Raw genomic sequence first — 228,524 nt, forward strand, 5'->3', positions numbered from 1 at the left:
TTCGGCATGCCACTCGCCCAATCCGCGCTCCAGTGGCTGGGCCGTGGCATTGAGTATGACCGTGGTGTGACCATGGATCTGACGACAGGCGCCCCGGATCATCGCGCAACGCACCGGGTTGCGCTTATGGGGCATGGACGACGACTCGCCCATGCCTTCCCCGGCGGGCTCGGCCACCTCGCCGAGTTCGGTCTGGGTCATCAGCGACACGTCCAGCGCCAGCTTCTCGGCGGCCCCGGCCGCGCCATCGAAGGCCGTCGACAGAGCATGGATCGGCTGACGGTCGGTATGCCATGGCAGCACCGGTGCCGAGAGGCCCAGACGCTCGGCGAGGCCGTCCATGACGGTGAGCCCCAGAGTCTCCCAGCCGGAATGCACCCCCACGGCCCCACCGAACTGTACGGGCAACCCCGGTTCGGCCAGGGTGGCGAGACGTCGGCGCGCCTGCTCCAGCCCCAACGCCCAATGGGCCACTTTGACGCCGAAAGTGATCGGCAACGCCTGCTGCATCAGGGTACGCCCGACCATGGGCGTCCGGGCATGGGCCTCCATCAATGGCAGCGCTGCCCGACGACAACGCGCCAGCAAGGCATCCAGACGTTCCAGGCGTGGCATCAGCAGGATCATCAACGCCGAATCGACCACATCCTGACTGGTGGCACCGAGGTGCCAGTACGGCTTGAGGTCATCGGGGAGCGCTGCTCGTCCGGCCTTGACGAAAGGAATGGCGGCGTTGCCACCGCTGGCCACACCCTCGGCTATTGCACTCGGGTCGAAATCGTGGCTCTCGAGGCAGGCCCGCATGCGGCGGCTGACATCGGCGGGAATGGCACCCTCGGCCTCCTGGGTCTCGGCCAGGGCCAGTTCGAAGGCCAGCATGGCCCGGACGAAGTCCTCGTCGCGGGAAGCGGCCAGACCGCTCTGGCTCATGAAGGGATGCTGAATCAAAGCGTCGGGCATGGCAGGCTCTCCACTGGCAGGAACCGCCGACTCTCGGGGCGGATCGGCTCATCACTTGACATAAGTCGCACAGGTGTTCGCAATTCGAACAATTATGCTAGATTGAGGGCGAGCGACCTAGCAAGCCGACATGAACCACCTGCGAAGACAGCCCCATGCAAGACGATACTCTGACACCCGACGATCGCGATTTCGTGACGGCACTGGCCAGCGGCCTGGAAGTCATCCAGGCCTTCGATGACGAAACCCCGCGCATGACATTGAGCGAGGTGGCCGCCAAGACGGACATGAACCGAGCCCGTGCTCGCCGTTTCCTGCTGACGCTGCATGCCCTGGGCTACGTTCGCAAGCAGCAACGTCACTTCGAGCTTGCTCCCAAGGCACTGCAACTCGGGTATGCCTTCCTGTCGGCCAACAACTACCGTTCGGTGATCCAGCAATACCTGGAGGACATCACCGATGAAATCGGCGAGTCTTCATCGATGGGCGTGCTGGACGGTGACAACGTGATCTATGTGGCCCGCTCTTCCGCCAAGCATCGCCTGATGGCCATCACGCTGTCGGTCGGAACGCGCCTGCCGGCGGCCTATACTTCGATGGGGCGTGTACTGCTGTCGCAGTTGCCGGATGACGAACTGGCCCGCTATCTCGAACAGGTGAAGCTCGAGCCGCATACCGAGCGTTCCATCACCGATACGGCCCAGTTGCGCAACTGCATCGAGCAGGTACGCCAACAGGGATACAGCATCGTCGACCAGGAACTGGACCCGGGACTACGCTCCCTGGCAGTACCGGCCTTCGATGCCAACGGCAAGCTGCTTGGTGCCATCAACATCAGCACCAATGCCGCGCGCATCGACTTCGACACCCTGACACGGTCATTCCTGCCGCTGCTGCGGGACAAGGTGCAACTGATCCAGGCCAATGTCAGCTGAGCGTCACGCGTGACCTGACAGGCCAGGCTCCAGACTCGCTGCTGCGGCTGTTCACCTGATCCACCACGCAACGGCAAGGAGGCCCGGTTGCTCGATATCCTCGCCATCACCACGCCCATTTTCCTGTTGATCGGCTTCGGTTACCTGACGGTAGCCGGCCGCATCATCTCGCGAGAACAGCTTCAGGGCGTCGGTATCTTCGTCATGTACTGCGCCCTGCCGGCCCTGATCATTCGGGCCTTGACGCAGAATGCCCTGGCCGAGGTCTTCAATCCTCATTATCTGCTGGCCTATGGCGTGGGCTCGCTGGCGGTCTTCGGCCTCGGGCTGGCCATCAGCCTGAAAGTCAGGCGCCACCCACTGGGGACCAGCGCCATACTGTCGCTCGGCATGTCGGCCTCCAACAGTGGCTTCATCGGCTACCCGGTGGCCTCCATGGTGCTCGGGCCACCCGCCGCCATCTTCCTGGCCCTGTGCATGGTGATCGAGAACCTGCTGATCATTCCGCTCGCGCTGATTCTGGCCGAGCTCGGCCACCAGACTGGCAACGACCTGCACAAGACACTGCGCCGAACCTTCCTCAACCTGACACGCAACCCGGTTCTCATCGGGCTACTGATCGGCGTCCTGCTGGCCTCGATCAACATTCCGCTGCCTCAGCCCTTCACCAAGGCCATCGACATGCTGGCCAGCGCTGCGGGCCCCGCAGCGCTGTTCGTGATCGGCGGCACGCTGCACGGTCTGCGCGTGAATGGCATGGCACAAGACCTGGGGCAGCTCGCCATCGGCAAGTTGGTACTGCACCCACTGGCGGTTTTCGGGATGTTCCTGCTACTGCCGGACCTCGACCCCACGCTGTTGACGGGCGCCCTGCTGTTCGCCAGCGCGCCGATGATCAGCGTCTACCCCCTGTTCGGCCAACGCTACGGGCTGGACGGCGTCACCACCGCTGCTCTGATGGTCTGCACCCTGAGCTACTTCGTGACCATCAGCCTGGTACTGTGGCTGATGCGGCATAGCGGCCTGTTCGCCCTGTCCTCCGGCTAGCTGGAAAGCATGATCCATGATGGTACATGAAGCTCCTAGCGTTCGCGGCCCAAGTAAAGGACCGGCTGTGGACATCCACCGGCAAGCTATCACCAGCAGAGCAAAAGACGCTATATCATGAGCCACAGGTTCAGTCTCAAGTTGAAGTGCCCCATCTATTGAGGGCACTTCAATGTACGGGGTTGAAAGCTTATATATCCTAGAGTTAGACGTAGAGATTGCGTGCCTGACTCAGGTTCTCCAGGGTCAGGGCGCAGGCGTCCGCGACTTCATTGCCCTTGGTCAGGAAGTGCTCGTGGTAGAACGCCGTGTGGGTGGTGTGCTCATGGAAGTGATGGGGCCAGCACTACCGAGAACTCGACTGCTTCATGGTCTTCCTCGATAAAGTTGCCAGAAGCAGGTCAATCGGCTTCGGCATCTCACCGAATTTGCTGTCCTCGGTTCGTCGTAGTACCGATGCCGGACGCTCGAGGGCTTGTGCACGCCTTCTCTTTCACTGAATGGAAGGGCGCCATCACCGCCGGTGGGGACTTTCACCCCGCCCTGAGAACAGTGGCCAATTGGCCGCGCCCTTTCATTTTTCCTGAGCGGCCAGGCGTGCTCAGTCCTCGGCGTCGTCGAGCATTTGCTCGGCCTCGTCGACGACGTTGTCGACGGTGAAGCCAAAGTGCTTGAACAGGTCGCCGGCCGGGGCGGATTCGCCGAAGGTGGTCATGCCGATGACCCGCCCCTCGAGGCCGACGTACTTGTACCAGAGATCCGGGTGGCCGGCCTCGATGACGAGGCGGTTGCCGACCTCGGCGGGCAATACCCGCTGGCGGTACTCGGCGTCCTGGGCGTCGAAGACGTCGGTGGCGGGCATGGAGACCACGCGCACCTGGCGGCCCTTCTCGCCGAGCGCCGCGGCGGCGTCCATGGCCAGGCCGACCTCGGAGCCGGTGGCGATCAGGATCAGCTCCGGCGTGCCGTCGCTGTCCTTGAGGATGTAGCCGCCGCGCTGGATGTCGGCGAGCTGTTGCTTGTCGCGGGCCTGATGCGGCAGGTTCTGACGCGACAGCACCAGGGCGGTGGGGCCGGACTGGCGCTTGAGGGCGGCGTTCCAGGCCGCGGCGGTCTCCACGGCATCGCAGGGGCGCCAGGTCGACATGTTGGGCGTGCTGCGCAGGGTGGTCAGCTGCTCCACCGGCTGGTGGGTGGGGCCGTCCTCGCCGAGGCCGATGGAGTCGTGGGTGAACACGTAGATACTGCGCACGCCCATCAGCGCGGCCATGCGCACGGCGTTGCGCATGTACTCCATGAAGATCAGGAAGGTCGCGGTGTAGGGCACGAAGCCGCCGTGCAGGGCGATGCCGTTGGCGATGGCGGCCATGCCGAACTCGCGCACGCCATAGTGCAGGTAGTTGCCGTCGGGCGCGCCCTCACGCGAGCCCTCGGGGCCGATCACCTTGGCACCGTTCCAGACCGTCAGGTTGGAGGGCGCCAGGTCGGCGCTGCCGCCGAGCAGCTCGGGCAGCTGCGGGCCGAGCTCGTTGAGGCAGGCCAGCGAGGCCTTGCGCGAGGCGGTGGTCTCGGCCTTGTCCTGGGCCTGTTCGATCAGCGCTTCGCTGGTCAACTCGGCGGGCAGCTCGCCCTTCTGGCGGCGCAGGAACTCGCGGGCCAACTCGGGATGGGCCTCGGCGTAGCGCTCGAACCGTGCCTGCCAGTCGGCCTGGCGGGTGCGGCCGGCCTCGCTGGCGTCCCAGCCCTGGTAGATGTCCTCCGGCACATGGAAGGGCGCATGCGGCCAGTCGAGCTGCTCGCGGGCGGCGGCGACCTCGTCCTCGCCCAGCGCCGCGCCGTGGCAGGACTCCTTGCCCTGCTTGTTGGGTGCGCCGAAGCCGATCACCGTCTTGCAGATGATCAGGCTGGGCTTGTCGCTGTGCTGGCGGGCCAGCTCGATGGCCGCCTTGACCTCGTCGGGCTGGTGGCCGTCGACATTGGGCACCACGTGCCAGCCGTAGGCCTCGAAGCGCTTGGCGGTGTCGTCGGTGAACCAGCCTTCGACCTCGCCGTCGATGGAGATGCCGTTGTCGTCGTAGAAGGCGATCAGCTTGCCGAGCTGCTGGGTGCCGGCCAGGGAGGCGACCTCATGGGAGATGCCTTCCATCAGGCAGCCGTCGCCGACGAAGCAGTAGGTGTGATGGTCGACGATGGTGTGGCCGGGGCGGTTGAACTGGGCGGCCAGGGTGCGCTCGGCGATGGCCATGCCGACGGCGTTGGCCAGGCCCTGGCCCAGCGGGCCGGTGGTGGTCTCGATACCCGGCGCATAGCCGTACTCGGGATGGCCGGCGGTCTTGGCGTGCAGCTGGCGGAAGTTCTGCAACTGCTCGAGGCCGAGCTCGTAGCCGGAGAGATGCAGCAGGGAATAGAGGAGCATGGAGCCGTGGCCGTTGGAGAGCACGAAGCGGTCACGGTCGGGCCAGTGGGGATCGGCGGGGTTGTGGACGAGGAAATCGTTCCACAGGACCTCGGCGATATCGGCCATGCCCATGGGGGCGCCGGGGTGACCGGAGTTGGCCTTCTGGACGGCATCCATGGAAAGGGCGCGAATGGCATTGGCCAGTTCGAAACGGGATGGCATGGGGACTCCTGGATCAGAGGCGGTCGGCGATGCGTTGCTCGAGGCGTGACTGGTCTTCGTCGAAACGACGAATGCCTTCGGCCAGCTTGTCGTTGGCCATGGCATCCTGATTGTGCTCCCAGCGGAAGCCGGACTCGCTGAGCGATGTCGGACGCGGACCGCCGTTACGTGTCATGAGCACCTTGGCTTTGACGGTTCCCGGTGTGGTGGCCAGCTCTTCGAGCAACGCCGGCGAGATGGTCAGCCGCGGGCAGCCAGCGAGTGCCAGGACCTGGTCGGCGGTGCGGAAACTGGCCCCCATGACCACGGTGTCATAGCCGCCCTGGCTGACGCGTTCGCAGACACCGCGCACGAACTGTACGCCGGGGTCGTTTTCGGGGGTGAAATCCCGGCCGCTTTCTTTCTTGTACCAGTCGGTGACCCGACCGACGAAGGGCGAGACCAGAAAGACGCCGGCATCGAAGCAGGCCTGGGCCTGGGCATCGCTGAACAGCAGCGTCAGGTTGCAGTTGATGCCTTCCTTCTCCAGTACCTCGGCGGCACGGATGCCCTCCCAGGTCGAGGCCAGCTTGATCAATACCCGGTCGCGACCGATGCCGCGCTGTGCGTAGAGCTCGATCAGCTCATGGGCCTTGCGGATGCTGGCCTGGGTATCGAAGGACAGTCGGGCGGCCACTTCGGTGGAGACGCGCCCGGGGACCACGCCGGCGATCTCGCTGCCCATGGCCACGGCCAGGTGATCGACGGCCCGGGCGGCGCGCTCCTGTTTGTCACCCTGGGCGGGGAGTGCGGCCAGTTCCCGTTCGATCAGCGGCTGATAGCCGGGCATGTCGAAGGCCTTGAGGATCAAGGACGGGTTGGTGGTGGCGTCCTGGGGCTGGTAGCGCCGTATGGCGTCCAGGTCGCCGGTGTCGGCGACCACCAAGGAGAGGGATTTCAAGGCATCAAGTTGGGAAGACATGATAGGCTCCTGACAATACAAGTTGTGACTTGGGGCGTGCTGCGCCCCAAGTGATAAGATTTCTGGCGGGATCAGTCAGTTGACAATTTTAGAACCGAATAAACTCTTAGAGCTCATACCGCAACTATCATCCAGGTAGTCACTGCAACCACAGATAAGATCGAACCTTGGAGCACCAATCCCAAAAAATCCTGACATTAATTGATGTATTACGTTGTGACCATGACGCGCTTCTGAAGACGCTGCTGCAATTGATCAATGACGACCGCAATGATAATGACTAGCCCCATGATGACCATCTGCCAGAAATCACTGACACCAGACATCACCATGCCGTCGTTGAGAATACTGATGACGCATGCACCAATGACCGAACCAATGACAGAACCACGCCCACCGGCCAGTGCGGTACCCCCCAGAACCACTGCCGCGATGGCACGCAGCTCGTAGGTATCGCCCGTCATCGGATGCCCCGTCTGCAGCTGAGAGGTGATGACAAGGCCAACGATAGCGGCACAAAACCCGGAAAAGACGTAGACCCACAGTTTTATCTTGCGAACTCTGAGACCAGAGAATATAGCGGCATTCTCATTACCACCTATCGCATAGACATAGCGGCCGAATGGTGTCTTGTAGCTAACAAACCAGGTAACCAGCGTCAGGATCAAAAGCAACCATACCGGGATACCGATACCAAGTAGACTGCCATTCCCTAAAAAGGAAAATCCCGTGTTACCCAGTTCTTCATGCCCTTGGAGCTGGGAAAAGGTACCTCCATCATTGAACAGCAGAGCCGCACCACGCACCACATACAGCATCCCTAGAGTTGCAATGAAGGGGGCCACATTGAGATAGGTAATGAGGGCGCCATTGATATAGCCGATAAAGGCACCGACAAGACACGTTAACAAGATGACCTCTGGTACGCTCAAAAACAGCGTGTAGTCCCCTAGTGGAATCCCATTCATCAGCAGGAAACCGGAGACCATCCCGCTGAACCCCACTGTTGAGCCGACTGAAAGATCGATACCTGCCGTCAGGATAACCAGCGTCATACCAATGGAAAGGATACCGATGACTGTAATATGCTGAGCCATGATCAGCATATTGTTCATGGTCAGAAAATTATCCACCGTTAATGAGAAATACAGCAATACTGCAAACAGTGCCACGAAAATCCTGAGCTTCAATATCTGAAGCAATACCCAGGATGCCTGGAAACTCTTACTATGATGCGAAAGGTCATGCGTAGACAAATCGGTAGCGGTTGTCATGATCGAGCTCCTTGCTGAGCAGCGGCTGTCTCTCGAGCAGCAGAAGGTGACGCCTTTTGAGTGATGATGTCACGATCCACCTGGTCGCGTGGTAGGTCGGCAGTAATCTGCCCCGACGCCATAACCAAGATGCGATCGGAGACCGCCAGAGCCTCATCCAGTTCTGAAGTGGTATAGATAATGGCAACGCCCTGATCGGCGATATTATTCATGGCACGGTAGATATCGGCCTTGGCCCCAACGTCCACCCCACGGGTAGGTTCATCGAATAATAGGACACGCGGTTCGGTAAGCAGCGCTTTCCCGATGATGACCTTTTGCATATTGCCACCGCTTAGCGTGGTAATGTAGTCAGTATCATTTGACACCTTGATGCCAAGTGTTGAGACCATGCTCTGACTCTGCTGCTTTTCCACTTTTCCACGAATCATGCGAAAGCCTAGAAAACGGGAACAGCAGCGTCCGATACTGGATAGTGTCATATTGTCACGAACCGACATGGGCTGAATCATCCCAGCCGTTTGTCGATCTTCTGGCACCAGTGCTATACCGGCCTTGATTCGGTTGGCCGGTTTAGCCTTGGCTAACGGTTTTCCATCGAACTCGATGTCGCCCAGCGCGCTCCGATGCAGGCCAAGCAGAACCTCCATCAGCTCAGTTCTACCAGAACCCATCAAGCCATAAATACCAATGATCTCTCCACGGCCAACACCAAAGTTGACCTTATCAAGAGCCAAGGTGCCATTGATCCGTTTCAGGCTCAGATCCTTGACCCTCAGTATTGGCTCTCCGATTTGCCGAGGACGGTAGTCGAAAATCTTGTGTTCGCCTCCCACCATCTGACGAACGATCCAAGAAATGTCAATATTTTCGACAAGATCGACACCGACAATACGACCGTTACGGAGTACCGTGATGTGGTCACCAATTCTCATAATCTCTTCCAAACGATGAGAGATGTAGATGACGGCAACCCCTTCCTGACGGAGCGATTCAATAATACCGAACAGGACCTCAACCTCTGTCAGGCTCAAGGCAGAAGTAGGCTCATCCATGATCAGGACATCAACATCACGGCTCAACATCCTGGCGATCTCGACAAGCTGTTGCTGGCCTACGTAAAGATCGCCGATACGTGTAGCAGGGTCGATGTCCAGGCCCACACGTTCGAGCAACTGCTTAGCCTTACGATATTGTGCACGGGTATCTATCGTACCGGCATGGCGTATCTCATTACCGATGAAAAGATTTTCGGCTATGCTCATATCGGGGAAGAGATTTAGCTCTTGAAAGATAATCCCTATACCGGATTTCTCTGCATCTCGCACACCATGGAAATAAACCGATTTTCCTTTGACGAGAATCTCACCTTCGGTTGGACGCTCGGCACCGGCTAGCAACTTCATGAGAGTTGATTTACCTGCACCGTTTTCTCCGATCAGAACATTTACGCTCCCGGGGTACACTTCATAGTCTACTGAGTCCAGAGCCACGGTCCCGGGATAACGTTTAGTAGCATTCTTTACTCGAACCAAAGGTTCTGATGTCGCCCCGATTTTTTGTTCAGCGGTTGATTTATGTTGGTCTTCCACTGTGTTCATGGCGCTGCCCCTCCCCGAGTCGGAGTGATATTGTTTCGCCTTCGTTGGCATATCACTCGCCATTGACGCGATTCAGTGCGACCGGGACGATTTGTACCGTATTACCCATACCATCCCAAGTTGAAAAGGCTCCGATAGCCTCTACTGTATCGCCACTATCAACATTGCCGAAGCTTTCGACGATTGAGATGACTTGGTCGTTAAGCTCATCACCAAAAGTTGCAAATTGATCTTGATTGGCAAAATCAGCATAACCAAGCTCTGGATACCCATCCCGAACAGAAGATCCAGGAATTACAGGGCCAATCAGCAAGGAAATGCTCTTATCCCCCACATTCCCCAAGTTGATTTTCCCAACACGTGAGGAGGTATCTACGGACGCCACGGCATCGGAGACATGAACCCAAAAGGTGCAGGGGAATGCTTGGCTTTGCTGAACGCCATATTGCTCACAAGCCGATTGAAACCCTTCTGAATCAATCGCTGACAACACAACATCCAGAGGAGCCGCTTTAGAAGCTGCCCATGGAATGATATTGTCTTGCATGACTTCTTCAGCATTGATCGAGATAGCGTCTCCGTCATCGAGAATGGATGCAAGCTCATCATTTGACACCAGCTTGAAACCACTAAGCGTCGAAAACATCACAATCGCCAATGCTATGAAAAGACATGCCCTCGGCAGATTTATTGACTTATTCATATGGCCATCCGGTCGTCACTAACTCTCTGAACTGGAGTGGTGGATCTCACCACTCCACATGCCAGTTACTGGCTTTGGTACTCAAAGTTCTGAACCAGTTCGGCATTGTCTTGAGTGACAAGGATGCCACGGAACAACTGACGCTCAGGCTTACCGGTGTCGCCGGTCTTGAGATACTGGTCGAGTTGCTTAACCCCCTCACGCGCCAACTCCTGAGCCTGAAGCATGGAAGTGGCATAGAGATCCCCGGCCATGATCGCGTCACGTTCATCGTTGCTGCCATCGATGCCGACAACGGTGATGTCAGAGTTGCCAGATGCTCTGATGGATGCAATCGCCCCCAGTGCTACCGGGCCATTCCCAGCAACGACACCATCGATGTCAGAATGCTCCTGGAGGATGGAGTCCATGGCCTGCTTGGCCTTAAGCAGTTCGCCACCTGCATCCTGACGAGCGACCATCTTCAGGTCGGGGTATTGATCCAGTACACGGTGGAAGGATTTAGAACGAGTGACGCAGTTATTATCGGCCAAATTACAGGTCAGCTCGACATAAGTGCCCTCTTCCCCAACCTGCTCAATAAATTTCTGTGCCACTTGAGAGGCTGCCTGAACGTTATTGTGCGACAGTTGTGAGATAGCGATGCCATTTTCAGGAATTTCCCTATTGATGAGCACTACTGGAACATCGCGCTCGGTAGCATAACGTACCGCTGCGACACTTGATGACGAGTCGGCATTATCCAGGATGATGCCGTCAACCCCTTGAGCAACGATTGAGCTGATCAGCTCACGCTGGCGATTGACATCCTCATTATGTGATAGCACACGGGTGGAGTACCCGAGCTCCTCGGCCTGCTCCTTGGCGGCATTAGCCTCCGCTGTGTAATACGGATTGTCCAGAGAGTTCACGAGAATGGCAATGTCGCCCTGATCAGACTCATTGTCTTCTTGAGCGATGGCCGACTGCATGCCCATGCTAAAGGCAGAAGTGGTAATGATTAACGAAAAAAGAACACGAGCGACGGACTTTGGCGATAAATCGATCATTGTTGTCACCTTTTCTCTAGTGCTGGCTGATACTTGCTTTTTGACTTTTTCTCGAAGCTTATCAATGGCTACATTTACCAAATGGTATAGCCGCCATCGACTACTAGGTCCGCACCATTGATCATGTCACTTCCATTCGTGGCAAGAAACAAGATGCTGGCTGCAATCTCGTCCGTATAAGCAAACCTCCCCGTTGGAATCATCGATTTCATGCGCTCACCTTTCTCGCCAGACCAGGCAGCAGCGCCCATAGGAGTCAGAACAACTGTTGGTGAAATACTGTTTACCGTAATGCCATGAGGCCCCCACTCTTTTGCCAAGCTCTTCGTCATGCCGATCAGTCCTGCTTTCGCTGAGGTATATGCGCAATGCTGATCGATGGCGACCGTCGCGGCTTGGGAGGCGATATTGATAATTTTACCGCCATGACCACTCTTCAGAAGATACCGGCCTACAGCTTTTGCGCACAGAAAGGGAGCGGTAAGGTTGACATCAATCTGGCGCTGCCATTCCGGCAGTGAGACCTCTTCGGCCGGATTTAGGGTGATGGTCCCGGCGGCATTGATTAAGATGTGGAGATCACCGAAGTGATCGATTACTTCTTCTACACAGCGCTCGACTTGGTCCTCTTGTGTAACATCGCAGGACCAGGCCCGAACGCGCTCCTCCGGAAAGTTGACCAATACTTCTTCTACCCGATCAGCCTCAAAGCCCGGATAGAAAATGGCGATGCTTGCCCCTTTATCGAGCATGGCTTCATTGGCCGCCGAGGCAATTCCTCCCAGACCACCAGTAACCAATATCACTTTACCGCTCAGCGAAAAATTAAAGTCAACACCATGCTTTAACGACATATCATATTCTGTAGCCATTTCGCGCCCCTTTATTTTTTATATAAATCTCAGCATTCCCTATCAATCAAGACATTATGAGTCCGCCATCGACATTGATCGCTTGGCCAGTTATATAACGAGCATCTTCTGAGGCCAGGAATACCGCCGTACCTGCAATCTCCTCTGGTGATGCCGCACGTTTCATGGGAATACTCTCAACCCATTCACGGATCAACTCACCAGGCTGGTAATCTCCCAGGAGTTCGCCCCAGACCTTGTCGTTGTAATCCCACATATCGGTTACTACGATTCCGGGGCAGATCGCATTAACGGTGATACCGGAAGTAGCAAACTCACGCGCGAGGCTTTGCGTGATACCTAACACTCCAAATTTGCTCGCGGCATAATGAGGTGTATAGACGAAACCTTGACGCGCCTGACCTGAAGCCATATTGATCAGCGCCCCTTTGCCGGCCTCGGCCATATATCGGAGGGCTGCTTTGCAGCACAGAAAGACGCCCTTGGTATTAACGTCCAGCACTTTATCCCAGTCGGATTCAGACAGCTCTTGCAGCCGTGAAATCGTAATGACACCCGCATTCTGGATGGAAACATCAATGTGCCCGAACTTTTTGTTGACATCGCCATAAAACTGATCGACCTGCTCACTCTTCGTAACATCGACTTCAGCCGCCATAATGGTGCCAGGCAAGCCTTCCTCTTTTATTCGATTCTCAAGATCACGAGCGACATCATGGATTTCCCGGCGATTAGATGCCATAGCAACGCTCGCTCCCTCATCGACGAAACGAGTTGCCATAGCAAGACCGATCCCTCTGTCAGCACCAGCTACAACTACCACCTGATTATCGAAATTTCTCATTTCATCTTCCTTACTTGAAATAGACTTAAAGTCTCATCGGCACTAACAGCCATTCCATAGGCTTTAACTTCGATTAACCTTCCGTATCTAACAGCGCTTCGGCAGTAAAGCTGTCAGTAATCAGCACTTGAATCCAGCCACCCAAGGCTGCTGCGCGGATAGACGGCACTTTCTGCTGGCCGCCAGCCAGGCCCACCACCCTGGGAATACTTTTCAAGCTATCTGGAGAGATCGCCACTACTCTGTCGTTGAGAGAGTGCGTAACCAAATCGCCGGTGTCATCAAAGAACCTCAAGCAGACATCACCCACAGCCCCCCAACTGGCCAGGTCGGAGAGCTCCTCCTTGGAGAAGGTATTTCCACTTCTGGCAAGAAACCTTGATGGCTCGAGCGTTCCAATACCAACTAATGCAATGCTGAGCTCATCAAACAGCGCCATGGTCTCGCGCACATAAGGCTCTTCACAGATCACCTTTCGCGCCTCGGGGCTGCTGGTGATACCTGCTACGTGCATAAAGCCCGGCCGAGCTCTCAATCGATTGGCCAACTGCAGCGTCAAGTTCTCGGCAAGATGCTCCGCACGATCGTGCGACATGCCTCCCATCAACTGAACAACACGTTCTGCTTTCAGCGACCCACTCTTGGGAAGGTGCTCGGAGAGCGCCACAAGGGCTGAGCTCCAGCTTGAAATCCCCACCCGATCGCTCTCGCGCAAGGTGGATTCCAGATATTGTGCCGCCGCCTCGCCAATGCTCGACAAGATGGCGTTCTCGCTGTTGTCAGGACAGGCAGCTACTACGACTTCGCTGAGCCCGTACTTGGCGCACAATTCCTCTTCAAGTAGGTGATAAGTACCTTCGGGCGGTTTGATACTAATGGCGACGATGCCTTCCTTCTGCGCCCGACGCAGCAAGCGTGATACGCCCGCCTGAGACAGGTTTAACCGTGAGGCAATATCAACCTGGCGCATCTGCTCCACCCAGTACAAGTGGGCCACCTTGGTCGCCAAACGCAGTTCGAATTCGGGCTTCATCGTCTTCTCCTACCTAGCCTTTCGATTGAGAGAGGGTGCGTTCCACAGACCTGATCCACGCCTGATGGCGAATATCTTGGTCCACACCGAGCCCTTCGAATGTATCAAAAGTCGACAACACCCCCTCCAGTGCCTCAAGCGTCGGCCAGACTCCAAGTTCAAGGCCTGCCAGCAATGCCGCCCCGACAGCTGAAAGTTCTGCTTGAGCAGCTCTCTGGACCATGATTCCCAAGGTGTCCGCCTGAAGTTGCATCAGCCATCCGTTGGCACTGGCCCCTCCATCAGCCTTGAGCGCCGTAAGTGGCGGCAGCCCATGACGCTGACCGGCAGATCGCATGACATCGACGACATCCTTGATCTGGAATACGATCGACTCGAAGGCCGCTCGTGCCACATCGGCAGGTTCGGTATTGAAGGTCAGCCCATCCAGAAGCCCAGTGATATCACCGACCCAGCGCGGCGCCCCTAACCCCACCATGGCCGGCACTAAGATCGCCTGACCTTCGCCGTCGGCCGACTCTGCGAGTTCGGCCAGGCGATCGACAGAGCCGCCGAGGCCCAGAAGCTTCGCGGTCCAAGGCAATATCGCCGCGCTCACCGTGATGTTGCCTTCAAGGGCATATACCCGCTGCTCCGGCGTTTCCCAAGCCACCGTCGTCGCCAGACCCTCGGCGCGTATCGGCTGGTCCTGGGTCGTGGTCATCACTGAGGATCCGGTTCCGTACGTCGCCTTGACGATACCGGGACGAAAACCACCCTGGGCGAATAACGCCGCGTGGGAATCACCGATCATGGACATGATCGGAATCCCGGCTTTGAGCGACCCGAACTCACGGGTCTTGCCAAACATATGACTCGAAGGACGAATCTCCGGCAGCATCTCGCTATCAATACCGAAGACATCGAGCAACTCTGGCGACCACTGGCCACTGGAGATATCACACAGCTGAGTCCGGGACGCGTTAGACGTATCCGTGAGGTGCACTTCCCCACCAGTGAGATTCCACAGCAGCCAGCTGTCGATATTGCCCAACCGGACGCGATGCCGGCTGACACTGTGGTCGAAGGAATCAAGTAACCAGCGAAACTTGGAGCCGGAAAATAGCGGGTCGATGGGCAGACCGGAGAGCTCATGGACCCTGGCATTGAGGCCGAGGCGCTTGAGCTCCTCGCAGAAGGGCTGACTACGTCGGCACTGCCAACTAACGCAGGGGGCGAGCGGTAAACCGCTTGCACTATCCCAGGCAATGGCAGATTCCCGCTGAGACGATATGCCTACAGCGGCAACTTCAATATCAGGGCTTACCGAGAGGCAGGCGTCGATGGCTTCCTTGACGGTCTGGACGATTCCTTCGCCTGACTGCTCGACCCACCCCGGCTGAGGATACTGGCAGGGAATCCCTACTTGCGCCTTGGCGATGATGTTCCCGCCGAAGTCCACTAGTACCGCCTTGGAGTTGGTCGTACCCTGGTCGATAGCGAGAATGGTCGACGTCGTCATGGCCCTCTCCTCACTTGAGCAGCGCTTTGGCCGAGTCAACGATGCCATTCACCGACATCCCGAAGTGATCAAGTAGCCATTCGGCCGATCCCGTCGGGGCAAACTCGGGGAACCCCAGCAGTTTCATCTTGCAGGGAGCCTTGCTGACCACGACCTCCGCGATGGCGCTGCCCATTCCACCACGCACGCTATGCTCTTCGATGGTCAGTACATGCCGGGTGTCGTTGGCGCACTGGACGATAGTCTCTTCATCCAGGGGAGAGATGCTCGGGAAGTTGACCACGCGAGCCTCAATTCCCTCACCGGCTAATCGCTCAGCCGCTTCCATGGCTCGGCAAACGGTCACACCGCAGCCAATCAAGGTAATGTCCTGGCCTTCGCGCAGGGTTTGGGCCTTACCGGGCTGGAATTCGTAATTCTCCGGCAACAATCTAGGCACGCCCATGCGACTCAGACGAACGAAGCTCGGACGATCGCTTTGGGCGACATAGCGAATCACGGCGGCCGTTTCCACGTCATCCACCGGGACAAAGATGTCGAGCCCTGCCAGCGGCCTGGTCCAGGCCAGGTCCTCGATAGAGTGGTGTGTTGGCCCCAGTTCGCCGTAGGCGACGCCACTACTGACGCCACAGAGTTTCACGTTGGCATTCGAGTACGCGATATCCGCCTTGATCTGCTCGAGCGCTCGGCCGGTCAGGAAACAAGAGGCGCCACACACGAAAGGCACCAGTCCTGCGTTAGCCAAGCCTGCACCAGCGCCGACCAAGGTCTGCTCGGCAATGCCGACATTGATCAGCCGCTCGGGCCACTTGTCGCGGAATCCTCCGAGCTTGCTTGATCCGATAGAGTCGTTACAGACGCTGACGATGCGATCATCTGCTTCCGCCAAGGCCTCCAGGGTCTTCGAGAAGGCATTGCGGCAATCATGCAGTTGGATGGTATCGGGATTCGACATGGTTATGCGCCTCGCTCCAGCTCGTTCAGGGCTTCTTCAACTTGCTCCGGGGACGGCACCTTGTGGTGCCATTCGACACGATCCTGAATGAAGGACACGCCCTTGCCCTTGAAAGTGTTAGCCACCAGACAGCGGGGTTTGTCGGCGACGCGAGGAGCCGTCAGCGCTTCGATCAACGCCGCGTAGTCGTGTCCGTCTACCTCCAGGGCATCCCACCCAAAAGCACTAAAACGTTCAGCCAGGGGTTCCAGCGACGTCACGTCATGAGTGCGATCCCCTTGCTGAAGCCGGTTGCGATCAATAATCAGGGTCAGGTTGTCCAGCTTTTTGTGAGCAGCGGTCATAGCTGCCTCCCAGTTGCTGCCTTCCTGAATCTCCCCATCACCAACGACGACGAAGACCTCCCAATCCTGCTTCTGAAGCTTGGCACCGATGGCAGCCCCCACCCCGACAGGCAACCCATGTCCCAGAGGGCCGGTGCTGGTTTCCACACCGGGCAGCTTCTCGTTACAAGGGTGGCCGTTGAGTCGTGACTGGGGCTGCACAAAGGTCGACAGCTCCTCCACCGGGAAGTAACCGGCGTGCGCCATGGTCGTATACAGCGCGACCGCACAATGCCCTTTGCTCATGATGAAACGATCACGCTCGGGGGCAGTCGGTTCATCCGGGTTAACTTTCAGCACGTTGAAGTACAGCGTCCCGAGAATATCGATTACGGATAAGTCACCACCGATATGCCCCATATTGGCATTGCCGATGGTTTTGATGATCGTCTTTCTCATCTCACGACATTGCTGCGCCAACTCATCGGGCCCCAATGGTCTGAGTGTCATATCCAATACCTCCAAATGAATAAATATTCACTTTATGAATATCAATTTATAGGAGAATATTTGTGCATTAACTTCTATCCGTCAAGGACAATTAAAAAGGAGCGACTTATCCATTAGCATAATTATCAAAGCAAGACAAAAATTGGACGAATTCAAAAATAATTTGAAATAAAAGATTAAAATCAATGACTTACACGGGCAATCTCTTGCGTCGGAAAGCGCCTTGCTATTTATTCATTAAAGAATAAATATTCAAAACAAATAATTGAATATATATTCGACAGAATATTCCCCAAAAAAAGATCAAAACATTAGAAACAAAGCAATCGCTATAAGGAAAGCATCGCCCCTTTCTGATTCCTCGTTTCCACGCTTTCTTCTTCTCAATACATGGGAAAAGGGGACTGCCCCTCAGGGGCACGTAGGTCTTCCCCCTCACCTGACCAGGCAAGTGGGGTTTGCAGGGAAGCGTGAGTGGCTTCCTGATCTGGAGTGGCAGTATGACTGCGCCAGTTTCCCATCTCTCGGGGCAGAGGGTTTCTATCCTGAGCGGGGCATCGCGTCTGACGGAGGAGATCGGCATCACTCGCGCGTGCTGCCAAAGGGCTTGCCTTATCTGTGCGTAGAGAACCAGGGACAGGCCAAGGAATGAGCCCGCGAGGAGGTAACCCCTAGACCTGACTTTCTCTACCCCCGGGAGCCCAGTGCAGCTCCGAGCTACGACACGGCTGAGGATCGTCTGATGTAGTGTTTCGAGACCAGACTGCAGGCGCCCTCGGAGTATGTTTGCAGCTCAGCCGTCCCGTGAGGACTATAAATCTGCGTAAGTCACCACTGAGGTGGTCCGGCGTGTCGCTCATCCGGCCGCGATCAATGCCTCCAGGGCGGCATGGTAGCCCTGACTGCCGAGACCGGCGATCACCCCGTCGGCACGCAACGAGACATAGGAGTGATGGCGGAAGGCTTCGCGCTTGTGGACGTTGGAAAGGTGTACTTCGATGACACGGCCATCAAAGGCGTTGAGGGCGTCGAGAATCGCCACCGAGGTATGGGTATAGGCCGCCGGATTGATGATGATCGCGCCGGTGCCATCGAGGCGGGCAGCGTGGATGGCATCGATCAGTTCGCCCTCGTGGTTGCTCTGCCGGCAGGCGATCTCCCAGCCGGCTTGGGCCGCCCGTTCGCGCAGGGCGTTGTCGATATCCGCCAGGGTCTCGTCGCCATAGATCTCCGGCTGACGCGTACCCAGCAGGTTGAGGTTGGGGCCATGCAGGACCAGGACCTTGTGCATCGTGATGGTTTCCTTATCGATGAGCCGGTTTCATGAGGCCGGCTCGAGCAGCCGTTCCCACACCGCGATGACGGCATCGCGGTGCACCTGGAAGTCCTCGACACTGCCACGGGCCGGGTCGCCCGTCAGGGCCGAGCGATGGGACGCCGTGCGGCAGGCCAGGTAGGCCTCGCGCAGTCGGCGACAGTCGTCGGCCGGCAGCCGATCGGTCTCTTCCAGGGTTTCGAGGATGCGCATGTTATCGCTGTAGGTGAGCAGTTCGGGCGTTTCGCGCCCCATGGCCAGCACCGCGTACTGGCACAGGAATTCAATATCGACCATGCCACCCGGATCATGCTTGAGATCGAAGCTGCCGGCTTCACTCTTGCCGGCAAGATGCTCGCGCATCCGGTTGCGCATGGCCACGACTTCGCTCCGCAGCTCGCCGAGGTCGCGTTCGCTGCCGAGGATATCGCAGCGAATCTCGGCGAAACGCTCGCTCAAGGTTTCGTGGCCCGCCACCACGCGCGCCCGGACCAGGGCCTGATGCTCCCAGGTCCAGGCTTCGCGGCGCTGGTAATCGGCGAAGGCATCGAGGCTCGAGACCAACAGCCCCGAGTTGCCCGAGGGGCGCAGGCGCATATCGACCTCGTAGAGGCTGCCCGCTGGCGTCATCGCCGTCAGCAAATGGATGATGCGCTGCCCGAGCCGGGTGAAGAACACGGCGTTGTCGATGGGCCTCGGGCCGTCGGTGCTGCCCTGCCCGGCACCATCGTGCAGGAACACCAGATCCAGATCCGAGCCATAACCAAGCTCGATGCCTCCGAGCTTGCCGTAGCCGACGATCAGAAACTCCGGCACCTGCTCGCAGCGACCGCCCTCTCGGCGCTCGGGAAAGCCGTGCTTGCGGGTCAGGTGCTTCCAGGCCATGGCCAGCACCGCCTCGAGCACCACTTCGGCGATATAGGTCAGGTAATCGCTGACCTTCATCAAGTGACGCGTCCCGGCGATGTCCGAGGCGGCGACGTGCAGCACTTGAGCATGCTTGAACACCCGCAGCGCCTCGAGCTGGCCTTCCTCGTCATCCTCGGGAATCCGCCCCAGGGTCTGGCGCAGCTCGTCGGCCAGGCGCTCCTTGTCCGCCGGGGTATAGAGGGTATCCGGGGTAAGCAGCTCGTCGAGCAGGATGGGATGACGCGCCAGCTGCTCGGCGATCCAGGGGCTGGCGCTGCACAAGCGCATGAGATGCTCCAGGGCCACCGGGTTCTCGCGCAGCAGCGCCAGATAGGCGGTGCGCCGCAGTACCGCCTCGATCAGCGGCAATACGCGCTCCAGGGCAGTATCGGGCGCGTCACTGTCCGCAGCGGCCTCCAGCAGCAACGGCATAAGGGCATCGAGACGCTCGAAGCCGATGCGCTGCATGCCCTGGACCTGACGGGAACGACGCAGTGCCATCAATCGACGATGGCTGGACGCCGCCGCGTCGTAGCCACCCGCCTCGAGCAGCGCCAGGGCTTCCTCCTCGCTTTCATGGCCACGCCACAGGGCCCGCCACTCCTCGAGATCGACGCCGCTGTTCGCCTCCGTGGCGCCATCATCCTGCTCCGCTTCCTCCTCGGGATCGGCGATCACCGCATCGAAATGCCGACGCACCCGGGCACGGACTTCGTCGAGACGCCCCATCACCGCCGGCCAGTCTTCCATTTCCAGCCCCAGAGCGACGCGCTCGCGTTCGATCTCGCCTTTGGGAAGAGTCTGGGTCTGGCGGTCCTCGAGCGCCTGCAGGACATGCTCCAGATCGCGCAGGTAGCGGTAATCCGGCTCGAGTTCGTCGACCACCTCCTGCGGCAGCAGCCCCAGTGCCGGCAGACGTTCGAGCGCGGCACGCAACGAGGTCACCTGCAGCTCGGTATCGCGTCCCCCGCGAATCAGCTGGAAGGCCTGAACCACGAATTCGACCTCGCGAATGCCGCCAGGGCCGAGCTTGATGTTGTCTTCCATGCCTCGGCGCTTGACCTCGCGATTGATCATCGACTTCAGTTCACGCAACGACTCGATGGCACCGAAGTCGAGATACTTGCGATAGACGAAGGGCCGCAGGCTCGCCAGCAGCTCGTCACCAGCATCGAGGTCGCCGGCCACCGGCCGCGCCTTGAGCATGGCGTAGCGCTCCCACTCCCGGCCTTGATCCTGATAGTAGCTGGCCAGGGAGGCAAAGCTGCCGACCAGGGGGCCGCCATCCCCCAGGGGGCGCAGCCGCATGTCGACCCGAAAGGCGAAGCCATCGGCGGTCATCGCGTCCAGCGCGGCGATCAGCTTCTGGCCGAGCTTGGTGAAATATTCCTGATGTTCCAGCGATTTGCGCCCGCCCTGGGTCTCGCCCTTCTCCGGAAAGGCGAAGATCAGGTCGATATCGGAGGAGAGATTGAGCTCGCCGGCGCCAAGTTTGCCCATGCCCAGCACCACCAGGCGCTGTTCGCTGCCATCGGCTCGCGCAGTGGGGCGCCCCCAGCGCGGCTCGACGTGCTTCTCGAGCCAGCTCAAGGCCGCCTCCAGGCAGACCTCGGCCAGGCGCGACACGGCGCCGCTGGTGCGCCACATGTCGATGCCCTCGGGGCGTGTCAGGTCGCGCCACACGATGCCCAGCATGCGGGCCTGCCGAAAGCGACGGATGGCAGCGTGCATGGCCGCCTCGTCCTCGGCATCTTCAAGACGTTCCTCGAGCGAATCACGCAGGGTCGCTTCGGAAGGCACTTCATCCAGCTCGCCCTCGGCATCCAGGTGAGCGAGCCAGTCGGGATGGCGCACCAGCGTCTCCACGGCGAAGCCCGAAACGGCCAGCACCCGGGCCAACTGTTCACGCCGCCCGGGAGACAGCGCCGTCCAGCACTCGCTGGGGGCTTCCTGGCCCTGCATCGAGGCCAGGTTGTCGGCCTGCTCGAGCGAAGCGGCAAGACGCTCCCAGGTATGCCGCAGCGCCGAGGTCAGCGGTTCGGGAATGGCATCCAAGGGCAGGAAATCAGCAGGCAGGGCCATGAGCGTCTCGTCGTCGGCTGGCGAATGCCCTCAGCATAACCAAGCCGGCGCCCCTGACACTAGGCACTGTCCGAAAAGTGTCCGGTCAGCCCAGGAACTTGTCCCACACCAGAAGTCCCCAGGTCAGGCCAGCGATGATCAATGCCAGCATCACCGCCGCCGAGCCGATGTCCTTGGCACGCCCGGAGAGCTTGTGACGCTCCGGTCCGATGCGATCCACCACGCTCTCGACAGCGGTGTTGAGCAGCTCGACGATCAACACCAGCAGGCAGCTACCGACCAGCAGGATCCACTCCACCGGCTCATCGCCGATCCACCAGGCCAGCGGTATCAATACCAGGCAGAGGCCAGTCTCCTGGCGAAAAGCCGACTCGTAGCGATAGGCCGCCCTGAGTCCCTTGAAGGAATAGCGGGTGGAATGCACCAGATGGCGAAAGCCGGTGTGTCCAGGTTTCATGGTCGGGGTTCCTAGTGTGACTCAATAAGTTGGGCCAAATCCTCGGAAAGACGTTCCAGCACCATCGTCCAGTTGAGATACGGCGTCGACTCGGTGCCGTTGACCAGCACGGTGAAGGCCCCCCAGCGATTCGAACGGGTGCGGAAGTAGCCGGTCATCGCGCGCACCCGCACCGGTTCGTTGAGGGTGCCGGTCTTGATCATCACGCGCTCCTGGAAGCTTGCCGGCCCCTTGCGGATGAAGCGCATCACGCCGTTGCTGGGTGACTGCAGAGCGGCCACGAAGCTGGGGAACAGCGACGGCTGGTCGAACATGTAGGCCAGCAGGCTGTTCACGCCGCTGGCGGTGGCGCGATTCTCCGGCGTCAGGCCGCTGCCGCTGCGCAGCGTCAGCGGGCCATGGTCGGGGATGCCGGCGGCGAAGGATTCGATGGCCGCGCCGCCCTGCTCCAGGGTCGGGCGCGGACCGTTCGCCATGTCCAGCGCCAGGACGTCGGCCATGAAATTGTTGGAGTAATTGAGGGTCCTCAGGAGGATTTCCTGGAGAGGCTTGCCATCCACCGCCGCCAACTGTGGCGCCGAGCCCGGCGGCTGCACGGTGCTGGTGGAATGCCCGCCACGGACCGGAATGCCGGCACGTTCGAGCATCGCCATCAGCAATTGCGCCGTCTGGTCGGCCGGATCGGCGCTGGCGCGATAGAGGTCACGAGGATGGGCGTTGGTGGAAATCTGGCCACTGAGACGCATCACGTCGCCACCGCCCTCGGTCAGTCGCAGTGCCGATAGCTGGGTGCCGCTGTCGGCGGCCTTGGTGTCGACCCGGTTGTCGATGCCCGGCAGCAGGACCTTGCTGTCGCAGCCGGTGACCTCTGCGGACGCGCCGGGTGCCGATCCCGGGGCGACATGCACGCACCAGTTGCCGAAGTTGACGCCCGCGGAGGAAAGCAAGGCACTGTAGGCGTTGTCCACCTGGCGACGCGCCTCGCAGCGATCGGTGGTGATGCACTCCACCGGGCCGAAGCGCCACTGGCTGATGACCAGTTGCCCCGTCACCTCGCGCACGCCGGCCTGATGCAGCCGCTGCACCAGCCGCCACAGGTCCTCGCTGGTCAACGCCGGATCGCCCCCGCCATCGAGAATCAGATCGCCGGCGAGCACGCCATCGGGGCCGGGCTCGGCAGTGCCGACCAGGCGCGTGGTGAAGCGGTGCTGGGGACCGAAGCGGTCGAGGGCCGCCGCGGCCGTGTATACCTTGGAGACCGAGGCCGGCGACAGGGAAAGCGTCGGCGACAGGCTCGCCAGGGTCTCGTCCGCACGATCCCCCGTGCCCAGCAAGCGTGCCTCGGCACTGATGCGGAAGCCATCGTCGGTCAGCGACGAGAGTCGTGGAAATCCCGAGGCCATGACGGACAACGGCAGCAATGACAAGACCAGCAGACAGCAGCTCAGCGTGCGATGAAACATGACGGCATCCATGCAGCGTGATTCGGGCAACGGCGCGACTCCGCAGTTTACCCGGGCATGGAGGGCGTTTCGACCGTATCTCGGCTCAGTGCGCCGTCGATGAGGAAAATACCTGGATAACCGCCACGCCACCGATGATCAGGGCCATCCCCAGCACCGCCGGCAGGTCAGGGCGCTCGCCGTAGACCACCATGCCGACCAGGGTCACCAGCACGATGCCCAGCCCGGCCCAGACGGCATAGGTGATGCCCACCGGCAGGGTGCGGAATACCAGCGTCAGCAGATAGAAGGCCGTGACATAGCCCACCACTACCAGCACGCTGGGCCAGAAGCGTGAGAATTCTTCCGATGCCTTCAGGGCCGAGGTCGCCACTACCTCGGCGATGATCGCCAGGGCGAGAAACACATAACTCATCCACACTCCCCCCGCGCCAGTCGCCGGCGCATGACGTGGTCGAACATCGTGTTGAATACCATGGCGTAGGCCAGGAAGAACAGCATGAAACCGAGATCCAGCCAGAAGGCCTCGATGAGCCCGATGCCGAGCCACCATGCCACCGCCGGCAGCGTCATGATCAAAAGTCCCAGCTCGAAGCCGAAGGCCTGAGCCATGCGCTGGACGAGAGAGCGACGGCGCGTCGGCACCCAGACATCGAAGAGCCGGTTCCAGATCAGGTTCCAGAGCATGGCGGCACTGGCCAGCCCCACCGCCAGCATGCCGATCTCGCCCAGGCCGTGCCCGGTCAGCCAGCTCGCCAACGGCGTCACCATGACCAGCCCTCCTGCCTCGAACAGCACAGTATGCGTGACCCTTTCCTTCCAGGAGCGCATCGTGACCTCCCTCAGCGCAAGTCGGTCGAGCCACCATGGCCTCGACGCGGCACCCTATTCTGCCCATCATGATGATGGGTTCCAGTTGGAATCCATCTCTTTTTCAGATAGGTCATGAGCATCATGCGCTGGAACCTCGACCAGTTGGAAATCCTCATCGCTTGCGCCGAGCGCGGCTCCTTCTCGGCAGCGGCCCGCCACCTGGGTCGTGCCCAGTCCGCGATCAGCACCGCCATCGCCCACCTGGAGACCGATCTCGATTGTCAGCTGTTCGACCGCACGGGACGCATGCCCCGTCTCACCGAGGCCGGCGAGGCGCTACTCCATGAGGCGCGGGCCGTGATTCGCCAGTGCCAGCGTCTCGAGTCCCGGGCCCGAGCCATCGGCCAGGGCGAAGAGGCCCGACTGGTGTTGGCCATCGACGAGGCGCTGGTGGAAATGCCGCCGGTGGACGAGACCCTGGAAGCGCTGGCCGGCCACTATCCGGCCCTGCAACTGACGCTGCTCTACGGCGCCCAGGGCGATATCGCCGGTTGGGTGGAGGACCGCACCGCCGACCTCGGCATCCTGCTGCGCCAGCAGGACCAGGGGCCACTGCTGGAAGGCATCCGCATCGCCCACCTCCAGCAGGCCCTGGTCGTGTCACGCCACCATCCGCTCGCCGAGCTGGTTGCCCCGTCGACGGGCGACCTGGCCGGGCACCGCCAGTTGCTGATCGCCTCACGCAGCGAGGGTGACGCCTGGCAACCGCTGAGCGCCCAGTTCTGGCGCCTCAACAGCTTCTACTCCATGGCCGAACTGGTGACCCGGGGGCTCGGCTGGGCCCTGGTGCCGCAGCACATCGCCCAGTACCCGCCCTTTCGCGCTGACCTCATCCATCTGGCCAGCGACGCCCTCGGCACCCCGCCGGTCATCGAGGTCGAGACGGTCTCCCGCCGCGACAGCGGGCGCGGCCCCATCGCCCAGTGGCTGCAACGCACCCTGGGCGAACGGTTTCGCGATCACCGACTCAGATAACGCTTAGGCGACAGGCAGCAGCTCGGGACGATGCGGCAACTCGGTCACCAGCCGCCAGAGTGACTGACCGCTGCGCCGGTACTTGTCCTCGAAGGGCGTCAGCGGCTCGCCTTCAGGCTCGAAGGCCTCGACCTGTGCCTCGACGCCGGTGGCCTGCTGCAGTGCCAGAGCGAACTCCTCGACGTAGAGCCGCCAGTTGGAGCGCAACTCGAGACGACCTCCCAGGGCCGGGATGGCCGGAAAGATCGGGTGGCCATGCCAGCGCATCTTGAGATGCACCGACTTGGGATAGGGATTGGGATACAGCAGATAATGCCGCGCCGGCTGCCAGCCCTCGGCCAGCGCCAGCCGCCAGAAATCGACCAGGTCGGCACGCACCAGCAGGGCGTTATCGGGCAGCGGGCCATGATCCCGCGACAGCCGCTCGGCACTGCGGTCGACGCCGATCACCGCACACTCGGGATGAGCGCTGGCCAGGCGTCGGGTCGACAGCCCCACCCCGCAGCCGGCATCGAGGATCAGCGGCATCCGCTCCCGGGCACCGCGCCAGTGCTCGGCCCGCTCGAAGGCCTCGCGGGTATGTTCGGCCACGGGCTTGCGCAGCGGATGTTGCAGCGCCCGCTCGACACGGCGTGTCAGATCCCGGTGGGGACCCGGCTGATTGGAGGTGATGGCGCGGGAATGTGCAGTCATGGAGGGAACCGATGGCGATAACGACGGTCGGGCATTCTAGCAGTCTCCATCGTCCCGGCGCAGCGGCCCGGCATGACGCCACGGCGGGCCGGGTGCTATGATCCATGGCCTATCGAGAGATGATTCTGCCCTGCTATTTCAATCCAACGAGGAACCCGGCTTGTCACACTTACCGGTGATCGTGGGCATGGGCGGCGTGAATCCCGCCGGCCGTACCTCGGGCCATCAGGCGTTTCGCCGCACCGTGCTCGACGCCCTGCCCGAAGACGAACAGGCCCAGACCCTGCTCGGCCTGGCGGCGATGATGCGCCTGGCCGACGCCCAGGCCGACGGAGCCTGGCACGACGCCGACGGACACCCCATCGACGCCGCCACTCTCGTCGAGCGCACCCGCCAGCGCGTTCTGGACCACACCCTGATCCGCCGCATCGAGGATCCCCGCTTCAACGCCGAGGGCCTGCCCGCCAATCGCCGGGCGACGCTCGCGCTGGACGCGCCCCTGACCTTTCGCGTGCGCCGTCGCCAGTTGCCCGACGACCTGCCGCCGACCTGGCAGGTCCGCGAGATCGACCGCCGGAACATGGAGGTCACGGTACCGGCCGGCGAAATGGACGTCATGCTGCCCGAGACCCGGCCCGCCCAGGTGCGCGCCGCCGGCCAGTTGCCCTCGGGCTTCGAGCCCAGCCGCTTCTACCGCAGCGTGCATCACCCGCGCGGGCTCTCCATGGCGATCTTCGCCGCCAGCGACTGCCTGGGCGACAGCGGCCTGACCTGGGATGAACTGCGCGATCGCCTGGATCCCGACCAAGTCGCGGTATACGCCGGTAACTCCATCGGCCAGCTCGACGACGAAGGCTGGGGCGGGCTGCTCAAGAGCTTCGTCTCCGGCAAGCGGGCCACCTCCAAGCAGATGCCGCTGGGCTACGGGCAGATGCCCGCCGACTTCCTCAATGCCTATGTACTGGGCAGCGTGGGCGGTACAGGCGCAGCACTCGGCGCCTGCGCCAGCTTTCTCTACAACCTGCGCCTCGGCGTGGACGACATCCGCGCCGGACGTCGCCGCGTGGTCATGGTCGGCACCTCCGATGCGCCGATCACCCCGGAAATCATCGAGGGCTTTCGCGCCATGGGCGCGCTTGCCGATGACGACAGCCTGCGCGCCCTGGATGCCCTGGAACTGCTGACCGACGCCGACTACCAGCGCGCCTGCCGCCCCTTCGCGCGCAACTGCGGCTTCACCATGGGCGAATCCAGCCAGTTCCTGATGCTGATGGACGACGCCCTGGCCCTGGAAGTCGGCGCCAACCTCCTCGGCAGCGTGCCCGATGTCTTCGTCAACGCCGACGGCTGGAAACGTTCGATCTCGGCACCGGGTATCGGCAATTACATCACGCTCGGCAAGGCAGCCTCGCTGGTGCGCGACATGCTCGGCGAGAACGCCCTGCGGCACCGCACCTTCCTGCATGCCCACGGCACCAGCACGCCCAAGAATCGCGTCACCGAATCCCACGTCTTCGACCTGGTGGCCCAGGCGCATGGCATCGAGGACTGGCCGGTGACGGCCATCAAGGCCTTCGTCGGCCATTCCCAGGGTGGCGCCGCCGGCGACCAGCTGGCCAGCGCCCTGGGCAGCTTCGCCCATGACCTGCTGCCGGGCATCCCGACCCTCGATGCCGTGGCCGACGACGTCCACACCGACCGATTGCGTTTCTTCCGCGATCCCCTGGCCTTCGAGGCGGATGCCGCCTTCATCAACGCCAAGGGCTTCGGCGGCAACAACGCCACCGGGGTGGTGCTCTCGCCCAGCGTCACCGAGCGCCTGCTCACCGCCCGCCACGGCGAGGCCGCCATGAACGACTGGCGGGCCCGTCGCGAGACCACGCGGGAGAACGCCGCCGCCTACTTCCGCGATGCCGATCGCGGTCATTTCGCACCGCGTTATCGATTCGGCGAAGGCGTGCTAGAAGGTCCCGAGCTCGATGTCAGCGATGATGCCATCCATATCCCGGGCTATGCCCGGCCGGTTTCACTGGCCGTGGACAACCCCTTCGGCCGGCTCGACGACGGGGAGGATTCATGAACACTGCCGTTTATCCCGGAACCTTCGACCCCATCACCAACGGCCACTACGACCTGATCGAGCGCGCGGCGCGCCTGTTCGATCACATTGTGGTGGCCATCGCCTCCAGTCCCGGCAAGGCGCCGACTCTGGATATCGACGCCCGAATCGCCCTGGCTCGCAAGGTGGTGGAACAGCACGACAACGTCGAAGTGGTCGGCTTCTCGGGCCTGCTCACCGAGTTCATGCGCCAACGCCAGGCCCGCATCCTGCTGCGCGGCCTGCGCGCGGTCTCCGACTTCGAGTACGAACTGCAGTTGGCCAACATGAACCGAGCCCAGATGCCGGAGCTTGAGACCGTCTTCCTGACGCCGGAAGTGGAAAACTCCTACATTTCCTCCACCCTGGTGCGCGAAATCGCGCGCCTCGGGGGAGATGTATCGCAGCATGTCCATCCCGAGGTCGCCGAAGCGCTCAAGAATCGCTACAATACCTGACCGTAACACTCGGGCTTATGTGCCCGACATCGATTTGCTCATATCCTGTTCAAAATCTAGCGAGCTGGAGCCAGACAAGGCGAAATCGAGTGCAGAGCGCCGTTCAGGCGTACTAAATGAGCACTTGAGAGAGATTTCAACGCCGCATGGCCGATGCGCAGCAGATTTTTACGAGGCGTTCCATGGCCCTGATGATCACCGACGAATGCATCAACTGCGACGTCTGCGAACCCGAATGCCCCAATGACGCCATCTCGCCGGGGGAAGAGATCTATATCATCGACCCCAACCGCTGCACCGAGTGCGTCGGCCACTACGACGAACCGCAGTGCCAGCAGGTCTGCCCGGTCGACTGCATTCCCCTCGACCCGGAGCGCCAGGAAAGCCGGGACGAGCTGATGGAGAAATACCGGCTCATCACCGCGGCCTGAGATCGGCGCGCGCCTGCCTCCCTTGAAAGACACGGCTCTCGTCGACCGCGAGGGCCGTTTTCTTGCTCAGACGAGCCGTCTCCCCCATCCTATCGGGCTCGCTGAACCTCAGGAGCCGTCGTGTCCTCTTCCGCTTCCGCCCAGCGGCGCGTCTGGTCGCTGGCCTGGCCGATCATTCTCTCCAACATCACCGTACCGCTGCTCGGTCTGGTCGACACCGCCGTGGTCGGCCACTTGCCGAATTCCCGCTATCTGGCCGCGGTCACGCTCGGCGCGACCCTGTTCGGCTTTCTCTACTGGGGCTTCGGTTTCTTGCGCATGGGCACTACCGGCCTGACCTCCCAGGCCGCGGGGCGCGGTGACGACGAGGGCGTACGCAACCTGCTGGGCCAGTCGATGCTGCTGGCACTGGGCATCGGGCTCGTGCTGATCCTGGCGGGCGGTCCGCTGGTCGAATTCGGCCTATGGCTGCTGGACGGCAGTGCCGAAGCCACGGCGCTGGCCAGCGAGTATGCGCGAATTCGCCTGTGGTCGGCGCCGGCGGTGCTGGCCAACTACGCCATTCTCGGCTGGTTCCTCGGTCAGCAGAATTCCCGGGTGACGCTGATCATCCTGGTGCTGACCAATGCCGTGAACATCCTGCTCGACCTGTTCTTCGTGGTCGGGCTCGGCATGACCAGCGACGGCGTGGCCTGGGCCACGGTCATCGCCGACTACAGTGCCCTGACGGTCGGGCTCTGGCTGGTCAGCCGTCAGCTTAGCCGTCTCGGCGGCCACTTCCGACGCGAACGCCTCCTGCGGCTCGACGCCTACGCCGAACTCTTTCAGGTCAACGCCAATCTCTTCGTGCGCACCCTGGGGCTGCTGTTCGCCATGGCCTTCTTCACCGCCCAGGGCGCGGCCCAGGGCGACACCATCCTGGCCGCCAACGCCGTCTTGTTGCAGTTCATCATGCTCACGTCCTATGGCCTGGACGGCTTCGCCCACGCCGCCGAGGCCTTGACCGGCCATGCCGTGGGTCGTGGCCGCTGGCGGGAATTCGCCCAGGCAGTGCGCGGCGCGGCCCGCTTCTCGCTGCTGACCGCCGGCGCCGCCGCCCTGGCCTTCGCGCTGGGTGGTCACTGGTTGATCGCGCTGCTCACCGGCCTGCCCGATGTCCGCGCCAACGCCGGCGAGTACCTGCCCTGGGTGGTGGCCATGCCGCTGATCGCGGTATGGAGTTACTTGCTGGACGGTGTGTTCATCGGCGCCACGGCGATCCGCGAGATGCGCAACAGCATCTTCATCGGCCTGGCGGTCTACCTGCCCGTCTGGTGGCTCACCCAACCACTCGGCAATCACGGCTTGTGGCTGGCCTTCACCGTCTTCACCACGACACGCTCGGCCGTGTTGATCGCCTATTATCGGCACTATCGTCGGTGGCACTGGCGCGACGCTTGAGCGCAAAACCCACAGCGCCGGGGACTTGTCGCTGAACAAGCCCTCTTCAGCCCTTGGACTTTGGTGGTTTTGACAGCCCTCGGCAAGTCGGGCAACTTGATGCTGCCCAACTAACTGATCTGACTATATTTCTCGGTACTTTCTTCCACGACAAGAATGCTGATGGAATAGCCGAGCGTAGTGAAGCGCAAGCCACACGGAGCGAAGAAAGCAAGAGATAACAAATAGTTAGGCGAGTCTTCCTGCGCCGTGCAACACGGCGATTTGCACGCGCAGGCATTCATGCCGTATTTCCCTGACCCGAGATGAGGCCCAGCACCATGCTCAAGTCACTGTCGCGCCCAGCCGTCAAACTGGTCGAGCGGTACCTCCCTGATCCTTACATTTTCGTGCTGCTGCTGACGGTGATCGCCGCCGCCGCGGCCATCGCCGTCGAACGTCAGACGCCCCTGGCCGTTCTGCGCTTCTGGGGCGATGGATTCTGGAATCTGCTGGCGTTCTCGATGCAGATGCTGCTGGTGCTGGTCACCGGCTTCATGCTGGCCAACTCGCCTCCGGTCAAGCGCCTGTTGCAGCGCCTGGCCGGCCTGGCCAACAACGCCGGCGCCGCCATCGTGCTGGTGACCCTGGTGTCGCTGGCCGCCAGCTGGATCAACTGGGGCTTCGGCCTGGTGGTCGGCGCGCTGTTCGCCAAGGAGCTGGCCCGGCAGATTCGCGTCGACTATCGACTGCTGGTCGCCAGCGCCTACTCGGGCTTCATCGTCTGGCATGGCGGGCTGGCCGGCTCGGTGCCCCTGACCATCGCCACCGAGGGTCATTTCGCCGCCGAACAGATCGGCATCATCGGCACCTCCGAGACCATCTTCTCGCTGTTCAATCTCGGCATCGTGGTGGTGCTGTTCATCGCCATGCCGCTGATCAATCGCATGATGCTGCCCGACGACAAGGACAGCGTGTACATCGACCCGAGCCTGCTGGAAGAGGACGAGACGCGACGCGTGCGCATCACCCGGCCGGCCGAGCGCCTCGAGAACAGCGTGACCCTGGCCTGGCTGGTGGGTATCCCGGGACTGCTGTTCCTGCTCGACCACTTCGTGCTGCGCGGCGGCGGCCTCAACCTCAATGTGGTCAACTTCCTCTTCCTGTTCCTGGCCATCGTCTTGCACCGCACGCCCCGCAGCCTGTTAGAAAGCCTGCACGAGGCGATCAAGGGCGGTGCCGGCATCGTCATCCAGTTTCCCTTCTACGCCGGGATCATGGCGATCATGGTGCAATCCGGCCTGGCCGGGACACTCTCCAGCGCGCTGATCTCGATGGCCTCGGAAGCCTCGCTGCCCTTCTGGACCTTCATCAGCGCCGGCATCGTCAACATCTTCGTGCCCTCCGGCGGCGGCCAGTGGGCCGTCCAGGCGCCGGTCATGCTGCCGGCCGCCGAAGCGCTGGGCGTGGACATTCCCCGCATCGCCATGGCCGTCGCCTGGGGTGATGCCTGGACCAACCTGCTGCAACCCTTCTGGGCCCTGCCGGTACTCGGCATCGCCGGCCTCAAGGCCAAGGACATCATGGGGTTCTGCCTGATCCAGTTGCTGCTGACGGGGGTCATCATCGCCGCCGGCCTGACCTGGCTCTAGGGTCTGCATGAAACTGTCCTGCGCGCGCCCGTTCCCCTTCAACGGGGGACGGGCGTTATGCTGTAGGGAATCACCACAAGAGACACCCGCAAATGACCGAACACGCGCTACCCGGTCAGCACGAACTCACCATGACCGTGCTGATGACTCCCGACATGGCCAACTTCAGCGGCAAGGTCCATGGCGGCGCCATTCTCAAGAAGCTCGATGAAGTCGCCTATGCCTGCGCCAGCCGGTATTCGGGCCATTACGTCGTGACACTGTCGGTGGACCAGGTGCGCTTCAAGCAGCCGATTCACGTCGGCGAGCTGGTCACCTTTCTGGCCAGCATCAACCATGTGGGACGCTCATCGATGGAAGTCGGCATCAAGGTGGTGGCCGAGGACATCCAGAACAAGCTGATTCGTCACACCAACAGCTGTTATCTGACCATGGTCGCGGTGGATGAGGCAGGCAAGCCGGCTCGCGTTCCACCCCTGGAACTGAAAACGCCGGTGCAACAGTTGCGGCATGAAAAGGCGGCATTGCGCAAGAAGCTGCGCAAGCAGGCCGAAGAAGAGGAAGAGCGGCAGACCCTGGCAGCGCACACTACCGGGGAATGAACCACGGCCCGGCAAGCCGGGCCGCGACGGAGGCGATACGTCAGGAAGACGACTGCTGGATAGCCTCGCCGCCCTGCTCGATGTCCTGACCGACGCCCCTCACGGTATTGCACCCCGCGAGCAGCGACAGAGTGAACAGGGTGACCATCATCAGAGAAAGGGTCCGTTTCATCGGGCTCTCCTTGTTACGTCTAGTGGGGAAACGACTGTCGAGGCACCCAGCCCCTCTGGCATGGCGGTGCCATGCCGCGCTTCACCGTGTTTGCGGGTCGGGATGCGACGTCTTTAATCTAGCAGGATCGGCCATCCGGCACAGCCCCTTTGAGCGATCCCCCGCCCTATCACCATCCCCCTCGCGAGGGGGCTATGGCATGCTGGGTACATACCGACGACGTCAAGGAGCCTTTCATGCCGGAATTCGAACCGGACGCCCGCCTGGTCGACGACACTTATCCCGTCACCGAACTCCCGCTCTGTCAGTTGCGACTGATGGACGATACCCGCTTCCCCTGGCTGGTACTGGTGCCACGCCGAGCCGGTATCAGCGAAGTCATCGAGCTCGACGAGGCCGACCAGCGCCAGTTCTGGCGCGAGGCGACCCTGGTGGGAAGCGCGCTGAAGGAGTGCCTGTCGGGCGACAAGCTCAACATCGCCACCCTGGGCAATGTGGTCGCTCAACTGCATCTGCATGTGATCCTGCGGCGCCATGACGACGCAGCCTGGCCGGCGCCGGTCTGGGGCCATGGCCAGGCCACGCCCTATGACCTGGACGAACTGGCCACCATGCGCGATCTCCTGCTTGCCGAGCTGGAAGCCATCGATTGGCAAGCCACGACCTAGAGCCCACTGCCCAGCCGCGAGCGCAGCGTCATCAACCAGGGTTCGAGCAGGTCCGACGGCAAGGGATAGCCGCCCCGCTGGGCGGTCATCTCGACCCGGCTGCCGCGTTCGGCGGATCGCACCTCGAGGCGAATCCGGTAACCGGGCCAACGCCCGAGCACGGCCTCGATGCGCCCCAGGTCGGCGTCGGCGTGGCGGATCACATAACCGCGCTCCATCAGCAGGGCCATGGACTCGTCCAGCACCTCGGTCACCGACCCCGGCACATTTCCCGTGGCGGGCTCGGCAGGCTCGGGGGGCGCCATGCTCGCGCAGCCACCCAGCAGCAGCATCAAGACGATACCCGACAGCCAGCGCCTCATGACGATGCCCCCTCGGCGGCGAGCGCATCGCGCAATTCATGGCAGAACGCCGCGTCACTGGCAGTACGCGATTGCCGCAACTGGCCGCGCCAGTCGTAGAGCTGCACGTCCCGCGCGACCCTCACCGACTCGTTACCGACCACCACCGAGACACGTTCGATTCGGGTCGCCTCCTCGGAGGACCACCCACCACCGAGGCCAATGCCCAGCCCCACACCGGATGACACCCGGCCTCCACTGCCTCCGAACAGAAAGCCGCCGAGGCGCGGGTCGGGGTCGACGGCATTGTGATAGATCGTACGTTCGGCCCGCTCGGCGCTGACCAGGCCCAGGGAAGTGTCGGTATCGCGTACCAGGAAGTCCCGGTTTTCCAGTACTTCGACCACCTGCGCCAGGGTCACGGGAGACGCTTCGTTCACCGGCCAGTTGCAGGCGGCAGCGGGCGCCGGCTCCGCTCGCGGCATGCTGGTCGGTGTCGCCTGGCAGCCGGCCAGGGCCATCATGGGGGCCATGACCAGGGCTACCCAGTATCCTCGTGCCATGCGCATTACTCCTTGGTGTCTCTGCAACAGTTTAGCAGCCACCCCACTTGAAGCTTCACGACGCCGCCCGCATGTCATCGAGTAGCACTATGGTGGCCATGCAGGAAATTCTTTTCACGACCGCCACCCTCAAGCCTATACTGGCCCAACACGAATCAAGGAGGCATTCGCATGAGCGACACCAACAGCATCGGCCTGCATTCCGGCAGCGCCAGCCAGCTTGCCGAACGACTCAATGCTCTGCTGGCCAACTACCAGATCTTCTACATGAACGTGCGCGGCTATCACTGGAACGTGAAGGGCGAGAACTTCTTCGAACTGCACACCAAGTTCGAGGAGTTCTACACCGACCTGCTGGCCAAGGTCGACGAAGTCGCCGAACGTATCCTGACCCTCGGCCATCAGCCGGTACACGCCTACAGCGACTACTTCCGCCTGGCCAGCATCGAGGAAGAAAAGAGCGTTCATGATGGCGAAGCCTGCGTGCGCGGCGTGGTCAAGGGTTACCAGACGCTGATCGAGCTGCAGCGCGAGATCCTGTCGCTGGCTTCCGACGCCGACGACGAGGGTACGTCCTCTCTGGTCAGCGATTATATTCGCGAGCAGGAGAAGACGATCTGGATGTTGAACGCCTATCTCGGCTAAGGAAGCACTGATTTATTGTTGCGCTCGATACCCTGACCGCCGGCGGTACTCATAATCCTCATTTACGATCAGTAAACTGCGGTTATTCCGTTCCGGCGGCGGCCAGCCTATCGTCGCTCACGACATAAATCAGCACTTCCTGTATTCAACAGGTTCGGGGAACACGGTTTCCCTGGATCCGGTCTCGACCATCACCGGTCTTGATCATCGTCGCCGCCTTTCGGGGCGGCGTCGTTGCGTTCGGGGGATGCTTCCGGCGCTTCGCCGTCGGCGGCACGCACCAGGTCGTCGGGCAGCGGTTTCTTCATGCGCACGCCCAGGCGTTCGAGTTCGCGGGCCTGGGCTACCAGGCTGCCCTGCCCCGTCGACAATCGCCGCATGGCGCGTCGATGGCTGTCGCCGGCACGTTCCAGGTGCCGTCCGACCTCGTCCAGGCTCTCGACAAAGCCGCTGAACTTGCTCAGCAGGCGTTCGGCACGCTCGCCGATCAAGCGGGCGTTTTCGTTCTGCCGTTCCAGGCTCCACAGGCCCGCCACGGTGCGCAAGCTGGCCAGCAGAGTGGTCGGCGAGACCATCACCACCTGGCGGTCGAAGGCATCCTGGAAGAGGGTCGGGTCGCGCTCGAAAGCCGCCGCAAAGGCCGGCTCCACCGGCACGAAGAGGAACACGAAGTCCGGGGAGCGCAGCGTCGACAGGCGCGGGTAGTCCTTGGCCGCCAGGCCCTGAACGTGCGAGCGCAGCGACTGCAGATGATCGCGCATCGCCGCTTCCCGCTCGGCCTCGTCCTCGGCATTGACCACCCGAGTCCAGGCGCTGAGCGATACCTTGGCATCGACGATCAGGTGGCGGTCTTCCGGCAGGTAGATGATCGCATCGGGCCGCCGCCGTCCTTGTTCATCGTGCAGCGTCACCTCACGCCGGTATTCGATGTCGCGGCGCAGGCCACTGCGTTCCAGTACCCGCTCGAGGATCAGTTCGCCCCAGTTGCCCTGAGCCTTCTGGTCGCCCTTGAGCGCCCGGGCCAGCCCGGCGGCCTCTTCGCCGAGCTGGGCATTGAGGCCGGCGAGCTGATCCAGTTGGGCCTTGAGCGAGCCGCGCTCGCGCTGCTCCTGGCCGTGCAGTTCCTCGACACGCCGACGGAAGTGGTCGACCTGCTCGCGGAACGGCTTGAGCAGCGCCTCGAGACTCTCGCGACTCTGGGCGCTGTAGGTGCGCTGCCGCTCGTCGAAGACCTGGCCGGCGAGCTGGTGGAACTCGTCCTTGAGGCGCTCGCGGGCCTCCTCCAGCAACGCCAGCTGTTCGCGGTGCCGCAACGCGGCCTGCTCGCGCTCCGTCTCCAGGCGTGCCGCCCGTTCGCGCTGCTCGGCCAGTTGCCCCTGGGCCTGCTCGAGCGCCGTCTCGACACTGGCCAGTCGCTCCCGACAGCCATCCAGTTGGGCGTCGCTCTGGGTCAGTTCCTGCTCGAGCCGCGCCACAGCGGCATCACGCTCGGCCAGGCGAGCGCTGACAGCCACATGACGGCGGCGTTGGCCGAGTCCCCAGGCCAGGCTCACCAGCGCCAGCACGCCCAGCCCGAGCGGCAGCGCCCAGGCAGACTCCGCGAGCCATGCCTCGTTCATGCCGCCTCCCTCAAGTCGCCGGGCTCGCCAGGTCCTCGACCAGGGCTCGCAGCATGTCCCAGAACTCTGCCACCGAGTCGATCTCCACGCGTTCATCCGGCGAGTGCGCGCCTCGGATCGACGGGCCGAAGGAGATCATCGACAGGGCCGGGTACTTGGCGCCGAGAATGCCGCACTCAAGGCCTGCGTGGATCACCTTGACGGCCGGATCCACGCCCAGCCGTTCACGGTGCAGGGAGCAGAAACGCGCCAGCAGCGGACTCTCGGGCGCCGGCGTCCAGCCGGGATAGGCATTCTCGACCCGGGTGCGCGCACCGATCAGCTCGAACAGTGCATGGAAGCGGTCGGCGATGTCGGCACGCGCGCTGTCACGCAGCGAGCGCACCAGGGCGCACAGGTGAAAACGCCCATCTTCCAGCCTCACTACACCGAGGTTGTTGGAGGTTTCCACCACGCCCGGCACGGCGGTGCTCATGCGCTCGACGCCACAGGGCGCTACGTGCAGGGCATTGACCAGCAGGCGGCTGGCATCGTGGGTCAAGGCTGTCGCATCCTCGGCATCGCTGGGGCCGAGTGTCAGTTGCAGGCCATCGTCGACTCCGGCCAGCTCGTCGCGCAGTTCCTGCTCCAGGGCCGCCAGGCGCGTTCGCGCGGCCTCCAGCTCCTCGGCGGGCAACGCCAGGGTGGCGAAGGCCTCGCGCGGCAGGGCATTGCGCAGGGTGCCGCCGTGGTAGTCGACCAGACGCGCATCGCAATCCTCGAGGCGACGCAACGCCCGCACCAGCAGGCGATTGGCGTTGCCGCGCCCCTTGTCGATGTCGAGACCGGAGTGCCCGCCGGTCAGGCCGGTCAAGGCGAGGCGCATCGACACTTCGCTCTCATCCAGCCCGGTGGTGGGCAACTGCGCGTCCACCAGGACATCGGCACCACCGGCGCAGCCGATGTAGACCTGGCCACGGTCCTCGGAATCGAGGTTGAGCAGGATCTCGCCCTCGAGCCAGTCTTCCGCCAGGTTCAGGGCACCGCCCATCGAGGACTCTTCCTCCAGGGTGAACAGCGCCTCGAGCGGACCGTGCACGAGGTCGTCGTCCTCCAGGATCGCCAGCGCCGCCGCCACGCCCATGCCGTTGTCGGCCCCCAGGGTGGTGTCCCGCGCATGCAGCCAGCCGTCCTCCACATAGGTCGCGATGGGATCGCGGGTGAAGTCGTGGGGGTGATCGGCGTTGGCCTGGGCGACCATGTCCAGGTGTCCCTGCAGGATCACGCCTGGCGCCTTCTCGTGGCCGGGACTGGCCGGCTTGCGGATTCGCAGGTTGCCGAAGGCGTCGCGATCGTGCGCCAGGCCGAGCCCATCGGCCCAGGCTTCGAGGTGCGCCACCAGGGCCGCTTCATGGCCGGAAGGACGCGGGGTGTCGCATAGGGTGCGGAAATGGCGCCACAGCGGGCGCGGCGCGAGTTGCTCGAGATGTGAGTTCATGGCGCTTCTGTATCGTGATTGACCCGGAGACTCTACCGACCGTCCTCATTCTTGGAAAGGTTAGCCGCTTCGAGCCACCTGGCGACACTACGCCGTCGCCAGGCATCGACCTGCCGGGCACCGCTGAGCGACAGCCGCCGGGCGAGCCAATCGTCGGCACGTCCCTGGAAGGCCCAGGCGGCCAGCATGGCCAGCTCGGCATCGCCCTGACCATGCGGGGCGACGGCAGCGATCAGCGCCTGCATGGCCGGCCTGGCCATGGCCGGATCGCGATGCCCATGGGCCACATCGTCGAGATCCCGGCGGTCCTCCGGCGACAGCGACTCGGCAGGGCGCTCGCCGAGCAGCACCAGCGCCACCAGCGGTTCGAGTTCGGACAGCTCGAAGGCCAGGAGGCTGGGCAGTTGCCGATGGAAGCGACGTATCAGACGGGCCACCAGGGCTTCGCCCGTGCCACTGAGCGGTCGCACCATCATCAGGGCGTGCTCGCCAGTGGAGGTCTCGCGGGTCAGGCCAAGACGCACCACCCGGAATCCCTGGGCCTGCCAGAAGGCCAGCAACCCCGGCTCGGCGCCGAAGCTCGCCCCGAGCAGATCGATGCCCTCCGCCTCGGCATCGGTCTGCTCGGCCGCCAGCAAGCGCGCTCCCAGGCCCTGACGACGACACTGCGGCACCACGGCGATGCGCAGGATGCGGCGAAGTCGGGCCGTCAGGGCCTCACGCTCGCCGGCATGGGCCGCCAGCGACTGGGCGAGCAGGTGACCGCGCGGACGCCGTTCGCCACGCGCCACGCGTTCGGCGAGCTCGGCGTCGAAGCCGCCCTCGTCGCTGGTGACCGCCACCGCCGCGACGCCGGCATCGCCCGACAGGCTGGCGATGCGGGTCGCCGGCGCATCCAGCAGCCGTCGCAGGTCCCCGGGCGTGGTGCGGTAATGGGCCTGCACCAGCAGCCCGAAGATGGCGCGCAGGCGCGGCTCGTCGACGGCCAGGGCACGACGATCCTCGCGCTGCCGGCTCACTGTCCCCGGCTGGCCGCTATCCGGCTCCGCATCGAGCATCAGCAGGCGCGAAGTCAACGCCTCAAGGGGGTCGCCCTCGGTCCAGCGCACCGGGGTGGCCAGATGAATCTCCCGCCAATCCGGCGCGAAGCGGGTCAACCGCTCCCGAAAACGCAGCGCGAAGCCACGCCCCGCGCCTTCGTAGCCGTGCACAGTGGTGGCGAAGGCGATGCGCGGGAAGGCCTCGAGCCAGCCGCCCAGCAGCCCGGCGGGAATCGCCGCGGCCTCGTCCACCAGCAGCCAGCGCCCCGCACCGCCGGCCTCGCCGCGCTCGATCCGCGACTGCAGTTCATCCGGCGCCAGGAAGCTCACGCATCCGCCTTCGACCTCGAAGCGATTGCCGCGGCGCACGCCCTCGGGACACAGCACCGCCAGTCGCTCGAAGAGCCCCGCCACCGCCGACGGGCGCGGCGCCGTGACCAGTATCTCGTCGATGCCTCGCGCCAGCAGACGGGCACAGGCAATCCCCAGGGCCGCCGTCTTGCCGCGCCCCCGGTCGGCAGTAATCACCAACGGACGACGGCGACGCAGGCGCACCAGCCGCGCCACGGCATCGGCCTGGTCCGGCGTGAGACATGCCGGGTCCGACGGCGCCGCCGCTTGCCGGGGAGCCGATGCCAGCACCGGTATCACCGGCGCAGCCCCAGCGGGCCAAGGCGCCACCTCCGGTGCATTCGACAGCAGGCTCGAAAGACGCGCCAGATAGCGAGACGACAAGTTCTCCGGCGACCAGGGATGCTCGGCCAGCCGAGCGTAGTCGGCGTCGGGCCGCGCGCCCCAGTCGGCCGGCGTCATCAGCACCATCAGCCCGCCGGCACGCAGGGTTCCGGACAGGGCGCCGAATGCCTCGGGGTCGAACCCGGCCTCCGGCGAGACCGCATCGAAGACGACCAGGTCCTGTTCCCCACCGAGCCGAGTCCGAGCCTTGTTCGCCGGCAGCCATGCCGTCGACTCGATGCCCTCCGGCGCTGCGGGGCCGACCCAGAGCGCTGCCCGCCAGGCTTCACTGGCCCACACTTCACGGGCTCGATCACGACAGCGCTCGGCATCGCCGCTCAGCCAGAGCAGTCCCCGCCAGCGCCGCGAGATGAGCTCCCGATGGAAAGTTTCCAGCTCGGGCGGCGCAGAGGCCGTGTTTACTGGCGGCATGTCGGCCTCCTGGATGAATCAACTTTGGTCTAATAAACCCGGCAATTAAACGCTCGATTGTAGTGCGGCAACGCAACATCAGTCATGCCATAAATAGCTCATTTCACTGATATAAAAGACTTTCTTTCGCTTTAATGACATGTGCGACCGCCACAAAACGGTGTTAAACACGACCATGGTGGACATCGAACATCACGGAAAAGCCATGCTAGCTTGATGACTGGCACCGTCCCGCTGCCTGCCGGCATGCGGGGTGGTCACGTTCTCTGTCCGCGTCTCTTCTCGACAACCACAACAAGTCCCAGAGGGAGTCCCTCATGACGACACGCTTCACTCTCACCGGCCTGGCCGCCGGCATCGCCCTGGCCACCCTGGCGACTTCCGCCCAGGCTCAGGAAAAGTGGACCATGACCACCACCTGGCCGGACAACCTGGACTTGATCCAGATCGATCGTCACTGGGCCGAGCTGGTCAACCAGTTGGCCGGCGACGAACTGCAGATCGACTTCCGCGCCGGCGGCACCCTGATGCCCGGCACCGAGGTCTTCGATGCCACCGAGACCGGCAGCATCGAGGCCGCCGGCGACTGGCCGGGCTACTGGGCGGGCCGCAGCCCGGCCTTCTCGCCGCTGGCCACTACCACCAGCCTGTTCAATGGCGTCGATTACCTGAACTGGATCCAGCAATGGGGCGGTTTCGAGCTCTATCAGGAAGTCTACGGCCAGTACAACATGGTCTATCTGCCCTACGGTATCACCAATAACGAATCCGGCTTCCGCGGCGGCACGCCCATCGAGAGCCTCGCCGACCTGGAAGGCAAGCGCCTGCGCCTGTCCGGCCGCGACCAGGGCCGAGTCCTGGAGGAACTGGGCGGCTCCCAGGTGACGCTGGCCGGCGGCGAGATCTATCAGGCCATCGAGCGCGGCGTGGTCGATGGTGCCGAGTTTTCCACTCCCGGCGTGGACTACAAGGCCGGCTTCAACGAGGTCGCCGACTACTGGCTGACGCCGGGGTGGCACCAGTCCGCCAGCGTGTTCGGCGTGATGATCAACCAGGATGCCTGGGATGCGCTGTCCGAGGAGACCCAGGAAAAGCTCAAGATCGCCGCCGACGCCACTATGGCCTGGTCGCTGGCCTGGTCCGAGAAGCAATCCACCGAAGGCACGGTGAAGTTCCTCGAGGACGGCACCACCATCAATCAGCTCTCCGAGGAAGACCTGGCCAAGATCCAGGACATCACCAACGAGGTGATCGTGCAGGGCGCCTGCGAGGATCCCATGCATGCCAAGATCTATCATTCGATGATCAGTTACCTCGAGAACTATGCCAACTGGCGTGATGTCTCGGCGCCTTTCAACATGAGCCGCGTCACCGACAACCTGCCGGCTCTGGAGGACATCGAAGCCTGCATGGAGCAGTAAAACCGGAACGGGAGGGCCCCGGGCCCTCCCCTTGCCACTGACCTGCCCTCGTCGACACCGACTTACGCCGGGATCCTCACCATGAATGCCATTGCCAGGGCCATCGATGCCCTCAACGAGGGGTTCGGGCGCCTGATCGCCCCGCTGCTCGCCGTGATCACCCTGATCGTGGTCTACGACATCGCCATGCGCTTCTTCATCGGCCGCCCCAGCGACTGGGCCTTCGATGTCACCAAGATGCTGTTCGGCGCCCACTTCATGCTGATGGCCGCCTACGGACTGCGTCATCACGCCCACGTGGAGGTCGACGTGCTCAAGCGTCTGCTGTCGCGGCGTAAGCAGGCAGCGCTCGAGATCCTCGGCTACCTGATCTTCTTCGTGCCCTTCATCTGGATGCTGCTCACCTACGGCTGGAGCTTCTTCGAGCGCTCCTTCAGTCGCAGCGAGACCACCTACGGCATCGTGGCCCTCCCCGTCTATCCGGTGAAGGCCGTGATCGTCGTCACGGCCGTATTGATCCTGCTCCAGGCCATCGCCATCGTGATCCGTGCCATACAGGAACTGCGCAAGGAGGAAGCCGCATGAGCGCCGAGATGCTCACCCTGTTCATGTTCGGCGGCCTGCTGGTCGGCCTGTTCATGGGCCATCCGCTGGCCTTCGTGCTGGGCGGCGTCGCCGTGCTGGGCGCTGTGCTGGGGCCCGGCGTCAAGGTGCTCGGTACCCTGATCAACAACATCTACGGCAACGCCATGGACAACTATGTCCTGGTGGCCATTCCCCTCTTCGTGCTGATGGCGCGCTTTCTCAACGACTCTGGCGTCACCGAGAAGATGTTCGAAAGCATGCGGCTGCTGCTGGCCCGCCTGCATGGCGGCCTGGCATTGACGGTGGTCATCGTCTCGGTGCTGCTGGCCGCCACCACCGGCATCGTCGGCGCCTCCATTGCCGTGATGGGCATGATCGCCCTGGTGCCGATGCTCAAGTATTCCTACAACAAGGAACTCAGCACCGGGGTGATCATGGCCAGCGGCTGTCTGGGCATCCTGATTCCCCCGAGCATCATGCTGATCCTGATGGCCAGCTACTCACCGGTCTCGGTGGGCGCCCTGTTCGCCGGTGCCCTGGTACCGGGCGTCATGTTGGGCGCCATGTACGCCCTCTATGTGCTGGTGATCTGCTACCTGAAACCCAGCTATGGCCCGCCAGTGCCCGCCGAGGAGCGCGCCGACACCAGCACCGGCGAACTGCTGGGCATGCTCGGCAAGTACGTGCTGCCGCCCATGGCGCTGATCCTCGGCGTGCTGGGCTCGCTGTTCACCGGCATCGCCACCGCCACCGAGGCCTCGGCCATCGGCGTGACCATCGCCTTCGTGCTATTCCTGATCTTCGGCGATCGCAAGGCCTCCACCTGCTATCGCACCCTGATCGAAGCCAGCAAGACCACCACCATGGTGATGCTGGTACTGGTAGGCGCCACCGCCTTCACCGGGGTGTTTTCGCGCGGCGGCGGCATGCAGGTGATCAATGACGTGGTCATGGCCATGCCCGGCGGTACCACCGGGGCGCTGATCCTGATGCTCTTCCTGGTCTTCATCCTCGGCATGTTCCTGGACTGGACCGGCATCGTGCTGCTCAGCTTCCCGATCATGCTGCCCATCGTCGATCAGATGGGCGTGGACATGCTGTGGTTCGTGGTGATGGTGGCCGTGGTGTTGCAGACATCCTTCCTCACCCCGCCCTTCGGCTATGCGCTCTTCTACCTCAAGGGCGTCGCTCCCAAGGGCGTCGAGATCGTCGATCTCTACCGGGCGGTGATCCCCTTCTGCGCACTGATCGTGCTGGCCTGCGTGCTGATGGCCATCTTCCCCTCCCTGGTGACCGGCCTGCCGGCATTGCTGCTCGGCCACTGACGAACTCGCCGCCCGCCATGCCGGCGGGCGGCGAGGGCTGCTATGCTAGCCTCTCCCGCTTCGCCACCTGGGAGACCGCCCGCCTTGTCCCGCACCCACCGCCTTTCACGCATTGCACGGGCCGCACGCCCCGGCCTGCGCTTCGATGCCTGGAACCTGCTGACCCTGGGTATCGCCGCCATCGTGGCGCTTCCGGTGCTGGTGGTGCTCGCGCATATCGTCATGCCCACCGACGGCATCTGGCACCACCTCGCCAGCACCGTGCTGGGACGCTATCTGGCCAACACTCTGTTCCTGGTGATCACGGTGGGCCTGGGCACCTTCATCATCGGTACCGGCACGGCCTGGCTGGTGGTGATGTGCCGCTTCCCCGGGCGTCGCCTGTTCGAGTGGGCCCTGTTGCTGCCGCTGGCGGTGCCGACCTATGTGATCGCCTACGCCTATACCGACTTCCTGCAATATGCCGGCCCGCTGCAGAGCTGGCTGAGAGCGGCCTTCGACTGGGGGCGGGACGACTACTTCTTCCCCAACATCCGCTCCCTGGGCGGGGCGGCGATCCTGATCACCCTGGTGCTCTACCCCTACGTCTACATGCTGACCCGGGCGGCCTTTCTCGAGCAGTCGGTATGCGTGCTGGATGTGGGGCGAACCCTGGGACGCGGCCCCTGGCGGCTGTTCAGCAGCATCGCGATCCCTCTGGCACGCCCGGCCATCGTCGGCGGCGTCTCGCTGGCGTTGATGGAGACCCTCAACGAATTCGGCGCGGTGCAATACTTCGGCGTCGACACCTTCACCACCGGTATCTATCGCACCTGGTTCGGCATGGGCGAACAGGTTGCCGCGGCCCAGTTGGCGGCCTGCCTGCTGGCCTTCGTGATACTCCTGGTGCTGCTGGAACGCGCCTCGCGTGGCAAGCGTCGCTATTTCCACACCACGGGCCGCTATCAGCGCCTGCCGGAGTTCCAGCTCACCGGCTGGCGGGCAACGGCGGCCTGCCTGGCCTGCCTGACGCCAGTGCTGGTGGGCTTTCTCATTCCCGGCGGCCTGCTGGGCTATCTGTCGATCAAGGGCGGGGATTCGCTGTTCGGTGCCCGGTTCCTCGAGTTCGCCGGCAACAGCCTGGTGCTGGCGGCATTGGCCGCGCTGGTCGCCGTGGCCTTGGCTTTGGTGTTGAGCTACGGCGCCCGGCTGCATCCGGGGCCGACGACGCGCACCGCCACCCGCATCGCCGCCCTGGGCTATGCCGTGCCCGGCTCGGTGGTGGCGGTGGGCATCCTGATTCCCTTCGCCTGGCTGGACGACCAGATCAATGGCTGGCTGCGCGCGCATTATGGCGTCATCGCCGGGCTGATCTTCAGCGGCTCGGCCTTCATCCTGATCTACGCCTATGTGGTGCGCTTCCTGGCGGTATCGTTCAATGCCCTGGAGGCCAGCCTCGGCAAGGTCACGCCCAACATGGACGCCGCAGCCCGCACCCTGGGCCAGACCGCCAGCGGCACCCTGCGCCGGGTCCACACACCGATCATGCGCAGCAGCCTGCTGGCCGCCGCCATCCTGGTCTTCGTCGATGTCATGAAGGAGCTGCCGGCCACCATCATCCTGCGCCCGTTCAATTTCGACACCCTGGCCGTGCGCGCCCACAACCTGGCCGCCGACGAGCGCCTCGCCGAAGCCTCCACCGCCTCGCTGGCCATCGTCGCGGTGGGCGTCATCCCCGTGGTGCTGCTAAGCCTCGCCATGCGCCGGGCTCGTCCCGGCGGCAAAGACGAACACCTGTGAAGGATCCAGGCGAATCGACACCGGCTGCCCCTCCTCGGGCAGGAACACGCCCGGCACCCGGGCATGCAGGTGGGCCTCGCGACCGCCGGCGCCATGGGCGCAGATGTGCAGCAGGCTGGTTCGCCCCAGCAGCTTGGCCATGACCACATGGCTGTGGGTCGGCGCCGGCGGTGTCGTCAGCGCCTCGACCCGCAATGCCTCGGGGCGGATCATCACCCGTGCCCACTCGCCTTCCGCCAGCTTCGGCGCTGCCACCTCGCCCACCGGCGTGGCCACGCGCCCGTCCCGCACCTCGCCGAACAGCTCGTTGACGGTGTCGAAGAAGGTCACCACGAAGGGGTCGGCCGGCTCGCAGTAGAGCTCCCGGGGCGTGCCCATCTGCACGATATGGCCGTCACGCATCAGGGCAATGCGGTCGGCCATGAACATCGCCTCCTCGGGGTCGTGGGTCACCAGCAGGGCGCCCGCTCCCAGCTTCTTGAGAACGTGCAGGGTATCGTCGCGAATGCGGTCGCGGAGCCGCGCATCGAGACTCGAGAAGGGCTCGTCGAGCAGCATCAGACCGGGCTCCGGCGCCAGGGCCCGGGCCAGGGCGACACGCTGCTGCTGCCCACCCGAAAGGGTATGCGGATAGCTGGCGGCATGGCGCTCCATGCCCAACAGGGCCAGCAGTTCCCTGGCACGCTCGCGGCGGCGCCGCGCGGGCAACGACTCCAGGCCGAAGGTGACGTTCTCGAGCACGCTGAGATGCGGGAACAGCGCCGACTCCTGGAAGGCCAGGCCGACATTGCGGTGCTCCGGCGGCACATGCGGCCTCCCCAGGGCTCGGCCATTGACCGCGACGTGCCCTCGCTGCAAGACCTCGAGCCCGGCGACGATGCGCAACAGCGTGGTCTTGCCACATCCCGAAGGGCCCAGCAGGCAGACCACCTCGCCCTGGTGCACCGTCAGGTCGATGCCCGCCACGGCCGTGTGACGGCCATAGGCATGGTGGATGTCCTGCATGCTCAGGACGACGGGCGCCTCCGTCTCGGGTGGCTCGGCGGCATTCTGGAGAGGAGCGTGGTGCATGGCGATCGTCGTCCGGGAAGTTCGAGATTCATGGTAACGCGAAAGCATCTTCGACACGTTGTGATTTTCAACGGCGCCGCCGGCAGCTTGCCTCAACGACCGTGCCGGCGTTTTTCATGTCCCGTAGTTGACGCCCATGCCGGCAGGCGCTTCAATGCCTGACAGGAAATGCAACGCATTAACATCCAAAAACCATTTCCAACACGCCTGAGAGGTCTTCCATGCCCCATTTCCAGCGACTCGTCATGCCACTTGCCGCCCTGCTGGGCGGTGCGGCCTTCGCCACAGGCGCTGCCGCCGATGAACTCAACATCTACTCGGCGCGGCACTACGACTCCGACCAGGCGCTCTACGACGCCTTCACCGCAGAAACCGGCATTGAGGTCAACGTTCTCGAGGGCGACTCCGACCAGCTCATCCAGCGCATCCAGCGCGAAGGCGCAGCCAGTCCCGCCGACGTGATGATGACCGTCGACGCAGGCCGCCTGTGGCGCGCTGAGCAGGAAGGCATTTTCGCCAGCGTCGAGTCCGCAACGCTGGCCGAGCGTCTGCCCGACGCCATGCGCCACCCTGAAGGCAAGTGGTTCGGCTTCAGCCAGCGCGTGCGCGCCATCTTCTACAATCCCGACAAGATCGATGCCGACGAGATCGCCACCTACGAAGACCTGGCCGATCCGCGTTTCAAAGGCGAAATCTGCATCCGTTCCTCCAACAACATCTACAACCAGTCCCTGCTGGCCTCGCTCATCGCCCACGACGGCGCGGAACAGGCCGAAGCCTGGGCCCAGGGTGTGGTCGACAACATGGCCCGCGACCCCGAAGGCGGTGACCGCGACCAGATTCGCGGCGTGGCCAGCGGCGAGTGCGACCTGGCCGTGGGCAACCACTACTACTACGTGCGCATGCTGAAATCCGACGACGACGCGCAGCGCGAGGCCGCCGAGAAGGTCGAGATCCTGTTCCCCAACCAGGACGGTCGCGGCGCTCACGTCAACGTCGGCGGCGCCGGCATGGTCGAGGGCGCGCCGCACCCGGAAAACGCCGTGCGCTTCCTGGAATTCCTCGCCTCCGACGAAGCCCAGGCACTGTTCGCCTCCGGCAACCATGAATTCCCCGTGGTCGACGGCGTGGAAATCGACGATGTCCTGGCCTCCTGGGGCGACTTCAAGAAGGACTCGCTCAACGTCAGCCAACTGGGCGAAAACAACCCCGAAGCGATCAAGATCTTCGACCGCGTCGGCTGGCGGTAAGAAAGGCTGACATCCTTCTTCATGCTCCACTGAACAGGCCCGTGGCGAAAGCCACGGGCCTTGTCGTTGCCAAGCGGCGCAAATGACTCAGTGCGCCTCGTCCCAGTTGGCACCGCTTTCCGCCTCGACGGTCAGTGCCACATCGAGTTCGGCGGCGTTCTCCATGCGGGTCTTGACCTGATCCATGAAAGCGTCGACCTCGCTTTCCGCGACTTCGAAGACCAGTTCGTCGTGGACCTGCATGACCATCATGGCGTCGATGTCGCCGTCGGCCAGCCAGCCGTCGACGTCGATCATGGCGCGTTTGATGATATCCGCCGCCGTGCCCTGCATCGGGGCGTTGATGGCGGTGCGCTCGGCGCCCTGGCGACGGTTGCGGTTCTGGGAGTGGATCTCCGGCAAATGCAGCCGTCGGCCGAAGACGGTCTCGACGTAGCCGTCCTCTGCCGCCTGGGCACGGATGCGCTCCATGTAGCGGGCCACGCCGGGATAGCGGTCGAAGTAACGGTCGATATAGATCTGGGCCTGGTTGCGCTCGATGTGGAGCTGACGCCCCAGCCCCCAGGCGCTCATGCCATAGATCAGCCCGAAGTTGATCGCCTTGGCGCTGCGCCGCTGTTCGCCGGAGACCTTGTCCAGCGCCACGCCGAAGACCTCGGCGGCAGTGGCGGCGTGGATGTCGCGGCCCTGGGCGAAGGCGTCGAGCAAGCCCTTGTCGCCCGACAGGTGCGCCATGATGCGCAGCTCGATCTGCGAATAGTCGGCGGCGACGAGCCGGTAGCCCGGCCGGGCCACGAAGGCCTGACGAATGCGCCGCCCCTGTTCGGTGCGGATGGGGATGTTCTGCAGGTTGGGATCGGATGACGACAGACGCCCGGTGGCGGTGACCGCCTGGTGATAGCTGGTATGCAGGCGCCCGGTCGTCGGGTCGACCAGCTTGGGCAGCTTGTCGGTGTAAGTGGAGCGCAGCTTGGAGAAACCGCGATGCTCCATGATCACCTTGGGCAGCGGATAATCCAGCGCCAGCTCCTCGAGCACGGCCTCGGCGGTCGAGGGCGCCCCCTTGGGTGTCTTCTTGATGACCGGAATCTTCTGCTCTTCGAACAGGATCTCGCCCAGCTGCTTGGGCGAGCCGAGGTTGAATTCGCGTCCGGCCAGCTCATGGGCGCGCTGCTCGAGTTCGCGGATGCGCTCGCCCAGTTCCCGGCTCTGCTCGTGGAGGCGTTCCGGATCCAGCGCCACGCCATTGCGCTCCATCCGCGACAGGACCCGCACCAGCGGGCGCTCGAGATTGTCGAGCACTTCGGCCAGCCGGCCCTGCCCCTCGACCCGCGGTCGCAGTTCGCGGTGCAGGCGCAGGGTGATGTCGACGTCCTCGCAGGCGTAGGGCGCGGCCTGCTCCAGAGCGATCTGGTTGAAGGTGAGCTGCTTGGCGCCCTTGCCGGCGATGTCCTCGAAGCTAACCGTCTTCTCGCCCAGGTACTTCAAGGCCAGGGAGTCCATGTCGTGGCGGGTGGCCGTGGAATCCAGCACATAGGATTCGAGCATGGTGTCGTGCAGCGGACCGGCCACCTCATGGCCATGACGCGCCAGCACCGAGATGTCGTATTTCAGGTTCTGGCCGATCTTGGCCTTGCCGGCATCGGCCCACAGCGGTGCCAGTGCTTCGAGCACGGCCTGGCGGTCGAGCTGTTCGGGGGCATCCAGGTAATCGTGGGCCAGCGGAATGTAGGCCGCTTCCCCCGGTTCCAGGGCGAGCCCCACGCCGACGATATCGGCCTCCATGTAGGAGAGGCTGGTGGTCTCCAGATCGAAGCAGAACGCCTCGCAGTCGGCGAGGCGCGCCAGCCACTCGTCCAGTACCGCCTGCTCGGTGATCACCACGTCGTGACGCGCCCCGCTGCCGTTACCGGCATCCGCCGTGTCGCTCGCTTCGGGCGTGGCGGTGCCGCCCGCCACGTCGTCGACACCCTCGTCTCCGCCTTCCAGCAGCTCCGACAGCCAGTTCTTGAACTCCAGGCGGCGGTAGAGGGCGAGCAACGCTTCGCGATCGGGCCGGGCGATATTCAGGTCGTCGAGCCCGACCGGCAGCTCGCAGTCGGTCTTGATGGTGGCGAGCTCATAGGAGAGAAAGGCCTGCTCGCGATTCTCCTCGAGCTTCTTCGGCAAGGTCTTGGCACCGCGGAAGCTCAGCGTCTTGACCTTCTCCAGATCGGCGTAGACGGTTTCCAGGCCGCCTTCCATGCCCTGCAGCAGCCCCAGGGCGGTCTTCTCGCCGACGCCGGGCACACCAGGAATGTTGTCGACCTTGTCGCCCATCAGGGCGAGAAAGTCGATGATCAGGCTGGGCGGCAGTCCGAATTTCGCCTCGACACCGGCCGTGTCGAGGGTTTCGTCCTTCATGGTGTTGACCAGGGTGATATGGCCGTTGACCAGCTGCGCCATGTCCTTGTCGCCGGTCGAGATCACGGCGTCGCGCCCGGCTTCAGCGGCCTGGCGGGCCAGGGTGCCGATGACGTCGTCGGCCTCCACACCCTCGACGCACAGCAACGGCAGGCCAAGGGCGCGCACGCAGTCGTGCAGCGGCTCGACCTGAACGCGCAGGTCGTCCGGCATCGGTGGCCGCTGCGCCTTGTATTCGGCGTAGAGGTCATCGCGGAAGGTCTTGCCGGGCGCATCGAAGACCACCGCCATGGGGCTGTCGGGGTAATCCTTGAGCAATCGCTTGAGCATGTTGAGCACGCCCTTGACCGCGCCGGTGGGCTGGCCCTCGGAGGTGGTCAGCGGCGGCAGGGCGTGGAAGGCTCGGTACAGATAGGAGGAACCGTCGACGAGTACGATGGGGGTGTCGGCCATGAATCGGCATCCATTGATGTCTGAGTAAAGTGATGTTCAGGGAGAAAGCGCAATTCTGATTCCCCATGATACGCATAGCCGCCGATGTTTGCCGTGAGCCAGGCGCTACCTGAAAAGTCGGCGAGCGAAGATTAGGGCTAGGCCCGTTCCCGACGGGCCATCGCATTTCCCACATCCATGTGGGTCACAAGGCGAAAGTTCACGACAAATCGCCAGGATTGGCGATTTGGGCAGCTCCGCTGCTCGAAGAGCGAGTGACAGGGATGTCACGAGTCACAACGCGGAGTTTACAGGGAGTAAATGAGCATTTTGAGTGGATTTTCAACGTCGTATAACCGAGCGCAGACACTTTTAGGGCAGTGCCTAGGCCTCGATCGGCGGAAGGCATACACTAGGGGAGATGACCCAGGCTCCCGGAGGTTGCCATGCTGTCCCTGTTTCGTCCGTTCGCCGTGCTGCTGCTCGGTGGCGGCCTGCTCCTTGCCGGGTCGCCGGCGCTGGCGCAATCCGGCGGATCGCCCGACCCCGAGATCACCACCCGCCAGGAAGAGAATCGCACCATTCGCGAGTATCGGCTCAACGGCCGGCTCTATGCCATCGAGATCCGCCCCGCCTCCGGCCCGGCCTACCATCTGGTCGACCAGGATGGCGACGGCAACTTCGAACGCCAGGCAGGCGACACTATTCGCGTTCCCGAGTGGGTGCGGGGGGATTCCTGACCGCCGGACGCCAACCGGCATTCGTGCATCGACGCGCCAAGCCGCTACAATAGGCGATTTGGCATAGCCCGCGCGAGACACACATGGCCGTATTCACACCGCTTACCGACGCTCAGGTGTCAACCTTCCTGAGCCGCTTCGATGCCGGCTCGCTGGTTGCCGTCAAGGGAGTGCCTGCCGGCACGGAGAACAGTACCTTCTTCGTCACCACCGACCGCCAGGAACTGGTGCTGACCCTGTTCGAGCAGGGCGAGCACGAAGAGCTGCCGTTCTTCGTCGAACTGCTGGACTATCTCGACGAACACCGCCTGCCGGTGCCCGGCCCTCTGCACGATCATGACGGCATCGCCCTGCACAGCCTGGCCGACAAGCCGGCCCTGTTGTTCCCGCGCCTGCCGGGAGAGCATCCGCATCATCCCAACCTGGCCCAGTGTCGCGCCCTGGGCGATGCCCTGGGCCATATGCACAAGGTCTCGCAGCACTTTCCCGGCCATCGCCCCAACCCGCGCGACCTCCATTGGCTGCTGCCCATGCACCATCAGGTCCTCGCCTACCTGTCGCCGGAGGACCAGGCGCTGATGATGGACGAGGTGGAAATCTATCAGGGCTTCTTCGACAAGGCCCCGGACTTGCCGCAGGGTGCACTGCACGGCGACCTTTTCCGCGACAACACCCTGTTCGACGGCGACCGCCTGGGTGGCATGATCGACTTCTACAACGGCTGCACGGGCGACCTGCTGTTCGACCTGGCCATCGTCATCAATGATTGGGCCACCGAGCCCGACGGTCGCCTCGACCCCGAACGCTACGCCACCATCCTCGCCGCCTATCAGGCCCAGCGTCCGCTGAACACCTCCGAGCGCGACGCCTGGCCGATGATGCTGCGCATGACGGCCCTGCGCTACTGGCTCTCGCGCCTGCTGGTGGTCTACGTGGATCCGCCGGCCCACGACCTGACGCCCCACGACCCCGATCAATTTCGCACCATTCTCAAGCGGCGTCTCGAGGACGGTGCCCTGCCACTGCCCGAGGTCGCATCGTGAAAGTCTCCATGGGCAGTGTCGCCAGTCCCGCGCATCGCGCCCGGCACACCTGGAACATCGACCAGTGGGGCAGCGGCTACTTCGATGTCGACGATGCCGGCCAGGCCCTGGTGCGCCCGCTCGGTGAAGAAGCCGAGGGACCGGCCCTGCCGTTGACGTCGCTGGCGTCCCAACTTCGCGAGGCGGGCCTGCGCCTGCCGGTGCTGGTGCGTTTCACCGACATCCTGCACGACCGCGTCGAGCAGCTATGCGCGGCCTTCGACGGCGCCATGGCCGAGGAAGACTTCGAGGGCGGCTACACGGCGGTCTATCCCATCAAGGTCAATCAGCAGCATCGGGTGGTCGAAGAAATCCTTGCCACCCAGGAACGCGGCCGAGGTCGCGTCGGCCTGGAAGCCGGCAGCAAGCCCGAGCTGCTGGCAGTCCTGGCGCTGTCCGGCGACGGCCCCTCGCTGATCGTCTGCAACGGCTACAAGGACCGCGAATACATCCGCCTGGCGCTGATGGGCGAACGCCTCGGCCACCGGGTCTACCTGGTGGTGGAAAAGCTCTCCGAACTGCCGCTGATCCTCGAGGAGGCCGAGCACCTCGGCGTCAGGCCGCGCATCGGCCTGCGCGCCCGTCTCGCCTCGGTGGGCAAGGGCAAATGGCAGAACACCGGTGGCGAGAAGTCCAAGTTCGGCCTCACCGCCAGCCAGATCCAGGCGATGATCGAGCGCCTGAGCGAAGCCGATGCCCTGGGCAGCCTGCAACTGGTGCATTTCCACCTGGGATCGCAGATCGCCAACATCCACGACATCCAGCGCGGCCTGCGCGAATGCGCACGTTTCTACCAGAACCTGCTGGCGATGGGCGCACCGGTGGATACCGTGGACGTCGGTGGCGGACTGGGCATCGACTACGAGGGCACCCGGTCGCGCAGCTTCTGCTCGATCAACTACTCGATGCGCGAATATGCGCGCAACGTCGTCACGGCCTTTTCCCAGGTCTGCGCCAGCGAGGGCCTGCCCCACCCTCATCTGCTCAGCGAATCCGGCCGCGCCCTGACCGCTCACCACGCGGTGCTGATCACCAATGTGATCGGCGAGGAACGCCCCGATACCCAGGCTCCCGAGAGGCGACACCACGCCGATCCCCAGGTGGCCGAGCTGTGGCGGGTCCACGATGAGCTGCATGCCCTGCATGATCCGCGCGGGCTGGTCGAGGCCTGGCATGACCTGACCCAGGCACTGAGCGACCTTCAGGACCGCTTCGTCATGGGGCTGGCCGACCTTGGCACCCGCGCCGAGGGGGAGAGCGTCCACTCCGCCGCCTGCGCCCGGCTGCGCGAGCGGCTGGACCCACGCAACCGGGCCCACCGCGAGATCCATGACGAGCTGGCCGAAAAGCTCGCCGACAAGCTGTTCGTCAACTTCTCGCTGTTCCAGTCGGTGCCCGATGTCTGGGGGATCGACCAGATATTCCCGGTGCTGCCACTTTCCGGGCTCGATCGCGAACCTTCGCGCCGCGCAGTGATCCAGGACATCACCTGCGACAGCGATGGCCGCATCGACGGCTACGTCGACGGCCAGGGCGTCGAATCCACGCTGCCGCTGCCGGAATGGCGCGAGGACGAGGAACGCTTGATGGGGTTCTTCCTGGTCGGCGCCTACCAGGAAATCCTCGGCGACCTGCACAACCTGTTCGGCGACACCGACTCGGTGGATGCCTCACTCGACGCCGATGGCGAATGGCGCCTCGACCACCTGCTGCACGGCGACCGGGTCGCCGACGTGCTCGGTTACGTCAACTTCGATGCCGACACCCTGCGCGCCCGGCTCGCCGAGCAGCTCGCCGCCAGCGACCTGAGCGACGAAGAGCAGCGCCAGTTCCGACATGACCTGTCGGCCGGCCTGGAAGGCTACACCTATCTTGAATGACCCCTACCTTGAATGCCCCCTATCTCGAGTGATCCCTATCTCTCGAATGAACGGTTTTCGACGCCTTCGATGCTGACATTCCCGGTTCATTAGACCATAGTGATGGTCATGGTCCGTCCAGACGGGCATGTCAAGGGCATCGGCCCGGACGGGCGCATTTAAATCACAGGCTAATTATTATAAAATGCAACCAATTAACCACATCTACAAGCACCGAATGAATCGCAGAACGGTATCCAACGCCGAATGCAGCGTCCGCCAGGGCCGCTGCATTCGGCGGCATGGCTAGTGCAACCGCCTAAACGGCCAAACCTGGCGTGTACCGGGATCGCGATCTTATTCAGGACTTCTTCCATGGCAAGGAGCTCGGTTCATGATCATTCTTTCGCTCATCTTCTGGCTGGTGGGGCTGGCGCTGTTGGGGGGTGGCATCTGGCTCATCACCCTCGACGGTAGCTGGTACTACGCACTGGCCGGCATCGTCCTGATCGTCGTCGGGGCCCTGACGCGATCGCGCCGCCCCGCCGCCCAGACCCTGTATGCGCTTTTCCTGATCGCGACCGCCGCCTGGTCGCTGTGGGAATCCGGCTACGACTGGTGGCCCCTGGCCACGCGACTGGGCATCTTCCTGATCCTCGCTATCCCGCTGCTGATCACACCCAAGAGTGGTAGCCGTGCCGGCCTGGCCCTGCTGCTGCCGGTCTGGGCGATCATTGGCGTGGGCACCCTGGCCAGCCTGACCGTCGATGCCCATCGTGTCGAAGGCGAACTGAGCCGCGATGTGGTCTCGGAAGACGCGAACATCGGTGACACGCCTCAGGAAAGCTGGCACGCCTATGGGCGTAATAACCTGGGGCAGCGTTATTCGCCACTGGAGCAGATCACACCGGAGAACGTCACTGATCTGGAACTGGCCTGGCAATACCAGACCGGCGACGTCAAGCGCCCGGAGGACGTCACCGAGACCACCTACGAGGCGACGCCGCTGAAGATCGACAACTCGCTGTTCCTGTGCACTCCGCACAACTGGCTGATCGCCTTGGATGCCGATACCGGCGAGGAGCAGTGGGTCTACGACGCCAAGGTGCCGGACGAGAGCTCGCGCCAGCACCAGACCTGCCGCGGCGTCTCCTACCTGCCGCCGAGCTCCGGCGAGCCGGATGACATCGACGTGCAACTCGCCAGCGGCCCGGCCGAAGACCTGGACGCCATGCAATGCGACGCCCAGCTGTTCATGCCGACCTCTGACGCCCGCCTGATCGCGGTCGACCCGGCAACCGGCGCGCGCTGCAGCAACTTCGCCGACAACGGCGAGCTCGACCTGCTGCACAACATGCCGTTCAAGCAGGCCGGCTTCTACTATTCCACTTCGCCCCCCGTCGTGGCCGATGGCAAGGTCATCGTCGCCGGCTCGGTCAACGACAACTATGCCGTCGACTCACCGTCCGGCGTGATCCGCGCCTATGACGCCAAGACCGGCGAGCTGGTGTGGAACTGGGATTCCGGCAACCCGGAAGAGACCGCCCCGATCGCCGAAGGCGAGACCTATACCACCAGTTCGCCGAACAGCTGGTCGATCGCCAGCGCCGACGAAGAACTGGGCATGGTCTACTTCCCGATGGGCAACCGCACCCCGGACCAGCTCGGCATGTACCGCAGCGAGGCCGAAGAGAAGTACTCGAGCTCAGTGGTGGCACTGAACCTGGAGACCGGCCAGGTGGAGTGGGTCCAGCAGTTCGTGCACCACGATCTGTGGGACATGGACACCCCCGCCCAGCCCAGCCTGCTGGATCTCGACACCGAGCAGGGCACCCAGCCGGCCCTGGTGATCCCGACCAAGCAGGGCGACGTCTATGTGCTGAACCGCGAGACCGGCGAGCCGATCCTGCCGGTCTCCGAACAGCCGGCGCCCCAGGGTACCATCGAGGGTGACCATGCCGCCGAGACCCAGCCGATCTCGAGCCTGAGCTTCCGGCCGCCGACCCTGCGCGAGGCGGACATGTGGGGCGCGACTCCATTCGACCAGCTGATGTGCCGCATCCAGTTCAAGTCGCTGCGCTACGAGGGTCAGTACACGCCACCCTCCGAGCAGGGCACCATCGTCTTCCCGGGCAACTTCGGGGTCTTCAACTGGGGCAGCATCGCGGTGGATCCCAAGCGCCAGGTGATGTTCGGCATGCCGCTGTACCTGGCCTTCACCTCCACCCTGGTACCCAAGGAGGGCGCCGACCTGGGCGAGACCAACCAGGGTGAGCACGGCCTCAACGAGAACGCCGGTGGCCCCTATGCGGTCGAGATGAAGCCCTTCCTGTCGCCGTTCGGCGTGCCCTGCCAGCAGCCGCCCTGGGGCTATGTCGCCGGCACCGATCTGCGTACCGGCGAGATCGCCTGGAAGCACAAGAACGGCACCATCGAGGACATGACGGCGCTGCCGCTGCCGATCAAGATGGGTGTGCCGGGCATCGGCGGGCCGATCATCACCGAAAGCGGCGTGGTCTTCCTGGCCGCCAGCGTGGACGACTACCTGCGCGGCTACGACCTCAGCACCGGCGAGCAGCTATGGCAAACCCGCTTGCCGGCCGGTGGTCAGGCAACGCCGATGACCTACCTCAACAGCCAGGGCGAGCAGATGGTCGTCCAGGTGGCCGGCGGGCATGGCTCGATCGGCACCACCATCGGCGACTACGTGGTGGCCTACAAGCTGAAGCAGCAATAGGCCCACACCGGGGCGGCCTTCGGGCTGCCCCACAGCCAACACGACAAGGCCCCGCCGGGTTATCTCGGCGGGGCCTTGTCGTTGGCTATGTCACTGATAACTTTCAGCTCGACCGGGCGCTCACTCCGTCACTCGAGTCTCCACGCTCAGGCCACCGGTCAGTTGCAGGCGCAGATCCGCGCCACGCGGCAGCTCTCCCACCCCGGCAGGCGTGCCGGTGAGCACGACATCACCGGGCAACAGCGTGAAGTGGCGGCTCATTTCCGCCAATAGCATCGGCACCGCAAACAGCATGTCGGCGCCCAGGCCGTGCTGTCGACGCTCGCCATTCACTTCCAGGCTAAACTCCAGTGCATTCCAGTTCGGTGTCTCGGCGAGCGGCAGGAAGGCCGACATCGGACAGGCACCATCGAAGGCCTTGGCCACTTCCCAGGGCTGCCCATTGTCTTTCAGGCGCGCCTGGACATCGCGCAGCGTCAGGTCCAGCGCCAGACCGATCCCCACGATGGCACGTTCGGCCTGATCGGGCGCGGCTTCGCTCAGCGGCTCACCGATCAGCAGTGCCAGTTCCGTCTCGAAATGGACCTCGCCGCGCGCGAACGGGGCCTCGATGGGCGCGGTCAGGTCCGCGGCACTGGTGGCCGGCTTGATGAACAGCAACGGCTCGCTGGGGACCGGGTTGTTCAACTCCCGGGCATGGTCGGCATAGTTGCGTCCGACGCAGACAATCTTGCCCAGCGGCTCCGGAAACTGCCGGCCATCGGTGAAACGGGGAACGAAACGCATGTCCGACTCGACTCCTTGTTAGAGGGAGGCCCGAAAAGGGCCGTACTTGTTAGTCTACCCCCGAGTCAGCCATCCGGCGACCACGCCTCATCCGGCTCGTGGGCCAGGAAGCGCGGGCGGCGCTTGGAGGCCGCATAAGGTTCGACGCAGCGGTTGTCACGACGGTTGTAGACGAAAAAGGCGTTGCTGCGCGGATCCGGCGACATGTTGGCGTTGGAGCCGTGCAGGGTATTGCAGTCGAACAGCAGCAGGCCACCCGCCGCGCCGGTGGGCGCTTCGATACCATGTCGGTCGATCAACTCGCGCAGCGCCTGGCGGCTCGGCACGCCGAATTCCTGGGTCTTGAGCGACTGCCGGTGATGATCCTCCGGCGTTTCACCCAGGCACGGCACGAATACCCGGTGTGAGCCGGGCACCAGCATCAGCGGCCCGTTGAAGGTGTGGTTGTCGGTCAGCACGATGGACGCACTCACCGCATGCATGGCGGGCATGCCATCCTCGGCGTGCCAGGTTTCAAAATCGGAATGCCAATTGAAGCCCTTGCCCTCGAAGCCGGGCTTGTAGTTGATGCGCGACTGATGGACATAGGGCTCGCCGCCGAGAATCTGCCGGGCGCGACCCATCAGGCGTTCGTCGTTGGCCAGGCGGCTGAAGACTCGCGACAGGTAGTGCACCGCGAACAGCGAGCGGATCTCGTTGCCCTGCGGCTCGGTGATGGCGAAGTCTCGTCCGCGGAAGTCATCCCGGGCCAGCAGGGCGTTGAGTTCGTGGCGCAACGCCTCGAGTTCCTCGCCTTTCAGGAAGTCCGGCTCGAAGATGAAGCCCTGGCGCTCGAAGGTATCGAGCTGCGCGGCCGAGAGCGGCCCATCGGCCTCCTCTCCCTTGACCACCGGCTCGCGGCGATTGAGCCAGGGAAGATCCAGCGGCTCGCTCAGTCGGGTCGGATAGGGATCCTGCCCCGGACGCGGCGCGCTACGGATCCGGCTGTCGGCCTCGGGTGTCTCCGTGGCGATATGCAGGTTCGCTTGTGGCAGCGGTCGGTTGGACGATGTCTGCACTGACATCCAATACCTCCTTTCAAAGTCGGAATGGGTTCAGATTCGAGCTCGTTACCGACGGCGGTCAGCCGCGGGCGGTCCATTCTGGACCCGCGTGGAGAGGGTGGTGACATTAGGGGCGGTTTTCAAGGGGCAGGCATTTCCATGCCCGACGCATCGGGCATGGATGACCCACCGGCGAACCGGTGGGTCGGGCATGAAAAGGCCTAGTGGGCCTTCATTTCACGGACGATCTCATCACCGCTCAGGCTGGAAGGATAATAGGTCGGCCAGTTCGTGACTTCCTCCAGCAAGGCTTCCCGGTCGTCACCCCAGTAAAGGTGGTAGTGATCGGCATCGGTCGGATAGATGCTGTGGTCGCTGAACTGGATATATTCGGGAAGCTCGTCACCGCCCTGCTCCAGCTCGAAGATGAAGCGCACGCCGCGGTTGCCAGCCTCATAGGTCAGGATTTCATAGCCGTCGTAGGCATACTCGCCGGACATCGACTCGCCCCCTTCATGGAAGGTGACGGTGCTGCCATCGATCACGATGCGATCGACATCCGTCTCGTAGCCTGTCGCATAGTATTCCTTGTATTCCTCGGCAGTCTTCCCGTCGCTTTTCTCCGCCTTGTAGGCCATGACCGGATCGAGCGTGCCATCCTGGAGGTATGGATAAACCGACTGCCAGTCCCCTTCCCAATCGGAAAGCGGCCGGTCCTTCACCTGACTGTCCTCGAAATAGCCGGCATAGATGTCGCTGTCATGATCGTGACCGTGATCATGGCTGTGCCCGTGGTCATGGTCGTGATCATGTCCGTGGTCATGACTGTGCCCGTGATCATGGTCATGCTCACCGTGACCGTTTTCATGCGCCAGCGCCGCTTGACCGGCGGCCATCGCCAGCAAGCTGATGGCCAGGACACTCGCTCTCTTTGCATATGGCATGTCCATGATGCCCTCTCTTTCGTTATAGGTTGATCGTTATCGATTGATTTTTCTGTAGAACCCGGCAAAACAAAATACGTTATATCATAACAATAAGATTTTCTTCAACGAGCCTTGTCGATCCTGTGGAGAGACCTCGATCAGCCCTCCGCGGCGCATTGCGCCACGCCATCCGCCAACTGACGCAGGAGCCGAGGATAGAGATCCGCCCCGGGCGTCAGCCCAGTTCCCAGTGGATCGATCACGATGGATGTATCGACGCCGGTATCGTCGAACACGTTTTTCACCAGTTGGGGATTGAACTGCGGCTCGCTGAAGACACAGTCGACATTCAGCTCGCTCACCATGCTGCGAAGCTCATCGATGCGTGCCGGACTGGGGTCCGACGCATCCCCCAGGGAAATGGCCCCGGCGGCCGACAGGTCGAAGCGTTTCTCGAAATACTGGTAGGCATCGTGAAAGACGATGAAACGGGTACCGTGGGCGTCCGCGAGACGTTCCTCCAGCTCACCGATCAGCGTCTCGAGTTCTTCCTTGCCAAGGCGCGCATTCTCCCGGTAGGTATCCGCATGCTCAGGGTCGGCCTTGGCAAGCGATTGGGCGATCGCATCCAGCCACACCCGCGCATTTTCCGGATCGAGCCAGGCATGTGGATCAGTGCCATCATGGGTATGGGCATGATGAGCATCGTGGCCGTGGCCGTGGTCGTGGTCGTGGTCGTGGTCGTGGTCGTGGTCGTGGTCGTGACCATGATCGTGGCCATGCGAATGATTGTGAGCTTCGAAGGTGGCCCCCTGACGAAATGCCAGCGTCTGCGTGCCGGGCACATCCAGCAGGGCGACACTTTCGGCATCTCCGGCCAGGCTCTGCAGCGAGCCGCTCAACCAGGGCGTCAGCTCCTCGCCGATCCAGAACACCACATCGGCACTCTCGAGAGCGCTCGCTTCCGATGGCCGCATGGAATAACCATGCGGTGATGCACCCGGCTGAATCACCAGATCGGGAGACCCCAGATCTCCCATGACACGGTCGACGAGCGAATGGACCGGTGGAATGTCCACCGCCACATCGGGCACATCGGCAGCCGCGATGGCCGGGACTCCCAGCAGCGCCATCAAGCAATGGCGGGCACGAAATGTCATGACATCCTCCAGGAACAGGTGTGGTGCAAAGGAATTGAGCGACGAATATTTATGTTATAACATAACAATAAAGTCAAGCACGCCATCCCCGCATTGCCCGCATCGCATTATCCCGGCTGGTTGCCGGAAGAGGTTCCATGACACTGCTGAGCATCGAACATCTGGATGTCGACATCGATGGCCGCGCCATCCTCGACAACATCCATCTCGCTATCGAACGCGGCGAGATCGTCACCATCGTCGGCCCCAACGGCTCGGGCAAGACCACGCTTTTGAAAGCCATTATCGGCTCGCTGACACCGGCATGGGGCAAGCTACATCGTGCCCCCGGCCTGGTGATGGGGTATGTGCCGCAGCGCCTTCACCTCGACCCGACGCTGCCGATGACAGTGACCCGGTTCATGGGACTACCCCGGCGGCACGCCCCCGAGCGGATCGAACAGGCCCTGGAGAGGGCCGGCGCTGCAGGGCTGGGCAGGCTCCAGATGAGTTCACTGTCGGGCGGCCAGTTCCAGCGCATCCTGTTGGCCCGCGCCTTGCTCGAGTCTCCCGACCTGTTGATTCTCGACGAGGCGACCCAAGGGCTCGATCAGCGCGGCGTCGCCGACTTCTACCGGCAACTGGAGTCGGTGCGACGCGAACTCGACTGCGGCATTCTGATGGTCAGTCACGAGCTGCATGTGGTGATGCGGGCCTCGGATCGCGTCGTCTGCCTGAACAAGTCCATCTGCTGCGAAGGCACGCCGCAGCGCGTGGCCACCTCACCGGCCTACCAGGCCATGTTCGGGCATGACATCCAGGATGCCTTCGCCCTGTACCGGCATGACCACGCCCATCGGCAGGAAACGGCGGAGCTGGCCTCATGATATTCGACGACTTCCTGGTCCGTGCCGCCCTGGCCGGCATCGGCGTCGCCCTGGCCGCAGCCCCTCTCGGCTGCTTCGTGGTGTGGCGGCGCATGGCCTATTTCGGCGATGCCACTGCCCACGCCGCCGTTCTCGGCGTCGCCCTCTCGCTGGTCCTGTCGACCTCGATCCTTGCCGGCGTGCTGGCCACCTCACTGATCATGGCAACGATCGTCTCGACGCTCAGCGGCCGGGGCTATGCCATGGATACCCTGCTGGGCGTCATGGCACATTCGGCGCTGGCCCTCGGCCTGGTGGCGGTGTCCTTCGTCTCCGGGGTGCGGATCGACCTGATGGCCTACCTGTTCGGCGACATCCTCGCCGTCGGCAAGGCCGACCTGGCCGTCATCTGGGCCGGAGCGGCCCTCGTCCTGGGGCTGATGGGGTGGCGCTGGCCGAATCTGTTGACCGCCACGCTCAATACCGACCTCGCCTACGCCAGCGGCATCGACCCGAAACGCGAACAGCTTATCCTGACCCTGTCGCTCGCCGTGGTCGTGGCCGTGGCCTTGAAAGTCGTGGGGGTGCTGTTGATTGCCGCCTTGCTGATCATTCCGGCGGCCACGGCGCGTCCTTTCAGCCGCACGCCGGAGACCATGGCACTGCTGGCCGCCGCCTTCGGAGCGAGCGCCACCACCGGCGGGCTGCAGGCCGCATTCTGGCTGGACACACCGACCGGCCCGACCATCGTCAGCCTGGCGGCGATGCTGTTCGCCCTTTCCAGTCTGGCCGGACGCCTGAAGACCCGCATCATGAAGACGGTGGGGCAGTAAGTGGTCCTTCAGTGCTCTAAGGAAATGCTGAATAAATAGCCGAGCATAGTGAAGCGCAAGGCGCCCGGAGCACAGAAAGCGAGACATAACAATAGGTTAGGCGAGCTTTCGAGCACCGCGTAACGCAGCGATTTGCATGCACAGGCATTTATACAGTGTTTCCCTAAAGGCGCATCTCGATACCCCGCTCGGCCATATACCGCTTGGCCTCGGGAATGCTGTATTCCCCGAAGTGGAAGATGCTGGCGGCCAGTACCGCATCGGCTCCGCCGTCCTTGACGCCTTCCACCAGGTGGTCGAGGTTGCCGACGCCGCCGGAGGCGATAACCGGCACGCTGACCGCATCGCTGATCGCTCGGGTCACGCCGAGGTCGAAGCCCTGCTTGGTGCCGTCGCGGTCCATGCTGGTCAGCAGCAGCTCGCCGGCCCCCAGTTCCACCATCTTCTGTGCCCACTCCACGGCGTCCAGGCCAGTGGACCGGCGGCCGCCATGGGTGAAGATCTCCCAACGCGGCGTCTCGTTGTCGCCGGAGACCCGCTTGGCGTCGATGGCGACCACGATGCACTGGCTGCCGAAGCGTTCCGCGGCTTCATGGACGAACTCGGGATTGTGCACGGCGGCGGTGTTGATCGAGACCTTGTCGGCGCCGGCATTGAGCATGGTGCGGATATCGTCGCAGGTGCGAATGCCGCCCCCCACGGTCAAGGGAATGAACACCTCGCCGGCGATGCGCTCGACCATTTCCACCGTGGTGTCGCGATCCTCGTGACTGGCCGTGATGTCGAGAAAGGTGATCTCGTCGGCCCCTTGATGGTTATAGCGCTGGGCGACCTCCACCGGATCACCGGCATCGCGGATGCCGACGAAGTTGACGCCCTTGACCACGCGCCCCGCGTCGACGTCCAGGCAGGGAATGATGCGCTTGGCGAGTCCCATGATTCAGCTCCCGGTTCGTTGGCGGGTGAGTTCATCGCACAGCCGCTGGCCCTCGGCCACATCCAGGCTGCCTTCGTAGATGGCGCGACCAGTGATGGCACCGAGAATCCCCGGCTCCCCGGCCTCGACCAGCGAGCGCAGATCGTCGAGGTTGGTGACACCGCCCGAGGCGATCACCGGCAGGCCGCCCTGGCGGGCCAGCTCGGCGGTGGCCTCGACATTGACGCCGCCCATCATTCCGTCACGGGCAATATCGGTATAAACGATAGCCGAAACCCCATCATCGGCGAAGCGCTTGGCGAGTTCCGTGGCCTTGATGGTGGACACCTCGGCCCAGCCATCGGTGGCCACGAAACCGTCGCGAGCATCGAGACCGACGATCACATGATCCGGAAAGGCACGACACATCTCGGTGACGAAGTCGGGTTCCTTGACCGCCTTGGTGCCGATGATCACCTGGGAGACGCCAGCATCCAGGTAGTGCTCGATGGTCGACGCACTACGAATGCCGCCGCCGATCTGGATCGGCAGCTCCGGGTAGGCCCGGGCGATGGCGGTGACCGCCTCGCCGTTGATCGGCCTTCCCTCGAAGGCACCATTGAGATCGACCAGATGCAGACGGCGCGCTCCGGCCTCGACCCAGCGAGCGGCCATGGCCACCGGATCGTCGCCGTAGGTGGTGGCGTCGTCCATGCGCCCCTGCTTGAGACGGACGCACTTGCCATCCTTGAGATCGATGGCGGGAATTACCAGCATGTCAAATCCTCCAGGGCACGGGCCCGGTGCGCCATTCAGGGCGTCCAGTGAACGAAGTTTTCCAGCAGCCTGAGACCGGCCCGAGAGCTCTTCTCCGGATGGAACTGCACGGCGAAGGTGGCATCGCGGCCGGTTGCCACATGGGCCGAGACCCGGCCGTAATCGGTGGCACCGAACAGGGTGGCGTCGTCTTCGACCTCGACATAATAGCTGTGCACGAAGTAGAAGTGCTCGTCCTGGTCGATGCCCTGCCACAACGGGTGGTCCTGATGCTGATGCACCAGGTTCCAGCCCATGTGCGGCACCTTGCACCGATTGCCGCTCTCGTCGCGCATGTCGGCGGGGAAGCGCCGCACCTGGCCGGGCATGAAGCCCAGGCAATCGATGCCGCCGTTCTCCTCGCTGCGCTCGTGAAGCATCTGCTGACCGACGCAGATACCCAGCAACGGCTTGGCCTGGCTGGCCAGCAGCTCCTCCACCAGGCCACGCAATTCGGTGCGCTCCAGCTCGCCCACGCAGTCGCGAATGGCGCCCTGGCCCGGCAGCACCAGCCGCGTGGCGCCATTGATGCGTCGCGCATCACGGGTCACCACGACATTTTCGTGGGTCACGTGCTCCAATGCCTTGGCGACGGAATGCAGGTTGCCCATTCCGTAGTCGATGACGGCAATGGTCATGGGGTGCTCCTCATGTCGGTCGGCGGATTCAGGAAACACGGCTCCTGCGCCCTGCACTGCACGGCGCGGCCCGGTGCTTCCTTCACAGGCTGCCCTTGGTGGACGGCATCCGGCCGGCCATGCGCGGGTCCTCGGCAGCGGCCATGCGCAGGGCGCGGCCGAAGGCCTTGAAGATGGTCTCCGCCTGGTGGTGGGCATTGAAGCCCTTCAGGTTGTCGATATGCAGGGTGACCCGGGCGTGATTGACGAACCCCTGGAAGAACTCCCAGAACAGTTGGGTGTCCATCTGACCCAGGACGGCACGGGTGAACTCGACATCCATGAACAGGCCCGGACGCCCGGAAAAGTCCACCACGACCCGGGACAACGCCTCGTCGAGCGGCACATAGGCATGGCCATAGCGGTAGATGCCACGCTTGTCGCCAATCGCCTGATCGAAGGCCTGCCCCAGGGTGATGCCGAGATCCTCGACCGTATGGTGAGCGTCGATGTGCAGATCGCCCACCGCCTTGATGTCGAGGTCGATGAGCCCGTGGCGCGCCACCTGATCGAGCATGTGATCGAGGAAGGGCACACCGGTCTCGCAGGTCAACCGCCCCTCGCCGTCGAGGTTCACGGTGACCGTGATCTGGGTTTCCTTGGTGTCGCGGGTGACCGTGGCGGTACGCTCGGACATGTTGAATCTCCAGCGCCATGGCGCTTGTCGTAAGAAGACCGGCCGCTTGGACCAGAAGGCGCCGATGGCAGGCCGCCGACGCAGAATCGCCATTATAGTGAAACGCCACCCCCATCCGCTACAATGCCAACCATTCAGCGATGGCGGTATTCGCCACCCTAGACGGGAGAATCATGCATGCCGGTCACGCTTCAGCGAGTCGACCAGGCGACCTGGGAAGCGGATGCCCAGGTCCGCACCGATCTGCTTCGCATCTACGCCGATGCCCCCGCCGAGCGCCTGTCGCAGGAACCCGAGACGTTCGTCCGCGCGCACCTGTCGGCAACGGCGCACTTCTTCTGCTGCGCGCACTTCAACGACCGACTGCTGGGTGCCGTGGCGGTTCGCCCCGATGCCGAGGCCTGGTGGCTTTCCCACCTGTGTGTGCGCAAGGCCACGCGACGTCGTGGCGTCGGCACGCGCCTGCTGACATTGACGGGCAAGGCCGCGCATCACGATGGCCACCGCCTGCGCATGCTAAGCTCGCAGCTTTCCATGGCTGACCAGATGCTGCTGCAGCGGCTCGGTTATCGCCTGACCCAGGCGGGTGACTATTTCGAACTCGACCTACCGCCCAAAGGAGCCGGGCAATGAAGCGAATCCTGCGTACCTTGCTGGCCACCATCGGCATTCTCGGGCTGGTGGCGGTCGGCGCCGTGGTCTTCGTCACCACCTTCTTCGACCCCGAGGACCTCAAGCCGCGCCTCGTCGAGGTAGTGCGCGAGCACAGCGGGCTGGAGCTGGAACTGGATGGCCCGCTCAGTTGGTCCTTCTATCCCCGGCTGGGGGTCGCCGTGGAGACCGCCGAGGCACGCCTGCCGACCCAGTCTCCCGATGACCGCCCCTTCGCGGCCTTCGATCACGCCGAAGTCAGCCTCGCCTTCGCCCCCCTACTGCGCGGGGAGATCGCCATCGATGGCCTGACCATCGAGGGATTGCTGCTTAACCTGGCGCGGGATGAGTCGGGCCGCGGCAACTGGGAGACACTGATCGAGCAGCTTGAAAGCCGCGGCGAGGCAGCCGAGTCCGTGCTCGCCCCGGCCAGCGCCGGCCCCAACCCCGACGCGACGGTGGACGAGAGCGGGCTCTCGGTGGCGCTCAATATCGCCAGCGTCCAGGTCCACCAGGGCCAGGTCAACTACCGCGACGCCCAGGCAGAACGGCACGTGACCCTGGAGCAGCTCAACATCTCCGGCCGCAACGTCAATCCCGACCGCCCCTTCCCGCTCAATGCCAGCCTGCGCGTGCTCCTGGACAACGACCTCGACACCGAGGCCGCGACCCTGGTCAGCGACCTCATCCTCAAGACACAGGTCGACCTGGGCCTGGCCGAAGGACGACACGTTCTCAGCAAGCTGTCCCTGCAGACCGACTCCCGGCTCGGCGATTCCCAGGACCAGCAGAAGATCAACCTCGACGCTGCCGAGGCGATACTCGATCTCGGCAAGCAGCAGCTGACGGTGACCGATGGTCAGCTCGATACCAGCCTGTTGCATCCGCGACTGGGCGAGAAGCGCCTGCCCCTGGCGATGGGCTTTCAACTGGATGCCGACCTGCAGGCCCAGACCGCCCAGCTTCGCGAACTGCACCTGACGGGCCCTGACGGCCTGGCATTGACGGGCAACCTCAACCTCGACGAACTGTTCACGGCACCGACCTATCGCGGTCAAGTGCAACTGGAGCCGTTGTCGCTGCGCCCCTGGCTGACGCGACTCGACGCCATGCCGGCCACTGCCAGCGATACGGCGCTGAGCAAAGCCAGCCTGACCAGCCCGGTCGAGGGGGATCTGCAATCCATCACCCTGGACGGCCTGACACTGGGCCTGGACGGAAGCACCTTCAGCGGCCGCCTGGGGGGCCGGTTCGACGGTTCGAGCCTGAGCGCCGACCTGCAAGGCGACACCCTCGACCTGGACGCCTACCTGCCGCCCGACGCTCCCTCCTCGGAGACCAGCGCCAGCCTTTCTCTTCTCGACCGGGCCTATGCCGAACAGCCTCCGGCGATGTTGCCCGCCAGCTGGCTGGCCGATCTGGACCTCGACGCACGTCTCGAGCTCGGCGAGCTCCACTTCCTGAAGCAGAGCTTCCAGAACGTCGCCCTCGCGCTGGAAGGCCAGAAAGGCCGCCACCGCCTGACGCGCTTCGAGGCAAACTTCCATGACGGCCAACTCTCGGCCACCGGCTCGCTCGATGCCCGGGAAACCCCGCTGCGCTGGCAGCTTTCACCGAGCGTCACCGCGGTACGCCTCGGCGACCTGCTGGAATCCCTCGGCGACGAGCCGGCTCCCTTGAAGGGCCTGCTGGAAGGCAGCGGCGAACTCGAGAGCCGGGGCAACAGCCTGACCGAGCTCCAGCGCGCCCTGAACGGCCATCTCGAAACCCGGCTCACCGAGGGGAGCTTGACCGGAACCAATGTGTCACGACAACTGTGCACCACGGCGGCTCGTCTCGAGGGCAAGAGCACCAGCCGCGACTGGCAGGAAGGCACCAACCTCCAGAACGCCGAAGCCAGCTTCCAGATCCGCGATGGCATGGTCGAGAGCGACGATCTTGCCGTCTCGATTCCGGGCATCGCCATGAACGGCAAGGGCCAGCTCGACCTGGCCAGCGAGCGCTTCGATCTCAAGGCCGACGCCCGTTTCACCGATACCGTGGACACGGCATGCGAGGTCAACCCGCGCCTCAAGAAGGTGACGTTCCCCGTTCACTGTGAAGGACTGCTGAGCGGAGACAGCGGCGAATGGTGCCGTTTCGATCGTCAGGCGCTGCAGGCCTCGCTCGGCGAGTTGCTGCGCAAGGAAGCCTCCCAGCGCGCCGGCGAGGAAATCGACAAGCACCTCGAGGACGCCATGGACAAGCTGGAAGAAAAAGTCGGCGGTGAACTTCGTGGCACCCTCGAGAGTCTATTGAAATGAGCAGCAAGTAAGCCAGTCACTGCGCCGGTCCTCGTGATCGGCGCTTTTTTGCGTGTCGAGCCCTTTCATGACCGACAATCCCCCCGTCATTCTGCCCCCCGAGACCTTCCAGCGCCGCCTGCTGGACTGGTTCGATGTACACGGACGTCACGACCTGCCCTGGCAACAGGACCGGACGCCCTATCGGGTCTGGGTCTCGGAGATCATGCTTCAGCAGACCCAGGTCACCACAGTGATCCCCTACTTCGAACGCTTCATGGAACGCTTTCCCGACGTCGAAGCCCTGGCTGCCGCCGATCAGGACGAGGTTCTCCACCTGTGGACCGGCCTTGGCTACTACGCCCGGGGGCGCAACCTGCACAAGGCCGCCCGGGTCGTGATGGAAGAGCACGACGGCGCCTTCCCCGTGCACAGCCTCGAAGCCATGGCCGAATTGCCCGGCATCGGCCGCTCCACCGCCGGAGCGATCATCGCCCAGAGCACTGGGCGCCGTGCGGTGATCCTCGACGGCAACGTCAAGCGCGTGCTGACCCGGCTGCATGCCGTGGAGGGCTGGCCGGGCCGCCCCGCCGTGGAGCGCCGCCTGTGGTCCCTGGCCGAGCGCTACACACCCGATGAACGTGTGATCGACTTCACCCAGGCGATGATGGACCTGGGTGCGACCCTGTGCCGACGTGGCCGCCCGGAGTGCGGGCGCTGCCCCTTCGAGACCGACTGCCTGGCTCACGAGCGAGGCGAGGAGCGGCGCTTCCCCGAGTCCAAACCGAAGAAGGCACTGCCCACCCGGCAGACCCTCATGCTGCTGCTGCAGGATGACCAGGGCCGAGTGCTGCTCGAGCAACGCCCGCCCAGCGGGCTCTGGGGCGGCCTCTGGAGTCTACCGCAATTCGAGGATCCCGAGGCCCTGCTGGCCTGGCTGGATCAGCACGCACCCGGTGCCGAGCTCGATGGCAAGTGGTCTACCTTCACTCATACCTTCAGCCACTTCCGGCTGGAGATCACCCCACAGCCGGCCAGGGTGGCACACCTCGACGCGGTCGGGGAAAGCCGGCTCTGGTTCGACCCCGCCGATCCTGCCAACATCGGACTCGCTGCACCGGTGAAGGGCTTGCTGGAGTCGCTGCGACCCTTCACCCTGTCCGCCCCCGCGGGCCACGCAACTGCATCAACCAAGGAGCCGTCCCGATGACCCAGACCGTCTTCTGCCGCAAGTATCAGGAAGAGCTGGAAGCCCTCCCCTTCCCTCCGCTGCCCGGCGAGAAGGGCCGCGAGATCCAGGCCAACGTATCCAAGCGCGCCTGGGAAGAGTGGCAAGCCCTGCAGACCCGCCTGATCAACGAGAAGCACCTCAACATGCTCGACCCCACGGACCGGGCCTATCTGATGGAGCAACTGGAGCGCTTCCTGAACAACGAGGAAACCGACCAGGCGGAAGGCTACGTGCCTCCCGAGCGCTGAAACGCCTCAAGGTGCTGTATACGCCATCTTTTTGAAAAGAAACGGTTGACGCAAAAAGGGCTTTAGGGTTTAATACGCACCGTTGGCGCGGGCCAGATAGCTCAGTCGGTAGAGCAGGGGATTGAAAATCCCCGTGTCGGCGGTTCGATTCCGTCTCTGGCCACCACAATGCTGGGGTATCGCCAAGTGGTAAGGCACTGGTTTTTGGTATCAGCATGCGCAGGTTCGAATCCTGCTACCCCAGCCACGCCAACCTATTTCTCGTTCTGCTTTAATCGCGTAGATCGTTTCGAGCCGACATAGCTCAGTTGGTAGAGCAACTGACTTGTAATCAGTAGGTCCCGGGTTCGACTCCTGGTGTCGGCACCATCTACGGCTTGAAAGCAGCGTGACACGCTCAAGCCATGTGGTTTTTCCTATAAGGGAATTGGGTTTATAAGCGCAACCCCGTTCGTCCTCAACGAACACGGGGTTTTCGCATGCGCGTCATATCCATCATCTCTTCCAAGGGCGGCGTCGGCAAGACGACCACGACCGCTAACCTCGGCGGCTTGCTGGCCGCAGCCGGCTTCCGCACCCTGCTGATCGACCTCGATACCCAGCCCACGCTGAGCAGCTACTACCCGCTGGCTCACGACGCCCCGGGCGGGATCTACGAGTTGATCGCCCTCAACATCACCGAGCCCGAACAGATCATCTCCTCGACCACGATCGAGGGGCTGGACCTGATCACCTCCAACGACAGCCTCGGCCAGCTCCCCCAACTCCTGCATGGGGCCCCGGATGGCCGTTTCCGGCTTCACCACCTGCTCGGCCAGCTACCCGACTACGACGTCATCCTGATCGACACCCAGGGCGCCCGCTCCATTGTGCTCGAGGCGGCCGTGGTGGCTTCCGACCACGCGTTGTCCCCGATCACCAGTGAGCTGCTCTCCGCCCGCGAGTTCATCCGCGGCACGGTAGGGTTGCTGGACGACCTGGAGCCGTTGACGCGCTACACCGCGTTGGACCTGCCACGCATCTCCCTGATGCTCAATCGGCTCGACTATACTCGTGACGCGCAGAACGTCGCCAATACCCTGCGTGACCTCTACGACGATCCCGACGGCCGCGTCACCATCCTCGATAGCGCCCTGCGTAACCTGACGGCTTTCCGTCAGGCCAGTGCGGTCGGCCAACCGATCCATCGCTTCGAACCCCGCAAACCCTATCGGGACCGCGTCGCCCCGGCCGGCGCCGATCAGATCATCGACGTCGCCTGCGAACTCAATCCGGCATGGGCGCCGGCACTGACAGGACTTCAGGCCACCTTGCAGGCACAAGGAGGCCGTCATGCCCACTGAAGCCCCTATCGCACAGGATGTCGTGCCCCAGATCGGCTACCAGTTGCCGCACAGCCTCGAGGCCGAGCAGTCCGTGATCGGTGGCCTCATGCTCGACAACCGCGCCTGGGACGACATCGCCGATCGTCTCGATGGCGGCATGTTCTATCGGCCTGAACACCGCCACATCTTCGAGGCAATGCGCGACCTCATCGCCCAGGAGGCACCGATCGATGTCGTGACGCTGTCGGAGGCGCTCGAGCAACACAATCGTCTGGAGACGATCGGCGGCCTGAACTATCTCGCCGAGATTGCCCGACACACGCCGAGTGCCGCCAATATCACCGCCTACGCTGATATCGTCCGGGATCGCTACCAGTTGCGGCAACTGTCGCAGACGGCGGTGGCGCTCAACCGGCAGGCGCTCGATGCACAGGGACGTAGCGCAACCTCGATCATCGAGGCCGCCGAACAACAACTGTTCGAGCTCGTCGATGACCGCCGGCAAGCCCAGGGCTCTGTCAGGGAAATCCTGGAGGAAGTGATCGACCGCATCGACATCGCGTCCCAGTCGGACGGCGGCATCACCGGCGTGCCAACAGGCTTCACCGACGTCGACCGGATGACCACCGGTCTGCAGCCCGCCGACCTGGTGATCCTCGCCGGGCGCCCTTCCATGGGCAAGAGCGCCCTGGGCATGGGCATCACCGAGAACGTCCTGGCGTCGACGGCCACCCAGGCACAAGGCCCGGTGATCGTCTTCTCGCTGGAAATGCCCCGCGAGGACCTCATGCTCCGCCTGCTGGCCAGTATCGGCCGACTCCCCCTGCAGGCCTTGCGATCCGGCCAGCTCGAGGACGACCAATGGCCGACTCTGGCCGCGGCAGTCGCCAAGGCGAGGGACTTCGAGAACCGTCTGTTCATCGATGATGAAGGCGGACTCCATGCCTCGACCCTGAAGACCCGCGCACGGCGTATTGCCCGTAAGCACGGTCGTCCCGCACTGATTCTGGTGGACTACCTGCAGATGCTCACCGAGCCAAGTGCCGGTGGTGAGAACCGCAACCTAGAGATCAGTGCCATCAGCCGGATCCTGAAAGCCACCGCCAAGGAGCTGAGCTGTCCCCTCATTGCCCTTTCCCAGCTCAACCGCCAGTTGGAAAACCGCCCGAACAAGAGACCGACCATGGCCGACCTCCGGGACTCGGGCTCGCTCGAGCAAGATGCCGATCTCATCGGCTTCGTCTACCGCGACGAGGTTTACCACCCCGACAATCCCGAGAACCACGGCCTGGCCGAGCTCATCCTGGGCAAACAGCGCAACGGGCCAACCGGCACCGTCCATCTTGCATGGCTCGATGAACAGACCCGGTTCGAGAACCTCGAGTGGAAACACCGGGAGGTGCTGTCATGAGCCATCTGCACGAAACCACCCACATCATCGGGCATGACGAGAACGCCACCCGGCTCATCCAGACGGCGTCCGGCCCCGTTGAGGTGAAAGCCTTCGGTGAACTGTCCGCCGAGATCACATCCGGGCCAGCCAGCCTGATCGGTCGCACCATCACGGCGTTTGCCTGGCTCGAGACGCACGGTGACAACCGCCAGATCAACATCACCGAGGCCACCACGGGACGACGACTGGAGGTTGTTCCGATGGTCGTGACCGAAGGCAGCGAGCTCCCGCTGACCGAGGCCGTGTTCGCCGACATGGTGCCTTTCCTGATGGAGGGCTGTCGGGACGCCGCTTTCGCCCGGTTCCGGGAGGCCGATGATGAACGCCTGGTCACCCTGTTCAACATCCTGGATCAAATGCCGCCCCTGCAGACGGCAGGAGGTGGTGCATGAGCACGGAATCTCGTATGCCCGCGGTAACGCAGCGGCTCAACGAGCGCAGCCGCCAGGCCCTGGAAACGCACTTCGCCGAGGAAACCTACGTCGAGGAGCGTCTGGCCGACCTCCATGAATCCGGCCAATCGGCTCTGGAGAACCTCGTCCAAGTCGCCAACCGCGACACCGGACAGAGCCGACACTGCCGTCGAATTCTGCTCGCCATCTACAACGGTGACGAATGGCCGCTTGAGCTTCACCGCCTGCGCTGCCTGGACCGAGACCTGCAGCGGGCGGCCCTCACGGTCATCGAGTGGTCCGCTTACGCCAGTCACGAATTGCACGAGTTCCTGGACGACGGCGACCGCGTGATGCAGCGCTTCTGGAAAACAGAGCAGGGTGGTGCCTCATGAACCCGATCACACCGGACTATCTCCGCGATATGGCCCGCATCCAGCAAGCGCGCTCTTGCGGGTCTCAACCCCTGGAGGAAACTCCAGCATGGCGGGCCGCTGAGCGCATCGAGGAGCTCGAGCAAGAGAACCGTAAACTGCACATGCAGTATGCCGGTGCAATGGGCTTGATCTCGGAAATGTCCGGGCACCTGGCGCTCAGCCATCCCGAGTACCGGGAACCGCTGCGCGACCAGATCATTCAGGCCGCAGAGGACTGGTGCCAGCTCAGTGGATGGTCCGGCCGCATGGTCGGAAACAAGCTGATCCTGGATCCGCCGAAGCAAGGAGGTGCCGCATGACAACGCAGCCCCTCCACGATAGGGATTCGGACCGCCGCATCATCCATCACCTGGAGACGCAGGTTTCCCGACTGTTCTCGGCCGAGGCCGCGTTGCATCGATTGATCGACGTGTTGGGCATCACAACTGAGCCCGATGCTGATGGCCGTTACGACCTCGCCGCTCTGCGTGCCCAGGCTCAAGACGCCATCGTGGAACGATCCGTCGAACAGGCCCTCAACGTCTCGCCGTCACCGGCTATTCTGACCGCATCCGGCTGGCCGATGTCCCTGACGTTCCCCACGTGGCGCTGTATCGATGATCGCGACATTGCCCAGGCGCTGTCACGCATCTGCCGATTCGGCGGCCACTCTCGCCAGTTCTATTCCGTCGCACAGCATTGTGTGCACGTCAGCGAGATCGTTCCCCGCGAGGACGCCCTGGCCGCCTTGCTGCACGACGCCACCGAAGCCTACATCGGCGATCTGGTTTCGCCGCTGAAATCAATGCTGCCGGCTTACAAAGCCATCGAGCAACGCCTCTGGTCCGCCATTGCCCAGCGATTCAGCGTGGACCCGGTGCTGCCGGCCAGCGTCAAGTCCGCCGACCTGCAGCTGCTCGCAACAGAGCGGCGCGACCTGCTGCCGGACTCACCCATGGAATGGCCCTGCCTCGAGGGTGTCGAGCCACTCGAAGAGCCCATTGAACCCTGGTCCCCGGACATCGCCGCCCTCGCCTGGGGGCTGCGGCTCGACGAGCTCCTGGCCGAGCGGGAGGTGGCGTGATGAACGAACAGACAATGAAACAAGAGCTCACCGAGTTGGAATCCCGCCTGGCCGAGCTGCGCGCGAAATACCAGCAACTGGAGCGCGACGTCCAGGCCTTGCAGGCCCGCAAACGATTATTGATCCACGCCCTGGAGGGCCAGCTGGATCTGTTCCGGGACCACGTCCACCACAGCGAGCTGCTGCTCGAGGAGGTCCGCCATGGCTAACCAGTTCGGGAAGGGCATCGAACGCGTCGTGCAGTATGCCCGCGACCACGGCTGGCACATCCAACGCACCCGTGGCGGGCATCTGCGAATGACCCGGCCGGGCCTGCCGCCGGTGTTTACCAGTGCCACACCAAGCGATGTTCGCTCGCAGCGTAATGCCATCGCGCGCCTTCGACGGGCGGAACGCCTCGCGTATCAGGCTGGAGGGGCCTATGTACACTGAACGTCGAGATCCAGAACAACCCCTCGACCAACTGGCGGCCCCGTCGATTGAACAGGCGAAGCGCGATGGTATCGTCGCTGCGTTTGAACACCTCTCGGGGCAATATGCGCATCTGCTGCAAAGCGACGATGTCCGCCAGGGTGTGTTCCGACTCCTGGAAAAGCCGTCGCGCAATGGGTGGATGGCCAATCTCCGCCGAGTCAGTGAATTCCTGGCGATTGCCTCGGCCATCGAGCATGGCCGTCAGGCACCGGACAGGCGTTCACGCGTCGCGGCCGTCGACGATGTCCCCGGGGATGCCGCGCCGAGCCCCCGGTCGATCGGCGACGTCTTTCTCCACTGGCTGCAGCGGGGGCTTCAGGACGGGCGGTTGAACACCAATACGCGGGGTGCCCTCGTCCATGGTGTTGAAGGCACCTGGCTGTTGGTGAGCCCGGGCATCTTCCGGCGGTTCTGTCTCGAGCACGATGACCTGGTCAGTGACTGGCGAGATGTCCAACAGCGCTTCCAGAAGCTGGGCCTCCACCGGGTTCATGAGGATGGGACCAACATCCACCAGGCTTCACTGGTAGGCGCCCCCGGCCGTCCGGTCCGCAAGATCAAGGGCTACCTGCTCAAAGAGCCGGCGGCACTCCACCTCCCCCAGCGCAACAATACCGTGCTGTCCCTGACGGCAGGAGGTGCCTCATGATCCCTGATCGCATCATGCGCAAGATCGAGCGTTGCCTCGCACTGTCGCAAAGCGCTAATGCCCATGAAGCGGGCATCGCGCTGCGTCAGGCTCAGCAGCTGATGCAACGCTATGGACTGAGCGAACAGGACATCACCCTGGCATCGGTGACCGATCACACAGCCACCGCGCAGGCGGGTAAGACGCCGCCTCGCTATCTCAATTCGCTCGCCACCCTGGTCAATAGCGCTTTTGGTACCCAGGCGGTCTATTTGGCCACGCCGCAGCTCAGCGGCACTCAGGTGCGCTGGATCGGCCAGTGGCAGTTCCTGGGCACCGATGGGGCCAGCCAGGTAGCCGCCTACGCCTATGAGGTGCTGCAACGCCAGTTGATCCGCGATCGCCAGGCCTACCAGTCGGGCCTCAACCGGCGCATCAAGCGTGCCACGCGCATCCGCCGAGGCGATGCCTTCGCCGAAGCCTGGGTCGCCGGTGCAAGGGAATCCATCGTGCCGGTCGAACTTTCCCCGGCGGCGACCGAGGCCCTCGAGGCCTATGCCCAGCGGCAACACGGCGAGCTCAGCTCTCTGTCACCACGTCAGCGCGGCCAACTTCGTCACCACGATTACCAGGCAGTCCACCAGGGCTACGACGCGGGCCGGCAGGTCCGGCTGCACGACGCCATCCAGACACCGGAACGGGAGGCCCTCGGTCATGGGTGACATTGTCGATTTTCCCATCACGCGCACGCATGGCTGCCAGGAGTGCTATCTGGGTCTCGACCAGGAGGTCGCCCAGGCCGACCTGCAGCTGCTGTGCCCGATGCAGCACCTGATGCGAGGGGCGTTGGCCCACTCCGATCTCGCCCCCTGGCACGACCTGCTGGCCGACACCGCACTGCTGCTACGCGCCGCCTGTGGGCGACTGGAGAGCGCCGCGGAATCCCGTCGGCTGGCCGAACTGGAGATGCAGGCATTGACCGACCTCGATGCCCTGACCGTGGTCCTCGACAACCTGTATTGCCTGCATCGCCAGTGGCCCGTGAACCGGGAGGACGCTGTCCGTCGCCCGCTGCGTGAACTGACCCTCAACCTTGAGCGCCTGTTGTCCGCCGGCGCCGAGGCCGAACTGGATTGACCCTCCGCCACACGGATGGAGAGGCAGGAGACCGCTGAATATGAGCAAGAAACAACCCACGCAGGAACAGATGATGGAAGCCCTGACCAAGCCAGGCCCGACCTTGAACCGGGAGCGCGTGGACAAGGTGACGGCGCCCGCCGCCGAGATGGGCATGGAACTCACGCTCGACCAGTTGCGGCCCTATGACCGAAACCCGCGAAAGCAGCGCAACCCGCGCTATGACGAGATCAAGGCGTCTATTCGGGAGGTGGGGCTGAAGCAGCCACCGCCGGTGACGCAACGTCCCGGTGATGACAAGTACATGATCTCGGACGGCGGCAACACCCGCCTGCAGATCCTCAACGAACTCTACGAGGAAACCGGGGAAGAGCGCTTCAACACCAACTGGGTGATCTACCGCCCCTGGGTCAGCGAGGCGCATGTGCTGGCCGGCCACTTGTCTGAGGACAAGGACCACGGTGAGCTGAGCTGGATCGAGAAGGCATTGGGCATCGAGCAGCTCAAGCATACCCTCGAGGAGGAAGCCGGCGAGACGCTGTCGCAGCGGGCACTTGTCCAGAAGGCCAGAGATCTAGGCTTTGCTATGAGCCAAAGTCATATCTCAAAAATGCTCTATACCGTTGAGTACCTGTGGCCATCATTGCCGCTGACTCTGGAGAGCGGACTTGGCCGTCCTCAAATCGAAAAACTGGTTGCCTACCGCGAGGCCTGCCTGCGCATCTGGAAGCACATCGACGAGCGGCCCGAGGAGGAGTTCGGTCCGGCCTTCCACGAGGTCCTTACTCAGTTCGATCACGAGGAACAGACCGAGCTGCCGTGGTCGATCGTCGAGGACCGCCTGCTGGGCATGCTCGAAGACCACTCGACCGATATTCACCTGCACCCGATCGAGAATGCCCTGAAGCAGATCCTGACGTATCGCCAGCGTCGCTGGCCGATTACCGACGACTGCCAGGACATCTGGCTGCCCTTGGATGCCGAGATCCAGCGTGCGCGGGATCCCGAGAATGCCCCTCCACTGTGGCCAGCGGAACCCGAGGCCGGGACCAGTAAGCCACCCAGGACGGCACCACGCGCAGATGATCAGGCGCCGTTGGGGGACAGTACCGGAGAACCGGTCACTCTAGAGACGGATAACGAGCCGTCCGACAACACAGTACCGGAGGCACCCTCCGCGCCGCCGGTCGCTGGCGATGACGATCAGGTCTCTGCCTTGGAGGCCAAGGTTCGCGAACTCGAGGCACAACTGTCCTCCCGCGCCGATGATGAGAACGTCGCACCAACCACGATGGAGGCCGACGCCAGCCCCTCGCTTTCTGACACCACGACGGAGGCTGATGACACGGCGACTACCGAGGCCCTGGATGCACTGCTGGACGACAGGCGTGACGCCCTGACGCTCTCCGAGGTCAAGGAATCCGAGGGCCACCGCCGCTTGCGTGCCATGCTCACCCGCGAGCATGGCGAAGCGCCCAACGACTTCGAGGACAATGCGCTGCGGGCGATTCCACTGATGTCCGACGGCCCGATGCACCCGATCACCGACCTCTGGTACGTCGAGCCCCAATACCGTGAGCCCCGTGAACTGCGCATCCAGATTTCCCAGTTCGCGCAAGCGCTCGCGCGTTGGGCCGGCTTCAACCTGCCCGGCGACAGCGATAACCCGGTGCAGCCCACCTATGACGAGGGACTCGGGTACACCCTCGAACCGCTCAACGAAGCACAGGCCCAGAGCCCGCGTGCCCAACGCGTCTGGCAACTGCTCGCCGGCCTGTTGGGCGAAGAGGAACTCAACCCGGCCTATCCCATGGAACTGTCGGTGCTCGGTGTCCTGATCAGCGGCACTGACGACGACGAACGGCTGCCGGACGAGGTCCTGGTGCGGCTGTTCCGCCTGATCCGCTTGATTCGTCTGCTGAAGGATGCGCTCGCTGAGGAGGATGCCTCATGAACCAGAACCAACAACCGCGTCATATGAGCCGTTCGCTAACCCTCGCCGTGCTCAATCAGGCCATCGGCTATCTGCGCGAGGGCAACATGCGCCGCGCCCGCGCGCTGGGATTCAGCGACGACGAGTTGCGTGAATTGCGACGGCTCAGTGCCACCGACATCGAGGCCCTGTCCTGCGACGGCCCCGCCGTCTGCCGGTTGACGGTGGACCACGAGATGCTGCTGATCGTCATGCAGCGCCTGATCGAGGACCAGGATCGCGAGACCCGCATCGATCGCTGCCTGACGCTCGGGGCCAGCGTCACCATGATGTCGACCTTCTTCGGCTTGACCGGCAACGACTGCGCGACGCGCCGCTCGTTGCTCGGTCTGCCCTCCCGTCAGGGCCGCCTGGCCATGCCGGAGGAGGCGGTGGAACACGATGCCTGGCACCGCTGGCAGTCCATCTGCGAGACGCCTGACCAGCCCCGGGCGACCGAGGATCTGCACGGCATGATGACCCTGGCCGAGGAAACCCAGATTCCGCTCGCGGTGATCTGGCACCTGGTCAAGGCCTGGGCCGAACCGAATGCCCCGCGAGGAGAACTCGAAGAGGAGGAAGCCGACGGCCCTTTTGACAGCGGGAGGCCAGCATGCGCCGGGTAGACACGCTGCAGGCCCTCATCGGTCGGGCCACGTCACAAGTCACGCGCCGGGGGGAGGCCCCGGCGCCGTCGGATTCGTCGGACGAACCCGAGTCACTGGACGGGCTGCTGTTCCTGGGCAACCCTCACGAAACCGTGCCGCGCGCCCTGTTGCTCGATGAGCGATTGGGTGCAGTGGATATTCTCGGCTGGCAGATGATCCGCCTACTGGCCAACGACGACAAGACCACAGCGTTTCCCACCTATGATCAACTGCAGCCCCTGTTGAGAGCCGGACTCGGTAAATCATCATCGAGAAGCACCGTGGCTCGGGTCATCGCCATCCTGCGACTGACCCGTTGGATGTCATTGGCGCATCGTGCCCGGCACGCCACCAACGGTCGCGTGCTGGGCAACGTTTATGTTTTGCACGACGAGCCAGTCTCCCCTACAGAGGCAACGCTCATCGATGGTGACTATCTGACGTTCGTCGCCCAGAGTTGCGAGCACAGAACGCCGGCCATCCGCGAGGTCGCTCAGCATATCCGTGAGGAACTCGCCGAGGATGGCATTCTGCTCACGGCGGCTCACTCGCAGCGCGTGCAGGACAAGACGCCAGAGCCCTTGGAACGCTTCCAGAAACGGGCCGCCCGGTTCGAGGAGGTTCAACCCGAGTACTCAGGGAAGCCCGCCCAGTCCTCCCCGAGTACTGGGCAGTACTCAGGGAGTACTAAGTCTGAAAACAAGCACTTAGATCGCAGTACTCAAGGAGTACTAAGCGGCGAGCCATCGAGTACTGCCCCCAGTACTCAACAAGTACTCTGTCCAGAATCAAATACTTACCCCTCAGTACTCAATGAGTACTCGGCCCCTACCGTACGTGCGGGCGCGCACGGTACCGGTACTGTAGGTAGTAATACCAACCCCGGGTTGGTTTGGCATGGCTGCCTGGATCTGAGTGCCACGGATCGCCAACGGGTGATGGGCTGGTTCGCTCCCTTGCCGAACGACACCCAACAGCGCGTCCTGGACGAGGTCGCCGGTCGCGTTGATGCCGGACACTGCCGAAGTCCGGTCGGCCTGCTGCGCAGCCTGGCCACCAAGGCCTGCCAGGGCGAGTTCAACGCGACCCAGTTTGCGCAACGGTACGTCGCCTCGCCGCCGTCAGGTGCGTCATCGACGTCGCCACCTGGGGCGGCCACTCCCCGATCGCCGTCACCGGTCGCCTCGCGTCCTGAGTGGCTGGACAAGCCCCCGCCGACGTTGACCGAGAAAGGCAAGGCGGCGCGCGAGGAGGTTCGGGCGCTGGTTGGCCGAAGTCGACGGCCATGAGGATGATTCCAATAGAAACACGCTTTACGTGATGGAAAGGAGGACACTATGAAACCTACCAAGCACCAACGTCTTCGCATCGACATTGCCTTGATGGCGGCTTTCATTCTGATTGAGGGCGGACTGTTATGGGGCATGACACGCCAGGCGACACTGGGCGATTTCTACTGGTACTTGGTCGCCTTCATTGCCTTGCTGCTGTTGCCGCCGATCCGCTTATCTCGGAGACTGCCTTCTCACATTCCAGATATGGGGCGAGATAGCCCGTCCCATCGAGCCATCGATGCCATCGGCTGGGTATTGGTCGCCTTGCTACCCTCCGTTATGGCCCTCGTCTTCTCCCTCCAAGGATGGATGTGGGCGCAACGGGCCTATCATCACCTCATCCATTCCGAGGACCTTCACTATCTTGATGCCTCAGCTTACTTCGGTTCGTTCGTTGGGCTGACAGCCTTCCTGCTGATTGCCTCGCTGTTCTGTGTTAGCCAGTCCTGCCGGATGATTGCCGTGATCAACCATCATTTAGCAGGACCTCGAGAGCACCGTTGACGAGCTAGAAAAAAACATCAAACACCGGACTTAACGTTTTCGGTCGCCAGGCCGTGCGCCGTTCGCCATCGTTCGGCCAGATGAACCCGCGAGATGGAATCCACGCTGGAGTGAACCGCAATGGCAGCACAAGCTCAGCAGCAAATGGGCGCCCTACGCAGCAAGATTCGAATGACGCTGCACACCTACCAGGCAACTCGCCTGTGGCATGGCCGAGGCGTCGAGAGCGGCAAACCCCAGATCATCGGGATGCGGCAGCTGTTGGCCATGATCGGTAAGATTCAGCGGGATGCCGCCCAGGACGACCCCTATGCCGACTATTGGCTCATCCAGATCGAGGAAAAGCTGCGAGAAAACCGCCAATACCTGAACGATCAGCTCCACCTGGCCGAGCAGCGGCTGGCCCAACTCCCCGAGGGACTGACGGTCGAGGAGAACATCAGTCAGCAACCCTTCACCACGCCGATCTACACCGGCGGTCAACTGGGCTGGCTGGCCATTCGGCAGTTGCTCGACTATGACCGCCTGGTTCGCCAGGTTTTGCTGGCCGGCCACATCGCCCAGATGTCGCCGGGCGCCGAGCAGAACATCCTTCGGGGCGTGCATCGCAAGATGCACAGCTTGTGCGACTTCCCCAAGCGCTATCCCGGCTACAGCGGCATCACCCGCGATGACCTGGCGGCCAACAATGCGCGCGCCCGTCAAGCCATCGAGAAGCGTGGCGAGCTGCCCGAGGACGTGGCCCAGGGCAAGCGGCGGAGCAAGTACGCCCCGCCGATTCGCAAGACGACGCCAAACGCCCAGGCAGCATCGGCAGCGACACGCCCTGATGCCTCGAGGGATGAGGTTGAAGCAGCGCCTAATACACCGACGACTGGTTCAGCCGATGCCACGTCGGACGCTCCGACCGAAGATCCCCTGGATCAGGATATGCCTAACGGGTGATGCCGCCGGCATCACCCCGAACACCACAACAGGTATTGGCAAGATCGTGACATTGCGGACTCAGAACTGATGGCACGGCCATCACTTCAGGAAGGTGCCGCAGGTGATTCCAGTGGAATCACCCTAACAGCAGCGGCAGGTGTTGGTGCCACCAACAGGCCAGGAAGGTGCCGCAGGTGATTCCAGTGGAATCACCCTAACAGCAGCGGCAGGTGTTGGTGCCACCAACAGGCCAAGAAGGTGCCGCAGGTGATTCCAGTGGAATCACCCTAACAGCAGCGGCAGGTGTTGGTGCCACCAACAGGCCAAGAAGGTGCCGCAGGTGATTCCAGTGGAATCACCCTAACAGCAGCGGCAGGTGTTGGTGCCACCAACAGGCCAAGAAGGTGCCGCAGGTGATTCCAGTGGAATCACCCTAACAGCAGCGGCAGGTGTTGGTGCCACCAACAGGCCAAGAAGGTGCCGCAGGTGATTCCAGTGGAATCACCCTAACAGCAGCGGCAGGTGTTGGTGCCACCAACAGGCCAAGAAGGTGCCGCAGGTGATTCCAGTGGAATCACCCTAACAGCAGCGGCAGGTGTTGGTGCCACCAACAGGCCAAGAAGGTGCCGCAGGTGATTCCAGTGGAATCACCCTAACAGCAGCGGCAGGTGTTGGTGCCACCAACAGGCCAAGAAGGTGCCGCAGGTGATTCCAGTGGAATCACCCTAACAGCAGCGGCAGGTGTTGGTGCCACCAACAGGCCAAGAAGGTGCCGCAGGTGATTCCAGTGGAATCACCCTAACAGCAGCGGCAGGTGTTGGTGCCAACAACAGGCCAGGAAGGTGCCGCAGGTGATTCCAGTGGAATCACCCTAACAGCAGCGGCAGGTGTTGGTGCCAACAACAGGCCAAGAAGGTGCCGCAGGTGATTCCAGTGGAATCACCCTAACAGCAGCGGCAGGTGTTGGTGCCACCAACAGGCCAAGAAGGTGCCGCAGGTGATTCCAGTGGAATCACCCTAACAGCAGCGGCAGGTGTTGGTGCCAACAACAGGCCAAGAAGGTGCCGCAGGTGATTCCAGTGGAATCACCCTAACAGCAGCGGCAGGTGTTGGTGCCAACAACAGACCAGGAAGGTGCCGCAGGTGATTCCAGTGGAATCACCCTAACAGCAGCGGCAGGTGTTGGTGCCACCAACAGGCCAAGAAGGTGCCGCAGTCAGTCGACTGACACTGAGCGCGGGAAAGACTGGGCTGGGGCAGCCCTTCTACTCACATTGACTGGGGCAGGACATGACCAATCGCACCGCACCGCCACCCGACGACAGGCTCGCACCGCGACCTTACGCAAAGGGCCTTTTAAAACCCTTTAAGGGTAAGGGGGGAATCCTCCGCTTACGCGACGAGTTGATGATCGAGTGCGGACGGCTCACCCAGATGGGGATCGAGATCAGCAACCGTCACAACCGATGGCTGGCAGCTCTCGATCTGTCATTGCGCAACCATGGGGACAGTTCACGTGAAGGCCTGGCCCTCTCGCTCAGGTGGCGGGATCGGATGGGGAAAAAGATGGGGCAACACCTATGGGATGCGGCCATGTCACGTGATGACGTAAGCCTTCCGCTGAAACAGGACCTGTATGACCTCGAGATGGAGCGACTGTGCCATAACGCCCAGGTCAGCGTGGTCAACATGACACTGAAGCGCATCCGGCAGCACTGGCTGCCCGACATGGAGCATCTGACGTCCGTGTTCCAGACCGAGTGCAATCGGCACTATCAACTGGGTAATGCGGTCCTGCGCAATGCCACCGCCCAACTCCATATGAAGGAGGATAGAGATGGATAAGCGAGGGGAACTAGTACAAAACGCCATCAAGGAGGCACGGCGGGAAGAGCTTCGGGATCTGATGAATTACGCAGAGCAGGTCGGCAATATCATCGCTGCCACGATTCGAACGCTCGTCGCGGCCATCACCATCATGGGCGGTCTGACGGTAGGGGGCGCACTGATCTGGATGTCCCTATCACCGACCAATCCGTTGAACAGCGTCGACTACGGCAAACTCTATGTGCTCAGTCAGGCGCTCGTCATGTTCTTGGGCTCCTGCACACTCGTGTGGTGTGCGATGCGCAACGTTGGCGGGTACTGCAACACCTTTCGTCGGGAGATTCAGTGGCGAACACGATCACTCGAGTCGGTGGGAGCTCGGCACTGCAAGAATCAAGACCAGAACGCAGCAGATGCTGCGGCAGAATGAATGCCCTGATGGCGCGTTAACATTCTAGGCGGACAGTCCCGATACCCATCATGGACAGTGCTCGTACATGCACTGATCACTGGAGTTTCGAGATGGACCAGCCAATGAAGAAAGCCATCGTAGCGCTGGCTATCATGCTGTTCGTCATGGCATGTCTGACGGTTGTCACTGCCTTGGCGTTGGATGAACCCGACCGGGTTGTCTGGTTATACGGTACGAGCGAGCTGTTCTTGCTATCTGGGGCCGTGATTCTGGGCTGGTGTGTCAAAGGCGATAGCATCCTTCCATCGACAAAGAGTTACCAGGTTGCCAAATGGGGTTCGCGGCACCTGGGCCCTGGCATTATCGGACTTATATTGGTAAATGTCAGCGGGTGGATTCATACCAAGACTAGGATGCAGGCCGCTGCTGAATCATTGTCTGGTTTAGAAGGCGCCTTTGCCGAAGCTAGCTTTCATGTTCTGACGTTATTTCACATCGTCGTAGCGGTCGCTATAGTCTTTTTCCTATTACGGCTTACTGTGAGGACCAAACTGACGTCACCCCCCTAAGGTCACCTTATCCCGTAAAGAACTTGACCAAAGCATTAGACTCTAATTTTTCCCATAAACCAGCAGCAGAAATAACTAAAATAATGGTAACACCAATGATCAGGATCGCCTGCCAGCATCGAAACATCAGAACTCTCCATTAAACTAAACACTGTGCGCACCTAGCGCGTACATCACCATGAAATGCTTGAGGCTGTCAATCATGGGTCAGCACGACCGCTTCCATACCCGAGTACCTAGCGAACTTCTTGAGCAGTTTTATGCCGCCTGCGAGGCACAGGATGATGTTGCCTCACAGGTGGTCCGGGCCTGCATGCGTCGCTATGTCGCTGACTGGAAAGCTAGCGTCAGGCGTGGACAAATGGACTGGGAGGTGCTGCAACGTGTGGCGCGGTTGGAAGAACAGCTTCGCCGAGCCGGGATAGAGCCGGATACGAGCCAGCCCACGGTCGACAGAAACGTTTGAAGGACCAGTTAGCATTCTGGGAGGACGGCGTCGGCCGGTTTCGCAACAGTGCTCGTACATCCACTGATCTCTGGAGTTTCTAATGAGCACCCGCTTTACCAACGATGGCCGTATCGGCACACCGCCCGAAGTCCGCATGTTCGCCAGCAATGGCAACCAGCCGCCACGCGGTGTGCTTCGACTCAACGTCAAGTTCGATAACCTCGTGCCAACCGAAGACGGCCCGGTCGACAAGGGCGGTTTCTGGGCCAATGTCGAGATCTTCGGTCGCGATGTTGAGCAGTGGGCCAACCTGTATCAACCCGGCATGAGCGTGATGGTCGACGGCCGCATGGTTCGCGATACCTGGCAGGATCAGAACGGCCAGGAACAAGCTGCCTTCAAAGTCACCAATGCCCGCGTTGCGATCCTGCCGTACCGCATCGCCAGCGTGGAGATGGCCCCCGCCAATAATGGCGCTCCCGCATCCGCACAGAATGCGCCTGCAGGTGAAGGCGCTCCTGCTACCGCATCATCGGCGCCTGGCCATGACGGCGCGCCCACATCCGGGCATGACACGTCTTCTGGTCAGGGAGCTTCTTCCTCAGACGCCCCCAGTCCAGGTGCATAACATGACCAGTATCGTGATCTGGGCGGTGACAATCGGTTCAGTCGCTGCTGAGAAAGCCAAAGCTCAATCACAAGCTCAAGAACAAGCTTTAAGAGACGCGGAAGCTAAGGCGATGTCCAAGCGATGTCAAAGGAAGCTGCAACCCCGGCCAAGCAAGAGGATTGATGCATGGATCCCTCGATGATGGACAACAATGATCATCCGGCTCAGCCGACGTCATCTAGCTCGTCGGAAGTAGAAACGTCGCTGGCGTCGCTCAAGCCATCGGCCAAGGCGGCCATCCCAACGATCATCTGGTGGGTTTCGATGGCCATGGGCATAACCGGACTGGTGTTGTATCTGGTCGTCCAGCGACCCGATCTCGCGCAGGCAGTCGAACAAACCGCCGGTTCTGCACTTCCTGGACTGTTGCTGGTGTGGTTGCTAGCTCTGGTCTGGTTGGTGTGTCTCGTACCACCGTTATTTCGGCTCCTGGTACTGAAGACAACGACCTATCACATCACCAACCAACGTTTGGAGTATACGCGAGGCATCCTGCACCGGCGTCGCGACCAGCTCGAGCTGGTCCGGATCCGCGATCTCAGTGCCAACCGGACTTTGGTCGACCGTCTTCTAGGTATCGGTACCGTGATCATGGAAACCGTCGATCGCTCCCATCCGATATTCCGCATCGAGGCCCAGCCTAATGTCTATGAACTGACTGACTGGCTTCACCAGTTGAATGCCGATGAGCGAGCTCGACTCAATTACCGCGAATTCGAAGGCACGCAGGGCGTATAACGCACGTCGCGTTTCTGCCTCTGCCTCATTGTTCTTCAATCACATCGCTTTGTAGACTTTCCGGTTGGCCGGTTGAATTCACTCCACTGGTCCATCGCAATAACGTTTCGTCAGGAGATATGGATATGCAACGGACGACACCCCTCAAGTTCGGATTTGGGCTGGTGGCCATGGCTCTGTTAGCAGGATGCGCCGGTCAGGGCCACCAATATGCGCAGGGGGTGTGCATCACCTGCGTGAACCCCCCCCTCACCGGGGAACCTCTCAACTACGATCCTGACGAGACGCCAATGCAGGTTGCGCAGAACGCCGAAGGCGAGACAGTCGGCGTCCAGGAATTGGGGCCCCAGTCGGGTAAGGTCCAGATCGAGTCACCGGTGGACGTCGATACGGCCTATGCGCGTATCAAGCCAGCATTTGGCTTCCGCTCGCCGGCTGACTTCAATCACAACGACAGCAATGCCGATTGGGCCATGGGCGACGAAGCCTGGCAGCATCAGGCCACGCCCGGCGCCTTTTATAATCTCAGCGATTATGGTGATCAGATCGTTGGCGGTGTGGAGTATGGCATCGTTCAGAAGGTGCAGATCCAGAAGTCGGGCGCCGGATCTCGGATCATCTATCGCTGGTTCCCGTCGGGCGACAACGTCTATGACGGCGAGGCCATGAAAACCGCCATTCGAGAGCGGCTCAATGCCGCGTTGCAGTAATCTTGAGCCATAACGGGCCTGCTGCGTAGGCCCTATCACCAGGAGAACGATGATGGCCGATAATGCGGATGTTGCCAACGAACTGATGGATCGTCGTCTTGAGCAGACCATGCAAGCCTGCCGGCTGCCTGAGCCAACGGCCGAGTCAGCGGAGTGTGAAGAATGCGGGGACCCCATTCCCGAGGCGCGTCGTCAGGCCGCGCCCTGGGCCCGCACCTGTATCGACTGTCAGGCGTTGCTCGAGCAACTGGCCAAGCGACGCGCGTGATACTGACGGTCGAGTAACTGGTGACAATCAAATCTTTGGATGCTGTATTGGCACACTGAACATCTATTCCGACGCCCGCCTCAACAGACAGCTGTGTAAACTATCTATAGAATCCATCTGGGTTAACCAACCCCATTCCTGGCATATTATCTAGCCACTTGTTAAGACCATCAATCTGCCCTTGGGTTAAACGAAGCCTGTCTCTTAAATACCTAAGCAGGCTTCTTCCAAACTCTACCCCGTCCTCATCATCCTGCATCTCTATAAATCTCAGCACCCAGAACTCACATGCATAGACCTGTCGCAGGTTTCGAGGGGACAACTCTGGGCGACTTCTTTCAACATACCCAATCAAATTTCTAAGGTAGGGCTTATCATTTTCCTCCACAACCTCTTTTACAACATATCTATCATATACTTCCGACAGCTTATGATATCCCATACCCGGGTAATGACTGAGCCTTTCGCACCTCAGAAGCAGGTAGGATACGAGTTGTTGCGTATCATCTTGGGGATTGAGATCTCTTCTCCTTCCTTGCCTTAACCCACCTCTAGGATTTACTTCCCTCCCCTCTTCATCAGGTACCAACAGAGCTGTGGTGATATCAGGGATAGGGTCATAAGGGTTAACTGTATGGAGCCGTGCACAGGTCGGGCCGGAAAATGCCTCATCTCCATCCTCATTCCTTACAACTGTCCCAATCCCGCTCGTAATCGCATTAGGACAGAACCTACATGTCACTCGAGTAGTGAAATCCCTCCGGATACGTGTCCATGGCATGAGTGTAGGCTCCCGAATTAATATTCTGACTGGCGGACAAGGGTGATTGAGCGTGTCATACCCTTGATTCTAGCGTCAGGAGCCGATCATGTTCACCCCCACGAAGCACCTCCCCCGGAAGCAGGACGTTCTCCAGCAGTACCAGGAAGACCTAGAGTCCTGGGTTCTACAAGCCCCCATTGAGCATATTCGTCAGCAATATGCCTGGTTGCACGCCTCAGAAGGGCCGGATAGTGCCCGGTACGAGTCTTTTGATTCATCGGATGGACTTCAGCCTTTGTGCGGTCAGTGGGATGTCGGGGGCACTTATCTGAAGCGCTGCAGTGAGTGCCACGAATTTTCCCTTGCTGTTTGGGCCGTTGCCATGAGTCAGCGACACGAGTTGAAAGACGTGTACCCCCGGTTGGCAACGTGATCTGGGCGTCGGCCTTTTCCTCAAACGTCAACACCGCGATTAACCTTTTCGGCTGATTCAGTCGATTGACTTCCGCACGCTGGGCCTTATCGACATTTCGGAGGCCCCGCACCATGTCCCGTCTCTTTCTTTGCGAGAAGCCCACTCAGGCCCGTGACATCGCCAAGGTCCTGGGGGCATCTGAGAAGGGTAACGGTTGCCTCAAAGGCCGGGGCATCACCGTGACCTGGGGCTTCGGCCATCTCCTCGAGCAAGCCAATCCGGAAGCCTACGATCCGGCACTCAAGCGCTGGTCGATGGAGTCCCTGCCCATCCTGCCGACCCAGTGGAAGCTCGAGGTCAAACCCTCGGCGAAGAAGCAGTTCACTGTCGTCAAGAAACTCCTGAGCTCGGCCAGTGAGGTGGTCATTGCCACCGACGCCGACCGTGAGGGCGAGATGATCGCCCGCGAGATCCTCGAGGCGTGTCAATTCTCAGGGGGCGTGTCCCGGCTCTGGCTGCCGGCTCTGGACGAGGCCAGCATCCGCAAGGCGCTCGGTGACATCCGGCCGGGCGAGTCCACGCGCCTGCTCTATCACGCGGCCCTGGGCCGGTCGCGCGCGGACTGGCTGGTGGGCATGAACCTGACGCGGGCATTTACCATGCGGGCCAAGCAACTGGGGTATGATCTGTTGCTGTCGGTGGGGCGTGTCCAAACACCCGTACTCAAGCTGGTCGTCGATCGCGATCGCGAGATTGCCAACTTCGTGCCCAAACCGTTCTGGGAGGTGGTCGCTGTCTTCCAGGCCGAGGGGGGGACCTTCCAGGCCAAGTGGCAGCCCGCCGATGACGATGTTCTGGATGAGTCAGGACGGTGTATCAACCAGTCGGCGGCTCAGGCTGTCGTGGCACGTTGCCAGGGCCTGCCCGGCCAGGTCACGACGCTTGAGACGACGCGCAAGCGAGAAGCGCCTCCCTTGGCCATGGATCTGGGGACGCTGCAGCAAACCTGCTCCAAGCGTTGGGGGTATGGGGCTCAGCAGGTCCTGGATATTGCGCAAGCCCTCTACGAGACGCACAAGGCCACGACCTACCCGCGGACGGATTGCCGTTACCTCCCGCTGTCCCAGTTGGACGACGCCCAGCAGGTCGTGACGGCACTCCTGACATCGGATGGTGAGCTCGCCCCGGTCGTGCAGTCCCTGGATCTCACGCGCAAGAGCCGCGTGTGGAACGACAGCAAGATCACCGCCCACCACGGCATCATTCCCACCACCTCGCCGTGCGACACCAGCAAGATGAGTGAGGCAGAATGGAATGTCTATGACCTGGTCCGGCGGCATTACTTGGCACAGTTCCTGCCGCCCCATGAGTACGATCACACCGACGTCGCGCTCGAGGTCGCTGGGGAACGCTTCGCCACCACCGGACGGCAGGTGCAGGTTGAGGGCTGGAAGGTGCTGTTTCGCAACGTCCAGCAGGATGATGCGGCGGGTGATGAGGCGACAGCGAAGACAAGCTCCCAGGCGCTACCGCCGTTGCAGGCGCATGCCAACGTACCGCAGTCCTCACTCGATCTGGTCAGCAAGACCACCACACCGCCCAAGCCTTTTGCGGAAGGCACTCTGATCGGTGCCATGAAGAACGCGGCGCGTTTCGAACCCAATCCCAAGCTCAAGGCGCGGCTCAAGGAATCCGCCGGGATCGGCACGGAGGCAACGCGCGCTGGCATCATCGAGACGCTGCTCAAACGTAAGTTCCTGACAAAGAAGGGACGTGCGATTGTTGCCACCGCGACAGGCCGGCAGCTTATCGATGCGCTGCCTGAGGTGGTGACCAATCCCGGGATGACGGCGCTCTGGGAACAGGCCCTGGACAGCGTGGCGGCCGGCGAGCTCTCCCTCGAGGACTTCATGGCGAAGCAGCAGACCCTGGTCGAACGGCTCATCGAGCAGGCCAAGTCGGCCACCATCAACCTTCCCCAAGAACCTGCCAAGTCCAAGGCCTGCCCGGAGTGTGGGGCCCCGATGAAGAAGCGTAAGAACGATTATGGGTCCTTCTGGGGATGCACCAAGTACCCGGACTGTAAAGGCATGGTGAAGATCGGTAGTGGCAAGAAACGCCAGGGGAAGGGACGCAAGGCGTCTAACGGATGAGCGGGTCGGCAGTCTGCATTTGGCTGGTTGGGTTGCACCAATGCGAGCGAGACGCACAAGACGAGCATAAGGAGGACACGTTATGACATCGCTTACCGCAATATTGATCGCGACCGGCAGCCTGACACTCGTCGTTTGTGGGCTGACGATCTGGATCTATGGACTGCCTTGGTGCTCGCGTAACAACAAGCACCGATCCAAGGCCAAGTCGCGTGCCCCTTCATCCCAGGATGATGGCCCGGATGAACACTGAGTCCAAGGGAGTCGGTCACAGATGTCTGGTAAGCAACATACCGACCTGGTACAGCGGGGAGCGCGTTGGCTACGAGGGCAAGGCTTTCCTGTCATTGCGACCGAGATCCGTGCGATCGGATGCCGCGAGGAGCCGGATGTCATCGGGTTCCGAGAGAGCTGCTCGGCCATCATCGAGGCCAAGGCCAGCCGGGCGGACTTCCGCGCGGATCGCCACAAGCCGGAACGCCAGTCGGGTGGCTTGGGCGTCTATCGTTTCTATCTCGCGCCGCCCGATCTGATCCATCCCAAGGAACTGCCCCATGGCTGGGGGTTGTTGGTGACGTCAGGACGCGGGGTGGCCGCCGTGGTGAAGCCAACGGGCAATTGGTGGCCGGGCATCCGAACGCCGCCCCACCTACTCGACAACGAATGGGGCCGCTTCATACATGCCCCGGACCAGGACGCCGAACGGGCGGTGCTATTTTCGATCGCCCGTCGGGCCTCACAACAGCAGAAACAGGAGGTGTTCTGACAGAAACTAAAGGTTTGTCGCTGTATTGACGGTGATGACGGGGATGCCATAATACCCATGCACCCCGTTGGTCACTGACGGTCATCAGTGACGCCCTTTGAGTCCTCAGAGACTCACTTAGTCCCCAAACAGCCCGCGCCTCGTGCAAGGCTGTGTCCCAACCCTGCCTAAATGGCCCCATATGACACCCGGGATTCGAGGCTCCCTGCAACATGACCAACAGGCCGTTGGTCACCCTGCATCCCCTGTCTGGCCTGCCCGAGTGGCGTTCAATGAGCGGCTCCCGGGCAGGCCAGACATCTTTCGCCCTGCTTGGCAGAGCTCACCTTTCCTCGGCGGTGCCCGCCGCCTGGACAATGGGCGCCTTTTGTGCGGACGACGTGCGTAACGATGACCGGATAGCAGCCGTGATGACATCCGGGTACGAGGTCAGACACGTGTGAATCGATGGGGCACGCGTGAGACGCGTATAACGGCTTCCCTACCAATCGTCACCTGTCTGGCGGGTGACTTTAGCTTTCTCGAATGACTTTCCTCCATCATCCCCCGCCGGCGTGGGCCGGTGGGCGGTGATGTTCGTGTTGCTGTAGTCCGTTACCTCAACTCAACGCTGACGGCGTCGTTCTTGGCGACGGCTCCAGAGTGCCCTACCAACAGAAGACGCCCGCCGTCGGCAAACGGTCGGGCGTCACGGGGTCTGCAAAGGAGATGCAGTACTTTCGAGCCTAGGCAATACATCGACTGACTTCTCCCCCTCCCGCTTTAAGAAACCCTCACCCGATCACTTAACATTTTCCATCGTCGCCCTGACGGATCTCACGCATGGTGCCTGCACCGGTTACACGCATCTTGCGCGAGGTTGCTTCATGAAACACCTGCTCCACCTTCCGCTCGGCACCCTGGCACTGGCTGTCGCTCTCGCCGGGTGTGCGCAGCAACAGACACACGACGCTCCCTCAATGGCCGAGCAGTATCCCGCGTCTCAGGAACTGGCCATTGCGAGCGAATCGGCCGATCAGCCATCCGTCACTCAGTCGCCCGCCAAGCCGAGTGGCGTCGGCGTGAAGCGTCAGCACGTCACCCCGGATATCTACCAGGCAACCGACGATCACCGCATCCCGGTCATGCGGGCCGGTCGCTACCAGTTGGTCACTGCCCGGGCGACGCTCGGGCAGCGCTACCTCCTCGAGCAGATGGTCGACGTGAATATCCCGCCCAGCGTGGCGTCAACGGTCGGCGACGGCATCCGCTACACCCTGGAACAGACCGGCTATCAGCTGTGCTCGCCGGAGGGGGATTGGCAGTTGCAGTGGCTGTTCAACCGCCCCCTGCCGTCGGCGCACTACGAGCTCGGCCCCATGGCCTTACGCGAGGCCCTCCAGGTCCTGGCCGGCGATGAATGGGAGCTGGAACAGGACGCCCTGCGTCGCGAGATCTGCTACACCCGCCGCGATGACTTCCAGCCGGTCTATCCGCGTCGCGTGGTGAAGCCCGCCGCGGAGGCACGCCATGAGTGAATCCACCCCGACACCGGAGTCTCAGAACGACACGTCTCTCGCGGCCGATCCCCAGGACCACAACCGTCGTGGCAAACGGCGCGTACCGCTCGTTATCCGCTATTTGCTCGCCATCGGCCTGTTATTGGGCGCTGCCTTAGCTGGGTACGTTCTGACCCTTGGGGACGACCCGAACGAGGAACAGCAAGAACAGGTCGAGACGGCCTCAGCCACGGACCAGGCTGTGCGCGACCTCCAGGCGTCCCTGCAGTCGCTTGAAGGTCGCATGCCCTCCCTCGAGGCACAGCGCTCACAACTGGATCAGCTCGAGCAACGCCTGCAGGACGCCGAGACGGCTACTCCTGCCATCGACGTCACCGCCGTGGGCGAACGCCTGGACTCGCTCGCGGACACTCTGGACAACGCCCGCCACCGGGTCGATCTGCAGCTGACGGCCCTGGCCGAAGGTGTCGAGGCGCGGATCAGTGAAGCGGAGGCCACCGCGGCGAGTACGTCTGATACCTCGTCAAGCTCGGCAGCAGCGCCGCGTCGTCAGCCCTCTACCGCCAACGCACGCGCGAGTTCTCGGGCCACACCACCGAGTCCGCCGCGCTTGCCGCTGAAGATCTCGGGCGTCGAGTACCGCGGCGGCCAGCCGTTTCTGAGCATCGCCGAGGGGTCGGTCAACCAGCTGCGTGATGTCCGCCTGCTCGGTGAACGCGAGTCGGTCGGCGACTGGCAGCTGCTGCGCATCACGGGCGACACGGCCGAGTTCCGCTACCGCGACCAGACCATCACGATTCCGCTTCCCTAGGAGGGCCATCATGCCGTCAACACGTCGTGCCTTGACGCTGACCATCGCCATGACCGTGCTGCCCTTCCAGGTGGCGACCGCACAGTCCGTCCAGTTGGATCCGGCCGATGACAGCGCCCCTGATGAGGCGCCGTCCCTGCAAGCCACCGAGAACCGGATCCTCCACCTGGAACAGCAGGTCGAGGCCCTGGATGCCATGGACCCGCAGATCGAGTCCCTGGAGAAGGGTATTCAGGCGCTGACACCAACCAAGAAGACCGACAAGGACGACCTCGAGGCGCTCAACCAGCGCCTATCGACCCTGGAAGCCTCGGCCCGGGCCTTCATCGCGAACACTGAATCCCGCATCGAGGCAATGGCCGAGCGGCTCGGCATTACCGCCATCCCGCTGGATCAGTCGGCCATCGAGGCGGCCGAGCGAGTGGCGGCGTCAATGCAGCAGGACGAGGACGCCTCAGACACCGAAGCGACTCAGGCGACGCATGAGGGCGCCGAGGAAAACGAGTCACACAACCCCCAGGAGGACGCCTGATGTCAGCCAAATTTCCCTCACATATGACGGGGCTCGCCGGCGCTGTACTGCTGGCACTGGCGGCCCCGGCACTCGCCCAGACGTCATGGTCAGAAAAGATCTCTGGACAAGAGGCATCAACGGCGGGTGAGCAACAGACGCACGTCGATGAGATCGATCGAGAGGCGACGCAGCGTTCTCGAGCCGAGGCCTGGGGACTGACCGACAAGCAGTGGTCACGCTACCAGAAGCTCAAGGAACGCCCGCGTGGGACCTGGTCACCGGACCTCGACCCTATCACCATGCTCGGCCTCGAGGCGCGCTCCGAAGATGAGCGACGGCATTACGCCGAGCTGTTGGTCGAACAACAGCGCAAGCGTGTCGAGCGCGAACTGGCTTTCCAGAAGGCCTATGACGCCGCCTGGCAGCGTCTGTACCCCGAGGAGAGCCGCGTCAATTTCTTCACGCTGGGACGCTCCCAAAGCGCCCAGTCGCTGCTGACATCCGATACGACCGGCCCCGTTCGCTACAACGTCGTCGTCGCCCTCGAGGACTGCAGCCGCTGTGAGTCCGAAGTGCGGCGTCTGCTGGACCAGGGGGCCCTGATGGACATCTGGGTCGTCGACAGTGACGGCAACGATGACGCCATCCGCCAATGGGCCACCAAGGTCGGGATCCCCGCTGACCGGGTCCGTCAGGGCCAGATCACCTTGAACCACGGCGGCCAGCGCTTCTCGGAGTACGAAGATGCGCTGCCACGCGTCATGCCTCGAGGGTAAGACCATGCGATGGGGATGGATCAGCGGTCTGGCAATGGCCGTCGGCCTCAGCGGAACGGCCCAGGCGAGCGAGATACCGCCAGCGTATCACGTCGCCGCCGCCTCGCAAGGCGTGCCCGCCGAGGTGTTGTACGCCATCGCCATGACCGAGTCGAAGATGTCCCTGGGCGAGGCCATTCGCCCCTGGCCCTGGACGCTCAATGTCGGTGGTAAGGGCTATCGCTATGACAGCCGTGATGAAGCCTGTCAGGCGCTGCGTCGCTTCCTGCAGGACACCCGCGTGGTCGATGTCGGTATCGCCCAGATGAACGTGCGCTGGCAGACCGTTTTCCACGCCGGCGGTCGCTTCCAGAACCCCTGCGATGGGCTGAACCCCTACGCCAATCTCGAAGAGGCGGCCGCCGTGCTCCAGGCGCAGTACCAGATTGCCGGTGACTGGGTGCAGGCCGCTGGCCGCTATCACCGGCCGGCCGGGGGCGCCCCGGCCGCCCGGTATCGCCGCAAAGTGGCCGAAGAGCTCGCCAAGCTGGAGGGCGGCCAGGATCTCTCGCCGGCGCTTGCTGCCACATCAACCGCCACCTCGGCCTCAGCAGCCTCGACATCGACGGCATCCGCCTTGGGCACCGCTGCAGCGACACTGACGCCGGATCCGGATCCGGATCTGGTCTGGCGGGATCCGGCACCGGCCGAAGTCACCTGGGTCACCCCGTCGATGCCTGACTGGCATACCCAGGCCCAACTGGAGGTCGCTGCCCGATGAACCCCATCACTGTCTGGATAGGACTGCTGGGACTGAGCGTGAGCCTGACCGCCCAGGCGCAGGCGCCCGGCGTCTCCCCGCTCGAGGTCGTAGCCGATCACGGCGGCGAGCCGGCACGTCCCTATTACGTCGCCATCGGCGCCGCCCAGGTGGAGGAACGCGAGGGCTATCACGCCAATGTGGTCGGCCAGGCCGGACAAGCGGCCCCGGTGACCGATGCCCACTGGTTGCCGGTGGAAAGCGAGCGCCTGTCACCCGGCAACGTCGAGGCCCGCGAGCTCGAGCTTCACGCCGGCATGACACCGTTTTTCCTGGTCGGTGACGACCCCTTGTCACTGAAGTGGCTCAAGGCGCGGCGTGACTGGCTGGTCGAGCATCATGCCGTGGGTCTGGTGGTCGATGTGGCGGATACCGCCGGCCTCGAGCGCCTACGCCAACGCGCCCGGGGACTGGAGCTGCGCCCCACCTCGGGCGACGACATCGCCGCACGCCTCGGCCTGAATCACTACCCGGTGGCCATCACCCCCCAAGGATTGAGTCAGTAAAGGAGACGTCATGGTTGGGTCGCTGCCGTTGCCGGTGCTCGCCCCGTCAGGCGAGCACGATACCGAGCACCACGCTTCACGACAGCAGTTCGCGCAGTGCGTCATGGCCTGTGTGTGGCAGGTCAGCCAACGCCTGCAGGTCCCCCTGGTATCGGCACAGGACCTGGCGCACGCCGCCGCCACCATGGATGCCCTCGATGACTGGTTGATCCGCTACGCCGAGGCGTGTCTGCCGGCCGAGGCGTGGCCGCGAATCGCCGAGCGCCTCGCCGGGTTCGGCGAACAGGCCATGCCACGCCGTTTTGTGCATCGCGACCGGCGCGTGCCGGCACTGGTAATGCAACTCCGCGACGCCGCCTTCTCGGCGGCGGTCGATGACGAACTGCAGTGCCTCATCGAGGCCTGCCGCTACGATGCCGCCTTCTATAACGCGGTGATGGGCAATCTGCAGCAGGGAGGGCAGCTCGTGCGGCTGGCCGAGGCGGCGATTCAGCGGGAGGGACAGCATGGCTGAACCGGCGTTGGCGAATCACCACCATGATTCGGCGTCTGCCGATCGCGCACGGAGCCGGCCGCCCATGCTCGGGGACCCGGCCTTCAACACGGTATATCGCCGCGCCAAGGATTGGGTCATTCGTCACCAGGTGCTGCGGCTCTACCAGAAGCACTATGACCGGGCGGGTTTCGTCAGCATCATCATTTGCAACCTGTGGCGAATCGATCGTTCGCTGAGCTCCCCCGATGTCGAGACCTTCGCCTGGGATGTCGAGCGCGACACATGGGAGCCATCACCGAGTCACTACCAGGAATGGCCGTTGATCCTGTTGCTCCCGATTCGCGGGACCCGGTCCCGTGATGGCTCGTTGGACGATGCCTTCAGCGTCCTCCGTCTGGCCTTGTACCAGCTCGTGAAGGCCGCGGGGTATGCCTCACTCCCCAAGGACGCGGACCGGCAACGCCGCTTTCTGGAGTGTTTCACCGCCCATTTCTTGGCCCGCAAGACGTCACGCAGGCGTTTCGGCTTGGACCACACGCGCCTGGCGGCGGCCATGCGGGCCTTGCGGAAGAACCTCTGGACGGACGTCATCGATCGCCAGGTACTGTCACTGGCCTCGTCCATGGTGGGGTTCGACAATCGCCTCGGGCTCAACGACTACCTGCGCTGCGCGGCAAACTGGACCGGCCTGAAACAAGTGGCCACCGAGCATCGCAACTGCATTCCCCTGCTCGAGGACATCAATCCTCAGTACTGGACGCGCACCGATCTGTTTTCCCGTCACCTCTGGGTCAGGGGGCAACGTCGCACCACTGTCGTGGATCGCTCTGGGTTCATGCGCCGTGAAGCCCAATGGCACCGACACTATCTTTCCAGCCTGGACAGCAAGGCGGATTTTCGCTGGTTGATGCAGGCGCCGGTGTCCGTCGTGGGCAAGCTCAAGGAAGGCTTACGGCACACGCAAGACCGCGATGCGATGCCACGCCGCGTCCGCTTGTTGCGACGAGCGCTCCCTCAACAGCCCGTGCCCGTATTGGCCATCCAGGTGGCCATCAACTACCTGCCGCAACTATCGGCGGACGCGATCACCGATCATCGCTTGTTGCGGGCCTGGTTCCTCGAATGCCGCCGCCTTTGGCATGACCAAGGCTATCGGCACTTCCGCATGGCCATGCGCAGTCCTGGTCTGGGGCAGCAGCTCCGCAACACCCTGGATTGGTTACGTCAAGAAGGCTGCCAGGCGGGACTGCCGGACAAGCACATGAGCTGGGCCGCCATCGAGCGCCGCTCGGAGGAGTGGCATGAGCGTGTCATTGCCCAGCAAGACGCCTCGGCGCCGCAATACAGCTGGGACGCACCGCTGACGCGAATCGAAGCGGATGGCTTTGTCGCCGAAGCGCTGGTCGATTCCGCGTCGCTGCGGCGGGAGGGCCGCCGTATGCGCCACTGCGTCGGTAGTTATGACGCCCAGTGTGCGGAAGGCCACTACCTGGTCTATCACCTGTCGACCGCGGATGACGAGCTCGATGAGCGCGCCACCCTGGGGCTTGCGCTCGACGGCCAGCAGCGCTGGGCACTGGAGCAGATCCAGGGACCGTGTGGCAGGCCGTTGTCCCAGGCCCTCCGTCGCTTTGCCCGCCATGTCACGACACAGGTGAACGCCACGACAACCGAACGGGAGGCCGCATGAAACAAACCCATCCGCTCGAGTCGTTGCTCCGCCCCGCCGTCGAGTTCAACACCACCTGGGTGTGCCTGGGCTGTGCGGTGCTCTGCCTGTATGCCCCCTGGTCCATCGCGCTCTCGCCGAGTGTCGGCTGGGGCATGGCAGCGGCCTTTCTGGTCCTGGGCGGATGGCGGGCCCATCAGGGGTGGACGGTGTTGCGCTATCGCCGCAATATGCGCCGCCTGCCGCGCTTCGCGCTGCGCAGCGACCAGATCCCGGTCAGCTCGAGGAGCCTGTGGTTGGGAAAAGGCTTCAAGTGGGAGGCGCGTCATACCCAACGGCTCTACGACAGTCAGCAGCCCGAAGCCGAAGCCTATATTCAGCCACCACGCCGCTATCGCTGGGCACGAGCCATCGAGCAACGCCTGGAAGGCATTCGCTCGCTGTATTTCGTCATCCGCCTGCTCAGTGCCGATACCGCCTTGAACCCGGTGCGTCCTCTGCCCCCTGTGGGTGGGGTAGCCGCGCTGCATGCCGTCGAATGGAAAGAGGGTTCGGTTTGGATGCCGCTGGGCGAGCGGGTCGGCCACACCCTGGTCGAAGGCACGACGCGCGTCGGCAAGACGCGTCAGGCCGAGGTGATGATCACCCAGGACATCCATCGGGTCACCCACGGCGATCACGAAGTGGTGGTGTGCTTCGATCCCAAGGGCGATGCCGACCTGATGCTGCGCATGTATATCGAGGCCATCCGGGCCGGACGCGGCGATGAATTCTACGTCTTCCATCTCGGTTTTCCGGAGCTGTCGGCCCGTTACAACGCGGTGGGTCGCTTCGGCCGGATCTCGGAAGTCGCGACCCGGATCGCCGGGGCGTTGCCCAACGAAGGCAACAGCGCTGCCTTCCGCGAGTTCGCCTGGCGTTTCGTTAACATTGTCGCGCGGGCGAGGCACGCGCTGGGCCAACGGCCCAGCTACGAGCAGATCCTCACTGACGTCGTCAACATCGACAGCCTGTTGATCGAGTACGCCCGCCAGACCTTCGAGCAGCAGTTCCCCGGCGCCTGGGAAAAGATCGCGGCGATGGAAGGCCAGTACAACGACAAAAACACGCCGAAGAACTTGCAGGGACGCCATAAGCGCGTGGTAGCGATTGTCGAATACCTTCAGAGCCCTGATATCAACGTCAGCGATAGCGTCCTCGAGGGCTTGTTGTCAGCGGTCAGATACGACAAGACGTATTTCGACAAGATCGTCGCCAGTCTGCTGCCGCTTTTGGAGAAATTGACCAGCGGCCAGATCGCCGAGTTGCTTTCCCCGGACTATCACGACCTGGAAGACACTCGCCCGATCTTCGACTGGCAACAGATCGTGCGCAAACGCGGCATCGTCTATATCGGCTTGGATGCGCTCTCGGATTTCGAGGTGGCTCAAGCGGTAGGCAACTCGATGTTCGCCGACCTGGTGTCGGTCGCCGGGCATATCTACAAGCACGGCGTCGATGACGGCATGCCGGGCCAGTCTAGCGGCAAAGTGGCCATCAACTTGCACTGTGATGAGTTCAACGAGCTGATGGGCGACGAGTTCATTCCCTTGATCAACAAAGGGGGCGGTGCAGGGATTCAAGTGACCGCTTATACCCAGACCCTGTCCGACATCGAGGCCAGGATCGGCAATGCCGCCAAAGCGGGCCAAGTCGTCGGCAACTTCAACAACCTCATCATGCTGCGCGTGCGCGAGAACAAGACCGCCATGCAGCTCACCGACCAGCTCCACAAAGTGCCGATAGCCACGCGCATGCTGGTCTCCATGGCGGGGGATAACAGCGACATTGACAGCGATGTCGATTTCTCAAGCTCCGGAGGAGACCGGATAAGCACTGCGCCGCAGCCCAAGCTGGAACCCGCCGATATCATCAACCTGCCCAAGGGGCAGGCCTTCGCGCTGCTCGAGGGCGGCCAGCTCTGGAAGATCCGCATGCCGTTGCCCAAACCCGACAAGGGCAAGGACATCCCGGCCAATATCAACGATATGGCCCAGCAGATGCGCAAGCGCTACAACACCGGCGATCGCTGGTGGGAGTCGGTGGCGCCGCCGCCGATCGAAATCGACCCCGAGCTGACCGCGGCGGCCGCCGGCTCGCCGACGGTGGCCAACCCGCCGCCGGCGCCGGCAGAACCCGGATTGGAGGTCCCGGGGGATGATGGGATGGACGTCGATGATTGAGAGGAGCCGACATGGCGGTTGATCGCGCCGAACGCGCCCAGCAAAAACGTCCTAGTGCTCTCGGCACGCTGCTCGGCTTGCCGTGGCGGATCGCCATGGTGGTCCTGGTGTCCCTGCTGTGCTCGATCGTCATCGAGTGGGTCGGGATGTATTGGGACTGGTGGAGCCTGCCCGGCAGCGGCCATGCCGAGCAGACCATGACCACCGAGATGGGCTGGCTGGATACCCAGTTCACTCGTTCGCTGCTGTTCGCTGACCCGGTGGCCACCGCCTCGGCGCTGGTGGAGTGGCTGCATACCTGGCTGTTCGTCAAGACGGGGATCGCCGGTTGGCTCGATCACAATGAGACCACCGGCGGCTGGGTGGGGACACTGCACACGTACCTGGAAGCGGCTGTTTACGTCACCCTGATGACGCTGACGCGCTGTGTGATCCTGGTGCTGACGTCCCCCCTGTTTGTCATGGCCGCCCTGGTCGGCTTTATTGATGGGCTGGTAAGGCGCGATCTCCGCCGCTTCGGCGCCGGCCGCGAATCGGCGTTCATCTACCACCACGCCAAACGCGCCGTGACGCCCATTTTCATCCTGGGCTGGCTGGTCTATCTCAGCGTACCGTTTTCCTTCCACCCCAATGTGTTCCTGCTGCCGTGTGCCGTGCTGTTCGGCCTGATGATCAGCATCGCCACGGGTAGCTTCAAGAAGTATCTGTGAGGTCATGATGTTCCCTGCGTAGGCTGCTCGTCAGCCGTTTGCGCCTCCTCCCTGGAGGCGCTTTTTTTGGCCAAAGAATCATCACGCCAACCACTTAACGTTTTCTGCTGCGCCGCATGACGTGGCTCTCCACGATGTTCGCAACAGTCTCAATCAGGAGAGCGTCATGTCGCGGTTTGCCAAGTGGGGTGTCCTGCCACTCGTGGGCGTGATCGCCACCTCAACCCTGGCGATGGCGGAAGAACCCCGCGACGCCATTCAGCGCCGGGACCTGGCCCTGATCCAGTCCCAGCTCGAACAGATCACCCATGTCATCGATCGCCTCGAGGCCCGACAGGACCGTCAGGCGTCGCCCTCGATGTCGCTTTACCTCGATATCCCACGGCTGCGGCGCGACGTCGAGGCCATCGCCGACGGGATCGATGGCTATCTCGAACCGCCGCGCATGCCGGCGAGGCAGGTCCCCGCACTCGATGGCGATTACGTGGGAGTGACGCCCTGATGGAGGTTTTCAAGAACGGTGCCGGCTTCTCGGCGTCCGATGTGGCCGTTCTGATCGCCGGCGTGGGGTGTGTCGTGGTCATTCTGTGGTTGGCCTGGGCCTACCTCTCGACCTATCGGGGCTGGACCAAGGAGCGCATCGACGACGACATCCTGGTCAGTGGCCTCATGAGGGCGCTGATGATCGTGTTGGTCTGCCTCTGGCTGTTTCTCAGCTGAGGCAATTATGAGGCCCGCCTGAGTGGGCCATTCGGCAAGCGCAAGCAAGGAGAACGGAACATGAACCTTCGCAACCTTTGGCATCGTGCCCGTCACAAGGTGGCCCTGACCACCTCATCGTTGGCGATGCTGCCAAGCCTGGCCCTGGCACAACAAGGGCTGCCCGATCTCGAGCAACCGGACAATCCCGGCGACGGGGGGCTGATCGATACGCTGCAAGGCTACGGCCTGCAAATCGCCTCCTTGGTGGGCCTGGTGCTGTGCGCCGTGGCTTTCTACTTCGTCGCCGGTGCCTTGATGGCATCGTTCCGCGAAGCACGCGAGCGGGAACAGTGGAGCAAGTTCATCTTGACCGCGGCGGTCGGGGTGGGGCTGATCGTCGTGGTGATCTGGCTGGCCAATATGGCTGCCCCGATCCTCGAGCAGTAAGAGACGGGAGGCGGTCATGGCCACGATCGAGTTCATCCCTCGACGCCTCAATGAGACACCGATCGTTTTCCGGGGCATGACCGGGCGCGAGGTCGCCATGGTGGCCTTTGGCGGCTTCGTGGCCTTCGTGCCACCGGGCATCGTACTGGCCTGGTGGGTCGGCATGGTAGCGGTGGTGCCGACCGTCGCCTTTGCCGGCCTGGGCCTCTCCCTGCTGGTCGGGGGCAGCATCATGCGTCGACTGCGCCGTGGTCGCCCTCCCTCTCTTCTCTACCGTCGCTTGCAATACCGCCTGGCTGCCATGGGCTGGGACGGTAGCGGCGAACACCTGATCACGCGCACGACAGCCTATCGGTTGCGCCGCGGGCGCCGCCGTAACGGAGGAGTCTCATGAGTCGTTACCGCCATGCGGTGTCCGGGCGGGACGCCCATATCACGACCCTTCGGGGGATCATCCTGCTGCTGGCAGTGGGCTGCGTCTTTCTCTGGAAGGGGTGGAAAGATGCCCCGGAGGAACTGACGGTCTATTACCCCCCTGATTTGCGCGGTGGCACCTCGCAGTCCGCCTGGGAGATCCCGCCCAACAACGCTTATCAGTTCGGCTGGTATGTGTGGCAGCGGCTCAACCGGTGGCCCACCAACGGTGAAGCGGATTACAAGCGCAACATTCACGCATTGCGCCCCTACATGACGCCCTCCTGTCATCGGTCCCTGGAGCAGGAATATCAAAAGCGTCGCCGCCGCGGCGAACTCGACGGGCGCACGCGCGGCATGTACGAGATCCCGGGACGTGGCTACCGGCCAGGCGAGTCGGTCGAGATCCTCAGTGACGACAGCTGGTTGGTGAAGCTCGACCTCGGCGTCGAAGAGCACTACGCCGGCACGCCGGTTCGTGAGTTCTATGCGCGCTATCCCTTGCGGGTCGTGCGGGCCAATGTCGACGCGGACAACAACCCCTGGGGACTGCAGATCGATTGCCTGGAAGGTGAAGCCAGACGTCTGGTGACGGACCCCGAAGGTCAAGCGACCGATGAGGAGGAAGCCGAATGAAGCCGATCATCAAGCTGGGGGTTGTCCTGGGCGGCTGCCTGCTGTCACTGAACGCCGCGGCGGTACAGATCATGGAGTGGGACCACCGACCGCTGGACATCGAGCTTCCGGTGGAGGCGGAACGCCTGGTGATCCTGGACCGCAATGTCAAAGTCGGGCTGCCCAGGCCTATCGCGAACCCCGAGACGTTGCGGGTGCAAAGTACCGGCGGCGTGCTGTACCTCAAAGCCAACGAGCCCTTCGATACGCAACGTGTCCAGCTCAAGGATGCCGAGTCGGGTGAGTTGTTGCTGGTCGACTTGACCGCCACCGACGACGCCAGCCACGAAGACATCAAGGTCGTGGACGCCGAATCATCGGATGATGCCGAGACGTCAGGGTCGCCGAAAGACGGTCGCAGTGAGGGTGACGCCGACGAACCGGAGGTTCGCTCACCAGTGCCGGTGACGCTGATCCGTCACGCGGCGCAGTCCCTCTATGCCCCCTTGCGCACCGTCGAGGCAATTCCCGGCGTCAAGCGGGTACCTATGCGCCTGCCGGACACCCTGCCGGGGCTGATGCCCGCCTTGCCGGTCGAGGCGACCCCGAAAGCGGCCTGGGGCGTCGATGGCTGGACGGTCACCGCCGTGCGACTCATCAACCAGGACCCGTCGCGGGAATTCGAGCTGGATCCTCGCTGGCTTCAGGGCCGCTTCTACAGTGCCAGCTTCATGCACCCGACCCTGGGTCGCAAGGGGAGCGAGACGGCCGCGACCACGGTCTTTCTGGTCACCCGTCAGGGCGGTCTGCGTGACGCTCTGGCGCGTCAGGGGAGGTAACCCGCATGGCACCACTGAAGAGCAACGGCTTGTTGAAGGTCCTGGTCCCCGGGGCGCTCGTCCTGGTCATCCTGATTGTCGTCATGGCCCTGGGCGGTGGCGACGGTGACGACTCGGGAGGTGAAGACGAGGCCACGGATCCGTCACTGGTCCTGACCGATGAAGAAAAAACCGCCCTGGGCATCGAGGCGGACACCCCGCGTGACACGGTGGCGACCCTGGTCGGTCAGCTGCGGCAGACCAACGCCGAAATGCAGCAGATGCGGGAAGAAAGTGCACAACTTCGCGAGCAGAACGAACGCCTCGCCGAGCGCGCCCGCAATGTCGACCAACAGGTCGCAGCGGCGATGCGCGAAGAACGTGAACGCCACCGATCGCAGCTGAACCAGCAATCCAATGAACAGCAATCCGTGCTGGGCACCCTGAAACGTCAGATCAACCAACTGCAGGGCCAACTGGATACGTCGGGTTCCGAGGACGACGTCCCGGTGGGCCTCGGGCTGGAAGGCGGAGGTGCCGGTACCAGTGGCGGCCAACTCGCCTGGGTGGAGCCTCTTGACGCCGCTCCTACGGATAGCCGGGGACGTCGGTCCAATGACGAAGGTCCGGTGTTTCCGACATCGTTCGGTGAGGCCTCGGACGCCGTGAGCGACTCGGCCACCCGTGCCGCCACAGCAATCGAAGCCAAGGCCACCGGGGAGCCGGATGCCTCGACCGTCGAACCCGTCTACACCGTGCCGGAGAACTCGACCCTGATGGGTTCGCTGGGCATGACGGCGTTGATCGGCCGAGTACCGATCAACGGCACCGTCAATGATCCCTATCCCTTCAAAGCCGTGATTGGCCAGGACAATCTCACGGCCAATGGCATCGAGATCCCCGAACTGGAAGCCGCCGTGGTCAGTGGTACAGCCACGGGCGATTGGACGCTGTCCTGTGTGCGCGGAAATATCGACAGCATGACCTTCGTGTTCCAGGACGGCACCATCCGCACCGTCCCCACCCCGGAGGACGTCAACAGTGGTGGCGGCGGCAGCAGCCGCCAGAGTGGTGACACCACCATCGGCGGGGGTGACTCGATCGGCTGGATCAGCGATGCCTATGGCACGCCCTGTGTGACCGGCGAACGCCGCTCCAACGCCCAGGAGTATCTGGGCACCCAGTCGTTGCTGACCGCCGCCGGCGCCGGTGTGGCCTCCACGCTCTCCGACGATGACAGCACGTCCTTCACCACCATGGGCCCCGATGGCTCCGTGACGCAGGCCATGAGCGGCAACCAGGCCGTCGGCCAGATCCTGACGCAGGGCGTCAATGACATGAGCAACTGGGTGAACCAGCTGTATGGCCAGGCCTTCGCGGCGGTGTATGTCCCGCCGGGCCAGGAAGTGGCCATCCACATCACCAAGCAGCTGCCGATCGACTTCGAGACCGAAGGGAGGAAAGTCCACTATGGCCACTCTCAAGCACCAACCTATGCCCTGCCGTAGGGCCCGCCGGGCGGGCCTGTTGGGGCTCAGCCTGGCCATCATGGTGGGACTGAGCGGCTGCGCCACCTCCAAGGACGAGCTCATGCCCCATGGTGACACCACCATGAAGGAGCTCTGGCAAGGTGGCGCCGCCTCGGGCGGCGAGAGCCTGACCCAGCAGGGGCTGTTGGATGCCCGCAGCACGCTGCGTCGTGAGGTCAGTGATGGCGCGATGGTGGATCAGCGCGTGCACTACACCCGTACCGCCGCTAACGAGATCTATAACCGGTTCGCCCGGCTGCCCAATCCGGACATCGTGATGTACGTCTACCCGCACCTCGCCGGCGGCGAGGTGCCGGTGCCGGGTTACTCCACGGTGTTTTCGCTATACCGCAAGCCGCAGTACGCCATGCCCGGCGAGACGGCCCGGCCGTCCGTCGAACGGGCGCAACAGCGGAGGGCGGCACGATGAGTGACCAACGACAGCCTCTGTCACCGGCCGAGCGCGATCGCCTGTTGATCCGCGACCTCGTCTTCGCGCCGCCAGGGCCCGGAATAACCGGCACCCTCGAAGAGCTCAAAGCGCACTATCGCGACAAGGTGGCGAGTTCATCTCGTGTCGCGTCTCGTCAGGGAGGCCATGATGTCGGCGTTTGATACCTTCATGAGCAGGCTGTTTCCGCCGCGTACCGCCCCGGCTGGCAATCCCTTGCCAGAGGAGGACCACGCGTCGAGCGCCGCCGATCCTCAGGACCTCGGCGCGGCCGCCGCGGCGCCCTTGCTGACCGACGAGCAGGGGCGTCCGCTGTCACTGCCCCGTGGCAAGCCGATTTCCGAGGCGCAGTTGAGAAAGCAATATCAACGCGCCCCTTCCTTTGCCTCACGCTTGCCCTGGGTCGAGTATCTCCCCGAGTCAGGCTGCTTTCTGCTCGAGGACGGCGTCTCGGTCGGTGTCGTGGCCGAAGTGATCCCGATTCCTACGGAAGGCCGCAGCGAGAACGCCCTCGAGGCGCTTCGCGATCAGATCGAGGCCGCCCTGCAGGACAGCTTGCCTGAGAACGATGACTATCAATGGGTCGCGCAGCTCTATTGCCGCGATGAGACGGATCCGCGCGAGGACCTGGAGGCGCTGGCCGACTACGCGCGTCCGGAGATCCGCGACAGCCAATACACCCAGGACTGGCTGAAGAGCATGGAAGGCCATCTCCGGGCGATCGCCAAGCCCGGCGGATTGTTCATCGACGATGTGGTGACCCAGGTGGCTTGGCGGGGCCAGACACGGCGCACCCGCCTGGTGCTGTATCGCTGGGAGCGGACTGTCAAAGGCAAGCAGCAGAGCCGGGTCGGCGAACGCAACAAGGGGCTGCCGCCCGAACAGGCGGTGAATTATGTCTTCGATCGGCTTGAGACGGCCCTCCAGAACGCCGAACTGCGTCTCAAGCGCTATGATGCCCGCGAGTTCCACCGCTGGATGATGCCGCGCTTCAACCCATGTCCCCGGTACTCACCGGACGATCCGCAACGCTTCTACGACATCTTCGATTACCCCGGCGATGACCAGGCGGCCCTGATGGGTTCCGACCTGGCCGAGGGCATGCTGGCCAGCTCACCGCGCGGTGATGTCGAGACGGGCTACTGGTACTTCGACGGGATGCCGCATACCTGTGTCCCCGTGGAGGAGTTGCGGCAGGCCCCCAAGGTGGGCCACGTCACCGGCGAGGTGGCGCGTGGCGACGGTCGCATCCGCAATGCCCTGATGGACCAGCTCCCCGAGGGCACCGAGATGTGCCTGACCATGGTGGCGGTCCCCCAGGAGCCCCTGGAACAGCATATCGATACGCTGAGGGACAAGGCGCACGGCAACAGCATTGCCAGCGAGAAGATCCGGGCAGACTGCAAGCGGGCACGGTCGTTTCTCGGCGATAATCACAAGCTGTATCAGGCCAGCCTGGTGTTCTTTATCAACGGTCGCGACGAGTCCCATCTCGAGGACCGTTTGATGCGGCTGACGACGCAGCTGACCAATGCCAACCTCAAGCCGACCGAGCCCGAGGATGAGATCGCCGGGCTCAATACCTACCTGCGCTGGTTGCCCATGTGTTTTCAGCCAGAGCTGGATCGTAAGAATCGCTGGTACACCCAGTACCACTTCGTACAGCACCTGGCGAACCTCTCCCCCCTGTTCGGTCGTGCCCGCGGGACGGGCCACCCCGGTATCACCTTCTTCAACCGCGGCGGTGGCACCGTAAGCTTCGATCCACTCAACAGCGATGACCGACAGGCCAACGCCCACATGCTGTTCTTTGGCCCGACCGGGGCCGGCAAGTCGGCCACTCTGAACAGTGTGCTGGCTCAGATGATGGCTCTTCACCGGCCACGGCTGTTCATCATCGAGAAGGGGAACTCATTCGGGCTCCTCGCCGATTACTTCGAGCGGATGGGGCTGACCGTCAACAAGGTCAAGCTCGCCCCGGGCTCCGGTGTTCGGCTCTCGCCGTTTTTCGAAGCGCATCGTTTGCTCGACACCGAGGAGGAAGCCAAGCGCGTCGAACGTGACCGTAACGATCAGCATGAAGGCCTGGCGACCGATCCCGATACCCTGGTCAACAACGCCGAGGAAGAAGAAGAGCGCAACATCCTGGGGGAAATGGAGATCACCGCCCGGCTGATGATCACCGGTGGCGATCCTAAAGAGGAAGCCTTGTTCCGCCGAGCGGATCAACGCATGGTGCGGGACGCCATCTATCGCGGTGCCCGCTACGCCGTCGATGCCGGCCGTCAGTGCCTGACCGAGGACGTACGGCAAGGGTTCCGGGATATCGCCAACGATCCCGAGACGCCGGACGAAGGCCGTCGGCGCGCCTACCAGATGGGTGAGGCCATGGGCCTGTTCGTCGACGGCTTCGATGGCCAGGTCTTCAACCGCCCGGGTGAGCCCTGGCCGGAATGCGATGTGACGATCATCGACCTGGCGCACTACGCGAACGAAGGCTATGAAGCGCAGCTCGCGCTGTCGGTGATCTCGATCACCAACGTGATCACCGCCATGGCCGAGCGCGACCAGTACAGCGGTCGCCCCATCCTGCAGGCCATCGATGAGTGCCACATTTTGACCACCAATCCCTTGCTCGCGCCCTTCTTGGTGGGCGTTGGCAAAATGGGGCGCAAACTGAATCACTGGCTCTGGTTAGCCACTCAGAATTTGGAAGATTTCCCGGAGTCGGCGGCCAAGCTGCTCAACATGATCGAGTGGTGGATCCTGCTGACCATGCCCGAGGACGAGATCAAGCAGGTCACTCGCTTCAAATCCCTGAGCGAGGATCAGCAGCAACTGGTGAAGTCCGCCACCAAGGTCAAGGCCAAGTATACCGAGGGGGTGGTGCTCGGCGGACGCATCGAGTCCTTGTTCCGGGTCGTTCCTCCCAGTCTGTATCTCAGCCTGGCCGGCACCGAAGGCGAGGAAAAAGCCGAGCGAAAACAGGTCATGGACGAGTTCAAGTGCTCAGAGCTCGATGCGGGCATCGAGATTGCCCGACGTATGGACGAGAAGCGAGGGATCGGAGAGTCACAGGGGGGCTTTGATGACAGCGTATCTTGAGATTGAGGGAGAGGCATCTGTCGCTTTTCGCCAGGGATTTCGTGCCTGCCAAGAGGGCGACCCCCAGAATACGAACCCCTACCTCGAGGAGGCAGGAGAATCGAGCCAACGCCGGGAGTGGGATTTCGGGTGGCATCACGCGCACGATCAGAACATCAATTTTGACTTCGTCAGGCGCCAAGTCGCCATGCCGCCCGAGTGGAGCCAGGCGCCTATCAAACCCTGGGAAGCGGTTTACAACCGAGAGGCATCGGCGTTCGTATCCCACGAATATTGGTCGGACACGGGGTCTGTCAACGTCTTCCGGGTCGTCGGGACGATGCATCAGCAGTATCAGGGAAAAACCTGGCTACAGTTCCTGCTGGGCGGAAAGCGCATGCAGCACAACCTGCAGCGTTTGATGGACAATCCGGATTACTATCTCCATCCGGTCATTCGCCAGCCCAAAATCGATTTCTACACCGTCGACGGCCTGGATTACTACGTCGGCTCGGACGGTAACCACCGGACCTGTCTGGCTCGCTTCTTTCTGGACCAGGAGGGCAAGAGCCAGCTCCATGAAGTGACGGTTCACCATCATCACCTCGACCAGGCCTTCTTGCACGTCTATCACGCCCTCCAGGCATCAATCCGGGAGCACCAGGTTGCCAAGGTGATCTGGCCCGACCGGCGCCTACTTGGGCGTGACGACACCGCGGGCTGGAAGGTCGATCGCTTCGAGCCTTTCCTGATGTGCCGGGATCTGGATACCGGGCAGGAGATGGAGCTCAATCAAGCGCAGGCGCATGACATGACCCTGGATCTGGCGGCCAACGGGGGGCCGGCCAAGGCCTCAACCCGCCCTTCCCTATGGAGGCGGTTATTCGGCGCGGGAGGCGGCTGACGATGCGGCACGATGGCAACATGGCGTTCCGTGGACACGGCCTGATCACCGGGCCGACGGGGGCCGGCAAAAGCACCGTGTTACGCGCCCTGTTGGACGAACCGTTGATGGCCCCGGGTGATGAACGTGTTCAGGTCTATGTTCTGACCTCCGGTCGGGACCGGGACTGGCGGCCATGGGCGAACTGGGCGACTCGGCACGCGGCCGAGGGCGACCGGGTGGCAACGCTCGACAGCTCGGCCTGTCGGTTGGCCCCCTTCCAGACGGCGCGCTTCCTGTGTCAGCCGGACGACGATCATGCCATCTGGGATCCCCTGGGGGATCTGATCATGACCGTTAACCTGATGCTGGCCAACCAATACCCTGGCGAGACCTTGAGGCGGGGCCAAAAGCGTCAGCTTCGACAAGCCATCCTCACCGCAGCGCACCAGGTCGAGGAGACGGACCGGCATTGCCGCATCCAGGACGTACTGGATGCCCTGCGTACCGATCAACAAGGACCTGATGCGCTGATACAGACGCTCGAGGCGTTCTGCCAGGGAGCGCTGGGCGAGGTGTTCAATGCCGAAGACACATCCCTTCGCTGGGAAGCCGACAGCGACATCGTGCTGATCGACCCGGCCGGATGCTGCCCCAAGGCGCCCGGCACATCGCGCGACGCCCTCGAGGGGCTGCTGATGCATGACGTGGTGGCTCACGTCCAGGGGTTGGGTGGGTACGAAGCTGACCGCGATGGAAGGCCACGTAAACGGCTGGTGATCCTGGATGGCTTCCCGTCCCGACCGATGCAGCACGGGACGTCCATTTTCAAGCGAGCCCTCGCCCGAAGCCGCGAGACCGGCCTCTCGATCTGGTTGGGTCTGAAAGACCGGACCGTGCTGGACGATACCACCTGGTCCCGGCTCAGTGCTTACCTCGGGACCTATATCGGCTTGCCCCATGGCACCCCGTATTGGCTCGAACGGGAGCTCGAGCAGGCGGAGCGGCTGGGACCTCACTTCGACGACAGGGCGACATCGGCACTGCATCGCTGCCTCTTGAACACCAGCGCACGAGAACCCTGGGAATCGAGCATGGGGGTTTTGATCGATCTCGCCTATGGCGAAGCGCCGGCGCTTTTCCACCTGCCCGATGTGGAGGAGACCTGATATGGCGCGCTCATTGATCGACCCTGGTCCGGAGGGGGCCGACCCCACGCTGGGCCTCGCCGCATTCCTGGACGTCATGGACGTCGTCGGCCCCGTGTTGATGCCTATTGCGATCGCCTTTCTCGGGTTCAGCCTGTGGCCCTTGTGGACCGGTCGGCTGCGCCGGTCACAGCGACTGCCGTATGTGCGTCATGACTGCCTCAACTCCCCTGCTGAGCAGCACTTCGTCCGCGCTCTGCAGCGTGCGGTGGGGGATCAGTACACCTTGGCCTACAAGGTCCGGCTGGCCGATGTCATGACGGTCAAGCGCCGGCGAAGGCACCCTCGCGATCAACGCTGGTGGCGGTGGTTTCGCCCGATCAGCAGCAAGCATGTCGACGTGGTGGTCTGCGACCCGGCCGGCGGCCGCATGTACGTGGCCATCGAACTGGACGACCGCAGTCACCAGCGGCGCGATCGACGCCGGCGAGATGCCTTCGTGGATCAAGCCTTTGCCTCCGCTGGGCTTCCCCTGATCCGCGTTCGCGCCCAGCGGCATTATGACGTGTCGTCGCTGCGACAGCAGTTGGCAGAGCACCTGCCACTGCTTCCATGACCAAGCGACAACGAATTGGAGCAATAAGATGCAGAAGCTATCTCATGAGAGGGACGTAGAGGGCGCTAGGCAGGATGTAATGGACGTAGCCCGAGCACTGGGCGTCATGTCAACACGCCTACTTAAGCGGAATGGCAAGAAAATCTTTAGAGCCACGTGCTACACAAATGAATGCCATAACTTGCTGCTGTGGATCCTAGGATTGTTTGATGAACTTCCGAGCGGGAATGACCCAGCGAGCCTCGCTTTATTCTGTGATGACCTTACACGCTTACTTGAGCACCTGGAGTCTGGTGGGCCTGGAAGCCACCTCTATGCCTATGCGCTCACTCAGCGGAGTGTTTTCGAGAGATTCATTGAAAAATACAGCGACATCACCCCAGTGCGCTAAGTAATCTCGTAATCTCCCATGCCCACCCTAATTCCTCGTATCGCGGAAAAGTACCAAAATTATCTTCTGATGCATACTTCCAGCACCTTCCATCAAAGTAGACTTCATTTAATAGATCGGATATATCATAGGCCTCTTTAGGAGTCACCTGGCCGCTTCCTGCAATGATTGCTTGAGCAATAGAGTGGTTGCCTGAGGCTACCCACCCAACCTCAAGAGGCACCAGCCAGACCACATGGTGGTTTGGGTCCTGACGAAACGCCTTTTCGCTGTCGGATTTCACGATACGCCCTAGGTTGCCGAGCATTCTCCCAGGATGCCAGGGTGTGGGAAGAACTATTTCAGTTGCGAGGTCCAACTCGATCTTTTGACGGCTTGCTTCGGGAATACGCCTGTTCCAACAATACTCTGAGAAGTAGGAGCGCCCTCGGGAGTTCCGTGGGTCCGGGAGGAGGTTGAACCCAAGATCAAACATCCAGTCAGCTTCCTCGATCGCAGCATGGTCCGGTGCACTGTATGCGTGAGTGATGTGCCTCACCTGGATGGGCTTCATCACGATCTTTCGTAAGTCTCTCAGCCCCTCCTTCTCTCCCCTGTCAGCCATTCGGGTCGCACGATCCATCAAGAGGCGAAAGCGTGATGGGCGGCGCTTGAAAATGTGAAACATCCTTGCTCCTGAGGCAGAACTTTGTCTGGCCGGCAATGACTGTCCTTTGCAGCCGTAAACCCTACTCGATCCATTTCACATTCTCTACAGCCCCACCGCCACTGGACTGGCAACCTGACCTGAGTACAGCTCCAAACCTCAATGTCCGCTGTCTCAGGAGGCTTTAATGAAAAGATCGACCACCACGGCACTTGCGACCGTGTTATTCACCATGAGCTCAGCATCAGCCGGCGAAATTCCCTCTGTCCTTGAGGAACTCACACTTGGCGGCCAGGCCGTTACGCCTTCATCAGTAGAGCCGGCCCCCATGAATGGCTGGTATGAGGTGCGTCTGCGCACCGGCGAAACGCTCTACACCGATGCTAACGCCCGCTATGTCCTCGCCGGACAGCTCTTCGAGAACCGCAACGACCAGGTCGTCAACCTCACCGCGCAGCAGCGTCGCGAGCAACGCCTGGCGCAGTTGGATGAGCTCGACGACAGCGCCTATATCACATACTCAGCAGAAGGAGAGGAAAAAAGCGCGATCACGGTCTTCACGGATATCACCTGCCCGTATTGTCAGCAGCTGCATCAGGATATCAGCGAGCTGAACGCCGCCGGCATTACCGTCCGGTACCTACCGTTCCCCCGGCGGGGCGTGTCCAGCCCCAGTGGTCAGCGCATGGCCTCCATCTGGTGCAGCAAATATCCCCGACACGCTCTGAATCAGGCCTTCAATGGGCAAACCGCCCCCGTGGGCGATGAAGCCAAGGTGTGTCAGCCGACACTGGAGCAGGTTTATTCACTGGCCCAGCAATTTGGGGTTAGGGGTACGCCAGCCACCGTGCTCCCCAACGGTGAGCTCGGAGAGGGGTATCGACCGGTCGACCAACTGGTGCAGGCCGTTAGCCGTGCGACAGGCAATCACTGAATCAGACGAAGAGGAGTCCATCATGAATACCATCGTGATGTCAGGCGAAACCGGTGTCGGGAAAACGCGCGTGGTCGAAGCATTGGGCGTGAGTCGCCGCGTGATGCTGGTCGATCCGCTCTTGCAATGGTCGGTGCCTACCGCTCCTGCCGAAACGGTACCGGGAGATGGTCACCAACAGTGGTCAGCGCCTACAGGTCCCGCCGACCTGGTGGTCTTCGATCATCTCTCCTTCCTGCCAGACGCCGAGGATCAGGTGCGACAGGCCACGGCATGGTGCGAGGCACACCAGGCCAATCTGCTCCTGGTCGTACAGTTCCAGGAAGATCTCGCGTCACTGGGGATCTCGATACCAAGCGATGAACATGCAACGGTATCATTGTCACGCTCTCCCCAGGCGGAAGCGCTTCGTATCAGCATCCGCTACCCGGGGGAGACCACGGACTGGAATGCCACTTTCGATACCTACCTGCATGTCGCAGACAGTACCGCCCTCACGCGGCTTCTCAAGACCACCACGAACCGGAGAAGCAGGAAGGCCTCATGACAGGATCACGGGCAACATCACGCACGCGACTCGCCGAGGTCATGCGCGAGGCCATGGTGTTCGCCAGCCAAGCCGATGACCCCGGAGCCTTCCTGCAGGCCTGGCTCGAGGGCGACTGGCCACGGCTGCGACAGGAATGGCCCGAGTATGACATGCCCAGGGACCTCGAGGCCGGCAAGCTCGATTCAGGGGCGCAGGATATCGTTGAGGAAGCCTTCGTGGCCGGGCTGACGGCGTTCGAGCGGGGCGATGCCACTGCCACCAATCCATACCCGGCCAATTCAACACGACATCAGGCCTGGAGCAGCGGATGGACCTTGGCTCAGCAGCTGCATGACTACGGGTAGAAGAAACGTATCGCCTTCCATTTAACATTCTTCGATGCCCTCTCCACCCGGGCAACTCACCATGACCACATGCCCATCGTTCCAGGAGGCCGCTGTGGCTCGACACCCGACACGCTGGTTGATTCCGTTGCTTTCGATACTCGCCTTGCCGGCCTGGGCCGGCGTGGAGGTGTTCACGACGGCCGGGCAGCCGGTCGTCAATGTGCCGTCCGACGCAGCCGTCGTCGAAATCGATGCGCCGGCACGGCTGGATGCGCAGTTGTCAGAGGGCATTCCTGCCAACCGTGACCAGGCGCGCCAGGAAGCGCTGCGCCGACTGAAGGCACCTGATTGGCAAGCGAAACGTCAGGCCCTCAAGGAAGCGGCCATGGGCACAGCGCGCGCCTGGATGATCGGTATCAAGAAGGTGCCGGCGGTCGTCGTGGACAGCCGCTACGTCGTCTATGGCGAAGCCGATGTCAGCCAGGCCCTCGAGCAGATTGAAGCGTACCAGCAAGAGACCCAACAGGAGGCGAGCCCATGACAGCGACGACGACGTTCACGAATGCCGAGTTACAGTCAGCATTGGCCTATGCGGTCCGCAAGGCGGCTGAGGATGAATCACCAGAGACGCAATGTGCCTGGCTGACCCGCTTCTGTGTCTGGGCGCTGTACCCTGCCATTTACTCCGACATCAAAGCGCATCTACAGCCACTTGAGCGAGATGATACCCGATTCCCGGATCAGCACGAGTTATTAGAACAACTCCTGCAGGCTGGGCTCATCGCCACTCCCCGGGCAGTGGCCGTACGCGAGCACCGCTTCGATGGCGCGTTTTCTCAGCTGAACATGGCACTGGAGATGGATCCGGACCTCATCTGGAGGCCCGGAGCGTCACGTCCCGCGCTAACCCGTCTCACTCATGCAATGGGCCCCTATCTTCGACAGGCGGCAGACCTGATGGGTTTGCCGTCCAGTCCAGCAGATCAACCTCAGCTTCGCTTGGGTACCTTGCACTCCATACCTCAATCGCAAGCGGATCAATGGCCAGTCTATTCAAATCCTCGTGTAACGCTAGCCATTTACTGGCAGCCGGAAGAGCTCGCACCTGAGGGAGAAACCAGGCGTATTTCGAAATGATGGCGAAGTCGATGGCCTCCATGCCGACCAGCGGCCACCCGCGTTCCTGCGCCAACGCGTTACCCAAGGCGGAAAGGGCGTACCACGACTTGATGTGTCGTGTTGCTCGCACCTCGGCCGCGGGAGATGGGTTAGAAGGTGGAAGTCGCTCTTCCAACTCCAGCAGCAGTTGGCGATACCAGTTTTCCTCGTTTGTCATGCCGGGACTCCTGTGGCCAGTGGTTGGCTTGGTTGGGGAACCTCCAACGCTACCAAAGGATGCGCCCGGCACCGACTTCCTCCATGTCGCTCAAGGGGGTGTCCCATGAGCCTGATACAACGTTGGCAGGGGGGCGGCCTGACCACCCTGCTGGCCCTGGTGCTGAGTGTCAGTGGTGTCGCCAACCAACCGGTGCAGGCGGCCGAGATCTCCACCGTCGAGATCGCCGAGTCAGCACTGTCTCCGTCGTGCCTCGACTACAGGGCCATCGGCATCTGTGTGTGGCTCACCTGTACGGCTTGGGGCTGCTATACCGAAACGTCCATCAAGGTCACTCACTATATCCCGGAGCTGGTGGTCTCGAGCTATCAGCGCACCGGCGAGAATCCGTGGCCAGCGGTGCGCATGATGGCCCCGCCCAACAACCTGTCCCAGAGAGGCGGAACCAGCACGGACCGGCACAGCAACAACCACCAGAATCTGCGCTTCAAGAACGTGGATGCCATCGGCCATCCAGCCCTGGCCACCTTTCAGTCGGATTGGGGCGGGTTTCTGTGCAAGTCGCGTGGCAAGCCGATGCTGCCGTACTTCCTGTCCACGCTCGACCCGGCCGCTTGGCGCTCCAACATCCCGGAATCCGGCTATCCGCAGGCCCTGACACCGGGCGTGCGCGAGCTGGGGCAGCCTGGCGATCTGTGGGGCAACATCTATCCACGGGGCGGGTTCATCAACCAGGGCAACGACTACAAAGCCGGCGCTGTCGCCGCACAGCGCGTGGCCGACGTCGTCACGCGAACCGGTCAGCCGCATGTCTACAATCCGCTACTTTCCCACCACGACGAGGGCTACTGGCCACCGGATCCCGTGAAGGAAGGCGACCGGTCGACGCATCGCTGGCAGCCCCTCGCCCCTCAGATGGAAGACAGCTGTGCCGTCTGGCCCGATCGCGGGCCGATGGCCACCTACCAGGACCGGCGCGATGGCAGCGGGGATAACGTCTGGGCGATGTGGCGACCGATTACCTGCTGCGCGCGTCGTGGCGAGGAACTGCTCTTTGATACCGGAGGTGACGGATGGGTCGAATGACACACACCATGACTCGCCTGACGCTGGGCATCAGCCTGGCGGCGGCGGTCAGCACCGCACAGGCGCAAACCGCCTCGGATGCCCTGTATTACGATATCGGCGGCGCCGCCCCGATCAGCGTCTCCGCGGGGCGGGGCCACTCGCCTTCGGCGCTCAGCATGGGCGCCAGGTGGAACCTCAACGCCACCTGCGGCAACTTCGACATGGGCGCCTCCGTGTCGAACCAGCTCAACGGCATTACCAACGGCTTCCAGAACCTCATGGGTGATGTCGTCCAGAACGCCACCGGGGCGGTGGCGTCGTTGCCCGCCATGGTGATCCAGCGAGCGAACCCCCAGCTCTATGACCTGCTGCAGAACGGTGTGCTGCAGGGGCGCCTGGACTATGACAAGACCAAGCTGTCGTGCCAGAACATGGCCGAGCAGATGACCGACTTTGCCATGGGAGAGCAGTCCCAACAGGCTGCCAAGGCAGAGAATTGGAAGGCTACCGCCAAGAACACCCAGGACCCTGTCGCTGCTCAGGAAGTGGTCGAGGAACAAGGCGGCAACAAGGGCCGCACCTGGGTCGGCGGTCAAAAGCGCGGAGGGGAAAATCAAGAGCCGATCGAGGTCGTCGAGGATACAGCGATCGCGGGTTACAACCAGCTGCACGGCCGTAGCGATCCCACCAGCACGCAGTCAGTCTCTGGCGGTGGCCAAGGGTGGGGATCCATATCCACCAATGACGGTGACTGGCCGGGGGGCGGCAGTTTCAGTAATGCGGCCTCGGGTGATTGCCAGGGGGGCATGTGCACTGTCTGGCAGGATCCCCAGGAGGCCGCTGACTGGACCAAATCCGTGATCGGTGAGACCGAGATCCGGACCTGCGATGGCTGTGATAAACGACAAGGCCAGGCCGGCACCGGCCTGATGAAAGCCCTCGAGGAGGAACAGACCACCCTGGCCGAGAATCTCGCTGACCTGGTCAGTGGCAACACGGACCCCACGCCCAGCGCCCTGAATGCGGTGTCCGCTGGCCCGGGCCTGTCCGTCTCACGGGGCGTGATCGAAGCGATTCGCAAAGATCCCGATGCTGAACTGCTCACGCAGCGTCTGGCCGGTGAAATGGCGCTGTCGCGCACCCTCACCAAAGCCATGTGGGCACGCCGCACGCTCCTCGCCGGCGCCAGTGAGCCAGGCATCGCCAACAATGAAGAAGGCATGACCGAACTCGAGCGCAAGCTCACGCACCTCGATCGCGATATCGACGCGCTCAAGAGCGAGCTGGAAGTCCGCACCGCGTTGGCCAACAACGCCGCCCAGCTGGCCCTCCAGCGTGTGGCGCAGCGTCGGGCCAATACCAGTGCCCCAGGCGTCAACCTGCCCGAATCCCGTCGCGACAACCGCGGCCGTCCGTCTGAGGAGGCCAATTAATGGGGTTGCACCCGCGTACCTGGCCACCACTGCTGGTGGCCGCCCTTACGTTTCTGCTGGTCGTGCTGCTGAGCGGCATGATCGCTTCCGTGGCGATCTCGCTGCTGGGCAGCCTGACGGCATTTCAATCGGCCATGCACGTCGCGGCGCCGTGGCTGTTCCTGTGGCGCTGTGGCTTATATGGCCTGGGTTTCGTGCTCTGGCGGTATCGGCTGCGGCCGCGCACTGTGGCTCGTCTGCAAGATGACCAGGATGGCGGCCAGGCCGCCTATGCGATGCTGGTCCGCCTCGAGCGACATGTGCTCGTAGTGGTGGCCCTGATCGAGCTCTACAACCTCTACAACTGGTTGGGAGGCGCCTGATGGACGTATCACTCAACGTCAGCAATTACATGGAGACCGCGCTGTTGATGCTCGGCTGGGTCATCAACAACGGGATCTGGGACGCGATGCTCGGGACGGGCCTGGCGGTGATTCCGATCATCGCCCTGATTCTGTCGGAGTGGTACCAGGCACGCCGAGAAGGTGATGACGAAGGCAACAAGGGGCTGTTGACCATCAACCGCATCGAAGCCCGGCTGTACGCCATGATCATCATCGTGGCCTTCACGTGCATGCCGGTGCTTGGGGTGTCGTTCAACCCGGTGGCCACCGAAGAGATCGAGCGCAATGGCGAGACTTGCAGTACCGCCGTCATCGGGGATGGGGCGTATAGCGAGGACACCCTGAATTCCCTGGATGGGCAGAGTGCCAAGGCCCCATTGTGGTGGGCGTTCGTGCATGCCGTGTCGAAGGGCATGACCAATGTGGCCATCAGCAAGATCCCGTGTTCTCCGGATATCCAGGCGGTCGCCACCGAAATCGACATGGAGGAGATCGAAGACCCCATTCTGAAGGAAGAGGTGGCAGACTTCACGAATACCTGTTTCAAGGACGCACGCAGTAAATATCACGAAGAGCACGGCGAAATCGATCAGGATGACGCCGTCGACACCGACTGGCTCGGCTCCCACGAGTTCCTGGAGACGTCGGGCTACTACGACTCGCTATATGCCGAACGGCCGGTCAAAGGCTTCCCGTTTGATTCGGACCGGGACATGTCGCGCTCGAACACCGGCCCGGGACAACCAGGCTATCCGACCTGCAAAGAGTGGTGGCAAGACAGTGAAAACGGTCTCTACACCCGGCTGCAGGGTGAGATCAGTGGCATGGATCAACTGTGGCAGGCTCTGACCGATGGCACGACCAACAAGGACGTGGCCACCGAGGCCATGGTCCGGCGCATGGTGAGCGTCCATGGCGATGTCGGCAAGGGGAGCTCGTCGGGCAGCGTCAACGGTTATGGCGCTCGCGGTGAGAACAGCGCGGCCGACGCGCTCTCCAAGATCGTCGGCGGTGCCGGCGGGGCCATGACGGCTGGTGTGGCCAAGGTCGGCATGGACATGGTCAAACAAGCCCTGCCCATGATCCAGAACGCCCTGGTCATGGCTGTCGTGATCTGCCTGCCCTTCGTGATGGTGGTCTCCGGATACAGCTTCAAAGCGGCCGGTATGGCGACCTTCGGCTTGTTTGCGATCTTCTTCCTGTCATTCTGGTGGGAGCTGGCCCGCTGGATGGAGTACCACCTGTCAGTAATGCTCTATGGTGACGGCGCGTTACTGGTTCAGGCCGTCGTTGGCGGCGTCGAGAACGTGTACGACAGGATCGTGCTGACGTTCGTGGAGTGGTCGATGTACTTCATTCTGCCGTCAGTTTGGGTGGCGGCCCTGGGCTGGTCAGGGATGAAAGTTGGAGGTGCTATTGGTAACAATCTTCAGGAAGGTTCCAGGGGGGCCAAAGACGCCGGAGAGTCAGGCGCTAAGCAAGCGGCAGGAAAGGCTGGTAAAGCGGCAGGAGGTAAGTAGGGAAGATAAGGTAGGAAAAGGAAATAGGGCTCCGAGTGGAGCCCTTACAGTTCTGAGTTGCTACACAAAGGATGATCTGGTGTGTCCACCCTGAAGCCAGAAGCATTATTATAGTAACCTGGAGCCGCACGCCCCCCCGAGCTACTCACCCTTAGCATGATGTCCGTTCTGATAGTATCCGAATCCGTCAGGGCCTTCTGCAAGCCCCTGGAAGCCTTCGCCTGTTGATGCCCAGGTCTTTCCTGGAGCATTTTTATCAGCTCGCTTTGACGGGGTGTCTTGCCCATCATCTTCCGGCACGAAAGCCAACATCAGCTTCCCCGCATCATGCACAACGTTCCCCAGGGCACGGCCAGTCACACGACCAAACGCGACCGCGGCACCGGCCACGTCCTCGTGGCCCAGCTCGGCCGCTTGGCGATCAGCACCGGCTTTTAGCTGCTTCAGTCGTTCCTTGAGTGTCATGACGCACCTCTCGGGAGATACACGTAACCTAGATTATCTAGGGTAGATCGGTGTCGGGTGGCCATCAAGCCCCCTCACTGCGACCTCCCGATGCCTGCTGAGGTCCCCGATGCCACGAAGTGGCGTGTTCTTCTCGGGGGAGGCATACTCAACCAGTAGGCAATTTCGCTTGGTATCTCGGCTATGCCCGGATAGCACGAGGACAGTATCCGTAATCGAAACGACTGGAGTCATGGAATGATGCAGCGTACTGCTCACTGGTTGGTCGGCATGGCCATTCTCTCGATCTCGACGGCATCCCCCGCACAGCAACTGGACCCAGCTCTCTGCCTCAAGATCCATATCCCCTGGATGAACTACTTCGCGCCACTGACGGGGTCCAATATCAGCGAGCCGGACATTGCCACTGCCAAGCAAAAGCTCACGGACGCACGGCCGAATATGACGCCAAGGCTACAAGCGGCGCTGGATGACTTGGTCGCCGCCAATGAAGCGTTGGCTGACAATCCGAAGGACATGCTCGATTCGGATCACCCTCTCAACAATGGTGAGGCCGACCGCCTGTGGAATACCTATGAGGAAGAGTTTGAAGCCGCCTGTCCCGAGGTTTCCTCGTAAGCCCGCATTGATAACAGCGCCTGTGTGCAAAATCTGCAGGCTATCCCCGGCTAAGGCGCCTGGATTGCGCGAGAGAGCGCCTAGAATCAGCATTGTACTGCAACCCACTCCTTATAGAACTTCATTCTATCCCTCCGAGCCTCTTGCGGAGCCCATTCTGTTTGTGGTGATCTAAATAGCGTATGCAGCACTGTTCGGCCGTTTCCTTATATCGGCTGCAGACAGCTGATTTCGATGGAACGAACGTTATCAATCGACAAGGAGATGCACGATGAACCTCGGCGATTTCACATCTTTCGAGAAGTTTTTAACCCCAAAGTTGATCCAGGTCGCCTACTGGATTGGCATCATAATGATAGTTCTCGGTGGTATTGGAGGGATTGTCACAGCCCTATTCAGCGGGAAACTCCTGCTTCTTCTCATGAACATTATCGGCTTATTACTCGGCCTTCTGTTCTGGCGTGTCCTCTGTGAAGGCGCCATACTATTGTTCGGCATCTATGATCGACTAGGTGAGATCAAAGACGGCCTTCAAGAATCACGCTCAGTATCCAACGATAATTAACATACCGCCCTGGCGGCCTTCACTGGCTGTCAGGGCCTCTTTGTAGGTCTCAGGATATAACGCCGCGCCTGTGTGCAAAATCTGCAGACCTATCCCGGGCCAAGGCGTCTGGATTGCGCGAGAGAGCGCCGGGGTTCAGCGCTCCATCTCCCGACGCAGCTCAACCACTCTGGCGACATCCAGTCCTGAGAACTCCGCAATGAGCTCGTCTGACATGTCTCCGTGCTGGAGCATTCGACGAGCCATCTCTAAGGCATGACGTTCCTCGCCTTCCTGTTTGAAGCGTTCTGGCCATTCTCTAATGCGCTCTGCCAACATGGCGTGTACCTCCTGCAGATCCTGTAGGGCACTGATCTCGTCGGGGTCGAATCCTGGCCACCGGCTGGGAATCAGGACGCGTGTGACCCAGACAGTGAACGCCCGCCGAAGCGAGTCATGTTCGGGTGCCTGCAGCCACTCTCCCAGCCGCTTGAGCACCGCTTCCCACTGCGCCAAATCCTGACTGTGCTCCAACTGGAACAGCGCGCCCACCAAATTGCGTGTCTCCTCCAGATGATCTTCATTCTGGCAGATTTCCGCCTCATCGAGGAGGAGGTAGGGCAACGACGGTCGATAGTGGGACAATCCCCCTGGTATGGGTTCGACCAGGTCAACGACGTTTTGTGCCGCGGTCCAGCGCTGATCCCCATTATACAGCACGATGGGCAGCACCGGTGGCAGCTTGCCTGCGGGGGTAAAGGCCTTCTGCCGGATCAGGTCCTGGTACAGCAGCGCCTCATAAGCCATAACCCTGACGGCCATGTAGCGATCGACGGTGCGCTGGAACTCGATGAGCAGGTAGACATAGAGCCATCCCTCTCCCCAACGCACCCGCCAGATGATGTCATCCTCGCGGTCGCGCAGGTCATCCGAGACGTAGCTGCCGCTAACCTTCTCCAGACTGTCGAGATCCAGCTGGTCGACCCACTCTTCCTGGACGAACTCGGTCAGCAGGTCCCGCACCATCGCCGGTTCTGAGAAGAGGCGCTTGTAGCTGTTGTCGTGATCCGCCACGGATTAACCCTTCACCGCGTCCTTGAGTCCCTGCCCCGCCTTGAAGGCAGGCACCTTGGCGGCAGGGATCGTCATCTCCTCGCCGGTCTGCGGATTGCGCCCGGTGCGGGCCGCCCGTTCGCGTGTCTCGAAGGTCCCGAAGCCGAGGAGGGTCAGCTTGTCTCCCTGGGACAGCGTCTTGGCCACTGAGTCAGTGAAGGCCGTCAGGCAGCGCTCTGCCTGGGCCTGGGACAGTTCCGCGGTGGTGGCGATCTGTTTCACGAGTTCCGACTTGTTCATGGGTAGTCCCTCTCCAGCGTCATAGGCGAAAGCCGGGCGACGACCGCCCGCATTGGCAGCCTACTGAGCGTCGAACTCAAATGGCAACCGCAAAGGGTAAAATGGCTGATAAGGGAATGGCGCCCCCAAGGGGAAGGGGCTTACCCGTATAGGATAGAGGGTGGCAACCCCAAAGGGCGAAAGAGCCAAAGGGAAGATGGGGAAAGGGGACTTCTGCGTATCACGCGATTCGCGTTATACCCCGGGCTCTTGTCGGCATCGGCGCAAGTTCAACGCTGGTCGGATCTGCTGGTAATTCTGGACCTGCAGAGCGGTAATCGTCTGTTTCTCAGACTCAAGGCTTCCGGATCACTGACCAGCACATGCTGTAGGGGCCCTAGTGCTTCCGGTGGCAGGTACTGCACCCAGAGAAGGTCTTGATGCGCTGCATGGGGCCTCGGCACTCAGTCGATGGAAAGTTCGATGGGCGACAGCGTCAGCCCGGGACGAGGACGATAGTACAGGGTGCCGCTCAGCCCTTGCAGTGTCGCGCCCTTGGCATCGTCGTGGTAGACGCGACGATAGACGGGACGATCGCCATGGCGCCCGCCGATATCCAGCGACAGATCCTGCTCGGTAATCACCACCTTGCGAGTCTCGCCGCCGAACCAGCCCGTGCTCCAGGTCGCCTCGGCTTGCCAGGTGAACATGCCGGGAAACGGGGGCGTGGCACCGGGAAATTCCACCAGCAGCCATACCGACTGGTAGCGGGTGCCGAGCCGATGGTTCCATTCGTTGCGGCGCTCGAGGCGCACCCGGGGCGCGTAGAGCAGGCGAAACAGGCGATCGAGTTCCTGCTTGAGGTCGCCCGCCCAATCAGCGGGATGGCGGCCGAAGCGGGTGTTGCGCACCCAGTCCTGCAGTGGCGTCTCACGGGTGAAGTACAGGCTGACGGCGCCGCCGATGACTGATCGCGGTCGTCACTGAACTGGAAAGGGCACGGCTTCGACCGTGCCCTTTTCGTTGGCCTGATAGAGTCGACGCGACGATGGCTACTAAGCCCACCATACCTTACTCGGGCATATCAAGGCGTCGCCAGGCAAAGAAATGGTATCCCCCCAGGAGCATCGTCGCCTGCCGGTTACGCATCCTCTGTTCTGCAGGCCGCTTATCATGCAACCCATAGGCAAACAGCCGTTCCACTTCTTCTGGTAACTCAGGTGGTGCTGTTTCTCGTGTCCAGCGCCACCAGGCTTCGGCCATACGATACTCGTACTCGAGCGTCTGACGCGCCTGACGCCGAGTCATGCCATCGCTCGATAGAAATAACGCACGGATTTGGCGGGCTTCCTGGTCGACTTCTTCCAGCCACCCCCACTGCGTTTCCAGTTGACCGAGTGCCTGCTCCACTTCCGCTGCGTCGGCTTCTATCTGTTGCCATTCGTCATGAGGGGTAGTCAGCGAAGCGCTCGGCACGCCCAGTACACCGCTGGGCGTTCGATCGGGCAAGGTATCGAGTTGGGCCTCCAGCGCCGCGCGAGTAGCCCGATACTCCCGATATCGATGGGCAAGCCAAGCCAGATAGAGTTGAGCATGCTGCCGGAAGTGTGCCTCGTCAGGGGACAGCGCATCGTTGACGAGACGTTCATAGTGGCGTTGCAACGCTATCAGCGAATGGCCGTCCACCTGGTCGTTCAATTCGAATAACCGTGATGTAGCAACATCCTGAGCCTGCAGCTCTTCCAGACTGGGAAAGGACACACCCGCCATCATGGCGCTGCGGTACATGCGATGCAGTGCCGCCAGTGACAGCTCGGCACTGACCTTCTGCTCGTCGGGCTTCAGGCCACCGCCGATATCCTCGCTGATCCCAGGCTGGAGAATTTCTCGCCAGTCGGCCTGCAAGGTACCGAGGGGCCGGCAACGACGGTAAAAACGCCGCTCATGGGCGGCGATCAGGTGCAGCGCCCGCCGGCAGCCTGGATGGAGCGGGCCACCATCATCGAGGACCGGGGTCAGCGGGTGGAACCAATCCACAGGACCAAGCTCAGGGTGAGTGCGATCGACGCAGTCGAAGAGTCCCGCGAAAACGATCTGTACCTCCGCATCCTCGTAACGATAGTGTTCGCCCTCTTGCTCGCAGACCTCCTCCAGCAACTCGCGAACGAAGGCCTTAGCCAGGGCGGCGCCGAAATCGAAGCCGAAAACCGATACCCGAATCGTTCCGAGCGGCATCTGGCTATTGCCAGCCACGTCGCTCACCGCTCCCTGAAATTGCTCGATAGCGGCAGACTGCCGGGTCGCCGCCCCGCTCATCAGCAGGTTGGCGGTAATAGGATGATCACGGATAGGGCTGAAAACCTCGGCCCCGGTGCGAATGGCTGCATCCCGAGCGCTTTTGACCCACTCCCAGGGTTTGGTCAATGACGCCTTCCAGGAGCGGCCGAAGACCTCCCACCATGCGCCACCATCAGTATTAAAGACGGCCTCCTTGGCAGCTCCAGTCACACCACCACGGAGATGCCCCTCAACCCCATCTACTGCTTCGCTGGAAGCACGACGTAGAGTTGCCTCAAAGTTTTCCTGCACGTTTTCTTCATATGGAGCTCCCAAACCCGGAAGATACAGCCTACGAAATGCCTGGCCAAGCCTGTCTTTTTCCTGGTCAGGAAAAGCAGAATATAATCGTCCAATATTACTTACTCGTCCGTCACGAAGGTCCTGCTCAAGATGGCGCCCTATACCATCGAAGAAAATACCTATTTCTATCGTCAACTGGCAATCCACCCCGATGAGCGAAGAAGACTGACCTTCCGAGCGAGCATTAATCGCCTGACAGCGCTCCAACGTCTGCGAATCAACCATCCCGGGGATACTCCTGCTCCAGCTTATCCGTCAAGGGAGAGCCAAAATCTGGGCTCCATACCAGCTCGACCCTATTCTTGGGAAGGAAGTGTACATGTAGATAACGATCTTCTCGGCTACGTTCCGGCATAGGCAACGTCACACTATGACGTTCCTGCTCCATTCCTTGTTCTTGCTGTTTCTTGGACATACTAAGGATCCAAACGACTTCGACACTCCCCCCCCCTAAGGACCAACAGCAAGTAGCTCCCCCTCCAAAAGCTGCTAAATTACCTCCCCAATTATCGTTGACCCAGTAACTATAAATCGGCCGATCTATATAACTATGCCCTCTTAGTGAGCCTCCCTCCGGCATCCGGAGAAAGTTATACCAGCCGACGTAAGCGAGAATCGCTAGCACGCCTACTACCTGAATCCAGGTAGGCACGCCCCGAAATACCCGTCGAAACACCCAACGCCCCAGCATGGTTAATATTCCTCTTGCGTTTGAAGGCATTCGAGCAGTGTTTTATCACCACATACTGCTTGTTCAAGGCAGCGTTTCATCGAGTCACTTTGCAAGAAGCTCTCTCCTTTCTCTAACCAGAGATAAACATATATCCTGCGGTCCTCTGGGCGAAAAAGCTTTATCTCATCGGCAGCGAAGAGGGCCTTGGCAACTCTTCCTGGACGGTCACAAGGGCAGACATCCTCGAATAGCTCCGGCATCTCGCTCACAAAATGTGCGGTCAATGCCGTGGCCTCGGTGTCTCCCCGGAGTGAAGTCCACAGGTCTAGATCACAGTCGAGCCGCCAGGCATCGTGCCTCAAGCCATCATCCAACAGGCCTGCCAAGGATTGCCACCCCTCCTCCTGATCTGGATACCACCATCGCTCGATGCCATTGAAGAGATCCCGATGCCAAGCCCACGAGTTCGCCTCATGGAGGGCCTGGATGAGCGATGGCAAATAGAAGCGCATTAGCCAGGTTTTACCCTCCGGCGATATCACAGTCATGGCGGGCGCCAGTTGTCGAGCTAGCGAATCGCCGGATTGCGGACTTTCAATCCATGCCATCACCCCACACCCCATCGCGCCCAAGCTCTGCCCATCCAGATCACCATCAGGCAACTCCATCAGCCAAGGTCCCTCTCTGATCAAGTGCTCCTGCCGAGTGTCACGTATCAATGGCCAATAATCCCCATCGGCGGCCTCGATCAATGACGTCCGGGTCTCCCCCGGCAGCGCTCCCATCTCTATCAAGGCATATCGATTGCTGTCAGAGTCCTCGATATTTCGCCAGGCATTGGGCCTTACCTCCCTCTTCATGCCTCATCCCCCGGTATCAGTGACTGCCCCTCAGCGAGAGCCTTCTTCCAGCACTCCTCGCATACGTCAGGCGGCACTAACGTGGAAGCCAATGTGGCCTCGCTCTGACTGGGGTCGATTCGCTCGTGATGTTCGGCGGTGGCCTCGCCCGGCAACAGCGGTGCCTGGGCGCCCTGCCCCGTGCCGCTGCCGGGACTGCCACCGGCATTTACCTTCACGCCGGGGCCGTTGACGGTGACACCGCCACCATCGATCTTGAGAAAACTGCCGCCGGCCTTGAGGGTCAGCTCGCTGCCTGCCTCCAGCACCACCTTCTGGCCGGCCTTGATGTGCAGTTCGCGGCCGCTTTCGGTGAGCCAGGCCTGGCCTGCGCTCAGATGCAGGCTGCCATCGATGGTCAGGTGCTGGGCGCCATCGCTTTTCTCGCGTCGCTCGCCATGCACGGTGAGGTGGTCGTCACGGTCGAGCTCGCTCACCCGGTCGCGCTTGACGGCCAGGTGGCTGTCGCGGCGGATTTCCTCGGTGCGGTCGTTCTCGGTGAGCAGCTCCAGGTCCTTCTGGGCGTGCACCCAGATCTGTTCCTGGTCGTGCTGGTCCTCGAAGCGCAGTTCGTTGAAGCCCTCGCCCTGGTGGGTCTGGGTGCGCAGCACGGTGCGCGTCTTGTGCGCTGGCAGCTCGTAGGGCGGCGTATTCACCGCGTGGTAGGTGCGCCCGGTAATGATCGGCTGGTCGGGGTCGCCTTCCAGGAAAGAGACGATCACCTCGTGGCCGATGCGCGGAATCGCCATCATGCCGTAGCCGCCGCCGGCCCAGCCCTGGCTGACGCGCAGCCAGGCACTGGCGGTTTCATTGGGCTCGGCATAGCGATCCCAGGGGAACTGGCAGCGCACCCGGCCGTGAGCGTCGCAGTGAATCTCCTCGCCCTCGGGCCCCACCACGAAGGCCACCTGGGGGCCGTCGACCCGCGGCTTGGGCTCGGGCGCGGGCCGCCAGGCGGTGTCGTCCGGGATCAGCGTCAGGGTGTTGTGGTAGCGGGTCATGCCGTCGTCCTGGGCGGCGTCCTCGCCCAGCGCCTGGGGCTGTTCGCCCTCGTGGACCACCTTGACGACCTGCCAGCCGCGGTTGAGCTCGCTGACGTCGTGGTCGGCCAGGGTGAAGCGCGTGCCCGGGGCCAGCTCGGGCAGGTCGCTCTCGCCGGCCAGGGTCAGGGCGTCGTGACGCAGGTGCTCCAGCCGGTGGCGGGTAAAGGCCTGGCCCGAGGCGTCGGCCTTGTAGCGGCCCGGGTAGTCGTAGTGTTCGTAGTCGCCCCGCTGGCTGTACTGCTCCAGCCCGTCGCCCTGGCGCTCGTGCAGTTGCGCGTAGGCCGGGCGCTTGAAGCTGTAGTCCTTGAGCTGGGCCCGGGCCGGGCGCACCCGAGCGGTCTGGGTCAGCCGACGCAGGTGACGCTGCGGTGCGGTGCCGCCGGCGCGATGGTGGTAGGGGCGTTCGCCGAGCCCGGTGAGCACCTGGGGATCGTCGGCGAACACCAGCCGATGGGCGCCGAGGTCGCCATCCTCGAACTCATGGAAGTAGAACAACCCTTCCTCGGCGGCCAGGCGCTCGACGAAGGCCAGGTCGGTCTCGCGGTACTGCACGCAGTACTCGCGCTCGGCGGGCTCGCGGGTCACCGCGAAGGCCACATCGGTCAGGCCGCGTTCCTCGCACAGGGTGTTGAGGATGGTCAGCGGCGAGACGCGCTGGAAGATCCGCGAGTTCTGGCGCAACGAGAGCCGCCACAGCGAGGGACGGATCACGACCTCGTAGTGGCTGCGCCGATGGCCGCGGTCGCCGCGGCCGAACTCGGCGACGATGCCGTGGACCCGTCGCTGGGCCACGCCGTCCTGCCACACGGTGAGGCTCGCCGGGCGGTCGAGCAGCGCTTCCGGCGAGAGGTCGACGGCGCGGCTGGCAAAGCGCACGTGAAGATGAAACGGCGACGACAACGCCTCTTCATGAGTGAAGTCGACCACCGCCAAGTCGGCCTCACCGGCGCCGGTCAGGCTCAGGGTGAACTGCAGTCCGTTAGCCTGGGTCATGGCATCCCTCCTGGAGGCCGAATCCGTTCCTGGGTTCGCCGACGCGGCATGGTCGGCAGGACAGGTAGGTTACGCGAGTACATCGCCGAGGCAAGTCGTCGGCGGCATGCGTAAGTGATCGCTTACAATACAGCCAAGCAAACACTTACACATGCCGCCGCCAGGGCCGGAACCCTGGCGGCGAAAACGGTGCCCGCCGGGCGCGAGCATTGGCAGGGGCACCGCCTGTGGCGCGGCGTCTTAGCCTTCGATCGGGGCGCGCCAGTCGTCGGAACCGGAAGTGCCGGCGACGGTGTGCTCCCAGTCGATCTTGCGGTAGGCCAGGGAGACGTCCATCAGCTGAGTGAACTCGGCGCTGTTGGCGTCCTGAGCATGGGGCATGCGCAGGTTGATGTCGACGATGGTGGCATCGGTCAGGGCGGTGGTGAAGAAGTGCTCCTGCTTGCCTTCCACGGAGGTGCGGTACCACTTCAGCTCGACCGTGGGCAGCATCTCACCGGACGCCAGGGCGTTGTACAGCAGCGGCACGGCCTTGTTCAGGGCCACGGTGAAGATGAACGGCTTGTGAGCGCGCTGACCGGACGGCTGACCGGACTGCGGATCCGTCGGCACAGTGACGATGTGCTTGAATTCCTGGACGAGCATCTCGTCTTCATGGCCTTCGACGTAGATGTTGCCCACGGATTCGGGCGTGAAGGCGCCAGCGGTGATGTTGCCCTGAGTCTGACCTTCGATGCTGATATAACATGGGGTTGGCATGAGTCGCTTCCTTGACGATGAATTCGAAAAATCTTGCGCAATGTCCAGCGGACACCCCATATAAGGCACTTTATGTACCAAAAACAAAAACAGTCAATTTAATCAAAGGGATACATAAACACGGCACGGCATGACGTCAAGCGATCGAGCAAGAACTTGCCTGAAAGCGGGCAAGAAGTTGCCCAGCGGGCAAGATCTTGCTTGATCCCCCTCCTTCTTTCCTGGATTTTCAGAGCCGTCTTGCCGGTCACCAGGCAGCAAAGCTTGTCGTCGTCACACCCAACAGGCGAAAGTATCAGCACCTTTCGGGGATCCATGTCGACACGTGTGACGGTTCCCCCCACAGATTAGCTTGTCTGCCAAGGCTTATAGGGCAAGGAGACCAACCGTGCGCGACAAGTTACAACTGCCACAGCTCTGGGAACGCACCAAATACGTGTCCTGGCCGCCTAGCCATACCAACCCCCTCGTTCGCATCCCGCGCCCCGCCGGTGGGTATGAATGTCGCAGCATACCTCGCCAGCACGACGAATATGTCACGTTTCAGCGCTGCCTCGAGTACCGTGAACAACGAGGCCTCGAGATCTGGGGCTTACGCCGCTGGGCGGAATTGTGCAGCGTACCCAAGCGGTCAGTGGCAAAGCACCGGGCGAAGACCGCCGGGCCCATCACCGGCGTCTTCCATTACGAGCGGCCGGAGGGTACCACCGTCTGGATCGCCACCTGGTACGAGCGACAGCCGGACGGCCACACACGCAAGCGCAGTCAGGGATTCAGCTACGGCACACCGAAGTCCCAGTTTGCCACCTCCGAGCAAGCGGAAGCTGCCGCGATCGAAAAGCGACAGCAGGAAGAGTCCCGCTGGTACAGTACCCTTGGAGTCGGAGAGACTCGGATCGTGAACCGGTAACGTTTCCTCACCAGGCAACAACTGTCTGGCTTCTGACCGAAAACCGGACAGTTCCACCGAACAGGAGGCATACAGGCCATGTCTGACGCAGGGTTGATATCAGCCGTCAATAACCTCCCAGCCACTGAAACCCGGACAGTTCAAAATCGAACAGCCAATGACACCCGACGAGGCCGTCAACACCTGACCCGGGATGAGGTTCACCGCTTGATACGTGGGGCAATGCATCATCAACGTCACGGCCGGCGCGATGCACTCATGATTCGTCTCGCCTTCGAACATGGTCTGAGGGTCTCGGAGCTGGTGGCCCTGCGTTGGTCGGCCATCGACCTGGTCACGCATGAGCTGCGTGTGAATCGCATCAAGGGCAGTCTCGATGGTACGCACCCGCTTCAAGGCAGCACGGTGCGTGCTCTGAAACGCTACCAGCGACAAGACGGACGTTCGTCGGGCCTGGTGTTCGTCAACGAACGAGGGACGCCGGTCAGCGTCGATGGTTTCCGGCGCATGATGCACCGCCTCAGCGAACAGGTCTTGGGCGTGAAGTGGCATCCTCATGCCCTCCGTCACGCGTGCGGTGTGCACCTGATCAACAGCGGCGTGGATCTGCGGATCGTCCAGCAGTACCTGGGGCATGCCAATATCCAGAATACCGTGGCCTACACAGCCCTGACTGGCCGGCCGTTCGAAAGGCTCGTCTTCTAAGCACAATGCCGCTTGACAGCTTGTGCTGCCTCGCTAGCATGAGAGGTGCACGACTGCTGTTTTCGGACAGCCCGGTGTGTCTCGCCGGCCCAACGAGACGCCCTTACCCAAACTCGCCGCGCCTCCAGTGTGCGAGTGCCGCTCCGGCGGTTGGAGGCAACTTTCAAACCCACCAGGGGAGCTTCCCCTGGCAGGGGCGCTCCTCGAGTCCACAGGAGGCCCCATGCAGCTGGGCATTGCCCTTTTCAACGCCCTGCGTTCAGTCGACGTCCCTGACGATAAGGCCATGGATGTCGTGAATGCACTGGAGAAAGAAATGCAACAACACCTGGCGACTAAGCAAGATCTGGCCATCTTGGAGCAAAAGTTGTCGAGTACGCTGTACCGTGGGCTCTTGTTCCAAACGATGGCGATTGCCGGTCTTGTCATCGCTATCGTGAAGTTGCTGTAGCGGCTTAGCTACGCTTTCTCATTTATAACCAACGTCTCACCCACCCACTCGGGGGAATCACTTCCCCGATGGGAAGGTGGTCTCCCGAGCATGCCTATTGCTTCAAGGAGAACCACCATGACGACGTCAACTCAAGCCCAGACCACCTTCTTCAACCTCCACGTCGAAGGGGTTGGCTATCTCAACCGCATCCGCACCGTGGATCCGAAACGCGGCGACGCGTTTCTGGCCTGCAACATCAACGCCCTAAACGGGCCGGCGGATGACGTCAGCTATACGCGTTTCGATTGCCGTGTAAGCGGCCAGGAAGCGCAGAAACTGGTCCGCAAGTGCCAGCAAGCCGTGGACATGAAGAAGAAAGTCCTCATCGGCTTCAAACTGGGCGACCTCTGGACGGACACCTTTGTGTACCAGAAAGGCGATCGCCAGGGCGAAACCGGTGTCAGCCTCAAAGGCCGGCTACTGCTGGTGAAGTGGATCAAGATCAACGGCGAGACGGTCTATCAGCGCGAAGCCCCGGCTTCGGACGACACTGACACACCGGCGCCGCAAGCTGACCATGCCACAGCGACCCCGTCGCAAGAGGAGCCGGCACCGACTCAGCCCAACGGCTATGCCGCGGCTCAGTCCGGTGAATCGGCCGGCGCTTTCGAGACGCCGGCGGCTGCCTCATTCTAACTTTTCCCATCCACTGACCCGCCTGGGGAGACGTCTCCCCAGCGGGCGGTGTCTCCAGGGCGCCGTTCTGGAACACCGACATGGATCGGAAGCACTATATCAATAAGTTCGGATGGGAAGCGGTATCGACCTTGAGTCTCACCATCTTGGGAGCAGCCCTTGTAGGAATGCTGCTGACAGACCAAGTACGTGTTACTTTTGGCGTATCCGCCGCCGGCATTGGTGCTGCGCTACTCGGTGCGAGCATCACTGTCAGAGCTTCATTGGAGGCGAAGGAGGATACCCATGAATGACATCTTGCTTGCCTTCCTGATCACCAGCCCTGCTTGGGGACTGGCTCTGGCGCTATTGCCGACCACCATCCAAGAGCTGCGCGAGAAGTAGGTCGACGCGCGGTCGCTTACAGTTCAACACATCCACCCATCTGGGGAGACATCTCCCCGGTGGGGTGTCTCCCTTCCTCATTGGGAGACACTGATGGACACCTCAATCTACGACGCCATGCGTCATGCCGACCTGATTGTCGGCCATCATGAATCTGATCTCTACGTTCGGGACACGCGCCTCGTTTGCGGAGCTCCTCGAGGAGCTCCGCAAACGAGGCGTGACGTTCACAGTCACCCCTTTCCTCTCGGAAGCAGGTGAAGGACCGTGCCTGGAGATCCCGTTTGCCTACGCCCCCTTTTGGGAGCGTCGTGGTATGCAACCTTGATTCAGATCGAAAGCACGGACGTCATAGACGTCCGCTTTTATTATCTTACGTAAGGGTACAGGCCATGCCACTTTTTAATCGGGCTGGTATCCCACCTCGATATGCGTTTTTCCCGACAACCGATAGATCGCAACATGCTCATGCAATGGCAGGGCCTTCATCCAACGGCGAAAGTCCGATGGTGTAACGTCGTCCGGCATGCCTTTAGCAAAGGTGGCATCGTCCGCCGCCTCTCTGTACAACGTGAACCCGTCTAACCGGTTCTGATAGAAGGCCACGACGTCTTCGACAGTATCTGAGGTAGTCATCATGGCCACGGGGACCGCCCCCTCCCCTAGCGGCTCACCCTCGATGCCGGGAAGGCCGCTCGGATCCTGATGATGCGCCGTCAGTTCATGATCCGGATAGAGCGGGAGGGTCACTGCGTCCCGCGTCGCTTCGGCGTCCTGAGCCATGACGGCCTTGGCATCCTCGAGCCTACGCATCGCCTCCTCGGGGGAAGAGGAGGCATGCGCCGCACCGTCGGCATGAGACTGGCACGACTGCAACTCGGCCTCCGATACACCGGTGCGCTGCTGGGTCTGGCGACCAATGCAATCGCCGAAGGCGGCCATCTGCTCTTGCTCGGCTGGGACGAAGTATTCCGCACAGGCTTGCACCACCTCTTCCGCGAGGCGTCCACACCGGGACGTCTCGACGCCCAGGCAGGAGGCCATCCCCCCCTCCGCACAGGACTGCATCAGCTGTTCCCTGACTCGCTCGAGCCCCTGTTCGCGGTCGATCGCGTAGGCGGGCACTGCCGTGACCATTCCAAGCGCCAGAAGCAACGCGTATCTGCTCAGCATCATGATTCAACGCTCCTTATCAATGTTCCTCGCCCACCACATGGGGAGGTTCTGGTGACAGCCAGGAGAACGTCCGCTCCAGAAAGGCACGGCCATGGCTCCTCTGCCAGACACCATGGGCCATGATGACTTTCTCCGGATTGTAAGCGAGCAGGCGGTGGGTCGCGGCTCGCGCGACACACCGGCGAATGGTGGACCACCGTACCTCGAGCGGAGCCTTCGGCGCCGCCTCGGTGATGCTCCACAGGCGGGCAATCAGCCGCTGCCACGGCGCCCAATAGCGCGCCAGGAAGTCACGGCTCAAGGCTTCGCTCAGATCGGCCAGCAGGACCGTACGAGATGGCCGGTGGAAAAAGATCATCTCCTCAAGCAAGGGCGAACCGCGAAATTGGACGTGCTCGATGGTGCCGCGCCAGGCAACCGGAGGTGTATCGTCCAAGACGCCATCGAAGCACAGGTCACGGCATTTCCGGACCGTTGACGGCATACCCCAAAGTTTGGCGGCCGGAAAGGCCGCCCGCCAATCCGCCAGACCGAGATGATGAAGCTTGTTGGGACTGACCAAATGCGCCACCGTCCCAAACTCCGATACCTCGGTCATCAGTTCGTCGTCCAAGGGAATCGGCGACCATACCCATAATGTTCCATTCGGCAGGCGCACGATCACGCTGCGGGTGGGATAGGGAAATCCATAGAAGCTGACTATAGGCCCCTCCACTATCCAGACATCGCTGTCGACTGGCACCAGCCGGGAGGGTTGCGGAATTTCCACTCCTCGCGATTCCGGGCCTTGCTGAACCACATGCATTGACTGTACCTCCAGAAGATAAACTCGGCAGACGAGACCTAGTGACTCAAGGTAGATGCCGTGTCAAAGGGCGCCTCCAAGGTGGCATGCCCGATCACCAACTTGATGACCAGTACCGGCAGGAACCAACCCCACCCGGGTGCCTCGGGGAGCCCCCAGGCGGCCAGGAAGACCGCCCCGCAAGCCGCCAGATGCCCCGTGGCGCGCTGCAGACCCACCGGAACTTTCAAGGTGGCAATTCCCGCACACAGGAGGTAACCGTATGCCACCAAGCCATACGTCACGGCCGATTGGCTGAACAGACCAGCTACCAGAACGATGTGAAGCCCATGTGACGCCAGGAACGCGAAGTGTTGCCTAATACCTTGGCCGACGCGATGATGCCAGCGCTTGGCACTTGGCGTCGCATTGGCGATGATCCCACCCACGACATCGAGAGTGATCAGGACCGCGATCCCATATTCCCACCAGGTCCACGACAGCTGATGCGATACTGCATAAGACGCCACACCCAGGGCGCCAAGCCCTCCAGCGGCGAGCGACATCCCCAGTTCTACCGCAGTGGCATCGGGCCCCATGAGTCGGTCCCACCAGCCACGCCAGCCGGGACGTGGAGAAGAGACAGACCAATCGATATAGGAACCGGTATTTCGCACGGTGGCCTCCTATTTATCGAGTAGTTCACGATATTCATACGTCGGATAAATTGTCTTGTTAAACGGCCAATTCCACCAACGTTTCGCTTACCCAGTCAGCTTTGGAACGCCAGCGGAAAAGCCGTTCAGGTTCAGACCGTTGTTGGACTTTACCTCTCAGCATTCTGATGACGAGATGCAGCATCGTGGCTCTGTACCTTGAGTCCCTCATTGGGACTCGGTGGAACAAAGTACTTGGTGATGGAGTCAAAATCACCTACGGTCGTAACCTGTGAGCCTTCAGGCCGTTGTTCATTCCTGCGGAGTAGCTGAAGTTTGCACAACTCGTCCGAGGCCTCGAGGTAGTGCAGCACGCACTGCGCCCTTCCTTGGCCACATAAAGACTTTGCCCAAGCTCTTTCCTGAGGAGTATTGCCAGCAAAGTCGAATACCACTGAGATACCTTCGCGCAACAGACCCTGGACGTGTTGACCAATCGCGCTACGCAGCCGCGCCGAGCAATTTAGATAGTCTTGGAATCCACTAATCTCATCGGGGAACAGCTTCGACAGCCAAAGGTCCTCACTAATAAGTACCGTACTTGCCTCCGCAGCCAACTCCTCGGCAAGCGTCGTCTTCCCCGACGCCAGCTTTCCGCACAATACGTGCAATGTCGATTCTTTCTCCATGCGTCCTCCAATGTTTTCAGCAAGCAGGCTAACGCCTGGGCTCAGTGGCCAATTTGTAGGCGCAACACGCCAGAAAGCGGTCCTCGGCAGCCCCTGGTTATACGGTTCACGGCTTCGTACCACTCGCCACAAATACCGAGACATCAAGCACCTTAAAAGGTCGAAACTCAAACCACTGAAAAGAGTCGCAATTCTCTTCCAGTGCTCTCCAAACAGTTCGTTGGCAATCAGCAGCACCAATCCAGCTGATGAACCGAGAACCCAAAGTCAAACGCTTGCTATAAGCGTCCATTATCGCAAGGCGAGTACCTGACTGAACGGCGGAAAGAATCTCTGATGTGAAATTATGCCAGTTTTCGAGGCATGTAAGCCCAAGTGAAAACAGCACGTGGCGAGGCTTTTTTTCATGTATGCAGCTCACAACTTTTTCGATACCACCATTTCGCGACAAATCCGCTTCAAAAAAGTCGATGCAATTTTCGTTAATTTCTAGCGCGCGGCTTCGTGCCTTGGCCTCTTTCAGCATGCCCTCCGATCCATCGACAGCGAGTATGCGTCCTTGGGCGCCGATTTCTCGATGCAGAGGGCCAAAATCCACCCCTGTGCCACAAAATATATCCAGCACAGTGGAGCCTGGTGAAAGAGCGAGTTCATCGATTGCCTTATTCCGCGCTCGCCGATAAAACAAGTCAGCGAAGGTTCCGATATTGTAGAGCGGCGCAAATTTATCGTACCAACGTGAGTCGACCATAACTCTCCCTATCCGTATAACAGCGGCTCGAGCCGTCGGCCGCACTCACCCGATCGGGCATACCGCCAACCGAACACACGAAGTCTCTGTGCTATCGCCCTGCCAACAGAGCCTCGAGCCCGGCGAGCTGATAGCGCCAGAACGCCTGGAAGGCCGCACGGATCTCTGCCTCGTCGTCATGCGAGCGCAGGATTGCGACGATCATGTCGACGGTGCTCGAGAACAGCTGCACCAGCACCACCCGCGGCACGGATGATGCACCCTCGTCCCTGGGCTGCGACGCCAGATAGGCATGGGCCATGCGGGTCAGCTCGCGGACGACCAGCGGCCGCACATGGGCCAGCGATGAGCCCTGGGCGCCGGCCAGCAGGATCACCACGGGCAGGCGCCGCTCGATCCAGAAGTCCAGCAAGGCCGCCGCCCGGGCAGAGCCCGGCGACGTGGCCGAGCGCCACTCCACCAGGGTGCCCAGTTCCCGGACCCGGGCACGGATCAGCCACAACAGCCGGGCGGCGACGGCCCGGGGCACCACGGCATCGAACAGCGCCGCCTTGTTCGGGTAGTAACGATAGAGGTTGCCGGTGGAGACGCCGGCCTCGGCGGCAATGTCGGTCAGCCGCGCCGCAGCAAAGCCCTCGCGCGCGAAGGCCTCGGCCGCGGCGGCCAGGATGCGGGTGCGAACGGCGGTCTTGAGCGTCTGTGCCATGAGCCTACTCCGCCCCTGTCGGCCAGCGATGGTGCCAGGGCGCCGCCTGCTCGAGTTCTAGGGCCAGCCCCAGCAACAGCGCCTCCTGGCCCAGCCGAGCGGCGAAGTGCGAGCCGATCGGCAGGCCCGTCGGCGAGACATGCAGCGGCACCGACATGGCCGGCCAGCCGGCGATGGAGGCGATGGCCGTGTAGCCGGCCAAGTCCTCGGTGAAGGCCGCCGCCTCCTCATAGGGCTGGGTGCCCCCGTGGTGACCGAGCGGGAAGGCGGGAAAGGCCACGGTGGGGCACAGCAGGACGTCGAACCCGGCCATGGCGCGATCAGCCGCGTCGGCGGCGGCCTGCAGCGCGGCGGCAGCCTGCTCGCCTGCCTCGGGCGGCAGCTCCCGGGAGCGCACGATCAGCTCGCGGGTGTAGGGCTCCAGACACGCCTCGTCGAACGCCGGGCCCATCAGGGCACGCAGCTGCTCGCAGGCCCCGCCCAGGGTCAGCGATGCCGAGGTGAAGAAGGCGTCCGCGGCGGCCCGGGCGTCATACCGTGGGCCCTCGATGTCCACCACCTCATGGCCCAGCGACTCGCAGAGTCGCCGGGTGTCCGCCAGCGCCTGAACCACCTCCGGCTCGGGCGAGGTGCCGTCGGCGGTACGGTCATAGAGCCCGATGCGCAGCCGGCGGCGCAGCGGCTCGGTCACCCGGCCGACCTTCCCGCCCGGCAGGCCCGCCTCGTCGCGTTCCACCACGGACAGCCAGGTGGCGCTGTCGCGCACGCTGCGCGACACGCAGTGCTCGCTGATCATCCGGGTGAAGGGGGTGTCGGCAGCCTGGCCGGTGGAGAGGTACCGGCCCCGGCTGGGCTTGAAGCCGAACAGCCCGCAGAAGGACGCCGGGCCGCGGATCGAGCCGCCCCCGTCGGAGGCGTGGGCGACGGGCACCATGCCAGCAGCCACGGCGGCCACCGCCCCGCCGGAGGAGCCGCCGGTCGAGCGCTCGAGATCCCAGGGGTTGCGGGTGGCCCCGCACGCCAGGGTCTCGGTGGTGCCCAGCAGGCCGAACTCCGAGGTGGTGCTCTTGCCCAGCACGATCAGTCCGCTGGCGTCCAGGGCCTCGGTGTAGGCCGAGCCGACCGGCGACACCTGTCCCTGGAACAGCCGCGAGCCCATCCCAAGCGGCAGGCCAGGATAGGCGACGAGATCCTTCAGCAGGGTGGGAACCCCGGCGAAGGGGCCCGTCGTCTTGGCATGGCGGGCCTTCTCCCGGGCGAGCTCGGCGTCGCTCGCCGCCACCGCGTTGATTGACGGATTGAGACATTCGATCCGGTTTATGGCCGCCTCAACTAACTCTAGTGGCGACACCTCTCCCTGCTGGACCAACTGCGCCTGGGCCATGGCATCCAGCCTTCCTAGCTCATTATCGCCATGCTTGCTAATACTGTTTGTCACCGTGTTGCCTTCCCCATGTCTATAAAAAGTGAATTTGTGATTCATTTTAGTAGCAACAGATGAGAATGCAAAACAACACCTGCGACATGTCACTCATCAGAATGGCTTCGTCCTCTACCCGCTTGCCGTGTCATACATGACCATCGACAACGACTAACAACTCAGCGGTGGAATCACCCAAGGAGCGGATTCTATGGGGCCGCTGAGCGTCGAAATGCAGCGCATCCCCAGTATTGAGCGTGACACGTTCCGTCATGAAGTCGATTTCCACCTGCCCACGATGCACAAACAGGAACTCTTCACCCATGTGTTCCTTGAAAGCCGAATGGTTGAATTCGGTGTTCGGGTAGAGCATGAACGGAAGCAACTGATGTTCACTCACCCTTCTGGCCAACGACGCATAGGACAAACCGTCATTGTCATGGGTCAAGGTCCCGCGCTGCTCGGCACGCACGATGCTATAGCTCTGCTGTGTACCAGGCTCATCAGAGAACAGCTCCTCGACCTGGACGTTCAACGCCTTGGCCAATTTGAGCGCTGCGGCTATCGATGGGTTATTCAGCCCCCGTTCGACCTTCGACAGGTAGCTCTTGCTTAGCCCAGTCCCTTCCGCCAGAGCCTCCAACGTCACACCAAGTTTTTTCCTCAATAATTTCAATCGCATAGACGTCGCACTACCAAGCACTCTCAATTTCCGTTTGCATATGACACATTGTGTCATATACGATCCAATGTGTCATCAAGCTATAGCCTCACCTAGCAAGAAGCAGCACCTCGGCTTCACCACTCGCAGCGATAAGGACATGTTATGACGACCATGCAGACACCCAAAGATGAACTGGTCCGCAACGCTGAAAAGCAAATGAGGACCGGCCTCAGTGATAATACCTGGACCGACACCCAAAAACTGGCCTTGACCTGCCGGATCCTCTTCGACGGTGGGCACGACTCGGGGCTCGCCGGCCAGATCACGGCTCGCGGCCCCCAGCCTGGAACCTATTACACCCAACGTCTTGGATTAGGGTTCGACGAGATCAGCGCCAACAACCTGTTGCTGGTAGACGAGGACCTCAATGTCCTTGAAGGAAACGGCATTCCGAATCCAGCGAATCGCTTCCATAGCTGGGTTTATCGAGCTCGTAACGATGTGAACTGCATCATCCATACGCATCCATTGCATATTGCAGCCCTATCGATGCTCGAAGTGCCGCTGGCTGTGTCACACATGGATATATGCCCACTCTTTGAAGACTGCGCCTTTCTCGAGAGTTGGCCAGGCGTGCCAGTGGGCAACGAGGAAGGCGAGATCATCTCTGAGGCCTTGGGCGATAAGCGCGCCATCCTGCTGGCCCACCACGGACAGCTGTCCACCGGGCAGTCGATCGAGGAGGCCTGCGTTATCGCCATGTTGATTGAACGCGCCGCCAAGCTACAGCTCTTGGCGATGTCGGCTGGCGAGATCCGCTCCATCCCGCCAGAGCTGGGCCGCGAAGCCCACGACTGGATTTCAAAGCCCAAACGCCATGGCGCCGCTTTCAACTATTACGCGCGCCGAGCCTTGCGTCAGCACAGTGATTGTTTGAGTTGATCTATCACGAAGCTCTTGCCCTCCACTTTTTCGAATCCAGAGGAACCCACGATGTCTGCACAGGCCATTCACGGTATCATCGGTTACACCATTACTCCTTTTGATGCAGAGGGGCATCTCGACTTACCGGCTCTCGGCCATTCTATCGAGCGGCTGATCGAAGGCGGCGTTCACGCAATCGCACCTCTAGGCAGTACCGGCGAAGGAGCCTACCTCACTGAACAGGAGTGGGAGGCCGTAGCGAAATTCACGCTGACTCAAGTCAATCAACGTGTTCCTACGATTGTCAGCGTCTCCGATCTGACCACCGCAGGTACACTACGCCGTGCCCGATTTGCCGAAGAGCACGGTGCCGATGCCGTCATGGTACTGCCGATCTCTTATTGGAAGCTCAGTGAAGAGGAGATCTTTGAGCATTACCGTGCTGTGGGCGATCAGCTCGGCATTCCCATCATGCTCTATAACAACCCCGGGACCAGCGGAATCGACATGTCCGTCGATCTGATCATGCGCATCGTCAACTCGGTGGGCAACGTGACCATGGTTAAAGAGAGCACGGGGGATATTCAGCGAATGCATCAGTTGCATCTGCGTTCACAGGGACAACTGCCCTTCTACAACGGCTGTAACCCCTTGGCCCTGGAAGCGTTTGTTGCCGGAGCAAAGGGGTGGTGTACTGCTGCCCCCAATCTCATTCCAGAACTGAACTGCCAGCTGTACATGGCCACAAGCGAAGGGCAACTGGACAAGGCAAAAGCCCTATTTTACCGGCAGCTGCCCCTGTTGGACTTCATCCTGCGTGGTGGCCTGCCCAGCACGATAAAGGCTGGCCTGCGCCTGACGGGAATTGAAGCCGGAGCCCCGAGACGACCGTTGAGCGCACTGAATGCCGAGGGATGTCGTCAGCTACAAGGGATGCTAAATGAACTAACTTAGCAGACATCTTAGATGCCAGGATCCTGGACGATCTACCGGTATATGGGGAGTGCCCCCAACCATCTACACACCGACGTGCCCTGCTCAGCGGGGCACTTTCCTGTCGAGCAGACGGTAGCCGTAACGCCTTGACACCCTTTGCCACCCCACTAGCATGAGAGAGGCAAGTTCGCTGTTTTCGGACAGCCCGGTGTGTCTCGCCGGCCCAACGAGACGCCCTTACCCAAGCTCGCCACGCCTCCCGCAAGCGAGCGCCGCTATAGCGGTCGGAGGCCCCCTTCCAAACCGGCCTGAATGGCCTTATTAACCCGCCATGGGAGACATCCTCCCGTGACGGGCGTGGTGTTTCTCATGGATCTGTTCCACATCCAGAGGAAGAACACCATGCAAGCCATCAAAGCCTTTTTCAGAACGTGGCTCGGACGGATCATCCTGGCCATCATCATGCTGGAGTTTATCGCCTTGATACTGGAACCCGAGCTATTCGTGTTTCAGTTGAAGCTGGCCTTGCTCGTGATCGTCTGTTTGCTCTTGCGAAACAAGACCGCGAAACGAGACGAGCCCGGTACTCGGTCAGCCAACAAGGAAGAGACACCGACAGGCGGCGAGATCGTCGACCTGGGCCATGCGCCGTACCAACATCAGCCGGGCAATCGCCCGAGCTACTTCATCACGCTGCGACAGCGTGACCAGGAACACACCCTATGGGGCGTGGATCTGGCTCGCGTGGTAGATGAACACGAGCTGACGTCAGGTGATTGCGTGACGCTGACCTGCCAGGGCCGTCAGCCGGTGAAGGTCAAGGACCGGAACGGGCGGTTCAAGCAGGTGCATCGCAATACCTGGACCGCTACGGTTCATTCACGTTGCTACCAGGATCCTGCGGCTCAAGCCGCCTGATCCGTAGCGCAACTGTAACCCCACCCGCATCGGGAGACGCCTCCCGATGCGGGCTGGCGTCTCCTATGCGTTCAACGATAGGAGATGTCCATGACTGAGAAAGAACGACTGCGTATAGCACGCTCCATCGCTGATGCTCTGGATCGGCTATACACTGGTGTCACCGCGGCCTGTGTCGTGGCAACACTGCTAGGGAGTGTCGTCCAGGCTGATAGTGTTGCTCGGGCGACCTGGAGCGGCCTGGTATTTTTCGCCATGACATTGGGGACGGCGGTCCTCAAGGCTATACTGGATATGATGATTGCAAACGCTGAGGAGGCGGATGACCAATGACCGATCCGACCAACCTCTTGCTAGGGGGGCTCTTCGCCGTTGGTGCTGCCGTGATGGTTGGTATCAGCGCCTATGCCTATATCGTGCACCGCCGGCATATACGTCGCCGTGGACATAAAGGCTAATGGGTCCCTTAACAACCCCACAGAACGCCCCTTCGGGGGCGTTCTGCTTTGGCCACACATCCATTAGGCGGAACCCCAATGAGTGATTTCGCAAAGTTCGCCATCGTCATGGCCCCTTATGTCATTGTTTCTGCGCTGGTTTTGAGTGGTGGGTTTTATGCGATCCACCGCGAAGAGAAGCGGCGTAGGACGTTGCGAAAGCGTTAAAAGTCGATCCGGAACCGCCTTGACACCCTCATCTGCCTCACTAGCATGAGAGAGGCAAGCTCGCTGTTTTCGGACAGCCCGGACGGTCTCACCGGCCCCAACGAGACGCCCTTACCCAAACTCGCCGCGCCTCCAGTGTGCGAGTGCCGCTTCGGCGGTTGGAGGCACCCTACCAGCCAGGCCTCAACGGCCATATCAACCCGCCATGGGAGACATCCTCCCATGGCGGGCGCGGTGTATTCCCATGGCCCGTTTCACGATGGAGTTAAACCATGGGATACACGCACTATTTCACGCAGAAGCGTGCGGCTAGCGATGCCGAGTGGGCGGCCATCACGGTCGATTTCCGAAAACTCTATGAGGGTGGCCATCTGCCCTCAATACGGTTTGAGGATAACCATGCGGCCCACCCGGAGATCAGCGACGATCTGATTCGCTTCAATGGCCCGGGTCATGATGGCCACGAGACGATGCTCCTGGCTATCGACGGCGAAGGCTTCGCGTTCTGCAAGACCGCTCGGAAGCCATATGACCTAGCGGTAGTGGCCTTGTTGATCCTCGCTCATTACCACGCTCCCGAGGTGTGGGACATCACGAGTGACGGATACAAGGCGGACTGGCAGCCAGGCCTGGATATCATCCAACGCCATTTGTATACGGAGGCTTGTCTTCCACCGGCGATCATCCAGGATGATCCTTATGCGTAATGACAGCCGGCGCTGGCTGTTGTCCGCGGCCAACGCTAACGACGCACGACCCGCCATCTGACCACTGAGGCCAGTGGCGTCTTCATTGACTCACCCCCAGGGGAAGCGATCTTCCCCTGGGGGAGGTGCTTCCCCTTTTCTGTACGTATGAGAGGAGAAGCACCATGAACACGAACTGTCTCCAGGGCGTGATGTGCCCAAAGTGCGGGAACACCGGTATCATCCATGAATTCGATCACCCCGCCTTCTATGTGACCTTCGAGACCGTCACGGAGGCATCAGCCGAGGTGGGCGAATCCGCGCGTTCCGGCTGGTGGGAGCCTGGCGGTTGGCTGCTCGAGGGAGCCGATAATAAGCCTCCTGAGCCTGCCTACCTGTTCGATCTTGACGATGTGGATGACGACGATCACGAGGACCTCGATGAGGCGATCGTCGAATGGGCCCTGGCCCTGCTCAAGCGCGAGGGGGCCATGCATCCCAACTGTGAACCAAGTGGCGACGCGAGATGGTGGGGAACCGAGGGCCACGAGGTGCTCGATGTCGCTACGGGCGAGACCATTCGCAAGTCGTTCCACTTTCATGGCTTCAGCGAGCGGCTGTGGCGTCGAGTGAATGCCCGCATGGCCAAGGAGGACTGACCATGCCGATACTTCACCTGACGGACAATCAGTTCGGCGCCCTCAAGGTCCTCGTGGACCGGGGTGTCGAGGAGCTGGCCACCTATCTCCAGGAGGGCGATCCACGCATAGACGGCTACAGCGACGAGGAAGTTGCTGATCTACGCCGTCTTGAGGCACATGATGCCGACGAGATACAAGCGTTGCTGGATGCCGTTGGTATGACATGATCCCTCTGGAATCCTTTCAATCCACCCCATCATGCTACGGCATGGTGGGGCGTTTTACGGTCTGCTGGCCAGAGCTTGACAGCCTTCGCCACCTCACTAGCATGAGAGGGGCAAGCTCGCTGTTTTCGGACAGCCCGGTGTGTCTCGCCGGCCCCAACGAGACGCCCTTACCCAAGCTCGCCACGCCTCCCGCAAGCGAGCGCCGCTCTAGCGGTCGGAGGCAACCTACAATTTGACCATCAAGGTCACCCACCCCCAGGGGAAGTACGCTTCCCCGATGGGGCAAGGTGCTTCCCCTTTTTTTATCTGAGGAGAAGCACCATGCATTCCGTCGATGTGACGCTCCTGTCGCAGAAGCAAGGCTTTGGCGACCACGAAGTCCGTCTATCCTCTCGCCTGTACCAGGACTGCATTTCGATCAGTCCGCTACTGGCCGATGAATGGGGAATCTACGAGCTCGATCGAGTCGATCACTTGCTCCAGGCAGCCGCCCAGGCATTGTCGGCGTATCCTGCAGGAACGCGTTCGGCGTGTTTTTCCCACTTTCGGCTACCGCCCGAGGGGGATGAGCACCAACCACTCGCCCTGCCCGTCGAAGCGTTCGTCATCGAGCGCCGTGATGGGGCACCGTACCTGTTGATCGCCGAGCGTGGCGAAGCCCACGTCGCCTTCGCGGCGTAACTTGCTCCACGCCCAACGCCGTCGTCTCGACCGCGTTGGGCATTACTTTTTCCACCCAGCCGGGGAAGTCGCCTTCCCCGCCGGGGCTGTGCGCTTCCCCTTTCTGTTTCGAGGAGAAGCGACATGGCCGATATCTATCAAGCCGTGACCGACCGTATCGTGGCACAGCTGGAACAGGGCACCATCCCCTGGGTGAAGCCCTGGAACCGTTCAGGCAAACCGGAACCGGCCCTGACGCCCCGCAATGCGGTTACCGGCCGCCCCTACAGTGGAATCAATATACCGCTGCTGTGGTCCGCCGCGGTGGAGAGCAGCTACTCGCAGGACCGTTGGCTGACCTTCAAGCAAGCCAAGGAGGCCGGCGGCAGCGTCAAGAAAGGCGAGACGTCAACACTCGCCTGCTTCTACAAACCGATGAAGAAGCCCAAGCTCGACGATGACGGTAACCAGGAGCTGGACGAGGAAGGCAATCCCAAGGAAGAGCGTTTCGCGATCCTTCGTGGGTTCAACCTCTTCAACATCGACCAGTGTGAAGGGCTGCCGGACGAGGTTGTCGAGCCGGGGTCTTCTGTCGAGGCAGCCTTCTCGCCTCACGAGGAGGCCGAGCATGTGATGGCATCGAGCGAGGTAGCGATCGAGCATGTCGAAGGCAACAAGGCCTTCTACACGCCGACCTTGGACCGGATCCGGCTACCGGCGCGTCACCAGTTCGACCTGGCCGAGCGCTACTACAGCACGGCCCTGCACGAGTTGGTGCACTCCACCGGCCATCAGAAGCGCCTGGCGCGTGAAGGTATCGTGTCCTTCGATGGCTTCGGTTCGCCGTCCTATGCGCGTGAAGAGCTGATCGCGGAGCTGGGAATGGCTTATCTCTGCGGGCATCTCGGCATCGCCGGCGAGCTCCAGGACGCTAGCTACATCGCGGACTGGATCTCTGAGCTGCGCGAGGACAAGCGCGCCATATTCAAGGCCTCGGGCCGTGCCCGAGAAGCGGCCGAGTTCCTCCTGGAACGAGCCAAGCAAGCATCCCGACAGGAGGTTTCACTCCGTCTACAAAGTGCGTAACCAGGAGGCCCGGGGATTCCCCGGGCCTTTCCCTATCAATCGCCATGCCACGATTCTCTCAATCAGCGTCGGGGTCTAACATTGCATGTTCGAAAATAATATCTTCGAACCGATCTACAGTACGTCGGCGGTGATAGTTTTTGAAATAAATCTCTTGCTTCTCTCCCGAGCGGCTCTGACGAGTAATTGGCTTATTTCCACAACCAACGCTTATCCATTCATCGGAACCTGGCTGCAAGCCGGCCTGCATCAGAGTTCTGGTCAACCCGCTCTCGGTAAGGTTTTGTCCGGTATCCTCTCCATTTATCAACACCTTATAAAACCAATCCAATGCGTTGCCAGCATTCAATTCATTATCATCGGCACTGCCTTCTAACGCATCATACCTTACATCAAGGTCTTTCATCAGCCTGCCAATTTCAAATAGCATGCCAATCTCTTCATCATCGGGAGTTCTCAGAACAATATCATCACTAGTGCGAAGAAATGACTCACCATCATATCTGACATAGTCGTAAAGTAACGCAATATCAATAGACTCCTTGGTGACAACACGTCCTTCAGAATTTGCTATGCCCGCACTCAAAGAATGATTCCCTCCACCAACGACACATACTCCGAATGGAAGGACCATTGTGACCTTATGATTTAGATCTTGACGCCAGTCACCATTAGACTTCCCATGGCCGCAATGTGCCATAGCTGTGACAGTAGAACCTTTCCCCCATGGCCCCGCGAGCACAGGATCCTTGCCCAGAATAACCTGAAATTCTTTTTCGGACTTTCTAAACAAATCACATGCTTTAGTTCCGTTATCGTCTATTACTGAAAGCCCTGGAACTGACAAATGATCAACAAGTGTATAGCCTTCACGAGCACAATTTTTATCAGACATTACGACTGAGTTTATCACTCGACCTTGTAATGGATATGCAACCCACCTCACCACGGTAGACAGAGAGTGCGGATCTTGGTTCGCTACGTCTCTGGCCACCTTCATGACGTTCTCGAAGCGTTCCCTCCTGCCAGAACGCTTGCTTTCCATGGATTCGCCTTCCTTGGATTCAAACAACTTAGCTAACACTTTCGACACCCCGCTCAACAAATAATCCATAAAGCTACTAAACCCAATCTATCACACAACTTCTGGGCCATGCACGATCTGCTTGGGACTCACCAGCGGATAGATAATGAGATACGTGTTACGTCCGCCTTGCATAATGGTCATGCCAGCCCACCCTCCCGAAGATCATTTGAGGACATGGTGCTATATTGAAGAGTGGACAAACTTTCCGGACACATTCCAACCAGGAGTCCAAGATGTGCGGACGCTTTGCCATTTACTCCCAGCCACCGGCGATATCACGCCATCTCGGGCTGCCTGATCCCGAGAATGGCTGGGCAGCCCGCTACAACGTCACGCCTGGCACCTGGATCCCTGGCGTGTACCATCCTGATGAGGAGACTGGCCGAAGCCTCGGCCAGCTGTGGTGGGGCTACCGTCCTCATTGGGCGACTGGCAAAGCGCCCGAGCCTATCAACGCTAAAGTAGAGGGTGTCGCGGGATCACGGTACTTCCGCGGGGCCTTTGCCCGGCACCGTTGCCTGGTGCCCGCTGATGGCTGGTATGAGTGGCGCGCGACTGACGCGGGAAAACAGCCACACTTCATTACCCGGCATGACGGTGAACTGCTGTGGTTGGTCCGAACGGCCGGATGGCAAGCCGGGCTGTGCGATTTTGACTGAACCTGCTCGCGGTGCCGCGGCGGAGGTTCATGATCGCATGCCGCTTGTTCTGGACGATGATAGTCTCGATCCTTGGCTGGATGCAGATCTGACCGATCGCGAAACGATTCGACATGTCGTTCGACACATCCCGGCCGATGCGATGACACACTGGCCAGTCAGTTCCCGGGTTAATCGACCAGGCAATGACGATCCAACGTTGATCGAGCGAGTCCCTACTGATAGTACCGGCGCTTAAAGTTCACCCGCTTTGCATAGACTCTTCTGCAAAGATAGAGTCCAGCACAAAGCAACACTACAAAAGTCCCGACCTGAACGGGAAGGCCGATTTGCCATTGCGCATGGGCATACGCTGCTGCTTTATTGGCAATGAAGATCGGTAGCAAGATGGCCAATGCAATCGCCCCCATGGGGGTGCCGTAAGAAATCTCCGCTCCACAGCCAGTGCAGACCTTCGCCCCCCGAGGCACTGTTCCCATACAGTGAGGGCATTGCATGTACTCCATGGATCTCTTTCCTTGAATCCTGGGTTCATGAACAGTTTACCGATGGCAACTCATCCCATCGAGTGGTGTAACGCGGCGTCCGATGCTGACACCGTAGCCGCCAGGCGCTTCTCGGACGCGACATGCCCAGCGTGACCGTGCCATGACCATGCTCGGCGTTAAGCTGATCAATGGTGGCCATCAAGCGGTCACGACGCCCCCGTTGTTCGTCATTCTCGGGCTCGGCCATGAGATCCAACTGCTCTGCAGCACGGTCACACAAGTCCATCAACATGACCCCTGCCTTTTGGTACCGGTATCCTTGCTTATAAAGCGCTTCGAGCCCTCGAGCCGCTGCTGTGACAATCAGGCGACTGTCATCGGTCGCGCTGGGCAGCGCTACTACCACGCTGTCACGATGCTGGGGGTGATCTTCACGGAACGGGTTTGTGCGCACGAACACCATCACCGCACGGGTCAAGCTACCCTGTCGACGTAGCTTCTCGGCACCGCGGCTGGCATGGACCCGTACGGCCTCACGCAAGTCGTCCAGGTCGCCCGTCAGGCGGCCAAACGAACGACTGGTCATGATCTGCTTCTTGGGTGCGGACATATCGTCGAGCTCTATACAGTCTTTGCCACGCAACTCCCAGACGATCCGCTCCATGACAACCGAAGTTCTGCCTCGGATGCGCTTGGGATCGGCAACACGAAGATCCCAGGCCGTCTGGATCCCCAGCTCGTACAGCCGGATGGCCATGCGACCCGCAACGCCCCACACCTCCGTCACCGGCAACTCCTCGGGGAGCTGCCGAGTCTCTGGAGCGTTCGGCAACAAGATGGCCACCCCATCCCGGTCGGGATCGCGTTTGGTCTGGTGGTTGGCCAACTTCGCCAGGACCTTGCTTGTACTCAGCCCTGTGCTCACCGTAATTCCTGTGTCTCGAAGTACCTGGCGCCGCATCGCCCTGCAGCGTTCTTCGAGGCTGTCGGTGGGAAAACCATGGAACCCGAGAAAGCTCTCGTCGATCGAGTACACCTCAACGTCAGGTGTGTGCTGGGTGTAGATGGATGTCACCCATCGGCTCATGTCCCCATACAGCGCATAATTGGAACTGAGCAGCACACACTGCCGACGGATAGGCGGCGGAATCTCATGCGCCGGCTGTCCCATGCCGACTCCGAGAGCCTTGAGCTCGGGTGACCTGGCAACGACACAGCCGTCGTTGTTGGAGAGCACACCCACTGGGATGCCGTGCAAGCGTGGGTCGAAGACCCGCTCAGCGGATACGTAAAAGCAATTCGCATCCGACAGGCAGATCACCGACCCACTCCGGAACGTAGTGCGTGGATGTTATGCGTCACGACACCCCACACATGGCATTCCCGCCCTTCTAGCGGGATGGGCGTGAACGCCGAGTTGCCGGAAACCAGGTAGGGCCGCCGTCCAATGAGGTCCAGCTGTTTGCAGGTCAGCTCACCATCGACGGCGATGATGATGACATCACCGTTGCGCGGTTCCAGGGAGCGATCAACGATCAGCAGGTCGCCATCGTAAATGCCATGACGCATCATCGATTCGCCCTTGGCGCGGACATAGAACGTGGCGCTCGGGTGCTGGACCAGGTGATCCACCAGGTCGAGCTCAGTCTCCAGATAGTCGTCAGCCGGACTGGGGAATCCTGCCCTAACGCTATCAGCGGCCAGTGGGATCAGCTGAGGGGACGTGGTCGTCCCAACGCGACCGATGATCTCAGTGCGCATCTTCACGGTGCCCTCCTGACGTACATGTATCTATATACAGTATCTAAGAGGACAGGTGACAAGGCAAATCCCGTCCGCGAAACCCTACGCGCTGGATTTAACATTCCCTCTGTACCGACGCCCCGGTAAGCCGCTCAGATACTGCGAGTCATCCCCACCAAGGTACTGAGAATGCTCGGCTTGTTTCGGACAGCCAGGAAAACACGGCAGCACAGCGAGGCGGCAGGCTGGCTCAGCCCTCAACCGGGCGGGCAACTGCTGCAGTCCCCTTACCGCCAACAACTGATCGGGGCCCTCTGGGACATGTGCTCCATGTCCCGGCAGGTCTTTGTCGACTACGTCCAGGCACCCATCGAGCGGTATGCCGAGCTGGCCCAGGAATTGCCGGCCTCCGAGTCCCACCACCACGCCTATCGTGGCGGGATGCTGGATCACGGCCTGGAGGTGGTGTGCTACGCCATGCGGCTACGCCGACAGCACCTGCTGCCGCCCGGCGCGTCACCGGAAGAGCAGACCGCGGTCGGCGAGCTGTGGACGGTGGCCATCCTCTATGCCGCCCTGCTGCATGATGTCGCCAAGATTCTCGTCGACATCGAGATCCACCTGATCAGCGGCCGGCGGTGGCACCTCTGGCATGGCCCTATCCCGGAACCCTATCGGGTTCGTTACAGAGAGGATCGTGACTACCACCTGCATGAGACTACCAATCTCCTGCTGGCCCAGCAGATCCTCTCACCGAAGGTCCTAGATTGGCTCTACAGCGAGCCCCGCCTGTTTGGCACTGTCATGTACGCCGTCAGTGGCGTGCCCGAGCGCGGCGGTATCATCAGCGAGATTGTTGGCCAGGCCGATCGCACCAGTGTCTCGAAGGCGCTGGGTGGGGATCCGAACAAGGCCTTCGAGGCCCCGACCCAATCGCTGCAACGCAAGATCGCGGACGGCCTTCGCTATCTGGTCAAGGAGAAGCTGGGCATCAATCAGCCCGGTGCTCCGCTCTTCTTGACCGACGACGCGCTGTGGCTGGTCTCGCCTCGCGTGCCGCGAGAGTTGAAGGGCTATCTATTGGAGAACGGGGTGGGTGGTATCCCTGGGGATGACACCCGTCTTTATGACGAAATGCAGGCCCACGGCCTGATCGAAGCCAACCCCCAAGGACAATCAGTGTGGCCAGTAACCATCGTGAAAGACGACTGGTCCGTCGACCTGTCGTGCCTGCGCGTCCCGCCGGCGCTGATTTGGCCATCGGCCGAGGAACGACCCGAGCCCTGGTCGGGCAGCCTGACGGTCCGCGAGAAAGCGTCGAAGAAAGGAAAGGAAGATCAGGCCGGACCGGATGCCGCCCAGGCAACAAACGAACCAACGCCGGACACCACTGCCACAGCCTCCCCCTCTTCGTCATCTTCGGCCAAGTCGTCGGCAACGCCCGCGACTGACGTTCCCGAGCAGGGCGCAAGCACGTCCGCGACGGAGGTGTCTGGGCTGGACACCGACTCCCTGATCGACCTGGTCACGGGCGGGGAAACCACCAACACCACGACGCCGGCGGACGATGCCCAGGCAACGGATCCGTCTCTGCTAGACGCCACACATGATGATGCCTCTCCGGAAAGCACCAAGGCTGAGGTCGACACCACGTCTCAGCCCGCACCGACAACGAAGGGCAAAACACTAGGTGAAACGTTCCTGCAGTGGTTGCAGGATGGAGCGAAGAGCCACCGCCTGCTAGTGAATGCCCCCAAGGCGCAAGTTCACGGTGTCGATGACACCTGGTTGATCGTCAGTCCCGGCATCTTCCGTCGTTTCTGCCATGAGCATGACGGCGTTAGTTGGACGGAGGTTCAGCAACAATTCCAAAAGCTCGGCCTGCACCGTGTTCGGGACGACGGCACCAACATCCATAGCGCTCGCGTCGATGGGCAGAACAAGAAGGGACGCCTCGTCAAAGGCTACATCCTGAAACGCGCTGATGTTCTCCCGATTGAACAGCGCAACAACCCCTTTTTGTCACTCATCGCACATCGCAATATGGACGTTAACGATGAATAAAGATCTGAATAACCTCACGTTCCCGGAACTACTGACGGAGTACTGCTTCGAGAAGTGGCTGGCTCCGAAAACGCAGCAGTCGTATGCAGGGCCGGTACGACGCCTGCGTCACTATTTCGGCGAGGATGCCTATCCCGGGGACATCTCGCGGCGTATGGTCAATCGCTGGCGATCCGCGATTCTGAGCTCACCCCAGAACCCGAACGGAATCGCGGCGACCAGTTGGAACAACTACGCTCGCCACTTGCGCGCGTTGTACAACTTCGGCATCGAGCGAGAGTACATTCCTCTTGAGAAGAACCCCTTCCATGGTGTCGCAGTGAGGGAGCTGCAACGTCGCCATAAGACGCTGAATGCCAGTGACATCGCCCGCGCTCGGGAAGCGCTGGAGTTGTGCCGGCGCTATGAAGTCATCAAGCACGAACCGAGCCCGCTCCACCCCGCTTGGTTCTGGAGTGTCGTGGTCGAGATGTTCTATCACACCGGCATTCGGCTGAATCAGCTGCTGACCATCCAGGGGCGCGACATCAAACTGCGGCAACGCACATTCGTGGCGTCAGCGGATGGAGCCAAGAATGGCCGAGAAACTACCCTCCCGATCACCGAAGCGTTGTATCCTCACCTGCTGACCTTGATGCGCTCGGCCAGCGTCGCCGGGTTCACGCGCGGGGATCAGCTGTTCAACGTCAACCGGTTCAGTGAACGTCACCGTCGGGACGTCATGGACACGTGGCAGGTGGAGCGGTTCTTCAACCGGCTGTCCCATTACAGTGGTGGTCGCATCACGCCCCACCGCTTCCGCCACACCTTGGCGACAGACCTAATGCGCAGCCCCGGGCGAGACCTCCACCTGACCCAGGCGGTGTGCGGTCACACCGACATCCGCTCGACGCTGGGTTATGTGCATAACGACATCGACACTCTGCGGAAGTATCTGGAGCAGCGGGGGGCGTAATTCATACCAGACTAAAGTGCGGCTGCCATCTACGCAGCTGCACTTGACAAGCACTTTTGCTTCGTCTGGAATGGACCATGTCATATGGGGTTAGCGTTTATATTTCACTATCCCCCCATAGGAATGCCCCGTAAGGGTCCATTGTGCTGATTCTTTCATCTGAGCAACTGACTTGTAATCAGTAGGTCCCGGGTTCGACTCCTGGTGTCGGCACCATCTCCGATAAAAGCAGGCAGCACCTGCCACTCAAGGTGCCAGGTGTCCCACCGCGCATCGACGCGGCCTCCCTATCCGAGTTCCAGCATTTCTCCCGGTCGTTCACCACGGCACGGGGATTTCGTGTGCGCGTCATCTCTATCATCTGTTCGAGCTCGTCGATGACCGCCGGCACGCTCTGGGCGCTGTCACCGAGACCCTCTCGGCGGTCGACATCGCCCCCTATCGGATCCGCCCCCTATCGGCTGGAGGGATCTCTGGCGTGCCGACCGGGCCGTAATGTCGAAATTTTGTTCATTAGTCTAAGAAGCTCACTCCCAGTTCTGGGCTTCTGCGTCAGAAAGCAAAGAGCAAAATATTGTTTTTTAAACATATACATCACATATGCGGTTGGAGCCGCTTTTCGAAATATTGGTAAGACCAATTAGCTAGCTATGGAATTGGCGCAGTGGCAGAGCTTATCGTACAGCGAACGCCATACCGCGATCCGGTGGGCTCCCCCTCATCGAGTCAGCTGACCGCAAACAACAAGAGAGCACCGCCTGATGACTGATACGACCTTTGCGCTTCTGGCATTCGTACCACTGATACTGGCAGGCATCCTGCTGATCGGCTTGCGCATGGCCGCCAGAGTGGCCATGCCCATTGTCTTCGTGGCGACCTCCCTGATTGCCCTGCTGGTCTGGGACATGACCATGACCCGGGTCATCGCCTCGACATTGCAAGGCCTGATCCTGACCGTGGCAATCCTGTGGATCATCTTCGGTGCCATCCTGCTGCTCAATACCCTCAAGCACTCAGGTGGCATTACCGCGATTCGCAACGGTTTTTCCGGTATCAGCCCCGACCGCCGCGTGCAGGCGATCATCGTGGCCTGGCTGTTCGGTTGCTTCATTGAAGGGGCTTCGGGTTTCGGGACCCCGGCGGCGGTGGCCGCCCCACTGATGGTCGCGCTGGGTTTCCCGGCATTGGCCGCTGTCACCGTAGGCATGATGATCCAATCCACACCGGTGTCATTCGGTGCCGTGGGTACACCCATCGTGGTCGGGGTCACCGGGGGCGTTGACCGCACCGGTATCACCAGCGCGCTTGAGGCCGGGGGCTCCAGTTGGCTGGACTACTTCCACCTGATCACCGGTGAAGTCGCGCTGGTGCACGCCGTGGTGGGGGTCTTCATGCCGCTGATCATGGTCACCATCATGGTACGCTTCTTCGGTGCCAATCGCTCATGGAAGGAAGGCCTGGCCATTGCCCCCTTCGCCATCTTTGCCGGTATCGCCTTCGTGGTTCCCTACGGCCTCGCCGGCGTGTTCCTCGGCCCCGAATTTCCATCGATGATCGGTGCCATGGTGGGACTAGCAATCGTCGTTCCGGCCGCCCGTCGCGGCTTCCTGATACCCGCCAATCAATGGGACTTCCCCGACAGCAAACAATGGCCGGACCACTGGATCGGCAGGCTGAGCATCAAGACCGATGAAGTAGTTGGCAAACACGTCTTTCCACCTTCATGGGTTGGCTGCCCTACGTGCTGCTCGCCCTGCTGCTGGTGCTGTCGCGCAGCATCGACTCCCTCAAGTCGCTACTGACCTCAGTGAGCTTCGGCTTCACCGATATCCTTGGAGAAAGTGGCGTATCCGGCAGCCTCGAGCCGCTGTTTCTGCCCGGAGGCATTCTGCTGATCGTAGTGCTGATCACCGCGGTAATGCATCGCATGAAGGGTGCGGAACTCAAGAGCGCTTTCGGCGAGTCCACTCGCACCCTGCTCGGTGCAGGTTTCGTGTTGATCTTCACCATCCCGATGGTGCGTATCCTGATCAACTCCGGCGTCAACGCTTCCGACCTACCCTCGATGCCGGTGGCCATGGCAACTTTCGTGGCCAACAGTGTTGGCGATATCTATCCGCTGTTCGCACCAGCGGTGGGCGGCCTGGGAGCCTTCATTGCCGGCTCCAACACAGTCTCCAACCTGATGCTTTCGGACTTCCAGTTCAACGTCGCCCAACAGCTTGGCGTCTCCACCGCACTGATGATAGCCCTGCAGGCCGTGGGAGCAGCCGCCGGTAACATGATCGCCATTCACAATGTGGTGGCAGCCTCAGCCACCGTCGGACTGCTGGGTCGCGAAGGCATCACCATCCGCAAGACGCTTCTGCCGACCCTGTATTATGTGATCGCCGCTGGCCTGATCGGTCTAGTTGCGATGCAGGTGATCGGAATCTCGGACCCGCTGATGGCCATCGAAGCCGCTGGCTAGTAGCCAAGCCCTCAATACAGGGACGCCGCCTCGAATATGGGGTGGCGTGTCGTCATTACTACCACTAACCCACGAGATCTTCCGAGACATCGCCTCGCTTGAGGGCTTTATTGGTTTGGAGTTGATCACCTTGTTGCTGGATCCCGAATTGGTGATCTTCCAGTTGATCTTGCTGCTGATTGTTTACTTGATCATGCCCAGCAAGACCGCCAAGCAAGGTGAGCACCAGGATAGCCGCCCTGGCATTGTCGGCAAAGGACCGCCACGACACCCGAGTCGATTCAGCCTCGCCGCCAGCGGAAGTAGCGCCCGAGCCATCCCAGCAGGCGTTCTGGCTTGTGGGCGTTCTTCCAGACGCCGGCCGTCGCCTTCACCGCTTCGCTGCGCGTGGGATACGGGTGGATGGTGCCCAACAACTTGTTGAGCCCGATGCCGCGAGTGATCGCCAGGGTGAATTCGGCCAGCATCTCGCCGGCCCCGGTGCCGACGATCGTCGCCCCCAGGATTCGGTCACGCCCGGGCACCGTCAGCACCTTGACGAACCCCGTCGCGTCTCCCTCCGCCAAAGCCCGGTCCAGGTCATGCAATGCATAGCGGGTGACCTCATACGCTATGTGCCGTTCCCTGGCCTCGCGCTCATTGAGCCCGACCCGGGCTACCTCGGGGTCCGTGAAGGTCACCGCCGGCATTGCCCGATAACTGACCTTGAACCGCTTGAACTCGCCGAACAGCGCATTGACCGTGGCATGCCACGCCTGATGCGCGCTGGCATGGGTAAGCTGATAGGGGCCCGTCACATCGCCACACGCCCAGACATTGGGCAGCACGCTTTGCAGCGTTTCATCCACGCGGAGCGTGCCATCCTCGCGGGTTTCGACGCCGAGGGCCTCGAGCCCCATACCCTCGACGTTGGCCTGCCGCCCCACCGCGACCAGCAGATGGCTAAAGCCCAGACGCTCGACTACCTCTCCGTCCCCCTGAATCTCCAAGGCATGGCCCTCATCGGTGGCCACCACCCGCAATGCCCGATATCCCAGATACAGGTGCAGGCCCTCACCACGAAGGCTAGAGGCGACCTCGTCGGCAACCTCGGGATCCTCTCGGGGCAGCAGTTGGGGACCCATCTCGACCAGGTCGACCCGACTGCCCAGCCGCGCGAAGCTCTGGCCAAGCTCACAGCCGATAGGCCCTCCGCCCAGCACCAGGAGGCGTTCGGGCAATGCCTCGAGCGTCCAGAGCGAGTCCGAGGTCAACACCTCCACCTGCTCGAGACCGGGAAGGTCCGGCACCCGGGGCCGGGCACCGCTGGCAATGATGACGTGGCGGGTCGTCAATACGCGCTCGCCATTCGCGGTGGTGACAACGACACGCCACGGATCATCCAGTCGCGCTTGCCCCTCCATCACCTCGACGCCCAAGCCCTCGTAGCGGCTGCGACTGTCGTGGGGCGCCACTTCATCGATGGCACGCCGCACATGCGCCATGACGGCGGCAAAATCCACACGGGGCTCGCCGGCGTGAACGCCGAAGGCCGACGCCTGGCGAACTTCCTTGGCCGAGCGGGCCGCCCGGATCAGGGCCTTGGAGGGAACGCAGCCCGTATTGAGGCAATCCCCGCCCATGCGGTCACGCTCCACCAGAGCGACATCGGCCTTGACGGCCGCGGCGATATAGCTGGCCACCAGACCCGCCGAGCCACCACCGATCACCACGATATCGTGATCGAAGCGACGCGGTCGCCGGAACCGCCGGGCCAGCCGGCGCCGCTTGCCCAGGGCGACCAGAGCACGCGCCAGCCAGGGAAAGAGCCCGATCAGCGCAAAGGAAGCGATCAGCGACGGCGACAGGATGCCGGAGAGGGACTCCAGGTTACCGAGCTCTCGCCCGGCATTCACGAACACCGCCGTACCCGGCAGCATGCCCAGTTGACTGACCCAATAGAAGGTGCGCAGGCGCATCCGTGTCAGCCCCAGCACCAGATTGATCACGAAGAAGGGAAATAACGGTATCAACCGCAACGTGAACAGGTAGAAAGCGCCCTCACGACGAATGCCGGCATTGACCCGCTCAAGCTGGGAAGAGAAGCGCTTTTCCAGAAAGGAGCGCGCCAGGGTTCGCGCGAGCAACGCCGCCAGGGTTGCCCCGAGCGCACTGGCGAAGGAAATGATCAAGAGCCCCCACCCCAGACCAAACAACGCGCCGCCCAATACCGTCAGCAGAGTCGCCCCAGGCAGCGACAGCGCGGCCATGACGGTATAGAGAAGGAAGAAGCCTCCGGCGACGATAACAGGCTCGGCAGCGAACCAGGCTTGAAAGCTCGCTTGCTCGGCCTTCAGATAGTCCAGACTGAGAAAGTCCAGCACACCGCTGGCAACAATCCCGGCAATCACTGCCAGCAACAACACGGCAAGCAGGGGGCGTAGATATTTCAAAAGCGCATCTCCATGACATCGGCCTGGTGGCTTGCCCTTGCCTGAATCGACGAACAAGGCCGTGCCTTGCGACCCGGCTGGCCGAGTGACCTTCCCCTAGTGTAGATCCGCTTTCAATCGGAGCAGTCGCTCCATCCGGGACAACGCTATGGTTGCATGACCGCGCGGGATGACATGGCAGCATGTCGGCTACCCGCGGATCGCTTGAGTATTGTGCACCAGCAAGACGCGGCAACCAATTCCGAGGAGGAGGCTACCGGCGCTCCGCGGCAGGAATGGCTCCCTGATCAACTGGCTTTTAAAAAGGCCGGCCGCATGCAACGGCCAGCCCGAAGAAAAACATTTCGCGACAGCATCCAATCTAGGCCAGCAAATGACGGTCAAATATTTCGTTCATGTACCTGGATGCAGACTTGCTCTCCATATCAAGAAAATGACCAGCTTCAGGCACGACAAAAAACTCACACTCATCGATATAGTTCTCGATGCACCTGACATCTTCTTTTGAGGTATATTCATCCCAGTCCCCATTCACGAACAGAACGGGCACCTCCACCTCCTTGAAAACATCCACATAGTCATCAAAACTGAGCGAAGCAACTTGCCCAATATGAAATCTAGCTTGACGATACGTCTCATCATCGAGGCTCTTGATATGTTCATGGTTTATCCGCTTCAACAGTCCAGGCAGATACTTTCCCACTTCGTCATTCAGCAAGGTGGCAACTTCATGATTCTTCCTTTCATCGAGCAATACCTTGGCCCGCTCAATATAACGGTGCATTTCCGGGGTGATTCGGGTAGAGAAAGAGGCAATCAATGCCTTACGAACAGAGGGAGGCTTCTTGGCAAGCGCCATCAATGCCGCCAGCCCTCCCCATGAGACAGAAAGCAGATACGACGGCTGATAACGATCCATCAATCCCTGAAGCACCATTACCTCTTCCGTTTTCGACATGGGACGACTAATAGCATTGTACTGCCTGGACTTTCCGATGAAGGGCAGGTCAAACAATATCATGTTCACCTTGCCCTTGAGATTTTTTATGGTATTACGAAAAGCTTGTGTTGTTGAAAGCGCTCCATTGACAAAAATGGCCGACTCCGACACCCCGGAAAACAGATATCTCTCAACGTGGACATTCCACTCTCCGACACTGACCACTTCAACTTCTCGCCTCATTCCCTACCTCCATGTGACTCGTTTTCCCGGCAACATTCGCCGTCCACCCTGGACGACCTGACGTACCTATTCATTATCAAACAACAAGCCTATCGCCCTAATTGCTTCACGCCCCACCTTTACATTCCACAACATCTTCCAAACACATTTCAAACGCCTTCCAGACATTCCCCAACAGCCTTTAGAAAATCCATAGACGACGCACGCCAAGAGAATCCAAGGCCTGCAAGGCAAGCTTGGCGCCTACCTGCCGCTCGTTACCACCGCGCCATGCCACGCAGGCACCATTTCAATATAACCAGCACCCATCACGTCAAGGACTGCTTTTAAACTCGGCGACTGACCTTACAAAATAACAACACCACGCAACACTTTATGACTCTTCAGAAACCGACTCCAACCAGACCACCAACCTGAAGCACAAAAAAACTGTTATCCCTTTCCTGCGAAGCCCCCTAACAATAACAGCAATTAAAGACCGATAGCCGGGTCGGCTTGACGTCTCTTCAGCGAACAACTAAAGGTAGTGTTTTATTCATTACCACACTTATTTCTCTGCAAGTAGAACTATTCATAAAAAAGTCATGGACTCGTCATTGAGCACAAATTTTGACAAGTCCACCCACGCAGGAATGACCAAGGAGGGCCCGTGGATCAACATTTCGATTCCGTGAGCGTCAAGGGCGAAACCGCGCCTGAATCCACCGGTCACGCTACGCCCCGGGAAACGCCTCCCCCTTCGCGACCCAATCTGCGGGAGGCGCTTGCCCAGGAAATAGTTCGACTTACCAGGAACAATGACGAGGACATCTCGATCCCTGAGGAATACCCTCTGAACCAGCTTGGCCTGGATTCTCTGGCCGCCGTGGAACTGACGGCATACATAGAGCGCCATTTCCACGTGAAACTGCCCTTGATGTCCCTGTTCGGCTCCATGACGCTGGGCCAACTGATCGACCTCATTGAGAAAACCCGGACACAGGAGAGTGCAGAAGGCCCCTTACGTACCTCCCTGGGAGAACAATCCGGAGCCTGTGCAGTCGCGTTGCACGACTGGCAGGTCGCCCTTCCCCTGTTCTGCATTCCCGGCTCGATGGGTGTGGCAACCTATCTATCGAGTCTTTGTACCGAACTGGCCGGCCTTGCCTCGACGATCGCTTTTCAATCCCCGGGCATCGACGGTAGTGAATCCCCCCTCGGTTCGGTCGAGGAGCTCGCACGGCGCTATATCGCCGAAATGCAGACCATCCAGCCCGAGGGCCCCTATCGCCTTGCGGGGCACTCCTTCGGAGGATTGGTCGCCCATGAAATGGCCTGCCAACTCCACGAACGGGGAGAGCGAATAGAGGCGTTGTTCTTGATCGACACCTTTCAGGTTCGGAGTATCGGTGAAGCAAACGACGCCACCACCTCCGACTTGATGGCCCTGTACGAACTCCACAACATTATTCAGCGGCTCTCCGACCGCCTTGACGACGAGCCGATCCGCGTCAGCGAGCTAGAGGCACTCCCCCCGGAAGCACAGCGGGAATTACTGACGAGACGCCTGGGCACCCGATTCAACTCGCTGCACAGGGTAGCCACCGTGCATCACGCCAACTATATGGCGATGGAAAGGTTTCAGCCGCGGTATTACCCCGGTCCGGCCACCCTGCTGTGTGCTCGCTCCGAGTTTCCCGCGCAACTGGTGCATCCTGCCCGCAGCCTGCACTTCTGCACCGACGAGCCGGACCTGGGTTGGCAAGGACTGTGCGCCTCGCTGAACGTCATCACGGTGCCTGGCGACCACCTCACCATGGTACGTCCACCCCATGTTCAGGCACTCGTCGAAGCGATGCGGCCGGCGATGGATGCACAGTCCCGGCTCTCCCTGGGGATGGATCGCCTGCTGCCCGCCAGACCACCTCGCGCACCAGGGCGAGCCCTGGAGATCTCCCGACATGGCATCTCCTTCGATCCTTACCATCCGGACCATGTCGACGACCCTTACCCATTCCTTTCACAACTGCGCGACTGCGGCCCGGTCATCAAGGACACGGTCTCCAGGTGGTGGCTGACCCGCCACGCCGAAGTCTCGGCAGGACTGCGCGACAAGCGTTTTGGTGTCGACCCACGGGGACTGGCCGAAACGCTGCCACATCTCGACGCGAGCAGTGCAAGCTTTCCTTTCCTCAGTGCCTTGAGTCGACAGCAGGAAGAGGTTCCCTTCAGCCAACACCTCAACCGCTTCATGCTGTTTCTGGATCCGCCTCAGCACCAACAACTCAGGCGCGTCTTCTCCCCCCTGTTCACCCCCGAGGCCGTCAAGCACTGGACCGGTTATATCGACGAATGCGCCGCCGAGCTGATCGGCAATCTACGTCAAGACCGGGAAGCCGATCTGATCAAGGAGCTCGCCTTGCCGCTGCCGGCGGCTGCCATCAGCGAAATACTGGGATTCCCCCGCGAAGACGTGCCCGAAGTGCTGCCCTGGGGACAGGACATGATATCGGGATTCGATCCACTGATGTCCGATGATACTGCCGCCCGCATCAATCGCAGTGCGGAAGAATTCAGCCGGTACATTCGCGAACACCTGGAAACACAAAGAAAGGTAAAGAGTGGCCCTGGCATCCTCGACCCGAACACCGCACTGGACCAGGGACTGAGCATCGAGGAACTGGTCACCCATTATGCCCTGATGTTCGCCGTCGGTTTCGAAACCACGACCGACATGATCGGCAACAGCGCACTTGCCCTGCTTCGCCACCCCGACCAGCTCGAGCGCTGGCAAGCCCAGCCCGAAATTTCCGACAACGCCGTGGAAGAGTTGCTGCGATACGACGGTCCTGTCCGCTGCTCGATACGCTACGCGCTTGAAGACCTGGATTTCGGTGGCCGCCGAATACGTCGTGGCGAAATGGTCGTCTTCTCCTTTTCCTCGGCCAACAGGGATCCCCAGGCCTTTCCCGAACCCGACCGCCTTGACCTTGGCCGTGACGCCAGACGGCATGTGGCCTTCGCTCATGGCGCACACTACTGCCTGGGAGCCCATCTGGCACGAATCGAACTGCGGCGGGTTCTGCCAGCCTTGATCCAGCATGACTTCTCCCTGGCACCCGGCGGGACCCAGTGGCGACCCAGCCTGGTGTTTCGCGGTCTGGAGACCCTGCGCATCAGGAACCACTAACAAAACGCGTATCGAGCCGTAGCGCAAGCGGAAAGCGGCATGGGCTCGCTTGTGGGCAAAGTGGGTGATGGCCTCGGCTACGCCTTGCCCTGGGCCATCGATGGGCGGGCCTCAGTCGTGTGTTACCCGAGCCACCTCAAACACCAGCAGCTAGGCCCCGACCGACACCAGGCTCAGTTGTCGCCCCGGGCCGGGGCAGGCATGATGCATCCATATACTCCGATGGACTCATCATGACGTATCGCGCGTTCGGAAAGCTCTTGGTCATCCTTTCATGGGCGCTAGTGGCCAGCCAGGTTCATGCCACCCCAGTTCATGCCAATCCCCCCGCCTTGTCCCTCGACTGGCCGCCCAAGCTGGAGCTGGACCACACCCTCGTGCAAACCAGCCTTTATACTCGGCATTTCAACCCTGATCCCGAACACACCAACCATCAGGAACTGATCGGCCTCGAGTTCCACACCCCGGATGACTGGCTGGCCGGTGGCGCCCATTTCCAGAATTCCTTCGCGCAGGACACCTTCTATCTCTACGTCGGCAGGCAGTTTCCCCTCTGGCATTTCGCTCATGACACGACGCTGCGCGCCAAGCTGACGGCGGGGCTATTGCATGGCTACAGAGGGGAATATCGGGACAAGATCCCCTTCAACCATCTGGAAACCGCCCCGGCCGCACTGCCCAGCATCGGCATACGCTGGAAGCGCGTCGAGGGCGACCTGATCGTGTTCGGCGCCGCCGGCCTCATGATCACTGCAGGGCTGCGTTTCTGAGCGCTCAGTCGGTCGTCAGACCAAGATTGCTGACTCCATCGTTACGCCCCAGTCGCCGCAAGGCCTTGAGGGCGTCGCGGTCCAGGTGTCCCTGAGCCGCCTCGAGCACCGCATCCTGGAAGTCGTTTTCCTCGCACATCAGCGGATGTTCGCGCGTCAGGGCGGCAAGCTTGCCGGCATCCTCCTCACCTTCGGTCACCTCTATGAAGGCCCGCACACCGCCACGCGAGGTGCGGCTGACCTCCAGGACCGAATCCGGCGACTCGCCGCGCAGGGTATCGAGCAATGCGGAAACCGCGACGACCGCTTCCAGCGCTCGGCGAGCTCCGAAGCTGTCGTCCTCCGCCGGCGGCTCCAGCTCGGCCAGCTTTTCCGCCTGCCGATCGAAGTCGATGCGCGCGTCCTTGACCGACAGCCGCTCCCAGACCAGGGCCAGCACGGCGCGCAGAGCCTGGACATCCCCATGGCCTGTCGTCTCGGCATACAGGGCATAATTGGGTATCAGGCGTTCGCAGAGGGCGGCCATGAAAGCCTGCTGGCCGCGCAGCGGCAGCGCCTGGAGCCGCTCGAAGAAACCGCCGGATGACTGACTCATGAAATCTCCTTGTATAATGGCATCGCTCAAGGCCAGAGGCGCTCCTTGGCCACCCGTCCCCGAGCGTCGAACGCCACGCCTTCATCGATCAGGCGGCGACGCTGTTCATCCGCTCCGCCGTGGTCGGCCAGCCGCCGCGACGCGGTGATGACCCGGAACCAGGGAAGTTCGTGCCCCGAGGGCAACTCTCGCAACGCCCTGGCCACCATGCGCGGGGTGGCGCCTTCGGTCATGGCGGCGATGCGGCCATAGGTCGTCACTCGCCCCGGCGGAATCTCGGCCAGGATCGTCAGGATCTGTTCTGTGAGCGCCGGCTTCATGTACCCTTCCTCCCCCTGTCCTTCGCTCATGCCTACCGCGAGGTCTTCATATGCACCTGCACCTCCTTCAGCACGGCCCGCACCGAGGTCCCGCCCGGATCGCCGACTGGCTCGACAGCATGGGACACAGCCATACCGTTTTCCATCTGCACGAGGGCGAACTACCGCCACGACTCGCCGATGGCGATGCCCTGATCGTCCTCGACGGCCCCGACGAAGGCGATCTCGATCCAGACGCAACCTGGCCACGCCAGGAGCGCAAGTTGATCGAACAGGCGCTCAATGGCCAGAAGCCCCTGCTCGGCCTCGGTCACGGCGCGCGACGCATCGCCGAGGCGCTCGGTGCCATGGTATCGCGAGGCACCTATGCCGAAAGCGGCTGGCACACCATCGACCTGGCCCCCGACAGCCCTTTCGACCTCCCCGAGCGCTTCGAGGCATTCATGTGGCATCGCGACATCTTCGCCTTGCCCGACGATGCCCTGCCACTCGGCGGTAGCGAAGCAAGCCCCATGCAGGGCTTCAGCTGGGATGGCAACCGCGTGGTCGGACTGCTTTGCCACCTGGAAGCCACCCCTGCCAGCGTGACTGCCATGCTGGATCACCTCCCGCCTCTCGGTAACGGCCCCTATCTGCAGGAACGACAGGCGATGCTGGCCGACACCAAGCGCTTCGACCGCCTGGCGCCCCTGCTGGATCGCCTGCTATCCCAGTGGCTGGCCAGCGCTCGCCGCTGAGGCCGTCGATTCCCGAGCGCTAGGCGACGCCTCCTCGGCCCAGTCTCGCGCCGCCGCCAGACAACTGTCCCAATCGCCGACATGCAGGAAGTGCTGATCGTCGTGCTTCTCCAACTGATAGCGATACATGGGGTCGTAATACTCGGTCAGCAATGGCGCCAGCCAAGCTTCGTGGGCCTGGCTGTTGCCCCGCTCATGCTCACGAAAGGCCAGCTCCTGAAGACGCTGCAGACGGGCCAGTCGTGCCCCACCGAGCCGCTTGCGCAGGCGCTGCAGGGCACCGGAAAGTTGTTTGCGCATCAACGCCCAGCCCAGCCACTCGCCGAACTGCTGACGATAGACCGCCCAGAGGTCCTCGATGTAATCCTTGTGAATCTGCTGAAGGCGCCAGTCGAGGGGCATCTCGACCCGGATGCGCGGCGCCCGCTCCATGCTCCGCCAGAAGGTAAGGGGAATATTGGCGGTGCCGATATGGCGGGATTCGTCCTCCAGTACCACCGGCCCAGGCAGGTCCAACAGGCGCAGGCCCATGGCATGTTCGAAGTCGATCTGGGAAGGCGCCGCCAGTGGATGACGGCCGAAGGCCGAGCCCTTGTGACGCGCACAGGCCTCGAGATCCAGCCCGCATGAAAGCGCCTGGATCAGGCTCGTCTTGGCGCAGCCGGTGAGACCTCCGACCACCAGCAGCGGCTGCTCCGCCGCCGCATCGATTCGCGCGCACAGCGCCTGACGCATGGCCTTCCAGCCACCGCGGATGCGCGGGCGCTCGATCCCGGCCTCGGCGAGCCATTGCTGGGCAATCCGCGAGCGCTGGCCTCCCCGAAAGCAGTAGATCAATGCATCGGGATGACGTGCCAGCAGGTCCCGCCAGGCCTCGACGCGTTCCGCCCGCACCCCGCCGGCAACCAGGTACTCGCCCAGTTCGATGGCGGCATCCTGGCCGGCACGCTTGTACTCGATACCAACCAGGTGACGCTCCTCGTCATCCATCAACGGCAGGTTGACCGCACCGGGCAGCGCCCCCTGGCGAAACTCCACCGGCGCCCGAACGTCGATCAGGACGCGGCGCTCGCGCAACAGCTCGAGATCGGGTTCGACCAGCGTCGGACTCATCCTCGAACCTCGATGCGCGCCTCGCCTCGCGCGGCGACGACTTCGCCGAAGGGCTCGAGCTCGAGACCGTAGGAGCGCCCGACACGCTCGATATCGTCCTCCCAGGAGGGATGAACCGAAAGCAACAGGCCGCCGGAGGTCTGTGGGTCGCACAACCACTGCCAGTGGGCCTCGTCCATGGCGGGCAGCGCCGCGCCCAGCGCCTCACGATTGCGTCCGGTCCCGCCGGGCACGGCGCCCTGGCGCCGATAGGCCTCGGCCTCGGCCAGACGCGGCAAGCGCCGGAAGTCGATGCGCGCCGCAACGTCGCTGGCGACGCACATCTCGGTCAGGTGACCGGCAAGGCCGAAACCGGTGACGTCGGTCATGGCATGCACGCCCTGAATGCGTGCCAGATCCATGCCGATCCGGTTGGTCTCGAGCATCGTCTGGCGCGCCAGCCCCTGATGGCCCGGCTCCAGCCGTCCCTGCTTCTCTGCCGTGGTCAGCATGCCCACGCCAAGCGGCTTGGTCAGATACAGCAGATCGCCGACCTGGGCCCCCTTGTTGAGCTTGAGGTGTTCGAGATCGACCAGGCCATTGACCGCCAGCCCGAAGATCGGCTCCGGCGCATCGATGGAATGACCACCGGCCAGCGCCAGGCCCAGCTCGCGACACACGGCCTGAGCGCCGCCGACCACATCGCCGGCGATGTCCGCTCCCAGCTTGTCCAGTGGCCAACCAAGAATGCCCAGGGCCATCACCGGCGAACCGCCCATGGCATAGACATCGCTGATGGCGTTGGTGGCGGCGATCCGGCCGAAATCGAAGGGATCGTCGACGATCGGCATGAAGAAATCGGTCGTGGCGATCATGCCGCGACCGTCGCCCAGGTCATAGACGGCGGCGTCCTCGCGTCCCTGATTGCCGACGATCAACCGGGAGTGGGAGGCTCCCGGCCCGGCCTTGGCCAGGATGCCGTCCAGGACGTCAGGGGCGATCTTGCAGCCACAGCCGGCACCGTGACTGTACTGGGTCAGGCGGATGGCGCTCATCTCATTCTCCTTGGCGTTCATTATCGGCATTCTACAACGTCTGGGGAAAAGCTGAATCAATCGCCGAGCGTAGTGAAGCGCAAGGCGAACGGAGCCCAGAAAGCGAGACATAACAGATGGTTAGTCGGTATCTCGAGCACCATTCAACGCAGCAATTGGCACGCACAGGCATTCAAGCCGTGTTTCCTAGAGCGCTTCCAGCGCATCGGCCAACTTATCCACCGCCACCACCTCCATGCCCTCGGGCGCCTGCTTGGGCGCATTGGCGCGCGGCACGATGGCCCGGCGGAAGCCGTGCTTGGCGGCCTCGACGATGCGCTCCTGGCCACTGGGCACCGGGCGGATCTCGCCGGACAGCCCGACCTCGCCGAACACCACCAGTTCGCGGGCCAGCGGGCGGCTCTGCAGGCTCGACACCACGGCCAGCAAGACCGCCAGGTCAGCACTGGTCTCCAGTACCTTGACCCCGCCGACCACGTTGAGGAAGACATCCTGATCGCCAGTGAACAGCCCCCCATGGCGATGCAGCACCGCCAGCAACATGGCCAGGCGATTCTGATCCAGCCCCACCGCGACGCGGCGCGGATTGCCCAGTGCCGAATCGTCGAGCAGCGCCTGCACCTCCACCAGGATCGGACGGGTGCCTTCCCAGACCACCATCACCAGGCTACCCGGCGCCTGTTCCTCGCTGCGCGACAGGAAGATGGCACTGGGATTCTTCACTTCCTTGAGACCGTGCTCGAGCATGGCGAAGACGCCCAGTTCGTTGACCGCTCCGAAGCGATTCTTCTGGCCCCGCAGCGTACGGAAACGCGAGTCGGCACCGCCTTCCAGCAACAGCGAGGCATCGATCATGTGCTCGAGCACCTTGGGGCCGGCCAGCGTGCCGTCCTTGGTCACGTGCCCCACCAGCATGAGCACCGTGCTGGACTGCTTGGCGAAGCGCGTCAGGGCGGCGGCTGATTCGCGCACCTGGGCCACGCCGCCGGGCGCCGAGGCGATGTCCTCCAGATGAGTGGTCTGGATGGAATCGATGATCAACACCTCGGGGCGCTCGCGCTCGGCAACGCCCAGGATCGTCTCGATGCTGGTCTCGGCCAGCATCTGCAAGCCCTGGGTCGGCAACTGCAGGCGGTGGGCGCGCATCGCCACCTGGCTCAGCGACTCCTCGCCGGTGACATAGAGCACACGGCGCTGCTGGGCCAGCTTGCAGGCCGTCTGCAGCAACAGGGTCGACTTGCCGGCTCCGGGATGTCCGCCCAGCAGCACAGCGGATCCAGGCACCAGACCGCCCCCCAGTACCCGATCGAACTCCTCGAACGTGGAGGTCAGCCTGGGCACTTCCCCCAGATCGACGTTGGACAGTTCGACCACCTCTCGCGACACGGCTCCGGCGTACCCCCCTCGACCGCCACCTCCGCTACCGCCGCTGGCGGCCCCGGGGCGGGCCGCGGAAAGCCGCACCTCGCTCAGGGTATTCCATTCCTGACAGCTGGAGCATTGCCCCTGCCATTTTCGATATTCGGCGCCGCACTCGGTGCAGACGAAAGCGCTCTTGGCTTTGGCCATGGGTGTCTCGTCGAAGAATGAAGACTTGCGATGGAACCATACGCGAGGGGCGGCCCGATGGCCGCCCCTCGTCAACGCGATGCCAGTCGCGTTACATGCGCTTCAGGCGCAGAACCTCGTTGTTCTGGAAGCGGCGACGCTGTGGGTCGATCAGCTCCAGGGTCTGCGGGTCCAGGCGCAGGAAGTAATAAACCTGGCCTTCGCCGTTCGGGGTGAGTTCATAGACGGTGGCCTGCGGATCGTCGGCCGTCCCATCGAGCACTTCCCAGTTGCCGGAGTACGACTCGTTGGGCGGATTTTCCGGATGGCCGCGATAGGCCGCTTCCAGGTCGAAGGTACGGCCGGCAGCAGCGCCCTGCTCTTCTCCTTCCATGGTGACGGTCAGGTCGATCCCCTCGCAATTGCGACACGGCAGGGTTCCCTGATATGTCTGCTCGGTACTTGTTACCCCCGGCTCGGCGGCTCCCTGATCGGTGGGGCCAGCCGCACAGCCTGCCAGCAAGGCAAGCATGGCCGAGCCCGCCAGCAACGTCCTGATTTGCATATTCGTTCTCCTAACCAATGGGCATGGCACCGTGTTACACGGCAACCTGCTCGATAGCATAACCTTTCGCGCCATCAGCGGACAGCCTGGGCGCCACCAGGTTCCGCTGTTCATGATGCCATCGGACGGACATGCTCGAACACCACCCATAATAGCAACGGCATCACCACCAGGCTGCCCAGATTGCCGATCAGTACCAGCGAGGCCACCAGGTGCGGCTGTTGCCGATACTGCTCGGCCACCAGATAGTTCAGCACTGCCGGCGGCAGGGCGGCAAACACCCACAGCGCCGCCGCCGTGATGCCCGAAAGATCCAGCAGAGCCACCATCGGCGCCGCTACAACCAGCCCCGACAGCGGACACAACACCGCACCGAGCAGCCCCATGCGCCAGTGCCCGAAGTCGATGTCGAGCATGCGAACCCCCAGGGCGAACAGCATCAGTGGAATACTGACGCCTCCCAGCATATTCAACGCCTCGAGCAACCAGTCGGGCAACGTCATCCCGCTCAGGTTGACCCCGAGCCCAGCGAGACTGGCCAGCACAATGGGCATGCGCAGCAAGCGCCACAACGGCGTATGGGGAGAGAGCATCCAGAGCCCCACCGAGAAGTGCAGCAGCATCTCGACGATGAACACCACGACCGCCGCCGGCAACGCCTGCTCGCCGAATGCCAGCACGATCAGCGGCAGTCCCATGTTGCCGGCATTGTTGAACATCATCGGCGGCAGAAAGGTGCGCACCTCCAGTTTCAGCCAGCGCACCAGTGGCCACAGCAGGATCCCGGAACCCAGCACGACCGCAGCGGCGGCCAGGGCCAGACGGGCATAATCCGTCAACGGCGCCTGCCGATCCGCCAGCGCGGCGAATACCAGCATGGGCACGAACAGCTCCATGTTCAGCGTGTTCAGTCCCTGGATGTCCGGACGCCGATAGCGCCCATAGAGGGTACCGCTCCCCGCGATCAGGAATACCGGCAACAGGGTGGAAAGAATCTGGGCAAGCATGCGGCCTCGTTCCATGGCGAACTAAGGAAGCGCTGAATAAATCGCCGAGCATAGTGAAGTGCAAGGCGCACGGAGCACAGAAAGTGAGACATAACGGATGTTAGGCGAGCTTTCGAGCACCGTGCAACGCAGCAATTTGCGTGCGTAGGCATTTATACAGTGTTTCCCAACATTTGCGGGAACGTCGAGCGTAGCACGACGCCGGCTTGCGCGGTGCCGGCGAGCGGGTCACCATGGCCCGAGTGTTTCCACCCCGAGCGAGTGACGATGAGCAAGTTCTGGAGCCCCAAGTTGCGGGAGCTGACGCCCTATGTCCCGGGCGAGCAACCCCGTGAGCGACTGATCAAGCTGAATACCAACGAGAACCCCTATCCTCCCGCACCCGGTGTCGAAACCGCGTTGCGCGAGTTCCCGGTGGATCACCTGCGCCGCTACCCCGACCCCGAATCCCGTGCCCTGCGCGACGCGCTGGCCAAGGAGTTTGGTGTCGAGCCGGAACAGGTCTTCGTCGGCAACGGCTCGGACGAAGTCCTGGCGCTGGCCTTCCAGGCTTTCTTCTGTCACGACCGGCCGCTGGAAATGCCGGAGATCACGTACAGCTTCTACCCCGTTTACTGCCGGCTGTATGACGTGACGCGACGCGCCCTGCCCCTGGACGACCAGTGGCGCGTCGATCTGGATGCCTTCAGCCAGGAAGCCGGTGGCGTGGTGTTCGCCAACCCCAATGCCCCGACCGGTCACGGGCACGACCGCCAGGCCATCGCCCGTCTCCTGTCACGCATCACCGGTTCGGTGGTGCTCATCGACGAGGCCTACGTGGACTTCGGTGGTGAAAGCGCGATCCCCCTGGTTGCCGAACATCCCAATCTGCTGGTGACCGGCACCTTCTCCAAGTCCCGCAGCCTCGCCGGTCTCCGACTCGGCTATGCGGTGGGTTCACGGGAACTGATCGAAGGGCTGGAACGGGTCAAGGACTCCTTCAACTCCTACCCCATCGACAGCCTCGCCAGCACGCTGGGCATCGCGGCACTGGCCGACCACGATCACTTCGAGGCCTGCCGGGAAGCCGTGATCACCACCCGGGAACGCACCCGGGGACGTCTCGAGGAGCTGGGGCTGCGTGTCCTGCCCTCCCAGACCAATTTCCTCCTGGTTAGCCATCCGGACATCGATGCCGCCCAACTCTTCGTCGGCCTCCGCGAACGGGGGATCCTGGTTCGCCACTTCAATACCGATACCCTTCGCGACTTCCTGCGCATTTCCATCGGTACCGAGGATGAGATGGATAGCCTGGTCGAAGCCCTGGAACCACTCTGCGCCTGACGCCTTCGACGCCCCTCATCCGGGGCGTCGATCAATGACACCATCGTCGACGAGACACCCATGGACGCGTCCACCACTCGTTTACCACTCGCCGGCGTGCATCACGTCGCGCTGATCACTGCCGACTACCCCCGAGCCCGACGCTTTTATCTCGAGGTCCTGGATGCCGAAATCCTGAACGAGACCTACCGCGAGGAGCGTGACAGCCACAAGCTCGATCTCTTGCTGCCCGGTGGCATTCAACTGGAGCTATTTTCCTTTCCCTCGCCGCCCCCACGCCCGAGCTATCCCGAAGCCTGCGGGCTGCGTCACCTGGCGCTCGCCACTACGGATCTCGAAGCCTGCGTGGCACTCCTCGAAGCGCGTGGCGCCGCCCCCGAACCGATCCGCGTCGACGAGCACACCGGTGCTCGTTTCACCTTTCTCGCCGACCCGGATGGCACTCCCATCGAGTGCTACGAGATCAGTGGCTGAACCACCGAGATCGCCCTTCTTTTTTAAACTTTTCTTCCAGACATGAAAAAACCCCGACTTCGCGTGAAGCCGGGGTTTTCTCGGGATAGATGCCTGACGCCTCCACGGCCACGCCGTGGCCTGGAGCCTGGGCTCGGGACGCCGCATCGCGGGCTTTCCACCTCGCCCGTTCGCGCCTGACAAGGCGATACCTTGTCCGAGCGGCGCTCACCCGACTCTCGCATGCGATGACAGCCCATCGTACTGACATAAAAAAATCCCCCGGGGATACCGGGGGATTTTTCAGATAAGTGCCTGACGATGACCTACTCTCGCATGGGAACTCCCACACTACCATCGGCGCTGAGCGGTTTCACTGCTGAGTTCGGCATGGGTTCAGGTGGTGCCCGCTCGCTATGGTCGTCAGGCGAAAACATCAATGCAATCCTGCTGACGATACGTCTCTCGCGTACCCGGCGTCGTCTGTCATCCAGACTCCTTGGGTGTTATATGGTCAAGCCTCACGGGCCATTAGTACCGGTCAGCTCAACGCCTTGCAGCGCTTCCACATCCGGCCTATCAACCAGCTCGTCTTGCTGGACCCTTCAGGAGGCTCGAGGCCTCGGGGAGATCTCATCTTGAAGGGGGCTTCCCGCTTAGATGCTTTCAGCGGTTATCCCGTCCGACCTTAGCTACCCGGCAATGCCACGGGCGTGACAACCGGTACACCAGAGGGTCGTCCACTCCGGTCCTCTCGTACTAGGAGCAGCACTTCTCAAATCTCCAACGCCCACGGCAGATAGGGACCGAACTGTCTCACGACGTTCTAAACCCAGCTCGCGTACCACTTTAAATGGCGAACAGCCATACCCTTGGGACCGACTTCAGCCCCAGGATGTGATGAGCCGACATCGAGGTGCCAAACACCGCCGTCGATGTGAACTCTTGGGCGGTATCAGCCTGTTATCCCCGGAGTACCTTTTATCCGTTGAGCGATGGCCCTTCCATACAGAACCACCGGATCACTAGAACCTACTTTCGTATCTGCTCGACGTGTCTGTCTCGCAGTTAAGCACCCTTATGCTCTTGCACTCATTGCACGATTTCCGACCGTGCTGAGGGTACCTTCGTGCTCCTCCGTTACGCTTTGGGAGGAGACCGCCCCAGTCAAACTACCCACCACACACGGTCCTCGATCCGGATAACGGACCAGAGTTAGAACGCCAATGATGCCAGGCTGGTATTTCAAGGTCGGCTCCACGGTAGCTAGCGCTACCGTTTCAAAGCCTCCCAGCTATCCTACACAAGCAACATCAGCGTCCAGTGTGAAGCTGTAGTAAAGGTTCACGGGGTCTTTCCGTCTAGCCGCGGGTACACCGCATCTTCACGGCGATTTCAATTTCACTGAGTCTCGGGTGGAGACAGCGTGGCCATCATTACGCCATTCGTGCAGGTCGGAACTTACCCGACAAGGAATTTCGCTACCTTAGGACCGTTATAGTTACGGCCGCCGTTTACCGGGGCTTCGATCAGGAGCTTCGCTTACGCTAACACCATCAATTAACCTTCCGGCACCGGGCAGGCGTCATACCCTATACGTCCGCTTACGCGTTTGCAGAGTACTGTGTTTTTAATAAACAGTTGCAGCCACCTGGTATCTTCGACCGCCTCGTGCTCCGGTCGCGAGGACCTTCACACTAACGCGGCGTGCCTTCTCCCGAAGTTACGGCACCATTTTGCCTAGTTCCTTCACCCGAGTTCTCTCAAGCGCCTTGGGATTCTCACCCTGACCACCTGTGTCGGTTTGGGGTACGGTCCCACTGTATCTGAAGCTTAGAGGCTTTTCCTGGAAGCGTGGCATCAATGACTTCCAGACCGTAGTCTGTTCGTCTCGTCTCTCGGCCTTGGGGAACCGGATTTGCCTGATTCCCCAGCCTACTGACTTTCACCAGGACAACCAACGCCTGGCTCACCTAGCCTTCTTCGTCCCCCCATCGCAATACAGTGAGGTACGGGAATATTGACCCGTTTCCCATCGACTACGCCTTTCGGCCTCGCCTTAGGGGCCGACTCACTCTGCTCCGATTAGCGTCGAACAGAAACCCTTGGTCTTCCGGCGGGGGAGTTTTTCACTCCCCTTATCGTTACTCATGTCAGCATTCGCACTCGTGATACCTCCAGCAAGCCTTTCGACTCACCTTCATCGGCGTACACGACGCTCCTCTACCGCTCATCCAGAGGATGAACCCGTAGCTTCGGTACCTGGTTTGAGCCCCGTTACATCTTCCGCGCAGGCCGACTCGACTAGTGAGCTATTACGCTTTCTTTAAAGGATGGCTGCTTCTAAGCCAACCTCCTAGCTGTCTAAGCCTTCCCACATCGTTTCCCACTTAACCAGGATTTCGGGACCTTAGCTGACGGTCTGGGTTGTTTCCCTTTTCACAACGGACGTTAGCACCCGCTGTGTGTCTCCCACGCTTGCACTCACCGGTATTCGGAGTTTGCCTCGGGTTGGTAAGCCGGGATGGCCCCCTAGCCGAAACAGTGCTCTACCCCCGGCGGTGATACGTGAGGCGCTACCTAAATAGCTTTCGAGGAGAACCAGCTATCTCCGGGCTTGATTAGCCTTTCACTCCGATCCACAAGTCATCCAAATCTTTTTCAACAGATCCTGGTTCGGTCCTCCAGTTGATGTTACTCAACCTTCAACCTGCTCATGGATAGATCGCCCGGTTTCGGGTCTATTTCCAGCGACTGGTCGCCCAGTTAAGACTCGATTTCTCTACGCCTCCCCTAATCGGTTAAGCTCGCCACTGAAAATAAGTCGCTGACCCATTATACAAAAGGTACGCGGTCACGGGACTAAGCCCGCTCCCACTGCTTGTACGCACACGGTTTCAGGATCTATTTCACTCCCCTCTCCGGGGTTCTTTTCGCCTTTCCCTCACGGTACTGGTTCACTATCGGTCAGCCAGGAGTATTTAGCCTTGGAGGATGGTCCCCCCGTCTTCAGTCAAGGTTTCACGTGCCCCGACCTACTCGATTTCACAGGATCAGATTTTCGGCTACGGGACTATCACCCTGTATCGTCGAGCTTCCCAGCTCGTTCGCCTAATCAGTCACCTGCTTAAGGGCTGGTCCCCGGTCGCTCGCCGCTACTGGGGGAATCTCGGTTGATTTCTGTTCCTCGGGGTACTGAGATGTTTCAGTTCCCCCGGTTCGCCTCGTTGACCTATGGATTCAGTCAACGATACCCATCTTACGATAGGTGGGTTTCCCCATTCGGAAATGCCCGGGTCGCAGGTTGTTTGCCACCTCGCCGAGCCTTATCGCAGGCTTCCACGTCCTTCATCGCCTCTGGCTGCCTAGGCATCCACCGTGTGCGCTTCATCGCTTGACCATATAACCCGAAGGAGTCTGGTCGCGATGACTCAACGACAATTGCCGGATACGCTTGAGACGTATCTCATATGTCCTTTCTTTCGAAAGGAACTGTCAGCAGGATTACATTGTTAAAGAGCGACTGTTCAAAGAACAGTCGGAAGTCAGCAGATATCTTGTCATCTACAAACTTGCGACTGGTCTTGTCACATCAACTGTTGGGGTGGTGGAGCCTACCGGGATCGAACCGGTGACCTCCTGCGTGCAAGGCAGGCGCTCTCCCAGCTGAGCTAAGGCCCCCTTCTTGCTGCTGCTTTTTCTCTCAGGCGGTGTTGAGCTCTTCCTTCACTCGGTCATTGGCCTCATGCCAACTCCCTCGCTCATTCATCGCTCGCCTTGCCTGATAGAAAAATCATTGCAATAAGATCAAGGCAATTTGAGTAAGACAAGGCGCTTTTCGCCGACGTGTAGCCTGCTACACGAGGTGGAAAGCAACGCTGAATTACACAAATTTGGTGGGTCTGGGCAGACTTGAACTGCCGACCTCACCCTTATCAGGGGTGCGCTCTAACCAACTGAGCTACAGACCCGGCTTTCAACCACTGGGTCCGCGACCCAAACAGTCTTTGCTCTGGCCGATCAGGTAATTCATTGTGAGCACTTGCCGAGTGCCGGCGACGTCGTCGATTAAGGAGGTGATCCAGCCGCAGGTTCCCCTACGGCTACCTTGTTACGACTTCACCCCAGTCATGAACCACACCGTGGTGATCGCCCTCCGAAGTTAGGCTAACCACTTCTGGTGCAGTCCACTCCCATGGTGTGACGGGCGGTGTGTACAAGGCCCGGGAACGTATTCACCGTGCCATTCTGATGCACGATTACTAGCGATTCCGACTTCACGGAGTCGAGTTGCAGACTCCGATCCGGACTGAGACCGGCTTTATGAGATTAGCTCCACGTCGCCGCTTTGCAACCCATTGTACCGGCCATTGTAGCACGTGTGTAGCCCTACCCGTAAGGGCCATGATGACTTGACGTCGTCCCCACCTTCCTCCGGTTTGTCACCGGCAGTCTCCCTAGAGTTCCCGACCGAATCGCTGGCAAATAGGGACAAGGGTTGCGCTCGTTACGGGACTTAACCCAACATTTCACAACACGAGCTGACGACAGCCATGCAGCACCTGTCTGTGCGCTCCCGAAGGCACCAATCCATCTCTGGAAAGTTCGCACGATGTCAAGGGTAGGTAAGGTTCTTCGCGTTGCATCGAATTAAACCACATGCTCCACCGCTTGTGCGGGCCCCCGTCAATTCATTTGAGTTTTAACCTTGCGGCCGTACTCCCCAGGCGGTCGACTTAGTGCGTTAACTGCGCCACAAAGGTCTCGAGGACCCCAACGGCTAGTCGACATCGTTTACGGCGTGGACTACCAGGGTATCTAATCCTGTTTGCTACCCACGCTTTCGTACCTCAGCGTCAGTGTCAGTCCAGAAGGCCGCCTTCGCCACTGGTATTCCTCCCGATCTCTACGCATTTCACCGCTACACCGGGAATTCTACCTTCCTCTCCTGCACTCTAGCCTAACAGTTCCGGATGCCGTTCCCAGGTTGAGCCCGGGGCTTTCACAACCGGCTTATCAAGCCGCCTACGCACGCTTTACGCCCAGTAATTCCGATTAACGCTCGCACCCTCCGTATTACCGCGGCTGCTGGCACGGAGTTAGCCGGTGCTTCTTCTGCGAGTGATGTCTCCCTTGCCGGGTATTAACCGACAAGCATTCTTCCTCGCTGAAAGTGCTTTACAACCCGAGGGCCTTCTTCACACACGCGGCATGGCTGGATCAGGGTTGCCCCCATTGTCCAATATTCCCCACTGCTGCCTCCCGTAGGAGTTCGGGCCGTGTCTCAGTCCCGATGTGGCTGATCATCCTCTCAGACCAGCTACGGATCGTCGCCTTGGTGAGCCGTTACCTCACCAACCAGCTAATCCGACATAAGCTCATCCGATAGCGCAAGGTCCGAAGAGCCCCTGCTTTCCCCCGTAGGGCGTATGCGGTATTAGCTTGAGTTTCCTCAAGTTATCCCCCACTACCGGGCAGATTCCTATGCATTACTCACCCGTCCGCCGCTCGACGCCTCCTAGCAAGCTAGGATCGTTTCCGCTCGACTTGCATGTGTTAGGCCTGCCGCCAGCGTTCAATCTGAGCCATGATCAAACTCTTCAGTTAAAAGTCTGATAGTTCCTTAGGCGGAACCAAACCTGGTTCAAGATTCAAACGTCTCGTTTGACGAGTCGCTTGTCTTGATTTTCGGTGACTGGTCACCGACATCCCGACAAGCGCCCACATGAATTACCTGATCGATTGTTAAAGAGCATCTCACGTTGCCGGCCCGTGGCGCAGCGCCTCGTGAGGAAGGCGTATTCTACCGATTCGGCGCCTGGCGTCAAGCTCGATCTTGCCGAGAGCGACACAAACCTCGTTGAGGCGACTCCGAACTGAACCCTCAGCGGGCTCGGTAGCGAGTGGCGAGCATTTTACCGAAATCGGCGTTCCTGTCAACCGGCGAATTCCAAAGCGATTCGAAAAACCCTAAGAAAAACAGGCGCTTCTGCCACCCTTCACCGCCTGCAACGTTGCCCGTCGCCGGCAGCGGATGCGTACTTTACGGATATCAGGCCGGCGATGCAAGCCCTTTGCGACAAGAACGTGAAGAAAAGATAGCAAGCCGATGACAGTTCATCCACAACCTCTCGCACCACAGACCGGCTGTGGACAACCTCACGCCCCGGCCGGCGACGAAAACGCCCGCTCGAGGCGGGCGTTTGTGGCCTTGTCGCACGGGGGGAGCGGGTGTCAGGTGAGCGTCACTCGCGCATAGCGTTTCTTGCCGGCCTGAATCACGTAACGCTTGCCGGTATCGAGCATATGATCGCGGGCGACCACCTCGCCGTCGACCTTCACCCGACCGTTGCCCAGCATGTCCTTGGCCTGGGCGCTGTTCTGCACCAGCCCGGCGCGATTGAGCACGGCGGCGATGGGCGCCCGGTCACTTCCCTCGAAGTCGACGTCCACTTCGGGCAGGTCCTCGGGCAACTCGCCGTCGGCCAGTTGATTACCGGCACTGCGGTGCGCATTGGCCGCCGCTTCTTCACCGTGATAGCGACCGATCAGCTCGCGCGCCAGCTCCATCTTGATATCCCGGGGATTCGCCCCCTGCTCCACAGAGTGCTTGAGCGCGTCGATCTCCTCATTGCTCTTCAGAGAAAGCAGGTCGAAATAACGCCACATCAGGCTATCGGGCATGGACACCAGTTTGTTGAACATGGCGCCCGGCGCTTCGTCGACCCCGACATAGTTGCCCAACGACTTGGACATCTTCTGGACGCCGTCCAGCCCCTCCAGCAGCGGCATGGTGATGACGACCTGAGACTCCTGATCGAAGTGCTTCTGTACCTCCCTGCCCATCAGCAGGTTGAACTTCTGGTCGGTACCGCCGAGTTCGATGTCGGCCTCCAGCGCCACGGAGTCATAGCCTTGCACGAGCGGATAGAGAAACTCGTGGATGGAAATCGACTGGCCGGCACGATAGCGCTTCTCGAAATCATCACGCTCGAGCATGCGTGCCACGGTGCTCTGGGCCGCCAGCTCGATCATGTCGGCGGCACTCATGGAGGAGAACCATTCGGCATTGAAGCGTACTTCGGTCTTGGCAGGATCGAGCACCTTGAAGACCTGTTCCTTGTAGGTCTCGGCGTTGGCTCTCACTTCCTCTTCCGTGAGCGGCTTGCGCGTCACGTTCTTGCCGGTGGGATCGCCGATGCGTCCGGTGAAATCGCCGATCAGGAAAATGACCTCATGACCGAGATCCTGAAACTGACGCATCTTGGTCAGCAGCACACTGTGCCCCAGGTGCAGGTCCGGCGCGGTGGGATCGAACCCCGCCTTGATGCGCAGGGTACGGCCGGAGGCCAGTTTCTTCTCCAGCTCTTCTTCCAGAAGAATCTCGTGGGTACCGCGCTTGAGCAAGGCTAGCGCGTCGGCAACATCGGTCATTCTCTCCTCTCCACTCGGCAAGACGGTCCTCCCGGGACCTTGATCGGCGACTGTACCGCGCCAATGCTATCATGCTCCGCAACGACGGTTGAGCCTATCCCGGGAGTCCTCATGAGCTTATTCATCGGCCTGATGTCCGGCACCAGTCTCGATGGCATCGACGCCGCCCTGGTCGACATTGCCCCCGACACACCACCACGACTCCTGGCGACCCACGGCGAACCGATCCCGCCAGACCAGAGAGACCTCCTGTGGCGCCTCTGCCACGCCGAGCGCATCAGCTTCGCCGAGCTGGCTCGTGCCGAGGCCGATTTCTCTCGACTACAGGCCGGGGCGGTCGGCACCTTGCTCGCCAAGCAGAACATCCCGGCTTCACGCATCGTCGCCATCGGCAGCCATGGCCAGACCATCGAACACGCGCCGGCAGGTCACGATGGCGGCCCCGCCTATACCTTGCAGCTGGACAACCCCAGCCTGCTGGCCGAGCTGACCGGCTGTCGCGTGGTCGCCGACTTCCGGCGCCGCGATCTCGCCGCAGGCGGTCAGGCCGCTCCCCTGGCTCCCGCCTTTCACCAGGCACTCTTCAGAGTCCCCGACGAATGGCGGGCCATCCTCAACCTCGGCGGTTTCGCCAATCTCACCCTGCTGCCGCCCGAAGGCGATGCTCGCTCGCCACTTGGCTTCGACACCGGCCCCGCCAATGCGCTGCTGGACGCCTGGCATGCCCGGCACCGTGACGGTCACTTCGACGAGAATGGCGCCTGGGCGGCCTCCGGGCGGGTCGACGAGGCCCTTCTCGAGCGACTCATGGACGAGCCGTTCTTTCACCAGCCTCCGCCGCGCAGCACCGGGCGCGAACTGTTCAATCTCGACTGGCTGGAGGCGCGACTGTCCGGAGGCGAGCGCCCGCAGGACGTACAAGCGACGCTGGCCGAACTCACGGCCACCAGCATCGCGATGGGCATCGAGATGGCCAGGGAGCGCCTCGAAGCCCCCTCGCCCGAGCGCCTGATCCCTTGCGGCGGCGGCGCCCACAATCCCGATTTGCTGGCCAGGCTGGCCAGGCGGTTGCCCGACACGCCGCTGGAAGACAGCGCCAGCCTCGGCTGGCCCGCCGACTGGCTCGAGGCGGGCGCCTTCGCCTGGCTGGCCTGGAGAAGACTCGTGCAATTGCCGGGCAACCTGCCCTCGGTCACCGGCGCCGCCGGGCCACGCATCCTGGGAGGCATCTACGCGCCTTGACCCCGGCGTCACCGCCTCAGGGGAGCGCGCGCCCGCGACTGCGCCTCGTCAGGCGCCACCACACCCTCGGCCACCAGCCGCGCCAGCGCCGTGTCCAGTGTCTGCATGCCCTGGGCGGCGCCGGTCTGCAGCACCGAATGGAGTTGCGCCACCTTGTCCTCGCGAATCAGGTTACGCACCGCCGGCGTGGCGACCATGACTTCATGAGCCGCCACGCGCCCGCCCCCACAGCGCTTCAACAGCACCTGCGAGACGACCGCCTGCAGGGATTCCGACAGCATCGCCCGCACCATGCCCTGTTCGGGGCCGGGGAAGGCATCGATGATGCGATCGATGGTCTTGGCCGCCGAGAGCGTATGCAGGGTTCCCAGTACCAGGTGCCCCGTCTCGGCGGCAGTCAGCGCCAGCCGCATGGTCTCCAGGTCGCGCATTTCACCGACCATGATGACATCGGGATCCTCGCGCAGCGCGCTGCGCAAGGCCGCCGCAAAGCTCCGGGTATCCCGCGACACCTCGCGCTGGCTGACCAGGCACCGCTTGCCGTGATGCACGAACTCCACCGGATCCTCGATGGTCAGGATGTGCTCGCGGCGCGTCTCGTTGATGGCATTGACCAGCGCCGCCAGGGTCGTGCTCTTGCCCGAACCAGTGGGCCCCGTCACCAGCACCAGTCCGCGTCGCAGTTCGGCCAGAGCCCCCAGGGTATCCGCCATGCCGAGCGCAGCCAGTCCAGGCACATCGCCGGGGATGGTGCGAAACACCGCGCCGATGCCCCGGCCATGCTGGAAGACGTTGCCCCGGAAACGCGCCACGCCGGGAAGCTCCAGGGCAACGTCGACTTCCAACTCGGACTCGAAGGTTGCCCAATGCGACTCACCGAGCAGTCTTCGAAGTTCTCTGCGCAAGGTCGGGTCATCGACGGGCGGCCCATCGAGCGCTTCCAGCTCGCCGTCGACGCGCATCATCGGTGCCATGCCTGCCGACAGATGCAGATCGGAGGCGCCCCGCTTTGCCGAGGCTGCCAGCAGTTCGGTAATATTCATGCGATTCCCTCGCTCCCTGTTACAGGGGTTCCTGTTGACATGACGGACCACACGAAATGACGGATCCGGCGCTTTCCGAGTCCTTGACCGCCGTACGCGAGCGCCTCGCGGCAGCATTGCATGCCGCGGGTCGCCCCGATGACGACGCTCGTCTGCTGGCGGTCAGCAAGACCAAGCCCGCCGCCATGATCCGCGAGGCCTGGCGGCTCGGGCAGCGCGAGTTCGGCGAAAACTATGTTCAGGAAGCCCTGGACAAGCAGGCCGAACTGGCGGACCTGGACGACATCGTCTGGCATTTCATCGGCCCGTTGCAGTCCAACAAGAGCCGCATCGTCGCCGAACATTTCGCCTGGATTCATAGCGTAGACCGCGAGCGCCTCGCGCGGCGTCTCGATGCTCAACGTCCGGCCTCGCTGGGCCCCTTGAACGTCTGCCTGCAGGTCAACATCAGCGACGAGGCCAGCAAGTCAGGCATCTCGCTCGCCGAGCTTCCGGCCCTGGCCGAGGCCGTACATGGCTTGCCGAATCTGCGGCTGCGTGGCCTGATGGCGATTCCGGCGCCCTGCGCCGATCCGGACGAGCAACGACGGCCCTTCATCCGGCTGCGTGAAGCCCTGGAGTCATTGCGCACACGACTCCCCGAGGCACCACTGGATACACTGTCGATGGGCATGAGCGACGACCTGGAGGCAGCAGTGATGGAAGGCGCCACTCTGGTGCGCCTGGGCACTGCCATCTTCGGCGCACGCCAGCGCCCCTGAAATTTCACGCCCGCCGGCACGCCGTCGGGCCATCATCGTCACTTACACAGGACACACCGCATGGCAAGCCAAGTCACCTTCATCGGCGCCGGCAACATGGCCGGCGCGATCATCGGCGGGATGATCGACAGCGGTTATCCTCGCGATGCCATTACCGCCACCTCGCCCGATGACAGCGTGCTCGCACCACTGCGCGAACGCCTGGGCATTCACACCGCAACCGACAACGCCAGCGCCGTGGCCCAGGCCGACGTGGTGGTCCTGGCGGTCAAGCCACAGATCATGCAGGACGTCTGCAGCGGCATGCGCGATGCCGTCCAGGCCCGCAAGCCGCTGATCATTTCGGTGGCAGCCGGCCTGCCCGCCGATACCCTCGAGCACTGGCTCGGCGGCGAGCTGCCGGTGGTACGCTGCATGCCCAACACGCCGTCGCTGGTCGGCGCCGGAGCCGCCGGCCTGTATGCCAACGCCCGGGTCACGGACGACCAGCAGCGCATCGCCGGTGAACTGCTCGAGGCCGTGGGGCTGGTCGAGTGGGTCGATGACGAAGCCCTGCTCGAGGCCGTGACCGCCGTCTCCGGCAGCGCCCCGGCCTATTTCTTCCTGATGTTCGAGGCCATGGAGCAAGCCGGTGCCGACCTCGGTCTGCCCGCCGACACGGCACGCCGACTCGCCATGCAGACCGCCTATGGCGCCGCCCGCATGGCCATGGACAGCGACAAGACACCAGGCGAGCTCAAGCGCAACGTGATGTCGCCAGGCGGCACCACCGAACGCGCCATCGAACACCTGGAAAACGCCGGCCTGCGCGACATCATGCAGGGCGCGATGCGTGCCTGCGCCGAGCGTGCGGGCGAAATGGCCGACGAACTCGGCAAGCGCTGAAACACCACGGACACGGAGGAGCCCTGATGGGCAGTCAATTGGGAAACGCCGGCCTGCTGCTGGTCAACACCCTCGTCAATATCTACCTGTTCCTGCTGATGCTGCGCTTTCTGCTGCAGGCATCCCGGGCCGACTACTACAACCCCATCAGCCAGTCGGTGGTCAAGATCACCCAACCGGCGGTGCGCCCCTTCCAGAGCTTCCTGGGGCCGGTGATGGGACGCTTCGATCTGGCCACCCTGGCCAGCGGCCTGGTCCTCAAGCTCATCGCCATCATCGTCATCCTGCAGATCGCCGGGTATGGCATGGCGCCGCTGAGCAGCCTGGCCATCGGCGCGGTGGCCGCGCTGGCCAATGCCATCCTCAAGATCTACTTCTTCGCACTGATCGCGATGATCATCCTCAGTTGGGTGGCGCCACGCGCCAGTCATCCCGGCGCACTGCTGATCATGCAACTGGTGGAACCGATCATGGCGCCGGTGCGCCGTGTCATCCCGCCGCTCGGCATGCTCGACCTGTCGCCCATCGTGGTGTTCATCGCCATCAACCTGATCGATGGTATCGTGGTCGGCTCGCTGACCCGGGCCGCTGGCGTCGTCGGTGTGCTGGTCGGCCTCTGAGATTCATACACAACACCATAACGACAGGACACGACACGCCTGATGACCGAGATGCCGCGCGAATCGGTCGGCCTGGTGACGCCGCGCACGGCGCACTTCGACGACCCCCTGGAGCTGGCCTGCGGCAAGACGCTGCCGGCCTATGATCTGGTCTACGAGACCTACGGCACGCTCAATGCCGAGCGCAGCAATGCCGTACTGATCTGTCACGCCCTGTCCGGGCACCATCACGCCGCCGGCTTCCATTCGCCGGAGGATCGCAAGCCCGGCTGGTGGGATGCCCACATCGGGCCAGGCAAGTCCATCGATACCGAGCGTTTCTTCGTGGTGTCGTTGAACAACCTCGGCGGCTGCCACGGCAGCACCGGCCCCACCAGCCTCAATCCGGAGACCGGCGAGCCCTGGGGGCCAGACTTCCCGATGATGACGGTGCTCGACTGGGTGCACAGCCAGGCGCGGCTGGCCGATCGCCTCGGCATCCAGCGCTTCGCCGCCATCATCGGCGGCAGCCTGGGCGGCATGCAGGTGCTGCAGTGGGCGCTGTCCTATCCCGATCGCATCGCCCATGCCGGCGTGATCGCGGCGACGCCCAAGCTGTCGGCGCAGAACATCGCCTTCAACGAGGTCGCCCGCCAGGCCATCCGCTCGGATCCCGACTTCTTCGACGGGCGCTATGCCGACCACGGCACCCTCCCCCGGCGCGGCCTCAAGCTGGCTCGCATGGTCGGCCACATCACCTACCTGTCGGAAGACGCCATGGGCAGCAAGTTCGGCCGCGACCTGCGCAGCGCCGATCTCAACTTCGGCTATGACGTGGAGTTTCAGGTGGAGTCCTACCTGCGTCACCAGGGCGATACCTTCTCGTCATCCTTCGACGCCCATACCTACCTGCTGATGACCAAGGCCCTGGACTACTTCGATCCCGCCGCCGACCATGACGGCGACCTCTCGGCGGCCGTGGCCCCCGCCACCTGCCCCTTTCTGGTGGTCAGCTTCTCCAGCGACTGGCGCTTCCCTCCCTCGCGCTCCAGGGAGCTGGTCAACGCCCTGATCCGGGCCGGCAAGTCGGTCAGCTACGCCAACATCGACTCGCCGCATGGCCACGACGCCTTCCTGTTGCCCGAACCTCGCTACCAGGCGATATTCACCGCCTTCATGGAGCGCGTGGCACACGACCAGGGCCTGGAGGACCGCTCATGATGCGCACCGACCTGAAGCTGATCTACGACTGGGTCCCGCAAGACGCCCGCCTGCTCGACCTGGGCTGTGGCGACGGGACCCTGCTCGCCGCGCTGGCCCGCGACAAGAACGTCACCGGCTACGGCCTGGAGATCGACCCCGAGGGCATCACCCGCTGTCTGGCACGCGGCGTCAACGTCATCGAGCAGAACCTCGACGACGGGCTGGCCAACTTCGAGGACGATGCCTGCGACCTGGTGGTGATGACCCAGGCCCTGCAGGCCCTGCGCCGCCCCGATCGGATGCTCGACGAGATGCTGCGCGTCGCCGAGGAATGCATCATCACCTTCCCCAACTTCGCCTACTGGCGCCACCGCGTGCATCTCGGCTTGCGCGGCTACATGCCGGTATCGAAATCCCTGCCTCATGCCTGGTACGACACGCCCAACATCCACCTGTCGACCTTCAACGACTTCGAGCACCTGTGCCGCCAGAAGGACCTGGTGATCGTCGACCGGGCGGTGGGCGCCGGCGATTATCGCGACCACTGGGCCTCGCGGCTGTGGCCCAACCTGCTCGGCGAGATCGCCATCTTCCGAGTCACCCGTCGCAGCAACACACGCCAGGGTGTAAAGCCCTTCGGATGAGCCGCCTCACCCGAGCCGCACCGGCAGCGCCTCCCCCAGTCGAATGGCCAGGGGGCGCTGGTCATCACTGCGCTCGACGTCGATTCCCCGCGCCATGATCTCGACGCCCTGCCCGGCCACCCGGTGCAGGGTCTCGGCATAGGCCGGATCCAGATGCGCGGCCGGCGCCACATCGGCGATGGCCTCGTGGGCCACGAAAAACAGCAAAACGGCACGCTGCCCCTCGGCCGCCAGAGTCGCCAGCGTTTCCAGATGCTTGCGCCCACGCTCGCTGACCGCATCGGGAAAATAACCGTGGCCGTCCGTCTCGCGCAGGGTGACCTGCTTGACCTCGACATAGGTATCGCGCCCGTCCTCTCCCGGGCGGTGGAAATCCAGGCGCGCCCCCTCGACCCGCGCCTCGCGACGCCACTTGCCGACACCGGACAACTCATCCACGACCTCTGCCCGCAACGCCTCCTCGACGATGCGATTGGCGCGCCCCGTATGCACCGAGGCCAGCGCCAGGCCGCCATCCGGCTGAGGCAACTCGATCAGCTCCCAGGTCCAGGCCAGCTTGCGTTCGGGCTTGTCGCTCGGCGCCAGCCAGACCCGACAGCCGGGTACGTTGACCGCGCGCATCGAACCGGTATTCGGGCAATGGGCGACCACTTCACGCCCATCGTCGAGACGCACATCGGCCAGAAAGCGCTTGTAGCGCCGCAGCAGGGTGCCGGCCGCCAACTCGGGGTATCGCATCAGGCCCGTCCCCGCTGGCGCGTCAGAAAACGCCCGAGACGCCCGACAGCCTCCTCCAGCCGACCGACATCGGTCGTGAAGGCAATGCGCACATGATGCTCGCCACCCTGCAGGGCGAAGTCGGTCCCCGGCGTGATGGCGACGTTTTCCTCCTCGAGAAAACGCAGGCAGAACGTCTCGCTGTCGTCGCTGTAGCGCGAGATGTCCAGCCACAGGTAGAAGGCGCCCTGAGGCGGCAGCGACGGCGCCAGCCCCAGCGAGGCCAGGCCATCGAGCAGGGCGTCGCGGCGGCGCTGCAGCTCGACGCGACGCTGTTCGAGCAGATCCAGGCAATCGGGCCGGAAGGCCGCCAGGGCGGCGTGCTGTGCCGGCGTCGAGGCGGCCAGGAAGACATTCTGCGCCAGCCGGGAGAGCGGCTCGACCGCCGCCTCGGGGGCAACCAGCCAGCCCAGGCGCCAGCCGGTCATGCCGAAATACTTGGAGAAGCTGTTGACCACGAAGGACTCCGGCGCCACCGCGGTCGCCGACAGGGGCGCCAGGTCATAGGTCAGCCCCTGATAGATCTCATCGACCAGCAAATGCCCGCCGCGCTCGGCTACTGCGCTCGCCACCCGGCCCAACTGCCCGGCATCGAGCATGTGGCCGGTGGGGTTCGAGGGAGATGCCAGCATGGCCAGGCGGGTGCTCTCCCGCCAATGCCTTGCCACCAGCTCAGCATCCAGTTGCCAGCCGCTCTGCCCATCGACCGGTACGGCGTCGATCTCGGCACCGGCCAGCGCCATGAAGTGGCGATTGCACGGATAGGTGGGATCGGCCATCAGTACGCGATCGCCGGGCTCCACCAGCAACTGACTGGCCAGCAGCAGCGCACCGGAGGCCCCGGGCGTGACCAGGATACGCTCGGGCGCCACCTCGGCGCCGAAGCGCTCGGCGTAGTGCTCCGCGATGGCCTCGCGCAATGCCGGCAGGCCAGCGGCCGGCGTATAGCGAGTATGGCCTGCGCTCAGGGCCTGCTGCCCCGCCTCGAGGACCGGCCTCGGCGTCGGGAAATCCGGTTCGCCGATCTCCAGGTGGATGACATCGTGTCCGGCCGCCTCGCGGGCCTGGGCGGCTTCCAGCAGATTCATCACGCGGAAGGGGGCAACGCCCTCCAGACGCGAGCTCCAGGACATGGCTGTCTCCTCTGCACGTGAACGGCCACTCCTTGCCCGTGAGCGCCGCCGGCGGGCATCTTTCACGCTCGCCATGGTCAAAAATGGCATGTTACGACTTTTGGCACGCCGACGCAGTCTCACGGCTCCCCGTGGAACATGGGTCTTGCAAAGTCGCCATTTTTTCGCTAAACAAGCATCCCTTTGGCGTGAGATACCTTAGCACCGCGGCGGGTATTGATCAGCAGTCACTAAAGTAGCGAGGCAGTCCCATGCCAGTAGCCGAACAGAAGATGGAAGCGCCCAAGAAATTCACCCCGTACGAGCCGGCGCCGGGTGAAGAGTACATGAACGAGAAGCAGCTCGAGCACTTCCGGCAGATCCTGCTGGGCTGGAAGCAGGAGCTGATGGAAGAGGTCGACCGCACGGTTCGCCACCTGCAGGAAGAGGCGAACAATTACGCCGACCCGGCCGACCGCGCCACTCAGGAAGAGGGCTTCAGCCTCGAACTGCGCACCCGCGATCGTGAGCGCAAGCTGCTGAAGAAGATCAACGAGACCATCGAGAAGATCGACGAGGACGACTACGGCTTCTGCGAGGCCTGCGGCGTCGAGATCGGCATTCGCCGCCTCGAGGCGCGCCCCACCGCCACGCTGTGCGTCGATTGCAAGACCCTCGCCGAACTCAAGGAAAAGCAGCTCGGCGGCTGAGGCGGCGCTGTCATCGACTTTCCGCGTCGGGCCCGCACGGCCCGGCGCCCCGTCACCCGGGAGGCGCTGACGACAGCCGGGCCCAGGCACCGCTGAGTCGGCAGCACTTCCCAGATCCGCCCCGGAGCCGTCCATGAGCGTCTATCGTGGCCGCTTCGCCCCCACACCCTCGGGCCCCTTGCACTTCGGCTCGCTGATCGCGGCGCTGGCCAGCTATCTCGATGCCCGCCATCAACAAGGCCACTGGCTGCTGCGTATCGAGGACATCGACCCGCCGCGCTGTCCGGCCGGCGCGGCAGACACCATCCTGCGCCAGCTCGAGGCCTTCGGCCTGCACTGGGATGGCCCGGTCCACTGGCAACACGACCGCGACGGCGCCTATCAGGCGGCACTCGCCAGGCTCGAGGCCCAGGGCCTGGCCTACCCCTGCAGCTGCTCACGCAAGCAATGGCGGGATCATCCCATCTACCCCGGTTGGTGCCGGACAGGTCCTCGCGAGCCGGACAAGCCCCTGGCCTGGCGCCTGCGCAGCGACCTCGGCCCGCGCCCGATCGTCTGGCAGGATCGACTGTTCGGCCTGCAACGCTTCGATCCCGCCGCCCTCGGCGATGTCGTCCTCAAGCGCAAGGACGATCTCTGGGCCTATCAGCTCGCCGTGGTGGTGGACGATGGCGCCCAGGGCATCACCGATGTCGTTCGCGGCTTCGACCTGCTGGACAACACGCCCTGGCAGCGCCAGCTCCAGCACGCCCTGGCACTGCCGGAACCTCGTTACCTGCACCTGCCATTGATCCTCGCTGACAATGGGCAGAAGCTGTCGAAACAGAACCTGGCGCCGGCCCTGCCGGAACAGGCGGAGGCCGCGCGCCCCCTGCTGCATCGCGCCCTGGTCGCCCTCGATCAGGCGCCACCCGCGGCGCTGGCCACCGAACCGGCGAGCGCGCAACTCGACTGGGCCATCGCGCACTGGTCACCGCAACGCCTGCAGGCAACCGCCGAAAAACGCGAACCGCACGCCGCTCAACGCTGAGGAGGCTCATGTACGTCTATCGCATCATGTTGTTCCTGGTCTTCGGCGGTTATCTGTTCTCGCCGCTGCTGATGAGCGGCTGGGCCAATCCCGGCGCCGCCTGGTACCGCCCCTTTCTCATCTGGGGCGGACTGATCGCCCTGACCCTGTGGCTGGAACAGAAGCGCAAGCTCGATGAACAGCGCTAGGAAGGCATTCGCACCATGAGCCTCAACCTCCCCGGCCTGCTGGCACTCGGCATCGGCTATCTGTCCCTGCTGTTTCTCGGCGCGCTGGCCGTCGATCGCGGCTGGCTGCCGAGCCGACTGGTACGCCACCCGGTCGTCTACACCCTGGCACTCGGCGTCTATGCCAGCGCCTGGGCGGTCTACGGCAGCCTCGAGTTCGCCAGCCACTACGGCTTCGGGTATCTGGCCTACTACCTGGGCGCCGCCGGCGCCTTCCTGCTGGCACCGGTACTGCTGGTGCCGATCCAGCGCATGACCCGCACCCACCAGCTCTCCTCGCTGGCCGACCTGTTCGCCTTTCGCTTTCGCTCGCGCTGGGTCGGCACCCTGCTGACCCTGGTCAGCCTGCTGGCCGTGCTGCCCTTGCTGGCCCTGCAGATCCAGACCATGGGCCATGCCATCCATCGCCTCAGCGGTGTCGGCTCGCCCTCCCTGCTGGCCCTGGGCTTCAGCCTGTTGATCGCCTTGTTCGCCATGCTGTTCGGCGCTCGCCACACGCACCTCAACACCCGGCACGACAGCCTGCTGGCAGCGATCGCCCTGGAGTCGCTGGTCAAGCTGGTCGCCATGCTGGCCCTCGGTGCCGTGGCCCTCTTCGGCGTCTTCGACGGCCCCGCCGATCTCCAGACCTGGCTCGACGGTGCCGGACACGTCGACCAGACCCGCATCGCCCAGCTCGATCCGGCCCAGTGGCGCACGCTGTTGCTGCTGTTCTTTTCGGCGGCCTTTCTGATGCCGCAGATGTTCCACATCACCTTCGCCGAGACCCTCGACCGACGTACCCTGCTCCAGGCCAGCTGGGCACTGCCGCTGTTCCTGTTGTTGATGGCCCTGCCGATACCGCTGATCCTGTGGGCCACGCAGCGCCTGGGGGTCGACGAGGTAGGTGCCGGCGCCGCCTATCTGGCCTTCGGCCTGTCCTCGTCGTGGTGGGTCGGCGGCCTGGCCTTCATCGCCGGCCTGGCCGCGGCGAGCGGTACCATGGTCATCATCTCGCTGGCCCTGTCGGGGATGATCCTCAATCACTTCGTACTGGTGGCGCATCCACCGATCGCCCAACCCGACCTCTATCGCTGGCTACGCTGGCTGCGCCGCGGCCTGATCGCCGCGGTGATCGTCGGAGGCTGGCTGTTCTATCGCCTGGTCGGCGTGCACCACGATCTCTCCACCCTGGGCCTGGCCTCCTTCGTCGGCATGGCCCAGTGCCTGCCGGGCATGCTGGCCCTGCTGTACTGGCCGGGCGCCAACCGCAAGGGCATGGTTTCCGGTCTCGTGGTCGGCCTGGCGATCTGGCTGGCCGGCTTGTGGGTGCCGCTGCTCACCGAGCATCCTCCGATGGTGTTCCTGCCGCCGGGACTGGATGTCCTGGCCGGCGAGCCCGCCTGGTACAGCGTCACCCTGGTCTCGCTGGCGGCGAATATCCTGACCTTCATCCTCGTCTCCCTGGCCACCCGGACCTCGGCCGGGGAGCGTGCGGCGGCCGAGGCCTGCTCCGTGGACGCCGTGGTACGGCCCATGCGGCTGCCCCTGGTCGCGGCCAATGGCGCCGAATTCAAGCGCCACCTGGCCCGCGTACTGGGCGAGGACGTGGCCCAGCGCGAGGTCGAGCGTGCCCTGACCGCGCTGCGACTGTCGCCCCTCGACGGGCGCCCCTATGCCCTGCGGCGCCTGCGCGACCACATCCAGGCCAACCTCTCCGGCCTGATGGGCCCCTCGGTGGCCCAGGACATCGTCGATCGTTGCCTGCCCTATCGGCACAACGGCCCCAGCGCCACCGAGGACATCCACTTCGTCGAGAGTCGACTGGAGGCCTATCGCTCGCGGCTCACCGGCCTGGCGCGCGAGCTCGACGGCCTGCGACGCTACCATCGCCGCACCCTGACCCGCTTGCCCGTCGGCCTGTGCGCCTTCGGCGAGGATGGCGAGCTGCTGATGTGGAACGACGCCTTGGCCGAGCTTTCCGGCATCGAGGGAGACTCGGTGATCGGCGCCCACCGCGACACCCTGCCCGCTCCCTGGAACGACCTGCTCGGCCAGATTCTCGCCGCACCGCAGGGCCGCCTCTACAAGCAGCCGGTCAGCCTGTCGCGGGGCGAGCGTTATCTGACCCTGCACCGCGCCGGCCTGCAGGGCGAGCAAGGGGAAGACGGCGGCTATGTCATCCTGGTGGAGGATCACAGCGAGATGAAGTGGCTGGAAGACGAACTGGTCCACGCCGCCCGCCTTGCCTCCATCGGCCAGTTGGCCACCGGTGTCGCCCACGAGATCGGCAATCCCATCACCGGCATTTCCTCGCTGGCCCAGAACCTGCGTTACGACACCGACGATCCTGCCCTGCTCGAGACGGCCGACCAGATCCAGGCGTTGACCGACCGCGTCTCGAAGATCGTCGGCTCGCTGGTCGGCTTCGCCCATGGCGGCCGACACGTCACCGGCGCGGACTTCGCTCCCACCAGCATGGCCGAGGTCACCGACGAGGCCCTGCACTTGATCCGGCTCGCCCGCTCGGGGGAGGATGTCCGATACGAGAACCGCTGCCCGACCGACCAGGCGGTCATCGGGGACGCGCAGCGCCTGCAGCAGGTGATGATCAACCTGCTGGGCAATGCCCGGGACGCCAGCGAGCCAGGAGATCGCGTCATCGTCGAGGCCATGCCGGAAGATCGACGCCTGCACCTGACCATCACCGACGAAGGCCACGGCATCGCCCCGCAGATGCGCGACCACCTGTTCGAGCCCTTCACCACCACCAAACCGGCGGGGGAAGGTACGGGTCTGGGCCTGCCGCTGGTCTACAGCATCGTCGCCGAGCATGATGGCCAGATCGAGATAGAGTCCCCGCCCGCCGGCCAGGCCAGCGGTACGCGCATCCATCTGTGGCTACCCCTCGACCCACAGAATGGCGAACCACAGAATGGCGAAAGCACCCATGAGCCGGATACTGATCGTTGAAGACGAAGCCATCATCCGCGGCGCCCTGAGGCGCCTGCTGGAACGTCACGACCATGAGGTCAGCGAAGCCGGCTGCGTGGCCGAGGCCCGCGAGCTCGATCCGCAGAGCTTCGACCTGGTGATCAGCGACCTGCGCCTGCCCGGCGAGCCCGGCACCGATCTCATCACTCTCGCCGCCCCGGTGCCGGTACTGATCATGACCAGCTACGCCAGCATGCGCTCGGCGGTGGAAGCGCTCAAGCTCGGCGCGGTCGACTACGTCGCCAAGCCCTTCGATCACGACGAATTGCTCGAGACCGTCTCTCGCGTGCTGCATCAGCAGGCCACCCGACAGGCCAAGCCGCCCGCTGTCACCGATGAGGGCGGCCAGCGGCAGACGATGATCGGCAACTGCCCGGCCATGCAGGTCGTCTACTCGCGCATCCGCAAGACCGCGCCTGCCGATGTCACCGTGCTGATTCAGGGGGAATCCGGCACCGGCAAGGAGCTGGTCGCCCGCGCCCTTCACCAGCAGAGCAAGCGCGCGGCCGCACCGCTGATCTGCGTCAACTGCGCGGCCATTCCCGAGACGCTGATCGAATCCGAACTGTTCGGCCACGAGAAGGGCGCCTTCACCGGCGCCAATGCCGCGCGCACCGGCTTGGTGGAAGCTGCCGACCGCGGCACCCTGTTTCTCGACGAGATCGGCGAATTGCCACCCGACGCCCAGGCCCGCTTGCTGCGCGTCCTGCAGGAAGGCGAGATCCGCAAGATCGGCTCGGTGGAGACGCGCCACGTGGACGTGCGCCTGATCGCCGCCACCCACCGGGACTTGCACTCGCTGTCGAAGACCGGCGAATTCCGTCTCGACCTGTATTACCGCCTCAACGTGATGCAGATCGACCTCCCGCCGCTGCGTGACCGCGAGGACGACATCCTGGAAATCGCCGATGCGCTGCTCGCCAAGGCCTGCCGACGCCATGACCGCGAAGGTCTGCGCCTCTCCCGAGCCGCCCGACGCGTCATTCGCGACGCCCCCTGGCCCGGCAACGTCCGCGAACTGGAAAACGCCCTGGAGCGCGGCGTCATCCTCGCCGAAAGCCATCTCATCCATCCCGACGACCTGGGGCTCGCCGCGCCACCACGCCAGTCTGCCGCCCCCGAAACCAGGGTGATGTCCCTCGACGAGTCACCGGAAGGCGACGACGACGCCGACACCGATGACCTTTCCCTGGAAGACTATTTCCAGCACTTCGTACTGGAACATCAGGACCAGATGAGCGAGACCGAGTTGGCCCAGAAACTGGGCATCAGCCGCAAATGCCTGTGGGAACGCCGCCAGCGCCTGGGCATTCCCCGCAAGAAGGGCCCCCGCCGCAGCGCCGGCTGATCCACACCGCACCATCCCGCTTCGCACCACCTCGACTAAAGTGCAACGCCTTGCCTCGCCGGGTCGAGGCCCTGTTCATGTGGCCTCGGATACACATTACGCACCATTTGTTACCTTCCCACACAGCCTGTGCGCCATCTCGGGGCAGTTTGGGTAACACTGTCCCTGGGGCATCGAAGTGACAAAATGATGAAATCCAATAAGCAATTGAATAAAAAGGATTTACAAGCCATTGGCACAGCCTCTGCAACATTATGGGCAAGAAAAACAAATCCGGATGCTACCGACGGCTCCAACAACAACAATGACCGAACGCGGTGGCAGGACCCGAACCAACAACAACAAGCCCTTCGGGTCGAGACACTTGGGCGCCATGCCGACAACAAGAACAGCAACGGCGATGGGCGCAAGTCCTTCGAGGTCAACAACAACAAGAACTCGAAGCCGGAAATCAGGACGCGACGCACCGACAATCGGCCACCAACAAGAACAAGGGCCGTCAGGGTGCACTCCCGGTAACAACAACAAGCCACCGGGGGAAGGTATGCCAGGCATGCCGTCGTGGTTGGATTATTGTTTTGAATACGAGGCGGTCGCCGCCAGGAACGTCAATAAAGACAACAACATGCTTGCCTGAGACTCCTTGGTGACTGTGGTGCGTATTCAAGGCGATGCGCCATCACGAAGAAGAACCAGCAGCAACGGATGCTGCACCTTGCTTGATCCAGGGGAGGCCAACCGGCCTCCCCTTTCTACGTGCGTTCCATGTGCCGCCATGTCGTCCGATGCCCGACTGCCGAGGTGTCGACCATGGCAAGACAGGGCACAGGCATCGGGCCGAATGAGCCCTCGGCACTTCACGCACGACAGCGTCACGCTTTGCAAGGTGTCGGGTGTCCGCTACACTCAACGCTTTTCGTACTCTCCTTCGTACTCCCGCGAGTCGACATCACCGCATGATCAAAGGTTTTACCCGCTTTCTGCAGAGTCCGGGCGAGCATATCAAGTCACTGTTCGGCCCTCAGGATGCGCCGGCTGGAGACCCCGTGCCGCGCATCATTCCCCGCGATGAACACCCCGTATCGCGTCAGCACTTCAGTGACGCTGCGCTCAAGGTGCTGTACCGCCTGCACAATGCCGGGTTCGAGGCCTTCCTTGTCGGCGGCTGCATCCGCGACGCGCTGCTGGGCCGCATGCCCAAGGATTTCGACGTGGCCACCGATGCCACGCCGGACGAGGTGCGCGACCTGTTCCGCAACTCGCGCATCATCGGGCGCCGCTTCCGCATCGTCCACGTGCGCTTCGGTCGCGAAGTCATCGAGGTCACCACCTTCAGGGGCAAGCCCAACGACGATCACGGCGACCACATCGCCCAGCAATCCGACGACGGCATGCTGCTGCGCGACAACGTCTGGGGCAACATCGAGGAAGACGCGCTGCGCCGCGACTTCACGATCAATGCCCTGTATTACAACATCGCCGATTTCTCGATCCACGATTTTGCGGACGGGGCACGCGACATCGACGCCCGCACCCTGCGGCTGATCGGTGACCCGGCCACGCGCTATCGGGAAGACCCGGTACGCATGCTGCGCGCCATACGCTTCGCCGCCAAGCTCGACTTCAGTCTGGCTCGCGCCACCGAGGAGCCGATCGAGGAACTGGCCCCGCTGCTCCTGCAGGTGCCACCGGCCCGGTTGTTCGACGAGGTCCTCAAGCTGTTCATGGCCGGTCATGGCGTCGAAACCTTCCAGTTGCTGAGGGAATACGGGCTGTTCGCCATGCTGTTTCCCGAGGCCGACGAAGCCTTCGACGAGTTGCCCTGGGCCGAAGGCCTGATCGAGCAGGCTCTGGCAAGCACCGACAAGCGCGTTCAGGAAGAGCGACCGGTAACACCGGCCTTTCTGTTCGCCGCTCTGCTGTGGGGGCCCGTCCAGTTGCGCCAACGCGCCCACCAGCAGGACGGCATGCCACCGATTCCTGCGCTGCAGGCGGCATCGCAGCAGGTGGTATCTCGCCAGCTACAGCATGTCTCCATCCCCAAGCGCTTCAGCCTGCCGATGCGCGATATCTGGGACCTCCAACAGCGACTGCCCTCGCGCCGCGGCAAGCGCGTCTTTCAGACTCGCGACCATCCACGCTTCCGTGCCGCCTACGACTTTCTGTTGCTGCGCGAGGCCGCCGGAGAGATCGAGCCCGGGCTCGGCGACTGGTGGACCGCGTTTCAGCAGGCCGATGAGCACGAGCAGCGTCGCCTGCTGGGCAAGGTCGACGCCGACCCGGCCGGCACCCCGGCACCACGCAAGCGGCGCCGTCGGCGGCGGCGCAAGCCTCGCAATCCCGACGACAACAACACATGAGCCTTGCCTGGATCGGTCTCGGCAGCAACCTGGACGTGCCGAGCGCCCATGTCGAACGCGCCCTGGACGAGCTGGACGGCTTGCCACTGACCCGACGCTGCGACGCCTCCTCGCTCTATGCCACGCGGCCCGTCGGCCCGGCGGATCAGCCGGACTTCGTCAATGCCGTGGCCCGGCTGGAGACTCGCCTGTCGCCCCTGGCCCTGCTCGATCAGCTACAGGCCCTCGAGCAGCGCCATGGTCGAATCCGCGGACAACGCTGGGGCCCTCGCACCCTGGATCTGGACCTGTTGCTCTTCGATGAGCAGCACCTCGTCACCCCCCGCCTGACGCTGCCGCATCCGGAAATGACCCGGCGGGCCTTCGTGCTGGTGCCCTTGGCCGAGATCGCCCCGTCCCTGGTGCTGCCGGACGGCCGTGATATCGCTTCTCTGACTGCCGCCCTGTCGGACGAGACACCGCCTACGAGAATGCCTCCCAAGGTGTTACCCAACGCCTGACCGGCCCAAGCCGTGTTACCTATCGACACCCCAACCGGATTCAGGTAACAATCACCGGTTACACATGGCCCCGGGCCCCGCCGGTCGGCCGACAACACAACGAGAGCACGCCATGAAAACCGTCACCCTGAGCACGCTGCAGGCCCACAAGCGCGCCGGTGAAGCCTTCAGCTGCCTGACCGCCTACGACACCACCTTCGCCCATGCCGCCAGCGATGCCGGCATCGAGGTCCTGCTGGTCGGAGATTCCCTGGGCATGGTGCTGCAGGGACATTCCAGCACCCTGCCGGTGACCCTCGACGACATGCGTTACCACACCCGCTGCGTGGCCCGGGGCAAGGGCGCCAGCCTGCTGATGGTCGACCTGCCCTTCATGAGCAACGCCACCACCGAGCGCCTGCTCGAGGATGCCGGCGAGTTGATGCGCGCCGGCGCCGAGATGATCAAGGTGGAAGGCGAGGCCTGGATGGCCGAGGGCATACGCGAACTGACGCGGCGCGGCGTGCCGGTCTGCGCCCACCTCGGCCTCACGCCGCAGACCGTCCATCAACTGGGCGGTTACAAGGTCCAGGGCCGTGACGCCGACCAAGCCTCGCGCATCCTCGAGGATGCCCGCCGTCTGGTCGAGGCCGGTGCCTCGGTCATCCTGCTGGAATGCGTGCCCGCCAGCCTGGGACGCGCCGTCACCGAGGCACTCGACGTACCGGTCATCGGCATCGGCGCCGGTCCCGACACCGACGGCCAGATCCTGGTGATGCACGACATCCTGGGCGTGACGCCGGGGCGCAGCCCCCGCTTCGTGAAGAATTTCATGGCCGAGGCCGATGACATCGCGGACGCCTTCCGCCGTTATCATGAAGCCGTCAAGACGCGCCGTTTCCCGGCCGAGGAGCACTGTTTCTGATGCAATGCCTGCAGGAGATCCACGAACTGCGCGAGACCCTGGCGGGCCACCGCCGCGCGGGCCGCACCATCGGCCTGGTGCCGACCATGGGCAATCTGCACGAGGGCCATCTCGCCCTGGTCGCCGAGGCCCGTCGACGCGCCGACATCGTGGTCGCCACCATCTTCGTCAACCCGACGCAGTTCGGCCCCGACGAGGACCTGGATGCCTATCCACGCACCCTGGAAGCGGATCGGCAAAAGCTCGTCGAGGCCGGCTGCGACCTGCTGTTCGCCCCCGCCGAGTCCACGCTCTATCCGCGCGGCGGCAGCGCCCAGACCCGCGTCAGTGTGCCGGAGGTCTCGGAAGGTCTGTGTGGCGGTTCACGGCCGGGGCATTTCGACGGCGTGGCGACCGTCGTCACCATGCTCTTCAACCTGGTCCAGCCCGACCTGGCCTGCTTCGGCGAAAAGGACTACCAGCAGCTCGCGGTCATCCGGCGCCTGGTGGATGATCTCCACCTGCCGGTCGAGATCGTCGGCGTGCCCATCGTTCGCGACCGGGACGGCCTGGCGCTGTCATCGCGCAATGGATACCTGAGCACCGAGCAACGCCGCACGGCGGCCGACCTTCAACGCACCCTTCGCGAATTGCGCGATGCCCTGGAAGGCGGTGCGGCGATCGAACCCACCCTCGCCACGGGCCTGGCCCGCCTGCGCGAGTCCGGCTTCGAGCCCGACTACCTGGAACTGCGTGCCGCCGACCTCCGCCCGGTCGACGCCTCGACGCGCGACGCCGTACTGCTCGCCGCCGCGCAACTCGGCCCGGCACGCCTGATCGACAACCTGAGCCTGACCCTGCCGCGCTGAAGCGGGGCGCCAACAAGAGGAGCCCATCCATGCTCACCCATATGCTCAAGGCCAAGCTGCACATGGCCCGCGTTACCCACGCCGTGCTCAACTACGAAGGCTCCTGCGCCATCGACGGTGAGCTGCTGGACATGTCCGGTATCCGCGAGAACGAGCAGATCCAGATCTACAACGTCGAGAACGGGCAGCGCTTCACCACCTATGCCATCCGCGCCGAGGAAGGTTCCAGGATGATCTCGGTGAACGGCGCCGCTGCCCACCTGGCCAGCGAAGGCCAGCGGGTGATCATCTGCAGCTACGCCATGTACACCGACGCCGAGCTCGACTCCCACCAGCCGGCCCTGGTCTATCTGCAGGAAGGCAACGCGGTCAGCCATACCAGCAACGCCATTCCCGTCCAGCTGGCCTGAGCGAAAACGCCGCCGGGCATGACACCCGGCGGCGTCTCCAGAGACTCTCCCGCAATCAACGATTGCCGCAGCGCACAATGGTCGCCTATCCTGAAAGTCGGCACGTCCGCAAATTTCAGGAGTCATGATCATGTCAGAAGTGGTGATCGTCGCCGCACGCCGCACCGCCGTCGGCGCCTTCGGCGGCTCTCTCGCCGGCATTCCCGCCAGCGACCTGGGCGCCCACGTCATCAAGGACATTCTCGCCGGCACAGGCGTGGCCGCCGACCAGGTGGATGAAGTCCTGCTCGGTCAGGTGCTGACAGCCGGCACCGGCCAGAATCCGGCCCGCCAGGCGTCCATCAAGGCCGGACTGCCCGAGGCCGTGCCCGCCATGACCATCAACAAGGTCTGCGGTTCCGGCCTCAAGGCCCTGCACCTGGCCACCCAGGCGATCCGCTGCGGCGATGCCGAGCTGATCCTGGCCGGCGGCCAGGAGAACATGTCGCTCTCCCCCCATGTGCTGCCCAACTCGCGCAATGGCCAGCGCATGGGCGACTGGAAGGCCATCGACTCCATGGTCCACGACGGCCTGTGGGATGCCTTCAACGACTACCACATGGGCATCACCGCCGAGAACCTGGCCGAAAAGTACGGCATCACCCGCGAGGCCATGGACGAATTCGCCGCCGGCTCCCAGCAGAAGGCCGCCGCCGCGATTCGCGAAGGTCGCTTCAAGGGCCAGATCGTCGGCATCGACATTCCCCAGCGCAAGGGCGACCCGGTGCACTTCGACACCGACGAAAACCCGCGCGAGGTGACCGCCGAGAAGCTCGGCGCCATGCGTCCGGCCTTCAAGAAGGACGGCAGTGTCACCGCCGGCAATGCCTCGGCACTCAACGACGGTGCCGCCGTGGTAATGATGTGCAGCGCCGAGAAGGCCGAAGCACTCGGCCTCACTCCACTGGCACGCATCAAGGCCTACGCCAATGCCGGCGTCGATCCCTCGATCATGGGCATCGGTCCCGCCCCGGCCACGCGCCGTTGCATGGAACGCGCCGGCTGGAGCCTCGACGAGCTGGACCTGATCGAAGCCAACGAAGCCTTCGCTGCCCAGGCGCTGTCGGTCAACAAGGAGCTCGGCTGGGATACCGACAAGGTCAACGTCAACGGCGGTGCCATCGCACTCGGCCACCCCATCGGCGCTTCGGGCTGCCGCATCCTGGTCACCCTGGTGCACGAGATGATTGCCCGCGACGCCCACAAGGGCCTGGCGACCCTGTGCATCGGCGGCGGGCAAGGCGTGGCCCTGGCCATCGAGCGCTGAACCAACGACCTGCCGCTGTTTTCACCGAGAGACGATGCCCCGCTTGCCGGGGCATTTTCTATCGTGTCTTCTCGCCAACCACGCTCGCCGGCGTACGCAACACCAGTAGTGTGGCGACCAGGAAGAACCCGCCAGCCATCCAGGTCACACCGGGCAGGCTGATGCCGTCGACGACCCTTCCACCGACCATGGCGCCCAGGCCGATCGACAGGTTGAACACGAAGGCCATCAGCGCGGTGGCGGCTTCGGTATTCGGCGCCGTGCGCAGGATCCAGGTCTGAATGCTGACCGAAACGCTGCCGAACGCCGCTCCCCAGCCCATCAGCAGAGCCACGCCACCCGCCGGCTGAACGCCGAGCCACGGGAAGCTGGCGACGACCAGCAACAGCAGGCTCGGTATTGCCAGCACCGCGCGATAGGGGTGATAACCGGCGAAGGCACCGGCGGCCACGTTCCCGATGATGCCGGCTGCGCCGTAGAGCAGGAGCAGGTTGCCGATATCGCTCCGGGCGATGCCGCTGATCTGCTGCAGAATGGGGCTGATGAAGGTATAGGCGGAGAAATGGCCGACCACCACCAGGCCCGTGGCGATCACCGCCACCCGGACGCCTCGATTCCCCAGTTGCTGGCCGAGCATTCGCAGCCGTACCGGCTCGGTGGGCGGGAGTCGGGGCAGCCAGACCCACAATGCCAGGGCGGTCATCAGGCTCAATCCACCCAGGGCACCGAAGGCCACGCGCCAGTGGCTGTATTCCCCCAGCAGAGTGCCTGCCGGCACGCCCAGCACCGAAGCGGCGGCCACTCCGCCGAAGATCACCGTCATCGCCCTAGGCACCTTGTCGGCCGGCACCAGGCGCGGTGCGATACTGCCGGCGATGGCCCAGAAGCCGCCGATGCTCATGCCCACCAGCACCCGTGCGCCCAACAGGACCTCGAAGCTGTCGGCGAGCACCGTCAACGCGCTGCCGGCAACCATCAAGACCATCAGGCTGGTCAGCATGACGCGACGATCCAGGCGCCCCACGGCGACCGGCAGCAGCGGTGCCGAAAAGGCCGCCACCACGCCGGGAACCGTGACCATCAAACCGGCCAGACCCGGCGTCACGCCCAGTGACACGGCGACCTGCGACAGCAGGCCGATCGGCAACTGCTCGGCGGTGACCAGCAGAAAGATGCCGGCCATCACCGCGACCACGCCCCACCAGTGAGCGCCGGCCGTCTCCCGGGCACCGATCGTGCGAGCGTCTTCCATGATCCTTCTCCCTTGATGACCAAACGAAACCGCCCTCGCAGCTTGCGCTGCAAGGGCGGTTTGCCTCGAGCTTCAGCTCCGGGCTTTACAGCTCGGCGTCGGCCGCTTCGGCTTCGAAGGCCGCCTTCTCTTCGGGGGTGATCTCCTTGATGGTGAGCTTCACCCGGTTGCGATTGTCGATGTCGAGCACCTTGACGATCGGCTCGTCACCTTCGTTCAGGTAATCGCGCACGTCGTTGACCCGCTCGGGCACGATCTGCGAGATGTGCACCAGGCCATCGGTGCCGGGGATGATATTGACGAAGGCACCGAAGTCGGCGATGCGCACTACCTTGCCGCGATACAGCTTGCCGATCTCGGGCACGGCGGTGATGGCCAGTACGGTGTCGATGGCCGCCTTGGCCGCCGACTTCTCCTCGGCATAGATGCGTACGGTGCCGTCGTCATCCAGGTCAATGGAAGCGCCGGTATCCTCGCAGATCTTGCGGATCATGGCGCCACCCTTGCCGATGACATCACGGATCTTCTCCGGGTCGATCTTGATGGTGGCCATCGACGGCGCGTTCTCGGAGACTTCCTCACGACTCTGGCCGATCACCGTGTTCATCTGCTCGAGGATGTGCAGACGGGCTTCATGGGCCTGCTGCAGCGCCTGCTCCATGATCTCCTCGTTGATGCCCTCGATCTTGATGTCCATCTGCAGGGCGGTCACGCCTTCCGCGCTACCGGCCACCTTGAAGTCCATGTCGCCGAGGTGGTCCTCGTCGCCCAGGATATCGGTGAGCACGGCGAAGCCGTCTTCATCCTTGACCAGGCCCATGGCGATGCCCGCCACCGGCGCTTTCATCGGCACGCCGGCGTCCATCAGGGCCAGCGAGGAGCCGCACACCGAGGCCATCGAGCTGGAGCCGTTGGATTCGGTGATCTCGGAAACCACCCGGATGGTGTAGGGGAACTCGTCCTCGGAAGGCAACATGGCCTCCACGCCCCGGCGTGCCAGGCGGCCATGGCCGATCTCGCGACGCTTGGGACCACCCATGAAACCGGCCTCGCCCACGCAGTAGGGCGGGAAGTTATAGTGCAGCAGGAAGCGATCCTTGCGCTCCCCTTCCAGCGATTCGATCAACTGGGCATCACGCAGGGTCCCCAGCGTCGCCACCACGACGGCCTGGGTCTCGCCACGGGTGAAGATCGCCGAGCCATGCGTCTTGGGCAGGCTGCCGACTTCGATATCCAGGGGGCGCACGGTCTTCAGGTCGCGGCCATCGATACGCGGCTCGCCCTTGACCACGCGACTGCGCACCACGCGCTTCTCGAGGCTGGCGAAAGCGCCCTTGACCTCGTCGGCATCGAACTTTCCGTCCTCTTCGCCGGCCAGTTGCTCCACCGCCTCGTCCTTCAGGGCGGCCAGGGCATCCTGACGCTGCATCTTGTCGGTGATGCGATACGCCTCGCCGACCTTGGCTTCGAAGCCGCTGGCCATGGCGTCCTTGAGCGCCGTGTTCTCGGCGGGAGCCTGCCAGTCCCAGCGCGGCTTGCCGGCCTCGGCGGCGAGTTCCTGGATGGCGTTGATCGCCACCTGCATTTCCTGGTGGCCATAGAGCACCGCACCCAGCATCTCGTCCTCGAGCAGCTCGTTGGCTTCGGACTCGACCATCAGCACGGCCTTCTCGGTGCCGGCCACCACCATGTTGAGCTCGGAACTGGCCAGTTCCTCGACGGACGGGTTGAGGAAGTAACCGTGTTCCTCGGTGAAGCCGACACGAGCCGCGCCGATGGGACCGTTGAAGGGCACACCGGAAATCGCCAGGGCCGCGGACGTACCGATCATGGCGGCGATATCCGGGTCATGGTTGCGATCGGTGGAGAGCACCGTGCAGATGACCTGGACCTCGTTCATGAACCCCTTGGGGAACAGCGGGCGAATCGGGCGATCGATGAGGCGCGAGGTGAGAGTTTCCTTCTCGGTGGGACGCCCCTCGCGCTTGAAGAAGCCGCCGGGAATCTTGCCGACCGCGTAGGTCTTCTCCTGGTAATGGACGGAGAGCGGGAAGAAGGGCTGGGAGGGATTGACGTCCTTCTTCGCCACCACGGTGCACAGCACCACGGTGTCGTCCATGGTGACCATCACGGCACCGGAGGCCTGGCGGGCGATACGCCCGGTTTCCAGGGTGACGGTACTGCGACCGTATTCAAATGTTTTCTTGACCGGATTCACGGCGACTTCCTTCAACTTTTCGATTCATGTTCGGGTCGTTTTGACTCGGCGACCATTTTAGGTGTTGACGGTCGCGAGGGCCACCGGTTATGCGGCTCATCGGTCAAAGTGGTGGCCCGGATGTTGTTCCGTGAGTGCTGGCCACCGGCGATATCCCCATAAACGCAAAACGGGCAGCCCTGGGGCTGCCCGTTTCGAATGGCCTGCAGTGAAGAAAAGGAGGAATTCGCGTGATGAGCGATGAGAGGCTGGTCGCCGCCGGCGCGCAGGACCCGGAGTGTAGATGAAACTACATGAGGAGTCCGAGCACCGCCGGCGGCCAGGATCTCGAGCGCAGTAGCGAATTACCCTTTTCTTAGCGGCGCAGACCGAGGCGCTGGATAATCGACTGATAACGCTCGAAATCCTTGCGCTTCAGATAGTCGAGCAGCTTACGACGCTGGTTGACCATGCGGATCAGGCCACGACGCGAGTGGTGATCCTGCTTGTTGGTCTTGAAGTGATCCTGCAGGCCGTCGATGTTGGCGGTCAGCAGGGCCACCTGAACCTCGGGGGAACCGGTGTCGTTTTCACCACGGCCGTATTCGTTGACGATCGCGGCTTTCTGTTCAGCGGTCAGTGCCATCTGTCTCTCCAGTAAGCAATATGCCTGAATGATGAATGTCGGGGACCACGCATATTTGCAGTCCCCACGCCCAGCCCCGTCGGGGCTGGCTCATGCCGAGCCCGCCACGGCGGAACTCAGCAGGCGCCGGGGGGCGATATCCCCGGCCGCCGTCACCACGCCGAGGCCCAGAAAGGCATCGGCGTGATAGAGCCTGGTCAAACTGTCGGCGGGCAAGTCGCCCGCTTCTCCTGTCGCCGCCTGGCCGAAGCGCAGGCAACGGGCACCGGCAGCGCTCATGTCGCGGCGCGGCAGGTGCGCGACCAGCACATCGACCGGCAAGAGCGCCGAGTCCTGTGCCGCATCCTCGATCAAGCGCTCGAGAGCCTCGAGGCTCAACATGCCCTCGCTCTCGAAGGGACCTGTCTTGAGACGCCGCAGCTCACTGATGTGGCCGCCGCATCCCAGCGCCTGGCCGATATCTTCGGCCAGAGTCCTGATGTAGGTGCCCTTGCTGACCCGCACCTCCATCTCGAAGGCTGCCTCCTCGCATGCGAGGAGGCGCGCATCATACACCGTCACACGGCGCGCTGCACGCTCCACCGTCTTGCCCTCACGAGCCAGCTCGTAGAGCTTGCGGCCCTGATGCTTGAGCGCCGAATGCATCGGCGGCACCTGCTCGATCTCGCCGATGAAGTGCGTCAACGTCTCGCGCAGCCCGGCCTCACCGAGTGCCGGCACTTCGCGTCGCTCGACCACTTCGCCTTCGGCGTCACCGGTATCGGTCACCGTCCCGAGTTCGACCCGGGTGCGGTACACCTTGTCGGCTTCCAGCAGATGGCTTGAAAACTTGGTGGCCTCGCCGAAACAGATCGGCAGCAGGCCGGTGGCCATCGGATCGAGCGTACCGGTGTGGCCCGCCTTCTGGGCCTGGAACAGGCGTCTTGCCCGTTGCAGGGCATGATTGCTCGACACGCTCCGGGGCTTGTCGAGCAACAGCACGCCGTTCACCGGTAGTCCACGACGGCGACGCGCCATCAGTCGCGCTCTCCCTCGCCGCGCTCGTCATCGCCACCCTCGGGCTCATCGTCGTGGCGGTCGCGATCGTTCGCCACCGCCTCGTCGATCAGCGAGGAGAGACGCTGGCCACGCACCACGCTCTCGTCGTAGTGAAAGCGCAGCTCGGGCACATGACGCAACTTGATGCGACGAGCGATCTGGCTGCGCAGGAAACCGGCGGCGCGCTTGAGTACCGCCATGTTTTCCTTGATGCGCTCGGCATCCTGCTCGCCGAGCAGCGTCACGTGGACGTCGGCATAGCCGAGGTCACGGCTGACCTCGACGCCGCTGACGGTGACCATGCCCAGGCGCGGATCCTTGATCTCGCGCTGGATGAGGACCGCCAGCTCCTTCTGGAGCTGGTCGGCCACACGGTCGGTACGCTTGAACTCACGCATGGTCGACTCCTCGAGCGTTTAGAGCGTCCGCTCGACCTTGACCTGATCGAAGACCTCGATCTTGTCGCCGACCTGGACGTCGTTGTAGTTCTTCACGCCGATACCGCATTCCATGCCGTTGCGAACTTCGTTGACATCGTCCTTGTAGCGGCGCAGGGATTCGAGCTCGCCTTCGTAGATCACAACGTTCTCGCGCAGCACGCGAATCTTCTTGTGGCGATGAACGGTTCCCTCGACCACCATGCAGCCGGCCACGGCCCCGATCTTGGGTGCACGGAAGACGTCGCGGACCTCGGCCACACCGACGATCTCTTCCTTCCACTCCGGCTCGAGCATGCCGCTCATGGCCTGCTTGACCTCGTCGATCAGCTGGTAGATGACGCTGTAGTAGCGCAATTCCAGCCCTTCACGCTCGATGATCTCGCGGGCAGCGGCATCGGCACGCACGTTGAAGCCGATCACGATGGCCTCGGAAGCCAGCGCCAGGTTGGCGTCGGTACCGGTGATACCGCCCACGCCGGACGACACCACGGAAACCTGCACCTCGTCGGTGGACAGCTCTTCGAGCGCGCCCTTGATGGCTTCCAGGGAGCCCTGCACATCGGCCTTGAGCACGATGTTGAGCTTGGCAGCTTCTTCCTGGCCCATCTGGCTGAACATGTTCTCCAGCTTGGCCTTCTGCTGACGGGCCAGGCGCACCTCGCGGTACTTGCCCTGGCGGAAGTTGGCGACTTCGCGCGCCTTCTTCTCGTCGTCGAGCACCATGAAGTCGTCACCAGCTTCCGGCGTGCCATCCAGGCCCTGGATCTCGACCGGCATGGCCGGACCAGCCTCGTCGACCTGCTTGCCGAGCTCGTTGGTCAGGGCGCGCACGCGGCCATAGTGCAAGCCGGCAAGCACGATATCGCCCTTCTTCAGGGTGCCGTTCTGGACCAGCACCGTGGCTACCGGGCCACGGCCCTTGTCGAGCCGGGATTCGACCACCACGCCCTTGCCGGGCGCCTCGGGTACGGCCTTGAGTTCGAGCACTTCGGAAACCAGCTGGATCGACTCCAGCAGATCCTCGATACCGTCGCCGGAGTGGGCGGACACGTGCACGAACTGGGTGTCGCCGCCCCATTCCTCGGAGATCACGCCGTGCTGCGACAGCTCGTTCTTGACGCGATCCGGATCGGCGTTCGGCTTGTCCATCTTGTTGACCGCGACCACCATCGGTACGCCTGCGGCCTTGGAGTGCTCGACCGCCTCGATGGTCTGGGGCATGACGCCGTCATCGGCGGCCACCACCAGCACCACCACGTCAGTGGCCTTGGCACCACGAGCACGCATGGCGGTGAACGCCGCGTGGCCAGGCGTGTCGAGGAAGGTCACGCCACCGTGGTCGTCCTCGACATGATAGGCACCGATGTGCTGGGTGATGCCGCCGGCTTCGCCGGTCGCCACCTTGGCACGACGGATGTAGTCGAGCAGCGAGGTCTTGCCGTGGTCGACGTGACCCATGACCGTGACGACGGGCGAGCGCGTGATCTCGTCACCCTCGTAGGAAATGCCCTCGAGGACCTCGGTTTCCAGCGCATCGTCCTTGACCAGCTTGGGCTTGTGGCCCATTTCCTCGACCACGATGGCCGCGGTGTCCTGGTCAATGGTCTGGTTGATGGTCACCGCCGCGCCCATGGTGAACATGGCCTTGATGACTTCGTTGGCCTTGATCGACATCTTGTCGGCCAGGTCGGCCACGCTGATGGACTCCGGAATGGAGACCTCACGGACGATCGGCTGGGTCGGCTTCTGGAAGCCATGCTTGCCACCGCCCTGGCTACCGCCGCGACGGTTGCCGCGACGTTCGGCGCGCTTGGCCTTGCGGCCACCACGACGACGCTCCTCGCGATCGCCGCGATCCTCTTCGCGATCGCCACGGCCTTTTTTGCCCGCCTTGCCGCTGGCCTTCTTGACCGCGGCGCGACGCCCTTCGGTACGTCCTTCCTTGGGCGGTGCAGGCGCTTCCTCGGGCGCGGGGCCGGAGGTGTCGAGCTCGGGCACCGGAATCTCGGGCTCCGGATCGACCGGCGCTGCCTGTTCGGCCTGGGCCTGCTCCGCCTGGGCCTTCTCGGCCTCGGCCTGCTCGGCAGCCTGGCGCTCGGCTTCCTCGGCACGACGCTTGGCGTCCTCGGCCTCCTGAGCCGCGCGCTTGGCCTCGGCTTCGGCCATGTCCCCCACCAGCTGGCGCGGACCATGATCCTCGACCTTGGACTCCTCGGCCGGCTCTTCCTCGCGCTTCACGTAGGTACGCTTCTTGCGAACCTGCACCTCGATGCTCTTGCCGCGCTCGCCGGTATTGATACGGCTGCGGGTCTTACGGGTCAGGGTGATGCGGTTCTTCGCCCCCGAGCCACTGCCGCCGTGGCTCTTGGTGAGGTAATCGAGCAGCTTGCGCTTGTCCTCTTCGGACACGGCGTCGCCCTCGGACTTGTGCTCGAGTCCGGCTTCTTTCATCTGCTCCAGCAGACGGGGCACTTCACGCCCCACCTTTGCTGCAAAATCCTTAACGGTCATTTCTGACATTACGACCCTCCTCAGCCCGTGACCCGTGTTACTGTTCGCTCTCGAACCATGGCGCGCGGGCGGTCATGATCAGTGACGCGGCGCGCTCGTCGTCCAGTTCCTCGATGTCGGTCAGATCATCGACGGACTGTTCGGCGAGATCCTCCATGGTGACGATGCCCCGACTGGCCAGGATGAAGGCCAGATGACGCTCCATGCCGTCCATCGCTAGCAGGTCGTCGGCCGGCTGGGCGCCATCGAGCTCTTCCTCGGAGGCGATGGCCAGGTTCAACAACTCGTCCTTGGCGCGAGCGCGCAGCTCCTCGATGAGCTCTTCGTCGAGCTCCTCGATCTCCAACATTTCCTCCACCGGGACGTAGGCGACTTCCTCGAGGGATGTGAAGCCCTCTTCGACCAACAGACGTGCCACGTCGTCGTCGACGTCCAGGTGCTGAATGAAGTGCTCGACCAGGCTATCGATCTCCTGGTCGCGCTTGGTTTCCGCCTCGGCCTCGGTCATGACGTTCAGACGCCAGCCGGTGAGCTCGGAGGCCAAGCGTACGTTCTGACCGCTGCGGCCGATGGCCTGGGCCAGATTGTCCTCGCCGACGGCCACGTCCATCGCGTGGGCGTCTTCGTCGACGAGGATGGAAGCGACATCAGCCGGCGCCATGGCGTTGATCACCAACTGGGCCGGATTGTCGTCCCACAGCACGATATCCACCCGCTCATTCTGCAGCTCGGTGGAAACGGCCTGGACCCGCGAGCCACGCATGCCGACGCAGGCGCCCACCGGATCGATACGACGGTCATTGGTCTTGACCGCAATCTTGGCGCGCGAACCGGGATCCCGGGCCGCACCCTTGATTTCGATGAGCTGCTCGGCGATCTCGGGCACCTCGATCTTGAACAGCTCGATGATCAGCTCCGGACAGGTCCGGGACAGAATCAATTGAGCGCCACGCGCCTCGGGATCGACCTTGGTCAGCAGGGCGCGCACCCGCTCGTTCATGCGGTAGCGCTCGCCGGGAATCATCTCGCTGCGCGGCAGAAACGCCTCGGCGTTGTCGCCCAGGTCGATGATCAGGCCATCACGTGTCGTCTTCTTGACAATGCCGGCCACCAGCTCGCCCTCGCGCTCGGCATAGAGGCTCACGACCTCGGCGCGCTCGGCCTCGCGCACTTTCTGCACGATGACCTGCTTGGCGGTCTGGGCCGCGATCCGACCGAAGACGGCGTTCTCGATTCGCTCCTCGACCACATCACCCAGGCCCAGCGGCGGATCGCGACGCTCGGCGAAAGAGAGCTTGATCTGGGCGTCCGGTCCATCGAAGTCGTCGTCCTCGACCACCTCCCAACGCCGGAAGGTCTCGTAGTCGCCGGTGTTGCGGTCGATATGTACGCGCACACTGGCTTCCTCGTCCTCGAAACGCTTGCGAGACGCGCTGGCCAGCGCCGCCTCGACGGCCTCGAAGATCACCTCGCGGGGGACCCCCTTCTCGTTGGAGATCGCATCGACGACCGCCAGAATCTCTTTACTCATGACTTAGCCTCGCCAGAAAACCCGTCCTGTTGCACCGACATCACGCATCGAACCGGGGAACGATACGCGCTTGATCGATGCTCTCGATGGGAAAGCAATATTCCTCGCCGTCGAGCTGCAACAGCACCTCGTCGCCTTCAATACCGGCCAGCAACCCCTGGAACTTGCGGCGCCCGTCGAACGGCGCACGCAGCTTCACAGCCACCGTATGGCCCGCATAACGCTCGAACTGCTCGAGAGTGAACAACGGCCGATCCATCCCGGGCGACGACACCTCAAGCCGATACTCTCCGGCAATGGGGTCCTCGACATCCAGGACAGCGCTGACCTGACGGCTGACATCGGCGCAATCATCCACGCCCACGCCCTGCTCATGATCGATGAAGATCACCAGGCGCGAGTGCTTGCCCTGAGACAGATAGTCGATACCCCAGAGCTCGAAGCCCATGGCTGTCACCACTGGCTCGATCAGCGCGTTCAGCGCGGTATCCTTGGTTGCCATGGAAGAAAGCTCCTACAGCCGTTGCATCAGGCACCTGGCCAGGAGTGAACAGGAAAGTCAGGTGGCTGATTGGCGTTGCCTCGAGACAGCCGGCCGGTCTCGACCGACGGGCTGGCCGCTAACAAAAAGCCCCTTCGCAGGAAGGGGCTTTTACAAGAAACCTGTATACCACTTCGGCTCTTTGGCATGCCCCTAACATCGCTGCATGCCTGCCAGGAAGATGGTAGCGGGGACCGGATTTGAACCGATGACCTTCGGGTTATGAGCCCGACGAGCTACCAGACTGCTCCACCCCGCATCAATCTAGGTCGGTGATTGTATGCTTGAACCCTATCGGCGTCAAGCCACAATGGCACCGCTCCGCCAATCCTGCTACTGAGGCCGACACCTTGGCGAGGCGTCTCACCGTGTCGGTTTCAGATGGTGCCGAAGGCGGGACTTGAACCCGCACGACCGTAAGGTCACTACCCCCTCAAGATAGCGTGTCTACCAATTCCACCACTTCGGCATCAGGGGACGGCTGGAATAACGAGGGCTCAGTTGCCGCCCTCCTCCAGCACTGGCGCTGCATTATCCGCACCATTGCCCTTGTCGTCAAGGGTTGGCTCGGCACTTTGTTGCTCGACCACTTCGGCATCGGGAATTCCGACCTCTTCCGGCGCCTCACCCGCCTGGGATGCGAAGTACGCCAGGGTCAGGGAGGTGGCGAAAAAGGCCGCTGCCAGCACGGCGGTCGCGCGTGACAGGAAGCTGCCGCTGCCGCGGGAACCGAACACGGTCTGGGAGGCACCGCCACCGAAGGAGGCACCGGCATCGGCGCCCTTGCCCTGCTGCAGCAGGATCAAGGCGACCAGGGCGATGGCTATCGCCACATGGATCATGAGAATGGCAACTTGCATGGATTCAACCTGCTGACTGACAAATGGCTAGGAAATCATCGATCTTGAGGGATGCGCCGCCCACCAGGCCGCCGTCGATATCCGGCTGGGCCAACAGATCGGCGGCATTATCGGCTTTCATGCTGCCGCCGTACAGCAACTGGGTCCCTTCCGCGAGACCATCGCCGTAGCGAGCAAGGCGACGACGGATCGCGGCGTGAATCGCCTGCGCCTGTTCGGGAGTCGCAGTACGACCGGTCCCGATGGCCCAGACCGGCTCGTAGGCGATGACCAGCCGGCTGCGCTGCCCGGCCTCCAGGCCGTCCAGAACCGCTTCCAGCTGACCGATCACCACGGCCTCGCCGCGATCGGCATCGCGCTCCTCGAGGGTCTCGCCCAGACACAGCACCGGCGTGAGCTCGCACTCCAGCGCGCGACGCACGCGCGCCAACACCGCCGAGTCGTCTTCGCCGAACTGGGTACGGCGCTCGGAATGACCGACCAGCACCAGACTGGTGCCGACCTCGCGCAGCATCTCGCCACTCACCTCGCCGGTGAAGGCGCCGGAAGGCTGGTCACTGAGCGTCTGCGCCCCGAGGGCCGCCCGAGAACCGGTCAAGGCACGCGAAGCGGCCTCCAGATAGGGAAAGGGCACCATCAACGCGACCTCGAGACGCGACGGCAGCTCGGCATCGGCGAGCGCCCGGCCGAAGGACTCGATCAGGTCCAGGGAACCATTCATCTTCCAGTTGCCGGCGATCAGCGGCGTAGGCATGAGACATCCTCTTTCAAGGTGGGCCGAAATGGTATAGGAGCGTCATTGTCAAGACAACATGCTCTCGACATCGTCGGCCAGGCGACGCGCCAGAGACTGTACATCCAGGTGGGGGCGACCCTCGACCATGACGCGAATCAGCGGCTCGGTCCCCGAGGGGCGGAGCAGCACACGCCCCTCATCCTTCAGCTCACCTTCCAGGGCCGCCACGGCCTCCCGCAGGGCCGCATCCTTCATCAACGATCGAGCATCGGTCCCCGGCGTTAGGCGTACATTGATCAACGCCTGAGGCGCCTTTTCCAGGCCCACCATCAGCTCGCTCAGGGCTCGTCCTTCGCGCGCCATCACCGACAGCACCTGCAAGGCCGACACAATACCGTCACCCGTGGTCTGTACATGTCCACAGACGATATGGCCCGAGGATTCGCCTCCCAGTTGCCAACCATTGGCGGCCAGCCGCTCCATGACGTACCGATCGCCGACCTTGGCGCGCTCGAAGGGAATACCCAGCGCCTCCAGCGCCGCGGCCAGACCGAAGTTGCTCATCTGGGTACCGACGACACCACCTCCGAGCTCGCCTCGCGCGTGGCGGTCCCGGGCGATGATGTAGAGGATATCATCACCATCGACCTCACGGCCGTCGACATCCACCAGCAGGACGCGGTCGCCATCACCGTCGAAGGCCACGCCAAGATCGGCTCCCTCGCGGATGACTGCCGCCCGCAGCGCCGCCGGCTGGGTCGAGCCGACTTCATGATTGATATTGAGCCCGTCCGGACTGGCGCCGATCAGGCTGACATCGGCACCCAGTTCGCGAAACACACTGGGTGCGATGTGATAGGTGGCGCCATGGGCGCAGTCGACGACCATCCGCAAGCCATGCAGATTGACCCGGTCGGGAATGGTCGACTTGCAGAACTCGATATAACGGCCGGCGGCATCGTCCACCCGCCGGGCCTTGCCCAGCTCATGCGGCGCCACCGTGGTCAAGGGCTCATCGAGCATTGCCTCGATGCGCTCCTCGACGGCATCGGGCAGCTTGACGCCCTCGGCGGAAAAGAACTTGATGCCATTGTCGGCGAAGGCGTTATGGGACGCCGAGATGACGATGCCGGCATCGGCCCGAAAGGTTCGCGTCAGGTAGGCAATGCCCGGCGTCGGCATCGGGCCGAGCAGGATGACATCGACGCCGGCGGCGGATAGCCCAGCCTCCAGCGCCGACTCGAACATGTAGCCGGAAATCCGCGTATCCTTGCCGATCAGCACTTTCGCCTGCCCGGATTCACGTGCCAGCACCCGGCCGGTGGCCCACCCCAGCTTCAGCATGAAGTCGGCGGTAATCGGCGCCTCTCCGACAGTGCCGCGAATGCCATCGGTGCCAAAATAGCGTCTAGTCATTGTCACAACCTTCCTTGAGCACGGCCCAGGCCATGTTCACCGCGTCCACGTGGGGCCCCACATCATGCACGCGAAGGATACGCGCGCCTCGCTCCACGGCCAGGGCGGACAATGCCAGCCCACCGGCGAGACGTTCTTCCACCGGCCGCTCGAGCACCTTGCCGATCATGCTCTTGCGAGACATGCCCACCAGGATGGGCAACTCCAGCGAGGTCAGGCGATCCATGTATTTGAGGAGACGTAGATTGTGCTCGACGGTCTTGGCGAAGCCAAATCCGGGATCGATCAACAACCGCTCGCGGCGCAGCCCCGAAGCCTCGCAGGCTGCCACTCGTTCTTCGAGGAACTCGGCCACGGCCTCTTCCACGGGTCGATCATAGTGCGGTGCGTCCTGCATGTCGCCCGGCTCGCCGAGCATGTGCATCAGACACACCGGCAGCCCGGTGGAAGCTGCGGCCCGCACCGCCCCGTCACGGCGCAGATTGCGGACATCATTGAGCATGCCGGCCCCGGCATTGGCGGCTTCGCGCATCACCTCCGGGGTACTGGTATCCACCGACACCAAAGCATCGAGCTCATGGACCAGCGTTTCCACCACCGGCAGCACGCGATCCAGCTCCTGCTGAGTCGATACCTCGGCCGCCCCGGGGCGCGTCGACTCCCCGCCCACATCGATGATCGCCGCTCCCTCGGCGAGCATCTGCTCGGCGCGCCTCAAGGCATCATCCAGGGCGACATGGTGTCCGCCATCGGAAAAGGAGTCGGGCGTGACGTTGAGAATCCCCATCACATGGGGGAAGGAAAGATCGAGCCGGTGACGGCCGCACTGCAGGGGTTTCGAAGTCGTGGTCAGCATCATCGTCCTGGACAACATCGGGCCGGGGCCCTCTACGGCGAAGGCGCCCCGCAGGGCGCCTCGAGATCAACGGGGACGGGCGCCGCCGGTCAGGTTCCGGCGGGGCCGCCCAAGGGGTCGGAGGGGCGACGCCGCGGCGTGTCCTCGTCGCCGCCCGCGTCGCCATCGTCGGAAACCTCTTCCGATGACTTGGACGTATCGCCCGAGCCGGTCACCGGCGAGCCACCACCGGAACCGTCATCCTCCCAGTCCTCGGGCGGACGGGGATCGCGACCTTCCATGATGTCCCGGAGCTGATTGGCATCGATGGTCTCGTACTTGACCAGCGCCTCGGCCATAGCATCCAGCTTGTCGCGATTGTCCTCCAGGATCTGCTTCGCCTGGGCATAGCAATCGTCGATGATCCGACGCACCTCCTTGTCGAGGCGGGTCGTGGTCTCGCCGGACTTCAGCATGCCGCCCTGGCTGCCGCCACCGAGGAACTGATGCGACTCGTCCTCGTCGTACATGATCGGCCCCATCTCCTCGGACAGGCCCCACTTGGCGACCATGTTGTGCGCCAGCTCGGTGGCACGCTTGATGTCGTTGGAGGCACCGGTCGTCACGCCGTTCGGCCCGAGCGTCATCTCCTCGGCGATACGGCCGCCGAACAGCGAGCAGATCTGACTGATGATCTGCTGACGCGACAGGCTGTAGCGGTCTTCCTCGGGCAGGAACATGGTCACGCCCAGCGCCCGCCCACGGGGGATGATGGTGACCTTGTAGACCGGGTCGTGTTCCGGCATCACCAGGCCGATGATGGCGTGCCCCGACTCATGATAGGCAGTGTTGAGCTTGTCCTTCTCGGTCATGACCATGGAACGGCGCTCGGCGCCCATCATGATCTTGTCCTTGGCCATCTCCAGCTCGTCCATGCCCACCAGGCGCTTGTTGCCACGCGCCGCGAACAGCGCCGCCTCGTTGACCAGGTTGGCCAGATCGGCACCGGAGAAGCCGGGCGTGCCACGCGCGATATAGGTCGGCTTGACATCATCGGCCAGCGGCACCTTGCGCAGGTGCACGTTGAGGATATGCTCGCGGCCCCGGATATCGGGCAGCGGCACGGTCACCTGGCGATCGAAACGTCCCGGACGCAGCAGCGCCGGGTCGAGCACGTCCGGACGGTTGGTGGCGGCGATGACGATGATGCCTTCGTTGGCCTCGAAGCCGTCCATCTCCACCAGCAACTGGTTCAGGGTCTGCTCGCGCTCGTCGTTGCCGCCGCCCATGCCGGCGCCACGGGAACGGCCCACGGCGTCGATCTCGTCGATGAAGATGATGCACGGCGCCTGCTTCTTGGCCTGCTCGAACATGTCACGCACGCGAGAGGCGCCGACACCGACGAACATCTCGACGAAGTCGGAACCGGAAATCGAGAAGAAGGGCACGCTGGCCTCGCCGGCGATGGACTTGGCGAGCAGGGTCTTGCCGGTACCGGGCGGGCCGACCATCAACACGCCCCGGGGAATGGTGCCCCCCAGGCGCTGGAACTTGGTCGGATCGCGCAGGAAGTCGACCAGTTCCTCGACCTCCTCCTTGGCCTCGTCACAGCCGGCGACATCGGCGAAGGTGGTCTTGATCTGATCCTGGGAAAGCAGCTTGGCCTTCGACTTGCCGAAGCTCATCGGCCCGCCCTTGCCGCTGCCGCCGCCCTGCATCTGGCGCATGAAGAAGATGAAGATGGCCAGAATCAACAGGATCGGGAAGCTGGCAATCAGCAAGCGTGTCCACAGGCTCTGCTGTTCCGGCTCCTTGCCCACCACGGTGACGTTGTGGGCAAGCAGGTCATCCATCAGCTTGGGGTCTTCCGCTGCCGGCCGGATCGTCTGAAACTGGGAGCCGTCGGTACGCTTACCGGTGATCGTATAACCATCGATGGTGACGCTTTCGACGCGCTCGTTCTGCACCTGCTGGACGAACTGGGAGTAGTTCATCGTCTGCGGTGCGTTATCGACACTGAAATTGTTGAACACCGTCAGCAGCACCGCCGCGATGACCAACCACAGAATCAGGTTCTTCGCCATATCGTTCAAGGGACTACCCTCAATTGCAAGAATCCGTCGGCCGAATGCGTCTAGTGCTTCGACACTACATCAGGGACACATGTTCAGCCAGGATGCGGATCACGGTCCAATCCATTTGCTGTCCACTGTGGCATACTTGCGCCGCCCTGTCCGGCCATCGCACCGTTAGCTCCAGCCTATAGGACAGATTGTCACACCAAGCGGCCGAGCCATGCCTTCAAGACCGGCTCAGCCACGAAAACCTTCCGCCAGCAGATACACCTCGCGAGACCTGGCCCGCGACGCCTCCGGCTTGCGTGTCACCACCCGCTTGAAGCCGGCGCGCAGCTCCTTCAGGTAGGCATCGAACCCTTCGCCCTGGAACACCTTGGCCAGGAAGACACCACCGGGCGACAGGGTCTGGCGCGCCAGATCCAGAGCCAATTCCACCAGGTACATGGCCTGGGGCTGATCGATGGCCGCCATACCACTCATATTGGGGGCCATGTCCGACATCACAAGGTCCACCGGGCGATCCCCGATCCGCGCCAGGATCTCCTCGAGCACGCTGTCCTCGGTGAAATCCCCCTGCACGAAGTCGACGCCGGCCAGGGCATCCATCTCGAGAATGTCGGAAGCGATCACTCGCCCCTCGTCGCCGACCTTCTCGGCGGCGACCTGGCTCCAGCCGCCGGGCGCGGCGCCGAGATCGATCACCGTCATGCCGGGGCGCAGCAGCCTGTCCTTCTCATCGAGGGCCAGCAGCTTGTAGCTGGCCCGGCTGCGATAGCCGTCCTGCCAGCTCTGCTGGACATAACGATCATCGAAGTGCTCCTTCATCCAGCCAGTGCGGGGCTTTTTGCCACCACGCCGAGCGGCGCCTTTGGCACGAGCGTCTTTCGGGCGAGAGTCATGGGAAGATGCCACGGCATCACCTGTAGAATGAACTGGATGTCGGGCGGTCGAGCGAATTCCGGGATGACCTGGGACGAGGTGCTGACCTGCGGGCCCGGCGGTTCGAGACGATAACGGAACGCGGCGGTTTCGCCGCGACGCGATACGCCGTACCATACGCGCAGCGCGCCAACCGGGAAGAATCAAGATACCATGAGCTTGTCACAGGCACAAAAGAAAGCATTCCGCAGCATCGGCCACTACCTCGACCCCGTGGTCACGGTGTCGGAGAACGGGATATCCGAAGGAGTGGTCGCCGAGCTGGACCGCGCCCTCACCGACCACGAGCTGATCAAGGTCAAGCTGGCCCTGCCCGAGCGCGACGACCGCACCGCCATGATCGAAGAACTGCTCGAGGCCAGCGGCGCCGAACTGATCCAGAAGATCGGCAAGGTCGCCCTGTTCTATCGCCACAACCCCAAGGTCAACCCGAAGCTCTCCAACATCAAGCGCTTCGAGGAGCACCACGGGCGGCGCTGACCACCGCGCTTCGCGCGAGCTGTAAACCGTAAGCTGAGAGTCAAACCCAAAACACCCCCAGGGCAGCGCCCTGGGGGTGTTTTCTTACAGCTTGAAGCTCATGGCTTACAGCTGCCCGAAGGGTCAGAGATGCTCGACACTCGAGATTTCGTACTCGACATCGCCGCCGGGCGTGCGCACCAGCACCGTCTCGCCTTCTTCCTTGCCGATCAGGGCGCGGGCGATGGGAGAGGTCACGGAGATCAGGCCGACCTTGATGTCAGCCTCATCCTCGCCGACGATGCGGTAGGTCACTTCCTCGTCGTTATCCAGGTTGATCAGCCCCACGGTCACCCCGAAGATCACCTTGCCGGTCTTGGGGAGCTTGGTGACATCGATGACCTGCGCATTGGAGAGCTTGCCCTCGATCTCCTGAATCCGACCTTCGATGAACCCCTGTTGCTCGCGAGCGGCATGATACTCGGCGTTCTCCTTGAGATCGCCATGTTCGCGCGCCTCGGCGATGGCGGCGATGACATTGGGCCGCGCCTCGCTCTTGAGGTGTTCGAGCTCATCGCGAAGACGCTGCTCGCCGACGACGGTCATCGGAACCTTGTTCATTGACTGACTCCTGCATGCAATTCCTGTAACCGCCGCACGGTGATGGCGTTACCGTATTCGAGCGCCAAGCAAACGGCATTGGCCCCCGCCAGGGTGGTGGCATAGGGAACCTTCCGAGCGAGAGCAGTGCGGCGGATCACCGAGGAATCATTGATGGCCTGGCGGCCCTCGGTGGTGTTGACGATATAGGCGACCTCGTCGTTCTTGAGCAGATCGACGATATGAGGACGGCCTTCATAAACCTTGTTGACGACCTCCACGGGCAGGCCGGCTTGCTGTAGAGCCGATGCCGTGCCACGCGTCGCGCACAGTGTGAACCCTAATCCTAACAAAGATCGGGCCACATCGATAACACCCTGCTTGTCGGGATCGCGTACCGAGAGGAACGCCTTGCGCTCGCCTTCCAGGGCCGGAATCGCCTCGCCGGCGCCCAGCTGCGCCTTGTAGAAGGCCTCGGCGAAGGTATCGCCGCTGCCCATCACCTCGCCGGTGGACTTCATCTCCGGCGAAAGGATCGGGTCGACGCCGGGGAACTTGGCGAACGGGAAGACCGCTTCCTTGACGCTGAAGAAGTGCGGCACGACCTCATCGACGAAGCCTTGATCGGCCAGGGAAACGCCGGCCATGCAACGCGCCGCGATCTGCGCCAGCGAGGTGCCGACACACTTGGAGACGAAAGGCACGGTACGCGAGGCACGAGGGTTGACCTCGATGACGTAGATCTCGCCATCCTGCCAGGCCAGCTGCACGTTCATCAGGCCCTTGACACCGAGCTCCACGGCCATGCGCTTGACCTGGTCGCGCATCTCGTCCTGGACGTCGGCCGGCAGCGAATACGGCGGCAGGGCACAGGCGGAATCACCCGAGTGCACCCCGGCCTGCTCGATGTGCTGCATGATGCCGCCGATCACCACCTGCCGGCCATCGGACACGGCATCGATATCGACCTCGATGGCCGCATTGAGGAAGTGATCGAGCAATACCGGCGAGTCGTTGGAAACCTTGACCGCATGGGTCATGTAGTTCTCCAGCTCGGTCGCGTCGTAGACGATCTCCATGGCCCGGCCACCCAGCACATAGGAGGGGCGCACCACCAGCGGATAGCCGATGGCCTCGGCCTTGGCGAAGGCATCCTCGAAGCTGCGCGCGGTGGCGTTGGGCGGCTGCTTGAGCCCCAGCTTGTCGATCATCTGCTGGAAACGCTCGCGGTCCTCGGCCCGGTCGATGGCATCCGGAGTGGTGCCGATGATCGGCACTCCGGCGGCTTCGAGCTCACGCGCCAGCTTGAGCGGCGTCTGGCCGCCGAACTGCACGATCACCCCGGCAGGCTTCTCCTTGTCGGCGATCTCCAGCACATCCTCGAGCGTCACCGGCTCGAAGTAGAGCCGGTCCGAGGTGTCATAGTCGGTGGAAACGGTCTCCGGGTTGCAGTTGACCATGATGGTTTCATAGCCGTCGTCACGCATGGCGAGCGCGGCATGCACACAGCAGTAGTCGAACTCGATGCCCTGACCGATACGGTTGGGACCGCCGCCCAGCACCATGATCTTGGGCCGGTCGGAAACCTCCGACTCGCACTCTTCTTCATAGGAGGAGTACATGTAGGCCGTGTCGGTGGCGAACTCCGCGGCACAGGTGTCGACCCGCTTGTAGACGGGCCGGATACCGGCTGCCTGACGGGTGCGACGGAAATCTTTCTCGGCGACGCCGAGCAACCCGGCCAGACGCGCGTCGGAGAAGCCCTTGCGCTTGAGGGCGAACAGTTCGCGGGGCGTCAGCTCGGAGAGCGAGCGCCGGGACAGCTCGGCCTCGGTACGCACCAGGTCCTCGATCTGGACCAGGAACCAGCGGTCGATATTGGTCAGGCGGAACAGCTCCTCGACACCCAGGCCGGCGCGCATGGCATCGGCCACATGGAAGATGCGCTCGGCGCCGGGCACCTGCAGCTCGCCCTTGATGTGCGCCATGGCATCGTCGGTGAAGCGCGTGGTCTTCGGATCGAGGCCGTCGTTGCCGGTTTCCAGGCCACGCAGCGCCTTCTGCAAGGATTCCTGGAAGGTCCGCCCGATGGCCATCACCTCGCCGACCGACTTCATCTGGGTAGTCAGGCGATCATTGGCCTGGGGGAATTTCTCGAAGGTGAAACGCGGAATCTTGGTGACCACGTAATCGATGGACGGCTCGAAGGACGCCGGGGTACGCCCACCGGTGATGTCGTTCGAGAGTTCGTCCAGGGTGTAGCCGACGGCCAGCTTGGCGGCGATCTTGGCGATGGGGAAGCCGGTGGCCTTGGAGGCCAGTGCCGAGGAACGGCTCACCCGCGGGTTCATCTCGATGACCACCACGCGCCCGGTGTCCGGGTCGACGCCGAACTGGACGTTGGAGCCTCCCGTCTCGACGCCGATCTCGCGCAACACCGCCAGGGAGGCGTCGCGCATGTTCTGGTATTCCTTGTCGGTCAGCGTCTGGGCGGGTGCCACGGTGATGGAATCACCGGTGTGCACGCCCATGGGGTCGAAGTTCTCGATGGCGCAGACGATGATGCAGTTGTCGTTCTTGTCGCGAACGACCTCCATCTCGTATTCCTTCCAGCCCAGCAGCGACTCGTCGATCAGCAGCTCATGGTTGTTGGAAAGCTCGAAGCCCCGGGTGCAGATCTCCTCGAACTCTTCCTTGTTGTAGGCCACGCCGCCACCGGAGCCGCCCATGGTATAGGAGGGACGGATGATGACCGGAAAGCCCAGCTCGCCCTGGATCTGCCAGGCCTCGTCCATGCTGTGGGCGACCTTGGCCTTGGGGCACTCCAGGCCGATGCGCTTCATCGCCTGATCGAAGAGATCGCGGTCTTCAGCCTTGTTGATGGCGTCGGCGTTGGCACCGATCATTTCCACGCCGAACTTCTCGAGCACGCCGTGCTTGTCCAGGTCCAGGGCGCAGTTGAGGGCCGTCTGGCCGCCCATGGTCGGCAGCACGGCATCGGGACGCTCGGCCTCGATGATCTTCTCCACGGCCTGCCAGGTGATCGGCTCGATATAGGTGGCATCGGCCATCACCGGATCGGTCATGATGGTCGCCGGGTTGGAGTTGACCAGGATGACCCGGAAGCCTTCCTCGCGCAGGGCCTTGCAGGCCTGAGCGCCGGAGTAGTCGAACTCGCAGGCCTGGCCGATGACGATGGGGCCTGCGCCGATGATCAGGATGCTCTGGATGTCGGTACGTTTGGGCATGGTGCTTCCCGCAAGAATAGTGGCAGACGAGGGGCGACGATCGATCGGATACGGGCGTCAGCGCCGGCGCCGCATCATCTCGACGAAACGGTCGAACAGCGGCGCCACGTCCCTGGGGCCGGGGCTCGCCTCGGGGTGTCCCTGGAAGCTGAACGCCGGGCGGTCGGTACGCTCGATGCCCTGCAGGGTGCCATCGAACAGGGAACGATGAATGGCGCGCAGGTTATCGGGCAAAGAGGCTTCCTCGACGGCGAAACCATGGTTCTGGCTGGTGATCATCACCCGGCCGCTGTCGAGATCCTGCACCGGGTGGTTGGCACCATGGTGGCCATGATTCATCTTCACCGTGCGCGCGCCACTGGCCAGCGCCAGCAACTGGTGGCCGAGACAAATGCCGAAGACCGGAATCTCGGTCTCCAGAAACGCCTGGATGGCACTGATGGCATAGTCGCAGGGCTCGGGGTCGCCCGGACCGTTGGAAAGGAAGATGCCATCCGGATTCATCGCCAGCACTTCCTCGGCCGGGGTCTGGGCCGGCACCACGGTCAGCCGGCAGCCCCGTGAGGCCAGCATGCGCAGAATGTTGCGCTTCATCCCGTAATCATATGCGACGACATGATAGGGCCGCTCGCCCTCGGACGCGTCGGCGTACCCGCTGCCCAGCGTCCACTCACCCTCGCTCCACTCATAGGGCTCGGTGCAGGAGACGACCTTGGCCAGGTCCATGCCCTTCAGGCCGGGAAAGGCCCCGGCCGCTTCCAGCGCCCGCGCCTCGGCACCCTCGCCCTCGGCGTCGGGGCCGGCCAGGATGGCACCGTTCTGGGAGCCCTTGTCACGCAGCAGGCGAGTCAGCCGACGGGTGTCGATGTCGGCGATGCCCAGCACGTTCTGCTGCGCCAGATAGTCGGAGAGCGTCTGCTCGCAACGAAAGTTACTGGCCAACAGCGGCAGGTCGCGAATCACCAGCCCGGCGGCAGCGATGCTCGAGGACTCCACATCCTCGCTGTTGACGCCGGTGTTGCCGATGTGCGGATAGGTCAGGGTGACGATCTGACGGCTGTAGGAGGGATCGGTGAGGATCTCCTGATAGCCAGTCATGGCCGTATTGAACACCACCTCACCGCTAGTTTGCCCGTCGGCGCCAATGGCGGTGCCATGAAACACACTGCCATCTTCCAGGGCCAGTATCGCGGGTTTGCTCAATGCAACGTCCTCCCATATTTTTACAGACAGCTATAAGAGACAGCTCGTCAAGGAATGCTTCACGAATGGCGCTCGACGGTTCGGGCGAGCCCTGCACGACCCGCAGGCCCGACTCCGCCCGCCTGTTGCCCGCAAAAAAGCGGGACGAAACCCGACGATAAAGACCGGTTTCATCCCGCTTGTTGTCATTCGCTCGGAATGCTGGGCCGACGCAACAAGCGTTTGCGCGGCGGATAGCCGGCGCCCGGCCAAAATTTGTGGGATTCTAAAGCATCCGAGGCCGTTCGACCACCCCTCAATCCAGCCCGATGACGTCCTGCATGTCGTAACGCCCCACCGGCTGGCCGGCCACCCAGCGAGCCGCCCTCACGGCGCCCTTGGCAAAGGTCATGCGACTGGAGGCCTTGTGGGTGATCTCGATGCGCTCGCCCTCGGTAGCGAACATCACGGTATGTTCGCCGACGATGTCGCCGGCCCGCACCGTGGCGAAACCGATTTCCTTGTCACTGCGCGGGCCACACTGCCCGACGCGCTCGAAGACGCCATCGGTTTTCAGGTCGCGCCCCAGGGCATCGGCCACCACTTCGCCCAGCTTCAGGGCGGTGCCGGAGGGCGCATCCACCTTGTGGCGATGGTGGGACTCGATGACCTCGATATCGTAGCCCTCGTCGCCCAGCGCCCGGGCGGCGGTCTCGAGCAGCTTGAACGTCAGATTGACGCCCACGCTCATGTTGGGTGCGAAGACCATCGGCAACCGGTCGCGATAAGCGTCCAGCTCTGCCAGCTCCTCGTCGGAGAGCCCGGTGGTGCCGATCACCATGCGCTTGCCGTGCTCGGCACAGACCGCCAGGTTGTCCAGCGTCACCCGGGGCGCGGTGAAATCGATCAGCACATCGAAGTCAGCGGCGATCGCCGCCAGGGAATCGGTGGCCATCACGCCCAGCTTGCCGCTGCCGGCCAGCTCACCGATATCGGCGCCGACCAGCGAGCTGCCCGGCGAGACGGTGCCACCGGCGAGCGTGGCCTCGGCGTCCTGCTGCACGGCGTTGACCAGGGTGCGGCCCATGCGGCCGGCGACTCCGGCGATGGCAATACGGGTCATGCGAACTCCTCGCGAGGCTCGATTCAATGGAATGGCCGCAGTATAACAATGCCGTGCCGGGGCGTCTGCGACACGCGCCTGTCACACGGCCGGCACAGGCCTGTGGCAGACTGATCCCTCGCCACACCATCACCGCCGAGACTGCCATGCCCCGAATGCCGACATCAGGCCGCGCCCTCGGCGCCCTGCCGCTCGCCATCCTCTTCATGACGCTGCTCGTACCCCTGCCGGGCTGCGCCAATCACGCCCGAGTCGTTTCCCTGGCCGGTGTCGGTGCCGATATCACGCCACCGCCGCGGGTCGAGCTCTGCGGCACGCTCTCCCTGCCCAGCCACTGGCCGGACGGCACGCCGGTCAACGGCCTCTCCGATCTGGTCTGGGAGCGCGACGCGGGCCTGCTGCACATGGTCTCGGACCGAGGCTGGCTGCACCGGGCTCGTCCACGCTTCGAGGACGGGCAACTGGTCGGCCTCTCGCCCATCGACAGTCATCGACTGCGTGATGGCGATGGCCTCCCGCTTGAGGGCTCGGCGGCCGATGCCGAGTCTCTCTCGCTGCTGCACGGCACCAATGGCAAGCTCGGCGACAGCGAGTTCTGGGTCAGCTTCGAGCGCGACCATCGCCTGCAGCGCTTCGACCGTGACGGCGGGCCCCTGGCGGCGCCCATTCGCCCCGCCCAAGCGGCCGACGCGGCACCCAACAAGGGCATGGAGGCCATGACCGAACTCCCGAAACACGGCCTCATTCTCGGCCTGGAGTCGCCCCCGCCCGGCGCCGCCCCGGGCGAAACGCGCCTCTTCACCCTCGATGGCAAGCAGTGGCGCTATCCCCTGGCCGCCCCGACCGGCAGCGCCCTGACAGAGCTCACCGCCGACGGCGACGACCTGCTGGCCCTCGAACGCGCCTTCGCCCCACCGGCACCGCTGGTGATCAGCCTGCGCCGCGTGCGCCTCGGCGAGCCGCCCGAGCTCGATGTCGAGACCCTGGCCAGCTTCTCCAGCGCCGATGGCTGGTGGCTGGACAACATGGAAGGCCTCACGCGACTCGACGATGGCCGCCTGCTGCTGCTCAGCGATGACAATGCCAGCCCGTTGCAGCGCAGCCTGCTAGTCTGCCTGCGTCCGCGCTGAGTCACCGGTCTTTCGCTCCGTATCGGCGTCATGGCGCAACAACAGCGCAATGGCGGCCAACACCATGAGACTGCCGGGCAACCAGACCCAGTCGAGACTCTGCGGTGCCCGCAGGAAGAGCACGAGCATGGAGACGAAAGGCACCAGATAACCGTAGGCGGTGATCGCCCCAGGCGTCAGCACCAGGGTCGCGCGCTGCATCAACCAGAAGGTCAGGGCACTGGAGAACAGCCCCAGGTAGACGAGCAGCAAGGCATCGGACCAGCTCATCGCCGCGAACCGCGACACCGGCTCCACCAGCACGCCCAGAACGCCGATCAGCACGCCGCCCAGCCCCAGGCTCCAGAAGGTGCGCACGGCAGCCGAGGCCGGCAAGCGCCCGGCATTCAATCCCCACTTGGAGAGCACCGGATAGAGTGCCGAGCAGACGCAGCCGACGAAGAACACCGCCTCGCCTATACCGAACCGCATCTGGCCGCCACGTACCAGCGCCTCGGCATAGGCCAGCGCCAGGGCACCGACAGCGCCCAAGGCGAGAATCGCCGGCAACCGCCAGGCCAACCGCTCCACGCGCAACCCAAGCCCCAGCCCATAGGCGAGCAACGGGACGGTGACATAAAGCGTCGCCATGGAGAGTGCCGTGGCGTGGTGGGCAGCCCAGAACATGGCGCCGAAAAAGCCCGCCAGGCAAAGGCCCATCAGGGCATACACCGGCACGGCACGGCGCGCCAGGGCAAAACCCTCGGCCCGGTGCGCCAGCGGCCACAGGCCCAGGCAGGCAATGGCAAAACGCAGGGCGGTGAGCAGCATCGGCGGCAACTCACCCATCAGCCCTACGGCAGGAAACGACAGGCCCACCAATGCCGCCCAGAGCAGCATGCCCAGATGGGCGGTGCGGGCCGTCACGGCTCAGTTCTCCCAGATGATATCCAGGGACTCCTTGCCGGACATGCGTTCGAGGTGGCTCGCCACCACGCCTTCCAGGCGATCGAGCCCTTCCTCGTCCAGGGACTCGACCGCCACCTTGAGCTTGCCCTCCTCGGCACGCAGCAGGCAGCTCCCGTTGTCGAAGGTGATCCGACCTTCATCGCCTTCCTGCTCCACCTCAAGCTTGTGCGACCAGTGCTTGCACAGCCGGTTGATCAGTTTCTCGCCCGAATCGGTAACGATCTCCGCACGTGAAATCGGCATGACGCCCTTCCTCTATCCTTGACCATGAGTCTTCAGCCTATGACGGCGTCACCCCCGAGCACCAGCCCCACCATCGCAAACTTTCCGTTCGCCCGCACGAAACGACGCTCGACACCCGGCCCCACAAGCTCCTCTCTCGACAACTCCAGGTCTCTCGACAACCCCGGACGATTGCGCCACACTGCCCGACCACTGCGAATAGGAACGATCTGCAACGGAGATGGCGACATCTCCGCGCTTGCCGGCGTCCCGCACCCTCGATACCGATGACTTCCTCAGCGAGCGACGAAGCCTCATGCACACCTCCCTGCTCAAGACCCTCGGCGGCATCGCCCTCACCCTGGGCAGCGCCGTCGCCCAGGCCGACGAAATCACCGTCACCGACGTTGCCGGCCGCGAGGTCACCGTCGACGCACCCGTGGATCGCGTGATCCTCGGCGAGGGCCGCCAGATCTATCTGCTCGGCGCCCTGCAGCCGGAAGCCCCG

At 62.5% G+C, this 228,524-nt stretch carries 221 protein-coding genes, 7 tRNA genes, 3 rRNA genes and 1 pseudogene (2 of these 232 running past the window's edge); 133 read left to right on the top strand and 99 right to left on the bottom strand.

The window, feature by feature from the left end; all coding sequences use genetic code 11:
- Window positions 1-960, bottom strand: the 5' portion of a protein-coding gene (locus HELO_RS16150) for a class-II fumarase/aspartase family protein (protein ID WP_013333719.1). It extends 393 nt beyond the left edge of the window; 960 of the gene's 1,353 nt are visible here — the first part of the coding sequence; the start codon lies at window positions 958-960; the stop codon falls past the left edge of the window.
- Between the two features lie 155 nt (window positions 961-1,115).
- Here HELO_RS16150 and HELO_RS16155 point away from each other — a divergent pair, with 155 nt between their 5' ends.
- Entirely contained in the window at window positions 1,116-1,895 is a 780-nt protein-coding gene (locus HELO_RS16155) for an IclR family transcriptional regulator domain-containing protein (RefSeq protein WP_013333720.1), read from the top strand.
- A gap of 87 nt (window positions 1,896-1,982) precedes the next feature.
- Window positions 1,983-2,942, top strand: coding sequence for an AEC family transporter (locus tag HELO_RS16160; protein WP_013333721.1), 960 nt, complete (start codon window positions 1,983-1,985; stop codon window positions 2,940-2,942).
- A gap of 601 nt (window positions 2,943-3,543) precedes the next feature.
- On the opposite strand, the gene tkt is transcribed toward HELO_RS16160, so the two are convergent.
- The 18 genes from tkt to HELO_RS16255 all read right to left on the bottom strand — a co-directional run bounded on the left by tkt (window position 3,544) and on the right by HELO_RS16255 (window position 24,245).
- On the bottom strand, window positions 3,544-5,562 hold the full coding sequence (gene tkt, locus HELO_RS16170) for a transketolase (protein WP_013333722.1): 2,019 nt from the start codon (window positions 5,560-5,562) through the stop codon (window positions 3,544-3,546).
- Window positions 5,563-5,575: 13 nt separating this feature from the next.
- On the bottom strand, window positions 5,576-6,523 hold the full coding sequence (gene tal / locus HELO_RS16175) for a transaldolase (protein ID WP_013333723.1): 948 nt from the start codon (window positions 6,521-6,523) through the stop codon (window positions 5,576-5,578).
- A gap of 209 nt (window positions 6,524-6,732) precedes the next feature.
- Window positions 6,733-7,797: an ABC transporter permease gene (locus HELO_RS16180; protein ID WP_013333724.1), complete on the bottom strand. Its 1,065-nt coding sequence runs from the start codon at window positions 7,795-7,797 to the stop codon at window positions 6,733-6,735.
- Window positions 7,794-9,398, bottom strand: coding sequence for a sugar ABC transporter ATP-binding protein (locus HELO_RS16185; protein WP_013333725.1), 1,605 nt, complete (start codon window positions 9,396-9,398; stop codon window positions 7,794-7,796). The genes HELO_RS16180 and HELO_RS16185 overlap by 4 nt, the downstream gene beginning before the upstream one ends.
- Before the next feature lie 52 nt (window positions 9,399-9,450).
- Window positions 9,451-10,101 (bottom strand): DUF2291 family protein, encoded by a 651-nt coding sequence (locus HELO_RS16190; RefSeq protein ID WP_109637520.1) that lies wholly within the window; start codon window positions 10,099-10,101, stop codon window positions 9,451-9,453.
- Window positions 10,102-10,166: 65 nt separating this feature from the next.
- Window positions 10,167-11,150, bottom strand: coding sequence for a D-ribose ABC transporter substrate-binding protein (locus HELO_RS16195; RefSeq protein ID WP_013333726.1), 984 nt, complete (start codon window positions 11,148-11,150; stop codon window positions 10,167-10,169).
- A 74-nt stretch (window positions 11,151-11,224) separates the two neighbouring features.
- Window positions 11,225-12,022 carry a GolD/DthD family dehydrogenase gene (locus tag HELO_RS16200; RefSeq protein WP_041602203.1) on the bottom strand — a complete coding sequence of 266 codons (798 nt, stop codon included), beginning with the start codon at window positions 12,020-12,022 and terminating at the stop codon, window positions 11,225-11,227.
- 46 nt (window positions 12,023-12,068) lie between these two features.
- On the bottom strand, window positions 12,069-12,866 hold the full coding sequence (locus HELO_RS16205) for an SDR family NAD(P)-dependent oxidoreductase (protein ID WP_041602204.1): 798 nt from the start codon (window positions 12,864-12,866) through the stop codon (window positions 12,069-12,071).
- A gap of 73 nt (window positions 12,867-12,939) precedes the next feature.
- Window positions 12,940-13,899, bottom strand: coding sequence for a sugar-binding transcriptional regulator (locus HELO_RS16210; RefSeq protein ID WP_013333727.1), 960 nt, complete (start codon window positions 13,897-13,899; stop codon window positions 12,940-12,942).
- A 13-nt stretch (window positions 13,900-13,912) separates the two neighbouring features.
- Entirely contained in the window at window positions 13,913-15,400 is a 1,488-nt protein-coding gene (locus tag HELO_RS16215; RefSeq protein ID WP_041602205.1) for an FGGY family carbohydrate kinase, read from the bottom strand.
- Between the two features lie 10 nt (window positions 15,401-15,410).
- Entirely contained in the window at window positions 15,411-16,355 is a 945-nt protein-coding gene (locus HELO_RS16220) for a transketolase family protein (RefSeq protein ID WP_013333729.1), read from the bottom strand.
- Between the two features lie 2 nt (window positions 16,356-16,357).
- On the bottom strand, window positions 16,358-17,188 hold the full coding sequence (locus tag HELO_RS16225; RefSeq protein WP_013333730.1) for a transketolase: 831 nt from the start codon (window positions 17,186-17,188) through the stop codon (window positions 16,358-16,360).
- 856 nt (window positions 17,189-18,044) lie between these two features.
- Window positions 18,045-18,479: a type II 3-dehydroquinate dehydratase gene (gene aroQ / locus HELO_RS16230; protein WP_013333731.1), complete on the bottom strand. Its 435-nt coding sequence runs from the start codon at window positions 18,477-18,479 to the stop codon at window positions 18,045-18,047.
- Between the two features lie 30 nt (window positions 18,480-18,509).
- Window positions 18,510-21,494 (bottom strand): bifunctional [glutamate--ammonia ligase]-adenylyl-L-tyrosine phosphorylase/[glutamate--ammonia-ligase] adenylyltransferase, encoded by a 2,985-nt coding sequence (gene glnE / locus HELO_RS16235; protein ID WP_013333732.1) that lies wholly within the window; start codon window positions 21,492-21,494, stop codon window positions 18,510-18,512.
- 85 nt (window positions 21,495-21,579) lie between these two features.
- Window positions 21,580-21,951, bottom strand: a complete 372-nt coding sequence (locus HELO_RS16240; RefSeq protein ID WP_013333733.1) for a diacylglycerol kinase — start codon at window positions 21,949-21,951, stop codon at window positions 21,580-21,582.
- Between the two features lie 11 nt (window positions 21,952-21,962).
- Window positions 21,963-23,414: a D-alanyl-D-alanine carboxypeptidase/D-alanyl-D-alanine endopeptidase gene (dacB, locus tag HELO_RS16245; protein WP_109637522.1), complete on the bottom strand. Its 1,452-nt coding sequence runs from the start codon at window positions 23,412-23,414 to the stop codon at window positions 21,963-21,965.
- An 85-nt stretch (window positions 23,415-23,499) separates the two neighbouring features.
- A complete protein-coding gene (locus tag HELO_RS16250; RefSeq protein WP_013333735.1) occupies window positions 23,500-23,829 on the bottom strand; it encodes a DMT family transporter in 330 nt (109 codons plus the stop codon).
- On the bottom strand, window positions 23,826-24,245 hold the full coding sequence (locus HELO_RS16255) for a PACE efflux transporter (protein ID WP_013333736.1): 420 nt from the start codon (window positions 24,243-24,245) through the stop codon (window positions 23,826-23,828). The genes HELO_RS16250 and HELO_RS16255 overlap by 4 nt, the downstream gene beginning before the upstream one ends.
- A 114-nt stretch (window positions 24,246-24,359) precedes the next feature.
- On the opposite strand from HELO_RS16255, the gene HELO_RS16260 reads away from it, so the two are divergent.
- Window positions 24,360-25,262, top strand: coding sequence for a LysR family transcriptional regulator (locus tag HELO_RS16260; RefSeq protein WP_225884812.1), 903 nt, complete (start codon window positions 24,360-24,362; stop codon window positions 25,260-25,262).
- Window positions 25,263-25,265: 3 nt separating this feature from the next.
- Here HELO_RS16260 and trmB read toward each other — a convergent pair whose 3' ends face one another.
- A complete protein-coding gene (gene trmB / locus HELO_RS16265) occupies window positions 25,266-25,955 on the bottom strand; it encodes a tRNA (guanine(46)-N(7))-methyltransferase TrmB (protein WP_013333738.1) in 690 nt (229 codons plus the stop codon).
- 187 nt (window positions 25,956-26,142) lie between these two features.
- On the opposite strand from trmB, the gene HELO_RS16270 reads away from it, so the two are divergent.
- From HELO_RS16270 to HELO_RS16295, 6 genes are all read left to right on the top strand, one after another.
- Entirely contained in the window at window positions 26,143-28,035 is a 1,893-nt protein-coding gene (locus tag HELO_RS16270; protein ID WP_041602207.1) for a beta-ketoacyl synthase, read from the top strand.
- Window positions 28,032-28,511, top strand: coding sequence for a pantetheine-phosphate adenylyltransferase (gene coaD, locus HELO_RS16275; protein WP_013333740.1), 480 nt, complete (start codon window positions 28,032-28,034; stop codon window positions 28,509-28,511). Before HELO_RS16270 ends, coaD begins: the two co-directional genes overlap by 4 nt.
- A gap of 182 nt (window positions 28,512-28,693) precedes the next feature.
- On the top strand, window positions 28,694-28,942 hold the full coding sequence (locus HELO_RS16280; RefSeq protein ID WP_013333741.1) for a YfhL family 4Fe-4S dicluster ferredoxin: 249 nt from the start codon (window positions 28,694-28,696) through the stop codon (window positions 28,940-28,942).
- 120 nt (window positions 28,943-29,062) lie between these two features.
- A complete protein-coding gene (locus HELO_RS16285; RefSeq protein ID WP_013333742.1) occupies window positions 29,063-30,382 on the top strand; it encodes an MATE family efflux transporter in 1,320 nt (439 codons plus the stop codon).
- Window positions 30,383-30,702: 320 nt separating this feature from the next.
- Window positions 30,703-32,013, top strand: a complete 1,311-nt coding sequence (locus HELO_RS16290) for a short-chain fatty acid transporter (protein ID WP_013333743.1) — start codon at window positions 30,703-30,705, stop codon at window positions 32,011-32,013.
- Between the two features lie 92 nt (window positions 32,014-32,105).
- The gene (locus HELO_RS16295) at window positions 32,106-32,615 is read left to right on the top strand and encodes an acyl-CoA thioesterase (protein ID WP_013333744.1); all 510 of its coding nucleotides are present in this window, start codon (window positions 32,106-32,108) and stop codon (window positions 32,613-32,615) included.
- A gap of 40 nt (window positions 32,616-32,655) precedes the next feature.
- Here HELO_RS16295 and HELO_RS16300 read toward each other — a convergent pair whose 3' ends face one another.
- Entirely contained in the window at window positions 32,656-32,787 is a 132-nt protein-coding gene (locus HELO_RS16300) for an entericidin A/B family lipoprotein (RefSeq protein ID WP_041602208.1), read from the bottom strand.
- A 236-nt stretch (window positions 32,788-33,023) separates the two neighbouring features.
- On the opposite strand from HELO_RS16300, the gene HELO_RS16305 reads away from it, so the two are divergent.
- Window positions 33,024-33,455, top strand: a complete 432-nt coding sequence (locus HELO_RS16305) for an HIT domain-containing protein (RefSeq protein ID WP_041602674.1) — start codon at window positions 33,024-33,026, stop codon at window positions 33,453-33,455.
- Here the strand turns inward: HELO_RS16305 and HELO_RS16310 are convergent.
- Both HELO_RS16310 and HELO_RS16315 read right to left on the bottom strand, forming a co-directional pair.
- Window positions 33,452-33,817 carry a hypothetical protein gene (locus tag HELO_RS16310; protein ID WP_013333746.1) on the bottom strand — a complete coding sequence of 122 codons (366 nt, stop codon included), beginning with the start codon at window positions 33,815-33,817 and terminating at the stop codon, window positions 33,452-33,454. The two genes, HELO_RS16305 and HELO_RS16310, sit on opposite strands and share 4 nt — an antisense overlap.
- Complete coding sequence (locus HELO_RS16315; RefSeq protein WP_013333747.1) at window positions 33,814-34,359, bottom strand: hypothetical protein; 546 nt, start codon at window positions 34,357-34,359, stop codon at window positions 33,814-33,816. Before HELO_RS16315 ends, HELO_RS16310 begins: the two co-directional genes overlap by 4 nt.
- 171 nt (window positions 34,360-34,530) lie before the next feature.
- Between HELO_RS16315 and HELO_RS16320 the strand changes: the two genes are divergently transcribed.
- Entirely contained in the window at window positions 34,531-35,004 is a 474-nt protein-coding gene (locus HELO_RS16320) for a Dps family protein (RefSeq protein ID WP_013333748.1), read from the top strand.
- Window positions 35,005-35,195: 191 nt separating this feature from the next.
- Here the strand turns inward: HELO_RS16320 and rmuC are convergent, their stop codons facing one another.
- The 3 genes from rmuC to HELO_RS16335 are packed head-to-tail and all read right to left on the bottom strand — an operon-like array spanning window position 35,196 to window position 40,307.
- On the bottom strand, window positions 35,196-36,623 hold the full coding sequence (gene rmuC / locus HELO_RS16325; RefSeq protein ID WP_013333749.1) for a DNA recombination protein RmuC: 1,428 nt from the start codon (window positions 36,621-36,623) through the stop codon (window positions 35,196-35,198).
- A 10-nt stretch (window positions 36,624-36,633) separates the two neighbouring features.
- Entirely contained in the window at window positions 36,634-38,100 is a 1,467-nt protein-coding gene (locus tag HELO_RS16330; RefSeq protein WP_013333750.1) for an aminoacyl-histidine dipeptidase, read from the bottom strand.
- 32 nt (window positions 38,101-38,132) lie between these two features.
- Window positions 38,133-40,307 (bottom strand): tRNA(Met) cytidine acetyltransferase TmcA, encoded by a 2,175-nt coding sequence (locus tag HELO_RS16335; RefSeq protein ID WP_013333751.1) that lies wholly within the window; start codon window positions 40,305-40,307, stop codon window positions 38,133-38,135.
- 317 nt (window positions 40,308-40,624) lie between these two features.
- Here HELO_RS16335 and dctP point away from each other — a divergent pair, with 317 nt between their 5' ends.
- From dctP to HELO_RS16355, 4 genes are all read left to right on the top strand, one after another.
- A complete protein-coding gene (dctP, locus tag HELO_RS16340; RefSeq protein ID WP_013333752.1) occupies window positions 40,625-41,728 on the top strand; it encodes a TRAP transporter substrate-binding protein DctP in 1,104 nt (367 codons plus the stop codon).
- A gap of 81 nt (window positions 41,729-41,809) precedes the next feature.
- The gene (locus HELO_RS16345) at window positions 41,810-42,313 is read left to right on the top strand and encodes a TRAP transporter small permease subunit (protein WP_013333753.1); all 504 of its coding nucleotides are present in this window, start codon (window positions 41,810-41,812) and stop codon (window positions 42,311-42,313) included.
- Entirely contained in the window at window positions 42,310-43,638 is a 1,329-nt protein-coding gene (locus tag HELO_RS16350) for a TRAP transporter large permease (protein WP_013333754.1), read from the top strand. Before HELO_RS16345 ends, HELO_RS16350 begins: the two co-directional genes overlap by 4 nt.
- Before the next feature lie 42 nt (window positions 43,639-43,680).
- The gene (locus HELO_RS16355) at window positions 43,681-45,417 is read left to right on the top strand and encodes an ABC transporter permease (protein ID WP_013333755.1); all 1,737 of its coding nucleotides are present in this window, start codon (window positions 43,681-43,683) and stop codon (window positions 45,415-45,417) included.
- On the opposite strand, the gene HELO_RS16360 is transcribed toward HELO_RS16355, so the two are convergent.
- A complete protein-coding gene (locus tag HELO_RS16360) occupies window positions 45,364-46,488 on the bottom strand; it encodes an ABC transporter ATP-binding protein (protein WP_041602210.1) in 1,125 nt (374 codons plus the stop codon). The two genes, HELO_RS16355 and HELO_RS16360, sit on opposite strands and share 54 nt — an antisense overlap.
- 221 nt (window positions 46,489-46,709) lie before the next feature.
- Between HELO_RS16360 and HELO_RS16365 the strand changes: the two genes are divergently transcribed.
- Complete coding sequence (locus HELO_RS16365) at window positions 46,710-47,738, top strand: Fe(3+) ABC transporter substrate-binding protein (RefSeq protein WP_013333757.1); 1,029 nt, start codon at window positions 46,710-46,712, stop codon at window positions 47,736-47,738.
- Between the two features lie 87 nt (window positions 47,739-47,825).
- On the opposite strand, the gene polA is transcribed toward HELO_RS16365, so the two are convergent.
- A complete protein-coding gene (polA, locus tag HELO_RS16370) occupies window positions 47,826-50,594 on the bottom strand; it encodes a DNA polymerase I (RefSeq protein ID WP_013333758.1) in 2,769 nt (922 codons plus the stop codon).
- Between the two features lie 425 nt (window positions 50,595-51,019).
- Here polA and HELO_RS16375 point away from each other — a divergent pair, with 425 nt between their 5' ends.
- The 4 genes from HELO_RS16375 (at window position 51,020) to HELO_RS16390 (ending at window position 56,991) form a co-directional block, all read left to right on the top strand.
- Window positions 51,020-51,313 (top strand): DUF2782 domain-containing protein, encoded by a 294-nt coding sequence (locus HELO_RS16375; protein ID WP_013333759.1) that lies wholly within the window; start codon window positions 51,020-51,022, stop codon window positions 51,311-51,313.
- Between the two features lie 83 nt (window positions 51,314-51,396).
- Window positions 51,397-52,356, top strand: coding sequence for a homoserine kinase (locus HELO_RS16380; RefSeq protein WP_013333760.1), 960 nt, complete (start codon window positions 51,397-51,399; stop codon window positions 52,354-52,356).
- Window positions 52,357-52,364: 8 nt separating this feature from the next.
- Window positions 52,365-54,275, top strand: a complete 1,911-nt coding sequence (speA, locus tag HELO_RS16385; RefSeq protein WP_013333761.1) for a biosynthetic arginine decarboxylase — start codon at window positions 52,365-52,367, stop codon at window positions 54,273-54,275.
- Between the two features lie 373 nt (window positions 54,276-54,648).
- Window positions 54,649-56,991 (top strand): glucose/quinate/shikimate family membrane-bound PQQ-dependent dehydrogenase, encoded by a 2,343-nt coding sequence (locus HELO_RS16390; protein WP_013333762.1) that lies wholly within the window; start codon window positions 54,649-54,651, stop codon window positions 56,989-56,991.
- A gap of 120 nt (window positions 56,992-57,111) precedes the next feature.
- On the opposite strand, the gene HELO_RS16395 is transcribed toward HELO_RS16390, so the two are convergent.
- The 4 genes from HELO_RS16395 to HELO_RS16410 all read right to left on the bottom strand — a co-directional run bounded on the left by HELO_RS16395 (window position 57,112) and on the right by HELO_RS16410 (window position 60,906).
- Window positions 57,112-57,777 (bottom strand): fumarylacetoacetate hydrolase family protein, encoded by a 666-nt coding sequence (locus HELO_RS16395; protein ID WP_013333763.1) that lies wholly within the window; start codon window positions 57,775-57,777, stop codon window positions 57,112-57,114.
- Window positions 57,778-57,842: 65 nt separating this feature from the next.
- On the bottom strand, window positions 57,843-58,841 hold the full coding sequence (gene thpD, locus HELO_RS16400; RefSeq protein WP_013333764.1) for an ectoine hydroxylase: 999 nt from the start codon (window positions 58,839-58,841) through the stop codon (window positions 57,843-57,845).
- A gap of 200 nt (window positions 58,842-59,041) precedes the next feature.
- Window positions 59,042-59,770, bottom strand: coding sequence for a metal-binding protein ZinT (locus HELO_RS16405; protein ID WP_013333765.1), 729 nt, complete (start codon window positions 59,768-59,770; stop codon window positions 59,042-59,044).
- 134 nt (window positions 59,771-59,904) lie between these two features.
- Complete coding sequence (locus HELO_RS16410) at window positions 59,905-60,906, bottom strand: zinc ABC transporter substrate-binding protein (protein WP_013333766.1); 1,002 nt, start codon at window positions 60,904-60,906, stop codon at window positions 59,905-59,907.
- A gap of 137 nt (window positions 60,907-61,043) precedes the next feature.
- On the opposite strand from HELO_RS16410, the gene HELO_RS16415 reads away from it, so the two are divergent.
- Window positions 61,044-61,772 carry a metal ABC transporter ATP-binding protein gene (locus HELO_RS16415; RefSeq protein ID WP_013333767.1) on the top strand — a complete coding sequence of 243 codons (729 nt, stop codon included), beginning with the start codon at window positions 61,044-61,046 and terminating at the stop codon, window positions 61,770-61,772.
- Window positions 61,769-62,584 (top strand): metal ABC transporter permease, encoded by an 816-nt coding sequence (locus HELO_RS16420; protein ID WP_013333768.1) that lies wholly within the window; start codon window positions 61,769-61,771, stop codon window positions 62,582-62,584. The genes HELO_RS16415 and HELO_RS16420 overlap by 4 nt, the downstream gene beginning before the upstream one ends.
- A 163-nt stretch (window positions 62,585-62,747) precedes the next feature.
- Here HELO_RS16420 and hisF read toward each other — a convergent pair whose 3' ends face one another.
- From hisF to hisB, 4 genes are all read right to left on the bottom strand, one after another.
- The gene (gene hisF / locus HELO_RS16425) at window positions 62,748-63,521 is read right to left on the bottom strand and encodes an imidazole glycerol phosphate synthase subunit HisF (protein WP_013333769.1); all 774 of its coding nucleotides are present in this window, start codon (window positions 63,519-63,521) and stop codon (window positions 62,748-62,750) included.
- 3 nt (window positions 63,522-63,524) lie between these two features.
- The gene (gene hisA, locus HELO_RS16430) at window positions 63,525-64,277 is read right to left on the bottom strand and encodes a 1-(5-phosphoribosyl)-5-[(5-phosphoribosylamino)methylideneamino]imidazole-4-carboxamide isomerase (protein ID WP_013333770.1); all 753 of its coding nucleotides are present in this window, start codon (window positions 64,275-64,277) and stop codon (window positions 63,525-63,527) included.
- A gap of 35 nt (window positions 64,278-64,312) precedes the next feature.
- On the bottom strand, window positions 64,313-64,954 hold the full coding sequence (gene hisH / locus HELO_RS16435) for an imidazole glycerol phosphate synthase subunit HisH (protein WP_041602211.1): 642 nt from the start codon (window positions 64,952-64,954) through the stop codon (window positions 64,313-64,315).
- An 82-nt stretch (window positions 64,955-65,036) separates the two neighbouring features.
- Window positions 65,037-65,630 carry an imidazoleglycerol-phosphate dehydratase HisB gene (hisB, locus tag HELO_RS16440; RefSeq protein ID WP_013333772.1) on the bottom strand — a complete coding sequence of 198 codons (594 nt, stop codon included), beginning with the start codon at window positions 65,628-65,630 and terminating at the stop codon, window positions 65,037-65,039.
- Between the two features lie 177 nt (window positions 65,631-65,807).
- On the opposite strand from hisB, the gene HELO_RS16445 reads away from it, so the two are divergent.
- The 30 genes from HELO_RS16445 to HELO_RS16595 all read left to right on the top strand — a co-directional run bounded on the left by HELO_RS16445 (window position 65,808) and on the right by HELO_RS16595 (window position 87,977).
- Window positions 65,808-66,263: an acetyl-CoA sensor PanZ family protein gene (locus tag HELO_RS16445; RefSeq protein ID WP_013333773.1), complete on the top strand. Its 456-nt coding sequence runs from the start codon at window positions 65,808-65,810 to the stop codon at window positions 66,261-66,263.
- Window positions 66,260-68,584 carry an AsmA family protein gene (locus tag HELO_RS16450; RefSeq protein WP_013333774.1) on the top strand — a complete coding sequence of 775 codons (2,325 nt, stop codon included), beginning with the start codon at window positions 66,260-66,262 and terminating at the stop codon, window positions 68,582-68,584. The genes HELO_RS16445 and HELO_RS16450 overlap by 4 nt, the downstream gene beginning before the upstream one ends.
- A gap of 67 nt (window positions 68,585-68,651) precedes the next feature.
- A complete protein-coding gene (mutY, locus tag HELO_RS16455) occupies window positions 68,652-69,773 on the top strand; it encodes an A/G-specific adenine glycosylase (protein ID WP_013333775.1) in 1,122 nt (373 codons plus the stop codon).
- Complete coding sequence (locus HELO_RS16460) at window positions 69,770-70,042, top strand: oxidative damage protection protein (RefSeq protein ID WP_013333776.1); 273 nt, start codon at window positions 69,770-69,772, stop codon at window positions 70,040-70,042. The genes mutY and HELO_RS16460 overlap by 4 nt, the downstream gene beginning before the upstream one ends.
- 90 nt (window positions 70,043-70,132) lie before the next feature.
- A tRNA-Phe gene (locus HELO_RS16465) sits at window positions 70,133-70,208 on the top strand.
- 6 nt (window positions 70,209-70,214) lie between these two features.
- A tRNA-Gln gene (locus HELO_RS16470) sits at window positions 70,215-70,289 on the top strand.
- Between the two features lie 46 nt (window positions 70,290-70,335).
- A tRNA-Thr gene (locus tag HELO_RS16475) sits at window positions 70,336-70,411 on the top strand.
- 110 nt (window positions 70,412-70,521) lie between these two features.
- Window positions 70,522-71,385, top strand: coding sequence for a ParA family protein (locus tag HELO_RS16480; RefSeq protein ID WP_013333777.1), 864 nt, complete (start codon window positions 70,522-70,524; stop codon window positions 71,383-71,385).
- Complete coding sequence (gene dnaB, locus HELO_RS16485) at window positions 71,375-72,778, top strand: replicative DNA helicase (protein ID WP_013333778.1); 1,404 nt, start codon at window positions 71,375-71,377, stop codon at window positions 72,776-72,778. Before HELO_RS16480 ends, dnaB begins: the two co-directional genes overlap by 11 nt.
- Complete coding sequence (locus tag HELO_RS16490; protein ID WP_013333779.1) at window positions 72,775-73,212, top strand: hypothetical protein; 438 nt, start codon at window positions 72,775-72,777, stop codon at window positions 73,210-73,212. Before dnaB ends, HELO_RS16490 begins: the two co-directional genes overlap by 4 nt.
- Window positions 73,209-73,607: a DUF7673 family protein gene (locus HELO_RS16495; RefSeq protein ID WP_013333780.1), complete on the top strand. Its 399-nt coding sequence runs from the start codon at window positions 73,209-73,211 to the stop codon at window positions 73,605-73,607. The genes HELO_RS16490 and HELO_RS16495 overlap by 4 nt, the downstream gene beginning before the upstream one ends.
- Complete coding sequence (locus HELO_RS16500) at window positions 73,604-73,948, top strand: hypothetical protein (RefSeq protein WP_013333781.1); 345 nt, start codon at window positions 73,604-73,606, stop codon at window positions 73,946-73,948. Before HELO_RS16495 ends, HELO_RS16500 begins: the two co-directional genes overlap by 4 nt.
- Window positions 73,945-74,712: a hypothetical protein gene (locus tag HELO_RS16505; RefSeq protein ID WP_013333782.1), complete on the top strand. Its 768-nt coding sequence runs from the start codon at window positions 73,945-73,947 to the stop codon at window positions 74,710-74,712. Before HELO_RS16500 ends, HELO_RS16505 begins: the two co-directional genes overlap by 4 nt.
- Window positions 74,712-74,921 (top strand): hypothetical protein, encoded by a 210-nt coding sequence (locus HELO_RS16510; protein WP_013333783.1) that lies wholly within the window; start codon window positions 74,712-74,714, stop codon window positions 74,919-74,921. The genes HELO_RS16505 and HELO_RS16510 overlap by 1 nt, the downstream gene beginning before the upstream one ends.
- Window positions 74,914-75,144 (top strand): type II toxin-antitoxin system HicA family toxin, encoded by a 231-nt coding sequence (locus tag HELO_RS16515; protein WP_041602212.1) that lies wholly within the window; start codon window positions 74,914-74,916, stop codon window positions 75,142-75,144. Before HELO_RS16510 ends, HELO_RS16515 begins: the two co-directional genes overlap by 8 nt.
- A complete protein-coding gene (locus tag HELO_RS16520; RefSeq protein WP_013333784.1) occupies window positions 75,134-75,835 on the top strand; it encodes a conjugal transfer nickase/helicase domain-containing protein in 702 nt (233 codons plus the stop codon). Before HELO_RS16515 ends, HELO_RS16520 begins: the two co-directional genes overlap by 11 nt.
- Window positions 75,832-76,536, top strand: coding sequence for a DUF2786 domain-containing protein (locus HELO_RS16525; RefSeq protein ID WP_013333785.1), 705 nt, complete (start codon window positions 75,832-75,834; stop codon window positions 76,534-76,536). The genes HELO_RS16520 and HELO_RS16525 overlap by 4 nt, the downstream gene beginning before the upstream one ends.
- Entirely contained in the window at window positions 76,529-76,951 is a 423-nt protein-coding gene (locus tag HELO_RS16530) for a hypothetical protein (RefSeq protein ID WP_013333786.1), read from the top strand. Before HELO_RS16525 ends, HELO_RS16530 begins: the two co-directional genes overlap by 8 nt.
- 40 nt (window positions 76,952-76,991) lie before the next feature.
- Window positions 76,992-78,905, top strand: coding sequence for a ParB family protein (locus tag HELO_RS16535; RefSeq protein ID WP_013333787.1), 1,914 nt, complete (start codon window positions 76,992-76,994; stop codon window positions 78,903-78,905).
- Window positions 78,902-79,549, top strand: coding sequence for a DUF2857 domain-containing protein (locus tag HELO_RS16540; protein WP_013333788.1), 648 nt, complete (start codon window positions 78,902-78,904; stop codon window positions 79,547-79,549). Before HELO_RS16535 ends, HELO_RS16540 begins: the two co-directional genes overlap by 4 nt.
- Window positions 79,537-80,859, top strand: coding sequence for an STY4528 family pathogenicity island replication protein (locus HELO_RS16545; RefSeq protein WP_013333789.1), 1,323 nt, complete (start codon window positions 79,537-79,539; stop codon window positions 80,857-80,859). Before HELO_RS16540 ends, HELO_RS16545 begins: the two co-directional genes overlap by 13 nt.
- Window positions 80,860-80,907: 48 nt before the next feature.
- Window positions 80,908-81,408, top strand: a complete 501-nt coding sequence (locus tag HELO_RS16550; RefSeq protein WP_041602213.1) for a hypothetical protein — start codon at window positions 80,908-80,910, stop codon at window positions 81,406-81,408.
- 120 nt (window positions 81,409-81,528) lie between these two features.
- Window positions 81,529-82,353, top strand: a complete 825-nt coding sequence (locus tag HELO_RS16555; RefSeq protein ID WP_013333790.1) for a PFL_4669 family integrating conjugative element protein — start codon at window positions 81,529-81,531, stop codon at window positions 82,351-82,353.
- A 1,272-nt stretch (window positions 82,354-83,625) separates the two neighbouring features.
- Entirely contained in the window at window positions 83,626-84,180 is a 555-nt protein-coding gene (locus HELO_RS16560; RefSeq protein WP_013333791.1) for a DUF3158 family protein, read from the top strand.
- Window positions 84,173-84,592 carry a hypothetical protein gene (locus HELO_RS16565; RefSeq protein ID WP_013333792.1) on the top strand — a complete coding sequence of 140 codons (420 nt, stop codon included), beginning with the start codon at window positions 84,173-84,175 and terminating at the stop codon, window positions 84,590-84,592. The genes HELO_RS16560 and HELO_RS16565 overlap by 8 nt, the downstream gene beginning before the upstream one ends.
- A 92-nt stretch (window positions 84,593-84,684) precedes the next feature.
- The gene (locus HELO_RS16570) at window positions 84,685-85,143 is read left to right on the top strand and encodes a hypothetical protein (protein ID WP_041602215.1); all 459 of its coding nucleotides are present in this window, start codon (window positions 84,685-84,687) and stop codon (window positions 85,141-85,143) included.
- Between the two features lie 548 nt (window positions 85,144-85,691).
- On the top strand, window positions 85,692-86,219 hold the full coding sequence (locus HELO_RS16580; protein WP_013333793.1) for a single-stranded DNA-binding protein: 528 nt from the start codon (window positions 85,692-85,694) through the stop codon (window positions 86,217-86,219).
- 168 nt (window positions 86,220-86,387) lie between these two features.
- Window positions 86,388-86,999: a PH domain-containing protein gene (locus HELO_RS16585; protein WP_109637525.1), complete on the top strand. Its 612-nt coding sequence runs from the start codon at window positions 86,388-86,390 to the stop codon at window positions 86,997-86,999.
- A gap of 125 nt (window positions 87,000-87,124) precedes the next feature.
- Window positions 87,125-87,709, top strand: coding sequence for a hypothetical protein (locus HELO_RS16590; protein ID WP_013333795.1), 585 nt, complete (start codon window positions 87,125-87,127; stop codon window positions 87,707-87,709).
- A 52-nt stretch (window positions 87,710-87,761) separates the two neighbouring features.
- Window positions 87,762-87,977, top strand: coding sequence for a TraR/DksA C4-type zinc finger protein (locus HELO_RS16595; protein ID WP_041602218.1), 216 nt, complete (start codon window positions 87,762-87,764; stop codon window positions 87,975-87,977).
- Between the two features lie 100 nt (window positions 87,978-88,077).
- On the opposite strand, the gene HELO_RS19215 is transcribed toward HELO_RS16595, so the two are convergent.
- Complete coding sequence (locus HELO_RS19215; RefSeq protein WP_157953425.1) at window positions 88,078-88,758, bottom strand: hypothetical protein; 681 nt, start codon at window positions 88,756-88,758, stop codon at window positions 88,078-88,080.
- Window positions 88,759-89,286: 528 nt separating this feature from the next.
- Here HELO_RS19215 and HELO_RS16605 point away from each other — a divergent pair.
- The 25 genes from HELO_RS16605 (at window position 89,287) to HELO_RS16720 (ending at window position 112,783) form a co-directional block, all read left to right on the top strand.
- On the top strand, window positions 89,287-91,308 hold the full coding sequence (locus HELO_RS16605; protein ID WP_013333796.1) for a DNA topoisomerase III: 2,022 nt from the start codon (window positions 89,287-89,289) through the stop codon (window positions 91,306-91,308).
- Window positions 91,309-91,582: 274 nt separating this feature from the next.
- Window positions 91,583-92,074 (top strand): hypothetical protein, encoded by a 492-nt coding sequence (locus tag HELO_RS16610; RefSeq protein WP_013333797.1) that lies wholly within the window; start codon window positions 91,583-91,585, stop codon window positions 92,072-92,074.
- 866 nt (window positions 92,075-92,940) lie between these two features.
- Window positions 92,941-93,591 carry a PFGI-1 class ICE element type IV pilus protein PilL2 gene (gene pilL2, locus HELO_RS16615; RefSeq protein WP_013333798.1) on the top strand — a complete coding sequence of 217 codons (651 nt, stop codon included), beginning with the start codon at window positions 92,941-92,943 and terminating at the stop codon, window positions 93,589-93,591.
- Window positions 93,584-94,384 (top strand): hypothetical protein, encoded by an 801-nt coding sequence (locus HELO_RS16620; RefSeq protein ID WP_013333799.1) that lies wholly within the window; start codon window positions 93,584-93,586, stop codon window positions 94,382-94,384. The genes pilL2 and HELO_RS16620 overlap by 8 nt, the downstream gene beginning before the upstream one ends.
- 10 nt (window positions 94,385-94,394) lie before the next feature.
- Window positions 94,395-94,916 carry a hypothetical protein gene (locus HELO_RS16625; RefSeq protein ID WP_013333800.1) on the top strand — a complete coding sequence of 174 codons (522 nt, stop codon included), beginning with the start codon at window positions 94,395-94,397 and terminating at the stop codon, window positions 94,914-94,916.
- On the top strand, window positions 94,916-95,674 hold the full coding sequence (locus HELO_RS16630) for a TIGR03759 family integrating conjugative element protein (RefSeq protein ID WP_013333801.1): 759 nt from the start codon (window positions 94,916-94,918) through the stop codon (window positions 95,672-95,674). Before HELO_RS16625 ends, HELO_RS16630 begins: the two co-directional genes overlap by 1 nt.
- A gap of 4 nt (window positions 95,675-95,678) precedes the next feature.
- A complete protein-coding gene (locus HELO_RS16635; protein ID WP_109637526.1) occupies window positions 95,679-96,434 on the top strand; it encodes a transglycosylase SLT domain-containing protein in 756 nt (251 codons plus the stop codon).
- On the top strand, window positions 96,431-96,979 hold the full coding sequence (locus HELO_RS16640; protein WP_013333803.1) for an integrating conjugative element protein: 549 nt from the start codon (window positions 96,431-96,433) through the stop codon (window positions 96,977-96,979). Before HELO_RS16635 ends, HELO_RS16640 begins: the two co-directional genes overlap by 4 nt.
- 10 nt (window positions 96,980-96,989) lie before the next feature.
- The gene (locus HELO_RS16645) at window positions 96,990-97,493 is read left to right on the top strand and encodes a hypothetical protein (RefSeq protein ID WP_013333804.1); all 504 of its coding nucleotides are present in this window, start codon (window positions 96,990-96,992) and stop codon (window positions 97,491-97,493) included.
- 64 nt (window positions 97,494-97,557) lie between these two features.
- Window positions 97,558-99,165 carry a PcfJ domain-containing protein gene (locus HELO_RS16650; RefSeq protein WP_013333805.1) on the top strand — a complete coding sequence of 536 codons (1,608 nt, stop codon included), beginning with the start codon at window positions 97,558-97,560 and terminating at the stop codon, window positions 99,163-99,165.
- Complete coding sequence (gene traD / locus HELO_RS16655; protein ID WP_013333806.1) at window positions 99,162-101,366, top strand: type IV conjugative transfer system coupling protein TraD; 2,205 nt, start codon at window positions 99,162-99,164, stop codon at window positions 101,364-101,366. Before HELO_RS16650 ends, traD begins: the two co-directional genes overlap by 4 nt.
- An 11-nt stretch (window positions 101,367-101,377) precedes the next feature.
- A complete protein-coding gene (locus HELO_RS16660; protein WP_013333807.1) occupies window positions 101,378-102,076 on the top strand; it encodes a TIGR03747 family integrating conjugative element membrane protein in 699 nt (232 codons plus the stop codon).
- A 166-nt stretch (window positions 102,077-102,242) separates the two neighbouring features.
- On the top strand, window positions 102,243-102,578 hold the full coding sequence (locus HELO_RS16665) for an integrative conjugative element protein, RAQPRD family (protein ID WP_013333808.1): 336 nt from the start codon (window positions 102,243-102,245) through the stop codon (window positions 102,576-102,578).
- Complete coding sequence (locus tag HELO_RS16670) at window positions 102,578-102,796, top strand: TIGR03758 family integrating conjugative element protein (RefSeq protein WP_013333809.1); 219 nt, start codon at window positions 102,578-102,580, stop codon at window positions 102,794-102,796. The genes HELO_RS16665 and HELO_RS16670 overlap by 1 nt, the downstream gene beginning before the upstream one ends.
- Window positions 102,797-102,856: 60 nt before the next feature.
- Window positions 102,857-103,225 (top strand): TIGR03745 family integrating conjugative element membrane protein, encoded by a 369-nt coding sequence (locus tag HELO_RS16675; RefSeq protein ID WP_013333810.1) that lies wholly within the window; start codon window positions 102,857-102,859, stop codon window positions 103,223-103,225.
- A gap of 16 nt (window positions 103,226-103,241) precedes the next feature.
- On the top strand, window positions 103,242-103,619 hold the full coding sequence (locus HELO_RS16680; RefSeq protein ID WP_013333811.1) for a TIGR03750 family conjugal transfer protein: 378 nt from the start codon (window positions 103,242-103,244) through the stop codon (window positions 103,617-103,619).
- A complete protein-coding gene (locus HELO_RS16685; RefSeq protein ID WP_013333812.1) occupies window positions 103,616-104,275 on the top strand; it encodes a PFL_4703 family integrating conjugative element protein in 660 nt (219 codons plus the stop codon). Before HELO_RS16680 ends, HELO_RS16685 begins: the two co-directional genes overlap by 4 nt.
- Complete coding sequence (locus tag HELO_RS16690) at window positions 104,272-105,093, top strand: TIGR03749 family integrating conjugative element protein (RefSeq protein WP_013333813.1); 822 nt, start codon at window positions 104,272-104,274, stop codon at window positions 105,091-105,093. The genes HELO_RS16685 and HELO_RS16690 overlap by 4 nt, the downstream gene beginning before the upstream one ends.
- A gap of 5 nt (window positions 105,094-105,098) precedes the next feature.
- Window positions 105,099-106,580, top strand: coding sequence for a TIGR03752 family integrating conjugative element protein (locus tag HELO_RS16695; protein ID WP_013333814.1), 1,482 nt, complete (start codon window positions 105,099-105,101; stop codon window positions 106,578-106,580).
- Window positions 106,567-107,031, top strand: a complete 465-nt coding sequence (locus HELO_RS16700; protein ID WP_049786246.1) for a TIGR03751 family conjugal transfer lipoprotein — start codon at window positions 106,567-106,569, stop codon at window positions 107,029-107,031. Before HELO_RS16695 ends, HELO_RS16700 begins: the two co-directional genes overlap by 14 nt.
- The gene (locus tag HELO_RS19220) at window positions 107,028-107,216 is read left to right on the top strand and encodes a hypothetical protein (RefSeq protein WP_157953426.1); all 189 of its coding nucleotides are present in this window, start codon (window positions 107,028-107,030) and stop codon (window positions 107,214-107,216) included. The genes HELO_RS16700 and HELO_RS19220 overlap by 4 nt, the downstream gene beginning before the upstream one ends.
- A 7-nt stretch (window positions 107,217-107,223) precedes the next feature.
- Window positions 107,224-110,157, top strand: coding sequence for a conjugative transfer ATPase (locus HELO_RS16705; protein WP_109637712.1), 2,934 nt, complete (start codon window positions 107,224-107,226; stop codon window positions 110,155-110,157).
- On the top strand, window positions 110,141-111,040 hold the full coding sequence (locus HELO_RS16710) for a ribosome modulation factor (protein WP_013333817.1): 900 nt from the start codon (window positions 110,141-110,143) through the stop codon (window positions 111,038-111,040). Before HELO_RS16705 ends, HELO_RS16710 begins: the two co-directional genes overlap by 17 nt.
- 20 nt (window positions 111,041-111,060) lie before the next feature.
- Window positions 111,061-112,188: a hypothetical protein gene (locus tag HELO_RS16715; RefSeq protein ID WP_157953427.1), complete on the top strand. Its 1,128-nt coding sequence runs from the start codon at window positions 111,061-111,063 to the stop codon at window positions 112,186-112,188.
- Window position 112,189: 1 nt separating this feature from the next.
- Entirely contained in the window at window positions 112,190-112,783 is a 594-nt protein-coding gene (locus HELO_RS16720; RefSeq protein ID WP_013333819.1) for a DUF2726 domain-containing protein, read from the top strand.
- Between the two features lie 374 nt (window positions 112,784-113,157).
- Here the strand turns inward: HELO_RS16720 and HELO_RS16730 are convergent, their stop codons facing one another.
- Complete coding sequence (locus HELO_RS16730) at window positions 113,158-113,841, bottom strand: DUF6710 family protein (RefSeq protein WP_049786247.1); 684 nt, start codon at window positions 113,839-113,841, stop codon at window positions 113,158-113,160.
- Window positions 113,842-114,007: 166 nt separating this feature from the next.
- Between HELO_RS16730 and HELO_RS16735 the strand changes: the two genes are divergently transcribed.
- The 4 genes from HELO_RS16735 to HELO_RS16750 all read left to right on the top strand — a co-directional run bounded on the left by HELO_RS16735 (window position 114,008) and on the right by HELO_RS16750 (window position 116,171).
- The gene (locus HELO_RS16735) at window positions 114,008-114,754 is read left to right on the top strand and encodes a DsbC family protein (RefSeq protein WP_013333820.1); all 747 of its coding nucleotides are present in this window, start codon (window positions 114,008-114,010) and stop codon (window positions 114,752-114,754) included.
- A gap of 22 nt (window positions 114,755-114,776) precedes the next feature.
- On the top strand, window positions 114,777-115,301 hold the full coding sequence (locus tag HELO_RS16740) for a hypothetical protein (RefSeq protein ID WP_013333821.1): 525 nt from the start codon (window positions 114,777-114,779) through the stop codon (window positions 115,299-115,301).
- A complete protein-coding gene (locus HELO_RS16745) occupies window positions 115,298-115,648 on the top strand; it encodes a ribosome modulation factor (protein WP_013333822.1) in 351 nt (116 codons plus the stop codon). Before HELO_RS16740 ends, HELO_RS16745 begins: the two co-directional genes overlap by 4 nt.
- Window positions 115,649-115,742: 94 nt before the next feature.
- Window positions 115,743-116,171, top strand: coding sequence for a TIGR03757 family integrating conjugative element protein (locus tag HELO_RS16750; RefSeq protein WP_013333823.1), 429 nt, complete (start codon window positions 115,743-115,745; stop codon window positions 116,169-116,171).
- A 372-nt stretch (window positions 116,172-116,543) separates the two neighbouring features.
- Here HELO_RS16750 and HELO_RS16755 read toward each other — a convergent pair whose 3' ends face one another.
- Window positions 116,544-116,966 carry a hypothetical protein gene (locus HELO_RS16755; RefSeq protein WP_041602221.1) on the bottom strand — a complete coding sequence of 141 codons (423 nt, stop codon included), beginning with the start codon at window positions 116,964-116,966 and terminating at the stop codon, window positions 116,544-116,546.
- Between the two features lie 105 nt (window positions 116,967-117,071).
- Between HELO_RS16755 and HELO_RS16760 the strand changes: the two genes are divergently transcribed.
- From HELO_RS16760 to HELO_RS16775, 4 genes are read left to right on the top strand one after another with little or no spacing between them, the layout of a single operon-like run.
- Window positions 117,072-118,052 carry a TIGR03756 family integrating conjugative element protein gene (locus HELO_RS16760; RefSeq protein ID WP_013333824.1) on the top strand — a complete coding sequence of 327 codons (981 nt, stop codon included), beginning with the start codon at window positions 117,072-117,074 and terminating at the stop codon, window positions 118,050-118,052.
- Window positions 118,049-119,467, top strand: coding sequence for a hypothetical protein (locus HELO_RS16765; protein WP_013333825.1), 1,419 nt, complete (start codon window positions 118,049-118,051; stop codon window positions 119,465-119,467). The genes HELO_RS16760 and HELO_RS16765 overlap by 4 nt, the downstream gene beginning before the upstream one ends.
- Window positions 119,467-119,829 (top strand): hypothetical protein, encoded by a 363-nt coding sequence (locus tag HELO_RS16770; protein ID WP_013333826.1) that lies wholly within the window; start codon window positions 119,467-119,469, stop codon window positions 119,827-119,829. Before HELO_RS16765 ends, HELO_RS16770 begins: the two co-directional genes overlap by 1 nt.
- The gene (locus HELO_RS16775; protein WP_013333827.1) at window positions 119,829-121,370 is read left to right on the top strand and encodes a conjugal transfer protein TraG N-terminal domain-containing protein; all 1,542 of its coding nucleotides are present in this window, start codon (window positions 119,829-119,831) and stop codon (window positions 121,368-121,370) included. Before HELO_RS16770 ends, HELO_RS16775 begins: the two co-directional genes overlap by 1 nt.
- A 141-nt stretch (window positions 121,371-121,511) precedes the next feature.
- Here HELO_RS16775 and HELO_RS19225 read toward each other — a convergent pair whose 3' ends face one another.
- Window positions 121,512-121,835 carry a hypothetical protein gene (locus tag HELO_RS19225; RefSeq protein WP_157953428.1) on the bottom strand — a complete coding sequence of 108 codons (324 nt, stop codon included), beginning with the start codon at window positions 121,833-121,835 and terminating at the stop codon, window positions 121,512-121,514.
- Window positions 121,836-122,072: 237 nt separating this feature from the next.
- Here HELO_RS19225 and HELO_RS16780 point away from each other — a divergent pair, with 237 nt between their 5' ends.
- Both HELO_RS16780 and HELO_RS16785 read left to right on the top strand, forming a co-directional pair.
- Complete coding sequence (locus HELO_RS16780; protein WP_013333828.1) at window positions 122,073-122,453, top strand: hypothetical protein; 381 nt, start codon at window positions 122,073-122,075, stop codon at window positions 122,451-122,453.
- A 271-nt stretch (window positions 122,454-122,724) separates the two neighbouring features.
- On the top strand, window positions 122,725-123,018 hold the full coding sequence (locus tag HELO_RS16785) for a DUF4282 domain-containing protein (protein WP_041602222.1): 294 nt from the start codon (window positions 122,725-122,727) through the stop codon (window positions 123,016-123,018).
- A gap of 135 nt (window positions 123,019-123,153) precedes the next feature.
- Here the strand turns inward: HELO_RS16785 and HELO_RS16790 are convergent, their stop codons facing one another.
- The 8 genes from HELO_RS16790 to HELO_RS16825 all read right to left on the bottom strand — a co-directional run bounded on the left by HELO_RS16790 (window position 123,154) and on the right by HELO_RS16825 (window position 131,336).
- Window positions 123,154-124,071, bottom strand: coding sequence for an Rpn family recombination-promoting nuclease/putative transposase (locus HELO_RS16790; RefSeq protein ID WP_013333829.1), 918 nt, complete (start codon window positions 124,069-124,071; stop codon window positions 123,154-123,156).
- A gap of 3 nt (window positions 124,072-124,074) precedes the next feature.
- Window positions 124,075-124,350: an HU family DNA-binding protein gene (locus HELO_RS16795; RefSeq protein ID WP_013333830.1), complete on the bottom strand. Its 276-nt coding sequence runs from the start codon at window positions 124,348-124,350 to the stop codon at window positions 124,075-124,077.
- A 443-nt stretch (window positions 124,351-124,793) separates the two neighbouring features.
- Complete coding sequence (locus HELO_RS16800; RefSeq protein ID WP_013333831.1) at window positions 124,794-125,240, bottom strand: hypothetical protein; 447 nt, start codon at window positions 125,238-125,240, stop codon at window positions 124,794-124,796.
- 160 nt (window positions 125,241-125,400) lie between these two features.
- Window positions 125,401-127,194, bottom strand: a complete 1,794-nt coding sequence (locus tag HELO_RS16805; RefSeq protein WP_013333832.1) for a DUF2235 domain-containing protein — start codon at window positions 127,192-127,194, stop codon at window positions 125,401-125,403.
- Window positions 127,187-127,690, bottom strand: a complete 504-nt coding sequence (locus HELO_RS16810) for a DUF3304 domain-containing protein (protein ID WP_321465184.1) — start codon at window positions 127,688-127,690, stop codon at window positions 127,187-127,189. The genes HELO_RS16805 and HELO_RS16810 overlap by 8 nt, the downstream gene beginning before the upstream one ends.
- A complete protein-coding gene (locus tag HELO_RS16815) occupies window positions 127,663-128,502 on the bottom strand; it encodes a DUF4123 domain-containing protein (protein ID WP_041602223.1) in 840 nt (279 codons plus the stop codon). The genes HELO_RS16810 and HELO_RS16815 overlap by 28 nt, the downstream gene beginning before the upstream one ends.
- Window positions 128,499-130,577 carry a type VI secretion system Vgr family protein gene (locus HELO_RS16820; protein WP_013333833.1) on the bottom strand — a complete coding sequence of 693 codons (2,079 nt, stop codon included), beginning with the start codon at window positions 130,575-130,577 and terminating at the stop codon, window positions 128,499-128,501. The genes HELO_RS16815 and HELO_RS16820 overlap by 4 nt, the downstream gene beginning before the upstream one ends.
- 240 nt (window positions 130,578-130,817) lie before the next feature.
- Window positions 130,818-131,336 (bottom strand): Hcp family type VI secretion system effector, encoded by a 519-nt coding sequence (locus tag HELO_RS16825; RefSeq protein WP_013332685.1) that lies wholly within the window; start codon window positions 131,334-131,336, stop codon window positions 130,818-130,820.
- A gap of 388 nt (window positions 131,337-131,724) precedes the next feature.
- Here HELO_RS16825 and HELO_RS16830 point away from each other — a divergent pair, with 388 nt between their 5' ends.
- The 5 genes from HELO_RS16830 to HELO_RS16850 all read left to right on the top strand — a co-directional run bounded on the left by HELO_RS16830 (window position 131,725) and on the right by HELO_RS16850 (window position 134,373).
- Window positions 131,725-132,246, top strand: a complete 522-nt coding sequence (locus tag HELO_RS16830; RefSeq protein ID WP_013333834.1) for a hypothetical protein — start codon at window positions 131,725-131,727, stop codon at window positions 132,244-132,246.
- Window positions 132,247-132,429: 183 nt separating this feature from the next.
- On the top strand, window positions 132,430-132,951 hold the full coding sequence (locus HELO_RS16835; RefSeq protein WP_269777404.1) for a tyrosine-type recombinase/integrase: 522 nt from the start codon (window positions 132,430-132,432) through the stop codon (window positions 132,949-132,951).
- Between the two features lie 223 nt (window positions 132,952-133,174).
- Window positions 133,175-133,402: a hypothetical protein gene (locus HELO_RS16840; protein WP_041602224.1), complete on the top strand. Its 228-nt coding sequence runs from the start codon at window positions 133,175-133,177 to the stop codon at window positions 133,400-133,402.
- A gap of 117 nt (window positions 133,403-133,519) precedes the next feature.
- Window positions 133,520-134,080, top strand: coding sequence for an STY4534 family ICE replication protein (locus HELO_RS16845; protein ID WP_041602225.1), 561 nt, complete (start codon window positions 133,520-133,522; stop codon window positions 134,078-134,080).
- An 80-nt stretch (window positions 134,081-134,160) separates the two neighbouring features.
- Entirely contained in the window at window positions 134,161-134,373 is a 213-nt protein-coding gene (locus HELO_RS16850; protein ID WP_041602226.1) for a hypothetical protein, read from the top strand.
- Between the two features lie 493 nt (window positions 134,374-134,866).
- Here HELO_RS16850 and HELO_RS16855 read toward each other — a convergent pair whose 3' ends face one another.
- From HELO_RS16855 to HELO_RS16890, 8 genes are all read right to left on the bottom strand, one after another.
- Window positions 134,867-135,640, bottom strand: a complete 774-nt coding sequence (locus HELO_RS16855; RefSeq protein ID WP_013333837.1) for a hypothetical protein — start codon at window positions 135,638-135,640, stop codon at window positions 134,867-134,869.
- Between the two features lie 16 nt (window positions 135,641-135,656).
- Complete coding sequence (locus HELO_RS16860) at window positions 135,657-136,445, bottom strand: DUF4336 domain-containing protein (protein WP_013333838.1); 789 nt, start codon at window positions 136,443-136,445, stop codon at window positions 135,657-135,659.
- A 38-nt stretch (window positions 136,446-136,483) separates the two neighbouring features.
- Window positions 136,484-137,101: a hypothetical protein gene (locus tag HELO_RS16865; protein ID WP_157953429.1), complete on the bottom strand. Its 618-nt coding sequence runs from the start codon at window positions 137,099-137,101 to the stop codon at window positions 136,484-136,486.
- Window positions 137,102-137,250: 149 nt separating this feature from the next.
- On the bottom strand, window positions 137,251-137,769 hold the full coding sequence (locus HELO_RS16870) for an AAA family ATPase (RefSeq protein WP_049786249.1): 519 nt from the start codon (window positions 137,767-137,769) through the stop codon (window positions 137,251-137,253).
- Window positions 137,770-137,875: 106 nt separating this feature from the next.
- A complete protein-coding gene (locus HELO_RS16875) occupies window positions 137,876-138,520 on the bottom strand; it encodes a methyltransferase domain-containing protein (RefSeq protein ID WP_109637534.1) in 645 nt (214 codons plus the stop codon).
- A 91-nt stretch (window positions 138,521-138,611) separates the two neighbouring features.
- Complete coding sequence (locus HELO_RS16880) at window positions 138,612-139,226, bottom strand: TetR/AcrR family transcriptional regulator (RefSeq protein WP_013333839.1); 615 nt, start codon at window positions 139,224-139,226, stop codon at window positions 138,612-138,614.
- Window positions 139,227-139,230: 4 nt separating this feature from the next.
- Window positions 139,231-140,664: an amidase family protein gene (locus tag HELO_RS16885; RefSeq protein ID WP_198410713.1), complete on the bottom strand. Its 1,434-nt coding sequence runs from the start codon at window positions 140,662-140,664 to the stop codon at window positions 139,231-139,233.
- Window positions 140,665-140,794: 130 nt separating this feature from the next.
- A complete protein-coding gene (locus tag HELO_RS16890; RefSeq protein ID WP_013333841.1) occupies window positions 140,795-141,385 on the bottom strand; it encodes a helix-turn-helix domain-containing protein in 591 nt (196 codons plus the stop codon).
- 87 nt (window positions 141,386-141,472) lie between these two features.
- Between HELO_RS16890 and HELO_RS16895 the strand changes: the two genes are divergently transcribed.
- The 10 genes from HELO_RS16895 to HELO_RS16940 all read left to right on the top strand — a co-directional run bounded on the left by HELO_RS16895 (window position 141,473) and on the right by HELO_RS16940 (window position 148,053).
- Window positions 141,473-142,252 carry an aldolase gene (locus HELO_RS16895; RefSeq protein WP_013332578.1) on the top strand — a complete coding sequence of 260 codons (780 nt, stop codon included), beginning with the start codon at window positions 141,473-141,475 and terminating at the stop codon, window positions 142,250-142,252.
- A gap of 51 nt (window positions 142,253-142,303) precedes the next feature.
- The gene (locus HELO_RS16900; RefSeq protein ID WP_013333842.1) at window positions 142,304-143,188 is read left to right on the top strand and encodes a dihydrodipicolinate synthase family protein; all 885 of its coding nucleotides are present in this window, start codon (window positions 142,304-142,306) and stop codon (window positions 143,186-143,188) included.
- A gap of 384 nt (window positions 143,189-143,572) precedes the next feature.
- The gene (locus tag HELO_RS16905) at window positions 143,573-144,088 is read left to right on the top strand and encodes a hypothetical protein (protein ID WP_013333843.1); all 516 of its coding nucleotides are present in this window, start codon (window positions 143,573-143,575) and stop codon (window positions 144,086-144,088) included.
- Window positions 144,089-144,178: 90 nt separating this feature from the next.
- Complete coding sequence (locus HELO_RS16910; RefSeq protein ID WP_157953430.1) at window positions 144,179-144,421, top strand: hypothetical protein; 243 nt, start codon at window positions 144,179-144,181, stop codon at window positions 144,419-144,421.
- Window positions 144,418-144,546: a hypothetical protein gene (locus tag HELO_RS19415; RefSeq protein ID WP_269777369.1), complete on the top strand. Its 129-nt coding sequence runs from the start codon at window positions 144,418-144,420 to the stop codon at window positions 144,544-144,546. The genes HELO_RS16910 and HELO_RS19415 overlap by 4 nt, the downstream gene beginning before the upstream one ends.
- 479 nt (window positions 144,547-145,025) lie before the next feature.
- The gene (locus HELO_RS16920) at window positions 145,026-145,460 is read left to right on the top strand and encodes a hypothetical protein (RefSeq protein WP_049786250.1); all 435 of its coding nucleotides are present in this window, start codon (window positions 145,026-145,028) and stop codon (window positions 145,458-145,460) included.
- Window positions 145,461-145,624: 164 nt separating this feature from the next.
- Window positions 145,625-146,098, top strand: coding sequence for a hypothetical protein (locus tag HELO_RS16925; protein WP_013333844.1), 474 nt, complete (start codon window positions 145,625-145,627; stop codon window positions 146,096-146,098).
- 2 nt (window positions 146,099-146,100) lie between these two features.
- A complete protein-coding gene (locus tag HELO_RS16930) occupies window positions 146,101-146,307 on the top strand; it encodes a hypothetical protein (RefSeq protein ID WP_041602230.1) in 207 nt (68 codons plus the stop codon).
- A gap of 321 nt (window positions 146,308-146,628) precedes the next feature.
- Window positions 146,629-146,988 (top strand): hypothetical protein, encoded by a 360-nt coding sequence (locus HELO_RS16935; protein ID WP_041602231.1) that lies wholly within the window; start codon window positions 146,629-146,631, stop codon window positions 146,986-146,988.
- Between the two features lie 123 nt (window positions 146,989-147,111).
- Window positions 147,112-148,053, top strand: coding sequence for an ArdC family protein (locus HELO_RS16940; RefSeq protein ID WP_013333845.1), 942 nt, complete (start codon window positions 147,112-147,114; stop codon window positions 148,051-148,053).
- Window positions 148,054-148,111: 58 nt separating this feature from the next.
- On the opposite strand, the gene HELO_RS19230 is transcribed toward HELO_RS16940, so the two are convergent.
- The gene (locus HELO_RS19230) at window positions 148,112-149,098 is read right to left on the bottom strand and encodes a DUF6710 family protein (protein WP_157953431.1); all 987 of its coding nucleotides are present in this window, start codon (window positions 149,096-149,098) and stop codon (window positions 148,112-148,114) included.
- A gap of 275 nt (window positions 149,099-149,373) precedes the next feature.
- On the opposite strand from HELO_RS19230, the gene HELO_RS19420 reads away from it, so the two are divergent.
- Entirely contained in the window at window positions 149,374-149,799 is a 426-nt protein-coding gene (locus HELO_RS19420; protein ID WP_269777370.1) for an SOS response-associated peptidase, read from the top strand.
- Entirely contained in the window at window positions 149,732-150,037 is a 306-nt protein-coding gene (locus tag HELO_RS19425; protein ID WP_332836004.1) for an SOS response-associated peptidase family protein, read from the top strand. The genes HELO_RS19420 and HELO_RS19425 overlap by 68 nt, the downstream gene beginning before the upstream one ends.
- 293 nt (window positions 150,038-150,330) lie before the next feature.
- Here HELO_RS19425 and HELO_RS16955 read toward each other — a convergent pair whose 3' ends face one another.
- Both HELO_RS16955 and HELO_RS16960 read right to left on the bottom strand, forming a co-directional pair.
- On the bottom strand, window positions 150,331-151,608 hold the full coding sequence (locus HELO_RS16955) for a Y-family DNA polymerase (RefSeq protein WP_013333846.1): 1,278 nt from the start codon (window positions 151,606-151,608) through the stop codon (window positions 150,331-150,333).
- Entirely contained in the window at window positions 151,605-152,048 is a 444-nt protein-coding gene (locus HELO_RS16960) for a LexA family protein (protein ID WP_013333847.1), read from the bottom strand. The genes HELO_RS16955 and HELO_RS16960 overlap by 4 nt, the downstream gene beginning before the upstream one ends.
- A 171-nt stretch (window positions 152,049-152,219) precedes the next feature.
- Here HELO_RS16960 and mobH point away from each other — a divergent pair, with 171 nt between their 5' ends.
- From mobH to HELO_RS16980, 3 genes and pseudogenes are all read left to right on the top strand, one after another.
- Complete coding sequence (mobH, locus tag HELO_RS16965) at window positions 152,220-154,094, top strand: MobH family relaxase (protein WP_013333848.1); 1,875 nt, start codon at window positions 152,220-152,222, stop codon at window positions 154,092-154,094.
- The gene (locus tag HELO_RS16970; RefSeq protein ID WP_049786251.1) at window positions 154,087-155,049 is read left to right on the top strand and encodes a tyrosine-type recombinase/integrase; all 963 of its coding nucleotides are present in this window, start codon (window positions 154,087-154,089) and stop codon (window positions 155,047-155,049) included. Before mobH ends, HELO_RS16970 begins: the two co-directional genes overlap by 8 nt.
- Window positions 155,050-155,810: 761 nt before the next feature.
- Window positions 155,811-157,519 (top strand): annotated as a pseudogene (locus HELO_RS16980) (L-lactate permease).
- A gap of 281 nt (window positions 157,520-157,800) precedes the next feature.
- On the opposite strand, the gene HELO_RS16985 reads toward HELO_RS16980, so the two are convergent.
- Window positions 157,801-159,951: an FAD-dependent oxidoreductase gene (locus HELO_RS16985; protein WP_013333852.1), complete on the bottom strand. Its 2,151-nt coding sequence runs from the start codon at window positions 159,949-159,951 to the stop codon at window positions 157,801-157,803.
- 361 nt (window positions 159,952-160,312) lie between these two features.
- Window positions 160,313-161,134, bottom strand: a complete 822-nt coding sequence (locus tag HELO_RS16990; protein ID WP_041602234.1) for an alpha/beta fold hydrolase — start codon at window positions 161,132-161,134, stop codon at window positions 160,313-160,315.
- A gap of 649 nt (window positions 161,135-161,783) precedes the next feature.
- On the opposite strand from HELO_RS16990, the gene HELO_RS16995 reads away from it, so the two are divergent.
- Both HELO_RS16995 and HELO_RS17005 read left to right on the top strand, forming a co-directional pair.
- Window positions 161,784-164,303, top strand: coding sequence for a cytochrome P450 (locus HELO_RS16995; protein WP_013333853.1), 2,520 nt, complete (start codon window positions 161,784-161,786; stop codon window positions 164,301-164,303).
- A 233-nt stretch (window positions 164,304-164,536) separates the two neighbouring features.
- On the top strand, window positions 164,537-165,073 hold the full coding sequence (locus HELO_RS17005; RefSeq protein WP_013333854.1) for a hypothetical protein: 537 nt from the start codon (window positions 164,537-164,539) through the stop codon (window positions 165,071-165,073).
- 4 nt (window positions 165,074-165,077) lie between these two features.
- On the opposite strand, the gene HELO_RS17010 is transcribed toward HELO_RS17005, so the two are convergent.
- Entirely contained in the window at window positions 165,078-165,668 is a 591-nt protein-coding gene (locus HELO_RS17010) for a YjaG family protein (RefSeq protein WP_013333855.1), read from the bottom strand.
- A 26-nt stretch (window positions 165,669-165,694) separates the two neighbouring features.
- Complete coding sequence (locus HELO_RS17015; protein ID WP_013333856.1) at window positions 165,695-165,988, bottom strand: MGMT family protein; 294 nt, start codon at window positions 165,986-165,988, stop codon at window positions 165,695-165,697.
- Between the two features lie 50 nt (window positions 165,989-166,038).
- Here HELO_RS17015 and HELO_RS17020 point away from each other — a divergent pair, with 50 nt between their 5' ends.
- Complete coding sequence (locus HELO_RS17020) at window positions 166,039-166,725, top strand: type 1 glutamine amidotransferase (protein WP_013333857.1); 687 nt, start codon at window positions 166,039-166,041, stop codon at window positions 166,723-166,725.
- Here the strand turns inward: HELO_RS17020 and mnmH are convergent.
- From mnmH to HELO_RS17045, 5 genes are all read right to left on the bottom strand, one after another.
- Entirely contained in the window at window positions 166,693-167,838 is a 1,146-nt protein-coding gene (gene mnmH, locus HELO_RS17025; RefSeq protein WP_013333858.1) for a tRNA 2-selenouridine(34) synthase MnmH, read from the bottom strand. The two genes, HELO_RS17020 and mnmH, sit on opposite strands and share 33 nt — an antisense overlap.
- Window positions 167,835-168,872 carry a selenide, water dikinase SelD gene (selD, locus tag HELO_RS17030; protein WP_013333859.1) on the bottom strand — a complete coding sequence of 346 codons (1,038 nt, stop codon included), beginning with the start codon at window positions 168,870-168,872 and terminating at the stop codon, window positions 167,835-167,837. Before selD ends, mnmH begins: the two co-directional genes overlap by 4 nt.
- Window positions 168,873-169,058: 186 nt before the next feature.
- The gene (radA, locus tag HELO_RS17035) at window positions 169,059-170,441 is read right to left on the bottom strand and encodes a DNA repair protein RadA (protein WP_041602236.1); all 1,383 of its coding nucleotides are present in this window, start codon (window positions 170,439-170,441) and stop codon (window positions 169,059-169,061) included.
- Between the two features lie 91 nt (window positions 170,442-170,532).
- A complete protein-coding gene (locus HELO_RS17040; protein ID WP_013333861.1) occupies window positions 170,533-170,985 on the bottom strand; it encodes a copper resistance protein NlpE N-terminal domain-containing protein in 453 nt (150 codons plus the stop codon).
- Window positions 170,986-171,095: 110 nt separating this feature from the next.
- Window positions 171,096-171,992, bottom strand: coding sequence for an AEC family transporter (locus tag HELO_RS17045; RefSeq protein WP_013333862.1), 897 nt, complete (start codon window positions 171,990-171,992; stop codon window positions 171,096-171,098).
- Between the two features lie 267 nt (window positions 171,993-172,259).
- Between HELO_RS17045 and hisC the strand changes: the two genes are divergently transcribed.
- Both hisC and gloA2 read left to right on the top strand, forming a co-directional pair.
- Window positions 172,260-173,315: a histidinol-phosphate transaminase gene (gene hisC / locus HELO_RS17050; RefSeq protein ID WP_013333863.1), complete on the top strand. Its 1,056-nt coding sequence runs from the start codon at window positions 172,260-172,262 to the stop codon at window positions 173,313-173,315.
- Window positions 173,316-173,375: 60 nt separating this feature from the next.
- The gene (gene gloA2, locus HELO_RS17055) at window positions 173,376-173,789 is read left to right on the top strand and encodes an SMU1112c/YaeR family gloxylase I-like metalloprotein (RefSeq protein WP_013333864.1); all 414 of its coding nucleotides are present in this window, start codon (window positions 173,376-173,378) and stop codon (window positions 173,787-173,789) included.
- Window positions 173,790-174,081: 292 nt separating this feature from the next.
- Here the strand turns inward: gloA2 and rrf are convergent.
- The 6 genes from rrf to tyrS form a co-directional block, all read right to left on the bottom strand.
- A 5S ribosomal RNA gene (rrf, locus tag HELO_RS17060) occupies window positions 174,082-174,196 on the bottom strand.
- A gap of 82 nt (window positions 174,197-174,278) precedes the next feature.
- Window positions 174,279-177,168 (bottom strand): 23S ribosomal RNA (locus tag HELO_RS17065).
- A gap of 205 nt (window positions 177,169-177,373) precedes the next feature.
- Window positions 177,374-177,449, bottom strand: a tRNA-Ala gene (locus HELO_RS17070).
- Window positions 177,450-177,662: 213 nt separating this feature from the next.
- Window positions 177,663-177,739, bottom strand: a tRNA-Ile gene (locus HELO_RS17075).
- Window positions 177,740-177,837: 98 nt separating this feature from the next.
- Window positions 177,838-179,375: ribosomal RNA gene (locus tag HELO_RS17080) — 16S ribosomal RNA — on the bottom strand.
- Together the 16S, 23S and 5S rRNA genes with 2 tRNA genes alongside form the textbook arrangement of a ribosomal RNA operon.
- 627 nt (window positions 179,376-180,002) lie before the next feature.
- Window positions 180,003-181,202 carry a tyrosine--tRNA ligase gene (tyrS, locus tag HELO_RS17085; RefSeq protein WP_013333865.1) on the bottom strand — a complete coding sequence of 400 codons (1,200 nt, stop codon included), beginning with the start codon at window positions 181,200-181,202 and terminating at the stop codon, window positions 180,003-180,005.
- A gap of 111 nt (window positions 181,203-181,313) precedes the next feature.
- Here tyrS and HELO_RS17090 point away from each other — a divergent pair, with 111 nt between their 5' ends.
- Complete coding sequence (locus HELO_RS17090) at window positions 181,314-182,444, top strand: anhydro-N-acetylmuramic acid kinase (protein ID WP_013333866.1); 1,131 nt, start codon at window positions 181,314-181,316, stop codon at window positions 182,442-182,444.
- Between the two features lie 8 nt (window positions 182,445-182,452).
- Here the strand turns inward: HELO_RS17090 and HELO_RS17095 are convergent, their stop codons facing one another.
- Complete coding sequence (locus HELO_RS17095) at window positions 182,453-183,487, bottom strand: type IV pilus twitching motility protein PilT (RefSeq protein ID WP_013333867.1); 1,035 nt, start codon at window positions 183,485-183,487, stop codon at window positions 182,453-182,455.
- A 56-nt stretch (window positions 183,488-183,543) separates the two neighbouring features.
- Between HELO_RS17095 and HELO_RS17100 the strand changes: the two genes are divergently transcribed.
- The 5 genes from HELO_RS17100 to metW are packed head-to-tail and all read left to right on the top strand — an operon-like array spanning window position 183,544 to window position 187,579.
- Entirely contained in the window at window positions 183,544-184,248 is a 705-nt protein-coding gene (locus HELO_RS17100) for a YggS family pyridoxal phosphate-dependent enzyme (RefSeq protein WP_013333868.1), read from the top strand.
- Window positions 184,249-184,308: 60 nt separating this feature from the next.
- Window positions 184,309-185,133 (top strand): pyrroline-5-carboxylate reductase, encoded by an 825-nt coding sequence (gene proC, locus HELO_RS17105; protein ID WP_013333869.1) that lies wholly within the window; start codon window positions 184,309-184,311, stop codon window positions 185,131-185,133.
- Between the two features lie 26 nt (window positions 185,134-185,159).
- Complete coding sequence (locus HELO_RS17110; RefSeq protein ID WP_013333870.1) at window positions 185,160-185,753, top strand: YggT family protein; 594 nt, start codon at window positions 185,160-185,162, stop codon at window positions 185,751-185,753.
- A gap of 42 nt (window positions 185,754-185,795) precedes the next feature.
- Window positions 185,796-186,953: a homoserine O-succinyltransferase MetX gene (gene metX / locus HELO_RS17115; RefSeq protein ID WP_013333871.1), complete on the top strand. Its 1,158-nt coding sequence runs from the start codon at window positions 185,796-185,798 to the stop codon at window positions 186,951-186,953.
- Window positions 186,953-187,579, top strand: a complete 627-nt coding sequence (metW, locus tag HELO_RS17120) for a methionine biosynthesis protein MetW (protein WP_041602709.1) — start codon at window positions 186,953-186,955, stop codon at window positions 187,577-187,579. The genes metX and metW overlap by 1 nt, the downstream gene beginning before the upstream one ends.
- A gap of 6 nt (window positions 187,580-187,585) precedes the next feature.
- On the opposite strand, the gene sfsA is transcribed toward metW, so the two are convergent.
- Entirely contained in the window at window positions 187,586-188,317 is a 732-nt protein-coding gene (sfsA, locus tag HELO_RS17125; RefSeq protein WP_013333873.1) for a DNA/RNA nuclease SfsA, read from the bottom strand.
- A complete protein-coding gene (locus tag HELO_RS17130) occupies window positions 188,317-189,489 on the bottom strand; it encodes a pyridoxal phosphate-dependent aminotransferase (RefSeq protein WP_013333874.1) in 1,173 nt (390 codons plus the stop codon). Before HELO_RS17130 ends, sfsA begins: the two co-directional genes overlap by 1 nt.
- 251 nt (window positions 189,490-189,740) lie before the next feature.
- On the opposite strand from HELO_RS17130, the gene dksA reads away from it, so the two are divergent.
- The 12 genes from dksA to HELO_RS17185 all read left to right on the top strand — a co-directional run bounded on the left by dksA (window position 189,741) and on the right by HELO_RS17185 (window position 202,084).
- Window positions 189,741-190,178: an RNA polymerase-binding protein DksA gene (gene dksA, locus HELO_RS17135; RefSeq protein WP_013333875.1), complete on the top strand. Its 438-nt coding sequence runs from the start codon at window positions 189,741-189,743 to the stop codon at window positions 190,176-190,178.
- Between the two features lie 133 nt (window positions 190,179-190,311).
- Window positions 190,312-191,208, top strand: coding sequence for a tRNA glutamyl-Q(34) synthetase GluQRS (gene gluQRS, locus HELO_RS17140; protein ID WP_013333876.1), 897 nt, complete (start codon window positions 190,312-190,314; stop codon window positions 191,206-191,208).
- Window positions 191,209-191,216: 8 nt separating this feature from the next.
- Complete coding sequence (locus HELO_RS17145) at window positions 191,217-191,396, top strand: hypothetical protein (RefSeq protein WP_013333877.1); 180 nt, start codon at window positions 191,217-191,219, stop codon at window positions 191,394-191,396.
- A gap of 15 nt (window positions 191,397-191,411) precedes the next feature.
- A complete protein-coding gene (locus HELO_RS17150) occupies window positions 191,412-194,387 on the top strand; it encodes an ATP-binding protein (RefSeq protein ID WP_013333878.1) in 2,976 nt (991 codons plus the stop codon).
- The gene (locus HELO_RS17155; RefSeq protein WP_041602237.1) at window positions 194,365-195,756 is read left to right on the top strand and encodes a sigma-54-dependent transcriptional regulator; all 1,392 of its coding nucleotides are present in this window, start codon (window positions 194,365-194,367) and stop codon (window positions 195,754-195,756) included. The genes HELO_RS17150 and HELO_RS17155 overlap by 23 nt, the downstream gene beginning before the upstream one ends.
- Before the next feature lie 186 nt (window positions 195,757-195,942).
- Window positions 195,943-196,275, top strand: coding sequence for a hypothetical protein (locus HELO_RS19235; RefSeq protein WP_157953432.1), 333 nt, complete (start codon window positions 195,943-195,945; stop codon window positions 196,273-196,275).
- Between the two features lie 437 nt (window positions 196,276-196,712).
- Window positions 196,713-198,116, top strand: a complete 1,404-nt coding sequence (gene pcnB, locus HELO_RS17160; RefSeq protein ID WP_041602238.1) for a polynucleotide adenylyltransferase PcnB — start codon at window positions 196,713-196,715, stop codon at window positions 198,114-198,116.
- A complete protein-coding gene (gene folK / locus HELO_RS17165) occupies window positions 198,113-198,616 on the top strand; it encodes a 2-amino-4-hydroxy-6-hydroxymethyldihydropteridine diphosphokinase (protein WP_013333881.1) in 504 nt (167 codons plus the stop codon). Before pcnB ends, folK begins: the two co-directional genes overlap by 4 nt.
- Window positions 198,617-198,728: 112 nt before the next feature.
- Window positions 198,729-199,520, top strand: coding sequence for a 3-methyl-2-oxobutanoate hydroxymethyltransferase (panB, locus tag HELO_RS17170; RefSeq protein WP_041602239.1), 792 nt, complete (start codon window positions 198,729-198,731; stop codon window positions 199,518-199,520).
- Window positions 199,520-200,368, top strand: coding sequence for a pantoate--beta-alanine ligase (panC, locus tag HELO_RS17175; RefSeq protein WP_013333883.1), 849 nt, complete (start codon window positions 199,520-199,522; stop codon window positions 200,366-200,368). Before panB ends, panC begins: the two co-directional genes overlap by 1 nt.
- A 29-nt stretch (window positions 200,369-200,397) precedes the next feature.
- On the top strand, window positions 200,398-200,778 hold the full coding sequence (gene panD, locus HELO_RS17180) for an aspartate 1-decarboxylase (protein WP_013333884.1): 381 nt from the start codon (window positions 200,398-200,400) through the stop codon (window positions 200,776-200,778).
- A gap of 130 nt (window positions 200,779-200,908) precedes the next feature.
- Window positions 200,909-202,084, top strand: a complete 1,176-nt coding sequence (locus tag HELO_RS17185) for an acetyl-CoA C-acetyltransferase (protein WP_013333885.1) — start codon at window positions 200,909-200,911, stop codon at window positions 202,082-202,084.
- Between the two features lie 58 nt (window positions 202,085-202,142).
- Here HELO_RS17185 and HELO_RS17190 read toward each other — a convergent pair whose 3' ends face one another.
- The 16 genes from HELO_RS17190 to rlmE all read right to left on the bottom strand — a co-directional run bounded on the left by HELO_RS17190 (window position 202,143) and on the right by rlmE (window position 218,990).
- Window positions 202,143-203,336 (bottom strand): MFS transporter, encoded by a 1,194-nt coding sequence (locus tag HELO_RS17190; protein WP_013333886.1) that lies wholly within the window; start codon window positions 203,334-203,336, stop codon window positions 202,143-202,145.
- A gap of 85 nt (window positions 203,337-203,421) precedes the next feature.
- Window positions 203,422-205,554, bottom strand: a complete 2,133-nt coding sequence (pnp, locus tag HELO_RS17195; protein ID WP_013333887.1) for a polyribonucleotide nucleotidyltransferase — start codon at window positions 205,552-205,554, stop codon at window positions 203,422-203,424.
- Window positions 205,555-205,909: 355 nt separating this feature from the next.
- Window positions 205,910-206,179, bottom strand: coding sequence for a 30S ribosomal protein S15 (gene rpsO / locus HELO_RS17200; protein WP_013333888.1), 270 nt, complete (start codon window positions 206,177-206,179; stop codon window positions 205,910-205,912).
- Between the two features lie 90 nt (window positions 206,180-206,269).
- A complete protein-coding gene (gene truB, locus HELO_RS17205) occupies window positions 206,270-207,196 on the bottom strand; it encodes a tRNA pseudouridine(55) synthase TruB (RefSeq protein WP_013333889.1) in 927 nt (308 codons plus the stop codon).
- Window positions 207,196-207,615 (bottom strand): 30S ribosome-binding factor RbfA, encoded by a 420-nt coding sequence (gene rbfA, locus HELO_RS17210; RefSeq protein ID WP_013333890.1) that lies wholly within the window; start codon window positions 207,613-207,615, stop codon window positions 207,196-207,198. The genes truB and rbfA overlap by 1 nt, the downstream gene beginning before the upstream one ends.
- 18 nt (window positions 207,616-207,633) lie before the next feature.
- Complete coding sequence (gene infB, locus HELO_RS17215) at window positions 207,634-210,177, bottom strand: translation initiation factor IF-2 (protein WP_013333891.1); 2,544 nt, start codon at window positions 210,175-210,177, stop codon at window positions 207,634-207,636.
- A gap of 28 nt (window positions 210,178-210,205) precedes the next feature.
- Window positions 210,206-211,699, bottom strand: a complete 1,494-nt coding sequence (nusA, locus tag HELO_RS17220) for a transcription termination factor NusA (RefSeq protein WP_013333892.1) — start codon at window positions 211,697-211,699, stop codon at window positions 210,206-210,208.
- Window positions 211,700-211,739: 40 nt separating this feature from the next.
- Window positions 211,740-212,201: a ribosome maturation factor RimP gene (rimP, locus tag HELO_RS17225; RefSeq protein WP_013333893.1), complete on the bottom strand. Its 462-nt coding sequence runs from the start codon at window positions 212,199-212,201 to the stop codon at window positions 211,740-211,742.
- Between the two features lie 221 nt (window positions 212,202-212,422).
- Window positions 212,423-212,499 (bottom strand) — tRNA-Met (locus HELO_RS17230).
- A 123-nt stretch (window positions 212,500-212,622) separates the two neighbouring features.
- A tRNA-Leu gene (locus tag HELO_RS17235) sits at window positions 212,623-212,709 on the bottom strand.
- A 28-nt stretch (window positions 212,710-212,737) separates the two neighbouring features.
- The gene (secG, locus tag HELO_RS17240; RefSeq protein WP_013333894.1) at window positions 212,738-213,100 is read right to left on the bottom strand and encodes a preprotein translocase subunit SecG; all 363 of its coding nucleotides are present in this window, start codon (window positions 213,098-213,100) and stop codon (window positions 212,738-212,740) included.
- 4 nt (window positions 213,101-213,104) lie between these two features.
- Entirely contained in the window at window positions 213,105-213,854 is a 750-nt protein-coding gene (gene tpiA, locus HELO_RS17245; RefSeq protein ID WP_013333895.1) for a triose-phosphate isomerase, read from the bottom strand.
- A gap of 48 nt (window positions 213,855-213,902) precedes the next feature.
- The gene (gene glmM, locus HELO_RS17250) at window positions 213,903-215,252 is read right to left on the bottom strand and encodes a phosphoglucosamine mutase (RefSeq protein WP_013333896.1); all 1,350 of its coding nucleotides are present in this window, start codon (window positions 215,250-215,252) and stop codon (window positions 213,903-213,905) included.
- Complete coding sequence (gene folP / locus HELO_RS17255) at window positions 215,245-216,108, bottom strand: dihydropteroate synthase (RefSeq protein WP_112049570.1); 864 nt, start codon at window positions 216,106-216,108, stop codon at window positions 215,245-215,247. Before folP ends, glmM begins: the two co-directional genes overlap by 8 nt.
- A gap of 89 nt (window positions 216,109-216,197) precedes the next feature.
- On the bottom strand, window positions 216,198-218,180 hold the full coding sequence (ftsH, locus tag HELO_RS17260; RefSeq protein ID WP_013333898.1) for an ATP-dependent zinc metalloprotease FtsH: 1,983 nt from the start codon (window positions 218,178-218,180) through the stop codon (window positions 216,198-216,200).
- Between the two features lie 219 nt (window positions 218,181-218,399).
- Window positions 218,400-218,990: a 23S rRNA (uridine(2552)-2'-O)-methyltransferase RlmE gene (gene rlmE, locus HELO_RS17265; RefSeq protein ID WP_049786253.1), complete on the bottom strand. Its 591-nt coding sequence runs from the start codon at window positions 218,988-218,990 to the stop codon at window positions 218,400-218,402.
- A 267-nt stretch (window positions 218,991-219,257) separates the two neighbouring features.
- Between rlmE and HELO_RS17270 the strand changes: the two genes are divergently transcribed.
- Entirely contained in the window at window positions 219,258-219,584 is a 327-nt protein-coding gene (locus HELO_RS17270) for a YhbY family RNA-binding protein (RefSeq protein WP_013333900.1), read from the top strand.
- A gap of 123 nt (window positions 219,585-219,707) precedes the next feature.
- Here the strand turns inward: HELO_RS17270 and greA are convergent, their stop codons facing one another.
- The 4 genes from greA to dapB form a co-directional block, all read right to left on the bottom strand.
- Window positions 219,708-220,184, bottom strand: coding sequence for a transcription elongation factor GreA (greA, locus tag HELO_RS17275; protein ID WP_013333901.1), 477 nt, complete (start codon window positions 220,182-220,184; stop codon window positions 219,708-219,710).
- The gene (gene carB, locus HELO_RS17280; RefSeq protein WP_013333902.1) at window positions 220,181-223,411 is read right to left on the bottom strand and encodes a carbamoyl-phosphate synthase large subunit; all 3,231 of its coding nucleotides are present in this window, start codon (window positions 223,409-223,411) and stop codon (window positions 220,181-220,183) included. The genes greA and carB overlap by 4 nt, the downstream gene beginning before the upstream one ends.
- A gap of 57 nt (window positions 223,412-223,468) precedes the next feature.
- Window positions 223,469-224,614, bottom strand: a complete 1,146-nt coding sequence (carA, locus tag HELO_RS17285) for a glutamine-hydrolyzing carbamoyl-phosphate synthase small subunit (protein ID WP_013333903.1) — start codon at window positions 224,612-224,614, stop codon at window positions 223,469-223,471.
- A 295-nt stretch (window positions 224,615-224,909) separates the two neighbouring features.
- Entirely contained in the window at window positions 224,910-225,716 is an 807-nt protein-coding gene (gene dapB, locus HELO_RS17290; protein ID WP_013333904.1) for a 4-hydroxy-tetrahydrodipicolinate reductase, read from the bottom strand.
- Window positions 225,717-225,862: 146 nt separating this feature from the next.
- Between dapB and HELO_RS17295 the strand changes: the two genes are divergently transcribed.
- Window positions 225,863-226,846, top strand: a complete 984-nt coding sequence (locus HELO_RS17295) for an esterase-like activity of phytase family protein (protein ID WP_157953433.1) — start codon at window positions 225,863-225,865, stop codon at window positions 226,844-226,846.
- Here HELO_RS17295 and HELO_RS17300 read toward each other — a convergent pair.
- Both HELO_RS17300 and HELO_RS17305 read right to left on the bottom strand, forming a co-directional pair.
- Window positions 226,823-227,752: a DMT family transporter gene (locus tag HELO_RS17300; RefSeq protein WP_013333906.1), complete on the bottom strand. Its 930-nt coding sequence runs from the start codon at window positions 227,750-227,752 to the stop codon at window positions 226,823-226,825. The two genes, HELO_RS17295 and HELO_RS17300, sit on opposite strands and share 24 nt — an antisense overlap.
- A gap of 3 nt (window positions 227,753-227,755) precedes the next feature.
- Window positions 227,756-228,037 carry a DUF2218 domain-containing protein gene (locus HELO_RS17305; protein ID WP_013333907.1) on the bottom strand — a complete coding sequence of 94 codons (282 nt, stop codon included), beginning with the start codon at window positions 228,035-228,037 and terminating at the stop codon, window positions 227,756-227,758.
- Between the two features lie 295 nt (window positions 228,038-228,332).
- Here HELO_RS17305 and HELO_RS17310 point away from each other — a divergent pair, with 295 nt between their 5' ends.
- A protein-coding gene (locus HELO_RS17310) for an ABC transporter substrate-binding protein (protein ID WP_013333908.1) crosses the window boundary here: on the top strand, window positions 228,333-228,524 show its start. It continues 936 nt past the right edge of the window; only the first 192 of its 1,128 coding nucleotides appear in the window; its start codon is at window positions 228,333-228,335; its stop codon lies beyond the right edge, outside the window.

Source organism: Halomonas elongata DSM 2581, assembly GCF_000196875.2.
Lineage (GTDB): Bacteria > Pseudomonadota > Gammaproteobacteria > Pseudomonadales > Halomonadaceae > Halomonas > Halomonas elongata.

Bases quoted from the DNA above. Each gene is read 5' to 3' on its own strand.
- dapB (WP_013333904.1), bottom strand. From the start codon at position 225,716: ATGACCCGTATTGCCATCGCCGGAGTCGCCGGCCGCATGGGCCGCACC.
- HELO_RS16855 (WP_013333837.1), bottom strand. From the start codon at position 135,640: ATGATGCTGAGCAGATACGCGTTGCTTCTGGCGCTTGGAATGGTCACG.
- rmuC (WP_013333749.1), bottom strand. From the start codon at position 36,623: ATGAACGAGGCATGGCTCGCGGAGTCTGCCTGGGCGCTGCCGCTCGGG.
- HELO_RS16365 (WP_013333757.1), top strand. From the start codon at position 46,710: ATGCCCCATTTCCAGCGACTCGTCATGCCACTTGCCGCCCTGCTGGGC.
- tyrS (WP_013333865.1), bottom strand. From the start codon at position 181,202: ATGACCGATGTTGCCGACGCGCTAGCCTTGCTCAAGCGCGGTACCCAC.
- HELO_RS16180 (WP_013333724.1), bottom strand. From the start codon at position 7,797: ATGACAACCGCTACCGATTTGTCTACGCATGACCTTTCGCATCATAGT.
- traD (WP_013333806.1), top strand. From the start codon at position 99,162: ATGAAACAAACCCATCCGCTCGAGTCGTTGCTCCGCCCCGCCGTCGAG.
- HELO_RS16890 (WP_013333841.1), bottom strand. From the start codon at position 141,385: ATGACACAATGTGTCATATGCAAACGGAAATTGAGAGTGCTTGGTAGT.
- HELO_RS16930 (WP_041602230.1), top strand. From the start codon at position 146,101: ATGCCGATACTTCACCTGACGGACAATCAGTTCGGCGCCCTCAAGGTC.
- HELO_RS16335 (WP_013333751.1), bottom strand. From the start codon at position 40,307: ATGCCGCCAGTAAACACGGCCTCTGCGCCGCCCGAGCTGGAAACTTTC.
- HELO_RS16515 (WP_041602212.1), top strand. From the start codon at position 74,914: ATGGCTAACCAGTTCGGGAAGGGCATCGAACGCGTCGTGCAGTATGCC.
- aroQ (WP_013333731.1), bottom strand. From the start codon at position 18,479: ATGCACAAGGTCCTGGTCCTGCATGGCCCCAACCTCAACCTGCTGGGT.
- thpD (WP_013333764.1), bottom strand. From the start codon at position 58,841: ATGTCAGTGCAGACATCGTCCAACCGACCGCTGCCACAAGCGAACCTG.
- HELO_RS16445 (WP_013333773.1), top strand. From the start codon at position 65,808: ATGCCGGTCACGCTTCAGCGAGTCGACCAGGCGACCTGGGAAGCGGAT.
- HELO_RS16715 (WP_157953427.1), top strand. From the start codon at position 111,061: ATGGCGTTCCGTGGACACGGCCTGATCACCGGGCCGACGGGGGCCGGC.
- HELO_RS16280 (WP_013333741.1), top strand. From the start codon at position 28,694: ATGGCCCTGATGATCACCGACGAATGCATCAACTGCGACGTCTGCGAA.
- HELO_RS16640 (WP_013333803.1), top strand. From the start codon at position 96,431: ATGAACCCCATCACTGTCTGGATAGGACTGCTGGGACTGAGCGTGAGC.
- HELO_RS16690 (WP_013333813.1), top strand. From the start codon at position 104,272: ATGAAGCCGATCATCAAGCTGGGGGTTGTCCTGGGCGGCTGCCTGCTG.
- HELO_RS16545 (WP_013333789.1), top strand. From the start codon at position 79,537: ATGCGCCGGGTAGACACGCTGCAGGCCCTCATCGGTCGGGCCACGTCA.
- HELO_RS16565 (WP_013333792.1), top strand. From the start codon at position 84,173: ATGGATAAGCGAGGGGAACTAGTACAAAACGCCATCAAGGAGGCACGG.
- tpiA (WP_013333895.1), bottom strand. From the start codon at position 213,854: ATGCCTACGCCGCTGATCGCCGGCAACTGGAAGATGAATGGTTCCCTG.
- HELO_RS16795 (WP_013333830.1), bottom strand. From the start codon at position 124,350: ATGAACAAGTCGGAACTCGTGAAACAGATCGCCACCACCGCGGAACTG.
- HELO_RS16850 (WP_041602226.1), top strand. From the start codon at position 134,161: ATGGATCGGAAGCACTATATCAATAAGTTCGGATGGGAAGCGGTATCG.
- infB (WP_013333891.1), bottom strand. From the start codon at position 210,177: ATGTCAGAAATGACCGTTAAGGATTTTGCAGCAAAGGTGGGGCGTGAA.
- dnaB (WP_013333778.1), top strand. From the start codon at position 71,375: ATGCCCACTGAAGCCCCTATCGCACAGGATGTCGTGCCCCAGATCGGC.
- HELO_RS16270 (WP_041602207.1), top strand. From the start codon at position 26,143: ATGGGCGGCGTGAATCCCGCCGGCCGTACCTCGGGCCATCAGGCGTTT.
- HELO_RS16540 (WP_013333788.1), top strand. From the start codon at position 78,902: ATGAACCAGAACCAACAACCGCGTCATATGAGCCGTTCGCTAACCCTC.
- HELO_RS19230 (WP_157953431.1), bottom strand. From the start codon at position 149,098: ATGGAAAGCAAGCGTTCTGGCAGGAGGGAACGCTTCGAGAACGTCATG.
- HELO_RS16695 (WP_013333814.1), top strand. From the start codon at position 105,099: ATGGCACCACTGAAGAGCAACGGCTTGTTGAAGGTCCTGGTCCCCGGG.
- HELO_RS17190 (WP_013333886.1), bottom strand. From the start codon at position 203,336: ATGGAAGACGCTCGCACGATCGGTGCCCGGGAGACGGCCGGCGCTCAC.
- HELO_RS16745 (WP_013333822.1), top strand. From the start codon at position 115,298: ATGACAGGATCACGGGCAACATCACGCACGCGACTCGCCGAGGTCATG.
- HELO_RS16420 (WP_013333768.1), top strand. From the start codon at position 61,769: ATGATATTCGACGACTTCCTGGTCCGTGCCGCCCTGGCCGGCATCGGC.
- HELO_RS17130 (WP_013333874.1), bottom strand. From the start codon at position 189,489: ATGTCCTGGAGCTCGCGTCTGGAGGGCGTTGCCCCCTTCCGCGTGATG.
- HELO_RS16770 (WP_013333826.1), top strand. From the start codon at position 119,467: ATGGGGTTGCACCCGCGTACCTGGCCACCACTGCTGGTGGCCGCCCTT.
- HELO_RS16185 (WP_013333725.1), bottom strand. From the start codon at position 9,398: ATGAACACAGTGGAAGACCAACATAAATCAACCGCTGAACAAAAAATC.
- mobH (WP_013333848.1), top strand. From the start codon at position 152,220: ATGCTCGGCTTGTTTCGGACAGCCAGGAAAACACGGCAGCACAGCGAG.
- HELO_RS17045 (WP_013333862.1), bottom strand. From the start codon at position 171,992: ATGCTTGCCCAGATTCTTTCCACCCTGTTGCCGGTATTCCTGATCGCG.
- nusA (WP_013333892.1), bottom strand. From the start codon at position 211,699: ATGAGTAAAGAGATTCTGGCGGTCGTCGATGCGATCTCCAACGAGAAG.
- HELO_RS16585 (WP_109637525.1), top strand. From the start codon at position 86,388: ATGGATCCCTCGATGATGGACAACAATGATCATCCGGCTCAGCCGACG.
- glmM (WP_013333896.1), bottom strand. From the start codon at position 215,252: ATGACTAGACGCTATTTTGGCACCGATGGCATTCGCGGCACTGTCGGA.
- polA (WP_013333758.1), bottom strand. From the start codon at position 50,594: ATGGCCGACACCCCCATCGTACTCGTCGACGGTTCCTCCTATCTGTAC.
- panC (WP_013333883.1), top strand. From the start codon at position 199,520: ATGCAATGCCTGCAGGAGATCCACGAACTGCGCGAGACCCTGGCGGGC.
- gluQRS (WP_013333876.1), top strand. From the start codon at position 190,312: ATGAGCGTCTATCGTGGCCGCTTCGCCCCCACACCCTCGGGCCCCTTG.
- hisH (WP_041602211.1), bottom strand. From the start codon at position 64,954: ATGACCATTGCCGTCATCGACTACGGAATGGGCAACCTGCATTCCGTC.
- panB (WP_041602239.1), top strand. From the start codon at position 198,729: ATGAAAACCGTCACCCTGAGCACGCTGCAGGCCCACAAGCGCGCCGGT.
- tal (WP_013333723.1), bottom strand. From the start codon at position 6,523: ATGTCTTCCCAACTTGATGCCTTGAAATCCCTCTCCTTGGTGGTCGCC.
- HELO_RS16555 (WP_013333790.1), top strand. From the start codon at position 81,529: ATGGCAGCACAAGCTCAGCAGCAAATGGGCGCCCTACGCAGCAAGATT.
- HELO_RS16290 (WP_013333743.1), top strand. From the start codon at position 30,703: ATGCTCAAGTCACTGTCGCGCCCAGCCGTCAAACTGGTCGAGCGGTAC.
- HELO_RS16730 (WP_049786247.1), bottom strand. From the start codon at position 113,841: ATGTTTCACATTTTCAAGCGCCGCCCATCACGCTTTCGCCTCTTGATG.
- HELO_RS16665 (WP_013333808.1), top strand. From the start codon at position 102,243: ATGTCGCGGTTTGCCAAGTGGGGTGTCCTGCCACTCGTGGGCGTGATC.
- coaD (WP_013333740.1), top strand. From the start codon at position 28,032: ATGAACACTGCCGTTTATCCCGGAACCTTCGACCCCATCACCAACGGC.
- hisC (WP_013333863.1), top strand. From the start codon at position 172,260: ATGAGCAAGTTCTGGAGCCCCAAGTTGCGGGAGCTGACGCCCTATGTC.
- HELO_RS16960 (WP_013333847.1), bottom strand. From the start codon at position 152,048: ATGCGCACTGAGATCATCGGTCGCGTTGGGACGACCACGTCCCCTCAG.
- HELO_RS16550 (WP_041602213.1), top strand. From the start codon at position 80,908: ATGAAACCTACCAAGCACCAACGTCTTCGCATCGACATTGCCTTGATG.
- HELO_RS16560 (WP_013333791.1), top strand. From the start codon at position 83,626: ATGACCAATCGCACCGCACCGCCACCCGACGACAGGCTCGCACCGCGA.
- trmB (WP_013333738.1), bottom strand. From the start codon at position 25,955: ATGACTGCACATTCCCGCGCCATCACCTCCAATCAGCCGGGTCCCCAC.
- HELO_RS16330 (WP_013333750.1), bottom strand. From the start codon at position 38,100: ATGAACTCACATCTCGAGCAACTCGCGCCGCGCCCGCTGTGGCGCCAT.
- HELO_RS17270 (WP_013333900.1), top strand. From the start codon at position 219,258: ATGAGCTTGTCACAGGCACAAAAGAAAGCATTCCGCAGCATCGGCCAC.
- dctP (WP_013333752.1), top strand. From the start codon at position 40,625: ATGACGACACGCTTCACTCTCACCGGCCTGGCCGCCGGCATCGCCCTG.
- HELO_RS16415 (WP_013333767.1), top strand. From the start codon at position 61,044: ATGACACTGCTGAGCATCGAACATCTGGATGTCGACATCGATGGCCGC.
- secG (WP_013333894.1), bottom strand. From the start codon at position 213,100: ATGCAAGTTGCCATTCTCATGATCCATGTGGCGATAGCCATCGCCCTG.
- proC (WP_013333869.1), top strand. From the start codon at position 184,309: ATGGCAAGCCAAGTCACCTTCATCGGCGCCGGCAACATGGCCGGCGCG.
- HELO_RS16390 (WP_013333762.1), top strand. From the start codon at position 54,649: ATGATCATTCTTTCGCTCATCTTCTGGCTGGTGGGGCTGGCGCTGTTG.
- HELO_RS16315 (WP_013333747.1), bottom strand. From the start codon at position 34,359: ATGGCACGAGGATACTGGGTAGCCCTGGTCATGGCCCCCATGATGGCC.
- HELO_RS16625 (WP_013333800.1), top strand. From the start codon at position 94,395: ATGCCGTCAACACGTCGTGCCTTGACGCTGACCATCGCCATGACCGTG.
- HELO_RS17305 (WP_013333907.1), bottom strand. From the start codon at position 228,037: ATGCCGATTTCACGTGCGGAGATCGTTACCGATTCGGGCGAGAAACTG.
- HELO_RS16505 (WP_013333782.1), top strand. From the start codon at position 73,945: ATGACAACGCAGCCCCTCCACGATAGGGATTCGGACCGCCGCATCATC.
- HELO_RS16670 (WP_013333809.1), top strand. From the start codon at position 102,578: ATGGAGGTTTTCAAGAACGGTGCCGGCTTCTCGGCGTCCGATGTGGCC.
- HELO_RS17150 (WP_013333878.1), top strand. From the start codon at position 191,412: ATGAGCCTCAACCTCCCCGGCCTGCTGGCACTCGGCATCGGCTATCTG.
- HELO_RS16190 (WP_109637520.1), bottom strand. From the start codon at position 10,101: ATGAATAAGTCAATAAATCTGCCGAGGGCATGTCTTTTCATAGCATTG.
- HELO_RS16810 (WP_321465184.1), bottom strand. From the start codon at position 127,690: ATGCCTTCAAACGCAAGAGGAATATTAACCATGCTGGGGCGTTGGGTG.
- radA (WP_041602236.1), bottom strand. From the start codon at position 170,441: ATGGCCAAAGCCAAGAGCGCTTTCGTCTGCACCGAGTGCGGCGCCGAA.
- HELO_RS16720 (WP_013333819.1), top strand. From the start codon at position 112,190: ATGGCGCGCTCATTGATCGACCCTGGTCCGGAGGGGGCCGACCCCACG.
- HELO_RS16320 (WP_013333748.1), top strand. From the start codon at position 34,531: ATGAGCGACACCAACAGCATCGGCCTGCATTCCGGCAGCGCCAGCCAG.
- HELO_RS16645 (WP_013333804.1), top strand. From the start codon at position 96,990: ATGGTTGGGTCGCTGCCGTTGCCGGTGCTCGCCCCGTCAGGCGAGCAC.
- HELO_RS16155 (WP_013333720.1), top strand. From the start codon at position 1,116: ATGCAAGACGATACTCTGACACCCGACGATCGCGATTTCGTGACGGCA.
- HELO_RS17145 (WP_013333877.1), top strand. From the start codon at position 191,217: ATGTACGTCTATCGCATCATGTTGTTCCTGGTCTTCGGCGGTTATCTG.
- HELO_RS17110 (WP_013333870.1), top strand. From the start codon at position 185,160: ATGGGCAGTCAATTGGGAAACGCCGGCCTGCTGCTGGTCAACACCCTC.
- HELO_RS16240 (WP_013333733.1), bottom strand. From the start codon at position 21,951: ATGAAACCTGGACACACCGGCTTTCGCCATCTGGTGCATTCCACCCGC.
- mutY (WP_013333775.1), top strand. From the start codon at position 68,652: ATGACCGACAATCCCCCCGTCATTCTGCCCCCCGAGACCTTCCAGCGC.
- hisF (WP_013333769.1), bottom strand. From the start codon at position 63,521: ATGGGACTCGCCAAGCGCATCATTCCCTGCCTGGACGTCGACGCGGGG.
- HELO_RS16825 (WP_013332685.1), bottom strand. From the start codon at position 131,336: ATGCCAACCCCATGTTATATCAGCATCGAAGGTCAGACTCAGGGCAAC.
- gloA2 (WP_013333864.1), top strand. From the start codon at position 173,376: ATGGACGCGTCCACCACTCGTTTACCACTCGCCGGCGTGCATCACGTC.
- HELO_RS16310 (WP_013333746.1), bottom strand. From the start codon at position 33,817: ATGAGGCGCTGGCTGTCGGGTATCGTCTTGATGCTGCTGCTGGGTGGC.
- HELO_RS16610 (WP_013333797.1), top strand. From the start codon at position 91,583: ATGTCTGGTAAGCAACATACCGACCTGGTACAGCGGGGAGCGCGTTGG.
- HELO_RS16495 (WP_013333780.1), top strand. From the start codon at position 73,209: ATGAGCACGGAATCTCGTATGCCCGCGGTAACGCAGCGGCTCAACGAG.
- HELO_RS16450 (WP_013333774.1), top strand. From the start codon at position 66,260: ATGAAGCGAATCCTGCGTACCTTGCTGGCCACCATCGGCATTCTCGGG.
- HELO_RS16220 (WP_013333729.1), bottom strand. From the start codon at position 16,355: ATGTCGAATCCCGATACCATCCAACTGCATGATTGCCGCAATGCCTTC.
- HELO_RS16860 (WP_013333838.1), bottom strand. From the start codon at position 136,445: ATGCATGTGGTTCAGCAAGGCCCGGAATCGCGAGGAGTGGAAATTCCG.
- HELO_RS17005 (WP_013333854.1), top strand. From the start codon at position 164,537: ATGACGTATCGCGCGTTCGGAAAGCTCTTGGTCATCCTTTCATGGGCG.
- HELO_RS16735 (WP_013333820.1), top strand. From the start codon at position 114,008: ATGAAAAGATCGACCACCACGGCACTTGCGACCGTGTTATTCACCATG.
- dksA (WP_013333875.1), top strand. From the start codon at position 189,741: ATGCCAGTAGCCGAACAGAAGATGGAAGCGCCCAAGAAATTCACCCCG.
- HELO_RS16710 (WP_013333817.1), top strand. From the start codon at position 110,141: ATGACAGCGTATCTTGAGATTGAGGGAGAGGCATCTGTCGCTTTTCGC.
- HELO_RS16705 (WP_109637712.1), top strand. From the start codon at position 107,224: ATGAGCAGGCTGTTTCCGCCGCGTACCGCCCCGGCTGGCAATCCCTTG.
- HELO_RS16215 (WP_041602205.1), bottom strand. From the start codon at position 15,400: ATGACGACGTCGACCATTCTCGCTATCGACCAGGGTACGACCAACTCC.
- HELO_RS16500 (WP_013333781.1), top strand. From the start codon at position 73,604: ATGAACCCGATCACACCGGACTATCTCCGCGATATGGCCCGCATCCAG.
- HELO_RS16380 (WP_013333760.1), top strand. From the start codon at position 51,397: ATGGCCGTATTCACACCGCTTACCGACGCTCAGGTGTCAACCTTCCTG.
- HELO_RS16895 (WP_013332578.1), top strand. From the start codon at position 141,473: ATGACGACCATGCAGACACCCAAAGATGAACTGGTCCGCAACGCTGAA.
- HELO_RS16205 (WP_041602204.1), bottom strand. From the start codon at position 12,866: ATGAGAAATTTCGATAATCAGGTGGTAGTTGTAGCTGGTGCTGACAGA.
- HELO_RS16480 (WP_013333777.1), top strand. From the start codon at position 70,522: ATGCGCGTCATATCCATCATCTCTTCCAAGGGCGGCGTCGGCAAGACG.
- truB (WP_013333889.1), bottom strand. From the start codon at position 207,196: ATGGCGCGTCGCCGTCGTGGACTACCGGTGAACGGCGTGCTGTTGCTC.
- HELO_RS16630 (WP_013333801.1), top strand. From the start codon at position 94,916: ATGTCAGCCAAATTTCCCTCACATATGACGGGGCTCGCCGGCGCTGTA.
- HELO_RS16880 (WP_013333839.1), bottom strand. From the start codon at position 139,226: ATGGCACAGACGCTCAAGACCGCCGTTCGCACCCGCATCCTGGCCGCC.
- HELO_RS16260 (WP_225884812.1), top strand. From the start codon at position 24,360: ATGAGCATCATGCGCTGGAACCTCGACCAGTTGGAAATCCTCATCGCT.
- HELO_RS16360 (WP_041602210.1), bottom strand. From the start codon at position 46,488: ATGCACCACGCTCCTCTCCAGAATGCCGCCGAGCCACCCGAGACGGAG.
- rlmE (WP_049786253.1), bottom strand. From the start codon at position 218,990: ATGAAGGAGCACTTCGATGATCGTTATGTCCAGCAGAGCTGGCAGGAC.
- HELO_RS16405 (WP_013333765.1), bottom strand. From the start codon at position 59,770: ATGGACATGCCATATGCAAAGAGAGCGAGTGTCCTGGCCATCAGCTTG.
- HELO_RS16755 (WP_041602221.1), bottom strand. From the start codon at position 116,966: ATGACAAACGAGGAAAACTGGTATCGCCAACTGCTGCTGGAGTTGGAA.
- HELO_RS16780 (WP_013333828.1), top strand. From the start codon at position 122,073: ATGATGCAGCGTACTGCTCACTGGTTGGTCGGCATGGCCATTCTCTCG.
- HELO_RS16305 (WP_041602674.1), top strand. From the start codon at position 33,024: ATGCCGGAATTCGAACCGGACGCCCGCCTGGTCGACGACACTTATCCC.
- HELO_RS16395 (WP_013333763.1), bottom strand. From the start codon at position 57,777: ATGCGTTTCGTTCCCCGTTTCACCGATGGCCGGCAGTTTCCGGAGCCG.
- HELO_RS16840 (WP_041602224.1), top strand. From the start codon at position 133,175: ATGCAGCTGGGCATTGCCCTTTTCAACGCCCTGCGTTCAGTCGACGTC.
- HELO_RS16460 (WP_013333776.1), top strand. From the start codon at position 69,770: ATGACCCAGACCGTCTTCTGCCGCAAGTATCAGGAAGAGCTGGAAGCC.
- HELO_RS19225 (WP_157953428.1), bottom strand. From the start codon at position 121,835: ATGACACTCAAGGAACGACTGAAGCAGCTAAAAGCCGGTGCTGATCGC.
- HELO_RS16685 (WP_013333812.1), top strand. From the start codon at position 103,616: ATGAGTCGTTACCGCCATGCGGTGTCCGGGCGGGACGCCCATATCACG.
- HELO_RS16535 (WP_013333787.1), top strand. From the start codon at position 76,992: ATGAGCAAGAAACAACCCACGCAGGAACAGATGATGGAAGCCCTGACC.
- HELO_RS17020 (WP_013333857.1), top strand. From the start codon at position 166,039: ATGCACCTGCACCTCCTTCAGCACGGCCCGCACCGAGGTCCCGCCCGG.
- HELO_RS16875 (WP_109637534.1), bottom strand. From the start codon at position 138,520: ATGGTCGACTCACGTTGGTACGATAAATTTGCGCCGCTCTACAATATC.
- HELO_RS16620 (WP_013333799.1), top strand. From the start codon at position 93,584: ATGAGTGAATCCACCCCGACACCGGAGTCTCAGAACGACACGTCTCTC.
- HELO_RS16355 (WP_013333755.1), top strand. From the start codon at position 43,681: ATGCTAGCCTCTCCCGCTTCGCCACCTGGGAGACCGCCCGCCTTGTCC.
- HELO_RS16650 (WP_013333805.1), top strand. From the start codon at position 97,558: ATGCTCGGGGACCCGGCCTTCAACACGGTATATCGCCGCGCCAAGGAT.
- HELO_RS16300 (WP_041602208.1), bottom strand. From the start codon at position 32,787: ATGAAACGGACCCTTTCTCTGATGATGGTCACCCTGTTCACTCTGTCG.
- rpsO (WP_013333888.1), bottom strand. From the start codon at position 206,179: ATGGCACTGACCGCTGAACAGAAAGCCGCGATCGTCAACGAATACGGC.
- HELO_RS16910 (WP_157953430.1), top strand. From the start codon at position 144,179: ATGACTGAGAAAGAACGACTGCGTATAGCACGCTCCATCGCTGATGCT.
- HELO_RS16570 (WP_041602215.1), top strand. From the start codon at position 84,685: ATGGACCAGCCAATGAAGAAAGCCATCGTAGCGCTGGCTATCATGCTG.
- HELO_RS16250 (WP_013333735.1), bottom strand. From the start codon at position 23,829: ATGAGTTATGTGTTTCTCGCCCTGGCGATCATCGCCGAGGTAGTGGCG.
- selD (WP_013333859.1), bottom strand. From the start codon at position 168,872: ATGAGCGCCATCCGCCTGACCCAGTACAGTCACGGTGCCGGCTGTGGC.
- HELO_RS19415 (WP_269777369.1), top strand. From the start codon at position 144,418: ATGACCGATCCGACCAACCTCTTGCTAGGGGGGCTCTTCGCCGTTGGT.
- panD (WP_013333884.1), top strand. From the start codon at position 200,398: ATGCTCACCCATATGCTCAAGGCCAAGCTGCACATGGCCCGCGTTACC.
- HELO_RS16660 (WP_013333807.1), top strand. From the start codon at position 101,378: ATGGCGGTTGATCGCGCCGAACGCGCCCAGCAAAAACGTCCTAGTGCT.
- hisB (WP_013333772.1), bottom strand. From the start codon at position 65,630: ATGTCCGAGCGTACCGCCACGGTCACCCGCGACACCAAGGAAACCCAG.
- HELO_RS17090 (WP_013333866.1), top strand. From the start codon at position 181,314: ATGAGCTTATTCATCGGCCTGATGTCCGGCACCAGTCTCGATGGCATC.
- HELO_RS16900 (WP_013333842.1), top strand. From the start codon at position 142,304: ATGTCTGCACAGGCCATTCACGGTATCATCGGTTACACCATTACTCCT.
- HELO_RS16350 (WP_013333754.1), top strand. From the start codon at position 42,310: ATGAGCGCCGAGATGCTCACCCTGTTCATGTTCGGCGGCCTGCTGGTC.
- HELO_RS16905 (WP_013333843.1), top strand. From the start codon at position 143,573: ATGCAAGCCATCAAAGCCTTTTTCAGAACGTGGCTCGGACGGATCATC.
- HELO_RS16805 (WP_013333832.1), bottom strand. From the start codon at position 127,194: ATGGTTGATTCGCAGACGTTGGAGCGCTGTCAGGCGATTAATGCTCGC.
- HELO_RS16700 (WP_049786246.1), top strand. From the start codon at position 106,567: ATGCCCTGCCGTAGGGCCCGCCGGGCGGGCCTGTTGGGGCTCAGCCTG.
- HELO_RS19215 (WP_157953425.1), bottom strand. From the start codon at position 88,758: ATGCCATGGACACGTATCCGGAGGGATTTCACTACTCGAGTGACATGT.
- HELO_RS16815 (WP_041602223.1), bottom strand. From the start codon at position 128,502: ATGAAGAGGGAGGTAAGGCCCAATGCCTGGCGAAATATCGAGGACTCT.
- dacB (WP_109637522.1), bottom strand. From the start codon at position 23,414: ATGTTTCATCGCACGCTGAGCTGCTGTCTGCTGGTCTTGTCATTGCTG.
- HELO_RS16510 (WP_013333783.1), top strand. From the start codon at position 74,712: ATGAACGAACAGACAATGAAACAAGAGCTCACCGAGTTGGAATCCCGC.
- glnE (WP_013333732.1), bottom strand. From the start codon at position 21,494: ATGGCCCTGCCTGCTGATTTCCTGCCCTTGGATGCCATTCCCGAACCG.
- mnmH (WP_013333858.1), bottom strand. From the start codon at position 167,838: ATGAGTCCGACGCTGGTCGAACCCGATCTCGAGCTGTTGCGCGAGCGC.
- HELO_RS16990 (WP_041602234.1), bottom strand. From the start codon at position 161,134: ATGAGGCGAGAAGTTGAAGTGGTCAGTGTCGGAGAGTGGAATGTCCAC.
- HELO_RS16375 (WP_013333759.1), top strand. From the start codon at position 51,020: ATGCTGTCCCTGTTTCGTCCGTTCGCCGTGCTGCTGCTCGGTGGCGGC.
- sfsA (WP_013333873.1), bottom strand. From the start codon at position 188,317: ATGCGATACCCCGAGTTGGCGGCCGGCACCCTGCTGCGGCGCTACAAG.
- HELO_RS17100 (WP_013333868.1), top strand. From the start codon at position 183,544: ATGACGGATCCGGCGCTTTCCGAGTCCTTGACCGCCGTACGCGAGCGC.
- HELO_RS16525 (WP_013333785.1), top strand. From the start codon at position 75,832: ATGATCCCTGATCGCATCATGCGCAAGATCGAGCGTTGCCTCGCACTG.
- HELO_RS16195 (WP_013333726.1), bottom strand. From the start codon at position 11,150: ATGATCGATTTATCGCCAAAGTCCGTCGCTCGTGTTCTTTTTTCGTTA.
- HELO_RS16845 (WP_041602225.1), top strand. From the start codon at position 133,520: ATGACGACGTCAACTCAAGCCCAGACCACCTTCTTCAACCTCCACGTC.
- HELO_RS16940 (WP_013333845.1), top strand. From the start codon at position 147,112: ATGGCCGATATCTATCAAGCCGTGACCGACCGTATCGTGGCACAGCTG.
- greA (WP_013333901.1), bottom strand. From the start codon at position 220,184: ATGAACAAGGTTCCGATGACCGTCGTCGGCGAGCAGCGTCTTCGCGAT.
- HELO_RS17095 (WP_013333867.1), bottom strand. From the start codon at position 183,487: ATGAATATTACCGAACTGCTGGCAGCCTCGGCAAAGCGGGGCGCCTCC.
- HELO_RS17155 (WP_041602237.1), top strand. From the start codon at position 194,365: ATGAGCCGGATACTGATCGTTGAAGACGAAGCCATCATCCGCGGCGCC.
- HELO_RS16740 (WP_013333821.1), top strand. From the start codon at position 114,777: ATGAATACCATCGTGATGTCAGGCGAAACCGGTGTCGGGAAAACGCGC.
- hisA (WP_013333770.1), bottom strand. From the start codon at position 64,277: ATGCTGGTAATTCCCGCCATCGATCTCAAGGATGGCAAGTGCGTCCGT.
- HELO_RS16920 (WP_049786250.1), top strand. From the start codon at position 145,026: ATGGGATACACGCACTATTTCACGCAGAAGCGTGCGGCTAGCGATGCC.
- HELO_RS17015 (WP_013333856.1), bottom strand. From the start codon at position 165,988: ATGAAGCCGGCGCTCACAGAACAGATCCTGACGATCCTGGCCGAGATT.
- HELO_RS16595 (WP_041602218.1), top strand. From the start codon at position 87,762: ATGGCCGATAATGCGGATGTTGCCAACGAACTGATGGATCGTCGTCTT.
- folK (WP_013333881.1), top strand. From the start codon at position 198,113: ATGAGCCTTGCCTGGATCGGTCTCGGCAGCAACCTGGACGTGCCGAGC.
- HELO_RS16295 (WP_013333744.1), top strand. From the start codon at position 32,106: ATGACCGAACACGCGCTACCCGGTCAGCACGAACTCACCATGACCGTG.
- HELO_RS16765 (WP_013333825.1), top strand. From the start codon at position 118,049: ATGACACACACCATGACTCGCCTGACGCTGGGCATCAGCCTGGCGGCG.
- HELO_RS17010 (WP_013333855.1), bottom strand. From the start codon at position 165,668: ATGAGTCAGTCATCCGGCGGTTTCTTCGAGCGGCTCCAGGCGCTGCCG.
- HELO_RS16590 (WP_013333795.1), top strand. From the start codon at position 87,125: ATGCAACGGACGACACCCCTCAAGTTCGGATTTGGGCTGGTGGCCATG.
- HELO_RS16635 (WP_109637526.1), top strand. From the start codon at position 95,679: ATGCGATGGGGATGGATCAGCGGTCTGGCAATGGCCGTCGGCCTCAGC.
- HELO_RS16785 (WP_041602222.1), top strand. From the start codon at position 122,725: ATGAACCTCGGCGATTTCACATCTTTCGAGAAGTTTTTAACCCCAAAG.
- HELO_RS16680 (WP_013333811.1), top strand. From the start codon at position 103,242: ATGGCCACGATCGAGTTCATCCCTCGACGCCTCAATGAGACACCGATC.
- HELO_RS16675 (WP_013333810.1), top strand. From the start codon at position 102,857: ATGAACCTTCGCAACCTTTGGCATCGTGCCCGTCACAAGGTGGCCCTG.
- tkt (WP_013333722.1), bottom strand. From the start codon at position 5,562: ATGCCATCCCGTTTCGAACTGGCCAATGCCATTCGCGCCCTTTCCATG.
- HELO_RS17185 (WP_013333885.1), top strand. From the start codon at position 200,909: ATGTCAGAAGTGGTGATCGTCGCCGCACGCCGCACCGCCGTCGGCGCC.
- carB (WP_013333902.1), bottom strand. From the start codon at position 223,411: ATGCCCAAACGTACCGACATCCAGAGCATCCTGATCATCGGCGCAGGC.
- pilL2 (WP_013333798.1), top strand. From the start codon at position 92,941: ATGAAACACCTGCTCCACCTTCCGCTCGGCACCCTGGCACTGGCTGTC.
- HELO_RS16605 (WP_013333796.1), top strand. From the start codon at position 89,287: ATGTCCCGTCTCTTTCTTTGCGAGAAGCCCACTCAGGCCCGTGACATC.
- HELO_RS16210 (WP_013333727.1), bottom strand. From the start codon at position 13,899: ATGAAGCCCGAATTCGAACTGCGTTTGGCGACCAAGGTGGCCCACTTG.
- HELO_RS16255 (WP_013333736.1), bottom strand. From the start codon at position 24,245: ATGCGCTCCTGGAAGGAAAGGGTCACGCATACTGTGCTGTTCGAGGCA.
- metX (WP_013333871.1), top strand. From the start codon at position 185,796: ATGACCGAGATGCCGCGCGAATCGGTCGGCCTGGTGACGCCGCGCACG.
- HELO_RS16345 (WP_013333753.1), top strand. From the start codon at position 41,810: ATGAATGCCATTGCCAGGGCCATCGATGCCCTCAACGAGGGGTTCGGG.
- rimP (WP_013333893.1), bottom strand. From the start codon at position 212,201: ATGGCAACCAAGGATACCGCGCTGAACGCGCTGATCGAGCCAGTGGTG.
- HELO_RS16925 (WP_013333844.1), top strand. From the start codon at position 145,625: ATGAACACGAACTGTCTCCAGGGCGTGATGTGCCCAAAGTGCGGGAAC.
- metW (WP_041602709.1), top strand. From the start codon at position 186,953: ATGCGCACCGACCTGAAGCTGATCTACGACTGGGTCCCGCAAGACGCC.
- HELO_RS19420 (WP_269777370.1), top strand. From the start codon at position 149,374: ATGTGCGGACGCTTTGCCATTTACTCCCAGCCACCGGCGATATCACGC.
- HELO_RS16410 (WP_013333766.1), bottom strand. From the start codon at position 60,906: ATGACATTTCGTGCCCGCCATTGCTTGATGGCGCTGCTGGGAGTCCCG.
- HELO_RS17295 (WP_157953433.1), top strand. From the start codon at position 225,863: ATGCCCCGAATGCCGACATCAGGCCGCGCCCTCGGCGCCCTGCCGCTC.
- HELO_RS19425 (WP_332836004.1), top strand. From the start codon at position 149,732: ATGACGGTGAACTGCTGTGGTTGGTCCGAACGGCCGGATGGCAAGCCG.
- HELO_RS16970 (WP_049786251.1), top strand. From the start codon at position 154,087: ATGAATAAAGATCTGAATAACCTCACGTTCCCGGAACTACTGACGGAG.
- HELO_RS16225 (WP_013333730.1), bottom strand. From the start codon at position 17,188: ATGACACTCAGACCATTGGGGCCCGATGAGTTGGCGCAGCAATGTCGT.
- HELO_RS19235 (WP_157953432.1), top strand. From the start codon at position 195,943: ATGATGAAATCCAATAAGCAATTGAATAAAAAGGATTTACAAGCCATT.
- HELO_RS16820 (WP_013333833.1), bottom strand. From the start codon at position 130,577: ATGACCCAGGCTAACGGACTGCAGTTCACCCTGAGCCTGACCGGCGCC.
- HELO_RS16870 (WP_049786249.1), bottom strand. From the start codon at position 137,769: ATGGAGAAAGAATCGACATTGCACGTATTGTGCGGAAAGCTGGCGTCG.
- HELO_RS16580 (WP_013333793.1), top strand. From the start codon at position 85,692: ATGAGCACCCGCTTTACCAACGATGGCCGTATCGGCACACCGCCCGAA.
- HELO_RS16775 (WP_013333827.1), top strand. From the start codon at position 119,829: ATGGACGTATCACTCAACGTCAGCAATTACATGGAGACCGCGCTGTTG.
- rbfA (WP_013333890.1), bottom strand. From the start codon at position 207,615: ATGCGTGAGTTCAAGCGTACCGACCGTGTGGCCGACCAGCTCCAGAAG.
- HELO_RS16200 (WP_041602203.1), bottom strand. From the start codon at position 12,022: ATGGCTACAGAATATGATATGTCGTTAAAGCATGGTGTTGACTTTAAT.
- HELO_RS19220 (WP_157953426.1), top strand. From the start codon at position 107,028: ATGAGTGACCAACGACAGCCTCTGTCACCGGCCGAGCGCGATCGCCTG.
- HELO_RS16760 (WP_013333824.1), top strand. From the start codon at position 117,072: ATGAGCCTGATACAACGTTGGCAGGGGGGCGGCCTGACCACCCTGCTG.
- folP (WP_112049570.1), bottom strand. From the start codon at position 216,108: ATGCTGACCACGACTTCGAAACCCCTGCAGTGCGGCCGTCACCGGCTC.
- HELO_RS16935 (WP_041602231.1), top strand. From the start codon at position 146,629: ATGCATTCCGTCGATGTGACGCTCCTGTCGCAGAAGCAAGGCTTTGGC.
- HELO_RS17040 (WP_013333861.1), bottom strand. From the start codon at position 170,985: ATGCAAATCAGGACGTTGCTGGCGGGCTCGGCCATGCTTGCCTTGCTG.
- pcnB (WP_041602238.1), top strand. From the start codon at position 196,713: ATGATCAAAGGTTTTACCCGCTTTCTGCAGAGTCCGGGCGAGCATATC.
- HELO_RS16490 (WP_013333779.1), top strand. From the start codon at position 72,775: ATGAGCCATCTGCACGAAACCACCCACATCATCGGGCATGACGAGAAC.
- HELO_RS16520 (WP_013333784.1), top strand. From the start codon at position 75,134: ATGTACACTGAACGTCGAGATCCAGAACAACCCCTCGACCAACTGGCG.
- speA (WP_013333761.1), top strand. From the start codon at position 52,365: ATGGGCAGTGTCGCCAGTCCCGCGCATCGCGCCCGGCACACCTGGAAC.
- HELO_RS16530 (WP_013333786.1), top strand. From the start codon at position 76,529: ATGGGTGACATTGTCGATTTTCCCATCACGCGCACGCATGGCTGCCAG.